The sequence below is a fragment of the Hymenobacter sp. 15J16-1T3B genome, assembly GCF_020711235.1.
Lineage (GTDB): Bacteria > Bacteroidota > Bacteroidia > Cytophagales > Hymenobacteraceae > Solirubrum.
In genome coordinates, this window is sequence record NZ_JAJFAV010000003.1 from 1 (window position 1) to 227,475 (window position 227,475).

The 227,475-nt window shown below is 64.9% G+C and carries 195 protein-coding genes and 3 tRNA genes; 83 read left to right on the plus strand and 115 right to left on the minus strand.

Annotated elements, in window-relative coordinates; translation table 11 throughout:
• From LJ737_RS05910 to hutH, 4 genes are all read right to left on the minus strand, one after another.
• A partial coding sequence (locus LJ737_RS05910) for a glycosyltransferase family 2 protein (RefSeq protein ID WP_410779944.1) occupies positions 1-234 on the minus strand: 234 nt, incomplete at its 3' end.
• A complete protein-coding gene (locus tag LJ737_RS05915) occupies positions 224-565 on the minus strand; it encodes a YbaB/EbfC family nucleoid-associated protein (protein ID WP_227763685.1) in 342 nt (113 codons plus the stop codon). The genes LJ737_RS05915 and LJ737_RS05910, both read right to left, overlap by 11 nt.
• A 131-nt stretch (positions 566-696) precedes the next feature.
• The gene (locus tag LJ737_RS05920; RefSeq protein WP_227763687.1) at positions 697-2,664 is read right to left on the minus strand and encodes a T9SS type B sorting domain-containing protein; all 1,968 of its coding nucleotides are present in this window, start codon (positions 2,662-2,664) and stop codon (positions 697-699) included.
• 81 nt (positions 2,665-2,745) lie between these two features.
• Positions 2,746-4,242, minus strand: a complete 1,497-nt coding sequence (gene hutH / locus LJ737_RS05925) for a histidine ammonia-lyase (protein WP_227763689.1) — start codon at positions 4,240-4,242, stop codon at positions 2,746-2,748.
• A gap of 186 nt (positions 4,243-4,428) precedes the next feature.
• Here hutH and LJ737_RS05930 point away from each other — a divergent pair, with 186 nt between their 5' ends.
• A complete protein-coding gene (locus LJ737_RS05930; protein ID WP_227763690.1) occupies positions 4,429-5,172 on the plus strand; it encodes a T9SS type A sorting domain-containing protein in 744 nt (247 codons plus the stop codon).
• Positions 5,173-5,308: 136 nt separating this feature from the next.
• On the opposite strand, the gene hisS is transcribed toward LJ737_RS05930, so the two are convergent.
• From hisS to LJ737_RS05980, 10 genes are all read right to left on the minus strand, one after another.
• On the minus strand, positions 5,309-6,709 hold the full coding sequence (gene hisS, locus LJ737_RS05935) for a histidine--tRNA ligase (protein WP_227763691.1): 1,401 nt from the start codon (positions 6,707-6,709) through the stop codon (positions 5,309-5,311).
• A 128-nt stretch (positions 6,710-6,837) separates the two neighbouring features.
• Entirely contained in the window at positions 6,838-8,208 is a 1,371-nt protein-coding gene (locus LJ737_RS05940) for a T9SS type A sorting domain-containing protein (protein WP_227763692.1), read from the minus strand.
• Positions 8,209-8,313: 105 nt separating this feature from the next.
• Entirely contained in the window at positions 8,314-8,964 is a 651-nt protein-coding gene (locus LJ737_RS05945) for a TIGR02117 family protein (RefSeq protein ID WP_227763693.1), read from the minus strand.
• A gap of 182 nt (positions 8,965-9,146) precedes the next feature.
• Positions 9,147-9,653: a beta-sandwich domain-containing protein gene (locus tag LJ737_RS05950; RefSeq protein WP_227763694.1), complete on the minus strand. Its 507-nt coding sequence runs from the start codon at positions 9,651-9,653 to the stop codon at positions 9,147-9,149.
• 537 nt (positions 9,654-10,190) lie between these two features.
• A complete protein-coding gene (locus tag LJ737_RS05955) occupies positions 10,191-12,653 on the minus strand; it encodes a TonB-dependent receptor (RefSeq protein WP_227763697.1) in 2,463 nt (820 codons plus the stop codon).
• Between the two features lie 273 nt (positions 12,654-12,926).
• Positions 12,927-13,367, minus strand: coding sequence for a carboxypeptidase regulatory-like domain-containing protein (locus LJ737_RS05960; RefSeq protein WP_227763698.1), 441 nt, complete (start codon positions 13,365-13,367; stop codon positions 12,927-12,929).
• 725 nt (positions 13,368-14,092) lie between these two features.
• Entirely contained in the window at positions 14,093-15,505 is a 1,413-nt protein-coding gene (locus LJ737_RS05965; protein ID WP_227763699.1) for a toxin-antitoxin system YwqK family antitoxin, read from the minus strand.
• Positions 15,506-15,799: 294 nt separating this feature from the next.
• Positions 15,800-16,984: an acetyl-CoA C-acyltransferase gene (locus LJ737_RS05970; RefSeq protein WP_227763701.1), complete on the minus strand. Its 1,185-nt coding sequence runs from the start codon at positions 16,982-16,984 to the stop codon at positions 15,800-15,802.
• Positions 16,985-17,125: 141 nt separating this feature from the next.
• Positions 17,126-17,815 carry a hypothetical protein gene (locus LJ737_RS05975; RefSeq protein ID WP_227763703.1) on the minus strand — a complete coding sequence of 230 codons (690 nt, stop codon included), beginning with the start codon at positions 17,813-17,815 and terminating at the stop codon, positions 17,126-17,128.
• A gap of 179 nt (positions 17,816-17,994) precedes the next feature.
• Positions 17,995-18,972: a vWA domain-containing protein gene (locus LJ737_RS05980; RefSeq protein ID WP_227763704.1), complete on the minus strand. Its 978-nt coding sequence runs from the start codon at positions 18,970-18,972 to the stop codon at positions 17,995-17,997.
• A 160-nt stretch (positions 18,973-19,132) separates the two neighbouring features.
• On the opposite strand from LJ737_RS05980, the gene LJ737_RS05985 reads away from it, so the two are divergent.
• From LJ737_RS05985 to ppk1, 7 genes are all read left to right on the plus strand, one after another.
• Positions 19,133-19,223 (plus strand) — tRNA-Ser (locus LJ737_RS05985).
• A gap of 66 nt (positions 19,224-19,289) precedes the next feature.
• Positions 19,290-19,363 (plus strand) — tRNA-Pro (locus LJ737_RS05990).
• 56 nt (positions 19,364-19,419) lie between these two features.
• Positions 19,420-19,493, plus strand: a tRNA-Arg gene (locus tag LJ737_RS05995).
• Positions 19,494-19,762: 269 nt separating this feature from the next.
• Positions 19,763-21,214 (plus strand): T9SS type A sorting domain-containing protein, encoded by a 1,452-nt coding sequence (locus LJ737_RS06000; RefSeq protein ID WP_227763705.1) that lies wholly within the window; start codon positions 19,763-19,765, stop codon positions 21,212-21,214.
• A gap of 279 nt (positions 21,215-21,493) precedes the next feature.
• Positions 21,494-23,479 (plus strand): DNA topoisomerase (ATP-hydrolyzing) subunit B, encoded by a 1,986-nt coding sequence (gene gyrB, locus LJ737_RS06005; RefSeq protein WP_227763706.1) that lies wholly within the window; start codon positions 21,494-21,496, stop codon positions 23,477-23,479.
• 233 nt (positions 23,480-23,712) lie between these two features.
• Positions 23,713-24,093, plus strand: a complete 381-nt coding sequence (locus tag LJ737_RS06010) for a RidA family protein (RefSeq protein ID WP_227763707.1) — start codon at positions 23,713-23,715, stop codon at positions 24,091-24,093.
• A gap of 54 nt (positions 24,094-24,147) precedes the next feature.
• Positions 24,148-26,475, plus strand: coding sequence for a polyphosphate kinase 1 (gene ppk1, locus LJ737_RS06015; protein WP_227763708.1), 2,328 nt, complete (start codon positions 24,148-24,150; stop codon positions 26,473-26,475).
• Positions 26,476-26,739: 264 nt separating this feature from the next.
• On the opposite strand, the gene LJ737_RS06020 is transcribed toward ppk1, so the two are convergent.
• Positions 26,740-27,714 carry a Ppx/GppA phosphatase family protein gene (locus LJ737_RS06020; protein WP_227763710.1) on the minus strand — a complete coding sequence of 325 codons (975 nt, stop codon included), beginning with the start codon at positions 27,712-27,714 and terminating at the stop codon, positions 26,740-26,742.
• Positions 27,715-27,821: 107 nt separating this feature from the next.
• Positions 27,822-31,526: a BamA/TamA family outer membrane protein gene (locus tag LJ737_RS06025; RefSeq protein WP_227763711.1), complete on the minus strand. Its 3,705-nt coding sequence runs from the start codon at positions 31,524-31,526 to the stop codon at positions 27,822-27,824.
• Between the two features lie 198 nt (positions 31,527-31,724).
• Between LJ737_RS06025 and LJ737_RS06030 the strand changes: the two genes are divergently transcribed.
• Complete coding sequence (locus tag LJ737_RS06030) at positions 31,725-33,251, plus strand: FAD-dependent monooxygenase (RefSeq protein WP_227763712.1); 1,527 nt, start codon at positions 31,725-31,727, stop codon at positions 33,249-33,251.
• On the opposite strand, the gene LJ737_RS06035 is transcribed toward LJ737_RS06030, so the two are convergent.
• From LJ737_RS06035 to topA, 4 genes are all read right to left on the minus strand, one after another.
• Positions 33,242-33,940 (minus strand): SIR2 family NAD-dependent protein deacylase, encoded by a 699-nt coding sequence (locus tag LJ737_RS06035; RefSeq protein WP_227763713.1) that lies wholly within the window; start codon positions 33,938-33,940, stop codon positions 33,242-33,244. The genes LJ737_RS06030 and LJ737_RS06035 overlap by 10 nt on opposite strands.
• Before the next feature lie 57 nt (positions 33,941-33,997).
• Positions 33,998-34,828: a DUF4846 domain-containing protein gene (locus LJ737_RS06040; RefSeq protein ID WP_227763714.1), complete on the minus strand. Its 831-nt coding sequence runs from the start codon at positions 34,826-34,828 to the stop codon at positions 33,998-34,000.
• Positions 34,829-34,968: 140 nt separating this feature from the next.
• Positions 34,969-35,700: a M48 family metallopeptidase gene (locus LJ737_RS06045; protein ID WP_227763715.1), complete on the minus strand. Its 732-nt coding sequence runs from the start codon at positions 35,698-35,700 to the stop codon at positions 34,969-34,971.
• Between the two features lie 156 nt (positions 35,701-35,856).
• On the minus strand, positions 35,857-38,334 hold the full coding sequence (gene topA / locus LJ737_RS06050; protein ID WP_227763716.1) for a type I DNA topoisomerase: 2,478 nt from the start codon (positions 38,332-38,334) through the stop codon (positions 35,857-35,859).
• A 353-nt stretch (positions 38,335-38,687) separates the two neighbouring features.
• On the opposite strand from topA, the gene LJ737_RS06055 reads away from it, so the two are divergent.
• The 8 genes from LJ737_RS06055 (at position 38,688) to LJ737_RS06090 (ending at position 49,474) form a co-directional block, all read left to right on the plus strand.
• Positions 38,688-43,160, plus strand: a complete 4,473-nt coding sequence (locus LJ737_RS06055) for a HAMP domain-containing protein (RefSeq protein ID WP_227763718.1) — start codon at positions 38,688-38,690, stop codon at positions 43,158-43,160.
• 77 nt (positions 43,161-43,237) lie between these two features.
• Positions 43,238-43,777 (plus strand): chemotaxis protein CheW, encoded by a 540-nt coding sequence (locus LJ737_RS06060; RefSeq protein WP_227763719.1) that lies wholly within the window; start codon positions 43,238-43,240, stop codon positions 43,775-43,777.
• 47 nt (positions 43,778-43,824) lie between these two features.
• Positions 43,825-44,205, plus strand: coding sequence for a response regulator (locus LJ737_RS06065; RefSeq protein ID WP_227763721.1), 381 nt, complete (start codon positions 43,825-43,827; stop codon positions 44,203-44,205).
• Between the two features lie 74 nt (positions 44,206-44,279).
• Complete coding sequence (locus LJ737_RS06070) at positions 44,280-45,392, plus strand: chemotaxis response regulator protein-glutamate methylesterase (protein WP_227763722.1); 1,113 nt, start codon at positions 44,280-44,282, stop codon at positions 45,390-45,392.
• Entirely contained in the window at positions 45,389-47,023 is a 1,635-nt protein-coding gene (locus LJ737_RS06075; protein ID WP_227763723.1) for a chemotaxis protein CheA, read from the plus strand. The genes LJ737_RS06070 and LJ737_RS06075 overlap by 4 nt, the downstream gene beginning before the upstream one ends.
• 74 nt (positions 47,024-47,097) lie before the next feature.
• Positions 47,098-47,733: a chemotaxis protein CheC gene (locus LJ737_RS06080; protein ID WP_227763724.1), complete on the plus strand. Its 636-nt coding sequence runs from the start codon at positions 47,098-47,100 to the stop codon at positions 47,731-47,733.
• Between the two features lie 211 nt (positions 47,734-47,944).
• Positions 47,945-49,042, plus strand: a complete 1,098-nt coding sequence (speB, locus tag LJ737_RS06085; protein WP_227763725.1) for an agmatinase — start codon at positions 47,945-47,947, stop codon at positions 49,040-49,042.
• Between the two features lie 96 nt (positions 49,043-49,138).
• The gene (locus tag LJ737_RS06090; RefSeq protein ID WP_138075019.1) at positions 49,139-49,474 is read left to right on the plus strand and encodes a phage holin family protein; all 336 of its coding nucleotides are present in this window, start codon (positions 49,139-49,141) and stop codon (positions 49,472-49,474) included.
• Positions 49,475-49,547: 73 nt separating this feature from the next.
• Here the strand turns inward: LJ737_RS06090 and LJ737_RS06095 are convergent, their stop codons facing one another.
• The 6 genes from LJ737_RS06095 to LJ737_RS06120 all read right to left on the minus strand — a co-directional run bounded on the left by LJ737_RS06095 (position 49,548) and on the right by LJ737_RS06120 (position 56,877).
• Positions 49,548-50,423, minus strand: a complete 876-nt coding sequence (locus LJ737_RS06095; RefSeq protein WP_227763726.1) for a DUF4349 domain-containing protein — start codon at positions 50,421-50,423, stop codon at positions 49,548-49,550.
• A 132-nt stretch (positions 50,424-50,555) separates the two neighbouring features.
• Positions 50,556-51,866, minus strand: coding sequence for a UDP-N-acetylglucosamine 1-carboxyvinyltransferase (gene murA / locus LJ737_RS06100; RefSeq protein ID WP_227763727.1), 1,311 nt, complete (start codon positions 51,864-51,866; stop codon positions 50,556-50,558).
• 23 nt (positions 51,867-51,889) lie between these two features.
• The gene (locus LJ737_RS06105) at positions 51,890-52,618 is read right to left on the minus strand and encodes a DUF4290 domain-containing protein (protein WP_227763729.1); all 729 of its coding nucleotides are present in this window, start codon (positions 52,616-52,618) and stop codon (positions 51,890-51,892) included.
• A 240-nt stretch (positions 52,619-52,858) separates the two neighbouring features.
• Positions 52,859-55,099, minus strand: coding sequence for an ATP-dependent helicase (locus LJ737_RS06110; RefSeq protein WP_227764451.1), 2,241 nt, complete (start codon positions 55,097-55,099; stop codon positions 52,859-52,861).
• Positions 55,100-55,222: 123 nt separating this feature from the next.
• Positions 55,223-55,660, minus strand: coding sequence for a hypothetical protein (locus LJ737_RS06115; protein ID WP_227763731.1), 438 nt, complete (start codon positions 55,658-55,660; stop codon positions 55,223-55,225).
• A gap of 23 nt (positions 55,661-55,683) precedes the next feature.
• Positions 55,684-56,877, minus strand: coding sequence for a hypothetical protein (locus LJ737_RS06120; RefSeq protein ID WP_227763733.1), 1,194 nt, complete (start codon positions 56,875-56,877; stop codon positions 55,684-55,686).
• A gap of 190 nt (positions 56,878-57,067) precedes the next feature.
• On the opposite strand from LJ737_RS06120, the gene LJ737_RS06125 reads away from it, so the two are divergent.
• Complete coding sequence (locus LJ737_RS06125; RefSeq protein ID WP_227763735.1) at positions 57,068-57,646, plus strand: DUF3109 family protein; 579 nt, start codon at positions 57,068-57,070, stop codon at positions 57,644-57,646.
• On the opposite strand, the gene LJ737_RS06130 is transcribed toward LJ737_RS06125, so the two are convergent.
• The 3 genes from LJ737_RS06130 to LJ737_RS06140 all read right to left on the minus strand — a co-directional run bounded on the left by LJ737_RS06130 (position 57,643) and on the right by LJ737_RS06140 (position 61,267).
• Positions 57,643-58,362 (minus strand): hypothetical protein, encoded by a 720-nt coding sequence (locus LJ737_RS06130; protein ID WP_227763737.1) that lies wholly within the window; start codon positions 58,360-58,362, stop codon positions 57,643-57,645. The two genes, LJ737_RS06125 and LJ737_RS06130, sit on opposite strands and share 4 nt — an antisense overlap.
• A 171-nt stretch (positions 58,363-58,533) precedes the next feature.
• The gene (locus tag LJ737_RS06135) at positions 58,534-59,259 is read right to left on the minus strand and encodes a hypothetical protein (protein WP_227763739.1); all 726 of its coding nucleotides are present in this window, start codon (positions 59,257-59,259) and stop codon (positions 58,534-58,536) included.
• Positions 59,260-59,461: 202 nt separating this feature from the next.
• Positions 59,462-61,267: an alpha-amylase gene (locus tag LJ737_RS06140; protein ID WP_227763741.1), complete on the minus strand. Its 1,806-nt coding sequence runs from the start codon at positions 61,265-61,267 to the stop codon at positions 59,462-59,464.
• Between the two features lie 458 nt (positions 61,268-61,725).
• On the opposite strand from LJ737_RS06140, the gene LJ737_RS06145 reads away from it, so the two are divergent.
• On the plus strand, positions 61,726-63,363 hold the full coding sequence (locus LJ737_RS06145; RefSeq protein ID WP_227763743.1) for a glycosyltransferase family 39 protein: 1,638 nt from the start codon (positions 61,726-61,728) through the stop codon (positions 63,361-63,363).
• 10 nt (positions 63,364-63,373) lie between these two features.
• On the opposite strand, the gene LJ737_RS06150 is transcribed toward LJ737_RS06145, so the two are convergent.
• Entirely contained in the window at positions 63,374-64,297 is a 924-nt protein-coding gene (locus LJ737_RS06150) for an ADP-ribosylglycohydrolase family protein (protein WP_227763745.1), read from the minus strand.
• A 265-nt stretch (positions 64,298-64,562) separates the two neighbouring features.
• Between LJ737_RS06150 and LJ737_RS06155 the strand changes: the two genes are divergently transcribed.
• Entirely contained in the window at positions 64,563-66,026 is a 1,464-nt protein-coding gene (locus LJ737_RS06155) for a serine hydrolase (RefSeq protein ID WP_227763746.1), read from the plus strand.
• Between the two features lie 202 nt (positions 66,027-66,228).
• Here LJ737_RS06155 and accC read toward each other — a convergent pair whose 3' ends face one another.
• The 10 genes from accC to LJ737_RS06205 all read right to left on the minus strand — a co-directional run bounded on the left by accC (position 66,229) and on the right by LJ737_RS06205 (position 75,112).
• On the minus strand, positions 66,229-67,572 hold the full coding sequence (accC, locus tag LJ737_RS06160) for an acetyl-CoA carboxylase biotin carboxylase subunit (RefSeq protein ID WP_227763747.1): 1,344 nt from the start codon (positions 67,570-67,572) through the stop codon (positions 66,229-66,231).
• A gap of 104 nt (positions 67,573-67,676) precedes the next feature.
• The gene (accB, locus tag LJ737_RS06165; RefSeq protein WP_227763748.1) at positions 67,677-68,165 is read right to left on the minus strand and encodes an acetyl-CoA carboxylase biotin carboxyl carrier protein; all 489 of its coding nucleotides are present in this window, start codon (positions 68,163-68,165) and stop codon (positions 67,677-67,679) included.
• A gap of 28 nt (positions 68,166-68,193) precedes the next feature.
• Positions 68,194-68,757 carry an elongation factor P gene (efp, locus tag LJ737_RS06170; protein ID WP_227763749.1) on the minus strand — a complete coding sequence of 188 codons (564 nt, stop codon included), beginning with the start codon at positions 68,755-68,757 and terminating at the stop codon, positions 68,194-68,196.
• A gap of 182 nt (positions 68,758-68,939) precedes the next feature.
• The gene (locus tag LJ737_RS06175; protein ID WP_227763750.1) at positions 68,940-69,953 is read right to left on the minus strand and encodes a beta-ketoacyl-ACP synthase III; all 1,014 of its coding nucleotides are present in this window, start codon (positions 69,951-69,953) and stop codon (positions 68,940-68,942) included.
• A 111-nt stretch (positions 69,954-70,064) separates the two neighbouring features.
• Entirely contained in the window at positions 70,065-71,009 is a 945-nt protein-coding gene (gene plsX / locus LJ737_RS06180) for a phosphate acyltransferase PlsX (protein ID WP_227763751.1), read from the minus strand.
• A gap of 84 nt (positions 71,010-71,093) precedes the next feature.
• Positions 71,094-71,315: a 50S ribosomal protein L32 gene (gene rpmF / locus LJ737_RS06185; protein ID WP_078011258.1), complete on the minus strand. Its 222-nt coding sequence runs from the start codon at positions 71,313-71,315 to the stop codon at positions 71,094-71,096.
• Between the two features lie 47 nt (positions 71,316-71,362).
• The gene (locus LJ737_RS06190) at positions 71,363-71,905 is read right to left on the minus strand and encodes a YceD family protein (protein WP_227763752.1); all 543 of its coding nucleotides are present in this window, start codon (positions 71,903-71,905) and stop codon (positions 71,363-71,365) included.
• Positions 71,906-71,983: 78 nt separating this feature from the next.
• Positions 71,984-72,352 (minus strand): helix-turn-helix domain-containing protein, encoded by a 369-nt coding sequence (locus LJ737_RS06195; RefSeq protein WP_227763753.1) that lies wholly within the window; start codon positions 72,350-72,352, stop codon positions 71,984-71,986.
• Between the two features lie 233 nt (positions 72,353-72,585).
• The gene (pdxA, locus tag LJ737_RS06200; protein ID WP_227763755.1) at positions 72,586-73,602 is read right to left on the minus strand and encodes a 4-hydroxythreonine-4-phosphate dehydrogenase PdxA; all 1,017 of its coding nucleotides are present in this window, start codon (positions 73,600-73,602) and stop codon (positions 72,586-72,588) included.
• 61 nt (positions 73,603-73,663) lie between these two features.
• The gene (locus LJ737_RS06205; RefSeq protein WP_227763757.1) at positions 73,664-75,112 is read right to left on the minus strand and encodes a leucyl aminopeptidase family protein; all 1,449 of its coding nucleotides are present in this window, start codon (positions 75,110-75,112) and stop codon (positions 73,664-73,666) included.
• Positions 75,113-75,251: 139 nt separating this feature from the next.
• Between LJ737_RS06205 and rsmA the strand changes: the two genes are divergently transcribed.
• From rsmA to LJ737_RS06235, 5 genes are all read left to right on the plus strand, one after another.
• On the plus strand, positions 75,252-76,046 hold the full coding sequence (gene rsmA / locus LJ737_RS06210; RefSeq protein WP_227763759.1) for a 16S rRNA (adenine(1518)-N(6)/adenine(1519)-N(6))-dimethyltransferase RsmA: 795 nt from the start codon (positions 75,252-75,254) through the stop codon (positions 76,044-76,046).
• Between the two features lie 97 nt (positions 76,047-76,143).
• Positions 76,144-77,091 carry an NAD(P)-dependent oxidoreductase gene (locus LJ737_RS06215; RefSeq protein WP_227763761.1) on the plus strand — a complete coding sequence of 316 codons (948 nt, stop codon included), beginning with the start codon at positions 76,144-76,146 and terminating at the stop codon, positions 77,089-77,091.
• A 321-nt stretch (positions 77,092-77,412) separates the two neighbouring features.
• The gene (gene greA / locus LJ737_RS06220) at positions 77,413-77,883 is read left to right on the plus strand and encodes a transcription elongation factor GreA (RefSeq protein ID WP_078011251.1); all 471 of its coding nucleotides are present in this window, start codon (positions 77,413-77,415) and stop codon (positions 77,881-77,883) included.
• Positions 77,884-78,068: 185 nt separating this feature from the next.
• Positions 78,069-78,959: a nuclease A inhibitor family protein gene (locus LJ737_RS27080; RefSeq protein WP_317206644.1), complete on the plus strand. Its 891-nt coding sequence runs from the start codon at positions 78,069-78,071 to the stop codon at positions 78,957-78,959.
• A gap of 217 nt (positions 78,960-79,176) precedes the next feature.
• A complete protein-coding gene (locus LJ737_RS06235; RefSeq protein ID WP_227763763.1) occupies positions 79,177-79,581 on the plus strand; it encodes a hypothetical protein in 405 nt (134 codons plus the stop codon).
• A 103-nt stretch (positions 79,582-79,684) separates the two neighbouring features.
• Here the strand turns inward: LJ737_RS06235 and LJ737_RS06240 are convergent, their stop codons facing one another.
• The 4 genes from LJ737_RS06240 to LJ737_RS06255 all read right to left on the minus strand — a co-directional run bounded on the left by LJ737_RS06240 (position 79,685) and on the right by LJ737_RS06255 (position 86,443).
• Entirely contained in the window at positions 79,685-81,133 is a 1,449-nt protein-coding gene (locus LJ737_RS06240) for a DNA/RNA non-specific endonuclease (protein WP_227763765.1), read from the minus strand.
• A 271-nt stretch (positions 81,134-81,404) separates the two neighbouring features.
• Positions 81,405-82,571 carry a tail fiber domain-containing protein gene (locus tag LJ737_RS06245; protein ID WP_227763767.1) on the minus strand — a complete coding sequence of 389 codons (1,167 nt, stop codon included), beginning with the start codon at positions 82,569-82,571 and terminating at the stop codon, positions 81,405-81,407.
• A 370-nt stretch (positions 82,572-82,941) separates the two neighbouring features.
• Positions 82,942-84,540 (minus strand): hypothetical protein, encoded by a 1,599-nt coding sequence (locus LJ737_RS06250; RefSeq protein ID WP_227763768.1) that lies wholly within the window; start codon positions 84,538-84,540, stop codon positions 82,942-82,944.
• Positions 84,541-84,772: 232 nt separating this feature from the next.
• Entirely contained in the window at positions 84,773-86,443 is a 1,671-nt protein-coding gene (locus tag LJ737_RS06255; protein ID WP_227763769.1) for a T9SS type A sorting domain-containing protein, read from the minus strand.
• Between the two features lie 464 nt (positions 86,444-86,907).
• Between LJ737_RS06255 and LJ737_RS06260 the strand changes: the two genes are divergently transcribed.
• The gene (locus LJ737_RS06260; RefSeq protein ID WP_227763771.1) at positions 86,908-87,474 is read left to right on the plus strand and encodes a hypothetical protein; all 567 of its coding nucleotides are present in this window, start codon (positions 86,908-86,910) and stop codon (positions 87,472-87,474) included.
• A 297-nt stretch (positions 87,475-87,771) separates the two neighbouring features.
• Here LJ737_RS06260 and LJ737_RS06265 read toward each other — a convergent pair whose 3' ends face one another.
• From LJ737_RS06265 to LJ737_RS06285, 5 genes are all read right to left on the minus strand, one after another.
• Positions 87,772-89,376: a T9SS type A sorting domain-containing protein gene (locus LJ737_RS06265; RefSeq protein ID WP_227763774.1), complete on the minus strand. Its 1,605-nt coding sequence runs from the start codon at positions 89,374-89,376 to the stop codon at positions 87,772-87,774.
• An 80-nt stretch (positions 89,377-89,456) separates the two neighbouring features.
• Positions 89,457-89,684: a methyltransferase family protein gene (locus LJ737_RS06270; protein ID WP_227763776.1), complete on the minus strand. Its 228-nt coding sequence runs from the start codon at positions 89,682-89,684 to the stop codon at positions 89,457-89,459.
• A gap of 32 nt (positions 89,685-89,716) precedes the next feature.
• On the minus strand, positions 89,717-89,911 hold the full coding sequence (locus LJ737_RS06275) for a hypothetical protein (protein WP_227763778.1): 195 nt from the start codon (positions 89,909-89,911) through the stop codon (positions 89,717-89,719).
• Positions 89,889-90,512, minus strand: coding sequence for an HNH endonuclease (locus LJ737_RS06280; RefSeq protein WP_227763780.1), 624 nt, complete (start codon positions 90,510-90,512; stop codon positions 89,889-89,891). Before LJ737_RS06280 ends, LJ737_RS06275 begins: the two co-directional genes overlap by 23 nt.
• Positions 90,513-90,552: 40 nt before the next feature.
• Positions 90,553-90,957 (minus strand): type IIL restriction-modification enzyme MmeI, encoded by a 405-nt coding sequence (locus LJ737_RS06285; RefSeq protein ID WP_227763782.1) that lies wholly within the window; start codon positions 90,955-90,957, stop codon positions 90,553-90,555.
• A 473-nt stretch (positions 90,958-91,430) separates the two neighbouring features.
• Here LJ737_RS06285 and LJ737_RS06290 point away from each other — a divergent pair, with 473 nt between their 5' ends.
• Complete coding sequence (locus LJ737_RS06290; RefSeq protein WP_227763784.1) at positions 91,431-93,065, plus strand: vWA domain-containing protein; 1,635 nt, start codon at positions 91,431-91,433, stop codon at positions 93,063-93,065.
• Positions 93,066-93,239: 174 nt separating this feature from the next.
• On the opposite strand, the gene LJ737_RS06295 is transcribed toward LJ737_RS06290, so the two are convergent.
• The 3 genes from LJ737_RS06295 to LJ737_RS06305 form a co-directional block, all read right to left on the minus strand.
• Positions 93,240-93,536 carry a GIY-YIG nuclease family protein gene (locus LJ737_RS06295; RefSeq protein WP_227763786.1) on the minus strand — a complete coding sequence of 99 codons (297 nt, stop codon included), beginning with the start codon at positions 93,534-93,536 and terminating at the stop codon, positions 93,240-93,242.
• A gap of 405 nt (positions 93,537-93,941) precedes the next feature.
• Positions 93,942-94,811 (minus strand): anti-sigma factor, encoded by an 870-nt coding sequence (locus LJ737_RS06300; RefSeq protein ID WP_227763788.1) that lies wholly within the window; start codon positions 94,809-94,811, stop codon positions 93,942-93,944.
• 8 nt (positions 94,812-94,819) lie between these two features.
• Positions 94,820-95,374: an RNA polymerase sigma factor gene (locus LJ737_RS06305; protein WP_317206645.1), complete on the minus strand. Its 555-nt coding sequence runs from the start codon at positions 95,372-95,374 to the stop codon at positions 94,820-94,822.
• Between the two features lie 194 nt (positions 95,375-95,568).
• Here LJ737_RS06305 and LJ737_RS06310 point away from each other — a divergent pair, with 194 nt between their 5' ends.
• The gene (locus LJ737_RS06310) at positions 95,569-96,966 is read left to right on the plus strand and encodes an NAD-dependent succinate-semialdehyde dehydrogenase (RefSeq protein WP_227763791.1); all 1,398 of its coding nucleotides are present in this window, start codon (positions 95,569-95,571) and stop codon (positions 96,964-96,966) included.
• A 386-nt stretch (positions 96,967-97,352) separates the two neighbouring features.
• Here LJ737_RS06310 and LJ737_RS06315 read toward each other — a convergent pair whose 3' ends face one another.
• The 3 genes from LJ737_RS06315 to LJ737_RS06325 form a co-directional block, all read right to left on the minus strand.
• Positions 97,353-98,123: a YdcF family protein gene (locus tag LJ737_RS06315; protein WP_227763793.1), complete on the minus strand. Its 771-nt coding sequence runs from the start codon at positions 98,121-98,123 to the stop codon at positions 97,353-97,355.
• A 75-nt stretch (positions 98,124-98,198) separates the two neighbouring features.
• Positions 98,199-98,555 carry a thioredoxin family protein gene (locus tag LJ737_RS06320; RefSeq protein WP_227763795.1) on the minus strand — a complete coding sequence of 119 codons (357 nt, stop codon included), beginning with the start codon at positions 98,553-98,555 and terminating at the stop codon, positions 98,199-98,201.
• 150 nt (positions 98,556-98,705) lie between these two features.
• On the minus strand, positions 98,706-100,475 hold the full coding sequence (locus LJ737_RS06325; RefSeq protein WP_227763797.1) for a DUF885 domain-containing protein: 1,770 nt from the start codon (positions 100,473-100,475) through the stop codon (positions 98,706-98,708).
• Between the two features lie 191 nt (positions 100,476-100,666).
• On the opposite strand from LJ737_RS06325, the gene LJ737_RS06330 reads away from it, so the two are divergent.
• From LJ737_RS06330 to LJ737_RS06365, 8 genes are all read left to right on the plus strand, one after another.
• Positions 100,667-101,209 carry a heme NO-binding domain-containing protein gene (locus LJ737_RS06330; protein WP_227763800.1) on the plus strand — a complete coding sequence of 181 codons (543 nt, stop codon included), beginning with the start codon at positions 100,667-100,669 and terminating at the stop codon, positions 101,207-101,209.
• A 70-nt stretch (positions 101,210-101,279) separates the two neighbouring features.
• The gene (locus LJ737_RS06335; protein WP_227763802.1) at positions 101,280-101,618 is read left to right on the plus strand and encodes an arsenosugar biosynthesis-associated peroxidase-like protein; all 339 of its coding nucleotides are present in this window, start codon (positions 101,280-101,282) and stop codon (positions 101,616-101,618) included.
• A gap of 63 nt (positions 101,619-101,681) precedes the next feature.
• Positions 101,682-102,215 carry a rhodanese-like domain-containing protein gene (locus tag LJ737_RS06340; protein WP_227763804.1) on the plus strand — a complete coding sequence of 178 codons (534 nt, stop codon included), beginning with the start codon at positions 101,682-101,684 and terminating at the stop codon, positions 102,213-102,215.
• Between the two features lie 7 nt (positions 102,216-102,222).
• Positions 102,223-102,927 (plus strand): TIGR04282 family arsenosugar biosynthesis glycosyltransferase, encoded by a 705-nt coding sequence (locus LJ737_RS06345; RefSeq protein WP_227763806.1) that lies wholly within the window; start codon positions 102,223-102,225, stop codon positions 102,925-102,927.
• A 97-nt stretch (positions 102,928-103,024) separates the two neighbouring features.
• The gene (locus tag LJ737_RS06350; RefSeq protein ID WP_227763808.1) at positions 103,025-103,870 is read left to right on the plus strand and encodes a hypothetical protein; all 846 of its coding nucleotides are present in this window, start codon (positions 103,025-103,027) and stop codon (positions 103,868-103,870) included.
• Between the two features lie 212 nt (positions 103,871-104,082).
• A complete protein-coding gene (locus LJ737_RS06355) occupies positions 104,083-105,081 on the plus strand; it encodes an aldo/keto reductase (RefSeq protein ID WP_227763809.1) in 999 nt (332 codons plus the stop codon).
• Between the two features lie 57 nt (positions 105,082-105,138).
• Positions 105,139-106,026 carry an alpha/beta hydrolase family protein gene (locus tag LJ737_RS06360; RefSeq protein ID WP_227763812.1) on the plus strand — a complete coding sequence of 296 codons (888 nt, stop codon included), beginning with the start codon at positions 105,139-105,141 and terminating at the stop codon, positions 106,024-106,026.
• 18 nt (positions 106,027-106,044) lie between these two features.
• Positions 106,045-106,959, plus strand: a complete 915-nt coding sequence (locus LJ737_RS06365; RefSeq protein ID WP_227763814.1) for a helix-turn-helix domain-containing protein — start codon at positions 106,045-106,047, stop codon at positions 106,957-106,959.
• Between the two features lie 159 nt (positions 106,960-107,118).
• Here LJ737_RS06365 and LJ737_RS06370 read toward each other — a convergent pair whose 3' ends face one another.
• The 4 genes from LJ737_RS06370 to LJ737_RS06385 form a co-directional block, all read right to left on the minus strand.
• The gene (locus tag LJ737_RS06370; RefSeq protein WP_227763816.1) at positions 107,119-108,462 is read right to left on the minus strand and encodes an MptA/MptB family glycosyltransferase; all 1,344 of its coding nucleotides are present in this window, start codon (positions 108,460-108,462) and stop codon (positions 107,119-107,121) included.
• Positions 108,459-109,949: a glycosyltransferase gene (locus LJ737_RS06375; RefSeq protein WP_227763818.1), complete on the minus strand. Its 1,491-nt coding sequence runs from the start codon at positions 109,947-109,949 to the stop codon at positions 108,459-108,461. The genes LJ737_RS06370 and LJ737_RS06375 overlap by 4 nt, the downstream gene beginning before the upstream one ends.
• A 69-nt stretch (positions 109,950-110,018) precedes the next feature.
• Entirely contained in the window at positions 110,019-110,747 is a 729-nt protein-coding gene (locus LJ737_RS06380; RefSeq protein WP_227763820.1) for a glycosyltransferase family 2 protein, read from the minus strand.
• 68 nt (positions 110,748-110,815) lie between these two features.
• Positions 110,816-111,241, minus strand: coding sequence for a hypothetical protein (locus LJ737_RS06385; RefSeq protein ID WP_227763822.1), 426 nt, complete (start codon positions 111,239-111,241; stop codon positions 110,816-110,818).
• A 304-nt stretch (positions 111,242-111,545) separates the two neighbouring features.
• Here LJ737_RS06385 and LJ737_RS06390 point away from each other — a divergent pair, with 304 nt between their 5' ends.
• Together LJ737_RS06390 and LJ737_RS06395 are read left to right on the plus strand one after the other, a co-directional pair.
• Positions 111,546-112,214: a GAF domain-containing protein gene (locus LJ737_RS06390; protein WP_227763824.1), complete on the plus strand. Its 669-nt coding sequence runs from the start codon at positions 111,546-111,548 to the stop codon at positions 112,212-112,214.
• Positions 112,215-112,307: 93 nt separating this feature from the next.
• Positions 112,308-113,024 (plus strand): GAF domain-containing protein, encoded by a 717-nt coding sequence (locus LJ737_RS06395; protein ID WP_227763826.1) that lies wholly within the window; start codon positions 112,308-112,310, stop codon positions 113,022-113,024.
• Positions 113,025-113,157: 133 nt separating this feature from the next.
• Here the strand turns inward: LJ737_RS06395 and LJ737_RS06400 are convergent, their stop codons facing one another.
• Entirely contained in the window at positions 113,158-114,288 is a 1,131-nt protein-coding gene (locus LJ737_RS06400; protein ID WP_227763828.1) for a glycoside hydrolase family 43 protein, read from the minus strand.
• A 192-nt stretch (positions 114,289-114,480) separates the two neighbouring features.
• Between LJ737_RS06400 and LJ737_RS06405 the strand changes: the two genes are divergently transcribed.
• From LJ737_RS06405 to LJ737_RS06420, 4 genes are all read left to right on the plus strand, one after another.
• Positions 114,481-115,041: a hypothetical protein gene (locus LJ737_RS06405; RefSeq protein WP_227763831.1), complete on the plus strand. Its 561-nt coding sequence runs from the start codon at positions 114,481-114,483 to the stop codon at positions 115,039-115,041.
• On the plus strand, positions 115,038-115,580 hold the full coding sequence (locus LJ737_RS06410) for a hypothetical protein (protein ID WP_227763834.1): 543 nt from the start codon (positions 115,038-115,040) through the stop codon (positions 115,578-115,580). Before LJ737_RS06405 ends, LJ737_RS06410 begins: the two co-directional genes overlap by 4 nt.
• 169 nt (positions 115,581-115,749) lie before the next feature.
• Positions 115,750-116,754: an alpha/beta fold hydrolase gene (locus tag LJ737_RS06415; RefSeq protein ID WP_227763836.1), complete on the plus strand. Its 1,005-nt coding sequence runs from the start codon at positions 115,750-115,752 to the stop codon at positions 116,752-116,754.
• A 38-nt stretch (positions 116,755-116,792) separates the two neighbouring features.
• The gene (locus tag LJ737_RS06420) at positions 116,793-117,074 is read left to right on the plus strand and encodes a SemiSWEET family sugar transporter (protein WP_227763838.1); all 282 of its coding nucleotides are present in this window, start codon (positions 116,793-116,795) and stop codon (positions 117,072-117,074) included.
• A gap of 103 nt (positions 117,075-117,177) precedes the next feature.
• On the opposite strand, the gene LJ737_RS06425 is transcribed toward LJ737_RS06420, so the two are convergent.
• The 3 genes from LJ737_RS06425 to LJ737_RS06435 form a co-directional block, all read right to left on the minus strand.
• Positions 117,178-118,530, minus strand: coding sequence for a 4Fe-4S binding protein (locus LJ737_RS06425; protein ID WP_227763840.1), 1,353 nt, complete (start codon positions 118,528-118,530; stop codon positions 117,178-117,180).
• Positions 118,531-118,689: 159 nt separating this feature from the next.
• On the minus strand, positions 118,690-118,923 hold the full coding sequence (locus LJ737_RS06430) for a hypothetical protein (RefSeq protein WP_227763843.1): 234 nt from the start codon (positions 118,921-118,923) through the stop codon (positions 118,690-118,692).
• Positions 118,924-118,932: 9 nt separating this feature from the next.
• The gene (locus tag LJ737_RS06435; RefSeq protein WP_227763844.1) at positions 118,933-120,276 is read right to left on the minus strand and encodes an NAD(P)/FAD-dependent oxidoreductase; all 1,344 of its coding nucleotides are present in this window, start codon (positions 120,274-120,276) and stop codon (positions 118,933-118,935) included.
• A 212-nt stretch (positions 120,277-120,488) separates the two neighbouring features.
• Here LJ737_RS06435 and LJ737_RS06440 point away from each other — a divergent pair, with 212 nt between their 5' ends.
• Entirely contained in the window at positions 120,489-120,908 is a 420-nt protein-coding gene (locus tag LJ737_RS06440) for a hypothetical protein (RefSeq protein ID WP_227763846.1), read from the plus strand.
• A 236-nt stretch (positions 120,909-121,144) separates the two neighbouring features.
• A complete protein-coding gene (locus LJ737_RS06445) occupies positions 121,145-121,837 on the plus strand; it encodes a carboxypeptidase-like regulatory domain-containing protein (RefSeq protein WP_227763849.1) in 693 nt (230 codons plus the stop codon).
• Positions 121,838-121,946: 109 nt separating this feature from the next.
• On the opposite strand, the gene LJ737_RS06450 is transcribed toward LJ737_RS06445, so the two are convergent.
• The 3 genes from LJ737_RS06450 to LJ737_RS06460 all read right to left on the minus strand — a co-directional run bounded on the left by LJ737_RS06450 (position 121,947) and on the right by LJ737_RS06460 (position 124,828).
• Entirely contained in the window at positions 121,947-123,404 is a 1,458-nt protein-coding gene (locus LJ737_RS06450) for an APC family permease (protein WP_227763851.1), read from the minus strand.
• A 153-nt stretch (positions 123,405-123,557) separates the two neighbouring features.
• Complete coding sequence (locus LJ737_RS06455; protein ID WP_227763854.1) at positions 123,558-124,118, minus strand: hypothetical protein; 561 nt, start codon at positions 124,116-124,118, stop codon at positions 123,558-123,560.
• Between the two features lie 128 nt (positions 124,119-124,246).
• On the minus strand, positions 124,247-124,828 hold the full coding sequence (locus LJ737_RS06460; protein ID WP_227763855.1) for a hypothetical protein: 582 nt from the start codon (positions 124,826-124,828) through the stop codon (positions 124,247-124,249).
• Positions 124,829-124,956: 128 nt separating this feature from the next.
• Here LJ737_RS06460 and LJ737_RS06465 point away from each other — a divergent pair, with 128 nt between their 5' ends.
• Both LJ737_RS06465 and LJ737_RS06470 read left to right on the plus strand, forming a co-directional pair.
• Positions 124,957-127,680: a hypothetical protein gene (locus LJ737_RS06465; RefSeq protein WP_227763857.1), complete on the plus strand. Its 2,724-nt coding sequence runs from the start codon at positions 124,957-124,959 to the stop codon at positions 127,678-127,680.
• A 30-nt stretch (positions 127,681-127,710) separates the two neighbouring features.
• Complete coding sequence (locus LJ737_RS06470) at positions 127,711-128,757, plus strand: AAA family ATPase (RefSeq protein ID WP_227763859.1); 1,047 nt, start codon at positions 127,711-127,713, stop codon at positions 128,755-128,757.
• Between the two features lie 46 nt (positions 128,758-128,803).
• Here LJ737_RS06470 and corA read toward each other — a convergent pair whose 3' ends face one another.
• On the minus strand, positions 128,804-130,024 hold the full coding sequence (corA, locus tag LJ737_RS06475) for a magnesium/cobalt transporter CorA (protein WP_227763860.1): 1,221 nt from the start codon (positions 130,022-130,024) through the stop codon (positions 128,804-128,806).
• 161 nt (positions 130,025-130,185) lie between these two features.
• Here corA and LJ737_RS06480 point away from each other — a divergent pair, with 161 nt between their 5' ends.
• The 4 genes from LJ737_RS06480 (at position 130,186) to LJ737_RS06495 (ending at position 134,538) form a co-directional block, all read left to right on the plus strand.
• Positions 130,186-131,202, plus strand: coding sequence for a hypothetical protein (locus LJ737_RS06480; RefSeq protein WP_227763862.1), 1,017 nt, complete (start codon positions 130,186-130,188; stop codon positions 131,200-131,202).
• 60 nt (positions 131,203-131,262) lie between these two features.
• Positions 131,263-132,018 (plus strand): porin family protein, encoded by a 756-nt coding sequence (locus LJ737_RS06485; RefSeq protein WP_227763864.1) that lies wholly within the window; start codon positions 131,263-131,265, stop codon positions 132,016-132,018.
• Between the two features lie 43 nt (positions 132,019-132,061).
• Positions 132,062-133,405, plus strand: a complete 1,344-nt coding sequence (locus tag LJ737_RS06490; protein ID WP_227763866.1) for an MATE family efflux transporter — start codon at positions 132,062-132,064, stop codon at positions 133,403-133,405.
• A 221-nt stretch (positions 133,406-133,626) separates the two neighbouring features.
• Positions 133,627-134,538, plus strand: coding sequence for a glycosyltransferase family 2 protein (locus tag LJ737_RS06495; protein WP_227763868.1), 912 nt, complete (start codon positions 133,627-133,629; stop codon positions 134,536-134,538).
• 125 nt (positions 134,539-134,663) lie between these two features.
• Here LJ737_RS06495 and LJ737_RS06500 read toward each other — a convergent pair whose 3' ends face one another.
• Complete coding sequence (locus LJ737_RS06500; RefSeq protein ID WP_227763869.1) at positions 134,664-136,334, minus strand: hypothetical protein; 1,671 nt, start codon at positions 136,332-136,334, stop codon at positions 134,664-134,666.
• A gap of 69 nt (positions 136,335-136,403) precedes the next feature.
• Here LJ737_RS06500 and LJ737_RS06505 point away from each other — a divergent pair, with 69 nt between their 5' ends.
• Both LJ737_RS06505 and LJ737_RS06510 read left to right on the plus strand, forming a co-directional pair.
• Positions 136,404-137,993 (plus strand): hypothetical protein, encoded by a 1,590-nt coding sequence (locus tag LJ737_RS06505; RefSeq protein ID WP_227763872.1) that lies wholly within the window; start codon positions 136,404-136,406, stop codon positions 137,991-137,993.
• 148 nt (positions 137,994-138,141) lie between these two features.
• Positions 138,142-139,119 (plus strand): acyl-ACP desaturase, encoded by a 978-nt coding sequence (locus tag LJ737_RS06510; RefSeq protein WP_227763874.1) that lies wholly within the window; start codon positions 138,142-138,144, stop codon positions 139,117-139,119.
• 183 nt (positions 139,120-139,302) lie between these two features.
• Here the strand turns inward: LJ737_RS06510 and LJ737_RS06515 are convergent, their stop codons facing one another.
• The gene (locus LJ737_RS06515) at positions 139,303-139,932 is read right to left on the minus strand and encodes a hypothetical protein (protein WP_227763876.1); all 630 of its coding nucleotides are present in this window, start codon (positions 139,930-139,932) and stop codon (positions 139,303-139,305) included.
• Positions 139,933-140,231: 299 nt separating this feature from the next.
• Here LJ737_RS06515 and LJ737_RS06520 point away from each other — a divergent pair, with 299 nt between their 5' ends.
• Positions 140,232-142,724 carry a T9SS type A sorting domain-containing protein gene (locus LJ737_RS06520; RefSeq protein WP_227763878.1) on the plus strand — a complete coding sequence of 831 codons (2,493 nt, stop codon included), beginning with the start codon at positions 140,232-140,234 and terminating at the stop codon, positions 142,722-142,724.
• Between the two features lie 106 nt (positions 142,725-142,830).
• Here LJ737_RS06520 and LJ737_RS06525 read toward each other — a convergent pair whose 3' ends face one another.
• Positions 142,831-143,517 carry a hypothetical protein gene (locus LJ737_RS06525; protein ID WP_227763880.1) on the minus strand — a complete coding sequence of 229 codons (687 nt, stop codon included), beginning with the start codon at positions 143,515-143,517 and terminating at the stop codon, positions 142,831-142,833.
• A gap of 102 nt (positions 143,518-143,619) precedes the next feature.
• Positions 143,620-143,901, minus strand: coding sequence for a DUF427 domain-containing protein (locus LJ737_RS06530; protein WP_227763882.1), 282 nt, complete (start codon positions 143,899-143,901; stop codon positions 143,620-143,622).
• Between the two features lie 136 nt (positions 143,902-144,037).
• On the opposite strand from LJ737_RS06530, the gene LJ737_RS06535 reads away from it, so the two are divergent.
• Both LJ737_RS06535 and LJ737_RS06540 read left to right on the plus strand, forming a co-directional pair.
• Entirely contained in the window at positions 144,038-145,141 is a 1,104-nt protein-coding gene (locus tag LJ737_RS06535; RefSeq protein WP_227763883.1) for a vWA domain-containing protein, read from the plus strand.
• A gap of 130 nt (positions 145,142-145,271) precedes the next feature.
• The gene (locus LJ737_RS06540; protein ID WP_227763886.1) at positions 145,272-145,676 is read left to right on the plus strand and encodes a hypothetical protein; all 405 of its coding nucleotides are present in this window, start codon (positions 145,272-145,274) and stop codon (positions 145,674-145,676) included.
• Between the two features lie 187 nt (positions 145,677-145,863).
• Here LJ737_RS06540 and LJ737_RS06545 read toward each other — a convergent pair whose 3' ends face one another.
• The 4 genes from LJ737_RS06545 to LJ737_RS06560 all read right to left on the minus strand — a co-directional run bounded on the left by LJ737_RS06545 (position 145,864) and on the right by LJ737_RS06560 (position 153,203).
• The gene (locus LJ737_RS06545; protein ID WP_227763888.1) at positions 145,864-147,360 is read right to left on the minus strand and encodes a RagB/SusD family nutrient uptake outer membrane protein; all 1,497 of its coding nucleotides are present in this window, start codon (positions 147,358-147,360) and stop codon (positions 145,864-145,866) included.
• A 21-nt stretch (positions 147,361-147,381) separates the two neighbouring features.
• Positions 147,382-150,657: a SusC/RagA family TonB-linked outer membrane protein gene (locus tag LJ737_RS06550; RefSeq protein ID WP_227763892.1), complete on the minus strand. Its 3,276-nt coding sequence runs from the start codon at positions 150,655-150,657 to the stop codon at positions 147,382-147,384.
• 473 nt (positions 150,658-151,130) lie between these two features.
• Complete coding sequence (locus LJ737_RS06555; RefSeq protein WP_227763894.1) at positions 151,131-152,105, minus strand: c-type cytochrome; 975 nt, start codon at positions 152,103-152,105, stop codon at positions 151,131-151,133.
• Positions 152,106-152,228: 123 nt separating this feature from the next.
• Positions 152,229-153,203 (minus strand): c-type cytochrome, encoded by a 975-nt coding sequence (locus LJ737_RS06560; protein ID WP_227763897.1) that lies wholly within the window; start codon positions 153,201-153,203, stop codon positions 152,229-152,231.
• Between the two features lie 566 nt (positions 153,204-153,769).
• Between LJ737_RS06560 and LJ737_RS06565 the strand changes: the two genes are divergently transcribed.
• Together LJ737_RS06565 and LJ737_RS06570 are read left to right on the plus strand one after the other, a co-directional pair.
• Positions 153,770-155,302 (plus strand): sigma 54-interacting transcriptional regulator, encoded by a 1,533-nt coding sequence (locus LJ737_RS06565; protein WP_227763898.1) that lies wholly within the window; start codon positions 153,770-153,772, stop codon positions 155,300-155,302.
• A gap of 242 nt (positions 155,303-155,544) precedes the next feature.
• Positions 155,545-155,751 (plus strand): hypothetical protein, encoded by a 207-nt coding sequence (locus tag LJ737_RS06570; RefSeq protein WP_227763900.1) that lies wholly within the window; start codon positions 155,545-155,547, stop codon positions 155,749-155,751.
• Between the two features lie 94 nt (positions 155,752-155,845).
• On the opposite strand, the gene LJ737_RS06575 is transcribed toward LJ737_RS06570, so the two are convergent.
• Both LJ737_RS06575 and LJ737_RS06580 read right to left on the minus strand, forming a co-directional pair.
• A complete protein-coding gene (locus tag LJ737_RS06575; RefSeq protein WP_227763902.1) occupies positions 155,846-156,265 on the minus strand; it encodes a response regulator in 420 nt (139 codons plus the stop codon).
• A gap of 53 nt (positions 156,266-156,318) precedes the next feature.
• Positions 156,319-159,378 carry a PAS domain-containing sensor histidine kinase gene (locus LJ737_RS06580; RefSeq protein WP_227763904.1) on the minus strand — a complete coding sequence of 1,020 codons (3,060 nt, stop codon included), beginning with the start codon at positions 159,376-159,378 and terminating at the stop codon, positions 156,319-156,321.
• Positions 159,379-159,624: 246 nt separating this feature from the next.
• Between LJ737_RS06580 and LJ737_RS06585 the strand changes: the two genes are divergently transcribed.
• On the plus strand, positions 159,625-159,804 hold the full coding sequence (locus LJ737_RS06585; protein WP_227763905.1) for a hypothetical protein: 180 nt from the start codon (positions 159,625-159,627) through the stop codon (positions 159,802-159,804).
• A 212-nt stretch (positions 159,805-160,016) separates the two neighbouring features.
• Here the strand turns inward: LJ737_RS06585 and LJ737_RS06590 are convergent, their stop codons facing one another.
• Positions 160,017-160,481, minus strand: coding sequence for a peptidylprolyl isomerase (locus LJ737_RS06590; protein ID WP_227763907.1), 465 nt, complete (start codon positions 160,479-160,481; stop codon positions 160,017-160,019).
• Positions 160,482-160,810: 329 nt separating this feature from the next.
• On the opposite strand from LJ737_RS06590, the gene LJ737_RS06595 reads away from it, so the two are divergent.
• Complete coding sequence (locus LJ737_RS06595; protein WP_227764458.1) at positions 160,811-161,290, plus strand: fasciclin domain-containing protein; 480 nt, start codon at positions 160,811-160,813, stop codon at positions 161,288-161,290.
• 161 nt (positions 161,291-161,451) lie between these two features.
• Positions 161,452-162,066: a fasciclin domain-containing protein gene (locus tag LJ737_RS06600; RefSeq protein ID WP_227763910.1), complete on the plus strand. Its 615-nt coding sequence runs from the start codon at positions 161,452-161,454 to the stop codon at positions 162,064-162,066.
• Between the two features lie 206 nt (positions 162,067-162,272).
• Here LJ737_RS06600 and LJ737_RS06605 read toward each other — a convergent pair whose 3' ends face one another.
• The 6 genes from LJ737_RS06605 to LJ737_RS06630 form a co-directional block, all read right to left on the minus strand.
• Positions 162,273-163,166, minus strand: coding sequence for an NAD(P)-dependent oxidoreductase (locus tag LJ737_RS06605; protein WP_227763912.1), 894 nt, complete (start codon positions 163,164-163,166; stop codon positions 162,273-162,275).
• 67 nt (positions 163,167-163,233) lie between these two features.
• Positions 163,234-164,163 carry a ribosome small subunit-dependent GTPase A gene (gene rsgA / locus LJ737_RS06610; protein WP_227763914.1) on the minus strand — a complete coding sequence of 310 codons (930 nt, stop codon included), beginning with the start codon at positions 164,161-164,163 and terminating at the stop codon, positions 163,234-163,236.
• 93 nt (positions 164,164-164,256) lie between these two features.
• Complete coding sequence (locus LJ737_RS06615; RefSeq protein WP_227763915.1) at positions 164,257-165,507, minus strand: 3-deoxy-D-manno-octulosonic acid transferase; 1,251 nt, start codon at positions 165,505-165,507, stop codon at positions 164,257-164,259.
• Between the two features lie 190 nt (positions 165,508-165,697).
• Entirely contained in the window at positions 165,698-166,330 is a 633-nt protein-coding gene (locus tag LJ737_RS06620; protein WP_227763917.1) for a peroxiredoxin, read from the minus strand.
• A 139-nt stretch (positions 166,331-166,469) separates the two neighbouring features.
• Positions 166,470-166,913: a Fur family transcriptional regulator gene (locus LJ737_RS06625; RefSeq protein ID WP_227763919.1), complete on the minus strand. Its 444-nt coding sequence runs from the start codon at positions 166,911-166,913 to the stop codon at positions 166,470-166,472.
• A gap of 384 nt (positions 166,914-167,297) precedes the next feature.
• Positions 167,298-168,587 (minus strand): aspartate kinase, encoded by a 1,290-nt coding sequence (locus LJ737_RS06630; protein ID WP_227763920.1) that lies wholly within the window; start codon positions 168,585-168,587, stop codon positions 167,298-167,300.
• An 80-nt stretch (positions 168,588-168,667) separates the two neighbouring features.
• Between LJ737_RS06630 and fbp the strand changes: the two genes are divergently transcribed.
• The gene (gene fbp, locus LJ737_RS06635; protein WP_227763922.1) at positions 168,668-169,702 is read left to right on the plus strand and encodes a class 1 fructose-bisphosphatase; all 1,035 of its coding nucleotides are present in this window, start codon (positions 168,668-168,670) and stop codon (positions 169,700-169,702) included.
• A 70-nt stretch (positions 169,703-169,772) separates the two neighbouring features.
• Here fbp and LJ737_RS06640 read toward each other — a convergent pair whose 3' ends face one another.
• The 3 genes from LJ737_RS06640 to yihA form a co-directional block, all read right to left on the minus strand.
• Positions 169,773-170,351, minus strand: coding sequence for a DUF5606 family protein (locus LJ737_RS06640; protein ID WP_227763924.1), 579 nt, complete (start codon positions 170,349-170,351; stop codon positions 169,773-169,775).
• A 33-nt stretch (positions 170,352-170,384) separates the two neighbouring features.
• Positions 170,385-170,861, minus strand: coding sequence for an energy transducer TonB (locus LJ737_RS06645; RefSeq protein WP_227763927.1), 477 nt, complete (start codon positions 170,859-170,861; stop codon positions 170,385-170,387).
• Positions 170,862-170,939: 78 nt separating this feature from the next.
• Positions 170,940-171,557, minus strand: coding sequence for a ribosome biogenesis GTP-binding protein YihA/YsxC (gene yihA / locus LJ737_RS06650; RefSeq protein WP_227763929.1), 618 nt, complete (start codon positions 171,555-171,557; stop codon positions 170,940-170,942).
• 486 nt (positions 171,558-172,043) lie between these two features.
• Between yihA and LJ737_RS06655 the strand changes: the two genes are divergently transcribed.
• From LJ737_RS06655 to LJ737_RS06670, 4 genes are all read left to right on the plus strand, one after another.
• Complete coding sequence (locus LJ737_RS06655; RefSeq protein WP_227763932.1) at positions 172,044-174,326, plus strand: OmpA family protein; 2,283 nt, start codon at positions 172,044-172,046, stop codon at positions 174,324-174,326.
• 132 nt (positions 174,327-174,458) lie between these two features.
• The gene (gene ubiE / locus LJ737_RS06660; RefSeq protein ID WP_227763934.1) at positions 174,459-175,184 is read left to right on the plus strand and encodes a bifunctional demethylmenaquinone methyltransferase/2-methoxy-6-polyprenyl-1,4-benzoquinol methylase UbiE; all 726 of its coding nucleotides are present in this window, start codon (positions 174,459-174,461) and stop codon (positions 175,182-175,184) included.
• Positions 175,133-175,933 (plus strand): type IX secretion/gliding motility protein PorT/SprT, encoded by an 801-nt coding sequence (porT, locus tag LJ737_RS06665; RefSeq protein ID WP_227763936.1) that lies wholly within the window; start codon positions 175,133-175,135, stop codon positions 175,931-175,933. Before ubiE ends, porT begins: the two co-directional genes overlap by 52 nt.
• A 101-nt stretch (positions 175,934-176,034) precedes the next feature.
• Complete coding sequence (locus LJ737_RS06670) at positions 176,035-176,787, plus strand: SDR family NAD(P)-dependent oxidoreductase (RefSeq protein WP_227763937.1); 753 nt, start codon at positions 176,035-176,037, stop codon at positions 176,785-176,787.
• A 65-nt stretch (positions 176,788-176,852) separates the two neighbouring features.
• On the opposite strand, the gene LJ737_RS06675 is transcribed toward LJ737_RS06670, so the two are convergent.
• The gene (locus LJ737_RS06675) at positions 176,853-177,512 is read right to left on the minus strand and encodes an alpha/beta hydrolase (RefSeq protein ID WP_227763939.1); all 660 of its coding nucleotides are present in this window, start codon (positions 177,510-177,512) and stop codon (positions 176,853-176,855) included.
• Between the two features lie 49 nt (positions 177,513-177,561).
• A complete protein-coding gene (locus LJ737_RS06680; protein WP_227763941.1) occupies positions 177,562-178,050 on the minus strand; it encodes a cytidine deaminase in 489 nt (162 codons plus the stop codon).
• A gap of 203 nt (positions 178,051-178,253) precedes the next feature.
• Here LJ737_RS06680 and LJ737_RS06685 point away from each other — a divergent pair, with 203 nt between their 5' ends.
• From LJ737_RS06685 to LJ737_RS06695, 3 genes are read left to right on the plus strand one after another with little or no spacing between them, the layout of a single operon-like run.
• Positions 178,254-179,609, plus strand: coding sequence for a saccharopine dehydrogenase family protein (locus LJ737_RS06685; protein WP_227763942.1), 1,356 nt, complete (start codon positions 178,254-178,256; stop codon positions 179,607-179,609).
• Between the two features lie 21 nt (positions 179,610-179,630).
• The gene (locus LJ737_RS06690) at positions 179,631-180,572 is read left to right on the plus strand and encodes a hypothetical protein (protein WP_227763945.1); all 942 of its coding nucleotides are present in this window, start codon (positions 179,631-179,633) and stop codon (positions 180,570-180,572) included.
• Positions 180,565-181,266 (plus strand): ATP-binding cassette domain-containing protein, encoded by a 702-nt coding sequence (locus tag LJ737_RS06695; RefSeq protein ID WP_227763947.1) that lies wholly within the window; start codon positions 180,565-180,567, stop codon positions 181,264-181,266. The genes LJ737_RS06690 and LJ737_RS06695 overlap by 8 nt, the downstream gene beginning before the upstream one ends.
• Before the next feature lie 25 nt (positions 181,267-181,291).
• Here the strand turns inward: LJ737_RS06695 and LJ737_RS06700 are convergent, their stop codons facing one another.
• The 6 genes from LJ737_RS06700 to aroQ form a co-directional block, all read right to left on the minus strand.
• On the minus strand, positions 181,292-181,624 hold the full coding sequence (locus LJ737_RS06700) for a hypothetical protein (protein ID WP_227763948.1): 333 nt from the start codon (positions 181,622-181,624) through the stop codon (positions 181,292-181,294).
• A gap of 597 nt (positions 181,625-182,221) precedes the next feature.
• Positions 182,222-182,941: a tRNA1(Val) (adenine(37)-N6)-methyltransferase gene (locus LJ737_RS06705; RefSeq protein ID WP_227763950.1), complete on the minus strand. Its 720-nt coding sequence runs from the start codon at positions 182,939-182,941 to the stop codon at positions 182,222-182,224.
• A gap of 73 nt (positions 182,942-183,014) precedes the next feature.
• Positions 183,015-183,482: a ribonuclease HI gene (gene rnhA / locus LJ737_RS06710; RefSeq protein WP_227763953.1), complete on the minus strand. Its 468-nt coding sequence runs from the start codon at positions 183,480-183,482 to the stop codon at positions 183,015-183,017.
• Between the two features lie 59 nt (positions 183,483-183,541).
• The gene (locus tag LJ737_RS06715; RefSeq protein ID WP_227764460.1) at positions 183,542-184,105 is read right to left on the minus strand and encodes a MarC family protein; all 564 of its coding nucleotides are present in this window, start codon (positions 184,103-184,105) and stop codon (positions 183,542-183,544) included.
• A gap of 180 nt (positions 184,106-184,285) precedes the next feature.
• Entirely contained in the window at positions 184,286-185,341 is a 1,056-nt protein-coding gene (locus LJ737_RS06720) for an aminotransferase class V-fold PLP-dependent enzyme (RefSeq protein ID WP_227763955.1), read from the minus strand.
• 228 nt (positions 185,342-185,569) lie between these two features.
• On the minus strand, positions 185,570-186,022 hold the full coding sequence (aroQ, locus tag LJ737_RS06725; protein ID WP_227763957.1) for a type II 3-dehydroquinate dehydratase: 453 nt from the start codon (positions 186,020-186,022) through the stop codon (positions 185,570-185,572).
• Positions 186,023-186,094: 72 nt separating this feature from the next.
• On the opposite strand from aroQ, the gene xerD reads away from it, so the two are divergent.
• The gene (xerD, locus tag LJ737_RS06730; RefSeq protein WP_227763958.1) at positions 186,095-187,000 is read left to right on the plus strand and encodes a site-specific tyrosine recombinase XerD; all 906 of its coding nucleotides are present in this window, start codon (positions 186,095-186,097) and stop codon (positions 186,998-187,000) included.
• A gap of 149 nt (positions 187,001-187,149) precedes the next feature.
• Entirely contained in the window at positions 187,150-187,653 is a 504-nt protein-coding gene (locus LJ737_RS06735; protein WP_227763961.1) for a hypothetical protein, read from the plus strand.
• A 91-nt stretch (positions 187,654-187,744) separates the two neighbouring features.
• On the opposite strand, the gene LJ737_RS06740 is transcribed toward LJ737_RS06735, so the two are convergent.
• The gene (locus tag LJ737_RS06740) at positions 187,745-188,176 is read right to left on the minus strand and encodes a SpoIIAA family protein (RefSeq protein ID WP_227763963.1); all 432 of its coding nucleotides are present in this window, start codon (positions 188,174-188,176) and stop codon (positions 187,745-187,747) included.
• Between the two features lie 100 nt (positions 188,177-188,276).
• Here LJ737_RS06740 and LJ737_RS06745 point away from each other — a divergent pair, with 100 nt between their 5' ends.
• From LJ737_RS06745 to LJ737_RS06780, 8 genes are all read left to right on the plus strand, one after another.
• On the plus strand, positions 188,277-190,001 hold the full coding sequence (locus tag LJ737_RS06745; protein ID WP_227763965.1) for a DUF6044 family protein: 1,725 nt from the start codon (positions 188,277-188,279) through the stop codon (positions 189,999-190,001).
• Positions 190,002-190,161: 160 nt separating this feature from the next.
• Positions 190,162-193,161: an FtsK/SpoIIIE family DNA translocase gene (locus tag LJ737_RS06750; RefSeq protein WP_227763967.1), complete on the plus strand. Its 3,000-nt coding sequence runs from the start codon at positions 190,162-190,164 to the stop codon at positions 193,159-193,161.
• A gap of 114 nt (positions 193,162-193,275) precedes the next feature.
• Complete coding sequence (lolA1, locus tag LJ737_RS06755) at positions 193,276-193,923, plus strand: outer membrane lipoprotein periplasmic chaperone LolA1 (protein WP_227763968.1); 648 nt, start codon at positions 193,276-193,278, stop codon at positions 193,921-193,923.
• Between the two features lie 142 nt (positions 193,924-194,065).
• Positions 194,066-195,373, plus strand: a complete 1,308-nt coding sequence (locus LJ737_RS06760) for a DUF2851 family protein (RefSeq protein WP_227763970.1) — start codon at positions 194,066-194,068, stop codon at positions 195,371-195,373.
• Complete coding sequence (locus tag LJ737_RS06765; protein ID WP_227763972.1) at positions 195,370-196,647, plus strand: hypothetical protein; 1,278 nt, start codon at positions 195,370-195,372, stop codon at positions 196,645-196,647. The genes LJ737_RS06760 and LJ737_RS06765 overlap by 4 nt, the downstream gene beginning before the upstream one ends.
• A gap of 87 nt (positions 196,648-196,734) precedes the next feature.
• Positions 196,735-197,367, plus strand: coding sequence for a NeuD/PglB/VioB family sugar acetyltransferase (locus LJ737_RS06770; RefSeq protein WP_227763973.1), 633 nt, complete (start codon positions 196,735-196,737; stop codon positions 197,365-197,367).
• Between the two features lie 106 nt (positions 197,368-197,473).
• Complete coding sequence (gene trhO / locus LJ737_RS06775; RefSeq protein ID WP_227763975.1) at positions 197,474-198,430, plus strand: oxygen-dependent tRNA uridine(34) hydroxylase TrhO; 957 nt, start codon at positions 197,474-197,476, stop codon at positions 198,428-198,430.
• A gap of 150 nt (positions 198,431-198,580) precedes the next feature.
• Positions 198,581-199,453 (plus strand): nucleoside phosphorylase, encoded by an 873-nt coding sequence (locus LJ737_RS06780; RefSeq protein WP_227763978.1) that lies wholly within the window; start codon positions 198,581-198,583, stop codon positions 199,451-199,453.
• Between the two features lie 242 nt (positions 199,454-199,695).
• Here LJ737_RS06780 and LJ737_RS06785 read toward each other — a convergent pair whose 3' ends face one another.
• Both LJ737_RS06785 and LJ737_RS06790 read right to left on the minus strand, forming a co-directional pair.
• Positions 199,696-199,995 (minus strand): hypothetical protein, encoded by a 300-nt coding sequence (locus LJ737_RS06785; RefSeq protein WP_227763980.1) that lies wholly within the window; start codon positions 199,993-199,995, stop codon positions 199,696-199,698.
• 111 nt (positions 199,996-200,106) lie between these two features.
• Entirely contained in the window at positions 200,107-201,123 is a 1,017-nt protein-coding gene (locus tag LJ737_RS06790) for an aldehyde dehydrogenase family protein (RefSeq protein WP_227763982.1), read from the minus strand.
• Between the two features lie 178 nt (positions 201,124-201,301).
• Here LJ737_RS06790 and LJ737_RS06795 point away from each other — a divergent pair, with 178 nt between their 5' ends.
• Entirely contained in the window at positions 201,302-201,652 is a 351-nt protein-coding gene (locus LJ737_RS06795; RefSeq protein ID WP_227763985.1) for a 4Fe-4S binding protein, read from the plus strand.
• A 256-nt stretch (positions 201,653-201,908) separates the two neighbouring features.
• Here the strand turns inward: LJ737_RS06795 and LJ737_RS06800 are convergent, their stop codons facing one another.
• Both LJ737_RS06800 and LJ737_RS06805 read right to left on the minus strand, forming a co-directional pair.
• On the minus strand, positions 201,909-203,129 hold the full coding sequence (locus tag LJ737_RS06800) for an adenine nucleotide alpha hydrolase family protein (protein ID WP_227763987.1): 1,221 nt from the start codon (positions 203,127-203,129) through the stop codon (positions 201,909-201,911).
• Between the two features lie 59 nt (positions 203,130-203,188).
• Entirely contained in the window at positions 203,189-204,064 is an 876-nt protein-coding gene (locus LJ737_RS06805) for a carbon-nitrogen hydrolase family protein (protein WP_227763988.1), read from the minus strand.
• A 321-nt stretch (positions 204,065-204,385) separates the two neighbouring features.
• On the opposite strand from LJ737_RS06805, the gene LJ737_RS06810 reads away from it, so the two are divergent.
• Positions 204,386-207,016 carry a valine--tRNA ligase gene (locus LJ737_RS06810; protein WP_227763990.1) on the plus strand — a complete coding sequence of 877 codons (2,631 nt, stop codon included), beginning with the start codon at positions 204,386-204,388 and terminating at the stop codon, positions 207,014-207,016.
• Between the two features lie 295 nt (positions 207,017-207,311).
• On the opposite strand, the gene LJ737_RS06815 is transcribed toward LJ737_RS06810, so the two are convergent.
• The 3 genes from LJ737_RS06815 to LJ737_RS06825 all read right to left on the minus strand — a co-directional run bounded on the left by LJ737_RS06815 (position 207,312) and on the right by LJ737_RS06825 (position 210,444).
• Complete coding sequence (locus tag LJ737_RS06815; RefSeq protein WP_227763992.1) at positions 207,312-207,530, minus strand: hypothetical protein; 219 nt, start codon at positions 207,528-207,530, stop codon at positions 207,312-207,314.
• Positions 207,531-207,598: 68 nt separating this feature from the next.
• On the minus strand, positions 207,599-208,993 hold the full coding sequence (locus LJ737_RS06820; RefSeq protein ID WP_227763993.1) for a dihydrolipoamide acetyltransferase family protein: 1,395 nt from the start codon (positions 208,991-208,993) through the stop codon (positions 207,599-207,601).
• Positions 208,994-209,163: 170 nt separating this feature from the next.
• Positions 209,164-210,444 (minus strand): competence/damage-inducible protein A, encoded by a 1,281-nt coding sequence (locus LJ737_RS06825; RefSeq protein WP_227763995.1) that lies wholly within the window; start codon positions 210,442-210,444, stop codon positions 209,164-209,166.
• A gap of 138 nt (positions 210,445-210,582) precedes the next feature.
• Here LJ737_RS06825 and LJ737_RS06830 point away from each other — a divergent pair, with 138 nt between their 5' ends.
• Both LJ737_RS06830 and LJ737_RS06835 read left to right on the plus strand, forming a co-directional pair.
• Entirely contained in the window at positions 210,583-211,428 is an 846-nt protein-coding gene (locus tag LJ737_RS06830; protein WP_227763997.1) for a DUF4197 domain-containing protein, read from the plus strand.
• Between the two features lie 129 nt (positions 211,429-211,557).
• Complete coding sequence (locus tag LJ737_RS06835) at positions 211,558-212,310, plus strand: DUF4197 domain-containing protein (RefSeq protein ID WP_227763998.1); 753 nt, start codon at positions 211,558-211,560, stop codon at positions 212,308-212,310.
• A 139-nt stretch (positions 212,311-212,449) separates the two neighbouring features.
• On the opposite strand, the gene LJ737_RS06840 is transcribed toward LJ737_RS06835, so the two are convergent.
• The 6 genes from LJ737_RS06840 to LJ737_RS06865 form a co-directional block, all read right to left on the minus strand.
• Positions 212,450-212,824, minus strand: coding sequence for a hypothetical protein (locus tag LJ737_RS06840; RefSeq protein ID WP_227764001.1), 375 nt, complete (start codon positions 212,822-212,824; stop codon positions 212,450-212,452).
• Between the two features lie 218 nt (positions 212,825-213,042).
• The gene (locus LJ737_RS06845; RefSeq protein ID WP_227764003.1) at positions 213,043-213,669 is read right to left on the minus strand and encodes an ABC transporter ATP-binding protein; all 627 of its coding nucleotides are present in this window, start codon (positions 213,667-213,669) and stop codon (positions 213,043-213,045) included.
• Positions 213,659-214,456 (minus strand): acyl-ACP--UDP-N-acetylglucosamine O-acyltransferase, encoded by a 798-nt coding sequence (gene lpxA, locus LJ737_RS06850; protein ID WP_227764004.1) that lies wholly within the window; start codon positions 214,454-214,456, stop codon positions 213,659-213,661. The genes LJ737_RS06845 and lpxA overlap by 11 nt, the downstream gene beginning before the upstream one ends.
• Positions 214,457-214,567: 111 nt before the next feature.
• The gene (locus LJ737_RS06855) at positions 214,568-215,962 is read right to left on the minus strand and encodes a bifunctional UDP-3-O-[3-hydroxymyristoyl] N-acetylglucosamine deacetylase/3-hydroxyacyl-ACP dehydratase (protein ID WP_227764006.1); all 1,395 of its coding nucleotides are present in this window, start codon (positions 215,960-215,962) and stop codon (positions 214,568-214,570) included.
• A gap of 120 nt (positions 215,963-216,082) precedes the next feature.
• The gene (lpxD, locus tag LJ737_RS06860) at positions 216,083-217,132 is read right to left on the minus strand and encodes a UDP-3-O-(3-hydroxymyristoyl)glucosamine N-acyltransferase (RefSeq protein ID WP_227764009.1); all 1,050 of its coding nucleotides are present in this window, start codon (positions 217,130-217,132) and stop codon (positions 216,083-216,085) included.
• A 302-nt stretch (positions 217,133-217,434) separates the two neighbouring features.
• Positions 217,435-218,667: an HD domain-containing protein gene (locus LJ737_RS06865; RefSeq protein WP_227764011.1), complete on the minus strand. Its 1,233-nt coding sequence runs from the start codon at positions 218,665-218,667 to the stop codon at positions 217,435-217,437.
• 349 nt (positions 218,668-219,016) lie between these two features.
• Between LJ737_RS06865 and porX the strand changes: the two genes are divergently transcribed.
• Positions 219,017-220,588: a T9SS response regulator signal transducer PorX gene (porX, locus tag LJ737_RS06870; protein ID WP_227764013.1), complete on the plus strand. Its 1,572-nt coding sequence runs from the start codon at positions 219,017-219,019 to the stop codon at positions 220,586-220,588.
• A 112-nt stretch (positions 220,589-220,700) separates the two neighbouring features.
• Here porX and LJ737_RS06875 read toward each other — a convergent pair whose 3' ends face one another.
• The 6 genes from LJ737_RS06875 to LJ737_RS06900 all read right to left on the minus strand — a co-directional run bounded on the left by LJ737_RS06875 (position 220,701) and on the right by LJ737_RS06900 (position 227,294).
• Complete coding sequence (locus LJ737_RS06875) at positions 220,701-221,099, minus strand: TonB-dependent receptor plug domain-containing protein (RefSeq protein WP_227764015.1); 399 nt, start codon at positions 221,097-221,099, stop codon at positions 220,701-220,703.
• A gap of 165 nt (positions 221,100-221,264) precedes the next feature.
• The gene (locus LJ737_RS06880; RefSeq protein ID WP_227764018.1) at positions 221,265-221,615 is read right to left on the minus strand and encodes a hypothetical protein; all 351 of its coding nucleotides are present in this window, start codon (positions 221,613-221,615) and stop codon (positions 221,265-221,267) included.
• Positions 221,616-221,786: 171 nt separating this feature from the next.
• On the minus strand, positions 221,787-223,541 hold the full coding sequence (locus tag LJ737_RS06885) for a glycosyltransferase family protein (protein ID WP_227764020.1): 1,755 nt from the start codon (positions 223,539-223,541) through the stop codon (positions 221,787-221,789).
• Positions 223,542-223,587: 46 nt separating this feature from the next.
• Positions 223,588-224,619 (minus strand): UbiA prenyltransferase family protein, encoded by a 1,032-nt coding sequence (locus LJ737_RS06890; protein ID WP_227764021.1) that lies wholly within the window; start codon positions 224,617-224,619, stop codon positions 223,588-223,590.
• Complete coding sequence (locus LJ737_RS06895) at positions 224,588-225,301, minus strand: HAD family hydrolase (protein WP_227764023.1); 714 nt, start codon at positions 225,299-225,301, stop codon at positions 224,588-224,590. Before LJ737_RS06895 ends, LJ737_RS06890 begins: the two co-directional genes overlap by 32 nt.
• Before the next feature lie 295 nt (positions 225,302-225,596).
• The gene (locus LJ737_RS06900) at positions 225,597-227,294 is read right to left on the minus strand and encodes a glycosyltransferase family 39 protein (protein WP_227764025.1); all 1,698 of its coding nucleotides are present in this window, start codon (positions 227,292-227,294) and stop codon (positions 225,597-225,599) included.
• Positions 227,295-227,475: the final 181 nt, after the last annotated feature.

Genomic DNA, 227,475 nt, shown 5'->3' on the forward strand with positions numbered 1-227,475 from the left:
GAAGCCGTAGTTGTCGGCCAAGCGCAGTACCTGCACCTGCTCGGGGTACTGCGCCCGCAGCCAGGCCACCGAGTCGTGGGTGCTGGCGTTGTCGGCCACCACGATGCGGGCCGCGTCGGAATGGGCCAGCACCGAGGGCAGAAACTGCTCCAGCCAGCGCCGCCCGTTCCAGTTCAGGATGACCACGGCCACGCCGGCGGCGTAGCCGGTGGCCGGCAAGCTGTTAGAGGCCAAATCCGCTCAGGTCGAGGCCGGGAATGTTGGGCAGCAAGCCCTGCGTGCGCGACTTGAGGTGTTCCTTGCCTTTGTCGCCGGCTTCGTCGAGCACCTTGTTGACGGCGGCCACCACCAGGTCGGCCAGCATGTCGCGGTCCTGCGGGGTGAGAAGCGTCTCGTCGATTTCGAGCTTGAGCAGCTGGCGCTTGCCGTTGGCCGTGGCGCGCACCAGGCCGCCGCCGGCCTCGGCCGTGGCAGTGATGTGCTGCAGCTCGTCCTGGGCTTGCTTTACTTTTTCTTGCAGGTCTTTCAGGCGACCCATCATGCCCATCATATCCATGCCGAACATAGCGGAGGGAGGTTTTGCGGGGGAGAAAAGAAGAAACACCGGCGCCGGGCCACGGCCAAACCGCGGCCCGGCGCCGGTGTTGGAAGCTCAAAAGTACGCCACGTTGCCCGACTGCGCTACACCGCCCGCGGTTAGCGCAGCAGCGTGACGGTGGCGCGCTGCACAATGCGCTGGCCCGCTTCGTCGGTGGCCTCGAACTGGTACGAGAAGACCTGCGGCGCGGCCAGCGTGCCGCGGATGCGCCCGTCCCAGGTCTGGTTGCGGTCGGTGGCCCGGAACACTTCCACGCCGTTGCGGTCGTAGAGTTTGAGCGTGAAGGACTTCAGGAACCGGCCCTTGATTTCGAGCACATCGTTGAGCCCGTCGCCGTTGGGACTGAATGCCGTCGGAATGAACACCACCAGCTTGCGCGTCACCACGGCCACGTTGCTGAACACCACCAGGCCGGCGGCCGAGGTGGCTTCGAGGCGGTAGCGCAGCACTTGCCGGTCGGCGGGCGGGGCGGGGGCCTGCACGGGCTGGGCGGTGGCGCTCAGGGCCGAACTGCTGAGTTCCTGGCCGGCTTCGTCGAGCAAGAGGAGGCGGTAGCGCCAGTCGCTGCCCTGGCCGGCCGGCTCCGTAAAGTTGAGACTGATGCGGTTGCCCTCGCGGTCAGTAGCGGCGGCCCCCAGCACCGGCGGGCAAGCGGCCGGACCTTCGCCGGAAGCGTTGCCGCAGGGGTCGGTGAGGCGGCCGGCGTAGCAGGGCACCAGGGCGGGCGTTACCGGGCCGGGCTGGTCGACCACCGGGCGCCGCCGGGTAAAGGGCAGGTCGGTGGTGGTGGCGCCCAGGGTACGGCGCAGCAGCAGGCGGCTGGCCGTGTCGGCGGCCGCGGCGGCCAGGTTGATGTCCACGCCGTTGTCGAGGCGGAACGAGGCGGTCAGGCGCGGGGCGGGCGGAGCCTGCGCGGCCACCGTCGTCACCGTGCGCTCGGCCGATTCAGACGACGCGGCACCGCTGCGTGCAACGACTTGGTAGCGGTACGACACCCCGCAGGTCACCGCCGGATCGGTGTACTGCCGGGCCGTCGGCGCCACCGAGGTTAGCAGCTGCCCGTCGCGCAGCACGTCGTAGGCCGTGACGGCGCTGCCGGCCGCTTGGCTCCAGCTGAGTGTGTTCTGGCGGTCGACCGAGCTGACTTGCAGGTCCACCGGGCAGAGCACGGCCGACCGAAGGTTGAGCAGGCCGCAGGCGTCGGTGAGGCGCAGGCGGTAGCAACTGCCGAGCGAGCCGCCGGGCAGCGTAAAGGTGGTGCTGGTGCTCGGTACCACCGTGCCGGCCCCGGCGTCGGGGTCCAGCAGATATTGGTAACTCGGGTCGTTTACCAGTCCGCTGAACGTGAAGGTTAGGCCCGCGGGCCCCACCGCCAGCCGCTGCAGCGTCGGGGCGGCAGCTGTGGGCGCCGAGAACGTGACCGAAGCGTTGCCCTCGCACAGCAGCACGTCGGTGTAGTTGGCGTACACAGTGAGTCCGGTGGCCCCGGCTGGAACCGCATAGGCGGCCCCGGCGGGCTGCGTCACCGGCTGGCGCGGCCCGTTGCCGAGCTGGATTTCGTAGCGAATGTTGGCCTGGGCATTGGTAATGGCCACGTACACCTGCGAAAACGGCACACCGCAGTAACGCACCTGCACGGCTGGCACCGGCGCCGCGCGCACCTCAAACGAGCGGGAATACTGCAGGCCCAGCCGGTTGGGGTAACCGTTGCCACCCGCCGGGAAAGGGTTCGGGCGCTGCTGCAAAATGATGAAGGGGCTGGTCGTGGGCACCGTCAGCGTGGTAACCGTGTCGGTGCCGACGCCGCTGCAGCCAATGCCGTAGCGGATATTGTTGCGCGGAATGGTTTCGCCGCCGCAGTAGCGCACCCGGATGCGCGAGCCGGCGCAGAGCACGGTGGGGCCGCCGGGCCCGGCCACGTCGAGCAGTTGCCCGGTGGTGGAATACACCCGAAAGCAATTGCCGGGCACGCCCACATCGTCGAGCGTGCACACGGCCTGGGCGCGGGCGGCCCCGGTGGCCAGCCCCAGCAGGCAACTCAGCAAGGCGAAACGGCGAAGCATCATGGCGAAACCAACGCGGGCTGGCCGGTTTTCATATATCATCAGCGGCAATCTATACGAAAAGAGGGCCGGCGCCGGGCGCGCCTAAGCCCAGGCATACGCGCGCACAAATTGTGCCGCGGCGTGCAGGTCGGGGTAGAGCACCCGGTCGCGGGCAATGAAGGGAGCTTGCTGCTGAAAGGCGGCCACCACCGCTTCCAGCGCGTCGGAGGAGCGGCCGGGGCGGCGGAAGGCCAAGGCCTGAACCGCGTTGAGCAGCTCGATGCCGAGCACCTGCTCGGTATTTTCGATGACGCGCAGGGCCTTGGTGGCCGCGTTGGCGCCCATGCTCACGTGGTCTTCCTGCCCGTTGCTGCTCACGATGCTGTCGACGGAGGCCGGCGTGCACAGCTGCTTGCTCTGGCTCACGATGCTGGCGGCGGCGTACTGCGGAATCATCAGGCCCGAGTTCAGGCCCGGTTCGGCTACCAGGAAGGGCGGCAGGCCGCGCTGCCCGCTGATGAGCTGGTAGGTGCGCCGCTCCGAAATCGAGCCCAGCTCGGCCACGGCAATGGCCAGAAAATCCAGCGCCAGGGCCAGCGGCTGGCCGTGGAAGTTGCCGCCGGACAAAATGGCGTCGGTTTCGGGGAAGATGTTGGGGTTGTCGGTGACGGCGTTGCACTCGGTTTCGACCACGCCCGTCACGTGCTGCACCGCGTCGCGGGAGGCACCGTGCACCTGGGGCATGCAGCGGAAGGAGTAGGGGTCTTGCACGGCCGTTTTCACCTGCTGCTGCAGCTCGCTGCCGGCCAGCAGCTCGCGCAGGTGGCGGGCGGTGGCCAGCTGCCCGGCGTGGGGCCGGATGCGGTGCAGCCGCTCGTCGAAAGGCTCGGGCCGGCCGTCGAAGGCTTCCAGCGACAGGGCCCCGATGACGTCGGCCGCGTCGAGCAGGCGGCGGGCCCGCAGGGTGGTGTGCACCGCGTAGGCCAGCATAAACTGGGTGCCGTTGAGCAGGGCCAGGCCTTCTTTGGCTCCCAGCTCGATGGGCTGCCAGCTAAAGAGGTGCATGGCGTCGGCGGCGGCGAGGCGGTAGCCCTCGAAGTGCACCTCGCCCAGGCCGATGAGCGGCAGGCAGAGGTGGGCTAGCGGGGCCAGGTCGCCGCTGGCGCCCAGGGAGCCTTGCTGGTACACCACGGGGTGAATGCCGCGGTTGTAGAAGTCGAGCAGGCGCTGCACGGTGGCCAACTGCACGCCGCTGTGGCCGTAGCTCAGGCTTTGGGCCTTGAGCAGCAGCATCAGGCGCACCAGCTCGGCGGGCACTTCCTGGCCGGTGCCGCAGGCGTGCGACATCATCAGGTTGGTTTGCAGCTGCCCGCGGTCCTGGGGCGAGATGCTGGTGTTGCACAGGGCCCCGAAGCCGGTGTTGATGCCGTAGATGGGCGCGTCGGACTGGGCGAGGCGCTCCTGCAGGTAGCGGTGGCAGTGCTCAATGCGCTGGCGGGCGTCGTCGCTGAGGGCCAGGGGGCGCTGCTCGCGCAGCACGTGCTCCAGGGTATCGAGGTCGAGGTAAGTGGCGGGGCTAAGGGTAAACGTGTCGGGCATGGGTGGGGGAAGCCGGGGCGCGGGGTGGGCGGCCGTTTGGGAGCCGGAAGCTACTCAGTTTGGGCGGAATTTGCGGCTCGAATGCTTCCCGGCCCGCAGCGGCCCCGGGTCCGAGCCGCCGCTGTTAGATCTGCCAGAGCTTCTTATATTCCGTCGATTTTTTGTTCCAACTCAATCCATCTTTTCATGAAGCAGGTATTACTCTCGCTGGGCTTTGTACTGCTGGGGCTGACCGCCCACGCCCAATCCATCTCCACGCTTTCGGGCAGCTTGGACCTGACGGACCCGGCCATTCCGGGTGACCGGCTGTTTCGCGACGCGACGCCGGGCCAATGCGCCACCACCAAAACCTACCCCGGAACCTCGTCCGGTACGGCTGGGGTGCACTACGACACCTACACTATCAGCAACAGCAGCGCGTCGGCTTCCACTTGCGTGACGATAACGCTGGCGGCCAACTGCACCAACGCCACGGGCGCGGCGCTGTTTCTTACGGTGTACACGGGCAGTTTCTCGCCCACCAACCTCGCCACCAACTACAAATCCGATTTGGGGACCTCCCCGTCGGTTGGCACGTCCCAGGGCATGAGCGTGACGCTGGCGCCGAGCCAATCGGTGGTGCTGGTGGTCAACGGGCTCACGGCCACCGCCGTCTGCAACGCCTACTCGCTGCAATTTTCCACGCCGGTGGTCCTGCCCGTCAGCGTGAGCAAGAACATCAAGCCCGTGCTGGCCGCCTACCCCAGCCCGGTGGTCGACGTGCTGCACATCGAGGCGGCCAAAGCCGGGAGCTACACGCTTTTCAACGCAAACGGGGCCACGGTACGGCAGTTTACGGGTTCGGACGTGTCGTTGCGCGACCTGCCCGGGGGCGTGTACATGCTCCAGCAAAACGACACCAAAGCCACCACGCGCGTCGTCAAGCTCTAGCCCCGCCGGGCCCAATGCCAGACCACCCGGCTCCCGCTGCGACAGCAGCCGGGGCCGGGTGGTGGTGGTTTGGGGATAGTGCGGGGGCGGCAGCGGACGCCCCGCCCGGCAGCTCACCGGCCTAGGGTAGTGCCGGTTAGGCCAGGGCCTGCAGCGTAGCCACCACTTCGGTGGCGGGCACGGTTTGCTCCGAGCCCGCGCGCATGTCGCGCAGCTTCACCACGCCGCCCGCGCGTTCCTCCGAACCGGCCAGCAGCATAAAGCGGATGCCGCGCTTGTCGGCGTACTCGAACTGTTTTTTGAGCTTGCTGACCTCCGGGTACAGCTCGGCCGAGAGGCCCGCGGCGCGCAGCTGCCGCAGCAAGGGCAGCGCCGTGCCGCGGCCTTCGGCGTCGAAGTTGGCCACCAGGCAGAGCGGCGCGGCCACGGCGCCCTCCGGGAAGAGCTGGAGCTCCTCCAGCACGTCGTAAATGCGGTCGACGCCGAAGCTGAAGCCCACGCCCGAGAGGCCGGGCAGGCCGAAGGCGCCGGTGAGGTTGTCGTAACGTCCGCCGCCCGAGATGCTGCCCATCTGCACGTTGTTCACCTTCACCTCGAAGATGCAGCCGGTGTAGTAGCTCAGCCCCCGGGCCAGCGTCACGTCGAAATCCAGCCGCTCGAAGTGCTCGAAGCCGAAGTCCTGCAAGTACTGCTGCACCTCCGCCAGGTCCTGCAGGCCCTTGGCCGGGCCGGCCGCGGCGTCGGTCAGCACGCCGTCCTGCTTGAAGGCGGTGCGCAGCGCGGCCAGCTTCGCATCAAACGAGCCACCCACTTCCAGGTAGCCGAACACCTGGTCGACGGCCTCCTGCGGGAAGCCGCGCTCCAGCAGTTCCTTCGTCACGCCCTCGCGCCCGATCTTGTCGAGCTTGTCGATGGCCACGAACAGGTCCGACTCGCGGCCCACGCCGCCCAGGGCCTGGTAGATGCCCGAGAGCACGCCGCGGTGGTTGATTTTGATGGTGAAGTCCGTCAGGCCCAGCGTCGACAGCACTTCGTCGATCATCAGCACGATTTCGGCCTCGCAGAGCAGGGAAGTGGTGCCCACCACGTCGGCGTCGCACTGCACGAACTCGCGGTAACGGCCCCGCTGCGGCCGGTCGGCGCGCCACACGGGCTGAATCTGGTAGCGCTTGAAGGGCAGCGTGAGCTGGCCGCGGTTCATCACCACGTAGCGGGCGAAGGGCACCGTTAAGTCGTAGCGCAGGCCTTTTTCGGCCACTTTGGGCAGGATTTTCTTGGCGCCGGCCGTCAGGTCCTCGGCCGTCACGTCCTTGGCAAAGTCGCCGGAGTTGAGAATTTTAAAGAGCAGCTGGTCGCCCTCGTCGCCGTATTTGCCGGTCAGCACCGACAGGTTTTCCATGGTCGGCGTCTCCAGCGGGGCGAAGCCGAACTTCTCAAACACGCGGCGAATCACGCCGAAAATATAGTTGCGCCGGGCCACCTGCACGGGACCAAAGTCGCGGGTGCCTTTCGGGATGCTGGGTTTCTGAACGCTCATTCGTCAGGGGAAACTCAAAATGTGGCCGCGAAGGTACAGCCCGCCGGGCACAGGGCCACCGGGTGGCCCGTAAACAACGCAGGCCCGCCGGAACACCGGCGGGCCTGCGTGGGTCGAGGCTATGTCTATTACTGAATGACGAGCTTGTGCTGGGCTACGCCACTGGCCGAGCGCAGCTCCAGGGTGTAGAGGCCGGCTTTCTGCTGGTGCAGGTCGAGCAGGCCCAGGGTGGTGCGCGCGGCGGTGGCGTTCAGGGAAGTGCGGTACACTTCGCGGCCCAGCGCGTCGGTGACGCGCACCTCGGCCGCCTCGGGCAGGCTCTTGGCCAAGCTGAGCGTGAACACGCCGTCGTGGCTGGGGTTGGGGTACACCGTCAGGGCCTGCTGCAGGCCCGCGTCGCGGCGGACGCTCTGCACGGTGCCGCTGAATTTGTTCACGCCGTTGCCCCCGAGGGTAGTGGGGTTGACGCTGCCCGACCACCCCAGCGCGTTGGAGACCATGTCGAGCGAGGTGTGGTTGAAGCTGGTTTCGATGCTGACCCAGGTGGCGCCGTTGTTGAGCGTGTACGCCGAACCCGCGTCGTTGACGCCCAGCAGGGCCAACGACGGCCCGGCCGTGATGTAGCCCCCGCTCACGCCGGGCAGGTTGTCGATGGCCACGGCGTGCAGCGGGCCCGTGTACGCCACGGCTGCCCAGGTGGCGCCGCCGTTGGTGGTGCGGCGCAGTTCGTAGTTAGAGCCCGTGGCGTTCGGGGCCACCAGCAGGCCGTTGTTGGCGTCGGTGAAGCTGATGCCGGAGATGTCGCCGCTGGCGCCGCTGGCACTCACGGCCCAGGTGGCGCCGCGGTCGGTGGAACGGTACACCCGGCCGGCATCGGTCAAAAACCAGATGTTGTTGCCCACCACGGCCGGCCGGATGGTCGTGCCGATAAACGTGGTGGCGCCCAGTTCACCGGTCAGCTCCGCCGGCACGTTGCCGACGCGCGTCCAGGTCGTGCCGCCGTTGGCCGTGGTGTAAATCTCAAAGCCGGGCGTCGCGCCGTCCGGGTCGCCGGCGGCCACGCCCTCGTTGGCGTTGAAGAAGTGGACAAAGTTGGCGAAGCTGTCGGCGGAGGTAAAGGGGCTGCCGCCGGTTTGGGCCGTCCAGGTGCTGCCGCCGTTGGTGGTTTTCAGAATGCGGCTGCCCCCCGTGTTCGAATTATAGGTGGTAATCCAGGCCGTAGTGGCGTCCACTGCATCCAGGTAGGTCAGGTTTTCGTCGGGGCTCAAGCCCGTTACCGCCCCGGTGGTCCAGGTAGTGCCGTTAATCGTACGGGCCACGGCTACGTCGGTCCCGAGGGGCTCCATGGCCAGGGTCCACACCGTGTTGGCGTCGACGGCGTCGACGTGGGTAATTACCAGGCTGGGGTTGCTGAAGCCTATCGGCTGGTTGGTCCATTGGGCCTGGGCGGCCAGCGTAGTCAGGCTGAGGGCGGCCAGGGTCAGTAGTTGTTTTTTCATAGCAGAAAAAAGATGGAAACGGGGCGCAAGGTAGTACCGGGGCGCCGAGGATGAGGCATCCGCTAGCTAAGAGCCGGCGGGGCGGGGTTTGGTTGGCTGGCCGGCTTATTTCTCGGCGCCGCGCCGCACCTGGTAGAGCACCGAGGCTGCCAGTGGGGCTTTGAGCGCGGCTCGGATGCCGGAGCGGCCCAGCGCCTGGTTGGTCCAGTCGTTGCAGGTGCGTAGGGCGTGGTAGCGGCCCCGGGCGCGGAAGAAAAAGTCTTCGGGCGAGTAGCCGGCCGCGGTGCGCAGCTGCCAGTGCCCCGCCGAATCGGGGGCGAAGGACTGCTCCACGTAGCGGCTCAGCTGCTGGTACTGGGCCAGCGAAATGCGCAGCGGCACCACCCGCGGCCCGGGCTGCGGGCCGTGGCGGTAAAAATCGACGTGCATGAGGGTGCGTCCGGGCAGCAGGGCCCGGAGCACAGTACCGGCTTTGGGCAGCTTGCCGCCGTACGATTCCAGGTAAAACCGCTCGTTGCCCCAGCCGAAGGCCACGTAGTCGTACTGCCCAAACTGCGCCTGCCACTGCGGCTGGCCCAGGCGCTGCAGCCAGTCCTGCCCGCTGCGCGGCTCGCGCACGGGCAGCACCACGTCGGTATGAAAGCCATTCGACACCACGTAAATGGGCACGCCATCGGGCGTGGGGCGAAACCCGGGGTGGCGGGGTACCAGCGTGCCGCCCAGTAGCAGCAACACGAAAACGGCAAAAGCGGGCATCAGCAGACGAAAAGCGCGGCTCAGCAAACGCATACGCGGCGGAATAGAGTCCGGCCAGGGGCGGCGGGTCTCGTTCATTCGCCGGCGGCCGCATCGTAACCCGGTGTACGCAAAACGGCCGGGCCCCGCACGCGGTAGTGCGGGGCCCGGACCGGCGGGCAACCCCAGAAAAGACGGTGCGGCTACAGCTGCACCGGGCGCGAGGCCGTCAGGCGCTGGCGGTGGGCCGAGGTGAGCACGTAGCGGCCGGCATTGCCCACTTTGGCCGCCCGGCTCAGCGGCGCCGCCTCGGGCGTGCCCACCAGCACGCCGGCCAGCGTAGCGCCGTAGGGCATCATTTCCACGGTGCCCAGGGCCAGGTGCGGCTGCTGGGCCGACACGGTCACCACCGGGCGCATGGGCTCGTAACCGAGTACGGTGGGCTGCAGGCGGTACTGGCCGAAGGGCACGTTGTGGAAGGCAAACGAGCCGTCGGCGCGGGTGGCGGCGGTGGCCACGTACGCGCCGTCGGCGGCGCGCAGCAGCACCACGTTGGCCTGCGGAATGGCTTCGTGGCTGCCGCCGTCGTGTAGGGTGCCGCTGAGCTCACCGCCGGCGGCGGGCTTGGGCGCGGCGGCCGGGGCGTACAGGGCCACCGAGGCCAGAGCCAGCACCGAGAGGAATAAGCGGAAAGGAGCGTAGGTTTTCATAGCTGAGAAAGGCAGAAGTGCGGGAAAGGACGGGGCGGATCAGGGGGCCGAGCGGGCAGCCGCGGTACTGCCTCGACGGGGCCGGCTGGTCCGGCGGATGGCTTAGCAACCAAGTAGTTAGCGGCGGCCGGGTGGTTGGTCTTGCAACGCTACAAAGGTAGCCCAGGGCAGTAGCGCACATCAATCGCACGATGATGTGGGCGGGGTCATAATCGGCGTTTCCAGCGCCGAAAGGCTGTTTTTACAACCAAAAAAATTGCCGGCTTCGGCTATAACCACCAGCCGCGCCGCGGGCCCTAACATGCTTGGGTGATGCCGGCCCTTCCAAAACAGCTGCCGGACCAAGCATCGTCGAGCGCCTCCACTGCCAAGCCTGGGTTTCACTCATTCACCAGCACCCGGAATCCTACGTGTAAGGCGCTGCGACTATGCCTAGTCCGGCAGCTCTGTTGTGGTGGTGGTCAGCGGCGGGTTGCCAGTCGGTAGGTCAGGCAACAACCCCGCAAGTAGACGTCCGCGCCGCCCCTGTTCACCCGATTACCCGCCGAAGCCGCCCCCGCCGCCCTGCGGCTGGTTGTCGATTTTCTTCGACGGCTTGGTGTTGCCCAGGAACCAGGAGAAGCCCAGGTACCCGACCCGCGACTCCCACTTGCTGTAAGAAGTGGCCGCGTACTGCGTTTCGGGCGTTTTGACGAAGGATTCGGAGCGGTTGCGCAGGGTGTTGAACAAGTCCGACACCCGCAGCGTAAGGGCGGCCCGGTCGTTGAAGAGGCGCTGGCGCAGGGCCAGGTCAATCGAACCTTGCGGGGCGAAGCGGCCCTGCGAGGTCAGCACGGCGGCGCGGTAGTTGCCGGTCAGCTGGATGTCCAGTTTGGGCGTGGGCGTGAAGGAATTCATCACCCGGGCCGTGCCCGACACCGTCCGGCGGCTCGATTCGTTGCCCGTGGCGGCCGTGATGCTGGTTTGGAACAAGGAGCCGTTGGCCGTCAGGCGCCACCACTTGGCCAGCGGCTGGTTGATGCTCAGCTCGGCGCCGTAGCTGTACGCCTTGCCAAAGTTGTCGGCGTACTGGGCCGTGATGAGGGCGCCGTTGCCGTAAAGGCGGCTGGCCACGCTGTCGATGGCCGTCAGGCGCTGGATGGCGTTGGTGGTCTGGCGCAGAAACAGCGTCGAGGTCACGTTGGCCTGGCCCCAGGTCAGCTGGTGGCCCAGCTCCAGGGCGTTGATGTACTCGGGGCGCAGCGTCGGGTCGCCGATGCGGTAGCTGCGCTGGTCCTGCCACAGCGGAAAGGCCAGCAGCTGCATGAAGTTGGGGCGGTTCAGGCGGCGCGAGTAGCTGAGCTGCAGGCGCTGGTCGTGGGCCTTGATGTTGCGTACCAGCGTGCCCGAGGGAAACACGTTCAGGTATTCCAGGCGGAACGGACCGCGGCCGTTTTCTACCTCGCCGCTGGTGTTGGTGTACTCGGCGCGCAAGCCGCCCTGCACGCTCCAGGGCCCGAATTCGCGCTGGTAGGTGGCGTAGCCGGCCTGGGTGTACTCGCTGAAGTCGTAGGCGTAGGAGCGGGGCGCCACGCGGTCGAAGCCGCCGTCGGGACGCTGCTGCAGGAAGTCGCCGGTGCCGCCGTTGGTCTGAAACTGGCCCTTCAGGCCGGCGTCGAAGCGGGTTTTCTCGCCCAGCGGGTGCACGTAGTCGACTTGCCCGGCCACCCCGTGCAGGTTCACCAAAAACTGCTGCTTCCACTGCAGCAAATCGGCGGTGGCGCTGCCTTCGGTGTTGCGCTGGCCCACTTCCACGTCGGCGTGCAGGTAGGTATAGGTGGCGCTGCCCGTCAGCTCCCGGCCCTTGTGGGCCTCCCAGGTGCGGCGGTAGTCGGCCGACACGTCGGTGTTGTCTACGTTTTCGCGGCTCGAGAATTCGCTGTTGATCTGCCGGGTGCCGTCCGCGTTGGTAATGGTGGCGGCCTGCGTGCCTTCGTTAAGGCCGCGGTTAATATTGGGCTGCACCGCCACGGTCAGGCTCTGGTTGGCCGGCAGCGTCAGGTCGAAGCCCAGGCGGCCGCCGTAGTTGCGGTTGTGGCGCACGTTGGTGCCCCGTTGGAAGGTCGTCACCCGCTCGCCGAGCAAGTAGGCGTCCTGGTCGGTGCTCATGCGGCTGCGGAAAATCATGTCGCGCCCGTCGGCCGAGCCGAAGTAATTCACTTTGCCGGCCCGGCGGTTTAGGCTCACGCTGCCGTTGTACTTGTCCTGGGTGCCCACGGTCAGCGCCGCTTGCCCGTTCCAGCCGTCTTTCTTCTGCTTTTTCAGGATGATGTTGATGACCCCGCCGGCCCCGGCCGCGTCGTAGCGGGCCGAGGGGTTGGTCACCACTTCCACTTTCTCGATGCTGCTGGCCGGAATCTGCTCCAGGCGGTTGCCGCCGCCCCCGTTGGCCGCCCCCGAGGGCTTGCCGTCGATGAGGATGGTGATGTTGGAGGAGCCGCGCATGCTCACCGTGCCGTCGGCCGATACGGCCACCGAGGGCACGTTCTGCAGCACGTTCACGGCCGTGCCGCCCACGCTGCTCAGGTCCTTCTCTACATTAATGACCTTTTTATCCAGGTTGTCCTGCACCGCGGCCCGCTCCCCGGTCACCGTCACACCGCTGAGTTGCGTGGTGGTGGGCTGCAGCGCCACGTTGCCCAGGTCCAGGGTGCCGTTTGGGCCCACCGTCACCGGCCGGCGCAGGGCCTGGTAGCCGAGCACGGTGGCGCGCAGGGTGTACGTGCCGGCCGCTACTTTCTCCAGGCGAAAACGACCGGTTTCGCTGGTCTGGGCTCCCGTTACCAGCGTCGAATCCTGGCTGCGAAATAGCACCACGTTGGCAAAGGGCAGCGGCTGCTGGTTGCTTCCGTCGAGCAAGGCGCCGGTGATGCCGCCGGTGGTCTGGGCTTGCAAGGACAGCGGAGCAGTCAGGGCCAAGGTGGCAGCGCAGCAGGTTTGGAAAAAGGAGAGAGAGTTCATAGCGAGGAGCGGTGAGTGAAAGAGCTGACGTTACGTCGCACTAAAGGAACCTGTGAGTGGCTAGTACTGTGTAAAGCAAGGTACATGGCCGAAAAAAAGGCGGAATTATCCGCGGGCATTTATTAGGCATTATTCCAAGGCAAGATTGGAGCCGACCAGGGTCCGGGGAGTCAGGTTGTCGATGGGTGACAACCCGGACTCCACCGGAAAGGAGCAGTAGGAGGGAACTGCCGAGGGCCGGACGCAGGGGAGCAGCGCATGGGGCAGCGGGGCTTAGGGCCGCGTAGCCAGCGCAACCATCGTGGCCGTTTTAGTCGAGGCCGTGGCGCTCAGCGGAATCAGTGCGTACGTGCCCAGGTCGATTACGTCGCGGCCCGCGGCCAGCGTGATGGTTTCGTGGAGCGGCTGATAGCCAGCTACTTCTACGTGCAGAGTGTAGTGGCCGAAGGTGGCGCGGTCGAGGCGGAATTCGCCGTTTTCAGCCGTCAGGGCCCCGGCAATCAGCTGGTCACCGTTTTGGCGCATCAGCGCAACGGTAGCTTGCTGCAGCGGCCGGCCGGTGTACTGGTCGAGCAGCACGCCGGTAAAGGAGCCGGTGAGTTGCAGGGCCGGGCGGGCGGGCGTTTCAGCCAGGTTGGCCGTGGCGGGTTGGGAAACGGAAGCGGTGAAAAGGCTGGCGCTCAGCAGCGTGCGGGTCAACAGGGAAGACAACATGGCTTTGGAAAAGGAAAGGGTACACGAACGGGGTAAGGCCGTCGGGCAGCCGTGGCCGCGGATCCACGTAGTGCTGTCAGGTAGGCCGACTGCGGAAGAAAAACAGACGAGTCGCTGGAAGTCAGAAGGCTGGCAGGGCTCATCGCCGTGACCGGGCGGGGCTGCGGCGGGCCCCGGGGGGCGGCACCGTGGGGTTTAGAACCGGGCCTCGCACTGGTTAGATGCTTTCAACGGTTCAAAGGTAATTACAGGTACTTTGTAAAGCAAGGTACTTGGTAAATTTTTTTATTGGGAAGTTTCAAAGCTCAGAAAGGCAGGGGAAGCGGGGCGTTATGCAGCGGTAGATGTAAGCGCAACGACAAGGGTTGCCCGGCATGAAAAAAGTACCGGAAGTCGCGCGGCATTCAACTAAGGCCGCCGGCAGGAGCAAATAGGAGAGAGTCGGCCGGCGGCCGCGGTTCCGCCGGCCTTTCACTCACTCATTCACTCAGGCTACTGACTACGAAACGATTCGTAGGTTGCATGAAGTATTGAACGAGCTGAATATTTTTTTTCGACTCGTTCCGGCGGCCCCGGCAGGGCGGCCCAAAAGCGGCGTCAGCGGGGGCTAAGCGGCTTTCGGGGGTATAGATGGCAAGCGCGTGGCAGGCGTTGCCTGAGCATAAAAAAATAACGCTCGGCCTCCGCAGAGGTCGAGCGTTCAAGTGGTTAGCAGCCCAAAAAAATTATTTGCTGCCCGCGGGTAGCTCCTGGCCGTTGCGGAAAGTTTTCTTCTGCTGCACCGTTTTGCCGTCGGCCGCGAAGTAGCTCCACACGCCCGTTTCGCGGTTGCTGCGGAACTGGCCCTGCACTTCCAAGGTGCCGTCTTCGCGCAGCTGGCGGTAGGCGCCCACCTTGTTGCCCGATTTCCACGTGGTTTCGCTGCGCAGCTTGCCCGAGGGGTAATATTCCTGCTCCAGCCCGCTGGCGCGGCCGCCCTCGTAGGTCAGCTTGCGCTGCACCTGTCCGGTGGGGTGGTAGGTCAGTTGCTCGCCCACCAAGCGGCCGCCCGCGTAGGTTTCCTTACGTTGCACCTGCTTGCCCCCGGGATAAAACGTGCGCCAGGAACCGCTGCGCTGGCCGTTCTTGTATTCCTGCTCCTCCTTCGTGCCGCCTTCTTCAAAGTAGACGGTGACCTTGCGGTCCTTGCCGGCGTTGGCGTAGCTCACGTCCTGTTCCGGCTTGCCGGACGGGTAGAAGTAGTGCGCGGCGCCCGTAAGCACGCCGCCCTTGTAGTTCTGGGTGCTCTTGACGGCGCCGCTTTCGTAGTAGGTTTTCACCAAGCCTTCGAGGTTGGCCGTGCCCGGGGCCAGTTGCTGGGCGCGCTTGGTCAGGTCGTCGCCCAGCTGGTTGGTGACGGCGCGGGTGGCGGCAGCAGCCGGCACGTAGTTGCCCTCGCTGCGCAGCTTGCCCGACGGGTAATACGTTTTGATGGTGCCGCGGCCGGTTTTGTCCATGCTCACGTCGGTTTCCAGCTGGCCGTTGTCGTACCAGGTTTTGTAGCCGCCCGCCAGCAAGCCGTTGCGGTAAGTGCCCTCGCTCTGCACCTGCCCGTTCGGAAAATAGGTGCGTACGAGGCCGTTGGGCTGGCCACCGGCGTAGGTCATTTCCACCTGCGGCTTACCCGAGGCGTACACCTGCCGCACCACGCCGCTGGGCTGACCTTTGTCCAGGGTGGTTTCCAGTTTCAGCTCCCCCGAGGGGTGGTACATCTTAATGGTGCCGCTGGGCTGGTCGTCGAGGTAAGAGCCTTCCTGCGCGAGCTTACCGGTGGGGTAGAAAGTGCGGAATGGCCCCTGGCGCTGCCCGTCGCGGAAGCTGACTTCCAGCCGGCGCTGCCCGCTTTCGAAAAATTCCACGTAGGCGCTGTCGGGCTTGCCGGCGCGGTAGCCGGTTTGCACTTCCAGCTTGCCCGAGCGGTAAAAGCGCTTGTAGCCGCCCTCCAGCACGGTGTCGCGGCCCACCAAGGCGTGGTAGACCTCGCGCTTTTTGGTGCGGGTGGTGTCGTAATACGTCGTCAGAATGCGCGGCCGCTGGGCCAGCGCCTCGTGGGCGCCGAGCGTGAGCAGCGTCAGCAAAAGCAGCAGAATTCGATTCATGCCCGCAAAAACGCAGAAATTCTGCCAAACGTGCGAAAGACGGTTAACACGGTGGCCCGCGCCAGCAACCGGCCCACCCCGCCGTCATTGCGAGGGAAGTGCGGCAATCCTTCCTCTAGCAGCTGTAACGCTACAATACTGACCACCCACAAAAACCAACCGCCCGAAACTGCAGAAGCCAGTTTCGGGCGGTTGGTTTATTCATGGTCGGCACTTCAGCCACGACCCATTGCTTCGATTACGCCTCGTAACGACGGCCAGGGGGCCGGTTGCTGGCGCGGGCTGAGCCAGCAATTACAGCTTTTCGAACACCAGCGAGCTGGCGCCGCCGCCGCCGTTGCAAATGCCCGTCACGCCGATTTTACCGCCTTCGTTTTTCATCACGTTCAGCAGCGTGGTCACGATGCGCGCGCCCGACGCCCCCAGCGGGTGGCCCAAGGACACGGCGCCGCCGTACACGTTCACCTTGGTGCCTTCGAGGTTCAGCAGCTTGTTGTTGGCCAAAGACACCACCGAGAAAGCCTCGTTGATTTCGTAGAAATCCACCTGCTCGGCCGATACGCCGGCGTGTTTCAAGGCCTTCGGAATGGCCAGCGAGGGCGAAGTGGTAAACCACTCTGGCGCCTGCTCGGCGTCGGCGAAGCCCAGCACCTTGGCCAGCGGGGTGAGGCCCAGTTCCTCGGCTTTTTCCTTGCTCATCAGCAGCACGGCGGCAGCGCCGTCGTTCAGCGTCGAAGCGTTGGCGGCCGTTACCGTGCCGCCTTCCTTGATAAAGGCGGGCTTCAGGCCCGGAACTTTGGCGAAGTCAACCTTGGTGTATTCCTCATCGTCCTCGATAACCACGGTTTTGCCGCGCTGCTCGATGGTCACCGGAATAATTTCGTCCTTCTTTTTACCGGCTTTGGCCGCGTTGGCGCTGCGCGTGTAGCTCTCGATGGCAAAGGCATCCTGCTCCTCGCGGGTGATGCCCATTTCCTTGGCCGTATTCTCGGCCGCGTTGCCCATGGCGTAGTTGTGATACGGGTCCCACAGGCCGTCCTTCATCAGGCCGTCAATCATTTGCCCGTGGCCATACTTAGCCCCAAAACGGGCTTTGTCGAGGTAGTAGGGCACGTTCGACATGCTTTCCATGCCGCCGGCCAGCACCACGTCGGCGTGGCCGAGCATGATGGCCTGAGCTGCCAGCATAATGGCCTTCGAGCCGGAAGCACACACTTTATTAACGGTGGTGCACTCCACCTCGTAGCCCAGTCCAGCCTTGAGGGCGGCTTGACGGGCGGGAGCCTGGCCCAGGTTGGCCGAAATCACGTTGCCCATGATGACCTGCTGCACCTCTTTGGCTTCTACGCCGGCTTTTTCCAGCGCCCCCTTCAGCGCGATGCTGCCTAGCTCGATGGCCGACAGCGAAGCAAGGCTGCCCCCGAAGGAGCCGATGGGCGTGCGCACGGCCGAAATGACGTAGACTTCTTTGGTCTGCATGATGGTAAGTAGGGTAGGGTTGGGAATGAGTTCGAGGCGGGAAAGGGGGCGGCCCGGCGGGCGGACAGCGTGCCAAAAGTAGCAGGATTTTCCGGCCAGTCGGCCAGACTGCCTAACGTTTGTTTGCCTATAACCGCAAACCTACCACGCGGGTTTCCGTGGATCGGCCCGCCGGGTAGCGCGGTGCGGAAGTTGCTGCAGGTATTGCTGCTCGGCGGCCTGCAGCGCCTCGAGTACCTGCCGGGCCTGGGCCTCGTTTAGGTTGCCGGGCAAGTCGCGCTGCCGGGTGCCCAGGCGGTTGTCTTCGGCCGTAGCTACCTCCGCGCTCGGCGCCTTGCCGGCCGACGAGCCGGAACTGCCGGCGTCGAGGCCGCGGGCCGCCCCGCCGGCTGCGCCCTGCGCCATTTCCTGGGGCGTACCCTGGCCGGGGGCCTGCTTGCCCCCGGCCGGCGCCTGGGCAGTGCCGCTGGCGTCGGGTGCCGTTTCGGCTTTTTGCTGGGGCTGAGTGCCGGGCTTCGGGCGGTTTTGCGGGCCCTGGCCGGGCGGCGGGGGAGGCGGCGGCAGTTGCGGGGGCTGGCGCCGCCCGAGCAGCGGGCTTAGCACCTCGTAGTTGTAGCGCGCCGCGGCGTTGGCCGGATTGTCGGCCAGGGCCTGGCGCAGCAGCGCCACGGCTTGCGGGTAATTGCCCTCCGAAGCCGCCAGCACGCCGAGCTGCTGCCGGGCCACGCTGCGCAGCGCGGCCGATGGGCTAGCTAGCACTTGGCCATACGCTTCCCGGGCGGCGGTCCGCTGCCCCGATTGGGCGTAGGCATGGCCTAAATCGAGCTGCAACTGCGCTGAACGACTACCTAACTCCCGCGCCCGGGCAAAAGCTGTTGCGGCCGCTTGAAAATCACGTCGGGCAAAGGCCGCGGCCCCGCGCCGCTGGGCGGCGTTGGCTTCCTCTATATGGCGGAATGCTTCCCACCAGCCGCTCACCACCAAGAGCAGCAACAACAATCCCGTCCGCATCATGGCTTAATTACCGTTACGGTCAGAACCACATCGAAGGCCAGCAGCAGCAGCGCCGCCGCCAGCGGATAAGCGTAACGGTTGTCTGCCACCGTCACGGTGCGCACTTGCTGCGCCTGCCCCTCGAGCCGACTCAGGGCACGAAGCAGCAGGGGCATCTCGTCGCGCCGGTCGGTCAATTCCACGTAAATACCGCCGGTGGCTTCGGCCAGGCGGCGCAACGGCGCAGCTTGCAAGCGGCTGACGACCGGCTTGCCCTGGGCATTGCGCAAGAAGCCGCCGGGCCTAGGAATGCGTCCGCCAGCGGGCGTGCCCACGCCCACCGTAAACAGGCGCTGCCCACTGCGGGCCAGCTCGCGCAGAATGGCTTCTTGGTTATCACCGAAGTCTTCCCCGTCGCTGACGAGCACCATCGCGGTAGCCCGGGGGGCGGCCCCGGCCGAATCGGAACTGCTGGCCGCGGCGCGGGTTAGGGCGAGGGAGAGGGGCTGCGTAAGGTCGGTGCTGCCCGGGGGCACGAGGCGGGTGTCGAGCGTATTTAGTAGTAGTAGCAGCGCGTCTTGGTCGTACGTGAGCGGGCAATGCACGTAAGCCTCGGAGCTGAACACGATCAGGCCTATGCGGTCGGCAGGAAAACGACGCACCAATTCCTCCAGTTCCGCCCGGGCTTTCTGCAGCCGGGAAGGGGCCACGTCGTCGGCATCCATGGAGCGGGAGAGGTCGACCAGCAACCACAAATCCTTGCCGGCGGTGCGCACGGCGCGCTGGGTGAGCCCGTAAGCGGGGCCTAGCAAGGCCACGAGCAACAGGGCAAACGCCACCAAACGCGGCAGCAGTTTCCAGCCGGCCCGCCAACCCGCCTGCCCCAGGGGCCGGGCTAGGCGCACGGTGCGCAGCACGTAGCCCAGGTACAGCAACCCTGCCGCCGCGGCCAGTGCGGCGTCCCATTGCGACCAGGAATACAGCCAATTAAGCATAGCGGACCGCCAAGGGTTGGGGTGGCAGGAAGTCAAAGATAAGGCCCTGGCGAGGCCGTAGGGCATAATTTTTTTTGGTGGCGGGGTTGGTTTGGAAAAAGTCGCTTGTATATTTGCTGCCCCGAAGGGCAAGCGGCCCACGGGAACAAGCCTCAAACACGGAGAGGTGGGTGAGTGGCTTAAACCAGTAGTTTGCTAAACTGCCGTAGCTCTAAAGGCTACCGGGGGTTCGAATCCCCCCCTCTCCGCCACGGGCTTTCCGGTTGCTCCGGGAAGCCCGCTTTTGTATCTGCCAGCGCTAAAATTGCGTTGGTGCTCGGGGTGTAGCGTAGCCCGGTATCGCGCCTGCTTTGGGAGCAGGAGGCCGCAGGTTCGAATCCTGCCACCCCGACTCGTTGTGGAAGCCGTCTGCCCGCCCCGCCGCGGTGGGCGGCTTCTGCTGTTTTTGCCCCGTTAGCTCAGTTGGATAGAGCATCCGCCTTCTAAGCGGACGGTCAGGAGTTCGAATCTCTTACGGGGTACTGCAAGGCTGCTCTTCGGGGCAGCCTTTTGCATGTATAGTGGGTTTCTGTCGCCAGTTTGGGCTGCCCTGGACGTGCCCGGCTGCCCGGGGCATGCAACCAAATGGGGATTCAGCCAGTCTACTACTTGGCCAGCGGCACGCTGAGCAACGGGAGCTAATTTGCAGCTGCGGCTTAGTTTGCCGTTTTTACAGCAAAGTCATTACCTTGCGGTGCCTCACACCCAGGCGCTACTAAACCCCGGATTCCTTCCACTCAACACCTTCAAAATGAAGAAAACCTTACTATCCCTGGCTTGCGCCGTGCTTTTCGGAGCCGCCGCACACGCGCAGACCCAACAGCCGTGGTCCATCGTGTCGGTTGGCTCGGCTGTGCCGACCAACTACATCACGGAGAAAATCGTCACTGTTAACGCAGCTACGGTATGGGCCCTGTACCGCGAAATTCCGGCGGCCGGCGCTACCACGGCTCCCCCCGCGCGTACGTTTGCCCGTACCATTGACGGCGGCACAACCTGGACGGGCGGCGCCATCAACATTCCGCTGGGCCTGAACGTGGCCAATATCAGCCCCATTGACGGCAACACCGCTTGGTTGGCGGCTTTCGCCACCGGCCCCTCGACTATTTCCCAGCAAGGCATCTACAAGACCACGGACGGCGGTCAGACCTGGACGCGTCAGGCCACGGCTACGTTCTCCACGTCGGACTCTTTCCCGAACGGCGTACACTTCTTCGACGCCAACAACGGCGTGTGCTTCGGCGACCCCACGCCCCACGGCGCGAATGCGCGCCTGGAAGTCTACACCACCACCAACGGCGGCACGACCTGGACGCGTAACAGCACCAATGCCCCGCAGGTGCAGAACCTGCAGGAATACGGCTTGGCTGGTTCCTATTTCGCGCTGGGTAACACTATTTGGCACGGTGGCGTGAGCGACGACGGCACTGGCCCGACCTCGGGCATTGGTGCCCGGTTGTACAAGTCGACCGACCGCGGCCTGACCTGGACGGCCGCTAATACCGACCTGCCGTACGCCGTGAACTACATTGCCTTCACGAATGCCAACCAGGGTCTGTTGTCCAGCGGCTACGAGCTGCTTTCGACCAACAACGGTGGCACGACCAACAGCACGCTGCTGTACTCGGGTAACTTCCGCAGCGCCGGCATGGACGCTGTGCCCGGCCTGGCCAACACCTACATCTCGGTAGGCGTACCCGAAGGCGGCACCTCGGCCAACAACGGCAGCTCCATTTCGTACGACGGCGGGGCAACCTGGACCAACATGCTGACCGGCACGGCCAGCATCAACCAGTACGAAATCGACATGTTCAGCAACGCCGTGGGTTACACCGGTGCGGTGGCCCAGGGCACGCAGGCGGCTCCGACCGTGAACGTAGCCGGTATCACCAAGCTGAACACGGTGCTGCAACTGCCGACGGCCAGCAAGAACTCCGAGGCCCTGCGCGGAGCTCTGCAGGTGTTCCCGAACCCGAGCAACGACGGTCGCTTCTCGCTGAACGTGAACCTGCCCGGCGCCACCAAGCGCGACCTGACGGTAACCGACGCGCTGGGTCGCGTGGTAAAGCAGATCAAGCTAAACGCCACTGGTGCTGCCGTGCAGAACCAGTCGCTGGACCTGAGCCAGTGCAAAGCCGGCGTGTACACCTTGCGCCTCGTAACGGAGCAGGGCACGACCGTCGAGAAACTGGTTATCAAGTAAGCTAGCCTCGCTTCTTTTTAGCCCCCGTTCGGCCTGGCCGGACGGGGGCTTTTTTGTTGTGGGCGGGTGCTGAGAAGCGTGGTTTTAGGGGGCTAATGCGCTGCTGGGCACGCAGAAGGCGCCTATGCGTATGCCTGCTGCCGGGCTTCGAACACACCGGACTAAACGGAGTACTATCAACCGCAATAAATCCCCCTAAAAACCCCGTAAAACCTAGTTAAAAAGGGATGTTTCGGTATCTTCGCGTGTTATACAGAACTGAACATTAACCGCTGCTACATGAGCGAAACTCAAGAGAAAAAAGCCCCCGCCGCCTACTCTGCGGACAGTATCCAAGTACTGGAAGGGCTGGAAGCCGTGCGCAAGCGCCCGGCCATGTACATCGGCGACATTGGCATCAAAGGTCTGCACCACTTGGTGTGGGAAGTTGTCGACAACTCCATCGACGAAGCCCTGGCCGGGTACTGCGACACGATTAACGTCACCATCAACGAAGACAACTCCATCACGGTGCGCGACAACGGCCGCGGCATTCCGGTGGATTTTCACCAGAAAGAAGGCCGCTCGGCGCTGGAGGTCGTGATGACCGTGCTGCACGCCGGCGGCAAGTTCGACAAGGACAGCTACAAGGTTTCCGGCGGCCTGCACGGCGTGGGCGTGAGCTGCGTGAATGCTCTCTCGAACCTGCTGCGCGTGACCGTCTACAAAGACGGCAACGTGTACCAGCAGGAGTACGAGCGCGGCGCCCCGCTGTACGCGGTCAAGCAGATCGGTACCACGGAGGAGCGCGGCACGCAGGTCGAGTTTTGGCCCGACGACTCCATCTTCACCGACACGGTGTACCGCTACGAGACCATTGCGGCCCGTCTGCGCGAGCTGTCGTACCTGAACAAGGGCATCCGCATCAACTTGCTCGACAAGCGCGAAATCGACGAGCAGGGCGTGGCCCGCGGCGAGCAGTTCTACTCCGAAGGCGGCCTGGCTGAGTTCGTGCAGTACCTCGACGGCTCGGAGCGCCACGCGCTGATGCCCACGCCCATTCACGTGGTGAATGAGAAAGGCAACGTGCCGGTGGAAGTGGCCCTGCAGTACAACAGCTCGTACCAGGAAAACATCTACTCCTACGTCAACAACATCAACACCCACGAGGGCGGCACGCACGTGGCGGGCTTCCGCTCGGCCCTGACGCGCACGCTGAAAGCCTACGCCGATAAGAGCGGTAAGCTGGCCAAGGAGAAGGTGGAAGTATCGGGCGAAGACTTCCGCGAGGGGCTCACGGCCGTTATTTCGGTGAAGGTGCAGGAACCCCAGTTTGAAGGTCAGACCAAAACCAAGCTGGGCAACAGCGAGGTAAACGGGGCGGTAAATACCATCGTGGGCGAAATCCTGGCGCAATACCTTGAGGAAAACCCCAAGGAGGCTATGGTCATCGTGGATAAGGTGATTCTGGCCGCCAAGGCCCGCATTGCTGCCAAGAAAGCCCGCGAGATGGTGCAGCGCAAGACCGTCATGGGCTCGTTTTCCCTGCCCGGCAAGCTGGCCGACTGCTCGGAAACCAATCCGGAAATCTGCGAGCTGTATTTAGTGGAAGGCGACTCGGCCGGCGGCACCGCCAAGCAGGGCCGCAACCGCGCCTTCCAGGCCATTCTGCCTTTGCGCGGTAAGATTCTGAACGTGGAGAAGGCGCAGGAGCACCACATCTACGAAAACCAGGAAATCCGCAACATGATTACGGCCCTGGGCGTGAGCTTCGGGGTGCCGGCCGATCCGGAACGGGGCATCGAGAAGGACGACAAGGCGCTCAACCTCTCGAAGCTGCGCTACCACAAGGTCATCATCATGACCGACGCCGACGTGGACGGCTCGCACATCCGCACGCTGATCCTGACCTTCTTCTTCCGCTACATGCGCGACTTGGTCGACAAGGGCTACGTGTACATTGCCCTGCCGCCGCTCTACCTGGTGAAGAAAGGCAAGGAGGAGCGCTACTGCTGGACCGAAGTGGAGCGCCAAGCCGCCGTGGAGGAGCTGGCCAAGGGCCGCCCCGAATCGGTGAACGTGCAGCGTTACAAGGGCTTGGGCGAAATGAACGCCGAGCAGCTCTGGACCACCACCATGCAGCCGGAAACCCGCTCCCTGAAGCAGGTGACGGTGGAATCGGCCGCCGAAGCCGACCACCTCTTCTCCATGCTGATGGGTGACGAAGTGGCCCCGCGCCGCGAATTCATCGAGAAAAACGCGAAATACGCCAAGCTGGACGTGTAAGCGTCGAGCGAGTAAAAAAGCCCGCCTTGCGCGGGCTTTTTTATTGGCAAATTGGGCAGTACCCCGCCCTCAGGTCGAGCTAGTCCAGCCACTGTGCCGGCTTCGCAGTACAACCACATAAGAACGCCCCGAGGCGCCAACGAAGCCGCTTTCGCGCTGGCGGCTAGTAACGTCAGCCGGCGGAGTGACTCGGCGGCGCAAGGCACAACGTTCTAGAAGCATCAACTTACCCTATGAACAGACAACGCATAACTTCCGGCTCGCCCTGGGAAGGCCCGGTGGGCTACTCCCGCGCCATTCGGGTGGGCAACGTGGTGGAAGTGGCCGGCACGACGGCCCAAGACGGCGACGCGACGCCCAGCGGCGACGCGTACTCGCAGACCAAGCGCATTCTGGAGAAAATAGCCGATGCCCTGGCCGAGGCCGGCGCCACCATGGCCGACGTGGTGCGCACGCGCATTTACGTGACGGACATCCGACACTGGGAAGCGGTGGGCAAGGCCCACGGCGAAGTGTTTCACGCCATTCGGCCGGCCAGCACCATGATTGAGGTCAGCGCCTTGATCGACCCGCGCCTGCAGGTGGAAATTGAAGCCACGGCCATTATTTCGTAACTCTGCGCAACCTCGCGCGGGCTGGCCCGAATACGCGGGTAGTTTTTTCCCTTTATGAAGCTGTTTAAGTCGTCGGACCTCATCCGCAAAAGCAAATACATCAGCCGCGACCTGAGCTGGTTGCGCTTTAACTACCGTGTGCTCGACCAGGCCCGCGACGGCAGCCGCTCCGTGCTCGACCGCCTGCGCTTCCTGGGCATCACCGCTTCCAACCTCGACGAGTTCTTCATGATTCGCGTCGGGTCGCTCTACAATTACCTCGACTACGGCAAGCTGCGCGTGGATTATTCCGGCTTGCGCGAGTTGCCGTTCCGGCGCAAGCTGCTTGATTTTGCGCACCGCTTCGTGCACGACCAGACGCAGACCTTTACCCAGGAGCTGCGGCCGCTGTTTGCCAAAAACGGGTTCGACATCCTGAGCGTGCCGGAGCTGACGGAGGTGGAGCAGAAGAAGGCCGACGGCTACTTCAAAAACACCGTCTTCCCGCTGCTCACCCCGATGGTGTACGACTCCTACCACGGCTTCCCGCTGATGATGAATCAGCTGCTGGTGTTCGGGGTGGTGACGCGCATGAACCCGGAAGGCCCGGAGGAAGGGCAGGAGCGGCTCACTTTCGTGCAGATTCCCGCCAACCTGGCGCGCTTCTTCGAGCTGCAGCGCAAGGACCGCGTCATCTTCGTGCCCATCGAGGAAATCGTGCGGGCCAACCTCGACAAGCTGTTCCGCAACGTCGACATCCTGTCGGCTACGCTGCTGCGCATCACGCGCAACGGCGACTTTACGCTGGAAGAGTCGGACGACATCGACGTGGACTTCATCCAGGAAATCCAGCTGGGGCTCAAGACGCGCAAGCGCGGCCGCGTGGTGCGCCTGGAAGTGGAGCCCGACGCGTCGAATCTGCTGATGAATGTGCTGAAGGAGCGGTGGAAGATTGACAACGGCAACGTGTTCGTCATCAACGGGCTCATCGACCTGCGCGGGCTCAACCAGATTGTGCGGCACCCCAGCTTCCGCGACAAGCTGCCGCGGCCCCTGGCGCCGGTGCAGCCGCTGAGCTTGCCAACCGGTGCCGACGAAAACCTCTTCGAGTACCTCAAGCACCACGACGTGCTGCTGCACCACCCCTACAACTCGATTGACCCGGTGGTGAAGCTGCTCGAACAGGCCGCCGAGGACCCGCACGTGCTCGGCATCAAGCAAACCATCTACCGCCTGGCCGACGATTCGCGCGTGACGGCGGCGCTGCTCAAAGCGGCCGAGAACGGCAAGCACGTGTCGGTGCTCTTCGAAGTGAAAGCCCGCTTCGACGAGGAGCGCAACATCCGGGAGGGCACCAAGCTGGAAAAAGCGGGCTGCTTTGTCATCTACGGCGTGTCGAAATACAAGACGCACACCAAGATGGCCATGATCATCCGCAAGGAGGGCGAAAAGGTGACGCGCTACGTGCACATCGGCTCGGGCAACTACAACGAAGCCACCTCGCGCTTCTACACCGACGTGAGCTTGCTCACCACCAACGACGTGTACGGCCACGACGTGTCGGAATTCTTCAACGTGATTACCGGCCACTCGCAGCCCGACGACTACGAGTACCTCATCACGGCGCCCAAAGACATGCGCCAGCAGCTCATTCAGCTCATCCGCGACGAGGCCCGCAACGCTAAAAAAGGCCTGCCCGCCGGCATCGTGATGAAAATGAACTCGCTGGAGGACCGCGACGTCATCGACGAGCTCTACAAAGCGTCCAAAGCCGGCGTGCCCATCCGTCTGATCGTGCGCGGCATCTGCTGCCTTCGCCCGGGCCGGCCGGGCCTGAGCGAGAACATCGAGGTGCGCAGCATCGTGGGCGAGTACCTGGAGCACACGCGCCTGTTTTACTTCCACCACACCGGGCACCCCAAGCTGTATTCGGGCTCGGCCGACGTGATGGTGCGCTCCTTCGACCGCCGCATCGAGGCGCTGTTTCTCATCGTGAACCCGCAGCTGCAGCGCGAGGCCATCAACATCCTCTACTTCAACCTCAAGGACAACTACAACACCTACCTCATGCGCGAGGACGGCGCCTACATCAAGCGCCAGCCGGAGGAGGGCGAGCCGGTGTTCAACGTGCACAAGGAGTTCTACTACAAGAACTACGGCCTGATGAGCGACACGGCGTTGTACGAGGATTACCTGATGAAACCGCAGGCGACCGAGCCGGTGGGCGAAACCGTGTCGCCGCCCGAAGACAGCCTGATTGCCGGCGAGGAAATTGTGCTGCCCGACGAGGACGTGGAAATCAACGGCATGCTGGACCTGCCCACCCTGGTGGAAACGCCGGCCGAACCGCTGGCGCCCGGCCCGATACCTCCCGTAATTGCCGAGGACACGGAAAACGTGTAGGCGCGGGCAGAAGAGCAAAGCCGATTCACCCGGCCGTCATGGCGAGCGAAGCGCGGCAATCCGTCCTCTAGTAGCACCGCCGACGCAATACCTACTACCCCAAAAAGCCACCGCCCGAAAACCATAGTTACTTGGTTTCGGGCGGTGGCTTTTTGGGGCTAGTGCCAGCTTTAGCGTCGTGCCGCGAGAGGACGGATTGCCGCGCTTCGCTCGCCATGACGGCCGGGGTTACCGTTTCGTTTGTTAAGCGAGGAGCAGGGCAGCTTAGGATTCCGAGTCGTTCTGAATGGTCAGGTACGGGACGCGTTGCGTGTGGTCCGATTTGGGGCGAATTTCCTCGAAGTGGTCCTCGAACAAGGCCTGCAGCATACCGTCCTTCAGGCCGATGTCGGGCACGAGCATGTCCTTGGCACCTGACCATTCCATGGCCGAAAGGTAAATCTGCCCGGCGGGCACGATGACGTCGGCGCGGTCGGGGTTGAGCATCAAGAGGTTCACCCGCTCGTCCATGCTCAGGTTGCGCAGGCGGGAGAGGATGTCGCTGATGCGCTTGCGGGGCAAGGGCTGGTCGGCGGGCAGCTGGGCCAGGGAGTAGATTTTGTTGATGTTGCCGCCCGTGCCGATGGCGCGCGTCACGTGGAAGCGGCGGGAGTTGTCCTTCACCCACTGTTCCATGCGCTGCCAGGTGTCCTGCAGGGCCTCGCCGGGCTGCCCGTTTTGCTGCAGGCGGCGAATGGAGCCAACCTCAAAGGACTGCGAGGCAATTTTCTTGCGGTCTGAGTAGAGGTTGAACTCGGTGCTGCCGCCGCCCACGTCGATGTGCAGGTAGTGGCGCTTGTCCTCCAGCAGCTGCATGATGACGCGGTTCACGTACGCGGCCTCGGCCTGCCCATCGATGATCTGCACCTTGATGCCCAGCTCGCGCTGCATGCGGTCGGCAATGGCTTGGCCGTTGTCGGCGGAGCGCATGGCAGAGGTGGAGCAAATCAGGTAGTGGGCCACGTCGTGCACGTCCATCAAGAGTTTGAGCGCGTGCATGAACTTGACGAACTTCTCCTCTTTGGCCGGCGAAATGTGGCCGGTGGCAAACACGTCTTCGCCCAGGCGCATGGGGTAGCGCACGTATTCCACGCGCTTGAGCCGGTAGGTGCCCTCGTACTCCAGCACGGCGGAAATCTGACAACGGACGGCGTTGGAGCCGATATCAATGGCGGCCAGTTTCAGCAGCGGGTATTCCATGCGCGGAGGTGGAGTGACGGGAGAAGTAGGACAAAGATAAAAGGCCGGGGATTAGCCCGGCCTTTTCTGTTGTTCGGCATGCCGAATGATTTGGGTGCGCGGCCGGCTTACTGGTCGATGCGGAAGCCGAGGCCGAACTGAATCAGCGCGGCTTCTTCCACCGAGTGCTGCACCGACACGGACAAGGCAAAGGTTTCGTACACCGGCGCGATGTAAAAGCCCCCGCCGTAGCCGCGGTGCCAGCCGCCGTCGGCGTTGCCCTTGTAGTACACCTGGCCTTGGTCGTAGAAGCCAAACAGGCCGTAGTAGAAGGGCAGGATGGAGGTATTGGCGTAGCCCAGGGCTAGGCGCAGCTCCGAGTTCAGGTACAGCGAAGCGTCGCCGGTGAAGCGGTTGCGCACGTAGCCGCGCAGGTTCTGGCGCTGGCCCAGCTGGGTAAACTTGTAGAACGGAATGTCGTCGCTGGGGCCGTAGTTTTTGCCGCCGCCGCCCTTCACGGCCAAGGTCACCGGGATGCCCAGGCGGGCCGTGGCCAGGTACTCGGCAAAGGCTTCGGTAAGGCCGAAGGTGTTCTTGCCCTGGTTGAGCTGCCGCCAGGTGGTGTGCTCCCCGTAGAGGCGCACGCCCTTGCGGGCGAACAGCTTCCGGTCCCGGAAATCCAAGTCGACCACGGCGCGGCCGCCCACCAGGCGCTGGAAGTCGGTGTTCGGAATGGGAATTTCCGGAGTGCTGCCGCCGGTTTTCAGCTGCCCGATGTAGCTGTTGGCCGAGTAGTCGCTCTGGTACTGCTCGTACACTGGCCCGAGGCGCACCAGGCTCTTGCCGCGGAAGGCCCGCTCGAAGAAGGCTTCGGTCTGGTAGCCGCGGTAGCGCGCCCGGTAGAAATGGTCGTTGTAGCGGTTGTCGTCCTTACTGGTGTTGTTGCCCAGGCCGAAGAAGTTGTAGAAGGGGAAGAAGTTGCCGTAAGTGGCGCGGGCGCCGAAGTCCCACTTGCCGATGAGGTAGCGCCAGCGCACGTTGCCGGTAAGCTGCCGGTTGCCGCCGGTGGTGTACTGCGCGTCGATGCCGTAGCGCACGCGGTAGTCGGGCTTGCGGAAGCCCTGCTTCACCCAGTCGAAGCCGGCAGCAATGCCGAAGCCGTCGTTCTGGTTGTAGATAATGGAGCCGCGCGGGGCGTAGCCGTCGTACTCAAAGGCGTCGCGGTCGTAGTGGTTGACGCCCAGGCGGGTGGAGCGGCGGTCGGCGGTGCCGGAGCCGGCCTTCAGCTCGGTGCCCGGCACGTCGTACACTTCGGTGCGGCCGCCGTTGGAGTTGTCGGCTACTACGTCGCCGCCCTCGCCGCCGATGATGCGCACGCGGATGCTGTTTTTACCGTCCCCGGTCACGTTGAACACGTCCTTGCCGTCGAGGCCGTAGAGGCGGATGTCGCGGGTTTCGTCCTTCACGAAGGTGCGGTCGAAAAAGGGTTGGCCCTTGGCCGCGCCGTCGTCGTCCTTCTTGCTGACCTGCACGCGCACGTTGCCGTCGGGCAGGCGCTGCACGTTGAACACTTCCGCCTTGTTCGAGCCGACCACGTCCACGTCGCGGGCCAGCATCAGGTAGTACTCGTCGATGGCCTTGGGCAGCTCCTGAATGCGGCTTTTCAGCTTGCGGTTGATATCCTTACCCGACAGGCCCTGGATTTCCTGGGGCAGGTTGGCCGTGGCCGAATCGATGGCGGCGGGCGTGATGCGCCGCTGCAGGTACTCGCCGATCTGCTTCCAATCGTCGCGGGTGAGGCTCTGCAGCAGGGCGCGGTCGAGGTGGCGGGCCGGCCAGTTCAGGCTTTCCAGGTCATTGAACTTGAGCTGGAAGTCTTCGATGCTGGGCACGGCCCACTCGCGGTTGGCCACCCAGGTCAGGGCCCCGTTCCAAAGCGTGAAGGCCTGGTCCCGGTCGCGCGGAATGGGCTGGTACACCGAGCCTTTGCCCTCCTTGTACTCGGCCCACTTCCAGTTGTCCTCGTGCTTACCGAAGTCAGCCACCAGCATGTCGAAGGCGCGGGCCTTGCCGAGCTGCCGCGCGTCGACGCGGTTGTCATTGTCTTTGTAGAGCTGGCGGAACATGCTGAACGAGCGGCGCACGTTGTCCGAGCCGCCGAAACCGGCAATGTTTTCCTTCTTGTCCCACGGGTCGTCTTCCAGCGTGCCGAGCAGGCCGGCGTACTGCTCGCGGTAGGGGCCGAGCTGCTGGTTGTCGGGCAGCACGAACAGGCGCGGCCGGGCGTGCAGGATGTCGGTGCGGTCGAGCAGGGGCGAAATGACCAGGGCCGAATACGGGTTGGCCGTGGCGGTGATGTCATGCAGGATATCGGAGGCCACCGAGCCGCGCAGCTCCGGCGGCAGAATCTTGGTCACGTCCTTGTCGACGGAGCGGAAGGTGTACTCCGACGAATCGGCCGCAATCATCTTGAGCGAGGTCGTCTGGCGTCCGCCGCCGCGGCCGGTGGGGCGCAAGCCGCCTTTCTCCGCGTTCAAATCGAGCACCGGCACGGCTACCGGCTGCGTCCACGACGAGCGGTAGAGTGGGCCGATGAGCGGCTTTTGCAGGCCGTGGGCGCGGTACTGCGGGCCCGGCGTCACCGTCACCGTGGGGCCGTTGGCGGCGTCGGGCTTGGGCGCGGCCACGCCTTTCGGGGCCGTGGGGCAGTCGGGGAAGAAAGCGTTGGTGGGCGTTTCCTTGCTGGCGGGCAGGCAGGCCGATTGGAACAGCGTAGCCGAAAACGCCTCTTTCACTGCGTCGTCGCCCTCGAAGCGCAGGAAGGTGGTTTTCACCGTGCCGTCGGGAAAATAGTCGAGGCGGGTGTAGCCGGCATCTTTCTCGTTGTAGAGCGACTTGGCGTTGCTGGCCACCGGCTCGGAGTGGGCAAACGAGCCGCTGACGAGGTGGTAGTTGCGCTCAAATGGGGTGAGCTGCAGGCTGAAGTCGTGGGCGGCGGCGTAGATGACGCCGGGGTGGTCCTTGAGCGTGCTCAGCAGCGTTTTGCGAAACTCCTGGTAGCCCGGCGAAGCCATGTCGCGCGGGGTGCCTACGTTTTGGCGGTAAGCCGCGTTGATGGTGCCGAACACCGGCGGCGAAAGGTGACGCTTCAGCGGCTGGTAGCCGCCGTAGGTGCCGTTGCTCAGGGCCGGCTGGTGGCCCACCAGCAGCACGTTGCGGTCCTTGGTGTCGTCGATAACGTCCTGAATCTGCTCCCGAAACTCCTCCGTCGACATGGTCTTGCAGTCCGTGTCGGGCGCCTCGGGGCGGTCGAAGGGGTGCGAAAACCAGGGCGTGTTCAGGGCCACCAGCCGCACAAGCGGGGCCACGTCCACAATTTCGGGGCCGGGGCAGCCGTTGCTCGGAATAAAGGCATTCTGCCCACCCAGCTGCTTCTCAATGTACTTTTCGAGTCGCCGCACGCTTTTCTGTCCCTCGCGGCCGGAGTTGTTCCAGTCTTTGTCGCCGGGCACGAAGTAGATGCGGCCGTTGGGCAGGTCTTTGACCAGGGCCAGCAGCGCATTGGCCCGGCTTTCGAGGCCGGCGCGGGTGGTGTCCTGCTTGTCGGAAAGGCCGGCGTTGCCCACGATGTCGCCCAGGTGCACCACGGTAAAGGGCGTGGTTTCCTGCTCCAGGGTGCGGCGCAGGGCCTTGAGGCGCGCTTCGGGCACCGGACCGGCGGTGTTACCGAGCAAGTAGACGTGGTGGGCGGGCGGGGTCGATTGGGCGCTAACGGGCAGCGTGGCCGTCAGCAGCAAACCCGCGGCGAGCAGCGGGCGGTAGAAATAGCTCATTGGCGAGGAAGGTAGAACGGGAACCCGCCGGCTGCGGCACCGGCCGGGCTTATTGGCTACCTACGCGAAAACCTGTTCTTGGGATAACCCAATCGTAAACATCGGCCGGCTCCGCGGCTCTGGCGCCTGCGGCCGCTTGGTCGGGCCTTTGATTTCTGCCGGCAAATGAGCTGCTTACGCCGTTGAAATCGTCGGCCCATGCCAACTGCTACCCCCGTACTCGTGGCGGGCGCGGGCCCCACGGGCCTGCTGCTGGCCCTGGAGCTGTGCCGCCACGGCCTGCGGCCCCGCGTGGTGGACGCCGCGCCCGGTCCTTCGCCCCTGAGCCGGGCGCTGGTGGTGCACGCCCGCACCCTGGAGCTGCTCGACCGGCACGGCCTGGCCGGGGCGTTCGTGGCGCGGGGTGAAGTGCTGCGGGCGGCGGGCCTGCGCATGCACGGGCGGCTGCGGGCGGTGGCGCCGGTAGGCAGCATCGGCACCGGGCTCAGTCCGTTCCCGTTTCTGCTGACCTTGTCGCAGGACCAGACCGAGCTGCTTTTGCGCGAGGCCCTGGCCGGCTACGGGGTAAGTGTGGAGTGGGGCACCCGCCTGCTCGGCCTGAGCGCCGCGGCCGATGGCGTGACGGTGCAGCTGCAGCAGGAGGGAGGCGCCGTGGAAACAGCCGCGGCTGGCTACGTCGCCGGGTGCGACGGGGCGCATTCGGCCGTGCGCCACGCGCTGGGCGTAGGCTTTCCCGGCGGCACCTACGAGCAGGTGTTTTTCGTGGCCGACACCGTGACCGAGGGCCTGGACGCGCCGGAAGGGGCGCGGCTGCTGCAGATTTCCCTCGACGAGCGGCAGTTTTCGGCTTTCTTTCCCATGCCGCAGGGCCGTACGCGCATTATTGGCCTGCTGCCACCGGGCGTGGCCCCGGCCGAGGCTTCTTTCGAGCGACTGCGCCCCGGTCTGGAGCAATTGGAGCGGATTCGGGTGTGCGAGGTCACTTGGTTTTCCACCTACAAGGTCCACCACCGCGTGGCCGACGCCTTCCGCCACGGGCGGGTGCTATTGCTTGGCGACGCGGCCCATGTGCACAGTCCAGCCGGGGGGCAGGGCATGAACACCGGCCTGGGCGACGCCGTGAACCTGGGCTGGAAACTCGCTGCCGCGGCGCGCGGCCAAGCACCCGACCGGCTGCTGGACACCTACGCCGCCGAGCGCATGCCCTTTGCCCGACAGCTCGTGGCCACCACCGACCGCGCCTTCACCGGGGCCACCAGTGGCTCGGTCTGGGCCGGCTGGGTGCGCACCACGCTGGTGCCGCGGGTGCTGCCCTGGCTGCTGCGCGTGCCCGCGCTGCGCCGGCTGCTGTTTCGCACCCTCTCCCAAACCGGAATCCAGTACCTCGATTCGCCGCTGAGCCAGGGCCGGGCCGGCCGGGTCCGCGGCGGGGAGCGGCTGCCCTGGGCGGCAGAGTCGCGTTACGAGCCGCTGCGGCAGCCAGGCTGGCAGCTGCTGGGCCTGGGCGAGCCACCGGCGGCGCTGCGGGCGTGGGCCGCCCGCCAACGGCTGCCGCTGACGGTAGTGGCTGCCAGCCGCGAGGAGGCCGCCGGAGCCCTCTACCTCGTGCGCCCCGACGGCTACCTCGGCTTAGTGGCACCACAGTTTGATGAAGCCCAATTCTCAGCCTACGCGGCCGAATGGGGCGTGCAAGGAGCAGCGGCTGCGGGCGGTTCTCAGCCCTGATTTTCCTGCTGCAGCAGCTCCCGCACCACCCGGGGCACGCCCTTGGTGGCCGGCTCGGGGATGAACTGCACGCCGCGGCGCGCAGTGCTGGGCTGGCTCGGGTCGATGACGTAGAGGGGGCGGCCGCTGGGCAGGTAGTGCAGCAGCCCGGCCGCCGGGTACACCTGCAGCGAGGTGCCCACCACCAGCATCACATCGGCCGTGGCGCACTCTTCGGCGGCGCGCTCAATCAGCGGCACGGCCTCGCCGAACCACACAATGTTAGGGCGCAGCTGATGGCCCCGCTCGCACACCTCGCCCATTTCGATGCGGTCTTTGTCGCCGAGCGGGTACACCAACTCCTCGTACCGGGAGCTGCGGGCCTCGTTGAGCTTGCCGTGCAGGTGGATAACGTGCCGGGAGCCCGCCCGTTCGTGCAAATCGTCCACGTTTTGGGTGATAATGACCACTTCGTAGGCCTGTTCCAGCTCCACCAAGGCCCGGTGGCCAGCGTTGGGCTGGGCCTGCCGGGCGGCGGCCCGGCGCTGGTTGTAGAACTCCTGCACCAGCGCGGGGTTGCGGGCCCAGCCTTCGGGCGAGGCCACATCCTCCACGCGGTGATTTTCCCAGAGCCCGTCGGAGGCGCGGAAGGTGGCAATGCCGCTTTCGGCCGAGATGCCCGCGCCGGTGAGAACCACGACTTTTTTCATAACCGCAAAGTAGTCCGCAATAAGGTTTGCCTACGACTGCCTACAGCGCCGGTTAGCTTATTGCCAGCGTTTCAATTGGTCGGCTTCGAAGTCCCATTCCGGGGTGGCAAACATGCCATCTACCGCCGCCAGTCGAAACCACGCGCCCAGCTGCGGCTCCTCCACGTTGCGCAGCACGTGCATGTCCTGGGCGGGCATGTAGCTCTGGGCGAGCAGGGCGTAGCGGACGTGCGTGCCGGGGTGCTCCGCCACGTCGAGCACCGTCACGGCGTGGCCGGGCGAGCCGCCGAGCACCAGCACGTCGCCGGGCTGCGCCTGGGCCAGCGGCACCGGCCGCATTTCCCGGCTCACCGACTTGGTGCCGGCGTAGGTGAATACCACGTCGAGGTAGCGGCGCAGGGCCGCGTGGGTAGGCGCTTCGGCGGGGCGGGGCGCGGCTACCACGTCTTCGCCCTGCACCTGAAAGCCTTTGCCGTCCACCCAGTCGCCAAACCAGATGTCATGCCCGCTGGTCAGGTGAAAGTGGATGCTGCGGAAGTTGCGGGTAAACTGGTACTCGGCCCGCAGGCGGATGGCCGCGTCGGCGCACTGCTGCAGGTCGCGCAGGCCGGTGTCGATGTCGATGACGGCGGCGTGCACGGTTTGCGGGTCTTTCAGCCGGCCGTCGTGGAGCCGCACAGCCGTGCCGCGGGGGCGCAGGGGCAGGCCGCGCAGCCACTCCCCATAGGAGCCCGGTGTAACGGCCACGCGCTGACACCCGGCCGGTGGCGCAAACCGCGCTGCCAAGGCCGCTTGCGGATTGTAGGGCTTGGTGAGCCACTCGTAGCGCGGCGAAGTTGAGGCCGGCTGCAGGGTCTGGGCGGCGGCCGGACGGTTATAGGTAACCAAGGCAGGCAGGCTTAGGAATGCCAGCCCCACTAAGAATATTGATCTACGCATATACAGCGGGCAACGAATCCGGCCGGTTTTTCTTGTTGACGGGCCAGGAAAATGGGCAATAGGTTGGGTGCAGCAGCCCAAGGACGCCGTCAGTCCGCATCGGCGCCCGTGGGCTGCTGCACCCCGGGCGCGGCTTGGTTGAGCCGGGCCTTGTACTGCCGCCACTCGGGCATGAACTGGTCCATCAGCCCCCAGAAGCGGGCGTTGTGCAGCCGCTCGTGCAGGTGGGTCAGCTCGTGCACCAGCACGTATTCCAGGCACTCCTGCGGCTTTTTGATGAGCTCCAGGCTCAGCCAGATGCGCTGAGCGCGGGTGTTGCAGGTGCCCCAGCGGGTGCGCATCTGCTTGATGCCCCAAGCCGCGGCCCGGGCGCCCACCACCGGTTCCCAGCGGGCCAGCAACGCCGGTATCTGCTCTTTCAGTCGGGCCCGGTACCACGCCGTCAGCACCTGCTGCCGTTCGGCGGCAGTGCTGCTGGCCGGCGCATACAGGTCGAGGATGCCGTCTTCCTGCAGCAGCACCCGCGCCCGGCTCTCGGCGGCGTGCACCCGCAGCTGGTAGGGGTGGCCCCGGTAGTAGTGCGTTTCGCCGCTGCTGTAGGTCAGTTCCGCCGCGGGCGTTTGCGTGGCAAAGCGGGCCCGATGCTTTTCAATCCACGCCCGGCGGGCGGCCACAAACTCGTGAATATTGGCCTCGGGCAGGCGCAGGGGCGCCGCCACCCGCACCCGGCCGTGGGGCGGATACACCGTCACGCGCAGCGTGCGGATGGCCTTGCGCACCAGCTCCACTTCCAGCCCCGCAATCTGTACTGTCTTGCTCATTACGAGTTCCCTGGCCGCGGCCGTGCCCGGGCCATCCAACCTAAAATACCTTGCTTCACCGCCCCGGCGTCGGGGCCGCAGCCGGCAAAGGTAGGGCACGCAAAAGCCCCGCCGACGAGTGTGCGTCAGCGGGGCTTTTCGAAGAGGGTGGAACGGCTACTTAGCGGCCTTCTTGCCGGCCGTACCGGTGGCTTTCTTCGCCGCCGGCTTTTTGGCCGCCGTGGTCGTTTTCTTGGCTGCGGCGGTTTTGGTCGTCTTCGCGGCCTTAGCCGGGGCGTCGGCCGCCGGGGCCGCGGCTTTCTTGGCCCCGAAGCGGCCTTTGGCGGGCTTGTCCGGCGTGGCGTCGGCCAACTCGATGCAGCGCGCCAGCGTCAGCTCCCGCGGCTCTTCGCCCTTGGGAATCTTCACGTTTTTGCCCGCCGCCACGATGTAGGGGCCGTATTTGCCGTTGACTACTTGCACGTCGGCGCGGCCTTCGCTTTCGAAGCTTTTGATGACCTTTTCGGCCTCCTGCTTGCGCTTGGCGTTAATGAGCTCTACGGCTTCCTCGGCCGTGACGGTGTGCGGGTCTTGGCCCTTGGCCAGAGAGTAGAACTTGCCGTCGTGGCGGATGTAGGGGCCGAAGCGGCCTACGGCGGCGGTCATGTCGGCGCCTTCGTACTCGCCCACCACGCGCGGCAGCTTGAACAGCTCCAGCGCGTCTTCCAGGGTCAGGCTTTCGATGAATTGCCCTTTGCGCAGGTTGGCGTAGGCCGGCTTGGTTTGCCCGTCCGTCTCGCCCAGCTGCACGTAAGGCCCGAAACGACCGAGCTTGGCGTAGATTTTCTCACCGGTTTCGGGGTGCAGGCCGATTTCGCGGGTGGTGCCCACGTCGGCGCGCTCCACTTCCTTGCCCCGCTCCACGGTTTCGTGGAAGGTGCCGTAGAAGCCCGAAATCATTTCCTCCCAGCTTTCCAGCCCGTCGGCAATACGGTCAAACTCGTCCTCGACTTTGGCCGTGAACTGAAAGTCCACAATCACCGGGAAGTGCTCCACCAGGAAGTCGTTCACCACCATGGCCGTGTCCGTCGGGAACAGCTTGGCCTTGTCGGCGCCGTAGGTTTCGGTTTTGACCTCGGTGTTTACGTTCGCGCCGTCCAGCGTGAGCACGTGAAACTTGCGTTCCTTGCCCTCACGGGAGTCTTTCTCCACGTAGCCGCGCTTCTGAATCGTGCTGATGGTCGGGGCGTAGGTCGACGGGCGGCCGATGCCCATTTCTTCCATCTTCTTCACCAGCGAGGCTTCGGTGTAGCGGGCCGGCGGCGTGGCGTAGCGCTCCGTGGCCGTGAAGCGCATCAGCGGCAGCGGCTGGCCCACCGACAAGGGCGGTAGCCCCCGCGAAAACGACGATTCGCCGTCCGACGCATCGTCCTCGTCCTTCGACTCGGTGTAGGCCTTCAAAAAACCCTCGAACGTGATGACCTCGCCCGTGGCGCTGAGCACAGTGCCCGGCTGGGTGCTGATGGCAATGGTGGCGGTGGTGCGTTCGATCTGCGCGTCGGCCATCTGCGAGGCCAGGGCGCGCTTGCGGATGAGGTCGTAGAGGCGCTGCTCGGCCGAGTCCTCGCCGGCTTTCACCAGGGAGAAGTCCGTGGGGCGGATGGCTTCGTGGGCTTCCTGGGCCGAGGCGGCTTTGGTTTTGTACTGGCGGGTGTGGGCGTACTCCGGGCCGTAGCTGCGCTCAATCTCGTGCTTGGCGCCGCTCAGGGCTTCCTGCGAGAGGTTCACCGAGTCGGTACGCATGTAGCTGATCTTGCCCGCTTCGTAGAGGCGCTGGGCCACGCTCATGGTCTGCGCCACCGAGAAGCTCAGCTTACGCGAAGCCTCCTGCTGCAGGGTCGAGGTGGTGAAGGGCGGGGCGGGGGAGCGTTTGCCCGGCTTCTTTTCTAAGGTGTCGATGGTGTAAGCCGCGCCGGCGCAACGAGCCAGGAAGTTCTCGGCTTCCTCGCGGGTGGTGAGGCGGCGCGGCAGTTCGGCTTCGAGCACGGCGCCGTTGCCCGCGTCGAAGCGGGCCACTACGCGGTAGGCCGAGCTGACCTTGAACTGGCTGATTTCCCGTTCCCGCTCCACCACTAGGCGCACGGCCACCGATTGCACGCGGCCGGCCGAGAGGCCCGTCTTCACCTTTTTCCAGAGCACGGGGCTCAACTCGAAACCCACGAGACGGTCGAGCACGCGGCGGGCCTGCTGGGCATTCACCAGGTTCAGGTCGATTTCGCGGGGCGAATCGATGGCGGTCAGGATGGCATTCTTCGTGATTTCGCGGAACACAATGCGCCGGGTCTTGGCGTTCGTGAGGTCCAGCGTTTCGGCCAGGTGCCAGCTGATGGCTTCGCCTTCGCGGTCATCGTCACTGGCTAGCCACACCGTTTCGGCTTCCTTGGCCAGCTTCTTGAGCTGGGCAATGACCTCGCGCTTGTCGGGCGACACCACGTAGGTCGGTTTGAAGCCGTTTTGAATATCAATGGCGTTGTTGTCCTTGGGCAGGTCGCGGACGTGGCCGAAACTGGACTTGACGATGAAGTCTTTGCCCAGGTAGCCTTCGATGGTCTTCGCCTTGGCGGGCGACTCCACGATGACAAGATTCTTGACCATACAATTAGGGGAAAGTATCGGTAGGCGCTAAGTGGCGGTTTGGGGAAAAGGGAAACCTAAAAGCGCGGCACGGCGTTGAAGTTGGCCGCAAAGATGAACGAATAATCCATTGTGCAGCCCTGTGCTTACAGTAGGCTCCTAGCAACGCGCCATGTTCGCGCCGAGTTTCGCCCCGGTGAAAGTATTGCCCATCAGCACCCTTGCGGAGTCATATTTGACCCGCCCTCAACACAAAAGAATATATAGTAGCGCGCAACCGATGTCGTTTGCTACTTTTGTCGATACCGCCTGCCATGCCCGGCCGGCTTCCCCATGCCCTCATTGCGCTTCGGCGCGTCCCGCATCCCGCACATATGGCCACCGGTAAGAACAGCAAACCTGCTACGACGCCTACGCCCTCCGACGCTAATCTGCCCGAATCCAACGACGCCCCCGCTACGCCCGCCCGCAGCAGCGTAGGCTTGGGCGGCATGTTGGCGCGTACCACTTCGGACCTCACGCGCAAGCGCGGCGTGGCCCGCGGCGGCGCCAACGACTCGGCCGATCCGGATTACGTCAACGAGCAACTCAACCGCGTGCTCTACGCGCTCGACGCCTTTAAAAAAGGCGACATCTCGGTGCGCCTGACCAAGCAGAACGACGACATCTTCGCCGAAATAGCCGAAGCCTACAACTCCATGGTGGAGATGATCGGCGGCGTGGGCGGCGAGGTGTCGCGCATCTCCAAAGTGGCCGGGGTAGAGGGTAACCTAAAAGCGCGCGCCTCCGGGGAAAACGCCACGGGCTTCTGGCGGGACATGATCAACAACATCAATGGCTTGGTGGACTCCATCGCCGTGCCGGTGTTGGAAGTGGGCAAGGTACTGAAGAACATCAGCCGGGGTAACCTGGACGAGTCGTTCCAGATTCCGGTGTCGGGCGACTTCAAGCTGATGGCCGAAACCATCAACAAAACCATCGACAACCTGAACGTCTTCGCCAGCGAAGTAACCCGCGTGGCGCAGGAAGTAGGTACCGAGGGTAAGCTGGGCGGCCAGGCCTCCGTACCGAACGTGGGCGGCGTGTGGAAGGACCTGACGGACAACGTGAACACGATGGCCTCGAACTTGACGAGCCAGGTGCGTGACATTGCCAACGTAGCCACGGCCGTAGCCCGCGGCGACTTGAGTCAGAAGATTACGGTAAACGTAAAGGGCGAGCTGCTCCAGTTGAAGGAAAACCTCAACCAGATGGTGGACTCGCTCAACCTCTTCGCCGGCGAGGTAACCCGCGTGGCGCAGGAAGTGGGTACCGAAGGAAAACTAGGCGGCCAGGCAGTGGTGCCGGGTGTTGGTGGCGTGTGGAAAGACCTCACCGACAACGTAAACAACATGGCCGCCAACCTGACGAGTCAGGTGCGCGACATTGCTAACGTGGCTACCGCTGTAGCAAAAGGTGACCTGAGCCAGAAGATTACGGTTGACGTGAAGGGCGAGCTATTGCAGCTCAAGATGAACCTCAACCAGATGGTGGACTCGCTCAACCTCTTCGCCGGCGAGGTAACCCGCGTGGCGCAGGAAGTAGGCACCGAAGGCCGCCTCGGCGGTCAGGCCAACGTGCCCAGCGTGGCCGGTGTGTGGAAGGAACTGACGGACAACGTGAACACGATGGCCTCGAACCTGACCTCGCAGGTACGAGACATTGCCAACGTAGCAACGGCCGTAGCAAAAGGCGACCTGACCCAGAAAATCACGGTAGATGTAAAAGGCGAGCTGCTTCAGCTGAAGCAGAACCTTAACCAGATGGTGGACTCGCTCAACCTGTTTGCCGGCGAGGTAACTCGCGTGGCACTCGAAGTAGGCACAGAGGGTAAGCTCGGCGGCCAGGCCATTGTGCCGGGCGTCGGCGGGGTGTGGAAAGAGCTGACGGACAACGTAAACAACATGGCCTCGAACCTGACTTCTCAGGTGCGAGACATTGCCAACGTAGCTACCGCCGTAGCCCGCGGCGACTTGTCGCAGAAGATGACGGTAAACGTAAAGGGCGAAATCCTGGAGCTCAAGAACATCTTGAACCAGATGGTGGACTCCCTCAACATCTTCGGTGACGAGGTAACCCGCGTGGCCCGCGAAGTAGGTACCGAAGGCAAGCTGGGCGGTCAGGCCGTCGTGCCCCGCGTCGGTGGTACCTGGAAAGAGCTAACGGACAACGTAAACACCATGGCCTCGAACTTGACGAGCCAGGTGCGAGACATTGCCAACGTAGCAACGGCCGTAGCAAAAGGCGACCTGACCCAGAAAATCACGGTTGATGTAAAAGGCGAGCTGCTGGATCTGAAGAACATTCTGAACCAGATGGTGGACTCCCTGAACATTTTCGCTGGCGAAGTAACCCGCGTGGCGCGTGAGGTAGGTACCGAAGGTATACTCGGTGGCCAGGCCAACGTGCCCAACGTAGGCGGGGTATGGAAGGATCTAACCGACAACGTAAACACGATGGCCTCGAACCTGACCTCTCAGGTACGAGACATTGCCAACGTAGCTACCGCCGTAGCCCGCGGCGACTTGAGCCAGAAAATCACTGTAAATGTGAAAGGTGAGCTTCTTCAGCTCAAGGAGAACTTGAACCAGATGGTGGACTCGCTGAATACCTTCGGTGACGAGGTAACCCGCGTGGCTCGTGAGGTAGGTACCGAAGGCAAGCTGGGCGGTCAGGCCAACGTACCGAACGTTCGGGGTACCTGGAAGGAGCTGACCGACAACGTAAACACCATGGCCGCGTCGTTGACCTCGCAGGTGCGAGACATTGCCAACGTAGCAACGGCGGTAGCAAAAGGCGACCTGACCCAGAAGGTATCGGTGGATGTGCGCGGCGAGATGCTCGAGCTGAAGAACATCCTCAACCAGATGGTGGACTCGCTCAACGTATTCGCCGGCGAAGTAACCCGCGTGGCGCAGGAAGTGGGTACCGAAGGCCGCCTCGGCGGCCAGGCCAACGTGCCGAATGTGTCGGGCGTGTGGAAGGACCTGACCGACAACGTAAACCGCATGGCTGCCAACCTTACCACGCAGGTGCGGGGTATTGTGAAGGTAGTAACCGGCGTATCGCAGGGTGACCTTACCCAGAAACTGACCCTGGAAGCCCGCGGTGAGGTGGCCGACCTGGCCGACACCATCAACCGCATGGTGGACGACCTGAACCGCTTGGCGCAGGAAGTGTCGCGTGTGGCCCGCGTAGCCGGGGTAGAAGGCAAGCTGACCGAGCGAGCCATGGTAACCGGGGTATCCGGCTCGTGGAAAGACATCGTGGATACGCTCAACGACCTGATCGAGTCCATTGCCTCGCCGGTACTGGAAGTGTCGCGCGTGGTGCGGGCCCTCTCGGAAGGCGACCTGACCCAGCGCGTAGAAGTACCCACCGCCGGCGACATCTACGCCATGGCCATGGCCCTGAACACCGCCGTGGACTCGCTCAACGAGCTGCTCGCGGAAATCAACGAGTCGTCGCTGGTAGTAGGGGCCTCGTCGGAAGAAATGGCCCAGAAAGGTCTGGAAATGAGCCGCGTCACGGTTGACGTGTCGCTGGCCATGCAGCAGATGGCAGAGGGTGCCCAGAATCAGGCAATGAAGACTGACCAGGCCTTCAAACTGATCGAGGAAATCATGACGGCCACCAAGGAAACGGCCAACAAAGCCGATGTGGTGAACAAAGCCGCCATCCTCGGGGAGCAAACCTCGCAGCTCGGTCTGAAAACCGTGGCCGAGGTGGTGAAGAACATGGAAGAAATTTCCAGCGCTTCGGCCGGTACCGCCCGCACCATCGATGTACTGTCGGTTCGCTCGCAGGACATTTCCAAGTCGCTGGGCGTAATCACCGACATTGCCGCCCAAACCAACCTGCTGGCTCTAAACGCCGCCATCGAAGCTGCCCGCGCCGGGGAAGCCGGCCGTGGTTTCGCGGTAGTAGCCGAAGAAATCCGCAAGCTGGCCGAAGGCTCGCGCAAATCCGCCAACGAAATCAACACGCTGGTGGAGGATGTGAAAAAGGATACGGCTTCGGCCGCTGCGGCAATTTCGACCATGGAAGGCCGAGTGTTGAAAGGGAAGAACGCTACGTTCGAAGCGTCGTCGGCCTTTAAGAACATTGCCACTTCCTCGGGCGAGATTCTGCGCACTTCCCGCGACATTCTCACGGCTACCGAGGTGCAGAAAACCTCCATCGGCGACGTGGTGAAATACGTGGAAGAAGTGGTAGCCATTGCCGAGCAAACGGCGTCGGGTACACAGCAGGTGGCTTCCACGGCCAAGCAACTCAGCTCGTCGATGTCGGAACTGACGGCTTCGAGCCAGAAGCTGACCGACATTGCCGACGACCTACAGGTGGGCCTTTCGGCCTTCCAGTTGATGGACTACATGGCCGAGGACGTGTACTACGAGCCCGAGCCCGTACGTCCTGCTCGTCCGGTGCGCCGGCAGCCTATGATGCAGCAGACCGAAGCACCTGCGCCCCGCCCCGTGGGCCGCATGGCCGCCCGGCCTGCCGCACCGGCCGCGCCGCCCGTGACGCCCACGACCCCGCCTCGCCGCCCGGCCCGTCCGCTGCCGGCGCAGCAGCGCCAAGCTGCTGGCAATCAGAACGGCGCTTCGACCAACGCCGCGCCGACGCGTCCGATGCCGGCCCGTAAGGCAGCTCCGGCTTCGGCCGAACCGTCCGAGCCCACCATCCCGACCCCGCGGAAAGCTCCGGGACAACGCGCGGCCGCCGAGGCCAAAGCGAGCAAACCGGCTGACAACGCCGGGTCGAACAATGGTGCGAAGGCGCCGGCTCCCAAACAACGCAAAAAGTAACTCGGTCTTGACGCCGTCCGGCCGGTGCCTGATCCGCACCGGCCGGGCCGACCGTTTCGCCACAATCCACCCCGTGCATGCCTGAAAGTCAAGCGGCCGCCGATAAAAAAACCTCCAAGCCGGACGTGCCCGTGCAACTGATCGTGTTCCGCCTAGCCGGCGAAGAATACGGGATTCGCATCGAGCAGGTCAAAGAGGTTACGCTCACGCCGGAAATTGCGCGCATGCCCAAAACGCCGCGTTTCGTGAAGGGCATTGCCAACCTGCGCGGCGACATCATTGCCATCATCGACTTGGAGGAGCGCTTCCGCTTGCGCACCGCCAACAACGAGCCGGTGACGGGCGTCACGTACACCATGGCCATCGAAGCCAAGGATTATACCATCGGCATCATCGTGCGCGAAGTGCCGCAGCCCTTGTCTCTGTCGGCCGCCAGCATTGAAAAGGCCCCTGAATTTATCCAGGACCTGAACATCAACGACAAATACATCGAGGGCATCGCCCGGGTGGAAAACCGCATCATCATCGTGCTGGACATGCTCAAGCTGCTCACGCCCGAGGAAATCATGCAGCTCCGCCCCAAAGCCACATCTTCCGCCGCTGCCGAGCGTAGATAGGCCCGGTAACTCTGCCATTCCCACGCTCACTTTCAGACCGCATCCTTATGAAAAACCGCATCCTCATCGTAGACGACTCGTTCTACATGCGCACGATGCTGAAGAATATGCTCACCGACGCCGGTTACGACGTGGTGGGTGAGGCCGCCAACGGCCAGCAGGCCCGTGACCTGGCGACCGAAACCAAGCCCGACCTGATTACCCTCGACGTGATTCTGCCCGATAACACCGGGCTGGAGGTGCTGAAGGATATTCGCCAGGAGCTGCCCGACGTGAAAATCGTGATGTGCTCGGCCGTGGGCCAGGAGGTAATCGTCAACGAGGCGCTGGAAAGCGGGGCTTCAGCCTACATCGTGAAGCCGTTTTCCGAGGACAAGGTGCTCGAAATCGTGGGCGGCGCGCTGCAGGACGGCGGCGCTTCGGCTTAACCACGCATCTGGCATTGCCGCCGCGGTTCGCTTAGCGGCGCCCGGCCCGTGTTCTGTTTCTGTTTCGTTGCGCCTTGTTTAATACCCCCGTACTGCCTGCTCCCCTGACCATCCTGCTCGGCGATATGCCGGGCTTGATGCGCTTGGCGCTGTCCAAGCTGCTGCGGACCGACGCGAGCGTGCAGATTGTGGGCAGCACGGCTGGTCCCGACGACCTGATTGCTCAAGCCCGCCGTTTGCGGCCCGATCTGGTCATTACCGGTGAGCAGCCCGTTGCCAGCATGCAGCGGCTGGCGCAGTTTCACCGCGGCCCGGTGCTCCTGTATTCGGGCTACAGCCTGCCCGCGGCCGCTTTGCGCGAAGCCGCCCAGTGGGGCGTGTACGACCATTTCGGCCCGCTGCCGGCCCCGGCCGACCCCAATTACGGCTTCGTGCGCCGCGACTTGCTGCGCAAAGTGCACCAGTCGCGCGCGGTGGCTACGGCCGCCGTGCAGCGGCTGAGCGTCGCGAGCGGCTCGGTAGCCTTGGGCTTGGCGGGCCACGTGCTGAGCACTACGCCCCGGGGCATCGTCGTCATCGGCGGCTCGACGGGCGGGGCGGCGGCGGTGGAAACGGTAGTGCGCGGCCTGCAGCCGGGGCTGCGCTGGGCGGTTATCGTGGCCGTGCACCTGCCGGCGGCTTTCACTGCCTCGCTGGTGGAGCGGGTGCGCCGCGCGGCCTCGTTGCCGGTGGTGGAAGGCCGCGTTGGGCTGCGCCTGCAGGCCGGGCAGATTGTGGTCGTGCCGGGCGGCACCAACTGGGCCGTGCGCGGCGAAATCGGCCAGTCGCTCTGGCTGCAGGAAGCCACCGAGCCCGCCGCCGGCCTCGACGAGCCCAGCATCGATCTGCTGATGATTTCGGCGGCCCGGGCGGCGGCCACGCGCACGCTGGGCGTCGTGCTCACCGGGTTGGGCTGCGACGGCACAGCCGGCGCCGCCATGATTCGGCACCTGGGCGGCACGGTGCTGGCGCAAAACGAGCAGACCGCCGCCGTGTTTGCCATGCCCAAATCCGTTATTCAGGGCGGGCATGCTTCGGCCGTGCTGGCCTTGGAGGACATGGCCCGCTTTATCAACGGCCACGTGCAACCGCTGCGGCCCGCCGCGCCGGTGCGCGTGTCACCCGCTATTCGTTCGTACTCCCGATGAAGTCACGCGAACAGGAATACCGGGAGTTGTTTATGGCCGAAGCCCTGGAGGCTTACGACGCCATGAGCCAGCACATGTCGGTGCTGGAAAAGCGGCCCGAGGACGAGGCGGCGCTGAACGAAGTGTTCCGCTTGCTGCATAACCTCAAAGCCAACGCCCGCGCCATGGGCCACGACGCCATCGGCGAAGTGGCGCACCGCATGGAGACCATCTTTGGGCAGATCCGCAGCAAGGAGCGCCCCTTCGCCGGCTCCATGGTGCCCGTGCTCTTCAGCGGCATCGACGTGCTCGGGGGCATGATCCGGGCGGTGGGAGCCAACCAGGAACTCACCGAAAACGTCCCGCTCATCGAAAACCTCGACCGGGTTATCGAGGGCGAAGAGCCGGTGCTGGTGGACGACGAATCGGGCACCGAGGAAGACGCCACCCGCAAGCTGGAGCTGTCGGACCTGGTCTACATCCCGATCAAGAAGCTCGACCACCTGCTCAACCTCGTCGGGGAGTTGATCATCGACCGGGACCGGGTGCTGACCCTGGCCCAAGAAATCGGCGACACGACGCTGCAGAGCGTGACGGCCCACCTCAGCCGCCTCGCCGACGATTTGCAGTACTCCGTGATGGACGCCCGCCTGGTGGGCGTGGGCACCTTGTTCAACAAGTTTCCGCGGGTGGTGCGCGACGTGGCCACCGCTGAGCAGAAGCAAGTGGAGCTGACCATCAGCGGGCAGGACATCCAGATTGACCGCAACATCTTGCAGATCATCACCGATTCGCTGCTGCACTTGGTGCGCAACGCCATCGGTCACGGCATCGAAACGCCCGGGGAGCGGGTAAAAGCGGGCAAGCCGGAAATCGGCCAACTGACCCTGTCGGCCCAAACCGACCGCGACAACGTGCTCATCCGCATCAGCGACGACGGCCGCGGCGTGGACGTGGAGCGCGTGCGCCGCAAGGCCGTGGAGCGTGGGTTGCTCTCACGCGACGCGGCCAGCCGCCTCAACGAAACCGAAGTCCACAACTTACTCTTCGAAGCCGGCTTCTCTACGGCCGAGCAGGTCACCGAAATTTCGGGCCGCGGCGTGGGCCTCGATGTGGTGAAGCTCGCCATCGACTCGCTTGGCGGCCAGCTGCGCGTGGATTCCCGCTTGGGGCAGGGCACCACCTTCACGCTGGTGCTGCCCACGTCCATTGCCGTAAAGGGCGCCCTGCTCTTCGAACTCGACGGGCACCCGTACGCCCTGCCGCTGATGCACACCGACTCGGTGGTGTCGTTGCAGCCGGAGAAGCTGCACGTGGTGGGCGGCACGCTGCTGGCCAAGGTGCTGACCGAAAACATTCCCGTCGTACGCCTGGCCGATTTGCTGGCCGACAACGACGACGCCCTGCCGCTGGCCAACCGCGCCGCGCTGGTGGGCGCGCAAGACATCATCATCACGAACTACAACGGCCGTAAATTAGGCCTGATTGTCGACCGATTCCTGCGCCAGCAGGACATCGTCATCAAACCCGTCAGCCAGCCGCTCGATATGATCGATCTGTTTGGCGGCGTTACCTTGCTCGGCAGCGGGCAGGTGTGCTTGGTACTCGACGTGCCGGCAATTACCCGCCTGTTTTTATCCCGCCGCCCATGAAATTCGTACTGCCAACCCCCCAGGGTCGCTGCCGCGTTGCCGCCGCCGGCCTGCTTTTAACCTAAGCCACCCGTATGGACCTGCTCATGAATGATCTGGAACGGGATATTATCCGCGAAATCCTGAATATCGGATTGGCGCGGGCCGCCGACTCGTTTGCAGCCATTGCCCAGGAACGGGTGTTGCTGGAAGTGCCTAGCCTGGAGCTGGTGCGCGCCGGCGACATTCTCAAGCTTATCAGCAGCTACCAGAGCAGCCACGTCGCGATTCAATCCGACATCAAAGGCGACTTCAACGGCACCACGCTGATGTTCTTTTCCGGTCAGCACGTGCAGCGCCTCTCCAAGGTGTGCCTGCGCATGGACGTGAGCGAGGACCTGCAGATTAACGAGATGCAGGAGTCTTTGCTGCTCGAAATCAGCAACATCATCACCGGGGCCCTGGTCACCCAGCTGGCCAACATTCTCAAGGCCAAAATCTACGGGGCCCCGCCGCGCACTGCCCACGGCAGCCTAGCCCACTCGCTCGACAGCCTGCTGGAAACGCATCCAAAGATGCAACCGCTGATTTTCTCGGTCATTACGCAGTTTTCCGACCAGAACAGCAACGTGGAGCTGCCGCTGATGCTGTTCTTCGACCGCGAAACCTTCGACAAGATCCTGACCATCATCCGGACCTACGACCTGCCCGGCAACGGCCTGCCCGCCTAGCCCGTCCGGTTGCGACGAAACCGTGAAATGTCGTCTGTCATCCTGAGTACAGCGAAGGACCTTATCACGTCTGAACAAGCATCGCCACAACGATATGTTCACGCTTGGTGAGGTCCTTCCTTCGTCAGGGTAACAGACGACTTCTAATTTCACCCGACCTTTCGAACGGCTTATTCAGTTCGTTTCTTTCCGCCTTCACCCTCCCTTTGTCATGCACGACCCGATTGCACTTGCGCTGCAGCAGAAAATAGCCAATTTCGACCCCAACGCCGTGGGTGATACCTCCGGGGGCCTGTTCGGCCTGCCCTTCACCCCCGAGGAAGCTCAGGTGGTGGTGGTGCCCGTGCCGTGGGAAGTGACCGTGTCGTACCGCGCCGGCACGGCTCAGGGCCCGGCCGCCATTGCCGATGCCTCGGCTCAGGTCGACCTCTACGACCCGGACCTGCCCGACGCCTGGAAGCTGGGCCTGGCCATGGAAGAGGTTGATGAGAAGTGGGAGGCCGAAAGCCGCGAGCTGCGCGAACTGGCCGAGGGCTACATCGGCTGGCTCGAAGACGGCCAACCTGCCGCCTCGGCCAAGAAGTACGCCAACGTCACGAACAAAGTGACCGAGCGCGGCGAGGCGCTGCTGCAGTGGCTCAAGGCCAAAACCGGCGCCTACCTCGACGCCGGCAAGGGCGTGGTGGTGCTCGGCGGCGACCACAGCACCCCGCTGGGCTACCTGCACGCCTTGGCCGAGCGCCACGAGGAATTCGGCATCCTGCAGATCGACGCGCACTGCGACTTGCGCGTGGCTTACGAGGGCTTTCAGTACTCGCACGCCAGCATCATGTACAACGCCCTGCAGCTGCCGCAGGTGAAGAAACTCGTGCAAGTGGGCATCCGCGACCTGTGCCAGCAGGAGGCCGACGTCATTGCCCAGTCGGGCGGGCGCGTGGTGATGTTCCACCACCGCTTCCTGCGCGAGGGCATGTACGAGAAGAAGTCCTGGAAAAAGCAGTGCGGCAAAATCATTGCGCAACTGCCCCAAAAGGTGTATTTGAGCTTCGACATTGACGGGCTGGACCCCAAGCTGTGCCCCGGCACCGGCACCCCGGTGCCCGGCGGATTGGAGTTTGAGGAGGCGCTGTACCTGATCCGCGCCGTGGTGCGCTCGGGCCGGCAAATTATCGGCTGCGACCTGAACGAAGTGGCCCCCGGCGACACCGACTGGAACGGCAACGTGGGCGCCCGCTTGCTCTACCAGATGGCCAACTGGATGGCCGTGTCGCAGGGCCGGCTGACGGCCAACGGCATTACGGAAGCGTAAGCGCAGCCAAGCATAGACTTTTGCGTATAGTTGCCCGTCGGCTCATCCGTGAGTCGGCGGGCTTCTTGTTTCTCCTCCTTCCAAACCGTTTCCCGTATGGGCTTCATTCTAAAATTCATCCTCAGCGCCATCATCGCCTACGTGCTGACGAAGGTGCTGCCGGGCGCCCACCTGGGCGGCTTCACTGACGCGCTGCTACTCGTATTGGTGCTCGGCATCCTGAACGCGGTGGTCAAGCCCATCCTGAAAATCCTGGGCTTTCCCATTACTGTGCTGACCCTGGGCCTGTTTCTGCTGGTCATCAACGCCGTCATCGTGCTGCTGGCCGACTGGCTGCTGCCCGGCTTCAAGGTCGACGGTTTTCTTTACGCCCTCATTTTCAGCATTGTGCTGACGCTGGTGACGTCGGTGGTCGATATGATTATCGACTAAGCCGCAGATGGCCATATGCGCATAAAAAAGCCCGGTACCGCAAGGTGCCGGGCTTTTTTGTGGGGCCGGGGCATTACTGCTGCAGTGCCAGCCGACGCAGGCGCCAGCGGCGAACCAGCCAGATCACCACGCCGCCGACCAGCAGCAGCGGCCAGAGCGACACCAAGCCGATGCACAGCCCCGTGACCAGCTGCCAGCCGTTGTAAAAAGCCTCGACTACGCGGCTGCCGAAGGAAATAACCGGGGCATCGGGGGCGGGCAGGGCCAGCGGCTGGTAAAGCTTCAGCGTGATGGTTGAATAAGCCACCTGGTCGTTCATGGCCTTGAATCGGCTTTCCGCCGACTCGATTTCCTCGCGCACCTGCCCGATTTTGGCCTCGATTTCCAGCACTTCGCTCACCTTCTTGGCTTGGCTCAGAAGCCCGATGTAGCGCTGCTCCAACGCGCGCTTGGTGCGCAAGCGGGCGGCCACGTCGGCGTGCTCGGCCGTCACGTCCTCCGAGGTCAGGGCCTTGCGCTCCACGGTGCCGAGCGAGGTAAGGCCCGCCAGCAGGCTGGTGAACCGATCAGGCCGCACGCGGATGGTCATTTCCTGCCGCCACGCGTCGTCGGAGCGGGTTTGGGCGGCGGCACCCACCCAGCTGCCGCTGCGCCGCACGATGCTGTCGACGCGAGCGGCTGCGCGGGGCAGGTCGCGGACTTTAATATCGACGTCGGCTTTGTAAATCAGCTGCCGGGCCGTGGGGCTCACGGGCACGGCCGCCGGGCCGCTGCCGCCGTCGGCCAAAGCATTTGATTGCGCTTCGGCGGCCCCGGCAACCGGCGCGTACTCCACGGCCGGGGCCTCTAGCATTACGGCCTGATCAGCCACGGCCGCTTCCTTACTGTCGTGGCTGCAAGCGCCCAGCAGTAACCCCAACCCCACCAGAATTACAGTTAGTTTATGCATGGCAATACAAGGGCTTAGATGAATGTGAACGGATAACGACGGGCGGGTAATTTCCTTTTGTCGTAACTCATCGGGCAAACAAAAAGCCCCGCCGGTAGGGGCGGGGCTTTGGGGATGTAGGACCAGGCCGAACTAGCCGACGCGCTTGATCTGCGCGCCGAGGGCCTGCAGGCGGCCTTCGATGTTCTGGTAGCCGCGGTCAATCTGCTCGATGTTGAGAATCGTGCTCTTGCCTTCGGCCGAGAGGGCTGCAATCAGCAGGGCCACGCCGGCGCGGATATCGGGCGAGGTCATGGTGATGCCGCGCAGGGCGTGGTGCTTGTCGAGGCCGATGACGATGGCGCGGTGCGGGTCGCAGAGGGTAATCTGCGCGCCCATGTCGATGAGCTTGTCGACGAAGAACAGGCGCGACTCGAACATCTTCTGGTGCACGAGCACGGTGCCCTTGGCCTGTGTGGCCACTACCAGCACGATGCTCAGCAAATCGGGCGTGAAGCCGGGCCAGGTGTGGTCCGACACCGTCAGGATGGAGCCGTCGAGGTAGGTGGCAATTTCGTAGCGGTCCTGGGCCGGCACGTAGATGTCGTCGCCGCGGAATTCCAGCTGGATGCCCAGCTTGCGAAAGGTGTCCGGAATCAGGCCCAGCTCCGGAATAGCGCAGTCCTTGATGGTAATTTCGGAGCCAGTCATGGCCGCCAAGCCAATGAAGGAGCCGATTTCAATCATGTCGGGCAGCATGCGGTGCTCGGTGCCGCCGAGGGTTTTCACGCCCTCGATGACCAGCAGGTTGGAGCCGATGCCCTGGATGTTGGCGCCCATGCGCACCATCATCTTGCAGAGCTGCTGCAGGTACGGCTCGCAGGCCGCGTTGTAGATGGTAGTAGTGCCTTCGGCCAGCACCGCGCCCATCACGATGTTGGCCGTGCCCGTGACCGAGGCTTCGTCCAGCAGCATGTAGGCCCCGCGCAGCCCGTTGGGGGCCGACATGCGGTAGAACTCCGGGCCTTCCACTTTCAGGTCGGCGCCGAGCTTCTGCAAGCCCCAGAAGTGCGTATCCAGCGGGCGGCGGCCGATTTTGTCGCCGCCGGGTTTGGGCAGCTGGCATTTGCCGAAGCGGGCCAGCATCGGGCCCAGAATCATGACGGAGCCGCGCAGTTCGCGGGCCTGCTTCACAAACTCCGGCGTGTCGAGGTAGTCGAGGTTGACCGCGTCGGCCTGGAACCGGTAGGTATCCGCCGAAAGCCGCTCCACCTTCACGCCCATGCTGCCGAGCAGCTCGATGAGCTTGTTGACGTCGCGGATGTCCGGGATGTTGCTGATGGTGACGGGCTCCGCGGTCAGGAGCACGGCACAGAGGATTTGCAGGGCCTCGTTTTTGGCCCCCTGCGGCACGATGTCGCCGCGCAGCGGTTTCCCGCCGATTACTTCAAAAGCTGCTGCCATTCTGATGGTGCGTGCCGCGAGGGTTACTGCGGCGGTTGTTGCTGTTCACGGCCTCCTTTTTTGCCCCGGCGCTTGTCGCGGCGCTCCTGCTTGCCGCCGCCGCCGCCGCGGCGCTGCTCCCGCTCCTGGCGGGGCTGCGGCACCACGAAAGCACCTTGGCTGCGGCCACCGCCGCTGCCCTGACTGGCCGAGCCGGTCATGGTGTCGAAGCCACCGGCGGCGTCCACCTGGGCCTGATCGAGCTGCAGCTTGCCGGCCGACAAATCCTTGAGGTGCCGGATGATGGTCACGTCCTTCGGAATGTCCTTGCTGTGCATGCGGTGCAGGAACTTCATCACCCGGCCGATGCTGATGGCGGCCTGCTCGCGCTGGGTGGCGTCTTCCATGGCCACAGCCTTGGCTACCAGCTCCTCCACGTTTTTGCCGTAGGGGCGCAGCTTGGGGCCTTTGGTGGGGTAGACGAGGCGTTCCGGCTTGTTGTTGAACTGGTCGAGGCCGGTCAGCGGGAAGGGGGCGTCCACGTCCAGCTGGTTGACGGTCATGGCGTAAAGGTGGTTCCAGAGCTTGTGCTGGTAGTCCTGCTGCTCCCGCACGCCGGGATTCAGGCGGAACATGAGCTGCACAATCTGGTGGGCGCGCTTGGTGCGCTCGGTGCGGTCTTCCAGCGTGAGCAGCGTCTGGGCCAGCTGGTAGGTATTCTGGCCGTATTCGCGCACCAACAGCTGGAGCTGCGGGGGAAGATTGTCAATCATTGGTTTGTCAGGAAAGGATTCGGCGGCGCGGATTCTAGCACCCGGATAGGAGGGAAGGCCAGCCGAGGAAGCCGGGCGGCGAAAAGCCCGGCTATTTGAAGCGCTAAATATACGGCAGTTGGCGCGGTTCGGTGGTGAAAGAAGTAGCGCGAACTTTCAGTTCGCGTACCGTTGCGGACGGCCGGACGACCATCGTTTTACGATACACGAACTGGAAGTTCGCGCTACTGTGGCGAGGCCTTACACAATCCGCAGCTTGGCGAAGCTCAGCAGCAGGGTCTTCTCGCCCACGCCGCCCTCAAACTGAATGGTGGCCTTTACCGAGCCGTCCTGCTTTTCCAGCTTGCTCACCGAGCCGAAACCAAATTTCGGGTGCTCCACCTTGTTGCCGACAGCTAGGTTGGTCGTGTCCGAGGGCTTGAAATCGGGGGAGGGCACGTAAGGCTTTACCGGGGCCGCGGCGGGCTTGATTTTCTGCGCGCCGACCAGGTTCGAGCGGCGCTCCAGCACCGGGGCGAAGGGGCTTTCCTCCTGCCCGTACTTAAACTCCACGAACGTCGGGTCGATTTCGTCGATGAAGCGGCTTTTCTCGCAGCTGCGCAGGTTGCCCCACTGGTAGCGCGAGGTAGCGTAGCTCAGCGTGAGCTTTTTCTCGGCGCGGGTAATAGCCACGTAGAACAGGCGGCGCTCCTCCTCCAGGTCGGTGCGCGAGGTAATCATCATCTGCGAGGGGAAGAGGTTTTCCTCCATGCCCACGATGTACACGTTGCGGAACTCCAGGCCCTTGGCCGAGTGAATGGTCATCAGCGTGACCGATTCACCCTCGTCCTTGGCGTCCTTGAGGTCGGTGTCGGTGACCAGGGCAATGTCCTGCAGGAAGGAGGCCAACGACTTGTCCTCGCGCTCCGGGTCGTCGACGTACTCCTTGATGCCGTTCAGCAGCTCCTGAATGTTCTCGTAACGCGAGAGGCCCTCGATGCTCTTGTCGGCGTAGAGGTCCTCGATCATGCCCGAGTTTTTGGCAATGAACTTGGCCGCTTCGAAGGCGTCGTCCTTGCCGGCCACCACCGCGTAGCTCTTGATTTTTTCGCCGAAGTCCACCACCGGATTCGAGACGCGGGCGGGCAGAAACTGGTCGGCGTTGGTCACCACTTCCCAGAGCGTGTGGTTCGACTCCTCTGCCGCGTTGATCAGCTTGCTGATGGTGGTGTCGCCGATGCCGCGCTTGGGGTAGTTGATGATGCGGCGCAGGGCCTGCTCGTCGTTGGGGTTCACCGTCAGGCGCAGGTACGCCACCAGGTCCTTGATTTCCTTGCGCTGGTAAAAGCTCAGGCCGCCAACGATTTTGTACTTGATGTTGAGCTTGCGCAGGGATTCTTCCATGGCGCGGCTCTGGGCATTGGTGCGGTAGAGGATAGCGAAATGATCATACGAGAGGTGATGGTTCATCTTCTCCTCGTAGATGCTGTTGGCCACCAGCTTGCCTTCCTCGTTGTCGGAAGCCGCCCGAATCACCTCGATGCGCGGGCCCTCCTCGTTGTCGGAGAAAACGCTCTTGCGCAGCTGGGCTTGGTTGTTCTTGATAACCGAGTTGGCCGCCTTCACGATGTTCTTGGTGGAGCGGTAGTTCTGCTCCAGCTTGAAAATGGCCAGCTCCGGGTAGTCCTTCTCGAAGTTGAGAATGTTCTGGATGTCGGCGCCGCGGAAGGCGTAGATGCTCTGCGCGTCGTCGCCCACCACGCAGATATTGCGGTTTTTGGCCGCCAGCTTCCGGCTGATCAGGTACTGCGAGTAGTTCGTATCCTGATACTCGTCCACCATCACGTAGTGGAAGATGTTCTGGTACTTGTTCAGCGCGTCCGGGTGGTCCTTGAACAAGACGTTGGTCTGATACAGCAGGTCGTCGAAGTCCATGGCGCCGGCCTTGAAGCAGCGCTGCTGGTACTGCTGGTAAATCACGCCAATCTTGGGGCGCAGCGCGGCCTCGTCGTCCTGCTTGATGACGGGGTCGTTCATATACTGCTGCACCGAAATCAGCTTGTTCTTGGCGGCCGAAATCCGGCCCAGCACCGTGCTCGGCTTGTAGAGCTTGTCGTCCAGGTCCAGCTCCTTCACGATTTGGGTGATGAGCGTCTTGGTGTCCTGGGTGTCGTAGATGGTGAAGTGCCGCGGGTAGCCGAGCTTGTCGGCCTCCGAGCGCAGAATGCGGGCGAAGATGCTGTGGAAGGTGCCCATCCAGAGGTTTTTGGCCTCGGGGCCGACCACCTTCTCGATACGGGCGCGCATTTCGCGGGCCGCCTTGTTGGTAAAGGTCAGGGCCAGGATATTGAACGGGTCCACGCCCTTTTCCAGCAGGTGGGCAATGCGGTAGGTCAGTACCCGCGTCTTGCCCGAGCCCGCGCCCGCAATAATCATCGCCGGGCCTTCGGTGTGCAACACCGCGCCGCGCTGCGACTCGTTCAGGAGGTTGATATAATCCAGTGCCATGCGTCTTTCTGTAGCCGAATCAACAGCTAAACCACAAAGGTAGGGCGAAAGGTGCGGCGGGGGAAGCGCCAGGGCGGCTAATGTGGTTAGCGTTGCAGAATGGACCAGCCTAGTTGACTAAGAGCCGTCAGTAGTCCGCTGTTGCTGGTGCTTGATAAAATCTTGGGCATACTCGCGTATCACCTCCTTAATACTAGTATCTGATGCAACTCGGTGCAGGAGTTCAAGCAAACTGGTGTCGTCAACAACCGGCTTATCCGCATTAAGCATTCTGTTGACCATTATCAACCCCATACTTGACGGCTGCCGCTGAATGGACTCAAGCAATGCGGACTCGTAGTCGTCAAGATCCTCCAGGCCGTGCATGACACCCCAAAAGACCTCATTGTCTTCATCCGGAAAACGCTCAAACAGATCGAACAATACATCGAGATATTGCTTGGCTTGACCAGATTCAAACAGCGCAGCAGAATCTGCTTCAAGCCGCAATAGGTCATCGGAATGGCAGTCAAAAGCAGCAATGCGAGTACATGCTTCTGCGGCTTTGTTGGTCATAGTAGCCGTAACAATAAGAAAGCCTACTTCATCAGCCCGCGGTTCAGGTGCAGCACCAGCTGCACGGAATCCCGGCGCCAGCGGCCCCGCAGCTGCAACGAGTCCGATGCCGTGCGCTGATACTGCCAGCGGCGCGGGGCGGCGTAGTCGTTGTTTTCGTTGCGGGCAATGAGCTGAATCAGTTCTTTCGGGCGGGCCGAATCGGGCTCGGTCACGAACCGGTCGCGGCGCACGGAGTTGCGCAGCACGGCCTGGGCGGCTTGGAAGTAGGCGCGGGCGGGGTAGGCCGAGTCGGCGGGGGTGAGCGGCTGCCAGCGGCCGGCTTGCCAGCGGGCGGCCCGGGCGGTTTCCCACACGCCGGTCAGCGGTAGCACGGCGGCCTGCTCGGCGGCGTACTCGCGGGTGCCTTGCACGTCCAGAGCCGTCAGGCCGATAACGGCCAGGGTGAAGAGCACGCCCAGGCCGCGGTAGACCAAGCGCCCGCGCCGGCCGAAGCGGGAGGCCGTGGCGGGCAGGGTGCGCAGCGCCGCGGGTCGGTGGCCGATGAAAAACTGCCAGAGCCGGTCCACGTCCTGCAACAGCAGCAGCAAGGCGAAGAACAGGTAGCTGCCCGAACCGATTTTGACGCAAACGTCGAAAAACACGTTGACCACAAACACGTTCAGCATCACCACCGTGGCAATGAAGGCGCCCAGCGTGCGGGTGCGGCGAACGAGCAGCAGGGCCGCCGGCACCACTTCGCCCCAGCCCAGAAACTGCTGGTATCCGCGCGAGTAGCCGAAAAATTGCCAGGCTACGCGCATCGGAGTCAATTCGGCCGGCGGGGTGTCGAGGTTGGCCCACAGGCGCGGAAACTGGGTGGCCAGCACCTTCACAAAGCCGTAGCGAAACAGCGTCAGGCTCAGGTACAGTGCCACCAGGTCAAGCAGCACTTCCGCAATGGCCCAGCGGCGGCGCTGCAGCAGCTGCGCCGCGGCCAGCGCCGTGCCCGCCACCGCGCCCCAGATCAGGCCGATGCGCAGGGTGAGCCACTGCGTGGGGGTGTCACCGCAGCTGGACGACGCTTCCTGCAGGGGCGTGAGCAGCCCGGTGGCAACGGATAGTTCGTAGAGCAAGGGGCTCAGCATCACGCCCAAGGCGGCGCTGGCGGCTACGGTGTTGAGCAGGTGCCAGCCCGTGGGAGCTGAGCGAATGGCAGGGGTGACGGACGAATTCATGCGGCTGGGAGAGATGCCAAGCTAACGCAACCGCTGCATAAGTCAAATGCTATATTGCTGTTACAGGTCAAGCAACCGTTGCGCGGGCCAGGGGTACAGTCGTGGGCTGCCGCGAACTTCGCCGCGCCGGGCGTTGTTCGGCAGCGAATCTGCCGCCGTATCTTTGCGGTTCGCTTTGCCAGCTTTTCCGATGATTGTCATCCAGAATACCATTGTCTCCGACGACGTCCGTGACCAGTTTTTCGTCTGCAACCTGGAGCGCTGCAAGGGCGCCTGCTGCGTGGAGGGCGACCTGGGCGCCCCGCTCGAAGAAGCCGAACTACGGATTCTGGAGCAGGAATACGACAAGATCAAACCTTTCCTGACCCACGCTGGCCGCCACGCCATCGAAGAGCAGGGGCTGTACGTCAAGGATTGGGAGGGCGACTACAGCACGACCACCATCGACAACCGCGAGTGCGCCTACGCCCTCTACGACGAGCGGGGCATCCTCAAGTGCGGCATCGAGCAAGCTTACCTGGCCGGCGCGACGACCTTTAAAAAGCCCATCAGCTGCCACCTGTACCCCATCCGCATCAGCAAGTACGACGAGTTTGACGCGCTGAACTACGACCGGTGGGAAATCTGCAACCCGGCTTGTGCCTTTGGGGCCCAGCTGGGCGTGCCGGTGTACAAGTTTCTAAAGGAGCCGCTGATCCGCAAGTATGGGGAAGCCTGGTACCAGGAGCTGACCCAGGAAATCGAGCAGCCCAAGCCGGCCGTCAGCTAGCGCGCCTGGCGCAGCGGGTAGTGCAGCGTTACTTCGGCGTAGCTTTCCCCCAGGCCCAGGGTTTGGTCGCGCGCCAGGCCCTGCGCGTAGCTGGCCATGATAACCCACGGGTGTCGGGCCGAGGCGGCGCGGTAGCCCAGGCCAGCGTGCAGCAGTAGATTGGCCACGCCCAGGCCCACGCTGGTGTCGTTGAAACTGCTGTCGGGGTGGGCTAGGTAGCTTTTGCGGATGCGGCTGTGGTCTTGCATGTTCACCGACACCATCGGGCCCGCTTCGAGCACGAGGTGCTCATCCAGCCAGTAGCGCAGGCCCAGCAGCAAGCGGACGTTGACGGTGCGAAAGCGCTGCTGCAATTGGTATTCCGGCTCGCGGGGGTAGCCCCGGGGCGCCCCCGGGTTAACGGTTACGTTGGCTTGCCGGCGCAGGTACGCCGCTCCGGCGCGCAGTAGCACGAAGGTGCGCTGCCCCGTTGGGGGCACGGGCAGGGCCAGCGTGATACCCGCGGCGGCGCCTACCTGGGGCGTGGCGTTGCCGAGGCGGTAGGTCGTGAGTGAGCCCAGCCCCCCGCTTTGTGCCGTGGCGCTGGCGTAGCTCGGGATGGTAAGCACGGGGCCAGCATACACGCTGACTTCGCCGTGGGGAGACCCTTGTTGCGAGAAGGCCGGGCAACAGGCTCCGATGCTGCCCAGCACAGCTAATAGCAATGGTTTCTGCATCGGTGGTTACGAATTGCCGGCCGCAGGGGCATAACAACAGGGCGGCCGACACTGGCCCGCTCAAGTGATAAATCGAAAGAAGCGCCGGGTGACGCAACGACGGCCGCAATATGCGGCGGAAAAGCGGCTCGTCAAGTGCTCTAGGTGCGGGAGCCAAGGCTAGCGGCCGGGCTACTGCGGCTTGAGGGCGTACTGCACCGTCAGCTCGGCAAAGTCTTCGCCGGTGGCCACCTGCGTGCGGCGCAGCACCAGCCCGCGGGCGTAGCCGGCCGACAGCTGCCAGCGGCTGGCCGGCCCGGCCGGGCGCAGCCCGAAGGCGCCGCGCAGGAGCACATTGGTGCCCGGGGCCGGCAAATAACCTTTGGTGCTGGCTTCGCTGTCGAGGCGGCTGTAGTCTTGGCAGGTGAGGGCCAGCATGGGGCCGATTTCCCAGAACACCCGGCGGCGCGGCGCCAGGTAATGGCGCACGCCCAGCCCCACCTGCGCATCCACGGTGCGGTAGCGGAAACGCGCGTCGTAGGCGGGGGGCGGCGGCACGGTGGGCGCATACGGGTCGGCATGCACGGTCAGCTGCCGGCGGTTGTAGGCCGCGCGCAAACTCAGCACAAAGCAGGTGCTGCGGCTGGCCGGGGGCACGGGCAGGGCCAGGGTAGCGCCAACAGCGGCGCCCACCTGGGGCGGGTGCTGGCCCAACGTGTAGTCGGTGCCGTTTTCGGCCGAGCCGTTGCGCTGCCGGGCCGCCGGGTAGCGCAGACGCCCGACCAGCAAACTGCTGCTCAGGCTCCAGCGCCCCGCCTTGGCCGCGGTGGCCTGCTGAGCCGCCGCGGGCAGAGCGGGCAGCAGCAAGGAGCTCAGCAGCAGGCAACGGATAAGGCGTGATACGGAGTAGTGCGGCATAAAGCGAAGCGGATTTGCTGCTAAACGCGCGGCGCCGGTATTCCGTGTAAGCGCCCGGAGCAGACCGGAAACGCCGGGGCCGGTTTCAAAAGGAAATAAGCCCGTGTACCCGCGGCCGGTGGGACGAGGCCATTCCGCACAAAAAAGGCCCGCTGAAGCAGCGGGCCTTTTTCCGGTCATTCACTCACAAAGCTTGGGTGGCTTAGTGCCAAGTGTCGGTGCGCGTCATCGAGGTGCCGGTGGGCGTGAAGCTGTTGTTGGGGTCGGCTTCCCAGAGCACGTTGCCGGCCGCGTCCTTGCGGATGTGCTTGTACTGCACGGCCGTGCCCGAGGTCAGGTTGATGGTCACCGTCCAGTTCGGCCAGGCCGCGCCACTCATTTTGATGGCGTTGGCCGTGTTCCAGGCGCCCAGCTCGGCCGTGTTGCCCACGATGTAGAGGTCCTGCCCGCTCACCGTGTTGCTGTAGTTGATGTTGAAGGTCACGGCCGTTTTGGTGGTGCTCGGCGGGGTGGTGGAACCGCTGCCCGGTACCCACACCGCGTAGTTGCGGGCGCCGACCGGGAAGGTGCCGGTGCCGTTGGCGTCGGTCGTGACGGTATTGGTGTTGTTGCCGGTTTTGTCGGTCAAAGTCGCGCTCTTAAAAGGCGTGGTAATGGTCTTGGTGCGGGCGGTGCCGCCGTCGTTGAGCAGCACGAGCAGGCCGGGGTGGGAGGAGTCGCCGGCCCGGGAGTAGGCGTACACGTCCGCGTCGTTGACGCCGGTGTACTCCGTGGCCGCGCCGTAGGCATTGGCTTTGCGGATGCCGATGAGCTTCTTGATCTGGGCGCCCAAGCCGTATTCGTAATAGTCGCGGTAGAACACGCAGGGGTAGCCCTTCTCGCGAGTCAGGATGTAGGCGTAGGCCAGCATCTTCAGGTTGGTCACCGGCGAGTACAGCGCCCCGCCCTGCTGGTCGGTGTCGTGGTTATCCACGAACGACACCGACAGCGGGCCGTTGGCCTCGGTGAAGCCGGCAAACTGCAGCCCGCGCATGTCCCAGCCGCCGTTGCCGTTGCTCATGTCCTGGAAAGTGTAGTGCAGCGGCACGTCGAACAGGCTGGTGCGCCCGCCGGTGGCGGCGGCGTAGTTGTTCATGTCGGTCAGGTTGCGAAACCACGCTTCCGACACGGCAAACCGGCCGCTTGTGCCCTTCACCGCGTCGAGCCATTGGTTCACGAAGGGCGTGTAGATGTGCTTGGTCGCGTCGAGGCGGTAGCCGTCGAGGCTGAGCTTGGTGGTAATCCAGTTGCCCCAGTTGATGGTTTCGGTGGCGTTGCTGGCGTTGCCGTTGTACTGAATTTCCGAGCCGAGCAGGTTGTCGTAGGCGTCGCCGTTGGCATAGGGCTGGAAGTCCCAGCTTTTCCACTGGTACCAGCCGTTGTTGGGTGCCTGCTGGGTGCCGGTGAAGTTGGCCGAACTCCATTTGTAGGCGCTGTAAGTAGTGCCGCGGCCGGGGAAGTTGAACTTCGTGTACACGGTGTTGCCGTTCACCGTTTCCTGCGCGTCGGCCCAGGTCAGGTGGTTCATCACCATGTCCTCGTACACCTGAATGCCCTTGCCGTGCAGGGCTGTAATGGCCGCCTGCAGCTGGCTGACAGTGCCGTAGCGGGTGGCCACCGTGCCTTTCTGGTTGAATTCGCCCAGGTCGTAGCGGTCGTACACGCCGTAGCCTACGTCTTGGGCGCTGCCGCCCTTGTAGGCCGGCGGCAGCCAGATGGCGGTGATGCCCGCGTCGCTCAGTTCCTGGGCCTTGCTGCCCAGATTTTGCCACCACGTACCCGCCGTGGTGCTCACAGGCGTGTTCCAGTAGAAGCCCTGCATCATCACGCCGTTGGCCACTACGGCGTTGGGGGTAGTGGCCAGCGGGGCCACCGCGGGGGCCGTCGTCACGGCCGCTTCCTTGCTGCACGAAGCCAATAAGGCTCCGGCCGCGAGCAGCCAAGCGGCTGCCGCAGAATGTTTGAACATAAAGAGTGGGAATGGTTGTGGAGCCCGCAAATAGGCAAAACTCCCGGAGAAATCATAAATAAATTCCGCAAGTAAAATGAAAAAAGTGAGCGGTTACTTTTCGCCATGAAAGCCGGTAACATGCCCAACAGAGCACGCACACTGCTGAAAAAGCTTCGATGGCAGAGGGCACAGCCAGCCGAAGAGCCGGCAGCAGGCTTACGGCGACGGTGGCCTGCCCTGCTGCTAGAGGCGGCAAACGGCGCGGCCCGCTGAAGCGAAACGAGGCCCTGCAACCGGCAGCGGAGGGGACTGACGCTACTGTGGGCAAGCCGCTGAAGGAGCCGGTATGTCGGCCAGCACATTGACCTACGCCAAACCCGCATTGGCCCAGCAGGCGCTTCGGTTTAGCGGCAATGTGCCCAATGAATAAACTTGTTAGATTATTTTTAGAGTCTGCTACCCGCTTGCCCCAACACATGCCCGTCGTTTCTCCGTTGCCTGCTACTGCTTTCACCGCTCCGCCCGCGGTTCGTGCTTTCTGGGCCGTCCGCGGCTTTTTCATTGGGCTACTGCTGCTCGGCGCCGTGCTGCTGCGCCACTACGGCGTATCGTGGGACGAGCCCACCGACCGGCAAACCGGGATGATCAGCGCCCGGTACGTGGCGGAATTAGTGGCCCCGGACTGGGCCGCCCGGCAATCGGCCTTTGCCGGCCTGCCGGACTTTGCCACCTACGCCGATAACGACCACGGCGTGCTCTTCGAAACGCCCTTGTGCCTGCTGGAAGTGGGGCTGGGCATCACCGACTCGCGCACCACTTACCTGCTACGCCACGCCGCCATCTTCCTCACGTTCGTGGGCGGCGTCTGGGCCTTGTACCGGTTGGCGCGGCTACGCTTCGGTAGCTGGCAGCTGGGCTTAGCGGCCAGCACCTTGTTGCTGCTCTCACCCCGCTTTTTTGCCGAGAGCTTCTACAACAACAAGGACCTCGTGTTCCTGGCCGTCTTCACCCTGGGCGTGTACACCCTGGCCCGGCTGCTGCAGCACCCCAGCCTGGGCCGCGCCGCGCTCCACGGCCTGGTCACCGCCGCCGCCACCGACGTGCGCCTGCTCGGCTGCCTGCTGCTACCCATGACGCTGGGCATGGTGACGCTGGAGCTGCTCTACGGCCCGGCCGAGCTGCGGCGCCGCTGGCTGCCGGCAGTGCCCCTGTACCTGCTTACGGCCGTGGCGGCCACCGTAGCCGGCTGGCCCTACCTCTGGGCGGCCCCGCTCACCAACTTCCAGCACGCGTTCAGCAGCTTGAGCAACTTCGCCTTCGACGCCGACTTGCTGTACTTCGGCGAGCGGGTGTCCATCAATGCTTTGCCTTGGCACTACATCCCGGTCTGGGTGCTCATCACCACGCCCGTGGCCTACTCCGCGGCGGCCCTACTGGGCGCTCTGGCGTTGGGGGCCGACTTGGTCCGCAGCCGACTGGCGCTGCTGCGCCGGCCCGAGTACCGGCTAGATGTGCTGTTTCTGGGCTGGCTGCTGACGCCCGTGCTCATGGTCATCGTGCTCCACTCGGTGGTGTACGACGGCTGGCGCCACCTCTACTTCATCTACCCGGCGCTGCTGCTGCTGGCCCTGCGCGGGGCCTTGCTGCTGTGGCGGGCCCGCCAGGAGTCGGCCCGGCTGCACCGCTTGGCGGTGGGGCTGGCGGCACTGGCCGCGCTCGAAGCCGTGGGCACGCTGGGCCGCATGGTGCTGATGCACCCGTTCGAGCAAACGTTCTTCGCCTTTCTACCCGCGCGCGTCGTCGAGCAGCAGTTCGAGCGGGATTATTGGGGCCTTTCGTACCGGGCCGGCCTGCAGTGGATTCTGGCGCACGATGCGGCCCCGCGCATCGACATTCGGGGGGCGCAGCACCAGCCGCTGATGAACAACGTGGCCGTGCTGCCCGCCGCCCAACGCCAGCGCCTGCAGCTCAATCCCGCCGCCCCGCGCGCGTATTACCTGACCACCTACCGCACCCACCCGGAGCCGTATCCCGATTCGCTGGGCGCCGAGGTCTACCAGCTGCGGGCCAACGGCGTGAAGATACTGTCGGTATTCCAGCGGCAGGCGTGGTAGCACGAGCGGGCTACCGGGCGTGCTGCGCAAACCGTGCTATAACCGTTTGCAGCCTGACGTAGTCCGGCAGGCGTTGCAGCCGCTGCCACAGCGCCGTGGGCAACGCGGCCGTGCCCAGGCGCGCCCCAGCCACTTGCCCGGCCAGGGAGCAGGTGGTATCGGTGTCGCCGCCGGCCGCGCACACTTCAGCCAGCACTGCCGCCAAACCGAGCCTCGGAACCTGCGCCGCGGCCCACAACGCCAGGGCCACCGATTCGACGACGTACCCGCCGCTGCCAAACCGCGCCGCTACGTCGGCTATTGACAACCCAGCTGGCTGCGCCTGCAGCTCCAGCAGCCGGTCCCGCACGCGTGTGTCGGGCAGCCCGGCACTGATGCATGGCAGCAGGGAAGCGCGGTCGGTCCAGTCATCAGCCAGCCCCGCCCGGATGCCCAGCACCACGGCCAGGGCGCCCGCGTAGGCCTCCGGGTGGCGGTGCGTGATGCGGCACACCGCCTCGACGAGCTGCCGGTCCGGTTCCGGGCCAAGGAAAGCCAAGGGCGCAATGCGCATGGCGGCGCCGTTGCCGGCCGCGTAGTCCCCACCGCGCCCTACTTGGCTCCAATGGCCGCCCGCGACCAGCCCTTGCAGGGCATGCAGGGTGCTGCTTCCGAGCCCCGTCAGCTGCCCGGCTTCAAAGTGCTGCCGGAACGTGGCCGCAATTGCCTCGGGCCGCGCCTGCCCGCCGCATTCGATTATGGCCTCGCAAGTGGCTAGGGTGAGCTGCGTGTCGTCGGTTAGCCGCCAGCGGCGCCGCGGTTCCGGCGGCCGGCCGAAGGGGTAATAAATGCGCGAGTCGTTGCGGGCAGAAGCGGCCTGCTCGTAGCTGCTGCCGTACGCGTCGCCAATGGCGCCGGCGAACAAGCAAGCAGCAAGGCGGTCATAGGTAGCCATCAGCGTTGAGGAAGGCAGTACGAAAATAATCGTAGATCAATTTGCTTGGTCAGCAGCGTCCAGTATCTTTGGTATTACGAATTGCTTCGTATATCACGCTGTCCTGGCTTAGATGGGTCTTGTTGGCCACCGCCCTGCAGGTTGGGGCCAGCACTGGCAAGGTAGGGGAGAAGCCCGTAGCGGCGCGCTGCCTAGCCGATAACGCAGTTGTCCTCCGCCCAAATGCGGCTGAGTGGTCCCCAGCCTCCACCCAAACCTTACTTTCATGAACCGCATCCGACGTTTAGTCTCCGGCTGCCTGACTGCTTGGCTATGGCTAGCAAGCAGCGGCTATTCCTTCTCGCAGTCCCGGCCGGCCGCCGATAGCGTGGACGCCTTCCTGCGCCGGCAAATGCGGGAGCGGCGGATTACGGGCTTACAGCTCGCGGTGGTGCAACGCGGGAAAATTGCCTTGCTCAGGAGCTACGGCCTGGCCAATGTGCAGGACTCCTTGCCGGTGACCAATCGAAGCGTTTTCCCGGTGTACTCCTGCACCAAATCGGTGACGGGCGTCGCCATCATGCAATTGGTGGAAGAAGGAAAAATCGACCTGGCGGCCCCGGTGGCGCGTTACTTGGACGGGCTGCCCGCGCCCTGGCAACCGGTTACCATCCGGCAGCTACTCACGCACGTGTCGGGCCTGCCGGATATCAACCGGCTGCTGAACCCCAATACGTTCGGGCTGGACGCGCTGGGCAGCGAAGAAGCCGCTTGGGCAAAAATCCAGGCGCAGCCCATGGACTTCGCGCCCGGCGAACAGTTTGCCTACAACCAGACGAATTACGTGCTGCTGGGCAAACTCATCGACAAGCTCGCCGGCAAGCCTTTCGCGGAGGTGTTTCAGCAGCAGTTTGCCGTAGCCGGCATGCCCAGTACCGTGCTAGGCGATTCGCGCGACGTAGTGCCGCGGCGGGTGCAGTCGTACCGGTACGTCACGCGGTTGGATGGGAAAACCCTGGGCGCGGAAAAGTTGGTGAACGTGTACGGCGAGCATCCCCCGTTTCGGCGCACCGCTTCGGGTCTGAACAGCACGGCCGAAGAGCTGGCGCGGTGGGTAATTGCGCTGCAGCACGGCCAGCTGCTCAAAACCAAAGCCGCGCTCCGCACGCTCTGGACGGCCGGGCGCTACAACAACGGTACTCCCACCCAGTGGGCCCTGGGCTGGGTGACCAAGCCCCGCCCCAGCCACAGCGCCGTAACCATCACGGGAGGCTCCGTCGCCGCTATGTACGTGTACCCGGAGGACGACCTTTCCCTGATCGTGCTGACCAATCAGGCCGGGACGTATCCGGAAGAATTTCTGGACGAGCTGGCCGGCTACTACAACCCGAAGATTCCTCTGGCCGATCCGCTTACCGCCCTTCGCATGCAACTGCAGCGGCGCGGCTACGCGCAGGCCCTCGCGGAGGAATTGAAAAGCAAGCCGAAAAGCCAGTGGCCCACGGAAAATGACTTGAACGACTGGGCCTACCGGCTGATGAACGGCAGAGGACGAGTCAAGGAAGGCCTAGAAGTCTTCAGGCTAACGGCTAGTTTGTACCCCGGCAGCTGGAACGCGTACGACAGCCTGGGCGAGGCCCTGCTGAAAAACGGCCGGAAAGAAGACGCCATTGGCATGTACCGGAAATCCATTGAGCTAAATCCCAATAATCAACACGGAAAAAAGGTGTTGGAGCAGCTGACCAAATAGTTACCTGACCTGCCGCGCTTCCAGCCGTTACTGCCCGCCTCTGCTGCGCGGTGCCGCTTTCCACACGCGAGTGAGCCGCACGGAGCTCGGGCCACAACGGCGGTGCCCGCAGCAAGCCGGAACGGGCTAGTACCGCTGGGCGCAAATAAAAAGAGGGAGTCGCCGAGTGGCGACTCCCTCTTTTTATTCACAAAAGCGGTTCCTACAGCGTCGAGAAGTCGAACGACTCCAGGAACTTGGTGGTGAAGTTGCCGGCTTTGAAGTCCTCGTTGTCCATCAGCTTCAGGTGGAAGGGGATGGTCGTCTTGATGCCTTCCACCACAAATTCCGAGAGGGCGCGCTTCATTTTCACCACGCACTCCTCGCGGGTCTGGGCCACGGTGATGAGCTTGGCAATCATGGAGTCGTAGTTCGGCGGAATCTGGTAGCCTGCGTACACGTGGGTGTCCACGCGCACGCCGTGGCCGCCGGGAATGTGCAGCACCGTGATTTTGCCAGGGGCCGGGCGGAAGTCCTTGCGCGGGTCCTCGGCGTTGATGCGGCACTCCATGGCGTGCAGCTTGGGCAGGTAGTTTTTGCCCGAAATGGCAATGCCGGCCGCAATCTTGATCTGTTCCTTGATCAGGTCGAAGTTGATAACTTCCTCCGTCACGGGGTGCTCCACCTGAATGCGGGTGTTCATCTCCATGAAGTAGAAGTCGCGGTTCTTGTCGACCAGGAACTCGATGGTGCCCACGCCCTCGTAGCCGATGCTGGCGGCGCCGGCCACGGCAGCCTTGCCCATTTTCTCGCGCAGCTCCTCCGTCATAAACGGCGAGGGAGCTTCCTCCACCAGCTTCTGGTGGCGGCGCTGAATGGAGCAGTCCCGCTCCGAGAGGTGGCACACGGTGCCGAACTGGTCGCCGGCAATCTGGATTTCGATGTGGCGGGGCTCCTCCACGAACTTTTCCAGGTACACGCCGTCGTTGCCGAAGGCGGCTTTGGCTTCGGTGCGGGCGTCGTTCCAAGCCTTTTCGAACTCGTCCTCCGCCTTGATGATGCGCATGCCGCGCCCGCCGCCGCCGGCCGTGGCCTTCAGGATGACGGGGTACTTAATCTTGGCGGCAATCTTCTTGCCCTGTTCAATGGAGTCGAGCAGGCCGTCGGAGCCCGGGATGGTGGGCACGCCGGCTTTCTTCATCGTGTCCTTGGCCGACGCTTTGTCGCCCATGGAGTTGATCATTTCGGGCGAGGCGCCGATGAACTTGATGCCGTTTTCGCGGCAGATGCGCGAGAAATCCGCGTTTTCCGAGAGGAAGCCGTAGCCGGGGTGAATGGCGTCGGCGTTGGTGATTTCGGCGGCGGCAATCAGGTTCGGAATGTTCAGGTAGGAGTCGCGCGAGGCGGGCGGCCCGATGCACACGGCCTCGTCGGCGAAGCGCACGTGCAGGCTTTCCTTGTCGGCGGTGGAGTACACGGCCACCGTCTTGATGCCCATCTCGCGGCAGGTGCGAATCACGCGCAGCGCAATTTCCCCGCGGTTGGCAATGAGTATTTTCTTGAACACAGCTCTCAGGGTTAGATGGGAGAACGGAGAGCTTAGAACCTAGAAGCGCAGCCGGGTTGGCCCCACGGTTCTAAGCTCTAAGCTCTCCGGTCTAAGCTCTACAATTACATCGGCTCGATGAGGAACAACGGCTGGTCGTACTCCACGGGGGAGGCGTTGTCGACCATGGCCTTCACGATGCGGCCGCGCTGTTCGGCTTCGATTTCGTTGAAGAGCTTCATGGCCTCAATGATGCAAATCACCTGACCTTGCTCCACCACGTCGCCCACGTTCACGAAGGACGGGCTTTCGGGGCTGCTCGAGCGGTAGAACGTGCCAATCATCGGGGCTTTCAGCGCTACCGTGTTGCTGGCAGCCGGCGCCTCAGCGGCCGCGGCGGGGGCAGCAGCCGGAGCGGCCGGGGCCGCCGCGGGCGCGGCTTGCGGAGCCGGAGCAGCGGCGGGGGCAGCCTGCACTGGGGCCGCGGCCGCCACGTACTTGGTGTTCGGCTCGCGCTGTACCGAAATCTTGAATTCTTCCGTCTCGATGTTGACCTTGTTCAGGCCCGACTTGGCAATGAAGTCGATGAGGTCTTGCAGTTCTTTGGCTTTCATGGCAGCGGGGGAGGGCTTCGCTTGGTCCTTATTTGACTCTTTCGACATAGCTGTAGTCGCGGGTGTCGACCTTGATTTTTTGGTCCTGGTCAATGAACAAAGGAACCTGGATGCGGGCGCCCGTTTCCAGGATGGCCGGCTTCAGGGTGTTGGTTGCCGTGTCGCCGCGCAGGCCGGGCTCGGTGTAGGTCACCACCAGCTCCACGAAGGCGGGCAGTTCCGCCGTCAGCGGCTGCTCGGTTTCGGCGTGCATCAGGATGGTCACGGCCTGGCCTTCCTTCATCAGGTCGGCGAAGGGCACCATGGCCTCGGGCAGTACCACCTGCTCGAAGGTGTCGGTGTCCATGAAGGTGTAGCCGTAGTCGTCCTTGAACAGGTACTGGTGCGGGCGCTGCTCCACGCGGGCGGTTTCCACCTTGACCCCGGCGTTGAAGGTGTTGTCAATCACCTTACCGGTTTTGATGTTGCGCATTTTGGTGCGCACGAAAGCAGGGCCTTTGCCCGGCTTCACGTGCTGAAACTCCGTGATGACGTGCAGGTCCCCGTTGTAGTTTAAAACGAGGCCGTTGCGAAAATCCGCGGTGGTTGCCATGAGTGAAAGAAAGGTTTGGGTTGGCGCAGCAGCGGGGGCTGATTCCGGAAAACCGCTGAGCTGCTGCGGCAGGGGAGGAAAACGATTGGGGGAGAAAAAACAACGTGCCGACCCGTCCGGGTGGGCGGGGCGGCACGTCGGGGGTGCAAGTATAGCTGATTGCGCGCCGGCCGCCCTGGTAGTTAGGCGGTTTGCGGACCAGGTTTGGGGTCGTAGGCCCACTTCACGTAGAGCGCGCCCCAGGTGAAGCCGCCGCCAAAGGCCGCGAAAATCAGGTTGTTGCCGCGGCGCAGCTGGCTTTCGTAGTCCGACAGGCAGAGCGGAATGGTGGCGTTGGTGGTGTTGCCGTACTTGTAGATGTTCAGCATCACCTTATCGGCGCCGATGCCCACGCGGTTGGCGGTGGCGTCGATGATGCGCTTGTTGGCCTGGTGGGGCACCAGCCAGTCAATGGTGTCGGCGTTGAGCCCGTTGCGCTCGGCCACGGTGCCGGCCACGTCGGCCATGCCCTTCACGGCGAACTTGTACACTGTCGCGCCTTCCTGGTACACGAAATGCTCCCGGTTGGTCACCGTCTCGATGGACGGCGGGCGGCGCGAACCACCGGCTTTCTGGAACAGGTAGTTCTCGCCCACGCCGTCGGAGCGCAGCTCCTGGTCGAGGATGCCGTAGCCGTCGGTGCTTGGCTCGAGCAGCACCGCGCCGGCGCCGTCGCCGAACAGGATGCAGGTCGAGCGGTCGGTGTAGTCGGTAATGGCCGACATTTTATCGGCCCCGACGATGATGACCTTTTTGTAGAGGCCGGCGCGCACGAAGGAGGCGCCAGTAGCCAAGGCAAACAGGAAGCCCGAGCAAGCGGCCGAAATGTCGTAGCTGAAGGCGTTCTTGATGCCCACGCCCTCCGAAATAATGTTGGCCGTGGCCGGAAACACCATGTCCGGCGTGGTGGTGGCGCAGATGAGCAGCTCCACGTCCTCGGGCTTGGTACCGGTTTTATCCAGCAACTGCTGCACGGCCTTGATGGCCATTACCGAAGTGCCCTGGTTTTCGCCTTTCAGGATGCGGCGCTCCTTGATGCCGGTCCGGGTCTGAATCCACTCGTCGTTGGTGTCCACCAGCTTTTCGAGTTCCTGGTTGGTCAGCACGTACTCGGGTACGTAGGCGCCTACGCCGGTAATGGCAGCGGTCAGCTTCATGGGCAAAGAGAGAAAATGCGGCTGAGAGAGACAAGGCCGCCGAAAACGGCCGCCAAGGTAGTAAAAAGTCCGGCCGAGGTGGCCGGACCGAACTGCGAAATTAACTCCGCATTAAGACTTAAATGTCGCCTTGATCTGGTCGGCAATGCCCGATTGCGCCATCTTGAAGCCCTGCAGCAGCATGCTGCAGATAGCCTTCGGCCCGCTCACGCCGTGGCCGATGATGACGTTGTCGTTGATGCCCAGGATGGGGGAGCCGCCCACGCCTTCGTAGTCGAACTTGTGGAAGAACGGGTCCATGTTCATTCCTTTCTCCTGCATGATGTCGTAGAACGACTCCGAGAGCTTCAGAATCACGTTCCCCGTAAACCCGTCGCACACAATCACGTCGGCCTTTTCGTTGAACATGTCGCGGCCCTCGATGTTGCCGATGAAGTGAATGTGGGGGTTCACCTTCAGCAGGTTGTAGGCGGCTTGCAGCAGGGCGGTGCCCTTGCCTTCTTCCTCGCCGAGGTTCATCAGGCCGACCTTGGGCTGCTCAATGCCCAGCACGTACTGCGCGTACAAGGAGCCCAGCTCGGCAAATTGCTCGAGCATTTCGGGCTTGCACTCCGCGTTGGCCCCAGCATCCACCATCACGCCGTACTCGCCTTTCAGCTTGGGCACGAGGTTGCCGATGGCCGGGCGCATCACGCCGGGCACCGGCTTCACGCTGAAAATGGCGCCCACCAGCATAGCGCCAGTGCTGCCAGCCGAGCAGAAGGCTTCCACGTCGCTGCCGTGCAGCAGCTTGTAGCCGACGGCAATACTCGAATCCGGCTTTTGTTGCAGGGCTTTGGTGGGGTGCTCCCCCATGGCAATAACCTGCGTGGCGGGCACAAACTCAATATTGCGGGCACGCTCGCCGTGCGCGTCGAGCAGAGGGCGCACAGCTTCTTCCTGGCCGATAACCACAATGGTGGCCTGGCCATCGAGTTGTTCGGCGGCCAGCACGGCTCCGTCCACGGCAGCTTTGGGGGCGAAGTCGCCGCCCATGGCGTCGAGGGCTATTTTCATGAAAGCGGGATGAAGAACAGTCGGCGGTAATGTAAAACCGGCGGCCGGGTGAGGGCCGCCGGCTGGGCTAGGAGCGGGTCGGGGCTATTCCTCGTCGGTGCTAGCGGCGGCCGAAGCTACCGGGGCGTAGCCGGCAATGGCCACTTTGCCGTTGAGGTACAGGTCACCGTCTACCACGTAAGCGCGGTGACGCAGGTGCGTTTCGCCGGTGGTCTGGCAGGTCGAAACAGCCTTAGCATCGAGCTTGTAGTGGGTGCGACGCTTGTCGCGGCGGACGGCGGAGACGCGTCGTTTGGGGTGTGCCATGAGTGAAAGAGAAGAAAAAAATGAAAAAACGGAGGGAGTAAGCGGCCTTAGTTCAGGTTCCGCAGCGCATTCCAGCGCGGGTCGCCGAGGTCTTCGTCGTCATCGTCGTCGGCGTCGCCGGAAGCGGTGCCGGTGGAGTAGATGAGCTTGGCGTCGGCGTCGGGGTTGTCGTCTTCTTCGTCCTGGAAGCGCGGATGCAGCTTCTTCATCGGCAAGGAAAGACCGATGTAGTCGAAAAAGTGCTGGGCCATGGGCAAGGTCTGCGTGTCGGGCGTCACTTGCAGCACGTCGTCGTCGAGCTCTAGCTCCTGCTCGCCGAAGCGCAGCAGCAGTTGGTTTTCCACGTCGATGGGCTGATCGAACTCGTCGAGGCTCCGGTCGCAGATCAGCTGCACGGTGCCCACGATGTGGGTGTCGATGACGATGCGCTGGGCGGTTTTGTCAACCACCACGTCGGCGCGCAGCTTGCCGTCCGGAATCAGGGTCTGGTCGAACTGCTCGAAAAACGCCTGGTCGAGGTCAAACACGAACTCGTGCTTTTTCTCGCTCAGCGCGGCCAGCGGCAGGTCGTATTTATGGTCCTTTTTCACAGAGTCGGTTCTGGCGGGCGGCAAAAATAGCAATATTTCGCCGCTCTAATGAGGTAAGAGGGAAGTTTGGGCCCCGGATTACGCCTTTTTAAGGATGAATTCCGGGCTGATGCCCAGCCGCTCGTAGAGCTTTTTGGCCAGGTCCAGGGTTACGCGGCGCTTGCCACTGAGAATTTGCGACAAGCGCCCGGCCGGCACTTCCAGCAATTGCGCCAGCTCTTTCTGCTTGAGGCGCATCTGCTGCCGCTTCAATTCAATCATGTCGGCCAGCGACTCCGGCAGCGTGGGAATGGGCATGAGCCCGAGCTGGTCTTCGTAGGCGTCGATGGCCACGACCAGCTCCCGAAACTCGGCTTCCAGCGCCGCGTTGCCCTCGAAACCGGCGGCCACCAGTGCGTCGAGGCGGCGCAGGGCGGTTTTGTATTCCGAAGGGTTGCTGAGCGTCATAGAGGAGGTGAAGCGAAAGTAGAACGGCTGGAGTCAGACAAAGCCAATCAGCCTTTCCGGCTGCAAAGGTGCAACGGAAATTGCTAAATCAAAAACAAAGTTTCGTTTTTGGAAAGAATGTTTCTGAAGCGGCAATGGCTCGCGCTGAGCCAAAACCGTTCTTGGTAGTTCGCAATTGTCTAGCCCACAGTCTGTAAACTATGGGCTAGACAAGCGGTAGTTTAACTACGAGCTTAGGCTTCAGCTTCCTTTTCGGCCCGGCGGTTGCGCACCAAGTCGCAGGCCAAGTACAGGGCTTCGCGGAAGGAAGTCGGGTCGGCGTCGAACTTGCCGGCCAGGCCGTAGGCAGTGCCGTGGTCGGGGGAGGTGCGAATGACGGGCAGGCCGGCGGTGAAGTTGACGCCCCGCTCGAAGGCAATGGTTTTGAACGGAATCAGCCCTTGGTCGTGGTACAGGGCCAGAGTAGCGTCGAACTGCCCGTACTGGCGCGTCCCGAAGAAGCCGTCGGCGGGATAGGGACCGTAAACCAAGTGGCCTTCGTTGAGGAACTGCTGGATGACAGGCGTCACCAAGTCCTGCTCCTCCTTGCCAATGAGGCCCTTTTCACCGGCGTGCGGGTTCAGGCCCAGCACGGCCACCCGGGGCTTGTCGATGCCGAAATCCTGGCGCAGCGACTGCAGCAGCATGCGCAGCTTGCCGCTGAGCACCTCGGAGGTGAGGCGGGCCGGCACGTCCTTCAGCGCGATGTGGCCGGTGGCGGTGGCCACGCGCAAATCGTCGGCCACCAGGAACATCAGGCTGTCGTTGTTCTTGCTGAAGTGGTGGGCCAAGAATTCGGTGTGGCCGGGGAAGTTGAACCCCTCGCCTTGGGTGTTTTCCTTGCTGATGGGCGCCGTCACCAGCGCGTCGATCAGGCCGGCCTTCAGGTCGTTGGCGGCGGCAATAAGCGAGAGGCGGGCGGCGCGGCCGGACGCCTCGGTGGGCTGCCCGGGCGTGAGGCCGAAATCCTCGTCCCAGCAGGTCACGGCGTTGACTTTGCCGGCCGTGATGTCGGCCGCTTCGCGCACCTGCCGGAAGCTCAGCGGCGGGTGGTGCTTGTCGTGCGGAAAGTCGTCGAAGAGGGTAGCGGCGGTGCCGTAGACCACCGGTGTGCAGAAGCGCAGTACGCGCGGGTCCTGCAGGGTGCGGTAGATGATTTCGGGGCCGATGCCGGCCAGGTCGCCGGTGCTGATGCCAATGCGGGGAAGCATGCTGTTGAGTTGGGGCTAGAAGAGGAACAGCGGCGGTGGCGCTGCCGACAAACCAACGCGGTTACTTGCGGCTCGTCAGGAAATTATAAATCAGGCGCACGGCCGTGCCGGTGCCGCCTTTGCCGCGGTACGAATCCGGGGCGGTGAGGTAGGCGGGGGCGGCAATGTCGAGGTGAATCCAGGGCGTGCCTTCGATGAAGCGCTCCAGGAACTTGCCTGCCGAAATAGCGCCGGCTTCGGCCTTGCCCAGGTTGTTGATGTCGGCAATGTCGCTCTTGATGTGCTCGGCGTACTCGTCCCAGAGCGGAAACTCCACGATACGCTCGTGCACGCGGCGGCCGGCCTGGCCTAGCGCCTGCATGGTGTCGTCGCCGCAGGTGCCCATGGCCACAATGCCTTCCTTGCCGATGGCGCGGGCGGCCGAGCCGGTGAGCGTAGCCGCGTCGATGACCAATTCGGGCTGGTACTTCTTGGCGAAGTGCAGGGCGTCGGCCAGGATCAGGCGGCCTTCGGCGTCGGTGTTGAGCACTTCCACCGTCAGGCCCGAGTGCATGGTCAGCACGTCGCCGGGGGCGAAGGCCGGGCCGCCGGGGCGGTTGTCGGTGGCGGGCACCAGGGCTACCACGTGCAGCGGGACGCGGTTTTTGGCCAGGGCGTACATCACGCCGGTCATGGCGGCGCCGCCGGCCATGTCGCACTTCATCATGTCCATGGACGCGGGCGTGGGCTTGAGGCTCAGGCCGCCGGTGTCGAACACCACGCCCTTGCCGACGAGCACGTAGGGCCGCTCGTTGCTGGCGCCTTCGGGCTTCCACTCCATAATGGTGAAGGTGGGCGGCTCGGGGCTGCCCTGGTTGACGGCCAGCAGGCCGCCCATGCGCAGCGCTTCGATACGGGCCTGGTCGAAGATTTCGGTGTGGTAGCCCGCTGCCTCGCCCGCGGCGGCCATTTGTTCGGCAAACATGGTGGCCGTGAGCTTATTGTAGGGCATGTTCACCAAGTCGCGGGCCAGGACAACGCCGCTGAGCAGGTTGGCGAGGGTCGTGACCTCGGCCTCGGCGGCCCCGACCAGCACCACGCGCCGCAGGTCGGCGGGCTTTTTCGATTTCTCGTCGGTTTTGTAGCCCTCAAACTGGTACGCCGACAGGTACAGGCCCTCGGCCAGGGGCAGGGCGGCCTGCTTATCAGCCGTCAGATCGACGATGTGCAGCTCTTGGACCTTGGCGGTTTTCAGCTTGGCGTGCAGTTCGTGGCCTTTGCGGCGCAGCTGTTCGGCGCTGAGGTCGGCGGTTTTCTTGGCTTCCGCTACCACTACGTACAGCCGGTGCGAGTACAGGTTCACGGCGAACAGGCGCTGCTCGGCGGCGAGTTGCTGGTCGGCGTAGGCGCGGGCGGCTTCGGGCAGGGCCGGCGCTTCGGCGGGCAGGGTGAGGCTGCCAGCGGGCAGAATCACGACGGTATCGGCGGGGCCGGCGGGCAGCGCGGCGGTAGTAGCGAGTTGGAGGGACATGGCGCAGAAATAACTTGGGCGCGCAAGTTATCCGGTTATGCGTAACCGCCGCGTAACTGCGGGGCAGGGCCGCCCGGCCGGGCTTTCGTACTTTTGCGGCCCAATCCAACGCGCGGAGTTGTCCTTCGCGCCCCCGCCCGTGGAACGCGTCACCCCGAAAAAGCACCTGGGCCAGCACTTTCTGGCCGACCTCAACATTTCCCGCGACATTGCCGAAAGCCTGCGCCTGCCCGGCGGCGTGCGCCACGTGCTGGAAGTGGGCCCGGGCATGGGCGTGCTGACGCAGTTTCTGCTGGAGCACCCGGCCGAGTACGAAACCACCGTCATCGAAATCGACCGGGAATCGGTGGCCTACCTGCAGCAGCACTTTCCGGCGCTGGGCGGGCGTATTCTGTCAGCCGACTTTCTCAAGCAGGACCTGGGCAAGCTCTTTGATAACGCGCCGCTGGCCGTTATCGGCAACTTTCCCTACAACATCAGCACCCAGATCTACTTCAAAGTGCTGGAGCACCGCCAGCAGGTGCGCGAATGCGTGGGCATGATCCAAAAGGAAGTGGCCGAGCGCATTGCCGCCGGGCCCGGCTCCAAGGTGTACGGCATTCTGAGCGTGCTGGTGCAGGCCTTCTACGACACCGAGTACCTCTTTACCGTGCCCCCGCACGTCTTCGTGCCGCCGCCCAAGGTGCAAAGCGCGGTGCTGCGCCTCACCCGCAACCAGGTGGAGCGCCTCGACTGCGACGAAAAGCTGTTTTTCCAGGTGGTGAAGCAGGCCTTCAGCACCCGCCGCAAGACTCTGCGCAACTGCCTCAAGCCCCTGGGCATGCCGGCCGAAGCCATGACCGAGCCGCTGTTCGACAAGCGTGCCGAGCAGCTCAGCGTGCAGGACTTCATCGGCCTGACCCGGCAGGTTGCCGAGCACCGCAAGCAAGGATAAGCCCTGCTGGCCATGGGCTTAGCCGCCGGCCCGCCGGCGCGGGCCAACTTGGCGCGGGTTTCGCTGTTCCGTACTCTCCACCACCACTACCTGAGCTATGATTTGCTGCCTCGTCGTCGACGAAATGCACCCCTCGCTGAAGACGCTGATGCGGGAAGCGGGCGTGCAGATTGACTACGAACCCGACTTGCTGCCCGCCGAAGTGCCGGCGGCGTTGGCCAAACGCGCCTACGACGGCCTGATTGTGCGCTCCAAAGTGCGCGTGACGGCCGAGCTGCTGCGCCACGGGCCGCGCCTGCGCTTCGTGGCCCGCGCCGGCGCCGGCGTCGACAACATCGACGTGGCGGCCTTGGAAGCGGCCGGCGTGGCCCTGGTGAATGCGCCAGAGGGCAACTCCCAGGCCGTGGGCGAATTTGCGGTGGGCACGCTGCTGGCGCTGCTGCGCAAAGTGGCCGCGGCCGACGCGGAGGTGCGCCAGGGCAAATGGCAGCGCGAGGCCAACCGCGGCTACGAGCTGCAGGCCCGCACGGTGGGCATCATTGGCGCCGGGCACATGGGGCGTAGCTTCGCCCGCTGCCTGCGCGGCTTCGGCTGCACCGTGCTCGGCTACGACCACGACCTGGCCGTGGCCGCCACCGACTACCTGCCACTGGTGCCGCTGCAGGAGCTGCAGCAGCGCTGCGACGTGCTCAGCATCCATATTCCGTACTCGGCCCAAAACCACGGATTTGTGAACGAGGCGCTGCTGCGCGGCTTTCGGCACAAGCTCTGGCTGCTCAACACGGCCCGCGGCGAAGTGCTCGACCACGCCGCCCTCGTGCCGCTGCTGCGCGAAGGCCAGCTGCGCGGCGCGGCCCTCGACGTGCTCGACAACGAGCGGCTGGCCAGCCTCAAGCCCGAGCAGCAGGCCCGCTACGAGTGGTTGCGCGCCGCCCCCAACGTGGTGCTGACCCCGCACGTGGGCGGCTGGACGCACGAGTCGTACCAGCGCATCAACGAAGTGCTGGCGCAGAAGATCGGAGCGTTGCTGCGCCAGCCGGCCTAAGCCGTGAAACACCGCTCGTTGCCCATCCCGCGGCCCCGCCGAAAGCATGTTTTTGGCCTAGCTCAACCGGCCGGAGCGCGGCAGCCAATCAAACGCAGAAGCGAGCTGACCACCTGCTGGATACCCCGGTCAGCTCCCGTCTGGGCCGGGGCGGGCCGATGACCGGTGGGGACGAGGTTGGTGCCCGCACCGCGTCGCCGGGCTTGCGTACTGTGGGCTTGATTGCCTATATTTGCTGATGCCTGTTCGGGAGAACGGCCGGCGCCGCCGGCCGTTCTCCTTGTTTTTTTACCTGATTGACCCACCACAACCTACTTCGTCATGGCTGTCAACTATTATACCGCCGAAGGCTTGCAGAAGCTTAAGGACGAACTGCAGGACCTCAAAATTCGCGGCCGGGCCGAGGCAGCCCGCCAGCTGGCGGAGGCGCGCGACAAAGGTGACCTGAGCGAAAACGCCGAGTACGACGCGGCCAAAGAGTCGCAGGGGCACCTGGAGCTGAAAATCTCCAAGCTCGAAGAAATCATCGGCAACGCCCGCATCCTCGACGACTCCAACCTGGACACGAGCAAGGTGCTCATCATGAGCAAGGTGAAGCTGAAGAACCTGAAGAACAACATGGTGCTCGACTACACCCTGGTGGCCGAAGAAGAAGCCAACCTGGCCGCCGGCAAAATCTCGGTGAAGTCGCCCATCGGCAAGGGCTTGCTGGGCAAGTCGGCCGGCGACGTGGCCGAAATCACCGTGCCCGCGGGCAAGCTGCAGTTCGAAATCCTCGAAATCAGCCGCTAAGCGGTGCAATGCGGAGTGGTGAACGGCTGAGTTAGCCCACACTATTCTAGCCGGAACGTGTAAAGGGCGGAGCTGCGGCTTCGCCCTTTTGCATTTTGCCCCGTACTTTGGCAGCCGGCCCAACGGAGCCGCTTGGGGCCGCCAAAACGGCGCCTTCGCATTTCACCACCTCACCATTTCACCGCATGCCTTCCATTTTTTCCCGCATCGTGGCGGGTGAGCTGCCCGCCTACAAAGTGGCGGAGGACGAGCACCACCTGGCCTTTCTCGACATTACGCCGCTGGTCGAGGGCCACACCTTGGTCATTCCGAAAAAGGAGGTCGACTACATCTTCGACCTGCCCCCGGCCGAGCTGGCGGCCCTGCACCAGTTTGCCCAGCGCGTGGCCAAGGGTGTGAAAGCCGCCGTGCCCTGCCGCCGCATCGGGGTGGCCGTTATCGGGCTGGAAGTGCCCCACGCGCACATTCACCTGATTCCGATGAACAAGGTGGCGGACATGAACTTCGCCAACCCCAAAATCAAGGTGGCTGAGGAGCGCATGCAGGAGCTGGCCGCCGCCATTGCCGCCCAGGTGCCCGCCGCCGACGGGGCTGCCCCCGCCGCGGCCGGCAAGCCGCTGGCCAGCAAAGCCGCCCGCGAAACTGCAGCCTCGAACGAGGCCAAGACGGCTGACCAAGGCCCGGCCGATACGGCGCTGGAGCAGCTTCGCCAGCTGACCGAGGGCCTGTACTTCGTGAGCGAGTCGGATGCGCCGCTGGCCGCGGTGAGCTACCAGGCCCCGAGCGGGGCGCTGGACGCCAAGGAAGTGCTCAAGCTGCTCAACCAGCCCGCCGATACCCTGGTGCAGGAGCAGGAGCTGACGTATTTCCTGCGCAACCACACCGCCGACGACGGCGTGCTCGGCAGCGTGGAGCTGGCCAACCGCTTCAAGGCCCTGCAAATGTTTCTGAAGCAGGAGCTGGAAGACGTGAAGGTGTACCGCATCGGCAAGGGGCCGCAAGTGGAAGCCTACGCCCTGGGCAAAACCAGCAGCGGCAAGCTCGCCGGATTTAAGACGACCCTGGTGGAAACCTGAGCCGCGGCACTGGATGTGTTGCCGAACGAGCCGCTGGTTGGCGTTGGTCTTTGGGCCGCGCCGGCCGGCGGCTCGTTCGTTAGGATAACGGTAAAATAATGCCGCAGCTATCATGAGTGCAGTAATTCGGCGCGAAAGTTGAGAGGGCGGGCACGCAAAACCAGCTGCGGGCGTTGTTACGTAGCTTCATCACCCATCCTTTATTTCTGCATTGCTTATGTCCCGATTACTTGTCGTTTGCTCGTTGTTCCTGCTAGGAGGCAGCACCGCAGCCTGGGCCCAAACCAGCCCCGCCCCGCAACCCTTGGTCACGGCCAGCGGCGGCCCGGTAGCCGCGGCCCCCGCCAACATTGAAGACTATGTTAGGCAGGCCAGCCGGGGCGGCGAAATGGACTTCGAAAAGCTACTGGCCTCGAAAAAACAGACCATGTTTCTGCACGACGGCAACATGTACAACCGTCACCAGTACGCGGTGGTGCTCTGGGGCATGCGCGCCAAAGCCCTCGGCGTCGAGTCGGCGGAGCGGGCCTGCGCCGTGTACGCCCAGGCCAATAACCGCCCGCTGTCGGCGGCCGACCGGCAGTTGCTCGTCAGCGGCTTCGACAGCGGCACCCGCGAGTAGACACTTCCCGCCTTTAGTAAAAAGCCCGCCCGGCAAGTTGCCGGGCGGGCTTTTTCGATGGTAGACGTCATCAACGACGCACCGCGCTGGGGACGCCGGCGGCTTAGCGCGTCGGGCCGGCGTCGACGCGGGCCTCCAGGCGGGCTTGGGCCTCGGCTGGCAGCTGGCTGAGCAGGTCGAGGCCGGTGGCGGCTTCGATGGCGTCGACGCTGGTGCGGTATTGGGCCCAGTCGGGGTTGACGCTGTTGTCGTTGGGCGTGTCGATGGCAATAAGGCGGGCCTGGCCGGCGGCAATGCGTTGCAGGTCGCCGGAGCCGTTGGGCAGCACCACCAGCACCTTCCACACGCGCTTGGGCACGGTCACGTGGCCGTTGTCGAGGGTTTGGGCGAGGCCGTTAGCGCCGGTGCCGCCGCGGCCGTAGCTGCCCATCAGCACGTACACTTCGTTGCCGGCGTGCACTAAGTCGCGCGAGTAGTCTTCGAGGTGATTCCAGGTGCGCTGGTTGTTCATCGGCGCCTGCGGAATCATGTTGGTCATCAGGAACGTGGCCGAGTTGTCGTCCAGCGTCAGGCTGCGGTCGGCCGAGGGGCAGTTGTGGCCCTTGTCGAAGCCCGAGCCGGAGTAGGAGCGGGGCGTGACCTGGTACCAGCCGCGGGGCAGGGCCGGGTCGGGGCGGAAGTCGTCCTGGCGCGGGGCCGAGCCCAGCCAGGCCTGGCTCAGGTGCCATACCACCCAGTTCGGAATACCCCGGTCGCGGGAGTAGCTCAGCGCGTACTGGGGCTTCACCATCAGGTAGTTGTTGGGCGACTGGTCGGGGTTGCTGCTGGCGCCGCTGGGGTTGCCGAGGCTGAGCGGGTCGTCCTGCCCGGCCGGGCCCTGAGTCTTGCCGGCCGGAGCCGGAGCGGGGGCGGCCGGCGCCGTGGCCGCCGGCGTGCGGGCGCCATTGCCGGCCACGGTGGGCGGGGTGCCGCCCTGGTAGGGCTCCGCGGAGAAGTCGTCGAGGTTTAATCGGTCGTCGCCGCCGTCGAGCTTGCGGATTTCCAGGCGCAGCGGCCCGGGGCGGTTCACCACGATGGTGGCGGGCAGCCCGGCACCTTCCACCTTGATTTCGCCGCCGACGGGCTGCCAGCTGCGGCCGCGGTCGGCGGAGCCCCAGAGCTGCCAGCGCACGGCGCCGTCCTTGCCGTAGCTGGCGTGAAACACGCGCACCCGGCCGGCGCCCGCGGGCAGGTCGAAGCGCATTTGGGCGCGGCCCTTGCCGCGCAGGCGCAAGGCTTTCTGCCCGTGCTTGTGGTCTTGGTCGCTGCTGCCAATCAGCGCGTCGTCGAGCAGCCAGCGGCCGGAAGGCAGGGTTTCCTCACCGGGGGCGTAGGAGCCCTTGCTGCCGGCTTCGAAGTCCTCGGTAAGAGGTTTGCCGGCTTGCAGCACCACGGCGTCGGCGCCGGGGGCGTTGGCCGCGGCTTGTCGCGCGTCGTCGGTACGCTGGAAGCAGGCGGCCAGCACGCCGCTCAACAGCAAGGCAGAAATCAGGGGGGAAGTGGTCAGGCGCATGGAAAGCAGAGAAGGCCGCAATATAGGCAGCCGCGCCGCTGGCTGGGCATGGGCCCGTGGCCGCGGACGGCCGGTATTGCGCATGAAGCGAGGTAGCCGTTTCTCACGCTCCACTGGCAGAAGCTGAAAAACCACACCGCCCGCAACCGGTAACGCCGGTTGCGGGCGGTGTGGTTTTGGGTTTGTATGTAAGGCGTCGGTGCTGCTAGGGAAAGGATTGCCGCGCTTCGCTTGCCATGACGGCGGGGCGAACGGGCGGTAGCTGGGAAGCCTACGTGGTGGGGCGGCGGCGCAGCAACAGCACGGCCAGCAGGCCGGCGCCAAGGGCCAGCAGGGTGGTATTGAGGGGCAACCCGGCGGCGCTGGGGTGGGTAGCCACTTGCTCCAGGGCGGCCAGGCGGGCGCGCAGCTGGGCGTTTTCGGCTTGCAGGGCGCGGGTGCGGGCGTCGAGGGCCTGCACGCCGGCCAGGGCCACCCCGTCGGCGTCGACCGAGCCGATGCTGACGCTGTCGGGGCCCAGGCCGAAGGCGCGGCGGAAGTCCTGGGCCATGGGGCCGAGGTGGCGCACGTTGCCGGTTTCGGCCTTGTAGCTCCAGCGCGTGATGGGCACCTGGCGCAGGCGGCGCAGTACCTCCTCGCCCGACACGGCCTCGAACAAGTGCTTCTTGTGGCGGTCCGATACGCTGGTCCACACCCCACCGCTGCTCAGGTAAGCGCCGGTGTGAGAGGAAATCACCGCGTTGGCCTGGTACCAGGAGGGCGTGTTGCCCGCCGTCTGCGTGCCGGACTGAAAAATGATGCCGGTGCTCCGGTCGGAGGACGTGTAAATGCGGAAGCCGTTGGTGACGCGCCAGTGGGCGGCGTTGGTGGTTTCGGCGTTGAAGGACTCATCGCTCAGCCAGTCGCCGTCGTCAGGCACCGAGCGGTCCGAAAACACGAAGGTGCCCAAGCGCGGCGAGCCGGCGCTGGTGCGGGTGTTGGCGTAGTAACCTAGCGCCACTGAGTTAGCCCCGACAGCTGTGCAGAACTCGCCCAAGGCCACCGTCCCCACGTTAGCCGCCACGACGTCCTTGCCGGCGGCGAAGGAATAGTCGCCCGAGGCCCGGCTGTTGTACCCCAAGGCATTGGAGTAGGAGCCAACGTTAGCGTCGTCCCACTGGGTGCCGTTGATGTAGCCGGCGCGGAACGCGGCTTTGTCGGGGTACCAGAGCAGGCGGGTGCCGGAGCCCTCGGCGGGAATACCGCCGTTGAACCCGCCGTTGAACTCGCCGCCAGCTAGCAAGGCGCCGTTTTTGTGCACGCTCAAGCGGCTGGGTTTGGGGCTCGACGCGGTGCTGTAAACCGCCAGAAGGGTGTCGGGGGTTTGGGCCAGGGCGGCCGCGGGCAGCAGGGCCAGGCCGCAGAGGCTGGCCCGAAATAGAGCGGAGAAGTTTGTCATCAAGTAGGGGGAATCAGGGGCAATTGACTTGTAAAAATAGCTCGTCTATATATAGCCAAATGCATAAGCGACGAATCCCCCGTCTTATTCGACGGAACGGGCGCCAGCGCCGATGGGCGGGCCGCAACGTCGCCGCCACCCGCAGCCGAGGAACGGAGCAGAAACAGCCGAGGCCCGACGCTATTGGCATCGGGCCCCAGGCTTGGCGCCGTCACGCCCAAGCGGGCTGAAGTGCCGGACTGAGCCGGCTTGGTGCTGGCTGATAAGCGCCCGGAGCAGCGGCGCTACGGGCATTAGGCTGGTCAGGAAGAAAGGTAGCTGATGGGGCCAAGGGGGGCCGCGGATGAGCAGCTGCTTCCGCAACGGGGGGCTACTCCACCGCTACCCGCCCGCTGTAACTGCGCCCGTGGGCGTCGCGGGCGCGCAGGGTGTAGAGGCCGGCGGGCAGGCCGCGCACCGACACCTCGCCGCCCGCCTGCGCCTCGCGCGCCACCCGGCCCCGCGCGTCGATGAACTGCACCGGGGTGCCGGCCGGCAAGCCGACAAGGCGCACCGCCTCGTGGGCCGGGTTGGGATACAAAAGCAGGGGCTGGTGGGCTGCCGACGGCCGGGCCGCCAGCGCCGCGGAGCCCAGGTGCGCCAGGTAGTTTTCGCTGAACACCGTGGACGAGAGCAGCGTGGGCGTGACGGTGGCGGGGCCGAACGTGGCGGGGCCGCGCAAAGAGCCGTACACGTGGGCGCGGCCCTGGGCATCGACGCCCGCGTAGAAGGCATCGTCGGCGGCGCTGCCGCCGGCGCGCTGCACCCAGCCGAGCTGGCCCTGGGGCGAGTACGCGGCCACAACGGCGTCGCTGTCGCCGGCGCTGCTGACGCTGCCGCCGCCGTGGCTGGCCGTGCCGAAGAAAGTACCGGCCAGGTAGGCATTGCCCGCCGCGTCGACGCTCAGGCCGTACCACATATCCAGGCTGGGGCCGCCGCCGGTGCGCACCCACTGCAGCGCGCCGTCCGGGCTGAACTTGGCCAGGAAGCCGTCGTAGCCGCCGGCGCTGCTGATGGCGGTGCCGCCCACCGTGCCCGCCTGCATAAAGGCCCCGGCCGCGTACAGGTTGCCGGCCGCGTCGGTAGCGGCCTGGTAGAGGTGGTCGGTCAAGGAGCCGCCCAATTGCTGCATCCATTCGCGGGTGCCCTGGGCGTTGAACTTGACGATGAGCCCGTCGTTGCTGCCGCGGCTCACCAGGGTGTCGGTACCGACCACCAGCCGCTCGCCGAAGACGGTCAGCACGTACGCGTCGCCGGCCGGCGACACGGCCAGCCCCGAGGTAAAGAGCGAGGCCTGGCCGGTGAAGCTGGGGTAATAGCCAGCCGCGGTCAGGCGCTGCGGCGCCCCGGTGGCGGCGTCGAAGCGGGCCAGGTAGGGCGCGCTGCTGAGGTTGTTGCCGGCCGGGATGTTCAGGGTCGTGCCGGCCAGGGTCAGGGTGTTGCGGTACATGCCCACCACGAATACGTGGCCGGCGGCGTCGGTGCCCACCTGGTAGCCCGAGGCCCCTAGGGGTTGCACCCACTGGGGCGTGCCCTGGGGCGAGAGGCGCAGCAAAAACTCACCGCTGGCCACCAAGCCGTTGCCCAGCGTCACCGAGCCGGTGGTCGAGCCGCAGACGTACAGGTTGCCGGCGGCGTCCTGAGCCAGGCCCCGCAGCGTTTCAGAGCCGGCGCTGCTGAGCCGGAAAAGCCATTCCACCGCCCCGGCGAGCGTGTACTTGACCAGGTAGCCGTCGTTGCCGCCGACCGGGGTGTAGCTGCTCGTGCCAATGACCGCCGGCGCGTAGAAAGTGCCGCTCACGTAGGTGTTGCCGGCGGCATCAACGAGGCAGCTCGACCGGCTGGCGCTGCCCACGCTGCCGGCGCCCAGCCAAGCCGGCACCGACTGCGCCCCGGCCCAGCGGCCGGGAACAAGTAAAAACAGTAGCAAGCCGGCAAGAGCCGTCCGGAGCGTAGCCGAGAAAATCATAGATACGAGGCACAAACAAGCAGAGCGTAAACTTACGAGCTGCCGGCCGCAAAGCGGCGCCGGGCGCAGCGGGGTAGCGTCGGGTGGCGGGCCGGGGCACTTCTGGCAAGCCAGCGCGCGGCCACCGGCCGGAGAAAACACGAAAGCCACCCCGGCGCGGGAGTGGCTTTCGGAAATGAACAAAACCGGCGGGTTACTGCACCAGCACGCGGCCGCTGACGGGGCGGCTTTGTGCGTCGGTGGCGCGCAGGGTGTAGAGGCCGGCGGGCAGGCCTTGCACCGACACGGCGCCGGCGGCCACGCGGGTGGCGCGGGCTACCCGGCCCAGCGCGTCTACCAGCTGCACCGCGCTGCCGGCCGGCAAGCCGGGCAGCTGCACTTGGTCGTGGGCGGGGTTGGGGTAGAAGGCCAGCGCTTGGGCCGCCACGGCCGGGCGGACCGCCAGCGGGGTGGTGCCGAGGCGGGCCAAAAACAGCTCGGAGCCGGTGGCAACCGTGAGCGTGGCGGGGCCGAAGACGCAGGTACCCTCGAAGCGGCCCACGACGCGCAGGTAACCGGCGCCGTCGAAGCCTAGGTCGTAGGCCACGTCGAAGCCAGTGCCGCCGGCTTGCTGTACCCAGCGCAACTGGCCCTGGGGGGTGTAGGCGGCCACCGTGGCGTCGCGGCTGCCGGCGCTGGTGAGCGTGGCGGGGCCGTACTGGGCGGTGCCGTCGAAATTGCCGGTGACGTAGGCGTTGCCGGCCGCGTCGAGCACCACGTCGCCGAAGCCGTCGGAGCCCGGGCCGCCGCCGGGTTGCACCCACTGCATTACGCCCTGGGATGAGTACTTGAGCAGGAAGCCGTCGTAGTCGCCGGCACCGGGCAGGGTGGTGGTGCCGAACTGGGCGGGGCCGGTGAAGTAGCCGGCAATGTACAGGTTGCCGGCGGCGTCGGTGCGGGCGCGGCGCATGCGGTCATCGGCCGCCCCGCCCGCCTGCTGCACCCATTCCAGGGCGCCTTGGGCGGAATAGCGGGCCACCAGCACGTCGTTGCCGCCGCGGCTGGAGTAGGTGGTTCCGCCAAAAATGGCCGGCTGGTTGGCGTGGTTCAGCAGGTAGTCTTCGCCGGTGGGGGCCACGGCCAGCACCGGGTACGTGTACGTCGCGGTGCCGGTGGACGGGCCGTACTCAAAGGCTTTGACCAGCGACAGCAGCGTGCCGGTGCCTCCGGCGAAGCGCGCCAGGAAGTTGCCGGGCTGGAAGGTGGTCGTGCTGACCGAGCTGCTGCCGATGCTCACGTTGCGGCCGAAGTAGCCCGCCACGTGCACGTTGCCCGCCGCGTCCAGCCCGATACCGCTGCCGACGGCCGTTGAGCCGGTGGTGGTGAGCTGGCTTTGCTGGGCCCACTCGGGCGTGCCCTGGGGCGAGTAGCGCACCACGAACAGCTTGTTGGAGGTGCCCCCGCCGTCGGTCAGGCTCAGGCCGTTGCCCAGGCTGATGGCATTGGTGTAGTTGCCGGTGATGTAGACGTTGCCGGCCGCATCGAGCACCAGGTCGTTGCCGGCCTCGAAGCCGGCCGAGCCCAGCTGGCGGATCCAGGCCAGGGTGCCGCTGGCAGTAAACTTGGCCAGGTAGGCATCGGTGTTGCCCACGCTGGTTAGGCTGGTGCCGCCGAGCGTGAGGGCATTGGTGAAGGTGCTGACCTGGTAGGTGTTGCCGGCGGCGTCGACGGCGGACCGGGTCACGTAAATGGGGCCGGGGCCAATCTGGCTGGCGCCGCCCCAAGCGGGTGCCGTGGTGGTTTGAGCCAGGGAGGGAGAGGCAGCCAGGGCGGCGAGCAGCAGGGCCCAACCGGTCAGGCACCGGGCAGCAGTAAAGGTGTACATCGAACGAGGAGAAGAATAGCAATCCGTAAGGGACGAAAGTACGACGCGCCAACAGTACTCGGTGGGCGCTGGGGCGGCTTTTTTACCAGGCCAGCCCCGCCGGCGGCGCCTGGGCCGGCCGCTTGCGCACCGGGGCGTGACAGCAGCGTATGCTGCGCCCTGAACTGAACATTGCCCGTCAAGTTTGGCTAACCGCGCTGGCCGCTGGCCGGCAGCGCCGCAGGGGGGCGCACCAGCTGTTGTCGGGGCCGCGACAGGTTCGGCGGGCAGACGCGAATAGGCGCGCACCAGCGGGTGGAGCGGGGCGCAAGTCGGCAGTAGGGGCCGAGCAGCCGGCTGTCCCAAAAAAGGAGAGGCAGCGGCCGGGTTTGGCCCAAAATAGGACGCGGCGCTATATAGCTCGGCTATGATAAACGAATAGCTTACGCCCATTCCTAACCCTAACTTCTTTACTGCCACAAGGTATGGCACGAGTATCCAACAACATCATTACCCAGGGCCTGAGCGGCACCATCGGCGGCACGCTGGTCTTCCGGCAAGTCGGCGGACAAACCATCGTGTCGACCGCGCCGAAGGAGTCGGACAAGGCGCCGACGAGCCGGCAGCTGGCGCACCAGAAGCGGTTTCAAATGGCAGCGCTTTACGCCAAGGCTCAACTGGCCGATCCGGCGAGCAAAGCTGAGTACGAAGCGGCGCGCGGCGAAAACAGCGGCAACGCGTACGCCATTGCCGTGGCCGACTTCATGCAGGCGCCCGATATTCACACCATCGACCTAAGCGCTTACGAGGGGCGGGCGGGTGGCACCATCAGCGGGCGGGTGACCGACAACTTTAAGGTAACGGGCGTGAAGCTGCGCATCGAAAACGCCGATGGCTCCTTAGTGGAGGAAACGGAGGCCGTGCGGCAGGCCAACGGGCTGGACTGGGTGTTTACGGCTACCGCCAACAATGCCTCGCTGGCGGGTGACAAAATCACCATTCGGGCCACCGACAAGCCGGGCAACCTGACCACCGACACGCGTACACTGTAGGTGCCGGACTTCACGGTTTTGTTTAATTACCTGTTGCTGCCGGCTCAGGCTGGTGGGGGCAGTTTCCGTATAGGCACCGTATAGCCACCCTTTACTCGCTCCGAACGGAGCACTGTTGAAAAATGCAAAACGCCGCCCGGCACTGCCGGGCGGCGTTTTGCGTGGGAGGTGAGGTCGATTTGGGCAGGCAGCCCGCTGTGAAGGCGTGCAATGGGTTGTCCCGGTGGAACGGTTGACGCCTGAACGGCACTAGGCGGTGCGGACGAGGAGACGCAAGGCTACGTTTCTACGGCGGGCTTACTCGACCACTACGCGGCCGCGGTAGGCGCGCCCATGAGCGTCGGCGGCGCGCAGGGAGTAGAGGCCGGCGGGCAGGCCGCGCACGGAAATAGCGCCGGCGGCCACGGTTGCGGTGCGGGCGACGCGGCCTAGCGCGTCGAGCAGCTGCACGCGGGTGCCGGCGGGCAGGACGGGCAGGTGCAGCTGGTCAGTGGCGGGCGAGGGATAGAGGGCGAGGGGCTGGGTAGCGGTGGCGGCGCGCGTGGGCAACGCGGCGCCGGCGAGGCGGGACTTGAAGTAGCCTGGAGGGGTGGAAGTGGACAGGCTCAGCGGGCCGAAGGCGCAGGTTTGCTCGAAGGTGCCAAACACCAGGGCGTCGCCGTTGGCAGCGAAGCTGAGCTGGTGGCCGGAGTCGGTGCCGGGGCCGCCGGCCTGCTGCACCCAGCGTACCTGGCCCTGGGGCGTGTAGGCCGCCAGCAGCACGTCAGCGCCGCCGGTGGTGGTAAGGGATAAGCTACCCACCTGGGCCGGGCCACCCAGGTTACCGACCGTGTAGGGGTTGTCGGCGTTGTCGAGGGCTACGTAGTTGTAAGCATCGGGGCCGGGGCTACCGATGGTGCGGACCCATTGCAGTGCGCCCTGGGGTGAGTATTTGACCAGGAAGCCGTCGAGGCCGCCGCTGCCGGGCAGGCTCGCCGCGTCGAAGCTAGCGGAGCCGTTGAAAAAGCCCGCCGCGTACACGTTGCCGACCGCGTCGACCTGAGCGCTGTAGATGCGGTCTTCGCCGGTGCCGCCGCCTTGCCGGGCCCACTGGAAGGCGCCCTGCGCGTCGAATCTGGCGACGAGCACATCGTTCAGGCCGGTGGGCGTGAGGGTAGCGCCGCTGAACACGGCCCGCTGGTTGAAGACGTTGTGCAAGACGACTTCGCCGGCTGGCGTCACGGCTATGCCAGGTGTGTACCAGGTAACCGTGCCGGTGCTGCTCAGCCGTTCGAGGTGAAAAGCGTGGGAAAGGGACTGAACTGCGCCGGTCGCGGCCGACACACGGGCCAGAAATACGCCTATTAGCGGCGTGCTGCCGGCCGGGTACGTGATAGAGGTGGGACCGATGGTCAGGGTCGAAGTGTACAATCCTGACACGTAGACGCTCCCGGTGGCGTCGAGTCCAATGGCCTGGGCCGACACGCCGCTAGCACTGCTCTGCTGCGCCCACTGGGCAATACCCTGGGGCGAGAAGCGCACCACAAACAGCCGGCTGCTGGTTCCACTGGAGTTGCTGAGCGTCACGCCATTGCCCAGGGCAATGGCGTTGGTGAAATGGCCAGTGACGAACACGTTGCCAGCCGCGTCAACGGCAACCGCGTAGACCCCCTCATTGCCAGGGGTACTAAACGGGACCACCCAATCCAGCGCGCCGGTGGGCGTAAATTTGGCCACGTAGCCGTCGTTGCCGCCTTGGTTGGGGAGGACCGTGCCGCCCACCGAGGTGGTGGTGGTGAAGATACCAGCCACGTACAGGTTGCCGGCCGCATCGTACACCGAGCGGTAGGGGCTGGGGGAAGTGAGGCCCAGGCTGACGGCGTCCGACCAAGCTGGGGCCGCATTCTGGGCCGAGCTCAACATAGATAGAAGCAGTAGCAGCACGAGCAGCAGGCGCCGAAGAGGGGCAGCCGACGAAGTAGGATTAAGTCTCATAGGAAGAATCAGGCGCTGAATAGCCCTTCGGGGGTTTGGCGGATAAGGCTGAGGGTGGCCAGCGTATCGAGCAGGGGCTGCACTTTCTCGGGCTTGAGGCGCTTGAAGCGGGCGGCTACCTGGGCGGCGCTGAGGGGCTGGGCGGCCTGCTGGAGGGCGTCGCGCAGGGCTTGCATCTGCTGGGCCAGCTCGGCGGGGAAAGGCGGGGGTTGGGTGACGGGCTGGTCAGCGGCCAACTTGGCCTCAATAGCCTGCCGGGTGGGCGTGGTCAGCGTAATGACCTGCTGCTCGGGGCCTGGTAGGCGGGGCGCAGGTAGCGCACGAGGCCGGTGGCTTCCTCGCGGGCGCGCTCGTGGTTGAGGCGCACGAGGCGCTGGAGCAGCTCGGCATCGGGCAGGTCGTGGGTGGCTGCGGGGAAATCAGGGTAATCGAAATAATCTTTATCGATATGGATAGATTTCATAGTTATGGTAATCAAGGTATAACTGAGAAATAGAATGCTTTACAATTTTTAAATCAGCTTGGAATAATTGACGCGCTCCAAAATCAAGTTCAGCGTGATGATTAGGGCATAAAACAATCATGTTAGCAGTGATATCAGGACCGCCGTGAGGGTTTCCTAAAGGTTTAATATGGTGCCCTTCCGCGTAGCGTTCCTTTGTATTCAAGACGATACTATGCTCGCAAATTTGACACCGGTATTGGTATAAACGCTTTAGTTCGTGAGCAAGGGTGCTGTCTCTAATGACTCGTAACGTCACCTGAATGGCATACTTCGATTCAGGCTCCGCTACATCAGAAGCAGGTGTATCAAATTGCTGATAGTTTCTTAATGCCCATATGCCTTTACCCAAGCCTTCTACCGAATAAAAAAGGTCTGGCTGTCCTGGACCATGATTCGCAGAATGAGACGAATGCGTCTCAATAGTGCGACGGACTGTGGCTTTCCATTGAGGAGAGAGGGGTTCAGGTCTGATACGCTCAATCTCTTCATACAAATCAGTGTAAGAAGCTAAGCCGCCTAGATTATCAAAAGCCTTTACAATGTATTCAAGCCAAGTCATAGCTGTAGTGTCGGTTTTGGGAATGAGGGAGGATCAAATTTTAAGCGGCTAAACTAAATAAACCCTGCTGGCGGGCGGCGTGCATCATCTGCTCCCACTTCACGGAGCCGCGCACGGCGTGGCCTTTGCGGCGCTTTTCGGCGGGCAGGCCCAGCTCGGCCCGCTCCGACTTCTGCTGCTGGTCGGGGGTGTCGGTGCCCTGCTTGGTTTCGAAGATAAAGCAACCGCGCTTGTAGAGGTCGATGCGGCCGGTGCTCTTCTTGCTGCCGTCGCGGAACTCCACGGCGCGCTCGAGCACGTATTGGTCCTGCTGCGGATTGTCGGTGGTGGGGTCGGGGCGGAGCACGCCCAGCAGGTCGCAGAGGTCTTGCAGGAACAGGCCGTAGTTGGCGCGCTCGGCCCCGCCGGCCGGGCGCCAGCGGGCTTCAAACTCGGGGTAAGTCACGGGTAATTGAGGCTAGGCAATGGGGGGCGGAAGATAGAAGGATTTGGCCTGATTAAGCGCCATTTCGCCCTGGCTTCGGTCGTTTGGTGGTGCGCTGCCGCGCGCCTCACCCCCCGGCCCCCTCTCCGAAAAGGAGAGGGGGAGCCGGACGATTGTTGGGAGGCTCACGTCCCCGGCTTCGCTTGATGCGCGGCTTGAAAAGGATGGGGGCGGGAAAGTTTAGGGGCAGGGGCGGGTTACTTCCCGCGCCCCGCCGGTATGTAAAGCACCAAGGGCGCCGCTGGTGCCTTGGGCTTTACCCGCGGGCCGGTACTCTGAGTGCCGGCCGCCCCACAGCTGCCGCCGCAGGTTTTCGTCGCGAAGAAAACCCAGCGGCCGGCGCACCGCCCCCACGCAAGGTCGCGAGTTGCGGCGGGGCGGATCGGCGGGGCGCTACGGCCCGGGTGCATCCATCCCACCAAGACTGTACTGTTATGACTCTGAACCGCTTGCGGCCCCTGCGGGGGCTGCTGCTGGCGGCTGCGCTATTGTCTGCCTGCAGCCAGCAATACTCCACCGAAAAACAAGAGGTGCCCGCGGCGTACGGGCTGAGCCGCGAGGCTGCGGCCGATGCCAACGCTGAAGCACCCGCCTTACCGGGTACTGCCGATACGGCCCCGGCTCGCCGCGAGAATTACGCCGTGGTGCACGAAAACGCCTTCCTCGACGCCCGGCACAACCCGCTGAGCACCTTCGCCATCGACGTGGACCGGGCCAGCTACGCCAACGTGCGCCGCTTCCTCACCCAGAACCGGCAGCTGCCCCCGCCCGACGCGGTGCGGCTAGAGGAGCTGGTGAATTACTTCCCGTACCAGTACCCGCAGCCCCGCACCGGCCCGGCCTCGCTCAACGCCGAGGTGGCCGCCTGCCCCTGGAACCCCGCCCACCAGCTGGTTCTGGTGGGGGTGCAGGGCAAGGAAGTGGCGGCGGAACACCTGCCGCCGGCCAACCTGGTGTTTCTGCTCGACGTGTCGGGCTCGATGAACGAGCCGCAGAAGCTGCCCCTGCTGAAAGAGTCGTTGCGGCTGCTGGTGCAGGAGCGGCTGCGGCCCCAGGATTACGTGAGCATCGTGGTGTACGCCGGCGCCGCGGGCGTGGTGCTGCCGCCCACTTCCGGTGCCGCGCCCGAAGCCATTCTGCGTGCCCTCGACGGGCTGGAGGCCGGTGGCTCCACGGCCGGCGGCGAGGGGCTGCGGCTGGCCTACCAGCTTGCGCAGGAGCACCGCCGGCCCGGCGGCAACAACCGCATCATCCTCGCTACCGACGGCGACTTCAACGTGGGCGAGCAAAGCGACGCCGACATGGAGCGGCTGATTACCCAGGAGCGCGGATCGGGCGTGTTTTTGTCGGTGCTGGGCTTTGGCGAAGGCAACCTGCAGGACAGCAAAATGGAGCTGCTGGCCGATAAGGGCAACGGCAACTACGCCTACATCTACCAGCTGGGCGAGGCCCGGCGGGTGCTGGTGCAGCAGTTCGGCGGCACCTTGTTCACCCTGGCCAAGGACGTGAAAGTGCAGGTGGAGTTCAACCCCACGCTGGTGCGCGAGTACCGCCTGCTGGGCTACGAAAACCGCCTGCTGGCCGCCGAGGACTTCAACGATGACCGCAAAGACGCCGGCGAGCTGGGCGCGGGCCAGCAGGTTACGGCCCTCTACGAAGTGGTGCCCGTGGGCGCACCCGCCACCGCCGGCCGCCCCGCCGTTGACCCGCTGAAGTACCAGACCCCGGTCAGCCCCTCCGCGGCCGGCGGCTGCCAGGAGCTGCTCACCGTGAAGCTGCGCTACCAAGAGCCGCAGGGCAGCCCGAGCAAGCTGCTGACCCTGCCTGTGCGCGGCACCCGCTTCGACGAACCCATTGCCCAGGCTTCAGACAACCTGCGCTGGGCGGCCGCGGTGGCGCAGTTCGGGCTGCTGCTGCGCGGTTCGCAGCACCGCGGCGAAGCCAGCTGGGCCAGCACCGCCGAGCTGGCCCGCAGCGCGAACGGGCCGGACACCGACGGGGCCCAGGCCGAGTTTCGGCAGCTGGTGCAGCAGGCCGCCGCGCTGGGCGGTGAAACGGCCACACGCTGAGACCGGTGTGTGCGTGGATGGTGCCGTTAGAAAGCTCTGGCCCGCGCGGCAGTAACACCCGCGTGCAACTTTGCCCAAAGGCGGCGGCCACCCCGCCGGTCCTCTCGAACGGCCCAACCAGGCCGTCATGTCGAGCTTGTCGAGACATCTCGCGTGCTGACGCCAGATAGTATCTTACCCTTTCCAAGTACGCGGGTCGATTGGTTCCCAGCTTGGATTCAACGTGCCAATCAGCCATTCCTTCTTGGTCCGGCGCCAATTCTTGAGCTGCTTCTCCCGGGCAATAGCTTGCGCAGCATCCGGGCTACTTTCAAAGTACACCAACAAGTTGCATTGGTAGCGGCCGGTAAACTTGCCAGCATCACCCAGCCCTTGGCCGTGCTCGTATAGACGCCGCTCTAAATCATTGGTCACGCCGATGTAAAGCACCGTACGGGCCGGATTGCTGAGTATATAGACGACATAGCTCATGCGGGTAAGATACTATCTGGCGTCAGCACGCGAGATGTCTCGACAAGCTCGACATGACGGCCTGGTTGGGCCGTTCGAGAGGACCGGCGGGGTGGCCAATCGACGTAGCGGCGGGTCGGGTTTGTGCCGTGTTCGAGCAATGACGCTTGCGGAGTATTCCCGCCGCATACGGGCTAGGACGCCCGCGGGGTATTTCTGCCGCGTTCGGGCTAGGGCGCTACCCGGCTGTTGCCCTCCTCGCTAGTAGGACGACATGATTGACACGACGTTGTTTTCTCGGGTGAGGAAGGGCGCGCACGGCATAGCCGGGGCAGGGGCACTCAGCCGTTGGCAGTGAGCCGATGAGAATAAAAAAGCCGGGCCACTGCATGCAGCGGCCCGGCTTTGGGTATGTAAAGGTGGGGCTTAGTTCATCTGGCCCATCACCGTCAGCGCGGCCAGCGTGGGGGTGGGGTGGCCGCCGGCGTCTTCCAGGGTCACGGCAAAGGCCTGGGCGCTGGGAATGTCCTTCATGCGCTGCAGACTGTCGCCGGTGGCGGTGGTTTGCGCCAGCATGCCGGCATCCAGGGGTTTGCCGCGGTCCATGGCCCAGAGCTGGTACTGCTTGCCGGCGGGCGCGGGCGGCAGGCTCTTCACGTCCACGTACACGCGGCGGCTGACGGGGTTGTACATCACCCGGGCGCGGGCGCCGGGCGCCTGGGGCGTGCCGGTCATCACCACCATGCGGAACTGCTCGTCGCGCAGCACCCCGATTTCCTGGGTGCGGGCGGCCAGGCTTTTCTCCACGGCTTGGGTGGCGGCGGCGTAGCGGGCCTGCTCGGCCTGGGCCAGCACCAGCTGGTTTTCGGATTGCTGCCAGCGGCTATAGAACAGCCAGTTGGCGCCCAGGCTCAGCAGCAGGGCCACCGAGGCGGCAATGGCCAGCCAGCGGAAGCCGTTGCCGGCGGGTTCGGGGGCGGGCAGGGTGCGCACCACGGCTTCGGGGCCCGGAGCTTCGTAGCGCGGGGCGGGTTCGGGAGCCGCCGCGGCGGCCGGTGCTTGCGGGCGAATGGCTTGCTGGAAGTTGCCGAGCACCCGTTCGCGCATATCGGCGGGCGGCGTCACGGCGTGGGCTTCGGCGTAAAGGCCCAGGGCGCGCTGCACGGTGGTCAGCTCCGCCCGGATGGCCGGGTGTTCCGCGGCCAGCCGCTCCACCTCGGCCGCCTCGGCCGGGGAAAGCTGCTGCAGCGCGTACAGCTCAAGTTGGCCCGATTCGATGTATTCCTCGATGTTCACAGCTCAGGTTATCGGATCAGGGTGGAGAGGACTTTGATGGCGGCGCGGGCGCGGGTTTTCACTGTACCTAAGGGCATGTTCAACTCTTCGGCTACCTCGCTCTGGGTGTAGCCTTCGAAATACAGCAAGTCGACAATTTGGCGCTGCTCGGGGTTCAATTGGCGCGTAAGCTCCTGCAGCCCGATGTGCTCGGGCCGGAAGGAATCGACGGCGGGTTGGCGCTCGGCAGGACTCTCGTCCAGTGGCTGGCTGTGAGAACTTACGCGGTACTGGCGGGAGCGGATTTTGTCGATGGCTAAATTTCGGCACACGTTCAGCACCCACGTAAACAAGCGCCCTTTCGAGGCGTCGTAGCTCTGAAACGAATGCCAGATTTTCACCATCGCCTCCTGCAGCACGTCTTCGGCGTCTTCCTCGCGGCGCACGATGCGCAGAATGACGCCGTAGAGCGCGGCCGAGTAATTGTCGTAGAACTCCGTCATGGCGGCCTCGTCCTGGGCGCGCAGCCGGGCTACGAGTTGCTGTTCGGCGGCGGGGGGCGACTCGGGTAGCAAACTGGTCACGGTGTGGGAAGTAGGGCCGCCGCCGCGCCGGAGTGGGTGCGGGCCGGGGCCGGTCAAAAGTAAGGACAAAACGCAGACGGCAAGGGCAGGGCGGCCAACCCGGAGAGCAAAGAGTCGGTTATAGGAAGCAGCCGCGCGCTTTCCGCGTACGTACTTCCGGGGTTGCCGTTGCACTCCGATTTGCACTTTTGCCCATGCCCATCGAATCCTACAACCCGTATACCGGCCGCTTGTTGCGCCGCTTCCGCCCATTTGCCTGGTCGAAAGTCGAACGAATCCTGGCCCAGAGCCACCGCGCCGCCGCTGCGTGGCGCCTCAGCTCCTTTGCCGAGCGCGCCCGCCTGATGCGCCGCGCCGCCGCGCTGCTGCGCGAGCGGGCCGACGAGCTGGCCCGCCTCATGGCCCTGGAAATGGGCAAACCCGTCGTCGACGGCCGGGCCGAAGCGCAGAAATGCGCCCTGTGCTGCGACTACTACGCCGAGCACGCCGAGCAATTTCTGGCCGACGAAGAAATCAAGACCGAGGCGCGGCACTCCTTTATCAGCCACGAGCCGCTGGGCGTGGTGCTGGCCGTGATGCCGTGGAATTTTCCCTTCTGGCAGGTGGTGCGCTTTGCCGCGCCCGCGCTGATGGCCGGCAACGTGGGCCTGCTCAAGCACGCGTCCAACGTGCCGCAGTGCGCCCTGGCGCTGGAAAAGATTTTCCACGACGCGGGCTTTCCGCCGGCCACTTTCCGCTCCCTGCTCATCGGCTCCGACCTCGTCGGCAAGCTCATCGAAGACGACCGGGTGCGGGCCGTCACGCTCACCGGCTCCGAGCCGGCCGGGGCGCAGGTAGCCGCCACGGCCGGCGCGCAGATCAAGAAAACCGTGCTGGAGCTCGGCGGCTCCGACGCCTTCATCGTGCTGGCCGACGCCGACCTGGCGCTGGCGGCCAAAACCGCCGCCCAGGCCCGCATGATCAACGCCGGGCAGAGCTGCATTGCCGCCAAGCGCTTCATCGTGGAGAAGCCCGTCGTGAAGGAGTTTATCAGCCAGATGAAAACCCACCTGCTGGCCCTGCGCACCGGCGACCCGCTGCTGGAAACCACCCAGTACGGCCCATTGGCCCGCCCCGATTTGGCCGACGAGCTGACCGAGCAGGTCAACGACTCGGTGCAGGCCGGCGCCAAGGTGGAGCTGTTCGGCGGGCAGTCGGCGCCGGGCACGGCGCTGTTTCGGCCCATGATTCTGTCGAACGTGAAGCCCGGGCAGCGCGCTTACCACGAGGAACTGTTCGGCCCGGTGGCCCTGGTGCTCGAAGCCAAGGACTCCGACGACGCCATCCGCTTGGCCAACGACTCGCGCTTCGGGCTGGGCGCCGCCATCTGGACCCGGGACGTGCGCCGCGGCGAGGCGCTGGCCCGGCGCATCGAGGCCGGGGCGGTGTTCGTCAACGCCTTGGTGAAGTCCTCGCCCGAAATGCCGTTTGGCGGGGTGAAGAAGTCGGGCTACGGCCGGGAGCTGAGCTACCTGGGCATCCGCGAGTTTGTGAACCAGAAGTCGGTGTGGGTGGCGCCGGCCCCCCAGGCCGAGGGCAAGAAAGTGGAGTAATTGTGTTAGGGTCTGTGGACAGTAAGCAAAAAGAACGTCATGCTGAGCCCCGCGAAGCAACTATACCGCTTCGTTGTCCGGTAGAGCTGCTTCGCGGGGCTCAGCATGACGTTCTAAAAAGCATTGGAGTGCTCTTTTGAGTTACTGTCCACACACCCTAGAGAAAAGTCGCTTTGAACTATCTAGAGACTTGAGCTGACGGCTGCTTGTCGCCGCGGCGGAAGGCGAAGCCAAATTTCGCTTGTTCCTCCAGGCCGTCAGGTCAAGCTGGTTGAATGCCGGTCAACGAAGCAGTAGCGAGGCTTGGCTTTCCGCCGCGGCGGAAAGCGGACGCCACGTGGAGCGTAACGTTCTGGGGTGTTGCCCGCTCGGCCTCACGCACCGGCTCAGGCGTAGCCCAGCACCCGGTACACCACGTAGCCGCTGAGTTCGTGCAGCAGCAGGCTCCAGCGGCTGAGCGCATCGGCGTCGGGTATCAGCCAGTAGCTGGGCGCGGCGCTGCGGTCGGTGGTGACGAAGCCGGCCGGAAAGGGTGTCGGGTGCAGGCCCACGCGCTGAAAGCAGCCCAGGGCCCGGCGCTGGTGAAAGGCGGAGGTGATGAGCACCAGCGACTTCACGTCGGGGTGGTGGGCCAGCAGCTCCTTGGTGTAGAGGGCGTTTTCGCGGGTGTTGCGGCTGCGCTCTTCCAGCCAAATGTCGCGGGCCGGCACGTCGGCCAAGCGCAGGAGCACGTACAGCTCGCGCGCCTCGGTGCGGCCGCGCGCGCCCTCGAGCAGCCCCGAACCCCCCGAAATGATGATGCGCCGGATGCGGCCGGCCCGGTACAGCCACAGGGCGTTGGTGAGGCGGTCGGCGCCGCGGCCCAGGTACACCCGGTCGTGCGGCGACTTGCGCCCGTCGCCGATGCCGGTGAGCAGCACGCCCGCGTCGTGGGGGCCGCCGAGCCGGCGCAGCCCCACCGGCGGCAGCTCCCAGGCCAGCAGGGCTTCGTTGACGAGGGCGTTGTTGGTACCGAGCAGAAACAGCCCGAGCACGACCAGCAGCAAGGTGCGGCGGCGGGCCGGGCGGCGCGTGAGCAAAGCGGCCAGCAGCAGCCCGAGCAGCCACAGGGCCGGCAGCAGCAGAAAGTCGAGGAGTTTGGAGAGCAGGAAAAACACGGCCGCAAAGCTACGCCGCGGCGCCATTTGGTTGGCGGCCGGCCCCGCGGGCGCGGACGCCGCAGCGCCTCCGCCTTACGCCCGGAGCGGTACGAAAGCCCGCAGACGGTCGAGCATCTGCCGCACGTCGGCTTCGGTGGTCAGTGCGTCGCACTCCAGCAGCTGGCCCTGGCAGTAGCTCACGAAGAACGGGGCCACTTTCTGCTGCATCAGCTTTTTGGCTACCGGGTTCTGGTCGGAATTCAGGCGCAGAAACAGAATGGGTTCGTAGGCCGGGTCATCGGCAAACTGGGCGAAGGGCGGGGCCAGCAGCTCGCAGACGGCGCAATTCGCGGAGGTGAACTTGGCGAAGACCTTCAGGTGGTCGTGGGTGTAATGGCGGAGGCCTTCGTCGTCGGTGTCGTGTACGCGCTGGCGGTTGGCGTCTTTCATGGGGGCGGGCGAGGGTAAAGCAGCGGGCGGAGCCAAGATGCCCGCTTGTACGAAAACCGCCGGCCCGCGGCTCAAAACCGGATAAATCCAAACGCCCCGGGCCAGGCCGGCAACGACCTAACCCGGGGCGCCCGTTGGAAGCCGGCGGCCTTAGCGTAGCATCATCCGGCGGATGTACTTCACCGGGGCGCTGCCGTAGCTGAGAAACTGCTCGTTGAAGTTTTTCAAGTCGAAGGACTTGCCTTGTTTTTGCTTCAGCTCGTCGCGCAGGGCCATGATTTCGCTGTAGCCGGTGAAGTAGGAGCTGAGCTGCACCTGGCTGAGCGTGGCGCGGCGCCACTTGTTGCGCGCTTCCGCCTCCTCCTGAAAGCCGTCGCGCATGAGCAGCTGCACGGCCTGGGGCTCGGCGATGGTGCCCGTCTGCACGAGGTGGTCGAGGATGGTGTTGAGCGTCACGCGCATGTTCCACTTGTCCCACATCAGCCAGATTTCGTCGGAGCCACCGGCGTAGCCGCTTTCCAGCATCATGCGCTCGGCGTACACGGCCCAACCCTCGATCATGGCTCCGTTGCCGAGCACTGCTTTGATGATGCTGGGCGAGCGGTTGGCGTACACGAGCTGGGTGTAGTGGCCCGGAATGGCTTCGTGGATGTTGAGAATCTGCAGGGTATAGTCGTTGTACTCGCGCAGGTAGCTTTCGGCCTGGGCGGCGGGCTGCCCGTCCAGCGGCTCCACGTTGTAATAGGTGTCGGCGCCCTTGTCGTAGGGCCCCGGGGCCGAGACGGAGGCGCCCGCACCCGAGCCGCGCATGTACAGCGGCGTTTCGCGCACCACTAGCGGCTTGGTGGGGTCCTGGGTGAGCAGCTTCTTGGCGTCGACGAACTGCACGAGCTGCGGAATCTGCTGGCGCACCGCGGCCACGAAGCCGGCCGGCGGGGCGTGCTTCTCCGAGAGTTTGCGAATCACCTCCCGGATGCGGGCGAGCGTGTCGGCGGGCAGGGGCTGGCCGGCAAAATACTTTGGCCAGAGGCGGGTGGCGCGCCGGTTCATGTCTTGCAGCAACTCCTGCTTGTGGGCCTGGGCGCGGCGAAACACATCGTCGGCCGAGGCGCTGGCCACGATGTCGTAGCGGAATTTCTGCTCGAACAGCTCGGGCCCGATGCGGAAGCTGCGCCGGGCCTGGGGCCGCAGCTCCTTGTCCAGAAAGTGCACGTACTCCTGCATGGCCTGCCGAGTGGTTTCGATGCGGGCGCGCAGCTCGTCTTTCTCGCGGGCGGGCAGCTCGGCGCGGTTCACGGAGTCGAGCAGGGCCGGCCCGAACACCTCCAGGCCGCCGCGGTTCTGCAGAATGGCCAGTTCCAGGTGCTCCTTGGTGGGGTTGCGCAGGTTGTTTTCGGCGGCGGCGTAGTACTCCGTGGCCCGGTTGATTTTGCTGGAAATGCTGCGCAGGCGGGCGGCCAGCGGCTGGTAGCGCCCGTTCAGGATTTCGGCTACCGGCTCGGAGAGGTTGTACTGGGCCGGGTTCCACTCCCAGCCGCGCAGCGTGTCGTTTTGCCAGCGCGTGGTCCGCAGCTGGTTGACCATCATCAGGTAGTCGGTCTGGTTGTTGGGCGAGAGGCTGTCGAAGGCAAAGCCCCGCAGCTCCTTGAGCCCGCGGGCGGCGGCTTGGTTTTCCACCTGCCGGCGCCCGGCCGTCGGGATGAAGAGCACGGCGTCGTACTTGTGAAAGCCCTGCGAGGACGCCCAGCCGGGGTTGTAGTACCAGAGCGAGTCGATAAACCGCTCCTTGTAGCGGTCGAAGCCGATGTCGGCGGGCGAGGCCTGGGCGGAGTCGGAGTCGGCGCGGCGCTGGCAGGCAGAGGTGCTCAGCGCACCGGCCACAACGAGCAAGCCCAGCAGGCGGGAGTAGGAGTGGGGCATAGACGAAACGGTTGGGCCGACAAGGTAGCGGCAAATCCGGCCGGGGCAGCACGCCCGCCGGCCCCAGCGGCGCCGGGGCCCCACGCCCGCGCGGCCTACCGGCCCGGGCGGGCCGGTATTTTCACCGCTGCCCGGGCGCACTTGTACGGTTGTGTTGTATTTTCTCCGGACTTTTGGGCTTTCTTCCCCTTATGCACGGCACCATCTTTACCCTGCTCAAGCGCTACGTGCAGACGCAGTACGACCACAGCGCCTGGATCCGCCTCGTGGAAGCGGCCGGCATCAGTGGCCTGGACTTCGACCACAAGCACGTGTACCCCGACGAGCACATGTACGCCCTGGTGGGCCATGCCGCCGCGATGACCGGCATTCCGGCTGCCGAGCTGCAGGAAAAATTCGGCGAGTACCTCGTGCCCGACCTGCTGTATATGTACCAGAAGCTCATGGACCCGAGCTGGCGCACCCTGGAAATGCTGGAGCACACCGAGCAGGTGATGCACAAGCGGGTGCGCGAGGAGCACGAAGACAACGCCCCGCCTGTGCTCGACGTGCGCCGCGTGGGCCCCGACGAGGTGGTGGTGGAGTACGTGTCGAAGCGGCGCATGGGCGCGCTGGCCGTGGGCATCGTGCGCGGCCTGGCCGTGTACTTCGACGAGGCCGACCGCATCGAGGTGACGCCCACCACCCGCGAAGACGGGGAGCACGTGCACATTCGGGTGCGCCGGCGGGCATAACTTCCCGCCGCCTTCCTTTTCACCCGGCCGCCAATCCGAACTCCGCGCGGCTACGTTTGTTGACCTTACTATGGACAAGAGCACCTACTACAACCCGGCCGACTTGGCCAAATTTGGCAACATCACCGAGTGGCAGGCCGACATGGGCCGCAAGTTCTTCGACTACTACGGAGAGGTCTTCAAGGAAGGCGCCCTTTCGGAGCGCGAAAAAGCCCTGATTGCCCTGGCCGTGGCCCACGCCGTGCAATGCCCCTACTGCATCGACGCTTACACCACCGACTCCCTGCAAAAGGGCGCCGACGAAGCCCAGATGATGGAGGCCGTGCACGTGGCCGCGGCCATCAAGGGCGGGGCGGTGCTCGTGCACGGGGTGCAGATGATGAACAAGGCCAAGGAACTCTCGATGTAGCATTTGATGTGCTGATGTGTTGCATGCGCTGGAATGACCATCAGCACATCAGCACATTAACCAATGAACGTGAAACGACTCTTGCTGATGTGGTCTGCCCTGCTGGCGCTGGCCGGTTGCGGCTCGGCCCAGACGAAAACGCCCGCCCAGGACGTGTCGCCGGCGTACGCGGCCCTGCTCAAGACCATGTACAAGAACACGGTGCCCACCGTGACGGCCGCCGAGCTGGCGCAGCTGCGCCAGCAGCGGCCGGGCCTGGCGCTGCTCGACACGCGCACCGCCGCGGAGTACAACGTAAGCCACCTCGCCGGGGCCCGGTTCGTGGATTACGACGCCTTCACGGCCGCTGCCGTGCGCGACTTGCCCCGTGAGCAGCCGGTGGTGGTGTACTGCTCGGTGGGGGTGCGCTCCGAGCGCATCGGCGAGCAGCTGCGGGCCCTAGGCTTCCGCGACGTGCGCAACCTCTACGGCGGCCTCTTCCAGTGGTCGAACGAAGCCCGCCCGCTCGTCGACGCCCACGGCCCGACGCAGCGCGTGCACCCGTACTCGGCCCTGTGGGGCGCCTGGCTTACCCGCGGCGAAAAAGCCTACAACTAATGTGCTGATGCGTTGGAAGGAGCTGGGGGCTGATGGCCGTTTTGTCATCAGCACCTCCGCTCATTTCAGCTCAGCAGCACACCACCGCATTAGCACATTACCCGACGTGTCCGACGAGCACCTGCTCATCTTCGCCCGCTACCCCGAGCTGGGCAAGGTGAAAACCCGTTTGGCCGCTGGCCTCGGCGAAGAAGCGGCCCTGAGCATCTACCGGCAGCTGCTGGCGCACACCCGCGCGGCCGTGGCCCCGCTGCCCGCCGCCCGCACGCTCTGGCTGGCCGCCGCCCCGCCCCCGGCCGCGGGGCCGCTCTGGCCCGGCACCGCCCAGCAGCTGCAGCCCGTCGGGGCCGACCTGGGCCAGCGCATGGCCCACGCCTTTGCCGCGGCCTTTGCCCAAGGCGCCCGGCGCGTGGTCGTCATCGGCACCGACTGCCCGGGCCTGCGCACCGAACTGCTGGCCACGGCCTTCGAGCAGCTGCGCCACCACGACGTGGTGCTCGGGCCGGCGGCCGACGGCGGCTACTACCTGCTGGGCCTGGGCCAGCCGCAGCCGGCACTGTTCGAGGGCATCCGTTGGAGCACCGACTCGGTGCTGCGCGACACGCTGGCCATTGCCGAGCGGCAGCGCCTGACCGTGGCCCGGCTGCCCACCCTGCAGGACGTGGACACGGCCGAGGACTGGCAGCGCTGGCAAGCCGCGGCGCAGGGCTGACGGCTGGCGCGTACCTTGCGCCGCTATTTCGCCGCGTATGCTTGCTTGTTCTTTTCGTTTCGCCCTTCGCTTCTGCACCGGGGCACTGCTTGGGGCTTTGCTGCTCCCCGGTTGCGGCCCGTCGGACCCGGCCACCGAGCGGGCCGGCGCCGACCAGTACCCACAGGCGCTGACGCCGCTGCACCGGTATTTCAACGTGCATTGGGCCCAGCACAAGCGCTGGGACGACGGCCTGGCCGAAGTGGCGACTTACGCGGCCCAGCGGGTAGTCTACGACCAGCCGCGGGCCTACGAGCTGACCATCATCACGGTGAAGGAGGACTTTAACCGGGCCTTCGACGTGAAAACGGACGATTACCAGCGCGAGGACCTGTTTGCGGTGATGAAGGTCAACGAGTTCTGCCAGATTCCGACCGACAATTACCCCTACCACTACCTCACCTCCCTGTTTTTCCGGCGCGAGGACCCGCTGCAGCTGCACAAAATGACCAGCTCTTCCCAGGAGTGGTGCGGCAACACGTTCAAGGCCCTCACCCAGCAGTCGCAAGGGTACCAGCTGAGCTACAACTCCTACTGGGACGGGCAGGGCACCGGGCAGCGCACGCTGCCCTTGGATGTGGTGCTCGAAGATGCCTTGCCCTACACCCTGCGCAGCCTGCGCTTCAACGACGAGCCGCTGTTTGAGCTGAACGTGCTCGAAACCCAGCAAACCAGCAAGGCCGCCGAGCCCAAGCGCTACCGCGCCGAAGTGCGCACCGCCCGCGCCGCCGACGGCGAGGCCCCGCGCCCGGCCTGGCGCGTGAGCGTGCGCCTGGAGCGCGGCAAGGACAACGTGTACTGGTTCGACCAGCAGTACCCGCACTTGCTGCTCAAGCACACCGCCTGGGACGGCCGCACGCTGCTGCTAAAAACCGAGCGGCGCTACGCCTACTGGCAGCACTAACGTAACGACGACGCCTCGCGTCGCGGCCGGCGCTGAAGCTGCGCGTGCGGGCGGCGTCGCTCCGCCGAAGCGCATGTGCTTCAGCAATTAAGCCGCCTTGCGTCGCCGCAACACCCGCGTTTTGTATTGCACAAGCCGGGTTTTGTATAGGCCGGCGGCCCAGACGGGGCGGCACCTTTGCAGGGTAATCATTCACCGTAATTTCTCTGCAAATGAATACCCTCAACCGAGTAGCCCTGGGCAGCCAGGGCCTGCAAGTGCCCGTCGAAGGGCTGGGCTGCATGGGCATGACCGGCGGCGTGGGCGGCATGAGCGTGTACGGCGCCGCCGACGAGGCCGAAAGCCTGCGCACCCTGCACCGCGCCCTGGAGCTGGGCGTGAACCTGCTGGACACGGCCGACCTCTACGGGCCCATGCACAACGAGCGGCTGCTGGGCCGCGCCATTGCCGGCCGCCGCGCCGAGGTCATCCTGGCCACTAAGTTCGGCTTTGAAGTCGACGAGCAGGAGCAGTTCACCGGCCGCCTCAACGGGCAGCCCGCCTACGCCCGCAAAAGCCTCGAACGTTCCCTGCGCAACCTGGGCACCGACTACGTGGACCTCTACTACCTGCACCGGGCCGACCCGCAGGTGCCCATCGAAGACACGGTGGGCGAGATGAGCCGGTTCGTGGAAGAAGGCAAGGTGCGCTACCTGGGCCTTTCCGAAGTCGGGCCCGACCTGCTGCGCCGGGCCCACCAAGTGCACCCGCTCACCGCCCTGCAAACCGAGTACTCGCTGTTCGACCGCGGCGTGGAGGAAACCGGCGCCCTGCAGGCTGCCCGCGCGCTTGGCATCGGCTTCGTGGCCTACTCGCCCCTGGGCCGCGGCTTCCTCTCGGGCGACATCAAAAGCCCCGACGACTTCGAGGCCGACGACTCGCGCCGCCTGTTTCCGCGCTACCAGGGCGAGAATTTCTATAAAAACCTGGCCCTGGTGGAAAAGCTGCAGCAACTGGCCGCCGCCAAGGGCGTGACGGCCGCGCAACTGGCCCTGGCCTGGGTGCTGGCCCAGGGCGTGGTGGCCATTCCGGGCACCAAGCGCCGCACGTACCTGGAGCAGAACGTGGCCGCGGCCGCCATTGCTTTCACCGCCGCCGAGCTGGCCGGCATTGACGCCATCATGCCCGTCGGCGCCGCGGCGGCGGGCGAGGCGTACCCGGCAGGCTTCTAGCGTTCCGACTGGCTGCAATGGCCGCGCAATAGCGTACTTGCCGGCTCAGCACTTTGTATGATGAGCGACTTTGTAGGCTATTGCGCGGCCCAGGTGGCCGATGACGCCCTCGGCCTGACGTTCCCGGTGGCGGTGTTTTACCCCACCGCTGCCCCGGCCCAGCCCGAACCCATCGGCCCGTACCAGCTCGACGTATCCCGCGACGCGGCGCCGCAGCCCGGGCCGTGGCCGCTGGTGCTCGTGTCGCACGGCACCGGCAGCTCGGGGCTGGTGCACCGCAACCTCGCCCTGGCGCTGGCCCGCCGCGGCTACGTGGTGGCCCTGCCCGAGCACCCGCACAACAACCGCGACGACGACAGCTGGGCCCACACCCCGCAGAACCTGCAGGCCCGGCCTCGGCACCTGCAGCTCACCATCGACCACCTGCAGCAGGACGCGCGCCTGGCTCCGGTGCTACGCCCTGATGCCGTAGCGCTGATTGGCCATTCGCTGGGCGGCTACTCGGCTTTGGCATTGGCTGGGGGCCGGCCCGTGAGCGTGCCGCGCACCGCCGCCGACGGACCTCCCCAGCCCATTCCGGTGCCCGCCGCCGATGCGCGGGTGCGGGCGCTGGTGCTGCTGGCGCCGGCGCTGCCCTGGTTTATGGCCGAAGGCAGTTTGGGCGGGGTGCACCTGCCGGTGCTGGCGCTGGCGGGCGAGCAGGACGAGCACATCCCGCCCGTTTTTGTGGAGCAGGTGCTGCGCGGGCTGCCCGACGCCAGTCGGCTGGACTACCGCGTCGTCGCCAATGCGGGGCATTTTTCCTTTCTGAGTCCATTTCCGCCGGCGCGGGTGAGCCCGCAGTTTCCGCCCTCGCAGGACCCGCCGGGCTTCGGCGACCGGGCCCGTTTTCACGCCGAGGAACTGTATCCGGCCATTGCCGCCTTCCTCGGGCGCTTTCTCTGATTTGGCTGTTAGTAGCTTATGAAACCCGCCGCCCCGCCTTTTCGCCTGCTCGCCACGGTGAGCGACTTTGCCGCGCACTTCGGCTTTCCGCCGCCGGCCCACCCGCTGCTCACGGTGGTCGACTTAGCCCACCACCGCCACCCGCCGGTGACCGGGCCGGCCCTGCGGCAGCTCTACATCGTCACGCTGAAGAAAAACCTGAAGGGCCAGCTGCAGTACGGCCGCCGCAGCTACGACTTCCGCGAGGGCGTGCTGGCCTTTTACGCCCCCGGCCAGATGTGCACGGCCGACGCCTCGGTGGACGTGTCGGAAATCGAGGGCTGGATGGTGGTGTTTCACCCCGACTTGCTGGCCCGCTACCCGTTGGGCAAAAAAATCACCGGCTACGGCTTTTTCTCCTACCTCGTGAGCGAGGCTCTGCACCTCTCGGCCCGCGAAGAGCAGCAGCTGAACGGCCTGTTTCGCGCTCTGCAGGAAGAGCACCAGCAGCCCGTCGACGCCTTCAGCCAGGACGTGCTGGTGGCCCAGCTGGAGTTGCTGCTGAGCTACGCCAACCGCTTCTACCACCGGCAGTTTCTCACGCGCCGCACCGCCGAGCACGATTTGCTCAGCCGCTTCGAGGAGCTGGTCACGGCCTACTTCGCCCGCGACGACCAGGAGCAGCCCCTGCCCACCGTGCAGCACTTCGCCGACGCGCTGCACGTGTCGCCGGCCTACCTGAGCGACCTGCTGCGCACGCTCACCGGCCAAACCACCCAGCAGCACCTGCACCACGCCCTCATCGACAAAGCCAAGCGCCTGCTGCTGACCACCTCGCTGACGGTCAACGAAACAGCGTTTCAGCTCGGCTTCGAGTACCCCCAGTATTTCAGCCGCCTCTTCAAAAGCAAAACCGGCCAGACGCCCGCCGCATTCCGGTTTTCGGCGCAATAGAGTTGGGGGCGGCAGCGGCGCTTCGGTAAGCGGCGGGTCGACTGCGCTGCGACGGGCTTCCCGAGCGGCCCCGGACTGCTGCGGTAGCTGCACGCGCCATTCCGTTTCCACTTAGCACGACCTGCTTTTCCCGGAGCACGGCTCTGAAGGCGGGCGCCGCTAAGCCGCTGCCGGCGGCGCTAGGTGCGCGGCGCGGTGGCGGCGCCAATCCCAGGCTGCCGCCAGCAGCACGCCCAGGTATTCTAGCGCCACGAGACCAAGGTGTTCCTGGTAGGCGCTGCTGCGGTAGGTGGCGTAGGAAAGCGTAGCCAGCGCCGCCCAGGTAGCCGGGTAGCGCCAGCCGGTAAAGCAGTTCAGCGCCACCAGCGGCGTGAGGTACCAAGGGTGCACGGTGGTGGCCAGCAGGTAGTAGAGCGTAAAAGCCAGCAGCGCCGCCCGCGGCAGCGTGGCCAGCGTGGGACGTCGTTCGAAGGCCATCAGCACGAGTACACCGAAGGCAGCTTCAGCAGCCAGGGCCGTGCCGAGCCGGGCAATTTCGTTGTAGCCGGTGAGCCAGTAGCCGACGGCGCGCAGCAGGTAGTACACGCTGGCGTTGAACTCGAAGGAGTGAAAATACAGGTCGAGGCTGCGGCCGATGTTGCGCAGCAGCGCCGCCGAGGCGAAGGGCGCGAAGGCCGCGGCCAGGGACGCCGCCAGCGCCAGCCCGAAGCGCAGGGTGCGGCCCCAGCCTAGGCGGCGCAGCAGCAGCGGCAGGGCCAGCAGCGGGGTGAGCTTGGCGGCCACGCCCAGCGCCAGCGCCCCCGCGGCCAGCACCAGTCGGCCGCGGGCGAGCAGCCAGCAGGCGGCCAGCACGCCGGCAATGACCACGGCTTCGAAGTGCAGATTGCCCACCAGCTCGGCCACCACCAGTGGGTGCAGCAGGTAAAGCAGAGCCCGGTCCGGATCCTGCCCAAACCGGCGTAGCAGCCCCACCAGCAGCAGAGCCGTAGCCGCTTCGGCCAGCAGCAGCGCCAGCCGCAGCACCACGATCTGCGCCCGCTCCGACGCCGGAAACAGCCGCACGGCCAGCCCAAACAGGGCCTGGCAGACCGGCGGGTACACCGAATAGTAGTGCGGGGAGTTTAGGTGCTGATACAGCCCGGGCGTGAGCTGGGGCGCGCCCGTCAGCGGGCCGCCACCGGCCCGGTACTCGTCGGGGCGGTGCAGGAAGGGGCTATGGCCGGCCGCCACTAGGGCGCCGTCCCAGCGGAAGCGGTGGTAGTCGTCGGACAGCGCGGGCGTGGCGGGCAGCCACAGCAGGCGCAGCAGCAGGGCCAGCAGCAGGCCGGCGCGCAGCGGCAGGCGGTAGTGCAGCAGCGCCGCGTACGCCAAGGTGCCCAGGCCAAACAGCGTAAGCAGCTGGGCGGTAGCCGGGCGCGGGGTGAAGTAGGCCAGGCCGAGTTGGGTGGCCGTCAGCAGGGCAGCGGCCAGGCCCAGCAACGTGGAGCGCCGGGCCGCGCTCATGACTGCCGCGCGTGCCGCACGCTGTAGTAGACCACCGCCGCATAGCCGGCCGTCAGCAGCAGGTGAAAGGGCAGCAGGCCGTAGTTACCGTAGCGGAACGCGAGGAAGATGCCGCCGGCAAAGTACAGGGCCAGCAGCGCTTCGAGCACCGTCTGCCCGTTGACCGAGCCGGTGCGGTAGCGGCGGCCGCGGGCCGTACCCGGCTGCCCGCTCAGCCCCGCCTTGGGCGTGCGCACGAAGGGGGTGAGCCGGCCGGCTAGGCCGGTGAGCACCGCCCAGCCGTTGTGCAGCGACAGGCCCATCGAAATCGAGAGGAAGAGCAGCAGCTTGGGCGCGAAGGGCCGGCCGCCGGCCGCGCGCCCGCCGTTCCAGCGCCAGGCGGCGTAGTAGTAGGCCACCAGCGGCAGCAGGCTCAGCACCGAGAGGCCCGCCAGCCGGAAAGGCCAGCGCAGGGCGGGCTCGGCGGTTTGCACCAGCAGCAGCGGAACGCTCAGCAGGCCCATCAGCAGCACGGCCACAAACACGGCGCTGTTGAGCAGGTGGGCGGTGGCGTAGAGCTTGGTGCGCAGCGGCAGCGCGGTGCTGCGCCACACCCGGCCCAGGTGCTTGCGGGCGGTTTCGGCCCCGCCCTTGTTCCAGCGGTGCTGCTGCGAGCGAAGCGCGTCCATCTGCGCGGGCAGCTCGGCCGGGGCCACCACCGCGGGCAGGTAGCGAAACTGCCAGCCCGCCAGCTGGGCCCGGTAGCTCAGGTCCAGGTCTTCGGTGAGCGTATCGGCCTGCCAGCCGCCGGCCTGCTCGATGCACGCACGGCGCCACACCCCGCCGGTGCCGTTGAAGTTGATGAAGTGGTGGCCCGCGTTGCGCCCCACTTGCTCCACCAAGAAGTGCGCGTTCAGCCCGAAGGCTTGCAGCTCGGTGAGCAGGGAGTCGCCCTCGTTCAGGTGGCCCCAGCGCGTTTGCACCACGCCCAGCCCCGCGTCGGCCAGGAAGTAGGGCACGGTGCGGCGCAGAAAGTCGGGGGCGGGCACGAAGTCGGCGTCGAAAATGGCCACCAGCTCGCCGGTGGCGGCGCGCAGGCCGTAGGCCAGGGCCCCGGCCTTGTAGCCTTGCCGGTCGGGCCGGCGCACGTGTTCGATGTTGAGGCCGCGGGCGCGGTGGTGGGCCACCCGCTCGGCGGCCAGGGCCACGGATTCGTCGGTGGAGTCGTCGAGCACCTGAATCTGCAGGCGCGCGGCCGGGTAGTCCAGCGCGGCGGCCGCGTCGATGACGCGCTCCACCACGTTCAGCTCGTTGTAGACGGGCAGCTGCACCGTCACGCGGGGCCAGCGCTGCGCGTCGGCGGGCAGGGGCGGGGCGGGCAGTTGGGCGGCCCCGGCGTAAGCGCGGCGGGCCAGGCGGGTGAGGCGCCACTGCGCGAGGCTGAAGGCCAGCACGAACAGCAGGCACAGCCCGTAGATCACCAGCAGCAGAATTTCTAGCCCAAGCATCGGTTGGCGGGCGGGGTAAGCAACAACTTCATCGGCCCGGCAAAGGTACGCCCTGCGGCGCGGTGGTCCTTAGCCACGGGCGTAGCGGAAGATGGTCCACAAGATCTTGTAGCCCGCCCCGAGGGTGCCCTTCACCGTGCCCGATACTTTCGACACGCCGATGCGGCGCCGGTAGCGCACCGGTACCTCGGCGCAGCGCAGGCCCTGCTTGGCGGCTTTGAGCTGCATTTCCACCGTCCAGCCGTAGGTCTGGTCCTGCATGTCGAGGCGGCGCAGCGCGTCGGCGCGGATGGCGCGAAACGGGCCCAGGTCGGTGAAGCGGGCCCCGTAGAGGCGGCGCAGCAGCGTTGTGGCCAGCCAGTTGCCGAAAATCTGCTGGGGCAGCATGGCCCCCGGCTCGCGCTGGCCCAGGGCCCGGGAGCCGATGACCAGGTCCACGCCGTCTTCCAAGATGGGGCGTACCAGCTCGGGCAGCTGCTCGGGGTAGTCCGAATAGTCGCCGTCGAGAAACACGATGATGGCGGGCTGCTCCGGGGCGGGGCGCGCGTAGCAGTGAGCCATGCCGCGCAGGCAGGCGAAGCCGTAGCCGGGGCGGTCTTCGCGCAGCACGGTGGCCCCACCGGCGCGGGCCGGGGTGGCCGTGTCGTCGGTGGAAGCGTTGTCGACCACGATTACCTCGCGCACCCAGTCCCGGGGAATGTCGGCCAGCACGGGCCCGATGCTGCGGGCTTCGTTGTGGGCCGGGATGATGATGTCGATGAGCGGAAGCGGGGTAGGCGGGGGGGGAGAAAGGGGCATGCAGCGCGAATCAGGGCGCAAAAGTGCGCAGAAGCCGGCCGGCGGCAACCGGCGCGGCAACGGAAATATTACTCGGGGCGGCGGCGCTGCAGCACCCGGCGGTGCCAGCGGCCGGCGCGGTTGCTGGTGTGCAGCTCGGCTTCCTCCGTCAGAATCAGGTACAAGCTATAGCCAAATACGAAGGCCGTGGCCCCGCTCAGCAGCCAGCCCCAGCTCCGGGTAAAGGCCATGTAAAAGTCGTAACACATGACCGCGCCGGGCACGGCGGCCGCCAGCACGGCCAGGCGCCGCGAAGGCCGTGGCTGCTCAAACAACAGGGTGGCCAGAAACGCCGTCAGCAGCACCGTTTGGTGAATGGCTTCGCCCATCCACCAGGGCAGCAAGTTGTTGAAGCCGATGAAGCGCGACACGGCGCGCAGCACGTAGGCCAGCGCGGCCGCTTCCACGATGGCCAGCAGCAGGGGCAGCAAGGGACGGAGTACGGGTCGGGCCATAGGCACGGGCTAGGGGGAAGGCAGACGGGGGCCAGCGGGCCGCGGCGGGCAGCCGGCCCGGCGGCGCTGCACATACGCGCCGGGCGGGCCGGGCGGTTTTACCCGGCGCCGGCGCATTCAGGCCTTCCAATATACCTTTTTCAGCCCAGCCCAGGCCCAGCTGCCACCCGCAAACGTCCATTCCGGCCGCCTAACCCGGCGTTTGCCACCCGCGGGCCGCAGCCCACGGGGCGCCGGCATTGCTGAACCAAACCGGGCTGCTACTTTTAGCAGCTTTTTACGTCCGAATCTCAGCCGCTTACCCGTGCCTCCGTCCTCCCGCCTGCAAGCGCTGCATTCGTACGATATCCTGCACTCCGCGCAGGAGCCCTTGTTCGACGACCTGGCCGCCCTGGCTGCCTATATTTTCAGCGTGCCGGTGGCGCGCATTGCTTTCGTGGCCGACGAGGAAGTGTGGCACAAGGCCAGCACCGGCATGGAAGCCCAGCAGGCGCTGCCGCTGGCGCAGAGCATCTGCCCCCAGGCCGTGCGCCACGACTTGCCGGTGCTGGTGTTTCCCGACCTGAACGCGCACCCCGAGCACAGCACGCCGGCCATGCGCGCCGAGCGGGTGGCCTTCTACGCCGGCGCCCTGCTGCGCACCCCGCAGGGCCAGGCCATCGGCACGCTGTGTGTGGCCGACTACGTGCCCCGCGAGCTGACCGACGCCGAGCAGCAGATGCTGGTGCGGCTGGCCGACCTGGTGGTGCTGGCCCTCGACGCGCGCCGGCAGCTGAGGGCCGGGGCCGGCAATGCCGCCTGGGAGAAGCTGCGCGGCGAGGCCGAAACCGAATTGCACAATCAGATGGCCCTGGTGCGCTACCTGAAAGTGCGCAGCAGCGGGCTGGTGCCCGTGCCGGCCGATTTGCTGGAAGAAGTCGGCCGGCGCCTGGGCGAAGTAATTGCCATTTTCAAAGCCGCCGAACAGGCGTAAGCCGCAAACCTCCCCGCGGTAGGGCCGTAAGTGCCTAATTCTTGCGTGCTTTATGCACTCCCCAACGTCAGCCTCCTATCACGAGGATTGCCCATGCCATCCTACACCCAGCCCGCTTCGCTTGTGCCGGCCCACGAACCGGCGCGGCTGCGTACGCTTTACCGGTACGAGATTCTGAACACCACTCCGGAGCCCATTTTCGATGACTTTGTGGCCCTGGCGGCGCAGTTGTTCAAGCTGCCTATCTCGCTGATTTCCCTGGTCGACCAGGATACCGTGTTTTTCAAGGCCAACGCCGGTCTGCCCGGCCTGGTGGCGGTACCCCGGGCCGACAGCCTGTGCTCGGCGGCCGTGCTCGAGCACACGCCCATTGCCTTTCCCGACTTGCAGCAGGAGCGCTGCGACCTGGTGAACCCGGCCGTGGCCGAAGCCGCCGGCCTGCGCTGCTACGCCGGCGCCCCGCTGCGCATGACCGACGGCCTCAACATCGGCACCATGTGCGTGATTGGACGCGAGCCGCGCGACTTCACCGAGGCCGAAAGCGCGTTGCTGCTACGCCTGGCCGAACTGGTCAGCCGCACCATCGAACTACGGGCCCGGCTGCTGGGGTTCAGCCCCGACGCGTGGGAGCAGGCCCAGCGCGAACTGCAGGCGTACCTGCACGAAAGCTCCACGCTGGCGCGCTACTTGGTGGCCCGCACCGACGGCACCTTTCTGGCCGACGACGTGCTGCAAACCGTGCACCGCCGCCTCGACTTCATCGACAAGGCCCTGGGCCGCTTGCTAGCCTCCGAAGACGGCTACTCCTAGGCGGAACAGCAAGCCGACGTTTCTATCCCTGGACCCCAGCGGCAGGTGTAGGGCCAACGAGCGAGTAAACCAACGGCGCGGCCGAGGCAACGAACCTCGGCCGCGCCGTTGTGCGCGGGGCCTGGCACTGACCCTACTGCGCCGCCACCATCGGCTCGATGGTTTCGATGCTGCCGTCGGGGCGGCGCTTGAGCTCGGTCACTTTCACGTTGCGCAGGTGGGTTTTGCCCGATAGCTCCGTGTCGTGGTAGAAGATGTACCACTTGCCTTTGAACTCGATGATTGAGTGGTGCGTGGTCCAACCCTGCACCGGGTTCATGATGACGCCCTTGTAGGTAAACGGTCCGGTAGGCTTGTCGCCGACGGCGTAGACCAGCAAGTGGGTGTCGCCGGTGGAGTAGGAGTAGTAGTACTTGCCTTGGTACTTGTGCAGCCAGCCGCCCTCGAAAAAACGGCGCTTGGTGTCGCCGGCCAGCAGGGGCTTGCCGTTTTCGTCGAGGATTTTTACCTCCGTCACCGGCCCGGCAAAGGAGCGCATGTCCTTGCTCAACCGGGCCACCCGCGGGCCGTAGGCGGGCTCTTGCGGGGCCTGGTTGGGCGCCACTGTCGAGTCGTACTGCCCGCTGCGCCAGCGCTGCAGCTGCCCGCCCCAGATGCCGCCGAAGTACAGGTAGCTCTGCCCGTCGGCGTCGGTAAACACGTTGGGGTCGATGCTGTAGGAGCCGGCAATGGGCTTAGCATCAGCCTTGAACGGACCGGTGGGCGAGGTGCTGGTGGCCACCCCCAGGCGAAACACGTCCTGCTTGTCCTTCACCGGGAAATAGAGGTAGTAGGTGCCGTTCTTGAACTCCGCATCGGGCGCCCAGAGCTGCCGCCCGGCCCAGGGAATGTCCTTGATGTCCAGCGCCACGCCGTGGTCCGTCACCTTGCCGCCCACGCTGTCCATCGAGAGCACGTGGTAGTCGCGCATGGCAAAGTGGGCGCCGTTGTCGTCCTCCGGAATGCCGGCCTCGATGTCGTGAGAGGGGTAGATGTAGATGCGCCCGCCAAACACGTGGGCCGAGGGGTCGGCGGTGTAGATGTCGCGGACCAGCGGCTTCGAGAGAAACGTGGGCTTGGCGGCCGGAGCCGCCTGGGTTGAATCGGCGGGCGCAGCGGTAGTGGCTTCGGACGAGGACGAATTGCTCTGGCAGGCGGCACCGGCCAGCAGCAGCGGCAGGCCAAAACCGAGCAGGTGGGCCTTCGAAAGGCGGGAAACGAGCATGGGCGGGAGATAGGTGAGGCGTTGGTTTCGCAAAAAACACCGGCTCGTTCCGGAAAACGACCGATATAGATAGGTTCCGGATGAGCGGGCGGCAACTTCGCCAAGCAGCTCCGGTAAAAGCCGCAAAGCTGGCCGCTGCGCCGTATTTTGCACCCGTTTTGCGCCCCCGTCCGGGCGCCTGAATCGATTTCGATGGGAGCTTTACTGACCGATTTGCTGCAGCGCGCCCAGCGCAACCGCCGCGTGGTGGCCCTGCAGGCCGCCGGCGAAATGTATTTGGGCTACGTGCTCAACCACAACCCCGACGTGGTGCTGCTGCGCACCATCACCCGCCAGGGCATGCTTACCGGCGTGCGCAGCATTGCCCTGGCCGACGTGGCGCAGGTGCACTTCGACGACAAGTACGTGCGCCTGATTGAGTTCAAGGAGCACCACCCCGACGCGGTATTCGGCGTGGCCACCGCCCCCGACGGGCTGGAGCAGCACTACCTCTCGGTGCCCGCCCTGCTGCAGCGCGCCCACGACACGCATCAGCTCGTGCAGCTCGTCACCGCCAATTCCCACAACGACCCCTACGGCTACGTGGTGCGCCTCACCGAGGACGAGCTGCTGCTGGAAGTGTACACCGCCTTCGGTGAGCCCGACGGCCACACGGTGTTGCAGGTGGAAGACGTGCGCAGCGTGGTATGGAGCGACGAAGAGACGCGCACCATCGAACTGCTGCGCAAGCAGCGGGCGGCGGAAAAACCATGACCCGGGCCCAGCGCTGGGCCGCCGCGTGGCGCCGCAAGCGCAACGTTTTTTACCGGCGCCCCGACGGGCAGTTTATCATCCAGAGCCGGTTGCCCTGGTGGCAGGCTGCGGCGGGCACGCTGGGCTGGATGGCGTTTATTGGGGTGCAGCTGCCGCTGCCAGTGCCGGCCCTGCTGGTGGCTCCAGCGGCGGCCGGCGTTGCGCTGGCCGTCTGGGCCGGGCTGTTCAGCCGGCTGGAAATCGGCCCCGCGGGGGTAGTGTTACGCGCGGGTGGCTGGTTTGGCCGGGCCCGGCGCCTGCCCCTGCACGCGGTGGTGCTGGACGCCACCAGCCTGGCTACTGGGGAAGTGCTGCCCTGGGCGGAAGCCAACGGGCGCTTGCACTTCGAGTATGCCTCGCCCTTGGAAAGCGACGACCTGTTCCTCTACATTACCTGCCAGCGCAAGGACCTCAGCCACCAGTTCGACGATGCGTTTGCCTGGGCCAGCCTGCAGCAGGTAGGGACCGCGCTGCGCGAAATCCGGGCCGGCGGAAACTGAACGGCCGGAACCCGCCGCGTTTACCGCCCGAGCCGGCTGGGTTGAGCCCGCGTTGATTTTGCCGGTTGGCCGCGGCATGTAGCTGATGAACATGCAGCTGGCGGCTGCTTCGCCCGCTAAGCGGCCCCCGCGGACAACCCCGGTGCCTTAAACGGGGTTAGTACGCCTGATGAAGTTTCTTCTGCCTCTGCTGCTGAGCTGCCTGTGGCTGCTCGGCGCCGCCCCGGCCCGCGCCCAATCGGCCGTGCCCGATGTGCTCAACGCCACCCTCGACAACTACGACTACCCGCACCCGGTGAGCTTTCTGGCGCTGCGGCTGGAGGGCCAGCCCCTGCGCATGGCCTACATGGACGTGCGGCCCACCGGCCGGGCCAACGGGCGCACAGTGCTGCTGTTGCACGGCAAAAACTTCTTCGGGGCGTACTGGCGCGGCACCATCGAGGCGCTGACCGCGGCCGGCTTTCGGGTGGTGGTGCCCGACCAGATTGGCTTCGGCAAGTCCGACAAGCCCAACATTCACTATTCCTTCCATCAACTGGCCCGCAACACCAAAGAGCTGCTCGACACCCTGGGCGTGAAGCAGGCCGTGGTGCTGGGCCACAGCATGGGCGGCATGCTGGCCACGCGCTTTGCCATCGAGTACCCCGGCGCCACCGAGCGGCTGGTGCTCGAAAACCCCATCGGGCTGGAAGACTACCGCCGCGGCGTGCCTTTTCAGACGGTCCTCGAAGCCACCCGTACCGAGCTGCAGGCCAACGAAGCCAGCATCCGCAAGTACCACGCGACCTACTACCCCGGCACCTATCCGCAGGCCCACGACCAATGGCTGCTGCCGCTGATTGCCCAGACGCGCAGCCCCGATTACCCCACCGTGGCCGTGGCCAACGCCCTCACCTACGAGATGATTTACCAGCAGCCCGTGTGCTACGAGTACGACCGGGTGCAGGTGCCCACCTTGCTCATCATCGGGCAGAAGGACCGCACGGTGGTGGGCAAGGGCCTGATCAAAGACCAGAAGGTGCTGGAGAGAATGGGCCAGTACCCCGCCTTGGGGCAGCGCACGGCCAAGGCCATCAAGAGCAGCAAGCTGGTGGAGCTGCCGGGCGTGGGCCACATTCCGCACCTACAGGAGCCGCAGCAGTTCTACGCCGCCGTGCTGGCGTTTCTGAAGTAGACCCGCCCAGAGGAACGCTTTTACCCAACCCTAGGCCTATGCCGGACGTGGTGCGCATTATTGGGCTGGTGGCCGCGTCGTTGTCGGCCATCATGTTTTTGCCGCAGGTTGTGCGCACCTGGCGTACCCGCTCGGCGCAAGATTTGTCGGTGGGTACCTTGGCCGTATCGGCCAGCAGCATGGTGCTGTGGCTAATCTACGGAGCCAGCATCCGCGACGTGCCCATCCTGTTCGGCAACTCCGTTAATCTGCTGTTTACGCTGACGCTGGTCTTCTTCAAGCTGCGCTTCGGCGCGGCAGACAAGCCCAAAGCCCCGTAGCCGCTAGTTGCGGCTGGAGTAAGGGTTGCGCAGCGAAACCCGACAGCAGGCGCCGGGCCGCGGTAGCTGCCGCGGGCTTTGCAAGGCGCGAAGCACCGGCGCTCTACTCCAGAATCCGCAAGCTCTCGGCCCGGATCAGCTGGGAAGGTTGGTAACGGCCCTCGCGCGGGCCGTTTTCCAGGTTCAGCACCCCGCGCGGGCAAGCGGTACTGCACAGCCCGCAGCCCACGCAGGCGGCCCGGATGATGGGCTCCCCGCGCTGGGCGTACTGCTTCACGTCGATGCCCATTTCGCAGACGTTGGAGCAGTTGCCACAGCTGATGCACTGCCCGCCGTTGGTGCTGATGCGGAAACGCGAGAAGTGCTTCTGCAGCAGCCCCAGGTAAGCGGCCATCGGGCAGCCGTAGCGGCACCACACCCGGGAGCCGAGAATGGGGTAGAAGCCCACGCCCACCACGCCTGAAAACAGCGCGCCGACGACAAAGCCGTAGGTGCGCGAAAACTCGTCGGAGAGCCGGCCGAGCAGGGCCCCGCCCAGGCGGGTGTTCAGCCAGAGCAGGGCTGTGGTCACCACGATGAAGCCGAGCACAGTGTAGACGATGCTCACCTCGTAGCGCCAGGCTTCGCGGCGTTTGTCGCTGAGGTGGCGGTACGGGTCGCCGGCGGTTTCGGCCAGCCCGCCGCAGCCGCACACCCACGAGCAGTACCACCGCTTCCCGAAAAAGTAGGTGAGCACCGGCGTGGCTACGAAGGACATGATGAGGCCCCAGCCGACCATGAAGGCGCCGAGGTGGCCGTTTTGCAGCAGGGACTGCACGCCGCCGGGAAACAGGTAGTCGTACTTCAGGGGCCAGAAATAGGTGAAGTAAAACTCGGGCTGCTGCAGGGCCAGCAACACCCCCGGCAGCAGCCAGGCAAAGCCCAGTTGAAAAAACATCACCGAGGCCGTGCGCACCCGTTGGTAGGGTGAGTGTCTGTACTTGAGCAGGGCCCGCGTGCCCATCAGCAGCACGGCCAGGGTGTAGAACGTGCCGTAGAGAAACCATTGGTCGGCCGGGCGCTGGCGCAGCGCCTGGCTGAGGCCATCCAGCGGGCGAATAAGGTTTTCCAGGTACTCGGGCCACCAATACAGCACCACGTAGAAGCCCGTCAAGGCCACGCCCGTGGCCCAGGCCACCGCCCCGCGCGAAGTGCTGCCGCGGGCCCACAGGTTGTTGTGGTGCACGCCGCCCGGGCCGCGGCCAAACTTGTACCAGCTCCAGCCCAGGGCCCCGGCGCTCAGCAGGGCTACCCCAAGCCAGAAAGCCGGCTCGCGCAGGCCAGCCGGGGCCGCTGCTGTCACGGCCAGGGCCAGCAAGCCCAGCGCCACCATGGCCAACCAAAGCCGCTCGGACAAGGGAGTTGCGGGAGTGGGGTGGGCTAGAGGCTGGTCGGAATAAGCGGCGAGGGAAGTCATGGCGAGAAAAGAAGTTGCAGGCGCCGGTTTGGCCGCCGTGGGCGGTGGATATGGGGCCGGGTCGGCGCGCCGGGGCGTCTAGGTGTTCCGCCCAGTCCGCGGAGAAGTGCCGACGGCCGTGCGCCGTGGCAAAACCGACGCCGGCTAGGAACCGGTCCGTTAGTGGTGATGGTGGTTGTCGGGCTTGCCGTAGAGGTTGGTCAGCGAGCCGAGCACGAAAACGCCCGCCCATACCACGTACAGCCAGTGGAAGCCGTCGGGTTTGGGCTGGCCGATCAGGGCCAGGATGAGCTGGGCGCCGAGCGTCATGATGATGCCGGTAAAGGCAATGTATTGCCAGGCGTTGAAGGCGCCGGGGTGGTAGAGCTTGCGGTAGTCGGGTTTGTCGGCCATGATGGGCGGTTATACGGAGAGCAGGCGGCTGAGCAGGCCCTTGCGGCGGCGCAGCACCACGGCCGGCTCGTCGGGGTGCCGGGCGTTGTACGCCGCCACGATGGCCGGCTCGTGCTGCGCGAAAAATTCGGGGTCGAAGTTAGCGGCCCCGAGCTGGGCCAGTACCTCGCCGACGGGCACGCCGCGCCGCAGCCACTGGTCGCACACGTCGTGGCGCAGGCGCAGGCCCAGGGCATTCACGCCCAGCAAGGCGCGGGAGGCATCCGCGCGGTAGTGCAGGCGCAGGCCCAGCGCGGCCGTGGGGTGCTGCCACCAGAAGCTGGCCTCGTCCGCGCCCGGGCGCGCCGGCACCTGCCCGTAGGTCTGGTATTCGAGGTCGAAGAACTTGGCCGAGTTAAACCACGGCCCCCGCCGGTAGGCCGTGGGCTGCCCGCAGATGGTGTGGGCCACGGTTTCGCCCTGCATGCGGCCGGTGTACCACAGCGGCTCGATGGCCGCCTCGCCGGGGCCTGGGCTGCGGCGTTGGGCGCAGTCGCCGGCCGCGAAAATGCCCGGCACGGAGGTTTGCAGGTAGTCGTCGACGAGGATGCCGCGGTCGGTGTCGATGCCGGTCCCGGCGGTGAGGTCGAGGGCGGGCGTGACGCCGGTGGCAATGCCCAACCACTGACAGGGCAATTCGGTGCCGCGGCTGGTACGCACGGCCCGCACCCGGCCCGCATCGTCGCCCAGCACTTCGGTTAGCTCGGTTTCGTAGTGCACCCGCACGCCGTGCCGGCGCAATTGCGCATCGACCAGAGCGGCTTCTTCCGGCGGGAGCACCGAGCCCCAGTAGTGCCGGTCGCGCACGAGCATGGTTACGCCGTGGCCGCGGGTGCGCAGCATCTCGGCCATTTCCACCCCGATCAGCCCCCCGCCCACTATCACCGCCTCTTGAACCTGCAGCGTGGTTTCGGCCATTAGCTCCACGTCGGCCTTCGACACCAGGCCCTGCACGCCGCGCAGGTGCTGCCCGGGCCAGTCGTAGTAGCGGGTGGTGGCGCCGGTGGCCAGCAGCAGCGCGTCGTAGGTCAGGGAGGGGCCGGCGGCCAGGTGCACCGTGCGCGCGGCCGCGTCGAGGTGGGTGGCGCGGTCGTGCACCAGTTCCAGGCGGTTTTCGGTCCAGTACCAGTCTTCGAAGGGCTTCACGTCGGGCCAGCGCAGGTGCCCCATGTAGAGGTACATCAGCGCGGGGCGGGAAAAGTGGTGGGCGCTTTCGGCCGACACCAGCGTAATGCGGGCCGTGGGCTGCAGGCGGCGCACCGCCTGGGCGCAGCTCACGCCCGCAATGCCGTTGCCGATGATAACCAGGTGCATCAGGAAAGAGGAAGTGCGTAGAACAGAAGAACCGCCGCCGGGCCCGGCTGGTTTGCCGCCCGCCCCGACGGCCGGCGGCGGTCAAACGTACTGCTTTCGGGCCGGCTTGGATTGCGGGGCCTGCGTGAAACCCAGGCCCCGCCGCCGGGGCTCAACGCGGAGCCGCGGGCCTGCGTACAGCCTTAACAGACACCAACCCAGTCCTACCCATCATGGCAACTCCCCTCAACCTCAATACCGAAGGCACCCGCAACGACGACAACGAGCAAATTAAGCGCGACAAAAACGTGATTCCGCGCGACGAGCAGCAGGAGCAGGACCGCGACTTCGAGCAAATCATCAACAACAACGCCGACGTCGACAAGGACCCTACGGCCTACCGCAGCGCCGGTGCCCGCGGCTACTCCCAGCGCACCGACGAGAAGAACAAGCTGGAAAACCTGCACATCGGCGGCAGCGAAACCACTCCCCAGGGAGGCAACAACCACGCGGAAGACGCCAGCAAAAAACAGGGCGCCGGCTTTGAGGTCGAAGGCAGCTACGAGCTCGACCACGAGCAAAACCTGCGCACCCGCGAGCAGCCCTTCGGGGCCAGCCAACCCGAAGGACCCGCCCAGCCGGTGCAGGAATAACCCCAACTAGTTAACCCGTTTGGCGCCGCGCCGGAGCACCCGCTTCCGGCGCGGCGCTCTGTTTTGGGGTAATTCGCGCGGCCTATTGCAGTATAGCCATACTAATGTGATATATTTAGGGACGAACTCGACAGACTGCGCGCAGGCCCGGGCCGGCCACAGTGCTTGACCCTGTTTGCGCTGACGGGTTCTGCTTGCTTTTCACCCAGTACTCCCACCGTACTTCTTACCCGCCTATGAGCGACAATTACCAATCCGTTACCGAAGAACCGGTAGAAACCGATGAGTCCTCCCTGGACTCGGGCAACCGCAAGCTGGCTTTTCTAGCGGGCGGCGTCGTCGTGCTGCTGGGCGCGGCCCTGGCATTTGGGCCCGCCGGCAACCGTGAGCGTATTGCCAACGGGCAGATGCCCAGCTTCGAGCTGGTCGGGGCCAGCGTAGTCGGCTCCCGGGCCGCGGCCGAGGAAGTCGCCGCCCCGACCGAGGCAGCCGCCCCGGCCCCGGAGGCTACCAAAGCCTCCGCGGCGCCGGCCAAGCCGGTAGCAGCCGCCACCCGGACCGCCGCCGCGGCGCCGGCTGCCAGCAGTGCCACCCCGGCCGCCGCGCCCGCCGCCGAGCCCACGACGGCCGAACCCGCCGCGCCGGCGGCCCCGGCCGTGGAGGAAGCGCCGCGCACGGCCACGCTCAACGGCCGCATCCTCGACGAAAACGGCAAGCCGCTGGCCGGCGCCACCGTGTTCGTGAAGGGTACCAACAAAATTGCCAGCACCGACCAGAACGGCAACTACACCGTGGAAACCCCCGCCGGTGAAACCAGCGTGGTGTATGGCTACGGCGGTTACCAAGACCAGGAAATGCGCGTGCGCAGCGGCCAGCCGAACAACGTGACCCTGCTGCCCAGCGAAACCAGCAAGCGGCGCCGGCGCTAAGCCGGCTGGCCTGCGGGCTTAGTGCGACAAGGGCCGCTTTCCGAGGAGGAAAGCGGCCCTTGTCGCATTTTGGGGGCAGGGGTGCCGGGGATTAATCGGCCGGCGGCACCTACCCGGCAAAGCGGTTGCGGAACAGGAAGTACACCGGCACGCCCAGGGCCACCAGCACCAGCCCGCGCCACGAAAACTCAGCCGTACCGGGCGCAAACAGCAGAATCAGGCAGAAGGACGAGGCCAGCAGCACGTAAATGGCCGGCAGCACCGGGTAGCCCCAGGCGCGGTAGGGGCGCGGGGCATCGGGGCGGGTGCGGCGCAGCACGAAAATGCCGATGATGGTGACCACGTAGAACAAAATCACCGAGAACATGACGTAGTTGAGCAGCTGCCCGTAGGACCCCGACAGGCAGAGCAGGCAGGCCCACAGGCACTGGGCCCAAAGCGCGCGGTTGGGCACGCCGGCCGCGTTTAGCCGGGCCAGACCGGGGAAGAACAGCCCGTCCTTGGCCATGGCGTAGTAGGCGCGGGCGCCGGCCAGGATGATGCCGTTGTTGGCGCCGAAAGTGCTGAGCATGATGAGCACCGCCAGCACCACGGCGCCCACCGGCCCGAGCACGTGCTCGGCCACGGCGGTGGCCACGCGGTCGTCGGTGGCGTACATGATGCCGCGGCCCGCCAGGGTGGTGGCGTCAGGCGAGCCTTGCAGGGGCAGCACCAGCAGGTACACCACGTTGGAGAGGATGTAGAGGGCCGTCACGATGGCCGTGCCGATGGCCATGCTGCGCACCAGCGTGCGTTCGGGGTTCACAATTTCCTCGCCGGCAAAGCCGATGTTGTTCCAGGAGTCGGAGGAAAACAGGGAGCCGGTCATGGCCATGCCGATGGCCACGACCAGGCCCGACACGGTGAGCGGGATGGGCAGGCCGGAGGTGCCCGGGGCCGGGTAGCTCACCGTGCGCCACATATCGTGAAAGTTGGCCTGCACGGCTTCGGCGTTCAGGCCCAGCAGCAGGCCGCCGAGGATGAGCAGGGCCAGGGCCACCAGCTTGGTGGAGCCCAGCACGTTCTGAATCAGCTTGCCGGCGCGCACGCCGCGGGCGTTGATGGCGGTGATGGCCACAATCAGCACAATGGCCAGCAGCTGCACCGTCGAGAAGGGAAATGGCCCGAGGTTGAACAACACGTGGTTGACGCTAAACCAGGGCACCAGCACGCCCGTGAACTTGGCAAAGGCCACCGCCACGGCGGCAATCACCCCGGTCTGGATGACGAGAAACAACGACCAGCCGTAGAGAAAGGCCACCAGCTTGCCGAAGGCCTCGCGCAGGTACACGTACTGCCCCCCGACTTTGGGGAACATGGACGCCAGCTCGCCGTAGCTCACGGCCCCGGCCAGGGTGATGACGCCCGTCAGCAGCCACACCACCAGCAGCCAGCCCGCGCCGCCCACCTGCCGGCCGATGTCGGCCGAGACAATAAAAATACCGGAGCCGATCATGCTGCCGGTTACAATCATGATGGCGTCGAACAGCCCGATGGCGCGCTGAAAGTGGCCTTGTGGTTCGCTCATGCGGAGGGGAGAGGTGAGGAATGAGGGCCGGAAGATAGAGGATTGGCTTGCATCGGGCCCAATAAAAAAGCCCGCCGGAGGGGCAGGCTAGCCAAAAAGCGGCGGAAAAAATGCGGAAATGGAAACGGCGCGGCGCGTCCAGCGGCCGGCTGCCTAAAACTCGCTGCGGTCGTACCAGCGGCGCATGCGCCAGGGTTCCGAGCGGTTTTTGCGCACCAGCTCCAGCCGCGCCGTGCCCGTGCCGTCGAAGCGCTGGTTGTCGCGCTGCTCGATGCTCAGCGAGAAGGCCCGCTCCACGTATACCAGCGTGTCGGAGTACATGGTGTCGGTGGTGGGCAGGTACTGCGTCCACTGCAGGTTGGCCGCGCGGGCGGCCCGAAACAGCTTGTAGGTGGCATTCACGTCCACGTCGCGGTTCCAGCTGCGGTCGGTGTTGGCGGCGAAGTCGCGGTAGGTGAAGATAAACTTGCGGTTCACCAGCTGCCCGTAGAGCGTAGAGTCGCGCAGCTGGTAAGAGGCCCGGAACCGGTCGAAAAACCCGCGCACGGTCACGGGGTTGCCCAGCAGCTGATCGGGGCTGATGCTCTCGTCGTCGAGGCCCGGCGCGAAGGGGTTGCAGGCGGCCAGCACCACGGCGGCCCCCAGCGGCGCCCAGCGCCCCAGGCGGCGGCGCACCGGGCGGACGGAAATGCGAAGCAGGGGCAAACGGTTCATCGACTGAGGCCTACGGTTGGGTGCAAGCTACGGTCTGGCCCGCTGCGGTGCAATAGCCCAGCCCTATATTCTGCCGCGCTGCCCCAGCGCCCGCAGCCCGCTGACGCCGGGCATGCGGTAGCGCCCGCTCAGTTGCGGATGAAATATTTCTTGGCCTCCGTCCACACCGGCTGGCTGCCGGTGGCCAGGTCGCGCCAGGCCGAAATCTGCCATTCGTTGTTGCGCCGGCGCAGCAGCAGGCGAATGTTGCCCGTCATGGTGCGGTAGTGGAAGGCCGTGTCGCTCTGGCTGAGGGTGAGCAGGTACTGGGCCGACACCTCCGCCGAATCGGGCCCGTAAATCTGGTCGCGGCGGGCCGAGAGCAGCAGTTGGTTTTGGGCCGTGGCGGGCGTGCGCTGCCGCAGGCGGTTGAAATAATCCAGCTCCTCGCGCAGGCCCCAGTTGGCAAACAAGGCGGCGCTGGTGGAGCCCGCCGCCGCCGGATCGGGGTAGAAGCGGTAGCCCCGGGGCACAAAGCACCGCTCGTAGTTGGCCGCGTTCAGGCGCTGCACCGCCGTGCCGAAATTGGTGAGCAGCAAGTCGATGCTGGTCGGTGACACCCATTCGCTGGCGGCGTTGGCCGGTTCGGGCGCGCGCAGATCAAAGCAGGCCGGCAGCGCGGCGAGCAGCAGGCAGGCGGCGGGCAAGAGCAGGCGGCGGGGGCGTGGCATAGAGGGGGTAAGGTACACAATCGGCGGGGGCGGCGCCAGGGCTTCGCGGCGGCGGCCGGCAACCTAAGCCGCCAACGGCCCGAATAGCTACCTTTGCCGCCTTCCCATTCTGCCCCTGCCGCCGCTGCATGTCGAACCGCTTACTGGTCCTGCTTTCGGGTTTGCTGCTGCTCACGGCGCTGGCGTCGTACGTGTACTACCGCCGGGTGGTGGCCCGCACGCCCGTCGACCCCTGGGCGCTGGTGCCGGAAGACGCGGCCCTGGTGGTGGCCACGCGCGACCACCCCACGCTGGTGCGCCGCCTCAAGGAAACCCAGTTGTGGGACAACCTGGCCACGTTGCGCTACTTTCAGCAGGTGGAGGAGCAGGTGGTGCTGGCCGACAGCCTGGGCAACGCCAAAGGGTCAGTGCTCGACTTTCTGGGGCGCAAAATGGTGCTGACCTCACTGCACGTAACCAACCCGCGCAGCTTCGATCTGCTGTTTCAGGTGCCGGTAGGGTCGGTGCGGGAACACCGCCAGATTCGCACCCTGGTGGAAGCCCTGGCCCGCGACGCCCGCTACCAGGTCAGCCCCCGCGACTACCACGGCGCCCAGCTCATCACCGTCACGCAGCGCCGCAACGGCCTGGGGTTGACGTATATGAACTACCGCAACATGCTCGTCATCAGCGCAAACCCCGCGCTGGTGGAAGCCGTGGTGCGGCGCACGGAGTACCCCGACCAACCCTCGGTGGCCGCAGAATTCGGCGCCACCGACTACCTGCAGCTCAAGGACGTGGATGCGGCCCTGCTCATCAACCACCGCCAGCTGCCGCCCTTTCTGAGCGTGTTTTTTCGGCCCGAGCTGCGGCCCGATTTTGAATATCTGGCCAGCATCGGCAGCAAAAGCCTGCTGCAAATGAAGCTGACCAGCAACCGCGTGCTCTTCAACGGCTTCACCAACGCCGAACCCGCCGCCGGCTCCCTGCACCAGCGCCTGCGCGGGCACTCTGCCGGCCGCCTGCGCATGGCCGAGGTGCTCAGCACCCGCACCGCCGCCCTGGTGCACCTGCACGCCGCCCCCGCGGCCCTGCGCCCCGCGGCGGCCGCCGATACGCTGGTGCGGCCGCTGGTTGACAGCCTCGCCGCTACCCTCGACGACGAAGCGGCCCTGTGCTACCTGGCCACCGGCTCCCCGCGGGCGCTGCCCGGCCGCTTGGCGCTGGTGCGCACCCGCTCGGCGGCGCGCACGGCCCAGTGGCTGGGGCTGCTGCGCCGCCGCACGGGCACCAGCCCGAGCTTTGAGCGCTTCGGCCCGTACCAGCTCTACCAAAACGGGGTGCCTCGGCTGGCCGAGCGCCTGCTCGGGCCCTTGTTTGCCCCCGTGGCCACTGCCCCGGTTGGGGCTTCCGCCCTGGTGGGCGACTACCTCGTGCTGGCTGACGACGCGGCCGCCCTGCGCACCTACCTCACCGACGTGGCCGCTGGCCAAACCTGGACGCGCACGCCCTCGCAGATGGCCTTGCTGGAGGAAACCACCCCCGTGGCCCAGCTCAGCGTGGTGCTCGACACGCGCAACAGCTGGAACCTGCTGCTGCGGGCCCTGGTGGAAGAGCGCCGCGCCGGCTTGCTGCGCAACGAGGCGCTGTTTCAACGCTTTCCGCAGGTGGCCCTGCAATACGCCCCGACCGACGGCGGACAGTACTACACCCAGTTGGTGCTGCGCCACCCGCCGGTAGGCCCCGCCGTGGCCGGCCCCCAAACGGCGGGCGGCGTGGGCAGCACGCTGAACTTTCAGGCCGGCTTGGCCGCCATCGGGCCGGTGCTGCTGCCGGCCGCCGCGGGCCGCACCGCGCCGGTGCTGGTGCAGGACCGCCGCGGCGCGGTGCACTACATCACCCCCGACAACACCGTGGGCTGGTCCGACTCGCTCGGCGGCCCGCTGGTGACGCCGCCCGCCCTGCTGCCCGGGGCCTTTGGCCGGCGGCCGGGCATTCTGCTGCTGACGGCCAACCGCATTCAGCTGCTGAACGAGCGGGGCCGCCCGGCGCGCAACTTCCCCCTGAACCTGCCCGACACCGTGCAGGCCGTTTCGCTGAGCAGCGCCCCGCCGGCCGAAGGGCAGCCCGCCCGCCTGCTGGTGGCCGACCGCTACGCCAACCTCTTCTTCTTCGACGCCCGCGGCAACGCCCCGGCCGGCTGGCAGCCCAAGCGTCTGGACTTCGCCCTGGCGTCGCCGCCGCAGCTGCTGCGCGTAGGCGGCCGCGACGTGGTGGTGTGCCTGCTCGAAAACGGCTACATCTTCGCCTACGACGCCCTCGGCAACGCCCTGCCGGGCTTCCCCATCAGCCTGGGCGCCCGCCTACGTACCGGCGCCTTCGTAGAGGCCGGCCCCACGCTGCGGCGCACCCGCCTCACGGTGGTCAACCAGCACGGCGAGCTGCTCACCTTCACGCTCAGCGGCGACGTGGGCCCGCGCCGGCGCCTGGCCACCTGGAGCCGCAGCACCACCTTCCGCCTGGTGGCCGATGACGCCGGCCGCGGCTACGTGGTCACGCGCGACGACGGGCAGGGCCACCTCACCGTGCTCGACGCCACGGGCCGCCCCCTGGTGGAGCAGCGTTTCCTGACCTCGGCCGAAAAGCCCGCCCAGCTCTTCGACTTCGGCAACGGCCGCCGCGTGCTGGTTGTCACCGAAACCGGCCCGGGCAAGGCCTACCTCTACGACGCCCGCGGCCGCCTCATCGGCGGGCAGCCCTTCGACAGCTCGGCGCCCACCGTGGGCTTGAGCTACGACGCCACCGCCGGCACGTACCAGCTGTTCCGGGTGGTGGGCACCGAGCTGCGCCGGCTCACCCTCAACATGAACTGACGCCCCGCCGCTACGACTACTGACAAGGGCATGGACACAAACCCGCCTTCGGGGCGAACCGGCCTGGTGGTGGGCAAATTCGCGCCGCTGCACCGCGGCCACCAACTGCTCATCGAAACGGCAGCCCGGCAGGTCGACGAGTTGCACGTGTGGGTGTACTCCGAGCCCGACCCCATCCGCATGCCCGCCCCGGTGCGCGCGGGCTGGCTGCGCCAGATCTACGGAACCGACCTCGGCGGCTGCCGCTTGCAGGTGCGTGCCCTCACCCAAGCCGAGCATCCGCAGCTGCCGCCCAACGCCGCGCCGGACCTGGTGCACCGCGAGTTCGTGCGTCAATTGTTGCTTGAGCTGGGGTTGTGTATCGACGTAATTTTCAGTAGTGAAGCCTATGGCGCCGGCTTTGCCGCTCACCTGGGCACCGAGCACGTGTTGGTCGACCAGCCGCGGCAGCAGCGGCCGGTGTCGGGCACGCAGCTGCGGGCCGACGTGTACGGGCAATCGGAGTGGCTGCACCCGGTGGTGCAGGCCTATTTTCGCTCGGCCGACTACCTGCAGCGCGTGGCCCTGCTCGGGGCCGAAAGCACCGGCAAGTCCACCCTGACGGCGGCCTTGGGCCGGCATTTCGGCACGGCCTGGGTGGCCGAGTACGGCCGCACGCTCTGGGAAGCGCAGGGCGGGCACCTGGCTTTCGACGACCTGCTGCGCATTGCCGAGCGGCACCGCGCCCTCGAAGACGAGGCGCTGCCGCAGGCCCGGCACTGGCTACTCAGCGACACCAACGCGGTGACGACGCTCTGGTACAGTTACGCCTATTTCGGTCGGGCCACAGAAGCGCTGCACGCCTTGGCCGCCGAGTGCCGCTCGCGCTACGCCCACACCTTCGTCTGTGCCCCCGACTTCCCTTTCGAGCAGGACGGCACCCGCGCCCCGGCCGCGCAGCAACTGCTGCAGCAGCACACCCAACTCATGCTGCTGGACGTGCTCGGCATTCCGTATCAGCTGCTCACGGGTTCGGTAGCGGACCGCGTAGCGCAGGTGGCAGCGGCGCTGAGGGAGCCGCTGCAGGTGCAATTGTGAACGGGTGGATGAGTTGTTATTAATCTGATAAAAAGCTAATTATCGGCTAGTTACTAAACCAGCCCTTGCGGTAAAAGTACACCAGCATGCCGATGGCAATGACGCCCATAAACGCCAGCACGGTGGGGTAGCCGACGGGGTTGTAGAGCTCCGGCATGTTCAGGTGATTGACGCCGCCGCGCGGGTTTTCGCGCGAGAAGTTCATGCCGTAGACGCCGGCAATAAAGCTGAGCGGGATGAACACCGCGCTGATCATGGTCAGCACTTTCATCACCTCGTTCATGCGGTTGCTCTGGTTCGACATGTACAGGTCGATGAGGCTCGACACCGATTCGCGGTAGCTTTCCGAGAGGTCCATGGCCTGCACGGCGTGGTCGTAGCAGTCGCGGAAAAACACCTTCATTTCCTCGGGCACCACCTCGTCGTGCATGCGCAGCAGTTCCATGATCTTGTCGCGCTCGGGGTACACCAAGCGGCGGAAGCGCACGATGTCCTTCTTGATTTGCAGGATGCGCGCCAGCAGGCGCTTGGAGGCCCGGTCGCGGATAATGATGTTTTCCAGCTCCTCGATGTAGTCGCCGATGGCGGCCATGGTGGGGTAGTAGTGGTCGAGCACCACGTCGGTGAGGGCGTAGGCCAGGTACAGCGGCGGGCGCTGCTTGATCTGGCTGAAGCCCGAGCGGATGCGCTGCCGCACCGAGTCGAGGCAGTCCTCGTAGTCGTCCTGGAAGGAGAGGACGTAGTTGGGGCCGGTGAAGAGGCTGAGCTGGTCGTCGTCGATTTCGAGCCGCTCGGTAAACTCGGTCATGCGCGAGACGAGGAACAGGCGGTTGTCGCCGAACACCTCCACCTTGGCCCGCTGGTAGTCGTTGAGCACGTCCTCCATCTGCAGCGGGTGCAGCTCAAAATCCTCCATGATGCGCTGCATCAGGGCCACGTCGCCGTAGCCGCGCACGTCGATCCAGTGGCGGCGTTCGGGGTGGCCGCGGAAGCGCTGCATGAGCTCGTCGTAATGGTCGCACTCGCACTCTTCGTAGCCTTGCGTGTCGTAGCTGAACAGAAACAGCCGCGGCGGCAACGAGCCGGGGCGGGGGCTGAGCGTGCCGGGCCGAGCGCCTACGCCCTGCAGGCGGGCCTGGCGGGTGGCGTCGCGGTCGGATACGCTGGCCGACTCGGCGGCATCGGCGGCGTCCAGCGGGGGGGAGGATAGCTCTGGGGCAGAAGCGGCCGCGGCAAAGGGGCGCGCCTCCGGGGCAAGGTCGGACATGAACAAAAGCGGGGAAAGCGGCCACGGGGCGGCCGGACCGTAATGCTACGCAAGCGCGCCCTAAAATGTGCTACCGGTGCAAGACCTGACGCGCCCGTAGCCGCGCTTGCGAATCGGGACAGCCGATTTTCACGTACTTTCGGCGCTTGCTTGCTTTGTCCGTGCCCGGTTTTCCGCCTCCCGTTACCACTTCCGTTGCCGCTGCTGCGCCGCTCGAGCTGCCGGCTGGTCACGGGCGTTACCGGCTGCGCTGGCTCTCGGAAGCCGCCGCGCCTCCGCTTCCCCTGGCCGCCGAGCTTTACCTCTACCAGCAGCCGGCCCAGCTAAACGCCGCCGCACCGCCCCTGGCCGTGGCCCTGCTCGAAGACCTGGCGGCCGGCCAAACGGTGGGCTGGTGGCCGGTGTTCCGGCAGCCCGACGGCCGCGCCGGCAGCCCCGCCGCGGCCCCGTTCAGCTACCCGCAACTGCTGACTGCCGACGTGCCGACGCCCGTGCTCGACGAGTGGCTGCGCACCGCGCACGAGCAGCTCGCCGCGCACGGCTGCCGAAGCTGGCAGCTGCGCCTGCCTCCCTTCGCCTACGAGCCGGCCCGCAGCGGCGCGCTGGTGGCTGCCCTGCAGCGCCTGGGCTACCAGGTCGAATTGGCCGAAATCGATACGTACCTGCCGCTCAGCCAGCCCTACGAAGCCCGCCTGCACCCCTCGGAGCGGCGGCGGCTGCACAAGTGCCAGCGCCACGGCTTCCGCTTCGAGCAGGAGCCGCCCTTGCTGCTGCCGCTGGCCTACGAGTTTTTGCGCCGTTGCCGCGAGGAAAAGGGCCAGGCGCTGTCGCTGACCGAAGCCCAACTCGCCGCCTTGTTTCGCGACTTTCCACGCGACTACCTGCTGTTTTCGGTGCGCGACGCGGCCGGCGACTGGGCCGCCCTGACCGTGGCGGTGCTGGCCGGGCGCGGGGTACTCTACAATTTTTACCCCGCCAGCCCGTTGCGGTACAACGCGTTCAGCCCGGTGGTGCTGCTCAACGCCGGCTTGCACGCCTTCGGGCAGGCCAGCGGGTTGCGCCTGCTCGATTTGGGCACCTCCACGCTGCCCGAGGGCCTGAACGAGTCGCTGCTGCACTTCAAGCGCCACCTGGGCGGCGTGCCCAGCCTCAAGCTCACGCTCACGCGCCCGCAGTAAGCCGGCGGCGTGGGGCGACTTGGGTTGTTTTATAGCTTTCTATTATTCACCCGCTTTGCTATGCGCCAACCGCTGTTCTTGCTCCTACTGGGTCTTGCGGGCCTGCCGTTCACCGCCGTGGCCCAACGTCCATGGCACCTGGGCTTGGCGGGAGGCGCTGCCAGCGGCGGCTTCACCAACCTACCCGAACTCACCTTTAGCCCCGTCAACGGCGCTGCCGGGCCGGGTCAGTCGTACGGCCTCGGGGCCGACGGCTCGTCCATGTACCACCTCGGGCTGCAGCTCAGCGGTGAGTTGACCGACCGCCTCACCCTGGAAATGGAGCCGCGCTACTGGCGCCTGCGCTACGACTTTCACCTGACGCTGGGCCAGGCCCCCTACCAAGGCACGGTGTACAGCCGGGTGCTGGGCGGCGCGGCGCAACTGCCGGTGGGCCTGCGCTGGCGCCTGGGGCGGGCGGCGGGCGTGCAGCCCCACCTGTTGGCGCGGGCGGTACCCGGCCTGGCCCAAACGGCGGCCGAGCCCGCCTGGCGCACCAACTACGACAGCACGCCGTCGTTGCTGGGCATCGGCTTCAGCAGCGTGGGCCTGCACTGGCAGCTGGGGCTGGAGGGCGGCGTCGGCGTGCTGGTGCGGCAGCGCGTGGGGCTGAACCTGCTCTACCACCACGGCTTTCGGCCGACGCGCCTGGTGCGACCTTCGGCCTTGCTGCTCTACCAAGACCCGGCCGGCGGCCAGTACCTCTACACCGCCAACGGCCTGCTGACCGGGCGGCTGAATGCGCTCAGCCTGCAGGCCGTGGCGTATTTCAACTAAGCCCCGGCCGCCGGCGCGTACCTTCGCGGCCGACGCCCCGCCCATGAGCCTGCCCGCCGCCGAAGACGACGCCCCAGAAGCCTTGCCGACCCCGCCTCCGCCGGTAGCGGCCGGCGTGGCGCGCTTTGTGCGCGGCTCCCTGGGCTCGGGCGTGTCGGTGCTGGCGCGGGCGGGCGGGGCGCTGGCCCTCAACAAGCTGCTGGCCGTGTTCGGCGGCCCCGGGGGGCTGACGCTGCTGGCGCACTTTCAGAACCTGATGGCCCTGCTTACCACCCTGCCCAACGACGGGGTGCACGTGGGCATCGTGAAGTATTTGGCGCCGCGCCGGCCGGGCTCGGCGGGCTGGCGGCTGTGGTTTGGGGCCGGCGCGGCGCTCAACGCAGCCGTGCTGCTGCTGGGCTTTCTGGCCCTGCCCGTGCTGCGCGGGCCGCTGCTGGCCGCGTTTCAGCCCACGCCGGGCTGGGTGCTGGGCATCGTGGTGGGCATCACGCTGCTAACCGCTCATGCCTACCTGGCCGCCGTGCTGCTGGCTGCCCAACGTCTGCGCGCCTACGTGGCCCTGACGGTGCTGCTGAGCGTGCTCGGGCCGCTGGCCGTAGCCGCGGCGCTGGCCCTGGGCTGGCCCCTGCCGCGGGTGCTGCTGGCCTACTTGCTGGCCCAGGGCCTGACGGTGCTGCCCTCCGCCTGGGTATGCGCCCGCGCCGGCCTGCTGGCCCCGGTGCGGCTGCGCCCGAGCCGCCCGGTACTGCTCGGCCTCGGCCGCTTCTTGCTGATGGCCTTGAGCGTACTGGTGTGCAGCAAGGCCGTCGACTTTGCCGTGCGCGACTTGCTTATCGGCCGCTTCAGCCTGGGCCAGACGGGGCTGTGGCAGGCCGTGGCCAAGCTCTCCGACAACTACACCATGGTATTTTCGGCGGTGATGGGCGCCGTGTTCTACCCTCGGCTGGCGGCGCTGGCCGGGCAGCCCGCCGCCCGGCACGCCTACGTGCGCGGGGTGTTCGGCTTGCTGGCGGGGCTGCTGGCCGCGGGGCTGGCGGCGCTCTGGCTGCTGCGCGACTGGCTGCTGCCCCTGCTATTCGACGCGCGTTTTGCGGCGGCCCGCGAGCTGCTGGCCCCGCAGCTGCTCGGCGACTGGGCCAAGTTCCTGAGTTGGACGCTGCTCTACCTGCTCGTTGCCGATGCCCGGGCCGGGCGCTACGTGCTGGTGCAGGCGGCGTCGGCGGCGCTGTACGCGGCCTTGCTCGCGCTGCTGCTGCCGCGCTACGGCCTCTTCGGGGCGCCGCTGGCCCACGCGCTGCGCTTCGCCCTGGTGCTGCTGGTCTGCCTGTTCTATTTCCGACCGCTGCGCACCGAAAGGGACGCACTGCCCCGCCGGCCGTTGCCCTAAGCTGGTAGCGCGCCGAGCAAACCTTGGATGTGGGGGAAGTCCGCCCGACGGCCTCAACTGCGCGCCTCAGCCTGCGCAGCTGCAGCGTTGGGGCTAACTTTGCCGTAGCTTGGTTCGGCGTCCGTCCCGTTGGGAAGTGCCCAGCAGCGGCCAACCCCAGCCCCAACTGCCGCTGCACAGAACGCTCGGTTCCCCGCGCCCAGCTATACGTTTGCTCCGCCTTGACTCCCCTCGTTACCATCGTGGCGCTGTGCCACAACCACGCCCGCTTCCTGCCGGCCGCCCTCGATTCGGTGGCGGCGCAGACCTACCTCAACCTGGAGGTGTGGCTGGTGGACGACGCCAGCACCGACGGCAGCCAAGCGGTGCTGCGCGACTACGCCGCCCGCTTTCCGCACTGGCACCTGCTGCTGCTGCCCGCCAACGTGCGCAACTGCCGCGCGTTTAACCAAGCCCTGCGCCGCAGCCGGGGCGAGTTTGTCATCGACTTTGCCACCGACGACCTGCTGCTGCCCGAGCGGGTGGCCCGGCAAGTGGCGTTTATGCAGGCCCAGGGCCCGCGTTGCGGCGTGGCCTACCACGACTGCGACCTGGTGGACGAGCAGGGCCGACACGTGCGCTTTCACTTCCGCCGCGACCCGGCCGGCCGGCCGGTGCACCCGCGCCCCGCCGCCGGGCAGGTGTTTGCCGACGTGCTCAGCCGCTACTTCATCAGCACGCCCACCATGATGTTTCGGCGCAGCATGCTCGAGGCGCTCGGGGGCTACGACGAGGCGCTGGCCTACGAGGACTTCGACCTCTGGGTGCGCGCCGCCCGCGACTGGGACTTCGGCTTCCAAGACGAAGTGCTGACCCGCAAACGCCTGCACCCGCAGTCCATGTCGCGCAAGGCCTACCGCCCCGGCGACCCGTACGTGGACTCCACCATTCGCGTCTGCGAAAAGGCCCTGGCGTTGTGCCGCACCCCGGCCGAGCGGAGCGCCCTGGCCGTGCGCCTGCGTTGGGAACTGCGGCAGGCGGTGCGCTTCCGCTGCGGCCCCGAAGCCCGGCGCCTTTACGCCTTACTCCTCCAAACCTGCTCTACTCGCCCGCTAGATTACCTCCTGGGAGCAACGGCACGACTATTAAAGTAATGGTGTTAATTGTTAATTGCAGTAATTATGATTGTGAGTATATTATGAAGTGAGTTGGCTAAAGAAGATAGGCAGGCGCTTGAGCTGAGGTTGCCTCGTTTGCACCGCCATCCAGCCTGTCGCGCCTACCTAATTTGGTACAGCTCCACGGGGCCGTCTTGCGCCAGCAGACGCCGCCGCGGGTACCAGCGCAGCACGCTGTCGGGCGAGTAGCGCAGCAGCTTGCGGGTAAGTTCGGGGTTGCTCAGCGTGGCCCGATTCAGCAGCAGCCAGGTGCCTTCGCCCGGCGCCAGCCGCACCGAGTCGCGGGCCCAGTAGCGGCGGAAGCGCAGCCCCGGCGGCACCCGGAAGCCGTAGTAGAAGTCGTAGTTGCCGATCAGGTAATCGTCGACAAACACCACGCCGCGGCGGGGCGGCTGCAGTTGCGAGCTGATCAGCCGCGCCTGCGGAAAGTGGCCCGACACGCTCGGCTTCAGCAGCAGATACCCCGGGCGCAAGGCCAGCACCGCGGCCAAGCCCCACACGCCCAGCGCACCGTAGCGACCGGGCCGGCGGCGCCGTAGCCCCTGCGCCAGCGGCGGCAGGGCCAAGCCCGCCAAAACGGCGGCGCACCCGGCGTATAGCAACGCCGCGCTGCCGCGGTCGAGCCCGGCCAGCAGCCCCAAGCCGGCGGCGTAAAGCGCGGCCCGCCGCCCGGACGCCAGGACGTCGGCCAGGCCAAAACCGGCCGCCAAACACAGCGGCGGCAACAGGGGCGTGAGCATGCGCGGCACCAGGCTGATGGGGTTGTAGTGGGCGAGGGAAGTGCTGCCCAGCCAGTATACGGCCAACGTGCTCAGCGCCAGCCCCAGCCAGAAATGCCGGTCGTTGGTGGCCTCGGGCGTGGCCGCCGGCGCCCCTGCCGCCGCCCGGCGCGGCGGCCAGGCGGCCCCCAGGGCCAGCAGCGCCGCCAGGCCCAGGCCGGTGCCGAGCAGCACCTGCAGCGGCGCCAGCGTGAGGCGGTGCCACAGCGCGGCGCGGTTGCCGACGAGGTAGTTGCCCTCGGATAGCACCTCGTTGGTGTGCTCGATGAGGTGCAGGCGGTAAAGCGCGTCGTCGGTTTGCCAGCGGTAAAAGCCCAGGTAGGCGCCCAGCAGCAGGGCGCCCGCGCCGCCCGCCGCCAGCCAAAACCGCCACCGGCCGCGCCGTGCGTCGAGCAGGAGCAAGGCCAGGTAAAACGGCGCGTAGAACACCACCGTTTCCTTGCAAAGCAGCGCGGCCAGGTTCAGCCCCGCAAACGCTACGCCCCAGCCCACCGCAGCCCGGCCCGGGGCCCGCCGGCCGCGCAGCAGGGCCAGCGCCGCGCCCAGGCAGGCCAGCATGTTCACGTTGTCGGGGTAGAGGTAGGCGGTCAGGTTCAGGCTGAAGTAGTGCAGGCCCAGCAGCACTAGCGCCCCGCTGGCTACCAGCGGAGCCCGCCGGCGGTAAGTAGTCCAGATCAGCCCCAGACACGCCAGCGTGGCTAGCAGCGGCCAGAGCGTGGTGCTCCAGATGTTGACGCCCAGCAACGCGTAGAGCCCGGCCACTGGGACGAAAATCAGCCACCGCTCGTGCAGCGGGTCGTGGAGCCGGTGCAGCGGGTCGGGGCCCAGGTGAAAGGTGCCCGCCAGCAGCTGCTGGGCGTAGCGGGCGTAGTAATAGTCGTCGAGGGCGTAGAGGCCCTCGTGCGCGCCGACGAAGTAGGCGAGGGTCACGAGCGTCACCAGCCCCAGCGTCAGGGTCGGCAGCAGGCGGAGCAGGCGCGCGGAAGGATTCACGGCGGCGAAAATCGGGAAAGAATCCGGCCGGCCGCGCGGCCCGCGCCCGATTCGCGTATTTTGCCGCCGATGAAGCACGCGCCCGGGCTGGGCTATTGGGTGCGCGTCGTCGGGCTGCCGCTGCTGCTGGTGCTGCTGACGGCTACCCTGCTCGGCAGTCACTACGAAACCAACGACGACGTCAGCATCACGCTGCTGCTGCGCGGGCGCACGGCCGCCGCCCCGGTCACCAACCTGCATCTCTACTTCCACGGCTGGGCCGCGGTCCTGGCCGGGCTCTACCAGCTGGCGCCCGCCGTGCCCTGGTACGGTCTCGTGCTCTACGGGCTGCTGACCGTGGCGCTGGTGCTGCTCACGGCCGTGCTCGAAGCGCTGCTGCGTCCCCACGTCCCGCCGGGGCCGCGCGCGGCGCTGCTCGCCGGGTTCTTGTTGGTCGCGGCCCTGGAGCACGCGCAGTGGTTCAACTACGTGCGCGTGCCGCTGCTGCTCGGGGGCGCGGCCGTGCTGTGGACCGCCTGCCACTACGCCGGCCCGCGCAGCCGCCCGGCCGCCCTGCTGGGGCTGCTGCTCTTCGTGGCCGCCTGGGCCATTCGGCCGAGTGCGGCCGTGCTGGGCGCGGCCGTGGTAGCGCCGGCGGCGTGGTGGCTGGCGCGGCCCGGCGCGTGGCGGGTAGTAGCCGGGGCCGGGGCCACGGCCCTGCTGCTGGGCCTGCTGGTGCACGTCACCCGCTCGCCCGAAGCTGCCCGCTACCGCCGCCTTGATGTGCTCAAGTCCAACGTGCTCGACTACGGGCTGTACCGACCCGCCCACTGCGCGCCCGCGGCCCCGGCGGTGCGGGCTGCCGTGGCGCAGTGGGCGTTTGGCGACTCCACCCTCGTCAACGAAGCTCAGCTGGCTTGCGCGTATTCGTTTCAGCTGCGCGACGTGCCGCCCATGGCCCTGGCCAAGCTAACGGTCCTGCTGCCGCAGCTCGCCCGCGATTACGCCGCGTTGGGCGCGCTGAATCTGTGGCTGTTGGTGTCGAGCGGGCGCGCCTCGCGCCGGCGGCAGTGGCTGTACGTGCTGGGCCTGGGAGTGCTGCTGCTCGCGCTCGGCGGGCTGCTCAAGCTGCCCCCGCGCCTGGCCGGTCCCTTGCTCATGCTCGGTACCGTGGGGCATCTGGCCGCCGCGGCCCCGGCGGGCGCCCAGGGCGCGAGCCGCCGCAGCCGGCAGGTGCTGGCGGGCCTGCTGCTGGTCGGCGGCGTGTATACCGGCTACAAAGCCTGGCACCGGCGGCAGCTGCTCCGGGCCACCGAGTATGCGCACGCGCACGCCCTGCAACAAGTGCAGCGTCGGGCGGCGGGCCGCGTGGTGGTCGGGGTGCGGCTGGAGGAGTGCTTCAAGTCGCTCTCGCCCTTCCGGCAGTACGTGGCGGCCGGCGGCGGGCCCTGGCTGTTGCTGACGGGCTGGCCCACGCTCGACCCTTCGCAGCCGCGGCTGCGGCAGCTGCTCACCGGCACCCGCAGCCAAGCCCTGGCCCTGCGCCGCCTGCAGCAGCATCCCGGCCGCTACTACCTGGCCTGGTCGCCTTACATGAGTGCGGCCGAGCGGCAGCGCTTTCGGCGGGAGTGGCTGGGCAAGTCGCGGCCTTTGCCACAGAACCCACCGTCACGCGAATAATCTCTGCAACCCTTGAGCTTTTCGCCGATGAATTCCGTATGAAGAACGACCCGCGCCCCGCCGCAAGCATTCCACCTGCTAATTGCCTACTTTTGGCCTTTCTCCGCACGCCTCGTCCTTCTTCCTCCATCATCATTTCCCTCACCGCATGATTGCCACCGTAACTTCCCGAGGGGAAGTATTACAGCATCTCGAAGTTTTTCTGCGCGAGAACATCGGCACGTTCCTCAAGAAAGTGGAGGACAGCTGGCAGCCTTCTGATTTTCTGCCCGACTCGCGACTCGACAACTTCTTCGATGAAGTAAAGCTGCTGCGCGAACGGGCCAAGGAGTTGAGCTACGACCTGCTGGCCGTGCTCATCGGCGACACCATCACCGAGGAGGCCCTGCCCAACTACGAAGCCTGGTTTCACCAGCTCGACGACCTGAACCGCGACCCCAACAACGGCTGGGCCCAGTGGATTCGGGGCTGGACGGCCGAGGAAAACCGCCACGGCGACCTGCTCAACCGCTACCTCTACCTCTCCGGCCGCGTGAACATGCGCGAGTTCGAGATGAGCACCCAGTACCTGATTGCCGACGGCTTCGACTTGGGCACCGCCCACGACCCGTACCGAGCTTTCGTGTACACGTCTTACCAGGAGGCGGCCACCAACCTCTCGCACCGCCGCGTGGGCCAGCTGGCCCGCAAAGCCGGCGACGCGGCCCTCAGCAAGCTCTGCGGCATGATTGCCGGCGACGAAGTGCGCCACGCCCGCGTGTACCAGACGTTCGTGGAGAAAATCTTCGAAGTCGACCCCTCGGAAATGATGCTGGCTTTTGAGGACATGATGCGCAAGAAAATCGTCATGCCCGCCCACTACATGCGCGAGTTGGGCGTCGAAATCGGCAAAACCTTCGGCCACTTCACCGACGCTGCCCAGCGCCTCGGCGTGTACACCAGCCAGGACTACACCGACATCCTGGAAGGCCTGATTCAGACCTGGAACGTCGACAAGCTCACCGGCCTGTCGGCCCCCGCTGAAAAGGCCCGCGACTACGTCATGGCCCTGCCCAACCGCCTGCGCCGCGTGGCCGACCGCATGCCCGTGCCGAAGCTGGAGTACAAGTTTAAGTGGATTGAGTAGTACGGCTAACAGACAGAGGGTTGTGCGACTGACTGATTGTTCGGTTCTCCCTTTGCTGTAGAGCTCAAACAACGCAAAAGGCCGCCCCACACCGGGGCGGCCTTTTCGTTTGATGGGCGGCGGAAGTGGGCGGCTCAGCCACCCCCTTTGACCGCCCAAAGCAGGCTACAAACACCCCTCGCTCTACACCCCGTCCCGGTGCCCCACCATGGTAATGAGGCCTTCTTTTTTGGGCATTTCGTACTCAATGGTACGGGTGCCGCCGCTGGGCGTGCTGTTGGGGTCGTCGGGGCGGTAGATGGGAAAAGTGCGGATGATGCGGCGGCCGTCGACGCGGAAGGCGTCGTGGCCGAGGTAGCCGGCAGCGGCGGGGCCTTCCAGGGCGGGCAGGGTCAGGGCGCGTCGGCCCCGGCTCAGAAATTCGTAACCCACCAAGCGGCCGTAAGAACCCGAGCCCGCGTCGGCCACAAACACCAGCAACTCCGGGTAGTCGTCGTTGTTGAGGTTGGTCACCTGCGCGTCGAGCACCGTGCCCTCGAGGTTGTCGGTCATGGAGGCCAGCTCCCGGCCCAAACGCTCAGCCCGCCACACCAATTGGCGCTGGCTACCCGAGCCCAAGGTCTGCACGGCGAAGCTGTAGTCGCCGCGCTGCAGTTCTTTCTGGTAACTCACGGCCGCTGCCGCCGGCGCGGTGGTGGATGTTGAAACCGGGGCGGCGCTTTCGGAAGTAGTACGTTGCGAGTCGCAAGCGGCGCCGAGGGTAAGCATCAGCGCGGCGGCAGCAAGACGGGCGGGGAGTAGGCGAGTGGTCATGGCAAAAGGAAGCGGCGGAAGTACCGCGCAGTGGCAGGTGTACCAGTAGTCAAACGGTCCGCAAGGGGGGAGGTTGCGGGGTGCGCGGCAGCGGGCCGGCCGGCGACAACGAGGACCGGCAGTTGGTTAAGCCCTGGGGCTTGGGTGCTATCTTGCAGCTTGTTGTTACTGATGCGTCGTATGGCTAAGCCATTCGGCGTGGCCCCTGTTTTACCGAGCCGCTACCGGCGTGCCTAATAGCTGGCGGGCTAGCTCGCAGTAGCTACTCGGAATTCGTTGTTTCATCTACTTCTTACGCTATGAGGTTTTTACTCGCTGGAGCCATCCTGGCCGGCCTGTGTTATCCCGTGGTCGGAGCCGCCCAAACGGTGGTGCTCACCGAAAATTTCGAAGCCAGTTCCGGTACCACACCCGGCGGTTTTACCGTGCTGGCACCCTTCGCCACCAACAGCTGGTCGGCGGGTACGGCTGCCGGCAACGGCCCCAGTGAGTTGGGCACGCGGGCGGCTTTTGTAGCCTGCCCAAGTTGCTCGAGCGGCCCCTACCGCTACTCGCTTACCACGGTCACCGTGGGGCACATGTACCGCGACGTGACTTTTCCCGCCAGCGGCTTCAACGCGGCCGAACTGACATTTGATTGGCGCGGCCTGGGCGAAAACCTACTGGCGCCCGTCGATTACCTGCGGGTATACCTGGTGCCCGCCAGCTACACCCCCACCAGTGGCACGCTCCCCAGCGGGGCGGGGGTGGAGGAGCTAACCACCCTGAACCAGGAAGCCAACTGGACCAGCATTCGGTTGAGCTTGGCTAATGCCAGCCGCTTGGCCGGCACCACCCGGCGCCTGTTGTTCACGTGGCGCAACGACGCCAACTCCGGCGACCAGCCCCCGGCTGCCATCGACAACGTGCGCCTGACCACCTACAGCCGGCCGCAGCTTTCGGGCACCTACACCATCGACAATACCCAGGCCACCGGGGCGCGCAACTTTCACAGCGTGGCCGAGGCCGTTGAAGCCCTGAACTCGGGCGCTTTCACCGGGGCGGTAACTTTCGAGGTGGCGGCCGGCCAGGTCTTCGCCGAGGATTTGCCCCCGCTTACCGCCAGCGGTACGGCCGCCGCGCGCCTGACGTTTCGGCGGGCGGGCACCGGCGCCAACCCGGTGCTGCGGCCCTTGGGCTCGGGCCTGAACCGCCACGCCGCCATCGATTTGGCCGGGGCCGATTACGTTACCTTCGATGGCATCGACGTGGAGGCCACCGGCGCCCTGCCGCTCTACGGCTACCGGGTGCGCAATCTTTCCGGCACCAACGGCGCCCGCTACAACGAGGTGCGCAACGCCCGCATCACCCTGAACCGGACGGGCCGCCCCGCGGTGCCCAGCAGCACGCCCATGAGCATCGGCGTGTTTCAGGCCACCTCCCCGAGCGACAACATCCGCGGCATCTACCCCGGGGGCGTATTTCCCACCGACAGCCTGGGCACCAACCGCTTCAACCGCTACCAAAACCTGCTGATCGACAACGCCAACCACGGCATCTGGGTGATGGGGCGGGTCACCAACCAGTCGAGTGCCGGCTTCGACACCGATTTGGGCAACGAGGTCCTAAACGTAGCGGTGGGCACGGCCGGGCCGGGCAGCGTGCGCGCGACCAATAACCTCGACGACTGCTACGGCGTGCGCACGGCCGATCAGCGCCGGCTGCTGATCCGGGGCTGCACCGTGCAGGGGCTACGGGCCCCGAACGGGTACGTGGGCGGCATTTTTGCCCTGCGCATCACCGGCCTGGGCCCCCATACCAGCCGTATCATCGGCAACCGCATCAGCGACCTGGAAGGCGGGGCCAACTCCAACCCCAACGGCACCGCCGGGGATATGTCCGGGTTGTTTTTTTCCGTCGACGCCACTTCCCTCGGCGTGACGACCTCCGCGCTCCAGGTCTTCAACAACGACATCCGGGATGTCCGCCGCCTGGCGCCGACTTCGCCCTACGTCGATGGCATGGCCGGGGTGCTGGTGGGCCTGCTCGGCCCGACGGGTAGCAGCACGCTGTTCTACCACAACACCGTTATCATCGACGGCTCGGCCGTGCCGACGGCGCCCAACACGACGCTTTACGGGGGCTATGGCGGCTACGGCGGCACCTTCGCCATGCGCAACAACCTGCTCGTCAACTTGACCGCCGCCCAAAGCGGCCAGATCCGCCACAGCGTGCTGTCCAACATGAGCGCCACCCTGCTCAGCTCCGACTACAACGAATTGTACCTGGCCAATGCCACCAACGGAGATTTGGTGCGCAGCAGCGCCAGCCACGCCACCCTGGCCAGTTGGCAGACCACCGGACAAGATGTGCACTCGGTGTCGCTCGATCCGCAGCTCACCGCCGCCAGTCCTGCACTGCCAACCAACCCGGCCCTGGATGACCGCGGCACCCCGCTGGCCCTGGTGCCCACCGACCTGCTGGGCACGGGTCGGAGCAGCGTGACGCCCGATCTGGGGGCCTACGAGTTTGGCAACATCGTGCTCGGGGCCCAGGCGGCGCAACTGCGCCCGCCGCTGAGCGTGTATCCCAATCCGGCCGGGCAGTGGGTGCGGGTAGAATGGCCCGGAGTCAGTACCGCAACGGCTACCGTGCTGCTCTGCAACGCGCAGGGGCAAACCGTGCAGCGCGTGTCGGTGGCAGCGGGGCAGGCAGCAGCGCGGTTGGAGCTGGGCCCGCTGCCGGCCGGCCTCTACGTCGTGCGGGTAGTCACGGCCGGCCGCACGCTAACCCGGCAACTGGTAAAAGAATAAGCCGGCCGCTGGCCCAAAACGCAACGCGCCGCTGCGGGAAGACCCGCAGCGGCGCGTTGTTGTGTACTGGAAGCCGGTTAATCTTAAGATCAACCCGATTGCCCGTTTAGGGGCGAGTGGTCGAGCCGCTGGTGGTGCCGCTCGTCGAAGTGCCCGACGACTGGGGCGCCGTTACCGGCGTGGTCGGCATCGGCATCAGCATGCCTTGCGCGTTTAAGGTGTATTCCACCGTTTGCGACTGGCCGGTGGCCGTGGCGTTGGCGTCGGTGCCGGTGTACACGGGGTAAGTGCGCACCAGATGGTTGCCGCGGATTTCGTATTTGTCTTCGCCTTTGTAGCCAGTGGCCAGGTCGTTGCTGAGTTTGGGCAACGACTGAATCGGGCGGAAGGACTTGTCGACAAACTCGTAGGCTTCGACGCCGCCCATGCCCATGCTGCCGCCGCTGGTAAACACGTACAGCTCGGGGTTGCCGTTGCCGTTCAAGTCGCCCATCACGGCGTCGGTCACGTTGCCTTTCACGTTCAGGCGCACCGGGTCGGTTACCAGCGCGTCGCCGCGGCGGGTTTTGATGGTGAGCTGCTGGCCGTTGTCGAGCGTGTTCGACTGAATCTGGAAGCGGTATTCACCCTGCGTCAGGTCGCGCGAAAAAGCCACGTCGCCGGGCGTGGTTACGGTGGTTTCGACCGTGGCCGTGCCGCTGGAGGTGTCGGTGGTGGTACGAGCCGAGTCGCAGCTGCCGAGCAGCCCGAGCGCAGCAGCCGTGAGCGGCCACGCCAAAATGGAACGTTTCATGAGGGTTATGGAAAGGAAGTGGAGAGAAGAGCCAGTATTACTAATTCCCTATACTAACGCCCGCCTAACCCGTGGGGTTACGTTTGGCCGGTTATTCGGCCGTTAAGGTATGACCTGCACACCCTTCCAAAATGCCACTCGCCCGCGAATATTTTCGGCCGCCGGCTTGGGGTCGGGATAATACCAAGCCGCATCCTTGTTCAACTGCCCGTCGACGCGCACGGAATAGTAGCTGGCGCGGCCTTTCCACGGGCAGGTGGTGCCGGCAATACTCTCCTCAAAGTACTCGCGCTTAAGCGAATCGGCGGGAAAGTAGTGGTTGTTTTCGACGACGACTGTCTCGTCGCTTTCCGCCAGCACGGCGTTGTTCCAGATGGCTTTCATGAGGGGTGTTTTCGGGGCTTGTGGTTCGTTTTGCGGGGCGCAGGGCCGGCCGCCGCGGCCGGCCGGCCAACGATAAACGGCAAACGAAAACTAACTCAACCCGGCCGTTGTTTTCCAAGTCCATTCCTCCTGAATTATGGCTGTTGGTTTCCGTTTCCGCGACTTTGTGCCCGACGAGACGCCCGAAAAAGGCTTCGACTCGCTCTTTAAACTATTCATGCAACTGGTCACCATCACGTCGGGCGACGTGGCGGAGGCCCTGCAGTGGCTCAACGAGCTGGACAAGCAGTACGGCCTGACCGACGACGAGTACGGCATGGGCGACTTCATCGAGGACCTGAAGAAAAAGGGCTACATCGACGAAAACGAGCAGCAATTGGGCGAGCTGAAGATTACCGCTAAGTCGGAGCAGCTCATCCGCAAGTCGGCGCTGGAGGAAATCTTCGGCAAGCTCAAGCGCGGTACCCAGGGCAACCACCGCACCCCGCACGCCGGCCAGGGCGACGAGCTGACCACCGATTTGCGCGACTACCAGTTCGGCGACACCATCGAGCAGATTGAGATGACCGAGAGCCTGCGCAATGCCCAGCTCAACCACGGCCTCGACGGCAACTACCTGCTCACCGAGGGCGACCTGGAAGTGCGCGACACCGAGCACAAGACCCAAACCTCGACGGTCTTGATGATTGACATTTCGCACTCCATGATTCTCTACGGCGAGGACCGCATCACGCCGGCCAAGAAGGTGGCCATGGCCCTGGCCGAGCTGGTGAAGCAGAAGTACCCCAAGGACTTCCTCGACATCATCGTGTTCGGCAACGACGCCTGGCAGATCGAGGTGAAGGACTTGCCTTATCTGCAAGTCGGGCCCTACCACACCAACACGGTGGCGGGCTTGGAGCTGGCCATGGATTTGCTGCGCAAGCGCAAGACGGCCAACAAGCAGATTTTCATGATTACCGACGGCAAGCCCACCTGCCTCAAGGAGCCCGGCGGTTACTACAAAAACTCCTTCGGCCTGGACCGCAAAGTGGTGAACAAGACCCTGAACCTCGCGGCCGCCGCCCGGCGCCTGAAGATTCCCATCACCACTTTCATGATTGCCTCCGACCCGTACCTGCAGCAGTTCGTGCGCGAGTTCACCGAAACCAACCAGGGCAAGGCCTACTACAGCTCGCTGAAGGGCTTGGGCGGGCTGATTTTCGAGGACTACAAGCGCAACCGCCGCAAGAGCCTGTAATTTTTTCGCATACGCGTAACCAACGCCCTCCTTGCTTCGGTATGGAGGGCGTTGCGGTGTATAAGGCCGGCGGTTAGCCCGCGCCGCCCGGCTGGTTTTGATGGTTTTCCCGCTCGCCTTGCCCTTGCCTATGGAGCTACTTGCTACGTTCCCGTTTCTGCGCCTGCACCTGCACACCACCGGCCACCGCGCCCTCGAAGCCGAGTGGCGGGGCTTTGTGAGCAGCGCGTTTCTGCGGCAGGCCCTGACCGAAGCCCTGGGGCTGGCCCGGAAACACCGCGTGCAGGCCTGGATTGCCGACGACCGGCGCCTGGGCCCCGTGCGCCCCACCGATTTGGAGTGGGTAGTCACGACCGTGGTGCCGGAGTTCGTGGCACTGGGCATCGATCGGTTTGCCATGATCGAGGCCGAGGACCCGCTGAACAAGCTGCTGATCAGCAACGCGGCCGATACCGTCACGCGGGAGCTGCCGCTGCAGGTGCGGCGCTTCACCGACCCCGACGAAGCCCGCCGCTGGGCCTGCCAGCTAGACTGAGGCTGGGGCCGGGCAGATCGGTTATCGAAAACGGCCAAGCTCGGCGAAGCAGGCGGCGGCAGTAGGGGCGCAGGTAATCCGTAGCAGTTGAGTACTGTGCCCTGCCTTTTAGCCTAAAGTGCTGCGCTTCAACCATAAAAAAAAGCCCCGACAGGTCTACTGCCGGGGCTTTTGCGTTAGCGCAGGCCTACAAGTTGCGCGTCATCAAGCGGTTGGTTTGCAGCTCCGTGGACGGAATGGGCCACACGTAGAGCACATCCGAGGGGTTGACGGCGCTGACCGAGGCCTTGCCCGGAATCGGCACGTTGAGGCGCATGATGTCGATGTTGCGGATGCCTTCGGCCAAAAACTCGATGCGGCGCTCCTGCAGCACGGCGTCGACGGCGGCGGTGACGCTGGTGAAGGCGGGGTAAGCCGCGGTGGGGCTGGAGCGGGTGCGCACGGCGTTCAGCAGCGCCAGTGCGCGGGCATCGGTGGCGCCCTGGGTGCGGAAGCGGGCTTCGGCCAGGCTCAGCAGCACCTCGGCGTAGCGAATCACCGGCGCTTTATCGGTGAAGGGCGTGCCGGTGGGGTACTTGCGCATAAACGACTCCGTGCCCGAAGTGACGACAAAGGCCGTGCGGCGGGCGTCGGTGGTGGGCCAGGCGGTGGTGTTGCCCAGGATGCCGGCCGGGTTCAGGCTGTACTCGCCGCCGGGCGAGAAGTAGTAGCCTAGTTGGTTTTGGGTGCCGGGCGCGTTCTGGGCCGTGAAGGCAAAGCTCAGGATGCTTTCCGCCGTTTCCTGGGGCGAGGCGAAGACGTTGCCCACGGACGCGTTGAGGGCGTGCGGCACGCCGGTGGCGGCCACGTAGGGCGCGGCGGCGGGCACCAGCTTGTTGGCCTCAGTAATGACGTCCTCGTAGCGGCCCATGGTCAGGTACACCCGCGTCTTGAGGGCAATGGCCGTGTTGCGGTGGGCGCGCGTCACGTTCAGCGTCGCCACGGGCACCCCGCCGGAAGCGGCCGTGTAGCTGGCCGGCAGCAGCTGCTCGGCCGCGTTCAGGTCGCTCAGAATCTGCGCGTACACCTCGGCCACGCTGCTGCGGGCCAGGTCGTTGCCCGAGTCGTCGGTTTCGGCCCGCAGGCGCAGGGGCAGGCCGGGTTTGCTGCCGTTGCCGTCGGCGTAGGGGCGGGCGTAGAGCTGCAGCAGCGAGTAGTAGCACAGGGCCCGGAGCAGGCGGGCTTCGCCCTGGTAGTAGCTGGCCTGGGTAGCGAAATTGGCCGGAAACGCGGGCGGCACAAACTTGGCGGCGTTGGCGTCGAGCCCGGCCAGAAACACGTTGATCTGGTTGATGGCCTGGTAGCCAGCGCCCCAGGCGGAAATCACGTCGTTCTGCGAGGCTTCGGTCAGCGTGTGGTTCCACACGGCCGTGCCGGTCACCAGGTTGGTGCCGCGGTTCAAAAAGTCGTTGGCGCGGATGTCGCCGTAGACCTGGTAGCGGCCGCCCAGGAAGCTGCCAGATTTTACGTAGGCGTACAGGCCGTTGACCTGCAGCTCAATACGGGAGGGCGTGTCGAACACCACCAGGTTGGACAGCGCCGTTTCGGGTACCGGGTCCAGCATGTCCTTGTGGCAGGAGGTCGAGCCCAGGGCCAGCAGCAGGCCGGCCGTCAAAACCAGGCTTTTATGTATAATGCGTTGCATCGTGAGGCAGGGGAGTTAAGGCTAGAAAGTGAGGTTGACACCCAGGGTGTAGCTGCGGGCCTGGCCCACCGAGTTGCGGTCGACGCCGGCGCCGGTGGTGGCGTTGCCGTTGGTCGAAATTTCCGGGTCGATGCCCGAATACTTGGTCAGCAGCGCCACGTTTTGCCCCTGCAGGTAGACGCGGGCGCTCTGCATCTTCAGCTTGCTGGTCAGCTCCGAGCTGAAGGTGTAACCCAGGGTCACGTTGCGCAGGCGGGCAAAGTCACCCTTCTCCACGTTTTCCGACATGATCAGGGCCGAGCCGTTCGACACGTTGTCGCCGTACACCGGGCGCGGCCACTTGGCGGTGCGGTTTTCGCCGGTCCAGTGGTCGAGCATGTCCACGTCGTTGTTCCAGAAGCGCTGGTCGTGCAGGCCGGCCTTGGTGCCGTTGTAGATGTAGTTGCCGCCCGAGTACTGGATGAACACGCCCAAATCCACCCCGCGGAAGCGGAAGGTGTTGTCGAAGCCGCCGTACCACTTGGGCAGCACCGGCCCGTAGTAGATGCCGTCCACCAGCTGGGTGGGGGCGGTGGTGTTGGTGTTGGTATCCTGAATGGTCCAGCCTGTCGAGCCCACGCCCGTGGTGCCCTGGTGGTTGTACTGCTTCACCACGATGACGGGGTTGCCGCTGCCGTCGCGCACGATGTTGCCGTTGGCGTCGCGCTGGTAGGTCTGGATCAGGCGCTGCCCGTTGGCCGGGTTCACGCCCAACGACTGCACGGCCAGGATTTCGCCCACCGAGCCGCCGACGCGGGTGTAGTTCACCGTTTCGAGCGTGGAGGTAGCCGTGCCGATGCGCTGGCCTTCGGTGGCCAGGGCCAGCACCTCGTTCTTCAGCGTGGAGAAGTTGATGTTGCTCGTCCAGGTGAAGTTTTTGGTTTGAATGGCATTCACGCGCAGGTTCACCTCGATGCCGGTGTTGCGCATGGAGCCCACGTTGGCGTCGATGCTGTTGTTCGGAATGCCCTTCGACGGCGCCTGGGGCACGGGCAGGATCAGCCCGTCGATGTCGTTGCGGTAGTAGGTCACGTCGCCGCTTAGGCGGTCATCGAACAGGCCAAAGGCCAGGGCCACGTCGGTTTTCTTGCTGGTTTCCCAGGTCAGGTTGGGGTTGCCGGCCAAGGAGTAGTACAGGGTGGCCGCGGGGCCGTTCAGGCCGGAGGAGTAGAGCTGCAGCGAGGAATAGTCGCCCACGCCCAGCGCGTTGCCCACTTCGCCGTAGCTGGCCGAGAGCTTGAGGAAGTTCACCGGCTGCAGGAAGCTCGCGTTTTTCCAGAAGCCTTCCTCCGACAGCACGTAGCCCAGCGCCCCGCCGTAGAAGTTGCCCCACTTGTTGCCCCAGGCCGAGTACCCGTCGCGGCGGGCGTTGAAGGCCACCACGTACTTCTTGCTGAAGTCGTAGCTCACGCGGCCGAAGTAGGAGAGCAGGAAGTTCTCCCCCTGGAAGAGGCCGTCGGTCGACACGTTGGTGAAGTTGCCCTCAAAAGTTTCGAAGAAGTTGTCGGCCACGCCGGTGCGGGAGGCGCCCCAGCGGATGACTTCGGTGTGCTGCTGCTCGGTGCCCACCGTGGCCGAAACGGTGTGCTTATCGGCCAGGGTGCGGTCGAAGGAAAGCGTGTTCTGCCAGTTCCAGCGCTTGTTGGTGCGGTAGTAGTTGGCCGCCGTGCCGCCCGCGCCGGGCGTGGCCGACCACCCGTCGCCGGATATGGCCGTGTAAAAGGCGCGGTCCTCGAAGTTGACGTTGTTCAGCCCGTAGGTGGTACGCGCATGCAGCCCATTGATGATTTCCCAGTTGGCGTACACGCTGCCCTCAATCTGGTTCGACTCGGAGCGGAAGTAGTTGTTGTCCAGCTCCACCACCGGGTTGTAGTAACCCACCAACAGCGGGGCCCCCGTCGTCGAGGCCGGGTTCAGGTTGGCCCCGGGGCCGATGCCGTTCGAGTTGAAGGGCGCCACGCCGGCAATGTTGTAGCTGCCGTCGTTGTTGTAGGCCGCCACGTTCGGCGGCAGCACCAGCGGCAAGCGGCCCAGGCCGCCCGTGCCAAACGCGCCCCCGGACACCGACCCCGAGTTCGGTGACTGGTTTTTGGAGTTGGAGTAGCCCACGCGGGCCCCCACGGAAAAGGACTTGTACACCTTGTGGTCCACGTTCAGGCGCGACGAGATGCGCTTAAACGTGTTGTTGACCAGCATGCCCTTCTGGTCGGAGTAGCCCACGGAGGCGTAGTAGGTGGTTTTGTCGGAGCCGCCCGCAAAGCTCACCGCGTTGGAGCTGGTGAAGCCCGTGCGGTAGATGTAGTCGTACCAGCGCGTATCCACTTGGTTGCCGTTGGCGTCGAGCGACGGCCGGAAGCCTTCCACGTTGGTGGCCGGCTGCCCGATGGCCGCCCGGTTGGCGTTCAGGTTGCGCACCGCCTCGTTTTTGAGGTCCATGTAGGGCTGCGCGCTCAGCACGTCGTAGAGGCGCACTGGCTTGGAAATGCCCACCCACGAGTCGACCGAGATGCGGCTCTGGCCGCGCTTGCCCTTCTTGGTCGTAATCAGAATAACCCCGTTGGCCGCCCGCGAGCCGTAAATGGCCGTCGACGAGGCGTCCTTGAGCACCTCGATGCTCTCGATGTCGTTGGGGTTGATGTTGCTGAGCGGGTTGTTGGGCACGCTCGTCAGGGCCGAGTTGTTGCCGCTGTAGGCCGGCACGCCGTCGATGACGTAGAGCGGGTCGGAGCTGAGCGAGATGGAGTTTACGCCCCGGATGCGCACCACCGGCGGGTTGTTGAGCACCCCGTTGGGCGTGGTGATGTTCACGCCCGAAGCCCGGCCCTGCAGCGCTTGGTCGAAGCTCTGCACCGGCGCCGTGGCAATTTCCGACCCTTTCACGGTGGCAATGGAGCCCGTCAGCTCCCGCCGCGACTGCGTGATGCCGTAGCCAAGCACCACCACTTCGTCGAGGCCGGTGCTGGCGGCGGCCAGCGTCATGTTGATGCTGGAGGCGTTGCCCAGCGCGGCTTCTTGGGACGAATACCCAACGGACGAAAAGACCAAGGTGCCGCCCGTGCCCGGAACCGTAAGGGAATATCGGCCGTCCCCGTCGGTGGAAGTGCCGTTGGTGGTTCCCTTGACCAGCACGGTCACTCCCGGAAGCCCGGAGCCGTCGGCGCCCACGACGCGGCCGGTGACTGTCCGCGTTTGCGCGTGCAGGTCATGCCCCGTTATAGCGCAGGCCATAACTGACATGGTGAGTAAAGATTTTCTCATAGAAACGGTGGTTTATTGGTGAGATTTGCGGTTAATAAGATGATTGATGGGCTTATTTGCAATTTTGGATTGAATTTTTAGAATAATGTACAACACGATTCATATTGCATTATATTTTTAATGTTTATTAAACTTTTTTAATAACATAAACTCGGCAGTAGCATTATATTGCCTGGTTATCAGTTGGATTCGGGAGTAGCCAGGAATAAGCCCGCGGGGCACTCGTAAATCGGAGAAGTTTGGCCGCAACGCCATGGCTGATACCAATAGACTAGCGCACAATGTGCCAACCGTACACCGGCCAGCAGTAATACCCTCCCTGCAATGGGGCCGCGGGGAAACGTTATCGTTCGGAAACAGCCTGAAACGACCCGGCAAGGCATACTGACCAGCATGCTTTGCCGGGCCCGAAACAAAAAAACGGCCGCCCCAGACTGGGGCGGCCGTTTTGCACTGCCGGGCGTGGTTTTTCCCTAACGCGTAGCCACGGCGGTGGCGCCGTCTTCCGGCGTCGCATTCTTAACTACGGGAACGGTGCGCAGATAGGCATAAATGGCCTTGGCTTCGGCGTCGTCCATGATGGTGAATTTGGGCATGGGTGCCCGCAGCGGCCCGTGCGGCGACTGGCCGTAACGCACCGCTTGCACGAACTGGCCTTCCGTCCAGTCGCCGAGGCCGGTTTCCGGGTCGGGCGTAAGGTTGCGCGTGACAATGGCCGAGCCGTCGGGCATCGTCATGGTGGCCCCGCCGGCCAGGTAGCCTTCGGACTTCTCGGGCTCGAGGTGGTTGTTGGTTTTGAAGTCTTTGCTGTGGCAGTCGTAGCACTTGTAGCGGCCTACCACCAGGTATCGCCCGAAAGCTACCGCGTCGGCGGGGTTGGGGGCCAGCACGGCGCCGGTGGGCATGGGCATGGGCTTCATCACTGTGTTGACCAGCGCCTTGGCCAGGAACGAAGGCTCCTGCTCGTGCGAGGGCGTCGGATTGGGCTGCACCTGCGCGTCGGTGGAGTGCAGGTAGGCAATGACGCTGGCCACGTCTTCGTCGGACATGTGCACGAAATTGGGCATGACCACCCGGAAGCGCCCGTCGCGCCCGATGCCGGTGCGCAACACCCCGATCAACTCTTCGTCGGTCCAGGCGCCGATGCCGTGGGCTTTGTCCTGGGTGATGTTGGCCGAGTAGAGCTTGCCAAACTCCGGCGGCAGTTCCGTGAGCAGCTTGCCGGTCAGCGCGCCGGTTGCGCGGTTGAGGTGGCAGTCGGCGCACATGGCATTCACAATTTTCTGGCCCTGGGCAATGCGGGCCGGCGTGGCCACAATCTTCTGGGCCGCCACCTGCGGCTTGTCGTAGCTCGGAATGCCGCGGACCTGCACAAACGTGGCCGCGCAAGCACCGAGAAATGCCACGCCGGCAATGAACAGGCCGAGTATTCGGAGGATCTTTTTCATAGCGTCAGAAAGGCTGTTGGGAGCAAGAGGGGAGTGGTACAAAAGTAGGTTGCTGTTGCACTCCGGTCACTCGCATGATGATGTGAGGCCCGCTGTCATTTGTGTGCCAGCGGGCCCCAGGCCTTAGCGCTGCGCCACGGCCGCCGCGCCGTCTTCGGCCGTGGCATTTTTGATGACCGGCACCGTGCGCAGGTAAGCGAAGATGGCGCGGGCTTCCTGGTCGGTCACCAGCGAGTATTTGGGCATGGGGTAGCGCAGCGGGCCGCTGGGCGAGCGGCCGTACTTCATGGCCTGCGCAAACTGTTCGGGCGTCCAGTCGCCGGTGCCGGTTTCGGGGTCGGCCGTGAGGTTGCGGCTCACGATGTCGTGGCCCTCCGCGTCTTGCAGCACCGAACCCCCGCCCATGTAGCCGAACGACTTCTCGGGGTCTTTGCCGTCAGTTTTCAGGATGTCGCCGGAGTGGCAATCGTAGCACTTGTAGCGCGAGGTGACGAGGTAGCGGCCGAAAGCCACTTCGTCGGCGGGGCTGGGCTGCAGCACCGGCTTGGCGGGCAGGGGCGCGGGCTGAATGAGGGTATTGGCCAGCACGTTGCCGAAAAAGCTGGGTTCCTGCGCGTGGGAGGGCGTGGCGTCGGGCTGCAGGGCCGCGTCCGGGGAGCGGAGGAAGGCCACGATGCTCAGCACGTCCTCGTCGGAAAGCCGGTCGAACTGCGGCATCACCGAACGGATGCGGCCGTCGGGGCCGAGGCCGGTGCGCAGCAGGGCCACCACCTGCGCGTCGGTCCAGCGGCCGATGCCGTGTGCCTGGTCCTGGGTGATGTTGGCGGAATAAAACTTGCCGAACTGTGCCGGAATGTCCTTCAGGTGCTGCCCGCTGAGGCGGCCGGTTTGCTTGTTGCGGTGGCACTCGGCGCACACGCTCATCACCAGGCGCCGGCCGTGCTCCACGCGCTCGGGCGTGTAGGCCACGGGGGCGAGCTTGAGCTGGGGCGGGTCGTAGCTCGGAATGCCGCGCACCTGCACAAACGTGGCGGCGCAGGCGCCCAGAAAGACCAAGCCGGCCACCAGCAGGCCGACGATTCGGAGGACTTTTTTCATAGCGGAAAAGGGTAGGTTGGAACCGGAGCGGAGTGTGGGGCAAAAGTATCCGCGCGGTTAGCCCTTGTCAGCCGCATAAGTATGTGAGTGGCCGGTGCAAATGATGTGAGGCGGTGGGGGGTGAGTAGATAGCGGATGGGCAAGTGAGCGGACGAGTAGATGAAAAAAGCTGTCATCCTGAGCGAAGCGAACCGAAGGTCGGCGTAGCCAAGGACCTTGCTCGCACCTCGCACTAACTACAAAGCGCATCCACCAACACCCAATTGGCTGGGCATGATGGCTGCGCTTGGGCCGTCCTGACTGATTTGCGCCTGCTCGTTGGCCGTAGCGGCAGAGCAGGGTATGAGCGAGGTCCTTGGCTACGCCGACCTTCGGTTCGCTCTGCCAGGATGACGTTCTTCTTTACCCGCTTTCATCTGCTTATTCGTCCACCTGCCTGTTTACTCACCTACCAACCTACTCATCTACTGATCTGCTCATTTCTCCTGCTTTGTGCCGCCGAACCTCAGCTGCCCTTTCGCTGTTATCTTACCCGGGACCCTTCTCCCGCTCCCTATCTGCCCCTGATGAACCACGAAACTATCCGCACCCTCGGCCAGCTCAAAGCCGCGGGCTACCGTTCGCGTACGGTCAAAGAAGAGCTGCGCGACAACCTGATTCAGAAACTTCAGCGCCGCGAAAACGCCTTTCCCGGCATCCACGGCTACGACGAGACGGTGATTCCCGACCTGCAGCGGGCCATCCTCTCCATGCACCACATCAACCTGCTAGGCTTGCGCGGGCAGGCCAAAACGCGCATTGCCCGCCAGCTCGTGGGCCTGCTCGACGAGTATATTCCCGTGGTGGCCGGCTCGGAGCTCAACGACGACCCGCTGCAGCCGCTCTCGCGCTACGCGGTAGACCTGGTGGCCGAGAAGGGTGACGACACGCCCATCGGCTGGCTGCACCGCGACGAGCGGTACACCGAGAAGCTGGCTACGCCCGACGTGTCAGTGGCCGACCTCATCGGCGACGCCGACCCCATCAAGGCCGCCACGCTCAAGCTGCCCTACTCCGATGAGCGCGTGATTCACTTCGGGCTGATTCCGCGGGCGCACCGCGGCATCTTCGTCATCAACGAGCTGCCCGACTTGCAGGCCCGTATCCAGGTGGCGCTGTTCAACATCCTGCAGGAAGGCGACATTCAGATTCGCGGCTTCAAGGTGCGCCTGCCCTTGGACCTGCAGTTCGTCTTTACCGCCAACCCCGAGGACTACACCAACCGCGGCAGCATCGTCACGCCGCTCAAGGACCGCATCGACGCGCAGATCATCACGCACTACCCCAAGAGCATCGACATCGGCAAGCGCATCACCCGGCAGGAAGCCCGCCTGACCGACTCGCAGCGCAACCTAGTGAGCGGCAACGAAGTCATCCACGACCTGGTGGAGCAAGTGGCCATCGAGGCCCGCGGCTCGGAGTACGTCGACGCCAAATCGGGCGTGTCGGCCCGTCTGACCATTTCGGCCTACGAGCAAGTCATTGCCGCCGCCGAGCGCCGGGCGCTCATCAACGGCGAAACCAAAACCCGCGTGCGCGTGGCCGACTTCATGGCTGCCGTGCCCGCCATCACCGGCAAGGTGGAACTGGTGTACGAGGGCGAGCAGGAGGGCGCCGGCATCGTGGCCGAGAAGCTCATGGGCAAGGCCCTGCGCACGCAGTTCCTGCAGTACTTCCCCGACCCCGAAAAGGCCAAGAAGCAGAAGGACAAGCCCAACCCCTACAAGCCCATTCAAGACTGGTTTGGGGCCCATTCGGTCGACATCCTCAACGACGCTTCGGAAACGGACTACCGCACCGCCATCGAAGCCGTGCCCGGCCTGCGCGACCTGGTGAAGGCCAGCATTCCGGCCGACATGTTCAACGAGGACCCGCTGTTCTGGCAGGAGTTTGCCCTGCACGGCATGGCCGAAATGAGCCTGCTCTCGCGCAACCGTCTCACGGCCGGCACGCAGTTCAAAGACCTGTTCTCGTCCATGTTCACCATGCCCAACTTCGGCTCGGACGACGACGATGACGACGAGGATTACCTCTCGTCGAAAAAGCGCAAGCGGCGCTAGGCCTACCGGCTGCCCACGCAACGGCCCCCCGCACCAACCGGTGCGGGGGGCCGTTGCGTTTGGTGCGGGTTGGTGCAAAGACCTGAAATGTTTAATTGAGAATGTGACGCCGTTGGCACAGTAACAAGAACGGTTTGGCTAAAAGCTCGACTGGGAACGGAAGTGTTCCTGCACCTTCAACTCACGCAACGGGCCTGACGCCCGTCTTCCTGTCGCCACACCAATCCATTTTCTGCCTCGCCATGAACGCAACCGTCCTCACCCGCCTCGTTTCGCTGGTTCTCTTCGTCGCCCTGCTGCTGCCCTCGCTCGACGCGGCGGCGAGCATCCCGGCTAATTTCGGCCGGCACGGCCGCGCCGGGGTGCACCGCCCGGTCTACGCCAGCTACAAGAAGCCCGTGTACAAAAAAGGCCGCACCAGCCTGCAGCTGGCTTTCTGGAAGCGCTAGGCTTTGCACTAAACCGTTGAATCACCGAAAATACCACGCCGCGGGCCAGGAAGCACGCGGCGTGGTATTTTGGGTATGCGAGGCCTGCAACCCGCTAAATTCCTGGCAGCTGCTGCTGAAAATACCGGTCCAAGATGGCGTGTACCTTGGCCTCGGTCAGGGGTTTGTCGACAATGGTGGCCACGGGCAGCTGCTGCATTTGCTGCAGGTCGCGGGTGTGCAGGGAGGTGGTCAGCATCACGACCACGGTGCCCTGACGGCGGGGGAGGGGCAGTTGTTGCCACGCCCGCAAAAACTCGATGCCGTTCATCACCGGCATGTTCACGTCGAGCAGAATGAGGGCGGGCAGCGGGGCGTCGGTGTCGCCGGGTGGAGCGAGCAAGTGCAGGGCTTCGGCGCCGTTTTCGGCCACCAGCAGTTCCCCGGCCACGGCCATGCGCCGCAGCAGGAGTTGGTTGAGAAAATTCGTGGTCGAGTCGTCGTCAACCAGCAGGATACGGGCTAAGTGCGGCATGCGGGTACTAGCGCGGGCGGAGCCGGGTGTGGCGCTGGCCCCGTATACGCAGCTTAGGTCGGCAGGTCCACGACAAAGGTGCTGCCCTGGCCCAGTTCGCTTTCCACCCGAATGCTGCCGCCAGCGTTTTCTACGATTTTCTTCACCATGTACAGGCCGATGCCCGAGCCTTCGACGTGGGTGTGCAGGCGCTGGAACATGCCGAATATCCGGGCCCGCTGGGACTCGTCGAGCCCCAACCCGTTGTCTTGCACGCTCAAGCGCAGGTAGCCCCCGGCGTCGGGCAGGCAGCTGATGTGCACTACCGGCGGGCGGTCGGGGTGGCGGTACTTGAGCGCGTTGGAAAGCAGGTTGTACACCACCGAGCGCAGGTTTTTCGGCGAAAACAGGATGGTGGGGCAGGCGTCCACGTCCACGTTGAGCTGGGCGTCGGTGTCGCGCAGCAGGGGCAGCAGGTCTTGGCGCACGTCCTCAATCATGGCCGCCAGCGCCACCGGGGCGGTCGGCTGGGCGTGTTCCTGCTGCAGCTTGCTCACGTCGGTGAGGTAGTCGAGCGTGCGCTTGAAACGCTCCACCGACCCGTGCATGCGCGTCAGGATCGGCTCGACCAAGTGCTGCTGCAGCACCTCGGGTGGGAGCTGCTCGGTAAGGGCGTGCAGCAGCCCTTCGATGTTGGTGATGGGCGCTTTGAGGTCGTGGGAGGCGGTATAGATGAAGTTGTCCAGGTCCACGTTGGTGCGCCGCAGCTGCTTGTTAAGCGCGTCGAGGTCGGCATTGGTGGCCCGCAGCTGCTCGTTGGCGGCGGCCACATGCTGCTGGGCCTCCACCTGCTCGGTCACGTCGCTGACCAGGGCGTAGAACCCGTTCACCTCGCCGTGGCGCCAGTCGGGGATGTAGTCGACATGGATGTGGCGGAAGAAGTCGTCGCGGTAGGGCATGCGCGCGTCGAAGCTCAGCCGCTCGCCCGCAAACACCCGCTCCATGTAAGCCTTCACGTTTCGGTACCCGGCTTCGCCTACCACCTCGCGCACCTGGCGGCCCATCAGCTCGGCGGGGCGCTGCTTAAACCACGCCTCGTAGGCCAGGTTCGCAAACTGGTACCGCTCGTCGCGGTCGACGTAGCTGATGAGCACCGGCAGGGCATCGGTGAGCAGCTGCAGGCGCTGGGCGCTGGCTTCGCTGGCCTGGCGGGCCTGCACCTGCTCCGTCACCTCGAAGGCAAATACCATCACCCCGTCGATGCGGCCCTGCTCGTCGAAGCGGGCCTGCTGGATGTAGTTGAAATAGCGGTTTTCAAGCACGCCGTCGCCCGGGCGGGCCAGCGGAATCAGCATGCCCTGCGCCTGGTGGGTGCGGCCGGTTTCGAATACCTCCCGGAAGCTGAGGTACACGGAATGGTCTTTGATTTCGGGCAGCGCCTCCGCGATGGGGAGGCCCAGCAGCTGACGGTCGGGAAACAACTGCTGGTAGCCGGGGTTGACCAGCTCGTACACCAGCTCGGGGCCGCGCAAGATGCAGATGGCCGCCGGGGCCTGCATAAACAGGCGTTCGAGCAGGGCGCGCTGGCGCTCGGCCTCGGCGCGGGCTGCCCGGGCCTCGCGGGTGCGCAGCTCCACCCGGCCTTCCAGGGCTTGGGTGAGCTCCTGCAGCTGCAGCTGGGCGAGCAGCAGCTCGGTGTTGCTGGTGAGTAATTCCTCGTTGGTGACGCGCAGCTCCTCGTTGGTGGCGGCCAGTTCCTCGTTGAGCGTCTGCACCTGCTGGCGCGCCTGCACCTGCGTGGTCACGTCGATGGCAATGTCGAGCACGCCCAGCATCTCGCCGGCCGGGTCGTACAGCGGCTGGTACACAAAATCGAAGTAGCGCGTTTCCAGTTGCCCGTTGCGGCGCAGTTGGGCCGGCAGCTCGGTGCCCACGAACGGCACGCGGGTAGCGGCCACCTGAGCAATGAGGTAATCGAAGTTCTGACCCTGCAGCTCGGGCACGGCCAGCAGCAGCGGCCGGCCGAGCACGCGTTGCGCGGGGTAGCCCCACATGGCGCAGAGCTGTTCGTTGGCCGCCACCACCACTTGGTTTGGCCCCTGAAACAACCCAATGGCCACCGGCGCCTGCATCAGCAGGGCCTGCAGCAGATTTCGCTCCCGCTCGGTGTCGGCTTGGGCCTGCTCGGCGCGGGCCACGGCAGCGGCCAGCTCGGTGTTGGCCGCCTGCAGCTGCTCGTTAAGGATGCGCTGCTCCTCGTGCAGCTGCTGCACTTGCTGGCGGGCAAGCACCTGCGGTGTTACGTCGTAGGCAAAGACGAAGATGCCGTCGATGGTGCCGGCCAGGTTGTGGCGGGCCTGGTAGATAAAGTTGTAGTAGCGCTTTTCCAGCTCCCGGCGGTCCTCGTTGTGGTGGTCGAGCTGCACCAGCATTTCGGTGGCGTAGAACGTGCGCCCGGTGCGGTACACCTCGTCGAGCAGGTCGAAAATGGGCTGGTCGGCCAGCTCGGGCATGGCTTCGCCGATGGGCCGGCCCAGCAGCGGCCGCTCGCCCACCAGGGCTTGGTACTGCGGGTTGACGAACTGAAACGTGTGCGCCGGCCCTTCGAAGATGCAAATCATGGCCGGGGCCTGCTCGAACACGCTGCGCAACTGCTGGCGCTGCAGTTCGGCCTCGGCCAAGGCCTCCCGCTCGCGGGCTTGGCTCTCCCGCAGGGTTTCCTCCACGGCCGTGCGCGCGTGGTCGGCCGTGTCGGTGAAGCTGACCAGCAGCAGGGCGCCGCTGCGTTGGGCTTGCAAGTGAAAAAAGTTGTCGAGCCCGTCGAACTGGTAGTTCACGTCGTAGCGCCGCGTTTCGCCACCGGCCAGGAAGGCGGCGCAGAAAAAGGCGAAAATGCCCGTTTCTTGGGCGTGGGGGTAGCGCGCGAGAAAGGTGACGGCCGGGCGCTCGGGCAGTTGCAGCATGCGCTGGGCCGCCGGGTTCAGGTGCACGTACGCCAAATCGGCGATGGTGCTGTCGTCGGGGCCGAACACGGGCTGAAAGACGATGATGCCAGTCAGGGACACGCTCAGCAGCGCCTGCAGCAAGTCGTCTGCCGGGGCCGAAGCAAGAGTCGCGGGTGGAATGTCGGGCATAGCGGCGGCGCCGGGCGGTGTGGGCGAAGGTAGGGAGCTGGACCGGAAACTCCCGCCGCCCAGCCCGGCAACGGGGGAAGTCCCGCGCTGGTTGCGGCTGGCCCAGCCAAAGGCGCCGTTCGCACAGCGCCGTTTCGCGTTCGGCGAAACTCCCGGCGGGGTGGGGGCGGGCCAGCGCACCTTTGTCATGTCGAACGGGCACAACGGCCCGCGCACCTCCTCCAAACCGCTTTTTCAGCCGCTCTTATGAAAGCCACCGTCCTCGCCCGCCTCGCTTCGTTTTTCCTGGTGGTGGCGCTGCTGCCCGCGCTGGACGCCGCCGCGGCCCGCCCGGCCCGCTTCGGCCGCCGCGGCCAGACGGGGATGCACCGCCCGGTGTACAAGAAGTACCAGCCCGGCTGCCGCTGGATTTTCCAGAAGCGCTAAGTCTACTGGTTGCCCCGACCGCGGATGCGGCGTCAGCAGAAGGGAATGGCTGCTGCCGCCGTTTGCTCTTCCGCCGGTCGGCGGCCAGCGTTGCCCTCCTCGTCGATACCGGTCGGCGGGAGGGCATTTTTTTTGGCCTTCGCGCTGGGACCAGCAAAAAGCCCGCAGCCGTTTCCGGCTGCGGGCTTTTTGCTGACGCGAGCAACAGGCCCTTAGGCCTGGTCGTCCTGCACCACAATTTTCTCGATGGTGTCGTTGGCGCGGATCTGGTCGATGATGTCCAGGCCCTCCACCACTTTGCCGAACACGGTGTGGTTGCGGTCGAGGTGGGCGGTGTTGTCGCGCGAGTGGCAGATAAAGAACTGCGAGCCGCCGGTGTTGCGGCCGGCGTGGGCCATCGAGAGCACGCCGCGGTCGTGGTACTGGTTGTTGCCGGTTAATTCGCAGGGAATCTTGTAGCCGGGGCCGCCGGTGCCGGGCGTGCCCTTGGCGCCGTCGCGCGAGTTGGGGCAGCCGCCCTGGATGACGAAGTTCGGAATGACGCGGTGGAACTTCAGCCCGTCGTAGAAGCCCTGTTGGGCCAGGTCGGTGAAGTTCTTCACGGTGCCGGGAGCATCCTGCTCGAAGAATTCGACTTTCATCACACCCTTGTTGGTGTGGATTTCGGCAGTTTTCATGGAATGAGGGACTGTGGGGAAACGTGAACCAGTGCCAGCCCGGGGGCCGGCGCGGCTGCAAAAGTAGCCATTTACGGCGGGTCGTAAATCCGGGGTGCCGTCGAGCTTCGTAAGGTGCTGCAACCTGGCCGCTTGCCGCCGGCGGGCCGGCCGCCAACTCCACTTTCCAAACCCCTTCTTTCCAAGCAATGAAAAAGACCCTGACCACCGCTGCTCTGGCCCTGCTGACCGTAGCTGCCCCGCTGGCCCTGAGCAGCTGCGGCGACAACAAAACTGCCGAAACCACCGACACCACCACAACCCAAACCACCACGGAAACGGCCGCCCCGATGGACTCGGCCGCTGCGCCGGCCGCTACCGGCGTGATGGTGGGCGGAGCCATGATGACCCCCGACAAGGACATCGTTGACAACGCGGTGAATTCCAAGGACCACACCACGCTGGTGGCCGCCGTGAAAGCCGCCGGACTGGTGGAGACGCTGAAGGGCGCGGGCCCGTTCACGGTATTTGCCCCCACCAACGCCGCGTTCGAAGCTCTGCCCGCCGGCACGGTGGAAGGCTTGCTCAAGCCTGAAAGCAAGGCCAAGCTCACCAAGGTGCTCACCTACCACGTGGTGCCCGGTGCCCTCAAAGCCGCCGACCTGCAGGACGGGCAGGAACTGACTACGGTAGAAGGCGAAAAGCTGAAGGTGAGCGTGAAAGACGGCAACGTGATGGTAGGTGGCGCCGCCGTCACCATTCCCGACGTGGTATCGAGCAACGGCGTGACCCACGTCATCGACAAAGTGCTGCTGCCGGCCAAGCTCTAAGCTGCGAGGCTGGTTTGAGGACCCACGGCAAGCCCGGTCTGTCCGCAGGCCGGGCTTTTGCGCGTCTGGGCCGTAGCGCGGGTGCCGAGCGGATGAGCCGGGCCCAACCTTGCCGCCGGCTCTTGCGTCTGCTAGCTTTACCGCTTCAATTCGACTCCCGTATGCGCATTCGCTTTACGCCCCTGCTGGCCCTGCTGCCGCTGCTGGCCGCCTGCAACTCCCAGCCCGAAACCACCAACCCCGACGGCGCCGACGTGGCCGCGGCCGATTCCGCTGCCTACGACCCCAACGCCAGCTCCGACTCGCTGCGCATGGGCAAAACCGGCGGGGTGGAAGTGGGCGGCAAGCTCCTTACTCCCGACAAAACTCTGGCCGAGAACCTGGCCGCCACGCCCGAGCTAAGCCAACTGCTGGCCGCCGCCCGCAAAACCGATGTGGCCGACAAACTGGCTGGCGACGGACCTTACACGGTGTTTGCCCCGTCCAACGCGGCCTTCAAGGGCCTGCCCTACGGGGCCATGGCCGGCTTGCTCAAGCCCGAAAGCAAGGAAAACCTCACCGGCTTGCTCGGCTACCACATCATCCAGAGCCGCCTGCTGGCCCTCGACCTGCGCGACGGGCAAGAAATTACTACGATGGAAGGCCATAAGCTGAAAATCAGCGTGCAGGGCGACAACATCACCGTCAACGGCGCCAAAGTGACCACGCCCGACGCGGTGTCGAAAAACGGCATCATCCACGTCATCGACAAGGTGCTGCTGCCGCCCAGCGAGTAAGGCCAGCAACCAGCCCCATTCGCCAACCTGAGCAGCGCGAAAGGATCTTCCTTGCACTGACGGCCAAGCGCAGCCACCAATGCCCAATCCTGCGGGCACGGTGGCTGCGCTTGGTCGTTAGTGGGCTACCATATAAAGCGTTAGCGCCTCATCGGCAGCAGCGGTGCCGGTAGCGGCTGGGCGTACGCCAAATGATGACGGGGCCGCTACCGGTGCAGCCCGGCGCCTTCGGAGATGCGCCGGGCGAAGGATGTCCAGTCTTCGTCGGGGGAGGCGTGGCGGGTGACGGTGGCGGTGAGGTGGTCGAGGATGATGTGGGCCACGGGCATGGGCACTTGGTGGCTGCGGGCTTCGGACAGGGTCAGCTTAAGGTCTTTCTCCAGCAAATGCGGGGCGGCGCCGGCGGGCTGGTAATCCTCCTCGGCCACCATGCGGCCGTAGGTGCGGTAGGCGGGGCTGTTGAAGAGCGTGGTGGTCAGGATTTCAAACACCTCCATGCGGTTCAGGCCGCTTTTTTCGGCCAGGGTGAAGGCTTCGGCCATGGCCTCGATGGCGGCGCCCAGCATGAAGTTGCCGCAAAGCTTGAGCACGTTGGCCGCGGCCGGGTCTTCGCCGAGGTCGAACGTGCCTTGGCTAAACGAAGGCAGCAGCGGGGCTAGGCGGGCTTTGGCCTCGGCAGCACCGGCCAGCAGTACCCACAGCTGCCCGTTGGCCGCCACGATGGGCCGCCCAAACACCGGCGCGGCCACCAAGTGCGAGCCGTGCTCCTGGTGGGCCTGGGCCAGTTCCTGGCTTGTCGCGGGGGCCACGGTGCTGCAGGAGGCGTGCACGGCGCCGCTGGGCAGGCCGGCCAGGATGCCGTTGTCGCCGGTGGTCAGCTCGCGCAGCACCTCGTCGTCGGTGACCATACTGAACACCACTTCGGCCTCGCGCGCGGCATCGGCGGGCGTTTCGGCGACCCGGGCCCCGCGGGCGCGCATGGCCTCGGCCTTGTCCGGGGAGCGGTTGTAAACGGTGAGGTTGTGGCCGGCCAGCAGCAGATTGGTGGCCATGGCCTGGCCCATGCGGCCCAGCCCAACGAAGGCAATGTTGTGCTTCATGGAATACGTCAGCGCCACAAGAGGGCCGTGCTGACGTATTCGCAAGCGGCGGGGGCGGGGTTGCCGGCTAGCGGCGGTTGTCCTCGTCGGCGAGCATGCTCAGGTAGCTGTCGTAGCGGGGCAGGGCAATGCGGCCCTTTTCCACGCCCTCGCGCACGGCGCAGCCCGGCTCCTCCACGTGGCGGCAGTTGTGGTAGCGGCACTGGCCGAGCAGGGCGCGCATTTCGGGGAAGTAGTGGGCCAGCTCGGCCTTTTTCATGTCCACCAGCCCCAATTCCTTGATGCCGGGCGTGTCGATAAGGTAGGTGCCGGGGCGCACTTCCAGCATTTCGGCAAACGTGGTGGTGTGCCGGCCCTTGTCGGAATACTCGCTGATTTCGGCGGTTTTTAGCTCCAGATCGGGCACCAAGGCGTTGATGAGCGTGCTCTTGCCCACGCCCGAGTGGCCCGACAGCAGCGTGGTTTTGCCCTCGAGTAGGGCTTCGATGTCGGCCACCCCTTCGCCGGTGTGCGCCGAGGAGCGCAGAGTGGGGTAGCCGGTGCGCTGGTACATGTTCTGAATCTGCCCGAGGTACTCCATCAGCTCTTCCTCGTAGAGGTCGACCTTGTTGAACACCAGCGTAGCCGGAATGCTGTAGGCTTCCGCCGTGACCAAGAACCGGTCGATAAACCCGAACGACGTGGCCGGCGAGGCCAGCGTGACGATAAGCAGCGCCTGGTCGATGTTGGCCGCCACGATATGGCTGTGCTCGGCCTTGTGCACCGAGCGGCGGATGATGTAGTTGCGCCGCGGCTCGATGTGGTCGATGACGCCGGTGCCCGCGTCGCCGTCGGGGTCGGTTTCAAAGTCCACCACGTCGCCCACGGCCAGCGGGTTGCTCACCTTCAGGCCTTTGTGCTTAAAGCGCCCGCGCAGGCGGCAGCGGTGCAGTTGCTGGGTGGCGTGGTCGCGCACCACGTACCACGAGCCGGTGGATTTGACGACGGTTCCGGTCATGCGGCAAAGGTGAAGTTGTGAGGTTGTGAAATGGTGAAATCAATGAGAGCAGGCGAGGAAGCTGACTCAGTAGGAAAGGAGTAATTCACAACTTCACAATTTTACAAATTCACCAACTGCCCGCAGGATGCGCGCCGTGGCGCCGGCCTCGCGCTGCACGTAGGTCCGGGCGCGCTGGCCCAGTTCGGCGCGCCGCGCCGCGTCGGCGAGGAGCGGGGTCAGGCGGGCCTCCGCTTCGGCGGCGGTGGTTACCACGAAGGCCGAGCCTTGGGCCACCAGGTCGCGGGCCTCGCGAAACTTCTCGTAGCGCGGGCCGAAGAGCAGGGGCAGGCCGAAGGCGGCGGCCTCCAGCGTATTGTGCAGGCCTTTGCCGAAGGCCCCGCCGATGTAGCCCAGGTCGCCGGCGCGGTACAGCTCACGCAGCAGCCCAATGTTGTCGATGAGCAGCACCCGGGCCTGGGCCACGGTGGCGGCGTCGGCGCGGGAGTAGCGCACCACCCGGCCGGGCAGCGCGGCTTCTACTTGCTGCAGGTGCGCCTCGTTGATTTCGTGCGGGGCGACAACTATGCGCAGCTCGTCGGCGTGGCGCTGCAGGCTGGAGGTGAGCACGTCCACGTCGGGGGGCCACACCGAGCCGGCCACCAGCACCGGGGCCGCGTCGGCGGTGAAAGCGGCCACGATGGGCAGCTCCCGGGCCGGCGCCGCGGCTGTGGCCGCCACCGTGTCGAAGCGGGTGTCGCCGGCCACCGTTACCTGCGTAATGTGAATGCCGCGCAACAGGCGGGCCGAAGCTTCGTCCTGGGTAAAGAGGTGCGTGAGCTGGCCCAGCACCCGGCGGAAAAAGCCCCCCCAGGGCTTAAAAAATATCTGCTCGGGCCGGAAAATGGCCGATACGCAAATGGTGGGCACCTGCCGACGCTTCAGCTCGGCCAGGTAGTGGTACCAAAACTCGTACTTGACGAAGATGGCCAGCGCGGGCTGCACCGCCGCCACGAAAGCCCGGGCGTTGGCCGCCGTGTCGAGCGGGAGGTAGAACACGTAGTCGGCGCCGGGCCAGTCCTTGCGCACCTCGTAGCCCGAAGGCGAAAAGAAGGTCAGTACCAGCCGGTGGCCGGGGTACTGCTGGCGCAGGGCCTCCAGCAGCGGCCGGCCCTGCTCAAATTCGCCCAGCGAGGCGCAGTGCAGCCAGATGCGCGGGGCCGCGTCGTCGGCTAGGCGGGCCTGCAGCCGCGGCCGCCAGTTGCGGCGGCCGTCCACCCACTGCCGGGCTTTCGGCACGAAGGGCGCCGCGAGGCGCAGCAGCAGGCCGTAAAGGTGCAGGGCGAGGGAATAAAGGAAAACCAACGTGGGAAAGTCTTAGGGCTCGGGAAGGTCGAGCGGGGGAAAAGCCGCGGCGCAACAAAGCAGCGGCTGAGCGGAAACGCCGCAAAATTAGCAGCTAGCCCGCCGGAATCACGTGCCGGGGGCGAAAACGAAAAAGCCCCGGCCAATTTGGCCGGGGCTTATAAGTCAGCAAACGCCTTGCTGGGGCATACTAAGCGTGCTTGGCCAGGTAGCTAGCCACGCCTTCGCGGGTAGCCGACATGGCTTCTTTGCCTTCTTCCCAGTTGGCGGGGCACACTTCGCCGTTTTTCTCGAAGTACTGCAGGGCATCCACCAGGCGCATGGCCTCGTCGATGCTGCGGCCCAGCGGACCGTCGTTCACCAGCTGGTGGCGCACGATGCCGTCCTTGTCGATCAGGAACAGGCCGCGGTAGGCTACGGGCGAGCCCACGAAAGTCATTTCGCCGGCTTCGTTGTAGTCGTAGTGGCCGCCGAGCACGTCGTAGTTGGCCGCAATGGTTTTGGTCGCGTCGGCCACCAGCGGGTAGGTCACGCCTTCGATGCCGCCCTTGTCGCGCGGGGTGCTCAGCCAAGCGAAGTGCGAGAAGTGCGAGTCGGTGGAGCAGCCCACGATGGCTACGCCTTTGGCTTCAAACTCTTCCAGTTTCTCCTGGAAGGCAATGATTTCGGTGGGGCAAACGAACGTGAAGTCGGCCGGGTAGAAGTAGAAGATGACGTGCTTCTTGCCCAGGTAACGGTCGAGCGAGAAATCCTCTTCGAATTCGCCGTCGATAACAGCGGTAGCTTTGAACGAGGGGGCACGCTTGCCTACGAGAACTGCCATGGTAATGGGGTTGAGTGAAAAAGGGGTTGTTTGAGGTTGGTGGGACAGTTAAGCGGTGCGGTTGAGTGCAGGGTATACGCAAGCCCATGCACGCCGGCCGGCGTAACGGTCCGCGCAAAGGCTTTCAGGTCAGCGGGGTTCACTTGCGCACGCCGGTAATGTGCAAGGAGAAGGAGTGGGGCTGGAAATGCTCGAAGCCCCGGGCCGCAAAGAATTCCTGCAACAGCTGATCCAGCTTCGGGTCGCAGTAATCGATGATTTCCTGCGTGTCCTGGCAGACCAAGTGGTGGTGGTTGGTGCAATCCGTGTCGTAGCGGCGGCGGGTGCCGTCGGCATCGGCTACGCGCTTGAGCAGGCCCGCGGCCACGAAGGAATCCAGGGCCTTGTACACTGTGCCCAGCGAAATGGTGGGGTGCGCCGGCCGCACGCGGCGAAACACCTGTTCGGCCGTGGGGTGGCCGGGCAAGGTCAGCAGGGCTTCCAAAATCACCATGCGCTGCTGGGTGGCGCGCAGCCCGGCCTCGGTCAGGCGCTGGTGCAGCTGGTCACGGTCGGGCAGGGGCAGGAGGGTGGACGTACTCACAGATAGGAATGATTCTCCGCAGCAAAAGTACGTCTATAAGCCGAACGGGCCCAAAAAGGTTTGCCGCGGCTCGCTGATATGTATCAGGAAAGCGGGTGGCGCGCCCAGTCCGCGGCAGTTGACGCATCGGTAGCACCAGCAGATGAGGGTGAGCCGGCACGCGGTAGCGCTGGCCGTTATTGCGAGAGAAGCGCGGCAATCCTACCTCTCGCAGCACGACGCTACTGCTGACAGCAGCCAAAAACATCACCGCCCGAGACTGGCATAGGCAGTTTCGGGCGGTTTTTTGGGGTAGTAGAAATTGTAGCGGCGTTGCTGCTTGGAGGAAGGATTGCTCTGTCGTGCCTGCTCGCAATGACAGTCGGTGCTACCGGCGTGGTAACACTACGCCCGCGCCACAAACTGAAACGTCTGCCGGGTGCGCTGCTCCAGCAGCAGCTCCCGCCCCTGCGTCAGCTGGCTGATGGCCTCCGGGGTGTAGTTTTTGATGGTATACAGCTCCAGGCCGGTGTTGTAGTAGATGGTGAACTGCTCGCGCAACTGTTCCAACAGCTTGCGCAGGCGGTACTCGTGCCAGTCGGTGCACACCGAGAAACTGATGGCCGAGTTTTGCATCAGGTTGATTTTTAGTCGCACCTGGGCCAGCGTGCCGAAAATAACTTCCAGGTTTTCCTCCGAGATGAACGTGAGGTCCTTGGATTCGAAAGACACCAGGCACTGATCGGTTTTGCGAATCAGCGCCGGGGCTAAGGTGCCGTGCTTGCAGTCGTGAATCTTGGTGCCCTCGGCCGCGGGGTCCACAAACGACTTGACGTACAGCGGAATGCGCCGCACGGCCAGCGGCTTGATGGTCTTGGGGTGAATCACCGAGGCTCCGTAGTACGCCATTTCGATGGTTTCCTGGTAGCTGATTTCGGGGTAGCGCACCGTGTCGGGGAAGATTTTTGGGTCGGCGTTGAGCAGGCCGGCCACGTCCTTCCAGATGGTCACCGACTCCGCCCCGAGGCAGTAGGCGAGGATGGCGGCCGTGTAGTCGCTCCCCTCGCGGCCCAGCGTGGTGGTTTGTCCGCTAGCCGTGCCGCCGAGGAAGCCTTGGGTGAGCACCACCCCGCGCTTCAGCCGCGGCGGCACTTGCTCGCGCACGTTGCGCTCGGTGGTGGCCCAGTCCACGCGGGCCTCGCGCCAGGCGTGGTCGGTGCGGATGAGCGGACGCACGTCCAGCCACTCGGCCCCCACGGCCGCAGCCACGATGCAGGTGGCCAGCAGCTCGCCGAAGCTCACCACTTGGTCGTACTGCCGGTCGTACTCGCCCTTCGAGAGCGTGGCCAGCCGGTCGCCGAGCTCCTGCAGCAGGTGGTGCAGCGCCCCGCTGCCCTGGCCGCAGGCGGGCACGCCGTCGTCGTTCAGCCCAGCGTCGGGCAGCAGACCCTGGGCGACTTCCACGTGGAAGCGGCGCAGCTCCGTGAGGGGCGCGGAATAGTCTTGGCCCGAGTGCGCCAGATGAAAAATATGCTCCAACGCGTTGGTTGTCTTGCCCATGGCCGAAACCACCACCAGAAGCGGTTGTCCATCAGGGTTCTGCCCCAGAATATGTTGCAGATTTTTTATCGCGGCGGCGTCCTTGACGGAGGCACCACCGAACTTATACACGCGGAGCGGCAGCGAAGATTGCATGCGCCAAAAGTAGAAAGCGGGTCGAAAAGGCGTAGTTTTGTTACCCCCTGTTCCCGCTTTTTTCTCACTTTCCCACTGCTATGGATCATCACCAGGACCGCCTCGCGCTGCCGGTCGGCACCACCCTCGACCGGTTTATCATGCGCAAGCAGGAGGACTTTCCTTACGCTACCGGCGAGTTGTCCCAACTGCTGCGCGACATCGCGCTGGCGGCCAAAATCGTCAACCGCGAAATCAACCGCTCGGGCCTGATTGACATCACCGGCGCCTACGGCCAGCAAAACGTGCAGGGCGAGGAGCAGCAGAAGCTCGACGTCATTGCCAACATCCGCTTCATCCGCGCCCTGCGCAACGGCGGCGAAGTCTGCACGGTCATCTCCGAAGAGGACGAGGACATGATTCAGACCGGCAAAAACCAGGGCAAGTACGTGGTAGCCATCGACCCACTCGACGGTTCCTCCAACATCGACGTCAACGTCTCCATCGGCACCATCTTCTCGATTTACCGCCGCCAGTCGCCCATCGGGCAGGAGGGCACCCAGGAAGACTGCTTGCAGAAGGGCGTGCACCAAGTGGCCGCCGGCTACGTGATTTACGGCTCGAGCACCATGCTGGTGTACACTACCGGCGCCGGCGTCAACGGGTTCACCTACGAAGCCTCGCTGGGGGAATTCTTCCTCTCGCACCCCAACATCACCACCCCGCAAACCGGCAACATCTACTCCATCAACGAGGGCAGCTGGAATTCCTTCTCCGACGGGGTGAAGCAGTTCATCCAGTACTGCAAGGACGAGCAGTTTTCGGCCCGTTACATCGGCTCTCTGGTGGCCGACTTCCACCGCAACCTGCTCAAGGGCGGCATCTACATCTACCCGGCCACGGCCAAAGCCGCCAACGGCAAGCTGCGCCTGATGTACGAGTGCAACGCCCTGGCCTTCATCGTGGAGCAAGCCGGCGGCAAGGCCAGCAACGGCCACAAGCGTCTAATGGAAATCGAGCCCACTGAGCTGCACCAGCGCTGCCCGCTCTACATTGGCTCGACGGAGCTGGTCGACAAAGCGGAGTCCTTCCTCTCGCCCGAGCCCGCCGAAGCCGTAGCCGCCCGCGAGGCGTAAGCACCTACTCTGGAAATAAAAAAAGCCCCGCTGACGATTCAGCGGGGCTTTTTTTGGGCGTTCCGGCCAATTACTCGGCCTTCTTCGTCTTGCGTTTGGGCTTGTCGTCCGTGGCGGCTTCGGGGCTGCCCGCCGCGTCGTCGTCGGCAGCCGCCGACTGGTTGGGCACCGCGCCGGCCGTGCTCAGCGTGTCGGTGCTCGGGTCGGTTTCTTCCGCCCGCGTAGCGGCTTCGTCGCCCAGGGCCGCTTCGGCCGCTTGGTAGGGCAGGCGGCTGCTCACGGCCGAGTACCACGATACCAGTTTCTTGATATCGGAGAGGTACACGCGCTGCCGGTCGTAATCGGGAATGATGTCGCCCAGGAAGCTGCTCAGCTCCGCGTCGGCCGACTTGTTGGTAACGGGCAGTTGCTGACCGTATTTCTGGTAAATGCGGTCAAACACCTCCGTCAGCGGCACCGTGTAGTCCGGGTCCTCGGTGTAGATGCTGATTTCGTGCAGCAGCGAAACTTTGTTGCGGGCCGAAGCTACGGAGCGGCGCGCCTGCGGGTCCAGAGTTTCCACCAGCACGCCGTTGTTGGCGGGGCGCACGAGGCGGTAGAGGCCGGGCATGCCGCTGATGGCGGCAATTTCCCTCAGGTCGTAGGGCATAAGCGGGGAATGGTAAGTGAGAAAAAAGCGGGGTTATTCGGCCACCGTATTGGAGCCGGCAGCGCCCAACTTGAAGACGATGGGCAGGCTGGTCAGGATGGGGTATTCGGGCTTCTTGAATTGCAGCAGCTTCACCAAGCGCAGGGCTTCCTCGCCGGTGCCGCCGCCCACTTGCTTCACAAGCTTCACGCCGCTCAGGGTGCCGTCCGGGGTCAGCGTAAAGCTCACGATGCAGGTGCCCTGAATGCGGTTGCGACGGGCCATCAGCGGATACTTCAGCTCCTTGGCGATGAACGCGTTCAGGGCTTCCTGCCCGCCTTCGTAGTATTCCGCTACCGGCAGGGCCTTGGGCGCGGCCGTAGCAATTTTGGTGACCGGGTCTTGCGCCGGGGCCATTTCGGGGGCCGGGGCGGTGCCTTCGGTTTTCACTTTCACTTTTTGCTGGGCCAGGGCGGGCAGCGCAACCAGCGCCGACAGGCCCAGCGCCAGCGTGAAGGTGGTCTTTTTCATGGTGAGGAGGGGTGGAAAAGAGAAGGAAACAAAACGACTGCGCAGCGCGCGTTCCGGCCTGGCAATTACGCTGCCAATCTACGCATTCCCGTTCGTTTCGCGTACCTGCTGGTTGACCTCGTCGATAAAGGCCAGCACTTCGTCGCGCCCCTCCCGAGCCGAGGCCGAGGTGACAAACCAGCGCGGCAACTCCTCCCAGGTTTCGCCCATTTTGGCCAGGAAGCCTTCCACGTTCTGCTGGGTTTTGCCGGCCGATTGCTTGTCGGCCTTGGTGAAGGCCAGCACAAAGGGAATGCCCCGCTCGCCCAGTTCCTCAATAAACTCCAGGTCAACGGCCTGCGGGGGCAACCGCGAATCGATGAGCACGAATACGCAGCTCAGGTTTTCGCGCTTGGATAAATAGGCCCAAATCATTTTTCCCCATTTGGCGCGCGACTCTTTGCTGACGCGGGCGTAGCCGTAGCCCGGCAAATCGACCAAATACCAGTCGTCGTTGATAATAAAATGATTGATCAACTGCGTTTTGCCTGGCAACGACGACGTTTTGGCCAGCGCCGACCGGCCCGTCAGCATGTTGATCAGCGAGGATTTACCCACGTTGGAGCGCCCGATGAAGGCGTATTCGGGCAGCGTAGGCGCAGGGCACTTGGCCACCTCGGTGTTGCTGGTCAGAAAACGAGCGTCGCGGATCTGCATATTTTACCGAACCTAAAAATGAGGTGAATTACCACCGCAAAAGTACGGCGTGGGGAATTAGAGATTATAAGTCCTATTTTTTCTGGGTTCGTATTAAATTTTTTGCTGCGCCCCTTGCTATTATTATTGTGCTTCTATATTTGTGCGGCTCCTAGTGGGTTTTTGAAACTTTTTTGCGACCGGCAAAATAACTGACCCTTAAGGCTCTGCTATGCTCTGGATAGGATACGACGAAGGTCGTATTATAAAATTTTTATCTTTGCCCGCGGTAAATCCGGTTTTTCGGCCTTGCTGCGGGGGCTGGCTGCGCCACGGGTTTTTTAGCAAAATGCCCTGGGGGCCGCAAATTTCCCCGACAGCTACTAACCTTAATGCGGCTTTTAAGTATATAGGGACGCTTTTGCTAACCCTAGCCCCGTTTTTCGGGAGTACGCAAAGCACCGCATAACCCTTCTCTGCAACTCCATATTCCAAACTCCCCTTCCAATGGACAACTTCGTCAGAAGGTTACTACAGGCTTCGGTGGCAATGGCCCTGACTGCTGCGGTGGCTCAGCCTTCGATGGCCCAAGGCACCCGAAAGCAACTCAAGACCGCCAATAAGTTCTTTGACCAGGAGAACTACCGCGCCGCCATTCCTTACTACGAGCAAGTACTGGCCAAAGACCCCAATAACGCCCTGGCGCTGTTCCGCGCCGGCATTTCCTACATGTCGTTCGACAAGGAAAAAGCCAGCGACTACATCTACAAAGCCCAGAAGCTCAAGCCGAAGGTGTCAAAAGATGTGGAGTACTGGCTGGGTCGCGTTGACCACCTGAACTACAACTTCGACGAGGCCATTGCCCACTTCCAAGCGTACAACGCGACGCTGAAGAAGAAGGACACCCGCAAAGCCCAGTTGGCCCAGCTGATTCAGCACGCCAAAAACGCCAAGATTCAGTTCAACTCGCCCAAGGACATCTTCGTGAAGAACCTCGGGCCCACGGTGAACACCTCCTACTCGGAGCACAGCCCGGTAATCTCGGCCGACGACAAAGTGCTGTTGTTCACCTCGCGCTCGGGCGAAGCCCGCGGTGCCGACCCGAACAACACCGCCCCTAGCGGCAAAGCCAAGGTCGCGGCCGACGGCGAGTACTACGAGGACATCTACGAGTCGAAGCGCCTGGGCGAAGACGAGTGGGAGAAGCCCCGCTCGCTGTCGGGCTCGCTCAACGGCAAAGGCCACGACGCCTCCATTCAGGTGTTCGACAACGACACCAAGCTGTTGATGTACCGCAACGACGAAAACGGTGACATCTTCTACTCGGAGAAAACCGGCGCTGACTGGTCGGAGCCCAAGAAGCTGAACGGCAACATCAACTCGAAAGCCTTCGAGTCGGATGCCTACATCACGCCGGACGGCCTGACGATTTACTTCTCGACGAGCAAGTACTCGGAGGACAACACGCTGGATATTTACTACTCCACGCGTCAGCCCGGCGGTGACTGGGGCCCGGCCAAGAGCATTGGCAACCAGATCAACACCAAGTACGACGACGACAGCCCGTACCTGAGCCGCGACGGCAAGACCCTGTACTTCGCCTCGCGTGGTCACAACACCATGGGCGGTTACGACATCTTCAAGTCGACCTGGGATGAGGCCGCCCGCGCTTGGGGCCGCCCCGAAAACATGGGCTACCCGGTGAACACCCCGGACGACGACACCTACTACCGTCTGTCGCCCGATGGTTCGTACGCCTACCTGTCCTCGTACCGCATCGGCGGCTACGGCGAGAAGGACATTTACACCATCAACTACATCAAGAACGTCAACATCAAGGGCAAGGTCTTCTCCTCCCGCGACTCCACGACGGTTATTCCGGGTGTAGAACTGGTGTTTAACGGGCAGACCGCTTCGAAAGAAGTTATCAGCTTCCGCGACGTGACCAAGCCCGACTCGGGCAGCTACCAGGTGAACGTGCTGTCGGGTCGTTCGTACCAGGTGGCGCTGTCGAAAGACGGCAAGAACATCACGACCGAGGAGTTTGCCGTGCCGGTGGTAACGAACGACTCGACTACCATCACCAAGAACTTCTACATCCCGTACGTGGACACGACCTCGCTGGCAGGCGTGAACATGAAGCCGATTTACTTCGACACGGACAAGTACAACCTGCGTCCGGAGTCGGTAAAGCAGCTCAACAACGTGGCGGGCGTGATGAAGGCCAACCCCGGCCTGAACATCTCCATCGAGGGCCACTGCGACTCGCGTAACACTGACGAGTACAACATGGTACTCGGTCAGAACCGTGCCAACTCGGCCTTCAACTACCTGAAGAAGAACGGCGTGACGCAGACGCGTATGGTGACCGTGAGCTACGGTGAGCGTCGTCCGGCTGCCCCGAACGATTCGCCGGAGAACATGCAGCTCAACCGCCGCGTGGAATTCAAACCGATTCTGAAGGAAGGCCAGACCATCAACGACGTGATGTCGGCTCCGGCCGGCGGCGCGGGTGCTAGCACCACGACCACCGGTACCTCGACAACCACCACGACGACTGGCACCTCGTCGGGCACGGCCGCTCCGCTGCAGCCTGGCAAAACCAAGGTGAAAGCCGCCGACGGCACCAAGGTGAAAACCAAGGTGGACGAGGACAGCGACAAAGTGAAAGTGAAAACCGAAGCTGCCAGCGGCGCCAAGACCAAGACCACGACCAAAAACGGGGAACTGGACGGCAAAGCCAAGGACGAAGCCGGTGACAAGACCAAGGTGAAAACCAAAAACGAGTAGCCTTACCTACTCGGGCACCGCCAAAAGCGGGTCGGACCAGGGGTCCGACCCGCTTTTTTTTAACATTATGCGGACCTAACCGTTCTAATTGGGCAATTTGCGGCCCCTTTGGCCGTTTGTACGCCCACCGCCATGACCGTAGTACCCTACAAAGACGACTCCGCCGACAAGAAGACCCAGGTAGCGCAGATGTTTAACAGCATCGCGGGGAAGTATGACTTCCTAAACCACTTCCTGAGCGCCGGCACCGATATCTACTGGCGGCGCAAAGCCGTGGGCGAGCTGAAAGCCCTGCACCCAAGCCGCATCCTCGACATTGCCACCGGCACCGGAGACTTTGCCTTCGAAACGCTCAAGCTCGGTGAGCAGGCCCACGTGACGGGCGTTGATATTTCGGAGGGCATGCTGGAGGTGGGCCGCCGCAAGGTGCGCGACCGGGGCCTCGGCCACCGCGTGGAGCTGCAACTCGGCGACTCCGAGAACCTGCCTTTTGCGGACAACACCTTCGATGCGGTGACGGCTTCGTTTGGGGTGCGTAACTTTGAAAACCTGCGGCAGGGCCTGGCCGAAATGCAGCGCGTGCTCCGACCGGGCGGCAAAGTGGTGATTCTGGAGTTTTCCAAACCCCGGAAATTTCCCTTCAAACAGGCCTACAACTTCTACTTCCGGCACATTCTGCCGGTGTTTGGCAAATTGATTTCCAAGGACCGCGCGGCCTACACATACCTGCCCGAATCGGTGCAGGCTTTTCCCGACGGTCCGGATTTTCTGACCATCCTGCGCGAGGTCGGATTTACTTCTCCCCAATGGCAACCGCTCACCTTCGGCATCAGCTCCATTTACACCGCCACCAAGTAACGTTGCGCCTGCTGGCGTTGCTGCTGCTGGGGCTGCCCACGGCGGCCCTGGCTCAGAACAAAAGCTACACCAAAGCCAAGCGTGGCAAAAACGGGCAGGTAAAGTCCGTGACGGTGAACAACCTGCCGGGCTACGACGACCGGTGGTACCGGCCAGGCTTCAACATCGGACTGAACCTGTCGCGCTACCGGCTGGAACACTCGCAGTACTACGCAGACCGGATTCGGAACGGGAACGGCATTGCGGCCAACGCCAAGGTGAACCCCGGTTTTTCGGTGGGCTTCGTCAACGACGTGCGCCTGGCCGACCACTGGAACCTACGCTTTATTCCGGGCGTGTCGTTTCTGACGCGGCAGGTGGAATTCAAGGCCGTGGGCAACGTCACGGAGGAAATCAACAACCAGGAAATCGGCTCGACGCAGCTGGATCTGCCGTTGTTGGTGAAATTCAAGTCGGACCGGCGCCGCAACACCCGGGCCTACCTGGTGGGGGGCGTGCGGCAGAGCTTCAACATCGGCAACCGCCGCCGCGACCCGGAGCGCAACCAGATGCAGGTGGGCACTTCGGACTTCGCCATCGAGTATGGGGTGGGGCTGGACATGTTCTATCCCTTCTTCAAGTTCGCGCCCGAGCTGCGGTTCTCGCACGGGCTGACCAACCTGGCCCAGCCGGGCGCCCCGGACCTGTACTCGCGCAGCTTCCAGCGCATCCGCACCAACACGGTGACGTTTTACTTCACGTTTGAATAATTTGTAATTGGCAAGTGGCTGAATGGCTGAGTGGTTGCGGGTTCTGGCGTCGTCAGAACAACCGACCAGTTGGCCATTCAGCCGTTTAACCGTTTCTGAACATGAAAACAGCACTTGTAACCGGCGCTTCGTCGGGCATCGGACGGGCTACGGCCGTGGCGCTGGCGCAGGCGGGCTTTCGGCTGGTGATAACCGGACGGCGGCGGGAGCGGCTGGAGGGACTGGCCGCCGCGCTGGCCCCGGCGCCGGTGCACATGCTGACCTTTGACGTGCGCGACCGGGCGGCGGCCGTGGCAGCCGTGGATAGCCTGCCGGCCGAATTCCAGGAAATCGACGTACTCGTCAACAACGCCGGCAACGCCCACGGGCTGGCCCCGATTCAGGACGGGGACCCCGCGGATTGGGACCTGATGCTGGACAGCAACGTGCGCGGGCTGCTGAACGTGACCCACGCGGTGCTGCCGGTGATGCGCGCGCGCCGCAGCGGTTTCATCGTCAACATCGGCTCCATTGCCGGGCACGAAGCCTACGCCAACGGCAACGTGTACTGCGCTTCCAAGGCCGCCGTGGCCTCGCTCAGCAAGGGCATGCGACTGGACCTGATCAGCCTGGGTATCCGGGTGGCCGAGGTGAACCCCGGTGCAGTGGAAACCGAGTTTTCGCAGGTGCGCTTCAAGGGCGACGAGGAGCGGGCCGCCAAGGTGTACCAGGGCTTCGAGCCGCTCAAGCCGGAAGACGTGGCCGAGGTGATTCAGTTCATAGTGACGCGCCCGCCGCACGTGACGATTTCGGAAGTTACCATCCTGGCCGGGGCGCAGGCCGCAGCCACTACCATTGTTAAACAGCCCATTTAGACGGGCCGCGAGCGGCACGCTTGCGCCACCGTACAACAGCCCGCCTCTCGGCGGGCTGTTTGTTTTTACGCTTGCTGAGCGAGCTGGATCAGGACGGCCGGCTTTAGCTCGTGGCGGCCCTCAAACCACACCATGTGCGGCTGGGCGCCGTGGCTGCGCAACAACGCCAGCTGTTCGTCGACGCGGTCCTCGGCCAGGTAACTGTCGCCGTCGCCGCACACGAAGCTGAGGCGCGGAATCCGCGTCAGTAGGGCTGCGGCGGCAGCCGGGTCGACGTCGGCGGGGAAAGTGCCGGCCCAGAGCACGAGGTGGGCCGGCGTGCGGCCGCCGCGCAGCAGCCAGCGGCTGACGGTGGTGGCGCCCTGCGAAAAGCCCAGCACGCACAGCTCGACATCCGCCGGGGCTTGCGCGAGCAGCCGCTGGAGCAGCGCGTCGAGGTAAGCGGAAAAGTCCTCGATTTCAGTGAGGCGGTCTTCGCTGGTCATCCAGGTGGCGCCCACGCGGCCGCCGTTGCCCTGCAGATAAAAGCGGGACAGGCCCTCGGGCGCCACGACCACCGTGCCCGGCACCTGCTCGACGACCGAGCGGAAATGGCGGATAAAGTAGCTGGCCAGCTGGCCGTAGCCGTGGCAAACCACCCACAGGCGGCGGGCGGAGGCCAACTCGCCGAGTTGGAAATACCGGGCGGTGCGGGGCACCTGCAGGCGGTGTTCGTGAACGTCCATAGCGGGCAAAACGGGCGGCGGCGCAATAACCGCCCGCCGCCCGTTGGAGTTAGCCGCGGGCCGGCAGCACGTCCGACATAAACTGGAAGGGCAACAGGTCGGTGAGGCTGCGGAAGCGCCAGATTGTGCCGTTTGGGCCCGGCAGCAGCAGCGGAATAGCCTGGCCCTGGCGGCTTTCGGATTCCTGCATTACCTGGCGGCAAGCGCCGCAGGACGTGACGGCCACAAAGTCGCCGTGTTGGGGGCGGGCGGCCACGGCCATGAGCTTCACGGTGCGCCCGGGCTGGTTGTTCAGGCCGAAGAGCACCGTGCGCTCAGCGCACAGCCCCGAGGGGTACGCAGCGTTTTCCTGGTTGGTGTTCCACACGATGCTGTCGTCGTCGAGCAGCAGGGCGGCGCCCACGTGGAAGTGCGAGTAGGGCGCGTAGGCGTGGTCGGTGGCGGCTTGGGCAGCCTGCCAGCAGCGGGCTTCGTCGGCGCTGAGTTCAGCGGGCGTAAGCACGTCGGCGGTGATGGTAAGGTTCAGGGTTTGGGCCATCTGCGGGCTCAAAAACGGCGGGAAAAGAAGGGAATGCAGCCACCTGAACGGTGGCCCCGTTGGGCCACGGGGGACGAAAATAGTACATTTCGGGCAGGAATCAGTTGTCCGGGGCGAGTTGGCCATTGTCCGTAATTGAAAAATTGGCAGCCCGCACGCCCGATGACTGGTAACCAGCCATTGCCAACACCCTTCCCACCCGCATGACTCGCATCCTCCTGCTCGGCGCCGGCCGCTCGGCGTCCTCCCTGATTCAGTACCTGCTCCGCCACCTCGCCGCCGAAGACTGGCAACTCACCATTGCCGACGTCAACCCCGAGCCGTTGCGCGCCCTGGTGGCTCCGCACGGCGAGCGGGCCCGGGCAGTGGCCTTTGAAATCGGGCAGACGGAGCGGCTGCACGAGCTGGTGGCCGCGCATGAGGTGGTGGTGTCGATGCTGCCGGCGTTGTTTCACCCGCTGGTGGCCCAGGCCTGCCTGCACCACGGCCGGCACCTGGCCACGGCTTCGTACGCCACCGAGGAAATCCGCGGGTTCGACGCCCAGGCTGCGGCGCAGGGGCTGACCTTCCTGATGGAATGCGGCCTCGACCCCGGCCTGGACCACATGTCGGCCCTGCCCGTCATCGAGGAAATCCGCGCCCAGGGCGGCCGGCTCACCTCGTTCAAGTCGTACTGCGGCGGGCTGATGGCGCCGGACTCGGAGGGCGACAACCCTTGGCGCTACAAGTTTACCTGGAACCCGCGCAACGTGGTGGTGGCCGGGCAGGGCACGGCCCGCTACATCGAGGGCGGCCACCCGCGCTTTATTCCCTACCAGCAGCTGTTTCGGCGCACCGAGCGGCTGGCCGTGCCCGGCTACGGCGAGTTTGAGGGCTACGCCAACCGCGATTCGCTGAGCTACCGCCCGCTCTACGGCCTCGACGACATCCCAACCATGCTGCGCGGCACCCTGCGCCGCCCGGGCTACTGCGCCGCCTGGGCCGCGCTGGTCAGCCTGGGCCTAACCGACGACTCCTACCGCCTCGGCAACGCCGCCGACCTGCCCTGGGCCCGCCTGCTGGAATCGTTCCTGCCGTCCGCGGCGCCCGGGCTGAGCTTAGCTGCCCGGACGGCCGCTTACCTGGGCCTCGACCCCGCCGGCGAGGAAATGCAGCGGCTGGCCTGGGCGGGCGTGTTCGGGCCCGAGCCCGTGGGCCTGCCTGACGCCACGCCGGCTCAGCTGCTGGAAAAGCTGCTGACCGCCAAGTGGCAGCTGCAGCCCCACGACCACGACATGATTGTGATGCAGCACTTAGTAGAGTACGAACCGGCCGACGGCGGCCCGGTGCAGCAGCGCACTTCTTCGTTGGTCGTTACCGGCGACGATGCCGTGCACACGGCCATGGCCAAAACCGTGGGCTTGCCGCTGGGCATGGCCGTGCGGCGCCTGGCCCGCGGCGAAATCAGCCACCGCGGCGTGGTGGTGCCGGTGCACGCCGACATATACCAGCCCATTCTGCAGGAGCTGGAAACGGAGTACAACATCCGTTTTGTGGAAAGCGCGCACGCGCTGGCCTAGGCCAGCGGCGTTATCGGCACGATGAAAGAGTATTTGCTGCTCCGGTTGCGCACCCAAACCCGGCAATGGGCCGAATTGGGCTGGTGGCGCGCGGCGCTGTTGCTGGTGCTGCTGGCGGCGGCCGGCCGGCAGCTATGGTTGGTGCTGGCCACCCAGCCCACGGCGCAATGGGCCGTGCCGCTGCTCACGACCTTTGCCATCGTCGGGGCGCACCGTCAGCGCCCGGATTTGACGTTTCTGCAGCTCACCACCCCGCAGTACCGGCGCTGGCTGGTAGGGGAGTACCTGGCGTTGGGCCTGCTGGCGGCGGCTGGGCTGCTGGCCCTGGGCTACTGGCTTAGCGCCGTGCCCACGGCGCTGCTGCCGCCGCTGGCCGCTTGGTTGCCCGCCGCGGCCGAGCGCACCGCGCGCCGCCGGCGCAGCTTGGTGCGGGCCGAAGCCTTTGAGTGGGTGAGTGGGCTGCGCCGCCGAGCGGGGTGGCTGCTCTGGCTGGGGCTGCTGGGCGTGGCCGCGTGGCAGCGCGGGCACAGCGTCGCGCCCGCGGCGTGCCTGGTGGTCTGGCTGTTGGTGGTCGTGAGCTTCTACGACGCGCCCGAACCGGTGGAAATGCTGCTGACCGCCGCCCGCAGCCCCGGGCAGTGGCTGCGGGCCCGCTGGGGGTGGGCCGCCGCGTACTTTGGGCTCACCGCGGCGCCTTTTCTCGCCCTGCTGGGGTGGGGCCCGGCCGGCTGGGGAGGCGCGGCTGCCCTGCTGCTCTGGAGCCTGACGCTGCTAACCCTTGTCATCCTGGCCAAATACACGTTCTACCCGCACACCACCATCATGCGCTACGCCCAGGGCGGGGTGGTGGCCCTGGGCTTTCTGATTCTGGTCCACTCGGTGTACGCCGCCTTGCTGGCCGCCGCGCTGGTGGGCCTGGTCTGGCGCAGCCGTTACCGCCTCCGCACTTACCGCTATGATTAGCATCCAGGATTTGCACTACCGCTACGGCCGGCACGAGGTGCTGCGCGGCGTCAGCCTGACGCTGCGGCCGGGCACCATCCACGGGTTGGTGGGCGCCAACGGAGCCGGCAAAACGACCCTGCTCAGCTGCCTCTACGGCCTGCTGGCCGATTACCGGGGCGAAGTGCGCGAGTCCGGCGGCCGGTCCATCCGCGACTGCACCGGCCTGCTGCCCTACGAGCCGTTTTTTTACCCGCGCCTGACCGGCCGCGAGTACGTCACCTTCTGCCTGCAGGCCCGCCGCCAGCCAGTGCGCACCATCGACGCCTGGAACGAGCTGCTGGAGCTGCCGCTGGATCAGTACGCCGAAACCTATTCGGCCGGCATGAAAAAGAAGCTGGCCCTGCTGCCGCTGCTGGTGCAGCCCTTTCGCTACCTCATCCTCGACGAACCCTTCAACGGCCTCGACCTCGGCGCCAACCTGCTGCTGATGGAAATCCTGCGCCGGCTGCGGCGCCAGGGCACGGGCCTGCTGCTGACCTCGCACCTGCTGGGCTCCCTCACCGAGCTGTGCGACGACATCACCGTGCTGGCCGACGGGCAGGTGCTGCGCCATTACGGCCAGCAAGAGTTCGGTGCCCTCGCCGCCGACCTGCTCGATACCATGCACCAGCGCAAGTTGCAGCAATTGCAAGTGCTGCTGCCGGGCGAATAAGCAAGGCGGCGGATGCCCGTCGGGTTTAGGGCAGGGGCCGCGGCGCCGCCAGAATCCGCTCGACTTCCAGCAGCAGGTGGGCGCTGGTAAGCAGGTCGTTGAGCCAGATCAGCTCGTTGAGGCTGAAAAGCAAGGTGAGGCTGTCGACGGGGCTGCGCAGGCTGATGCGGCGCGTGTCGGGCTCGGCGGCGGCTTGCAAGGCGTGGCCGCGGAACAGTTGCGCCACAGTGTCGAGCCAGCGCGTCACCTCGTGGGGCTTGAGGGCCAGGGTCACGTTGCCGAAATACACGTGCAGGCAGCAGCCCCCCGGGCAGCGCAAGGCGCAGCCAAACTCGTTGGAATGTAAGCAGCGGTGCATGGTGGTGGGGTTTTGGAGTTGGCAGGGCGCCTTGTCGGTGAACAAATGCGGGTTGAGCCCGGCCTGCGTCCACGCGGCGGACGCGACAAGAATACCTAGGCAGTACGTCGTATGGAGAGCGGGGCGAATGGGCAGGGTTGGGTAGCCGCCAGCCTTGGTGGCCGGCGGCTACACCGCTGTTCCCGCAGCCTTGTTTAGATACTTTCTAAACAGTGCTCAAAAGTAATAAAGGCCGAATGCCTTGCAAATATTATTTAGAATAATTTTAAATAAAGTCATGCTAGCCAAATCACAGCGGCTGCATATGGCACTATTACCCACATTCCATCCTCAATTCGTGGCTTTTGGGCTAGGAATTAGACCGCCTCTAGCTCCGCCTGCTTTTGCATGCGCAAGGGTATGCGGCCCCGGGATATAGTGGGGCTGCTGAAGGGTTCCATCTTAGCCGCCATGCACAAGCTGCTAGTACTAGTCGGCGCGCTGCGGACCGGGTACGCCGCTTAGCGCAACGCGAGTCCGCGACCTGCCGGCACGGCTAGGCAGAGATAAGGCAAGGTCTCGAGCTGCTGGGAAGGCCGCTTGTCCGGCGCTGCCAGTCTAAAAGGCGAGGTAGAAATCCTGCAACAGGGCCCGAAACGCACCGGAATACGACTCGTCGGGGGCGTGGATGGTCAATGTGGTTTCGGCTGCCCGGTGCGGCCCGCGGCCAAAGGTGGTGACGTGCCGAAGCGGCTTGCTGCCGGGCCGGTGCTGCAGGACCAAGCGGTGGGTGGGCGCGAGGCCGGCGCGGGCCGCTTCTTGCTCGAACTCCCGCATTTCGGGCGGGGGCAGCAGCAGCACCAAGCGGCCGGTGGGGGCTAGGTACGCCGCGGCAAAAGCCGCCAGCTCGGCAAAACTCAGCGTGTCGTCGGCGGCGTGGCGGGCGGCGGTGCGCTGGGCGTCGGGGGAGCGAAGGGAGCGGCGGAAAAACGGCGGGTTGCTCAGAATCAGGTCGAAGGGCGCGGGCTGGGTGACGGCAAAGGCCGCCAGGCTGCGGGCGTGCACCCGGATGCGGGCCGCCCAGGCGCTGGCGGCCACGTTGTGCCGGGCCTGCGCCGCCGCCGCCGCGTCGATTTCCACCGCGTCGATGTGGGCTGTCGGGTTGCGCTGTGCGGCCATCAGCGCCAGCAGGCCCGTGCCGGTGCCCACGTCGAGGATGCGGGCGGCGCCTTCCACGGCCGCCGCGGCGCCCAGCACGCAGGCATCGGTGCTGACTTTCATGGCGCAGGCCGCCTGCTCGATGCGAAAATGCTTGAACTGAAAAAAGTCGTTGGGCACGGAAAGCTGCTGTCGGGCACGCACTAAGCCCGGTGATGCGAAATCGGAAACGGGCAATTGACGCCGCCGGGGGCTACCCGCGCTTGGCCTCGATCAGCTCGTAGCCTTCGTCGACGAGCAGCCGGCCCTGGGTGGCGCTGCCTACGGCCAGCTGGTCGCACCGCTCGTTTTCGGCGTGGCCGTTGTGGCCGCGCACCCATTTGAACTGCACCTTGCGCTGGCGGTACACTTTCAGAAAGCGCCGCCACAGGTCTTCGTTGGCTTTTTTACCAAAATCCGGCTTCTTTTCCCAACCGAATACCCACCGTTTTTCCACCGCGTCGACCACGTACTTGGAGTCCGTGACGACGGTAATCGGCAGCTCGGGGCGGGTAATGGCTTCGAGGCCGATGATGACGGCCAGCAGCTCCATGCGGTTGTTGGTGGTGAGGCGGAAGCCCTGGGTCAGTTCTTTTTCGTGCGGCCCGAAGCGCAGAATGGCGCCGTAGCCGCCCGGGCCGGGGTTGCCGCGCGAGGAGCCGTCGGTGAAGAGGTGAATCAAGGAAGAAAAGAGAAATCAGACCGTCATGTCGAGCTGGTGGAGGAATGACGGTCCGGAGGTTAAAAATTTTGCTTGAAGAGCTTGATGGCAATGGCCAGCAGGATGACGCCGAACACGCGACGCAGGATGTCTTCGCCGGCCTGTCCGAGTTTGCGCTCAATCCAGTGGCTGCTTTTGAGCACCAGGTACACGAACACAAGGTTGGCCACAATGCCCACCAGCACGTTCGGCAGCGAGTAAAGGGCCCGCAGCGAGAGCAGCGTGGTCATGGTGCCGGCGCCCACGATGAGCGGGAAGGCCAGCGGCACGATGGAGCCGGTGCCGCTGGTGGTGGGGTTGTGGCGGAAAATCTGCACGCCCAGCACCATTTCCAGCGCAATGAAGAAAATGATGAGCGAGCCGGCCAGCGCAAACGACGCCAGATCCACGCTGAACAGAGCCAGGATGCTCTGGCCCAGAAACAGGAACACCACCATGATGATGCCCGCCACCAACGTCGCCAACTCGGAGTTGATGCGGCCCTCGCGCTGGCGAATCTGGATGATGATGGGAATGGAGCCCAGGATGTCGATGATGGCGAACAACGTCAGCGTGACCGACGAAATCTGCTTCAGCGAAAACAGGGAGGCGAAATCAGGCATGAACAGGAAATTACTAGGGCGTCATGTCGAGCTTGTCGAGACATCTCGCGTGCTGACGTTGAATCGTATCTTCTTCGTTTGGGCGACAAAGGTACTATCTGGTGTCAGCACGCGAGATGTCTCGACAGGCTCGACATGACGGGCTTTTCCCGAAGCATGCGGCTACACCGCTGCCAGCAGCTGCAGCAGCTGGTCGTAGGCCACGTCGGGCAGGGCGGGGAAGTTGGCAATGCGGAAGGTGGTCTTGGCCCAGTTGCCGTAGCCGCTGCCGAGCGTGAGGCCGGCGGCGGCGGCGCGCTTCTTCGTCTCGTCTACCAGGGCCGCCGGGGCCTGCACGGCAATGACGGTGGTGGAGCGCGTTTCGGGGTTTTGCACCAGGGGTTGAAACTGCGGGTGCTCCTCGAAGAACTGGTAGAGGCGCTGGGCCCGCTCGCGCAGGTGCTGGTCGATGGCCTTGATGGGGGCGCGGTCGAGCAGCACGCGGCAGAGCAGGTAGATGGCCAGCACGTTGGGCGTATGGGTGGTTTGGAAGTTGAGCATCTTCTCGTACATGCTCACCAGGGAGTTGTAATGGCCTTTTTCGCCGATTTCGCGGGCGCGGGCAATGGCCCGGGGCGAGAGGATGAGCAGGCCCAGGCCGGCCGGCATGCCGAAGCACTTCTGCACCGAGCCGTACCACACGTCGGCCTTGATGTGCTTGAGCTGTATGCCCGCCAGCGAGGACGTCACGTCGACGCAGAGCAGGGCGCCGGTTTGCTGGCAGCGGTTGTAGAGGTTGAGCACGGCCCCGTCGCGCAGCTGGGTGGCGGTGCTCGTCTCGTTCTGGGTGATGCACACCAGGTCGGCATCGTCGGGAATCAGGGCCGGGTCGGGCACTTCTTCCAGCCCGAATTGGTGGCCCGTGCAGGCCGGGTGAATGGCCTTGGCGTACTCCAGCCACTTCTCGCCGAAGGAACCGTTGTAGAGGTGAAAGCTGCGGGTTTTGGTCAGGCTCTGCGCCAGGATTTCCCAGCACTCGGTGGCCGAGCTGGTGAAGAACACCATGTAGTCCTGCGGGATGTTGAGCTTGTTTTTCAGCTCGGCCACCGTCTGCCGCACCAGGGCCGTAAACCGTTCCCCGCGGTGCGGGGCCGACAGCCAGCCCTCGTCGAAGGCGGCGGCCAGGTACTGACGAATGGCAGGGTACACCTGCGAAGGACCAACGTTGAATGTATACATAGGTGCGAAAGGCTAGGGGAGGAGCGGCAAAGGTAGACCGCAGACAGCAGCGATGAACGAATAAATGCCCCGGATTCGTACCAGCGGCTGATTTCGTAGGCACGGCGGCGTTGGCCTGCAGGGCAGAGGCTCCCGCCGGCTCACCCCGTCGACCTTCGGTTCGCTCGCAAGGACAGCTGGTGCTACCACCTCGCTGGCTCGCCCCGACGACCGGGGGCGTCAGCTCGCTTAATTGCCCGATTTGAAGCCGACCCGGCGCGGGCGCAGGTTCTGGAAGTACTGCAGGGCCAGGCGGTAGCTTTCCAGCTTGAAGCCGCTGATGGAGCCCACGCAGTGCCGCCCGATCAGGCTACGCTGGCGAAATTCCTCGCGGGCGGCCAGGTTGGAGAGGTGCACTTCGACCACCGGCGTGTTGATGCCGGCAATGGCGTCGGCCAGGGCCACGCTGGTGTGGGTGTAGCCGCCGGCATTGAGCACGATGCCGTGGTAGCTGAAGCCCACTTCGTGCAGCTTGTCGAGGAGCGCGCCTTCGTGGTTCGACTGAAAGTGCTCGATGGCAAAGTCGGGAAACGCGTCCTGCAGCTCGGGCAGGTAGTCCTCGAAGGAGCGGGTGCCGTAGATGCCCGGCTCGCGGCGGCCGAGCAGGTTGAGGTTGGGGCCGTTGATGATCAGGATTTGCATAGCGGGGGAGAAACCAGTGCCGAAGCCACAAGTTTAGCGAACGGCCGGCGGCGGGCCGTACCTTTGCCCGCTATGGCGCTTACCTGGAACCTCGCCCTGAAGCAGTTTGAAGGCTACCTGCGGCTGGAAAAGTCGCTGTCGGGCCACTCCATCGAAGCCTACGTGCGCGACGTGGACAAGCTGCGCCAGTACCTGGAAATCCGCAAGCTGCCCGCCCGGCCCGACCAGGTGACCAGCGGCATCATCCGCGACTTCCTGGCCTGGCTCAGTGAGCTGGAGCTGACGGCCAACTCGCAGGCGCGCACCCTCTCGGGGCTGCGGGCCTTTTACAAGTTTCTGCTCATCGAAGACCTGGCCCAGCAAGACCCCACCGACACGGTGGAGTCGCCGAAGCTGGGGCGCAAGCTGCCCGACACGCTCAGCTACGAAGAAATCGAGCGGCTGCTCGCCGCCATCGACCTGAGCACCAACGAGGGCACCCGCAACCGGGCCATGCTGGAGGTGCTCTACTCCTCGGGCCTGCGCGTGTCGGAGCTGGTGGGGCTGCGCCTCTCCAATCTGTACGTCGACCAAGGCTTCGTGCGGGTGCTGGGCAAGGGCTCGAAGGAACGCCTCGTGCCCATCGGCCGCGACGCGCTCAAGCACGTGGGCCTGTACCTGGAGGGCGTGCGCTGCCACCTCGACGTGCAGCGCGGCTCGGAGGACATCGTCTTCCTGAACCGCCGCGGCGGGGCCCTCTCGCGGGTGATGGTATTCAACATCATCAAGGACACGGCCGTGAAAGCCGGCATCGACAAGGTCATCAGCCCGCACACCTTCCGCCACTCCTTCGCTACCCACCTCATTGAGGGCGGGGCCGACCTGCGCGCCGTGCAGGAAATGCTGGGCCACGAGAGCATCACCACCACCGAAATCTACACCCACCTCGACCGCGACTACCTGCGGCAGGTCATTACCGCTTTTCACCCGCGCAGCTAACTGAAGCGGGGTGGCGCTGAACGGGAATACTGGCTTCTGAGTTAGGGAAAGTCGATAAAAGGTATATTTTTAAGGTTAAATATGGCTTGATAAAGTTGCGGGTTGAGCCCGCAGCTATGGGCCGATACCCCACCTTACCTTTTTCGTCCATGAACCGTTTGTCGTTGCTCCTGGCCAGCCTACTGCTGGCACTGCTGGCCGTACCGGGCTTCGCCCAGAAAACCAAGCGCACCACCCTGAAAGCCGGCACACTCGTCGTGCTCGAAACCAGCAACCCGCTCTCGTCCAAGGACGCGCAGGTTGGGCAGAGCGTGACGCTGCGGGTGAAATACGACGTGATGATCAACGGAAGGGCCGTTATCAAGGCCGGGGCACCGGGTAGCGCACAGGTGGTAGCGGCCGAACAGCGCAAAGGACTGGGCAAGGAGGGCTCGTTGTCCATTCGTCCTACCGTGGTGCAGGCCGTCGACGGGCAAATGGTGCCGCTGACCGGCAACGGCGTGGGGCAAAACGGGGACGACACCAAGGGCGGCACCATCGCGCTGGCGGTGGTGGTCAGCCCACTGTTCCTGCTCAAGAAGGGCAAGGACGCCACCATCCCGGCCGGCTACGAAATGCAGGCCAACGTGGCTTCCGAAACCGTCATTCAGTAGCTGTTGAACGGTTTTTGCCACAAGGCTTGGTCCGCCGACCGGGCCTTCTGGTTGCTGGCGTGATGTCGCGGCACCCCGCGCGGCCAACGACTCAGGAAGCCGACCCCGGGCCGGCCTGCTGGCTGCGCAACCACTGCTGGGCTTCGGCCAAGTCGTCGAAAATCTGCAGCTCAAACTGCTGGCCGAAGGGGCGGCGGGCGGCCACGTCGGCGGTGCTGGCCAGCAGGTGCGGGGGCGTCACGTGGGCCACGTAGCGCAGCCCCCGTTCGGCCGCCACGGGCGCCCAGATGTGCTCCAGCCAGGCAGTGGAGCTAAACCACGGCCCGGACAAGCGGCTGTTATCGTTGAGCAGGCAGGGCGAGGGGAAGTGCCGCAGCGACGACAAATACGCCTCTGCGCCCCGCTCGGCGTCGCGGGTGGGCACGTAGCCGGCCCAGCTGGCCTGCAACCAGCGGTTGACAGGATCGAACTGAATGGAGCAGTACACCTGCTCGTCCTGGTTGTAGAGGTCCTGGAGGCGCATAACGGATAGCAACGGTCGAAACAAAGCGGACGGCGGCAGCCGCGTATTTATGCGCACGGCCGGTAAAAAGGTTGGCCGCGGGCTGCGACCTTTGCGGCGCATGAATTCCCTCGCGCTGCCGTTTTTCCGCCGCCCCGTGCTCTGGGCCCTGCTGGCGCTGCTGCTGCTGTGGCTGCCCGTGGTGCTGCGCGGCCCCGATTCCTACGTCATCCTCGACGACAACCTCGACGCCGAAGTGAGCGTGCCGGTGCTGCTGCACCGCTTCGGCGTGACCCTCGACTACCGCCCCGAGGCCAGCATTCCGGCCATCATGAACGGGCTGCCGCGCAGTGCGCAGCGGCCGGGGCTGAACGTGACGGTGGGGTTGTTTGGCCTGCTGCCGCCGCTGGCCGCGTACTGGACCAACGACTTGCTGGTACGCGCCGCCGCCCTGCTCGGCATCTACCTGCTGCTGCGCCGCTACGGCCTGCCGCGGGCGCAGGACCGCCCGCTGTCCGCCGCCGTGGCCCTGGCCTGGGCGGTGTTGCCCATGCATTCGATGTACGGCCTTTCGGCGCTGGGCACGCCCTGGCCCGTGCTGGCCGTGCTGAACTTGCGCGCCGGCCGCGGCCGGTGGTGGGACTGGCTGATCCTGGTCGCGTTTCCGCTCTGGTCCATGCTGGTGCTGGCGGGCTTTTTCCTGCTGGTGGCGCTGGGCGGGCTGCTGCTGGCCGACGCGCTGCGGACGCGTCGCATCGGCTGGGCGGCCTGGGGTGGGGTAGCAGTGCTGGCCCTGGGCTACCTGCTGGTGGAGTGGCCGCTGATCAGCAGCACCCTGCTGCACCCGCAGTTCGTGCCGCACCGCGTCGAATTTCGCCTGGCCGAGCTGACGCCGAAGGGGCTGAAAGCCGGCATCCTGAGCTCCTGGCAGTATTTTATGTGGGGCCAGTACCACGCCAGCCGATTTTTCCGGGGCATCATCCTGCTGACCTTGCCCGCGGCCGCGTGGTGGCACTGGCGCCGCGGCAGCGCCGACCGGCGCTGGGAGCTGCCCGTGCTGCTGGGGCTGCTGGGCTTGCTGCTGCTGGCCGTGTTCTGCGGCTTTTACCCCCAGCTCATGGGCCCGGTGCAGCGCGTGGCGCCCTCGCTCGGGGCGTTCAACCTCAGCCGCTTTCATTTCCTGACGCCGCTGCTCTGGTTTGGCCTTTGGGTGGTGGCCCTGCGCGAGTTGCCCGCCGGCCGCCTGCGCACCGGCTTGGTAACGCTGCAGCTGCTGCTCGGCCTGGTGCAAAACCCCGAGTGGGCCCAGAACCTGCGCCGCTGGACCGGCCGCCCCGACGCGCACGAACCCAGCTGGCAGCAGTTTCTGGCCCCCGAGCTGCTCACGCACGTGCGCCAGCGCCTGGAGCAGCGCAGCGGGCAGCCCGCCAGCGCGTGGCGCGTGGCCTGCCTGGGCCTGCCGCCCGCCGTGGCCCAGCTCGGCGGCTTCTACACCCTCGACTCGTACCAGAGCACCTACCCGCTGCGCTACAAGCATCGGTTCCGCCCGCTGATTGCCGGCGAACTGGCCAAAAGCCCCGAACTGCAGCGCTACTTCGACGACTGGGGCAGCCGCTGCTACCTGTTCTCCGCCGAGCTGGGCCGCAACTTCCGCGTGGCCCGCGCGGATGGCCTGGTCGTTCAGCACTGGCGCTTCGACGCGGCGGCATTTCGGCGGCTGGGCGGGCGCTACGTGCTGGCGGCGGCCCGCCTGGCCCGGCCGGCGGAGGCGGGGCTGCGGCCGGTGGGCTATTTCACCGAGCCCGGGGCGTACTGGGGGCTGTATATTTATGAAGCGAAGCCGTAGCGCCGGGCAGAAATCGGTAAGTAGGAATGCTACGGCCCGGTGGGCTGGCGTTTACGCGCTAATTTCACTGGCCTTTTGCTAGGCCCGGGCGCCGAGCGGCCCGCTTTTCGTCCCGGCATCTCGCCCGAAACCCGTAATTTCGGCCCTTTAGTGCGTCTGAATGGCAAAGAATACTTACAAACCCGCCAATGGCGCGGCTCCCCGCGCCACGAACGAACCCCGCCCGGCGCGCAACCAACCGAAGGCGGAAGCCGCCCCGGCGCCGGCCCCCGCCCGGGAGCCGCGCCGCCCCGCTGCGCCTGTCGCGCCCAAAGCCCCGCGCAAACCCCTGAAAATGCCCAACTTCGGCGGCGCCCTTGGGTTTCTGCAGGACCGCCGCTTTCAGCTGTTTGCCGGCTTCTTCTTCCTGATTTTCTCGCTGTTCCTCACCATTGCCTTTTTCTCCTACCTCTTCACCGGCCACGCCGACCAGAGCGTGGTGGAGGGCATGGGGCAAACCTCGGTGAAGGAAGCCGGCCAGGAAACCGGCAACTGGCTGGGCCTGATGGGCGCCTGGCTGGCCTACAAGCTGATTCAGCAAGGCTTCGGCGTGGCCGCCTTCGCCGTGATTCCCGTGGCCTTTGCCGCCGGCTACAAAATCGTGTTCCGCCGCCAGGAAGTCTCGCTGAGCTTCGTGTCGGCCGTGTGCCTCTTCGCCATGCTCTGGCTGAGCATGCTGCTGGGCTACCTCGTGCTTACGCTGCAAACGCCCGGCGCCGACCCGCGCACCGCCCACAGCCTCGACTTTCTCTGCGGCCGCGTGGGCTACGAAGCGGCCCTGTGGCTCGACAGCCTCATCGGCTGGGGCACGGTTCTGCTGCTGGCTTTCCTGCTGATTTCCTTCGTAGTGGGCTTTTTCAACGTCACCACCATCAACATGCCCCGCCGCAGCGCCGGGCTGGAGGATGAAGAGGACGCCGTGCCTAACGGCGCCGCGCAAATGGGCGCCAACCGCCCCGCCAAAGCGACCGTGGTGCCGGAAGACGACGAAGAGGAAGCTGGTGACGACCTGGGCTTTACCGTGCGCAATGTCGGCCCGGTGGCGGAAGTCCCGAAGCCGGCGGTGTCGGCTGAACCCAAGCCCGCCGCCAAGCCGGAGCCCGCCCCGACCCGCCCCAGCCTCGCCCTGACGGTGGAAGGCGCCGACGACGACACGCCGCCGTGGGAGGTAAGCCCCGCCGCCTCGGCTGGCCATACCGTGGCTGGCAGCGTGGCTTCGCTGGCTATGGGCGGGCTGAGCACGGCTGCCAGTGCCGCGGCCGCACCCGCCCTGGGCGCCGCCACGACAGCTGCCACCGTGGCCGCTGCCGCCAGCGCGGGACCGAGCTTCTCCATCGAAGCCCCGGCCGCCGAGCCGGTGGCGACGCCTGCTTCGCGCGTGCCTACGCCGCTGTCCTTGGCCGACTTGGCCGACGACAACGCCCCGCTGCCCGCGCCCGCGGCGCCGACCGTGCCCGCCAAAGGCCCGGCGTTCGAAGTGGAAGTGGCCCCCGAGCCGGAACTACGCATCGAAAAGACCCCGCCCGGCGAGCTGGACCCCTCGGCCGGCGCCGACATGGCCGTCATTTCGGAGGAAGACGAGGACGCCGAGCAGATGCCCAACGTCAACTACGACCCGACGCTGGACCTCTCGCGCTACCAGTACCCCACGCTGGAGCTGCTCAACGACTACGGCGTGCCCAAGGCCCAGGTGAGCAAGGAGGAGCTAGAAGCCAACAAGGACCGCATCGTGGAGACGCTGGGCCACTACGGCATCAACATCGCCTCCATCAAAGCCACCATCGGCCCCACGGTCACGCTCTACGAAATCGTGCCCGACGCTGGGGTGCGTATCTCGAAGATCAAGAGCCTGGAAGACGACATTGCCCTGAGCCTCGCCGCCCTCGGCATCCGCATCATTGCCCCGATTCCGGGCAAAGGCACCATCGGCATCGAGGTGCCGAACACCAAAAAGGAAATGGTGTCGATTCGCTCGGTGTTTGCCACCGAGAAGTTCGCCCACACCGAAATGGATTTGCCCATTGCCTTCGGCCGCACCATCACCAACGAGGTGTTCGTGGTCGATTTGGCGAAGATGCCGCACTTGCTCATGGCCGGTGCCACGGGCCAAGGCAAGTCGGTGGGCCTGAACGTGATTCTGGCCTCGCTGCTCTACAAGCGCCACCCCGCGCACCTGAAGTTTGTGCTCGTCGACCCGAAAAAGGTGGAACTGAGCATCTTCAACAAGATCGAGCGGCACTTCCTGGCGAAGCTGCCCGACACCGAGGAGCCCATCATCACCGACACCAAGAAGGTGGTGCACACGCTCAACTCCTTGTGCATGGAAATGGACCGCCGCTACGACCTGCTCAAGGACGCCGGCTGCCGTAACCTGAAGGAGTATAACCGCAAGTTCATCGAGCGGCGCCTGAACCCGAAGAAAGGTCACCGCTTCATGCCCTTCATCGTGCTGGTGATTGACGAGCTGGCCGACTTGATGATGACCGCCGGCAAGGAAGTGGAAACGCCCATTGCCCGCCTGGCCCAGCTGGCGCGCGCCATCGGCATTCACCTCATCGTAGCCACCCAGCGCCCCTCGGTGAACGTGATTACCGGCATCATCAAGGCCAACTTTCCCTGCCGCATCAGCTTCAAGGTGACCAGCAAAATCGACTCGCGCACCATCCTCGACGCCGGCGGCGCCGACCAGCTGGTGGGCCAGGGCGACATGCTCATCTCCCAGGGCTCCGACATCATCCGCGTGCAGTGCGCTTTCATCGACACGCCGGAGGTGGACCGCCTCTGCGACTTCGTGGGCGAGCAGCAGGGCTACCCCGACGCTTACCTGCTGCCCGAAGTAGCCGGCGCCGACGGCGACTCCAGCGGCGGCGACTCCGACTTCGACCCGGCCGACCGCGACTCCATGTTCGAGGAAGCAGCCCGCGTCATCGTGCTGCACCAGCAGGGCAGTACTTCGCTGATTCAGCGCAAGCTCAAGCTGGGCTACAACCGCGCCGGCCGCCTGATCGACCAGCTGGAGCACGCCGGCATCGTCGGGCCTTTCGAGGGCAGCAAAGCCCGGGAGGTACTTATTCCGGACGAATACGCTTTGGAACAGTTGTTGAATACGCTCCCCAAGTAAGCCGCCTGCGGCCTTTGTGACGACAAAATGAAGATTCGGGGAGCGTTTTTAAACAATCCCGCGTTTTGTACGTCTCATAGGCGCAGTTCCTTTCCGAACTCCCCAAACTCTCCCATGAAAAAAATCATTGCCCTGCTGGCCCTGGCCGCCTCGTTCGTTCAGCCGGCCGCCGCGCAGCAGGACCCCAAAGCCGGTAAGATTCTGGACCAGATGAGCGCCAAGTACCAGGCCATGAAGGCGTTCAAGGCCTCGTTTACTCAGACGCTGGAAAACCAGACCGCCAAGGTGAAGGAAAACATGAGCGGCGACATCCTCGTGAGCGGCACCAAGTTTCGGTTGAAAGTCAACGGACAGGAGGTCATCAACGACGGCAAGGTGGTGTACGCCTACGACAAGTCGACCAACGAGGTGAACATCTCGGAGTACGACCCGTCGGACGACCAGGAAATCAACCCCTCGCAGATTTACTCCCTCTACAAAAAGGGCTATAAATACACCTACGCCGGCACCACCAAGGAAGGCGGCGTGACTTGCGACGTGATTGAACTCTCGCCCGAGGACCACAACAACCAGGTGTACAAAGTGCGCCTGAACGTGAGCCAGGCCGACAAGTCGGTGAAGAGCTGGAAGATGTTCAAGAAGAACGGCAACCGTTACACCTTCGCCATCAAGAAGTTTGAGCCTAACGCCCTGGTGGATGCGACGACGTTCACCTTCGACAAGGCCAAGTACAAAGGCGTCCGGGTTATCGACCTGCGCTAAGTTTTTTTGGTTGCGACATGCGGCCCGCTTCTGCCTTTTTGGTGGAGGCGGGCCGCGGTGTTGTTGCGGACTTGGATGCTGGGGGCGGAGTGCTAAATTGCTCGGCGCAACTGATTAGCATTTATCCTCAGGCCCGTTATCCATGCAGGAAGATTTTCTCCATTACGTCTGGCAGCACCAGTATTTCGACAAAGCCAGCTTGCGCACCGAGCAGGGCGAATCCATCGTGGTGCTCAAGCCCGGTTTCCGCAACGCCGACGCCGGCCCCGACTTTCTGGGGGCGCGCCTGATGCTGGGCGAGGTAGAATGGAACGGAGCCGTGGAAATCCACCTGCGCGCTTCCGACTGGCACCGCCACCAGCACCAGCACGACAAAAAATACGACCAAGTGATATTGCACGTGGTGCACACCGCCGACCAGTCCGTGCGCCGCACCGACGGCAGCGAAGTGCCCGCCCTGGCCCTGCAGCCGCGCCTGGTACCCAGCCTGCTCTACGCCTACGAGGCCCTGATGGCTGCCGAGCAGCCGCAGCTCTTGCCCTGCGCGGGTGCCCTGGCCACCGTGCCCGAGGTGACGCGGCTGAGCATGGTGGAACGGGTGCTGCTGGAGCGCGTGGAGCAGAAGGCCACGGGCGTGCTGGAGCTGCACGAGTTGAGCGGCCACGACTGGGAAACCACTGCGTGGCTGGTGCTGGCCGCGGGGTTTGGCTTCAAAAAGAACGCCGAGCCGCTCACGCGCCTAGCCCGGGCCTTGCCGCTGCCGGTGCTGCGCCGCCACCGCCACGAGCTGCGCCAGACCGAGGCGCTGCTGCTGGGCCAAGCCGGCCTGCTGCCCGCTGCCGCCGAAGCCCCGGACGCCTACTGCGCCGAGTTGCGCCGCGAGTACGACTTTCTGAGCCACAAGTACAACCTGGCCGGCACCGCGCTGGCCCCGCACGACTGGAATTTCTTGCGCCTGCGGCCCGCCAACTTTCCTCCGGTGCGCCTGGCCCAGCTGGCTGCGTTGCTACACGCGCAGCCCCGCCTGTTTCAGCCCCTGCTCGACGCTCCCGACGTGCCGACCCTGGAACAAATGCTGCTCACGCCGGTCAGTGACTACTGGCAGCGCCACTACCGGCCCGGCGGGGCGGCGGCCAAGGTGCCGGGCCTCGGCCGCAGCAGTGCCCACCTGCTCATCAGCAATGTGGTGGTGCCGCTGCGGGTGGCGCACGCGCTGAGCCTGGGCGACCAGGCAGGGGTGGAGGCCGCCGTGGAGCTGCTCAGTCAGCTGCCGCGCGAGCAAAACAGCGTGTTGGCTCCCTATGAGGCCCTGCACTTCCGCCACCGCAGCGCGGCCGACTCGCAGGGGCTGCTAGCTTTGCAGCGCGGCTACTGTCAGCCGCGCCGCTGCCTGCACTGCGCCATTGGCAGCCGCATCCTCTACCGCCACGTGCCCCCGTCCGCTTCGTGAAGTTGTTGCTCCTGCTCGTTGCCAACGCCGCCGTGCTCTGGGGCCTGTACCGCTGGCTGCGGGTGCAGCGGCAGCTGCCGGGCTTGGGCTACTTCGTCCTGCCCACGCTGGCGCTGCGGCTCGTGGCCGGCGCCGTCAGCACCATTCGCCCCACCGACGACGCGTGGTACTACCACAGCTGGGCGGCGCTGATGGCGGCGCAGCAGCGGCAGGCCCCCGCGCAGTGGCTGCGCATGCTCGCTGGCGACGAATTTCACTTCGGCGAGCAGGCGCTGGTGTTTCACGGATACTCCAATACGTTTTTCTTTATCAAGCTGCTGTCGGCGTTCAGTTGGCTTACCGGCGACGTGCTCTTGCTGCAGGCGCTCTACCTCTCGGTGGCCGCTTTCGGCGCCTGCTGGCTGCTGGTGCGTGTGCTGGCGCAGCTGTTTCCGGGCACCCGCGGCGGCGCCGTGCTCAGCTTGTTGCTCTGGCCCTCGGCCCTGTACTGGTCGAGCGGCGTCACCAAGGAAAGCCTGCTGCTGGCCGGCAGCGCCCTCTTGCTGGCCTCGGCGCTGATGCTGCTGTACGGCCCGGCCGGCTCCCGGCGGGGATGGTGGGCCTTGGGGGCGGTGCTCGGCACCTGGCTGAGTTTTAAGATGCGGTTTTTCTTCGGGGGCGCGCTGCTGGCCGTGCTGCTGGCCGTGGCGGTGGTGTACTTTGCCAGTCAGCTCGGCGGGCCGTGGCGCCGCCGCTGGCAGGTCCTGCTGCTGCTGGCGTTGCTGGGCGTAGGCGCCCGGGTGGCGGGCGAAATCAGCCCGGTGTTTCGGTTCAATAAATTCGCCAGCCAGCTCACGCGGACGTATTCGGCCCTGCGGCAAAAGTCGCTGGGGCGGCCGCACGTGGCCCTGCCCGAGCTGGCGCCCACCGCCGAAAGCATTCTAACACACACGCCCAAGGCCATTGCCAGCACCCTGTTCCGGCCCTTTGCCTGGGAGGGCGACACCGTGTTCTACGGGTTTGCGGCCCTGGAAAATCTGGGCCTGCTGCTGCTCGCCCTGCTAGCTGCTGCCGACTGGGCCCGCCGCCGCGGGGCCCCGCTGCCGTTCTTGGTGGCGCTGGCGCTGCTGGTGTATTGCCTGCTGATGGCTGCGCTGGTGGGCTTGAGCACGCCCAACCTGGGCACGCTCAGCCGCTACCGGGCGCCATGGCTGCCGTTGCTGGTGTACGTGCTGCTGGCCCAGCCCACGGCGGCCGGGCTGCTGCGGCGCTTGCGCATCTTCACGCCCGGCTAACCACCAGCGCCGTTTTTCCGCCCCGGGCGCCGTATCTTTGCGGCTTAGCGTGCCCGGCTGCGGGCGCCGTTTCCTGAAGAAGTTCGCATGGAAAATCCCGTAATCATCCTCGGTGCCCAAACCGTCGGCACCGCCGCCCTCGACGCCTTCACCAGCAACGACGTGGTGGTCTACTGCCTGCTCGACGACAACCCCAAGCTCAAGGACACCGACCTGCACGACGTGCCCATCATGGGCGCCACCGACGACGAGGAGATGCTCAAGCTGCTCGGCAAGAAGTGCGAGGTGTTCGTGGCGACCGAAGACACGGCTTCGCGCAAGGCCTTGACCAACATGCTGCGCGAGGAGTACGAGCAGGTGCCCGTCAACGCCATTCACCGGGCGGCCAGCGTCTCGGAGCACGCTTGGCTGGGCCACGGCAACCTCATTGCGGCCGGCGCCGTGGTGTCGTCCGACGCCAAGGTGGGCAACGGCTGCCTGATCGGCGTGCGCGCCGTGGTGGACGTACGCGCCCAAGTGGCCGATTACGTGCAGCTCGGGGCCGGTGCTATCATTAACGCCGACGCCGAAATCGGGGAGCAAGCGTTTATCGGCTCGGGCGCGGTGGTGGTGTCGGGCGTCAAAATCGGGGCCAAGGCCCGCGTGGGCGCCGGGGCGGTGGTCGTGGCCGACGTGCCCGCCAACCAAACCGTCTTCGGCAACCCCGCCACCAAGGTGTAGCCGAGCCATACGTACAGAGCATCGAGACGCTCGGGTACCCGTGGGCTGAACTCCGGCCCGGCCCGTGGTGTCTCACTACTCACTACGCACTACTGAATACTCTGCAATGGATTACCGCGTCCTGCTTTACTACTGCTACACGCACATCGAAGACCCCGAGGCGTTTCGCGAGGCGCACCATCGGCTGTGCCTGGGCCTGAACCTGCGCGGCCGCATCATCGTGGCCGAAGAAGGGCTGAACGGCACCGTGTCGGGCACCGTCGTGGACTGCGAAGCCTACATGCGGGCGGTGAAGGCCGATGAGCGGTTCGCCGCGCTGGAATTCAAGGTGGAAGAGGCCCCGGCGCACACCTTCCAGAAGCTGCACGTGCGCGTCAAGCCGGAAATTGTGCACGTGGGCCTGCCCGCCATCAAGCCCTACGAGCGCACCGGGGTACACCTCTCGCCCGCGGAATTTCGGCAGATGAAGGACCAGGACGACGTGGTCATTCTCGACGTGCGCTCCGACTACGAGCACCACCTCGGCCGCTTCAAAAACGCCGTCACGCTTGATATCGGCAACTTCCGCGAGTTTCCGGAGAAGGTGGAGGAGCTGCGCCAGTACCAGGACAAGAAAATCCTGACTTACTGCACCGGCGGCATCAAGTGCGAGAAGGCCTCGGCGTTTCTGCTCGAACAGGGCTTCGAAAACGTGTACCAGCTGCACGGCGGCATCATCAAGTACGGCCTCGAAGCCGGCGGCGAAGATTTCGAAGGCAAGTGCTACGTCTTCGACGGGCGCGTGGCCGTCGACGTGAACACGGTGAACCCCACGGTGGTGGCCCAGTGCATCAGCTGCGGCCGACCCGATGAGCGCATGGTCAACTGCGCCAATCCGCACTGCAACGCCCACGTGGTGCTCTGCGAAACCTGCGCCGAGCAGCGCGAAGGCGCCTGCTCCGAGGCCTGCCAGCAGCACCCCGACAAGCGCCCATACGACGGCACCGGCACCTACCCCAAGCTCAGCAACCACTACAACCCCGAGCAGGGCCTGACCTCGTACCGCGCCCCGGGGCGCCCCTAAGCGCCTCGCGGCGAAGCCTGTTACCGGAATGTTACCAAAAACCCCGGCCGTGGTCGGGGTTTTTTCGTTTTTTACCCGAGGTTTGCGCGGCCGCCGTACAAGTGGCGGCTTCGTCCTTTCCCCACTTCTCTCACCCGAACCCCTATTGCCATGCCGATACCTTCGTCGGAGTTCATTCTGAACCGCGACGGCAGCATTTACCACCTGAACCTGCTGCCCGACCAGATTTCCGATACCATCATCACCGTCGGCGACCCGGACCGCGTGGCCCTGGTCAGCCAGCACTTCGATTCCATCGAGACGCAGGTCAGTAAGCGCGAGTTTGTGACCCACGTGGGCTACTACCGCGGCAAGCGCCTCACGGTGGTGTCCACCGGCATCGGCACCGACAACCTCGACATCGTGCTCAACGAGCTGGACGCGCTGGTCAACATCGACTTTGTGACGCGCGAGGTGTGCCCCCTTGAGGAGCGCATCAACCTGCGCATTGTCCGCATCGGCACCAGCGGCGCGCTGCAAGCGGATATTCCCGTGGGCTCGCACCTGGTGTCGGAGCACGCAGTGGGCCTGGAGTCGCTGATGCAGTTTTACCCGCTCGTGGAAACCGGCGCCGAAATCGAGTTTGCCACCGCCGTGCAAAACGCCATCGGCCTCGACTACCGCCCGTACTGCGTGCTCGGCTCCGACCTGTTGCGCGAACAACTCGGCGAAGGCATGGTCACCGGCAACACCGTTACCTGCCCGGGGTTCTACGGCCCGCAGGGCCGGGCCCTGCGCCTCGAGCCGCGCTTCCCGGACCTGATCAACCGCCTGGCCCAGGTGCAGTACAGCAACGCCGAGGGCACCTTCCGCCTAACCAACTTCGAAATGGAAACCGCCGGCTACTACGCCCTGGGCCGCATGCTGGGCCACGAAGTCGTGTCGCTGAATGCCATTGTGGCCAACCGCGCCACCGGTGAATTCGCCGAAAATTCGGACCAGATTGTCAACGACCTGATTGCAAAGACGCTAGAGCGGCTCTAAGCTGAAAGCAAAGAGCAGCCGCCCTGGCCGTCTTGCGAGCGAAGCGACGCACTCGTTTTGCTGGCGGCACGGCGGTTCAACTGGCAGAAGCCGGAAAGCCACTCAGCCCAAAACGGCACCGCCCGAAACCACAGTTGCTGGTTTCGGGCGGTGCCGTTTTGGGTCGGTGCGTACCGGGCCGGCTGAGCTACTGGAGGAACGGTTGCGTCGTCTCGCTCGCAATGACGGCTAGGGGAACCGGCCTAATAAAAATCAAACCCGATGATGGCGTGAATCGGGAGGGTGATGCCGGCTTTCAGGGTGATGTAGGTTTCGTGCACGCCCCAAACCGTGGTTTGCACGCGTTTGGTGTGGCCGTCGGCGGTTTTGAAGTAGATGTCGAGCTTGCCGTGCTCGTTGTTGCCGAGGGCGCAGGCGCGGTCGGCATCGAAGCGACGCAGCTTGCGCGCGTCGGGGGTGGAGAGGACGTCTTCTGGAGCGAAGTGGAGGGTCGGAATCGTTTCTTTGGCAACGGTTTCGGCCGATTCAGTGACGACTAGCATGGGTCTTAAATCGGAAGGTTCGGGTAAACGGAGAACAAACAACCGTGCCAAAAACGCGGCGGCCGGTGAAGGCAGCGTGAACGTCGCAAAAAGCGGGCGCGGGTGGCTTTTCTACGTCAACGACGCCAAAAAGGCCATGGTGTCCACGCCATCGGCGTAGTCGCCGACGCCCGGCTGCTGGGCCCGCCCGGCCGGCACCGAGCCCGGGTACCACCCGTTCACCGACACGACCACCTGCGTTTTGTCGGCCACGTCGGCCAGCTGCTGGCGCAGGTCGTCCTCGCTGCGGTACTCGCTGTAGTGCAGCACCGAAATGGGGGAGACGAGCTGCATGCTCTCGGTGAGCAGCATAAAGCCGTTGTCGAGGTGGGGCACGCGGTTCACCAGCAGCAGGCTCTTCTGGTAGTCGTAGTTGTTGTGGTAGCGGTTGTGGTTGTCCACCCGCTCCCAGCTTTGCATGGCGTCGAGGAAGGGCGTGAAGCTATAGCCGGCGGGCACCAGCAGGCGCGACACGTTGCGGCAGCCTAGGCCGTAGTACTGAAACACGTCGGGGCCGAACTGGGCCAGCTCCTCGCGCGGCTCCAGCCCGGCAATTACCCCAATACTGGAGCGGTTGCGGCGAATCAGGTTGGGCTTTTTGCTGAAGTAGTACTCGAAGTAGCGGGCGGTGTTGTCGGAGCCGGTGGCAATGAAGGCGTCGGCTTCGCGCAGCATTTCCACGAAGCGCAGCTGCTCCGCGAAGCGCGGCTCGATGTCGAGCAACTGCTGGCCCACCCAGCGCAGCAGGATGTTGTCGTCGGCGGAGAGCTTGGCCAGCAGGATGTGGCCGCTCAGCAGTACGCAGAGCATGTCGTGAAAGCCCACCAGGGGGATGTTGCCGGCCATAACCACGCCCACGCGGCGCGGCTCGCCCTGGGGCTCCGAGGGGTAGCGGGCGGCCCAGGCCGCGAGGGGCTCGGCGTCGAGCAGCGCGGCCACGCCCTGGAAGGCGGCGCGCACGTTGGGCTCGTCGAACCAGGGGTTGTGGTTGCGGGCGCGGGACGTGAGGGAATACAGCTCGTCGTCGGAGAGGGTGCGTAGGCGCTGGCCCAGGCGAATAAAGGCGGCGAGGCGTTCGGGGTGAGTCATAGAAGCAGAAAAGCGCGAATCAGAGCCGAAAGTTCGCAAGAAACCGCCGCCGGTACTACTTTTGCCCGACTGTACGCACCCCAACGATGGGCGCCGCGGCTGGCCTAAGCCAACCCCGAAGCCCCGCCGCTGCGTATCAGGCCCTAACTACATTCTCTCAACCTGACGACCCACGGCCATGGCCATCATGATTACCGACGAGTGCATCAACTGCGGTGCCTGCGAACCGGAATGCCCCAATAACGCCATCTACGAAGGCGGCGCCAACTGGCGCTGGGCCGACGGCACCACCCTGAAAGGCACCGTGGAAGTGGACGGCGGCAAGCAGGTGGACGCCACCGCGCCCCAAACGCCCGTATCGGACGAGTACTACTACATCGTGTCGGACAAGTGCACCGAGTGCGTGGGCTTTCACGAGGAGCCCCAGTGCGCCGCCGTTTGCCCCGTTGACTGCTGCGTGGACGACCCCGACTACCGCGAAACCCAGGAGCGCCTGCTGCAAAAGAAAGACTGGCTGCACGTGGCGTAAGCGCTGCCCGCGCCAGCTTGCGGACGGCAGTTCTCCGCCGTTATTGTGAGGAGGCACGACGCAACCCTGCTTCCCGCGGCACGACGGCCCCACTGGCAGCAGCTCAAAAACAGCCGCGCCCGAAACTGGAGCATCAGTTTCGGGCGCGGCTGTTTTCGGTTAGCAAGTACTGTGTCGGCGGTGCTACTGGAAGAAGATTTGCGTCGCTGTGCCTCCTCGCAATGACGACGGGGCAAAACGCTGCGGCCCCGCGTTGCTAAGTGCCGCAGTTGAAGTACTTGTCGTAGGCCGATTCGGGCAGCAGACGCAGCTTGCTGGCCACTTTGATGGGCCAGCGCAGCAGCCGGATCAGCGTGTAGTTGTTGGGGTAGTCGCGGAAGGTCTTGACCGGGGCATTGACAATCTGCTCAAACTCCTCGCGTGTGAGTCCCAGGCGCTTGATGCACAAGTTGATGACCTTTTCGTCCTCGATGGCGTTGATGTGCTGGCACTTCTCCAGCGCCGCTTCGCGCGTCATCTGCCCCGAGCGCACCAGCGCCGAGTAGTTGAACAGGCGCCGGTCGATGTTGAACTTGACGCGGTTCAGGTAGTAGATAACGCTCTGGTAGAGGTCGTCGAAGTAGTGCGCGCCGGGGTTTACCCACTCCAGCTCCCGTTCCAGCAGCTCGTCGACGTCGGCGCGCACGTAGGGCAGGTGGTAGAGCAGCGTGACGGTCTTGATGCCGCGCAGCACCGTGTAGTAGAACATTTCCTTCAGGTCCAGGTGAAACCCCGGGTCGGTAGGGCTCCACTTGCGCAGGGGCACAGTGCCGAACTGCCGGTGCACCGCCTTCAGGTATTTGCCGTCCAGAAAATTCCACGACAGCGGGGCAATGCCTTCGGTGCGAAACGACTGCCCGATGACGATGCGCTGCACGCCTTCCTTGGCCGCCACGCCGTACAGCGCGGTGGCAATACCGATGTCGGTGCCCTCCTCGATGTCGGGGGTAGAAGCCTTCAGAAAAGCAATCTTCAGGTCTTTCGACTCCCGCCAGTCGGAGGTGATGGTGCGCAATTCCACGCCGAGCTTGCGGCAGGCCTTCACCATGTTTTCGCCGGCCACGGGGTTGCCGAAGCCGTCGTTGAAGTGCACGGCCAAGGGGCGCAGGCCCAGCTGCACCACGCAGTACCAGAGCGTGTAGCTGCTGTCGCGCCCGCCGCTGACACCCAGCACGCAGTCGTATTTCTTGCCGCGGCCGAGGCGCTTCATTTCCGCGGCCGCGCTCTGCACGTAGGCGGTGCCGGCGGGGCCGAGCGGGTTGTCGCGGTCCAATTTGTCGTGCAGCTCGCAGAAGTTGCACTCCCCGCTCTGGGCGTGAAACCGAATGCCGGGCACGGTGGTATCCATTATGCACCGCGTGCAGCACTGGTAGCCCGGGTGGGGGGCCGGCTGGTCGATGGGTGAGTCGACGGTGACTTTAACGGGGGAAGAAGGCATTGAGTACTGCTGAGGCAACAGGCGGAGAGTGAAGGGCGGCGGGTGGGAGAAAAAGGAAGTTAGGCAGGATTGGGCAACTCGTCAAATCGATAGCCGAGGCGCTGCAGGCGGCTGGTAATGGCCGTGCCGCGTTCGGGGCGGTGGGGGCGGGGCAGGTCGGCCACAATCAGCTCGCCGGCAAACTCGTTGAACTTGCCTTGGGCGCGGATGCCGCTGGCGTCCACGGCCAGGGAGCAACCAATGCTTTTCTTGCCCTCGTAGGGGCCGCCGACAATGTAGCCCACCGAAGTGGTGCCCACCACCACCACGTTGTAGTAAGAGGCCAGAATCTGGTACGGCTTGATCCACTTCTCGCGGTAAGGGTCATCTTCCTCCGTGATGGAGTAGTCCACCGTCCACGACGAGGGCGAAAGAATGATTTCGGCCCCCATGCGGGCCAGCGTGTGCCCAATCGGCAGCCCGTCGATGTAGTTGTCGGCGCAGATGTTGAGCCCCAAGCGGCCCAGCGGCGTGTCGATGACGTTGAGGGTGGTGCCGACCTCGTAGAACGGTTGCTCCACCGTGAGCAGGTTGATCTTGTGGTACTTGAGCAGGATGCGGCCGTCCGGGTTGATGAGCACGGCGGCGTTGTAGATGCGGCCGTCGGCGGCGCGTTCGGTCAGGCCGGCGCACACGTAGAGGCCGTGGCGGGCGGCTTCCTGGCAGAGGCGGTCGGAGTAGGGGCCGGGAATCGGCTGAGCTTCGGTCAGGGCGCTGGGGTGGGTCCAAGCGAAGTCCAGCGTTTCGGGCAGCAAGACCAAGTCGCAGCCTTGCTCGGCGGCCTCCTCAATCATGCGGGCGGCGCGGTCCAGGTTGCGCAGCGGCTCGCCGCCTTCCACCAACAGCTGGCCCATGCCGATGCGGATGGAGCCTGGGTGTGCAGAATTAGAGGGCAACGGGGCAGCAGAGCCGCTTGCTGGAGCCAGCGCCGAACCAGTCGGAGCCGAGTCGTTTTTCTTCCAGCGGCTAAACAAAGACGGCATCAGATTACGGGCAGCAGTTGACGAAAGGGCAAGTTTTGCTACCTAAAAGTACGCTAATGGTGTCAAATCCAAACCAGCTTCGGAAGGAGGTAGACAGCAAAACTACTATTCTTGGCAGCGTTCAAAATTAAAGGATGATTAAATGCAATGCGTGCTTATTCGATTGGGGCAAGGAGTTCCGGCCCCGGCCCGAAATGCCTACTTTTGCCGATTCCGAACCGATTTCCCCTGACTATGTCCATCCCCAAGACCTACCAGCCCGCCGAGGTAGAAGACAAGTGGTACCAACGCTGGCAGGAACAAGGCTTTTTCACCTCGAAGCCCAATCCGCGCAAACCGGCCTACTCGGTGGTCATTCCGCCCCCGAACGTGACCGGGGTGCTGCACATGGGCCACATGCTGAACAACACCATTCAGGACGTGCTGGTGCGCCGCGCCCGCATGCAGGGCAAGGAAGCCTGCTGGGTGCCCGGCACTGACCACGCCTCCATTGCCACCGAAGCCAAGGTGGTGCAGATGCTCAAGGAGCGCGGCATCGAGAAAAAGGACCTCACCCGCGAGGAATTCCTCAAGTACGCCTGGGAGTGGAAGGAGAAATACGGCGGCATCATCTTGGACCAGCTCAAGAAGCTGGGCGCTAGCTGCGACTGGTCGCGCACGCGCTTCACGATGGAGCCCGAGCTGACCGAGGCCGTGCTGCGCGTGTTCGTCGACCTGTACCGCAAGGGCCTGATTTACCGCGGTATTCGCATGGTAAACTGGGACCCGCTGGGCCGCACCGCCATTTCCGACGAGGAGGTAATTCCCAAGGACACCATGGCCAAGATGTACCACCTGCGCTACCCAATCGTGGGCCGGCCGGGTGAGTTCATCACCGTGGCTACCTCGCGCCCCGAAACCATCATGGCCGACGTGGCCGTGGCCGTGAATCCCAACGATGAGCGGTATCACCACCTGCACGGTGCCAAGGTGCAGATTCCGCTGCTGGGCCGCGAAATTCCGGTGATTCTGGACGAGTACGTGACCATCGAGTTCGGTACCGGCGCGCTGAAGGTAACCCCAGCGCACGACCTGAACGACTACGAGCTGGGCGTGAAGCACAACCTGCCGGTTATCGACATCCTCGACGACGCGGGCTTCCTCAACGAGAAGGCCGTGCTCTACGTGGGCCAGGACCGCTTTGCCGCCCGCCGCACCATTGTGAAGGACCTCGACGAGGCCGGCTTGCTCGCCAAAGTGGAGGAGTACGCCAGCATTGTGCAGACCTCGGAGCGCACCGGCGCCGTCATCGAGCCGCGCCTCTCCATGCAGTGGTTCCTGAAGATGGCCGACATGGCCGGCCCCGCCCTGGAAGTGGTGGAGGACGACCGCGTGAAGCTGCACCCGCCTAAGTTCAAGAATATGTACCGGGTGTGGATGGAAAACGTGCACGACTGGTGCATCTCCCGCCAGCTCTGGTGGGGGCAGCGCATCCCCGCGTACTACCTGCCCGACGGCACCTTCGTGGTGGCCCTTAGCGACGAAGAGGCACTTCAACTGGCGCGTGAGCAAAGCGGTAACAGCGCATTGCAGATTAGTGATTTGCGCCAGGATGAAGACGTGCTTGATACCTGGTTCTCGTCGTGGCTCTGGCCCATCTCGGTGTTCGACGGCTTCAAGGATCCGGACAACGCCGACGTCAACTACTACTACCCCACGGACGACCTCGTGACGGCCCCAGAAATCCTCTTCTTCTGGGTGGCGCGCATGATCATGGCCGGCCTGGAGTACCGCCAGGACGTGCCGTTCCGCAACGTGTACCTCACCGGCATTGTGCGCGACGCCCAGGGCCGCAAGATGAGCAAGTCGCTGGGCAACTCGCCCGACCCGCTGGACCTCATTGCCCAGTACGGCGCCGACGGCGTGCGCACCGGCATGCTGTTTTCTTCGCCGGCCGGCAACGACCTGCTGTTCGACATCAAGCTGGTGGAGCAGGGCCGCAACTTCACCAACAAGCTGTGGAACGCCTTCCGCCTTACCCAGGGCTGGGAGGTCGACGCAGCGCTGCCCTTCGCCAACGAGCGGGCCACGGAGTGGTTCCAGGCCAAGCTGCAGGCCACCCTGGCCGAGCTGGACGAACACTTCGCCAAGTTCCGCATGTCGGACGCGCTGATGACCGTCTACAAGCTGGTGTGGGACGACTTCTGCTCGGTGTACCTGGAGATGATCAAGCCCGCCTACCAGGCGCCCATCGACGCGGAGACGCTGCGCCGCACCACTGGCTTCTTCGAGAGCCTGCTGAAGCTGCTGCACCCCTTCATGCCCTTCATCACGGAGGAAATTTGGCACCACCTGGCCGAGCGCGGACCCAAGGACTACCTCTGCGTGGCGCCCTGGCCCAAGCAACAGCCCGTAGCAGGTGGCGCCGAGCTGCTGAGCCGCATGGACAAGGCCCTGGACATTGTGGGTGGCGTGCGCACCATCCGCAACCAGAAGGGCCTCGGCCCGAACAAGCCGCTGACCCTGGCTGCCAAAACCGACGACGCCCAGCTGCTGACCGATTACGAGGGCATCCTGCGCAAGCTGGCCGGCCTGACGGAAATCAACGTGGTAGACGCCGCGCCGGCCGCGGCGGTGGGCTTCGTATCGGGCGGGGCGGAGTTCTTCGTACCCATGGAAGGCCAGATTGACCTGGGGGCCGAAAAGGAGCGGCTGAGCAAGGAACTGGAGTACGCCCAGGGCTTCCGCAACTCGGTGATGCAGAAGCTCGGCAACGAGAAGTTTGTGCAGAACGCCAAGCCGGAGCTGGTGGAAAAGGAACGCCAGAAGCTAGCCGACGCCGACGCCAAGATTTCGGCCCTGGAGCAAAGCCTGGCAGCGCTGTAAGCCAGCTGCCAGCCGATACCGAAACCGGCTGCCTTCCGTGCGGAGGGCAGCCGGTTTTGCTTGGCTCGGACGTAAAATCGTCTGTCATCCTGAGCACAGCGAAGGATCTTCCTCCGGCCCGGCACCGCCGCTGCGGAAGAAGTGCAGGCTGCTTTTGAGGGAAGTGCATCAACGCAGAAGCGCAGCCACCAGGCCCAGATGATTGGGCGTCAGTGGCTGCGCTTCCCAGTTGGTGCAGGGTACGAGCAAGGTCCTTCGCTGTGCTCGGGATGACGGGCATTTTCCTCCTGCCTAACTATTCCTGCTCGCCTGGCACGGGCTGGCCGGCCGCGGCGGCCTTGTCGCGGGCCTGGGCCGTGAGTTGGTTTTGCAGCTGAAAGGTCACCTGCTCGCAGTCGGCTACGTGGCGCTTGGCCTGGGCCAGTTCCCGCTCGGCGGCGGAGAGGCGTACGTAGAGGTACACAATCAGGGCCAGCGAAATGACCAGGGCCCCGAGGGTGATGAAATTTTTCATAACCAAAAGGAAGTCAAAAAGAAAAGCCCGCCGAGGTGACGGGCTTCTTCAATCACAAAAGTCGTTGCTTAGATGCTCGTGTTCGGGTCGAACTGCTCGAGGTAGTCGGCCACGCGGCGCACGAACATGCCGCCGAGCGAGCCGTCGACCACGCGGTGGTCGTAGCTATGCGAGAGGAACATGAAGTGGCGCACCCCGATCAAGTCACCCTGCGGCGTCTCGATGACGGCGGGCTTCTTCTTGATGGCGCCCACGGCCATGATGGCCACCTGCGGCTGCATGATGATGGGCGTGCCCATCACGTTGCCGAAGGAGCCCACGTTCGACAGCGTGTAGGTGCCGCCTTCCAGGTCCTCGGGTTTGAGCTTGTTGGCCCGGGCACGGTTGGCCAGGTCGTTTACGCGTTTGGTCAGGCCGTTCAGGTTCAGCTGGTCGGCGCCGTGAATCACCGGCACGATGAGGTTGCCGGAGGGCAGGGCCACGGCCACGCCCACGTTGATGTCGCGCTTCTTGATGATGTAGTCCCCGTCCACCGACACGTTGATGTTCGGGAAGTCCTGGATGGCGCGGGCAATGGCCTGCACGAAGATGGGCGTGAAGGTGAGGTTTTCGCCCTCGCGCTTCTTGTAGGCGTCCTTGTGCTTGTTGCGCCAGTTCACAATTTCGGTCACGTCGGCTTCCACGAAGCTCGTCACGTGCGGCGAAATCCGCTTGGAATCGACCATGCGCTGGGCAATCATCTTGCGCATGCGGTCCATTTCCACCAGTTCCTGGTTGCCGCTCACCGACGGGGCGGGCTTGCTGGCTTGCGCTGCCGGGGCCGCTTGCGGGGCCGCGGCGGCCGGAGCGGCCGTAGGCTGCTGCGGAGCTGGCTGGGCGGCGGGGGCGGCTTGCGGGGCGGGCGCCGCGGCGGCCGGAGCCGGCTGCTGCCCGCGGTGGGCCACGAAGTCGAGGATGTCTTTCTTGGTGACGCGGCCGCCCTGGCCGGTGCCGGGCAGGCGCTCCAGGTCGGCCATGGAAATGCCTTCCTCGCGGGCAATGTTGAGCACCAGCGGGGAGTAGAAGCGGCCGGGCTGGGCTTCGCCGAGCTGGCTGCTGAGCGACTGAGCGGCGGGTACGTGCGGCACCATGGCGGCTTCGCTGGCGCCTTCTTCCTCAGCGGCGGGAGCCGGGGCTGCCGCGGGCTGGGCGGCCGACGCTTGGCCGTTGGAGGCCGCGGCGGCGTCGGTTTCGACGATGGCAATGGGGGCGCCTACGGCTACCACCTGGCCTTCTTCCACCAAGATCTGCTGCAGCACGCCGGCGTGGATGGCGGGTACCTCGGTGTCCACTTTGTCGGTGGCCACTTCCAGCACCGATTCGTCCTGCTCAATGGTGTCGCCCACCTGTTTGAGCCATTTCAGGACGGTGCCTTCCATGATACTTTCGCCCATTTTGGGCATCACCATTTCCACTCGTGCCATGCGGAGGTTGCTTTGAAGAATTCGGGGGTGGGAAAGGAAGCTTGGTCTGTTCGGGGTCGATTGGCGGCTGGGGAGGCCGAAATCGGGGCCAAAGGTAGGGGATTTGGCAATTGCGGCGTAATCGGACCCGAACACTTGTTAGGCTCGGGCAAAAAAAATCCGCTGGCCGACTACGAAGCCTGGGGCGACAAGGCTTCCGGGGCCGGCAAATTGCGCCGCACCAGGTCCAGGGCCACGGTGCTGATGTAGCTGATGTTCAGCTCCCGGCCGCGGTTCATGCTCACTTTGCGCGCAATGGTGTGGTGCTGGTCGGCGTAGGCCAGCCAGAAGGTGCCCACCGGCTTTTCGTCGGTGCCGCCGCCGGGGCCGGCAATGCCGCTGGTGGCCACCGCCACGTCGACGCCGAGCTGGCGGCGCAGGCCTTCGGCCATTTCGCGCACCGTTTGCTCGCTCACCGCCCCGAACTGCTCCAATGTGTCGGGGCTCACGCCGAGCTGGCTGACTTTAACCTGGTTCGAGTAGGCCACCACCGAACCCAGGAAGTAGGCCGACGAGCCCGGCACGCTGGTCAGGCGCTGGGCAATGGTGCCGCCGGTGCAGCTTTCGGCCGTGCCGATGGTCAGGCCGCGCTCCTGCAGCAGGGCGCCCAGGGCCGCTTCCAGCGTCACTTCGCCCTCGGCAAACAGGTACGGCCCGATGAGGGCGCGCACGGCCGGCAGCTGGGCTTCGAGGCGGCGGCGCAGGTCGGGCTGGCCGTCGTCGGTGGCGGTGAGGCGCAGGCGCACGGCCCCGAAAGAGGGCAGGTAGGCCAGTTTCATGTTGGGGGGCAGCTGCGCTTCCCAGTCGGCAATCTGCTCGGCCAGAAACGATTCGCCCTGCCCCACGGTCTGCAGCACCGCGTGCTCGATGGGCGGCACCTGGAAGTGCTGCTGCAGCTTGGGCAGCACGTGGGTGGTCATCAGGTACTTCATCTCGAAGGGCACGCCGGGCATGGACACGAACACCACGCCGTCCTCGCCGTCGAACCACATGCCGGGCGCCGTGCCCACCGTGTTGCGCAGCGGCGTGCAGGCGGTGGGCAGGAAGGCCTGCTGGCGGTTCACTTCCAGCATGGGCCGGTTGAAGCGGGCAAAAATGGCCTCCACGTCGCGCAGGGAAGGCTCGTAAAGGGCCAGCTCCGAGTGGAAATACCGGGCCAGCACGTGTTTGGTCAAATCGTCCTTGGTGGGGCCGAGGCCGCCGGTCATCAGCACCACCTGGGCGCGCCCGCGGGCTTCGTCGAGGGCCCGCACAATTTCTTCGGCCTGATCCGACACCGAGCTGATTTGGCGGATGCGCAGGCCGATTTTGCCGAGCTCTTGGCCCATCCAGGCCGAATTGGTGTCGATGACCTGTCCGTAGAGCAGTTCGTCGCCTATAGTGATGATTTCGACGGCGGGCGTGTGGGGCATAGCGAAAGAAAGTGGGAGAGACGGGATTTCGGCGCAATTTGCGCACGGCGTTTGTAAGACCGCGCCGCGCGGCTTTGGTTTGCCGATTCGGCGCCGGCCCCGGCGCTTTATTTCGACTTCTCTCCACTTTCTCCCTTTATGACCGCACCCCGCTTCTCCACCTTCCTGCTGGCCCTGGGCCTGCTTTCCGCTGCCACGGCCGCCGAGGCCCAAACCACCAAGAAAACCACCACCACGGCCAAGAAGACCACGACGACGGCCAAGAAAACCACGCCCGCCAAGAAAACCACTACGACCAAGCCGGCGACCAAAACCACCACGACCACCACCAAGACCACCACCGCGCCGGTGGTGGCCACGCCGCCCCCGCTCACCGCCGACGAAGCCACCGCCGCCGTGAAGGAAGCCTTGAACCTGAGCGTGACCCGCGCCCTGGAGGCCGGGGCCCAGGCCGACGCCTTCAACGGCAACCCGGACATTCGTCTGGCCTTTCCGCCCGAGGCTGAGTTGGTCAATACCACCCTGCGCGGCCTGCGCATGGGCGCCGTCATCGACAAGTTTGAGGTGCAAATGAACCGCGCCGCCGAGGCCGTGGCCGCCAATCCGCAGGCCCAGACCATTCTGGCCGCCGCCGCCCAGCGCTACGCCATTGCCGACGGGCTGGCCCTGGTCAACACCCGCGAAAGCCGCCTGATTGCCTCGCAGTTCAAAACCCAGCAGCTGGCCCAGGTGCAGCAGGAGCTGCGCCCGCTCGTGGATGCCGCTCTGGAGCAAACCGGTGCTAAGCAGGCCTACGGGGAGCTGATGCTGCGCTACAAGAAAGTGCCGCTGGTGACGCCCATTGCCACCAACCTTACCGATTACAGCACCGGCAAAATCGCCGAAGGCCTCTTCACGCTCATCGCCGACGAAGAAAGCCGCATCCGCCTGAACTCCTCGGCCCGCTCGACCACCACGCTGCAGCGCGCCTTTGGGCAGCAGTAAGGCCGACTGCCCCGCCAACGGCGCTATTCGACCACCGCTGCGCGGACGAATGGCGCCGTTGGTCGATTTTTTGGTCCGGTTTCTGCCTTTCGCCGAACTGAAACCGCGTTTCTGGTTTTACTACCGCATATGAAGAACTTTCGCTCCGCCGCCCTGCTCACCGTGGCCCTGGCCCTGACGGCCGCTGCCGCCCAAGCCCAGATCAAGCTGCCCGGCCTGGGCACCATCAAGCTGCCGTCGACCACCAAGACCACTACTTCCGGCGGGGCCGTGACGCAGCAGGAAGCCGCCATGGGCCTGAAAGAAGCCCTGACCCAGGGCATCAGCAAGGGCGCCGACCAGGCTTCCAAGCAAGACGGCTTTTACCTCAATAGCCTGATCCGGATTCCGTTTCCGCCGGATGCCCAGCGCGTGGCCACCACCCTGCGCAGCATCGGCCTGGGCTCGGAGGTAGACAAGTTTGAACTGGCCCTGAACCGCGGTGCTGAGCAGGCTGCCATCAAGGCCAAGCCCATTTTCATTTCGGCCATCAAGAGCCTGAGCTTTTCCGACGTGTGGAACATTCTCACCGGGCAAAAAGACGCGGCCACCCAATACCTGAAGCGCACCACCACCACGCAGCTCGTGTCGGCGTTTTCGCCCATCATGCAGCAGGCCCTCGACCAGACGCAAGCCACCCGCTACTACACCGGCCTGGTGACGCGCTACAACCAGATTCCGCTGGTGAAAAAGGTCAACCCCAACCTCAACGAGTACGCCACGGGCAAGGCCGTCGACGGGCTGTTCACGCTCATTGCGCAAGAAGAGGCCAACATTCGCGAAAACCCGGTAGCCCGCACCACGGAGCTGCTGAAGAAAGTATTTGGCGGCAAGAAAAGCTAGAATTCTGGTGCTTGGGGCATAGCGCCTGGTGCTTTGTTCGTTTAATGAGAAAGGCCCCCTGGATTTTTCCAGGGGGCCTTTTTCGTGTCCGGGTGCTTGGCGCCTAGGCACGGAGCACTACGCACCGAGCACCAAAGTCCTAGAAGTCGTCGTCGTCGTCGCGGCCGCCGCGGCGGCTGCGACGCTGGGCTTCGTAGCTGTCCTCGTCGTCCAGGCCCAGGTCGTCATCATCGTCGTCCAGGCTGCCGTAACGGTTGGAGCCTTCGGGGTCTTCCTGGGCTTCGGCGGCCGAAAATTCGTCTTCGGTCAGGTTGGCCAGATCCAGCGCCTCGTCGTGCGAGGAGCCGGTGTCGCGCCACATCAGGTAATCGGCGTACTTAGCGCCCAGGGAGTCTTCCGAGGAAGCACCCTTGCGGCCACCACCGCGGGCCGATTTGGCGCCGGCCGGGGGAGTATCCAGCTCGTCGTCGTCATCGAGCAGGTCATCGTCGTCGAAGTCGTCGTAGCTTCTCATGTGAGGAGGTAAAGTAAGAAGTTAAAGCGGTGGCAAAAGTAGGCGCTGGAACCGAATCAAGGCCGAATTAAGCCCGCAAACGCAGGCACTAGGAGCGGGGTTACAAGGATTTTGGGGCCCGAATCGTGGAATGATTTTTGGGCCGGCTGCACGGCGGAGCGCGTAAGCCGGGCCGTGGCCGGTAGCCCTAAGCTAAGCAAGCTGCGGCATGTTGCCCCTTAGCGGCGCGGCGCGAAATCGGTCACCGTCAAGCGCTCCTGGCAGAAGGTGTATTCCTCCTCTACGTTGCTCGACACCAGCACCAGCCGGCCCGCAATGGTTGCTTCCACGTGCTCGTGGTACCAGGCCACGCCGGCGCGGTCGAGGTTGGTGGTGGGCTCGTCGAGCAGCAGCAGCGGGGCTTCGGCGTACAGGGCCAGCCCGAGCTTGACGCGCTGCTTCATGCCCGAGGAAAAGTCGCGCAGCAGCTTGTGGCGCGCGTGCGGCAGCTGCAGCAAGTCAATGAACTGCGCGGCCGACAGCCCAGCCCGCAGCGGCCGAAACCGGGTGTGAAAATGCACCAGCTCGGCCAGGCTCAGCTCCTCAATCAGCTCCAGCGCGGGCGCGCACAGGGCCAGGTGCCGGGCCACGTCGTCGGGACGCACCGGTTGGCTGTCCAGCGCGTAGTGCAGCTCCCCGGCCGAGGGCAGGGTGTAGGCGGCCAGCGTTTGCAGCAGGGTGCTTTTGCCCGAGCCATTCGGGCCCAGCAGGGCCGTGGCCGTACCGGGGCGAAACGTGTGGGTCAGGTCTCGGAAAATCCAGTCGCGGCCGAAGCGTTTGCCCAGCCCCCGGGCCTCAATCTGCACCGTTGCCGTTGCGCGAGTAGCCCTTCACGATGCCGCGCGAGGAGTTGCGCACGAAGTTGACCACCTCGTCGCGCTCGGGCGAGGGCAGCAGCTCCAGCTCGATCTTGTCGAGGGCGTCGCTGGTGTTCAGCCCGCTCATGAAGAGCAGGCGGAAGCACTGCTGAATCTGCAGGATGGCGGCCTCGGTGAAGCCGCGGCGGCGCAACCCCACCGAATTGACGCCGGCGTAGGTTAGCGGCTCGCGGCCCACTTTGATAAACGGCGGCACGTCCTTGCGCACCAGAGAGCCGCCGCCTACGAAAGCGTGCTGCCCGATGTTGACGAACTGGTGCACGGCCGAGGTGCCACCCAGAATGGCCCAGTCGCCGATGACCACGTGGCCCGCCAGCTGGGTGGTGTTGGAGAGGATGCAGTTGTCGCCCACCACGCAGTCGTGCGCGATGTGCACGTAGGCTTGCAGCAGGCAGTTGGCGCCCACCACAGTTTTCATGCGGTCCACGGTGCCGCGGTTAATCGTCACGCACTCCCGGATAACGGTGTTGTCGCCGATGTGGGCGGTGGTTTTCTCCCCCGCGAACTTGAGGTCCTGCGGAATGGCGCTGATGACCGCCCCGGGGAAAATCTTCACGTTTTTGCCGATCCGGGCCCCGGCCATAATGGTCACGTTGGGGCCAATCCAGGTGCCTTCCCCGATTTCGACATCGTGCGCAATGGTGGTGAAGGGTTCCACCACGACGTTCTGGGCAATGCGGGCTTCGGGGTGAATGTAGGCGAGGGGCTGGGTCATTCTTTCAATGAAGAATTAAAAATTAAGAAGTGAAAATGAGGCAGTTGCCGCGCCGGTGCTTTGCTGAAACCGGGCCATTTTTACTTCTTAACTCTCAATTTTTAATGCACATTACGCGTCTTTCCGGACGATGCTGGCCGACATTTCGGCCTCCATCACCACTTTGCCGTTGACGAAGGCCTGGCCGCGCATCTTGGCAATGCCGCGCTTGATGGGCGACACCAGCTGGCACTTGAAGATGACCGTGTCGCCGGGTATAACCTTGCGGCGGAAGCGACAGTTTTCGATGCCGAGAAAATACGTCCAGTAGTTTTCGGGGTCGGGCACGGTGTTGAGCACCAGGATACCGCCGGTCTGGGCCATGGCCTCGATCAGCAGCACGCCGGGCATCACCGGGTTTCCGGGGAAGTGGCCCGTGAAAAACTGCTCGTTCATCGTCACGTTCTTCACGCCCGTCACCGTGGTGGCGTCGAGGTGAATGATTTTGTCGATGAGCAGGAAGGGGTAACGGTGGGGCAGGATCTGGGCAATCTGGTTGATGTCCATCACCGGCGGGCGCGACGCGTCGTACTGCGGCACCGGCGAGGAATCCACCTCCAGCATCTTTTTCTTGATCTTCTTGGCAAAGGCCACGTTGGCCGCGTGCCCGGGGCGGGCAGCCAGGATCTGACCCTTCAGCGGGCGGCCCACCAGAGCCAAGTCGCCCACCACGTCGAGCAGCTTGTGGCGGGCCGGCTCGTTTTTGTGGCGCAGGTCCACGTTGTTGAGGATGCCCTCCTTCTTCACGGCCACCTTGGGCTTGCCCAGCATGGTAGCCAGCTCACCCAGCTCTTCCTCGCTCACCACGCGGTCCACCACCACAATGGCGTTCGACAAGTCGCCGCCCTTGATCAGGTTGGACTTGTAGAGGGCTTCGAGCTCGTGCAGAAAGCAGAAGGTGCGCGAGGCGGCAATGTCGTCCGGAAACTGCGTGATGTTGGTCAGCGAGGCGTGCTGCGAACCGAGCACCGGCGAATTGTAATCCACCATCACCGTCACGCGGTAGTCGTTGAGCGGCAGGGCGGCAATTTCCACGCCCCGGGCGTTGTCCACGAAGCGGATTTCGTCGGGAATCTCGAAGTAGTTGCGCAGCGCGTTCTGCTCTTCCAGGCCCACCTGCTGCAAGGCTTCCACGAAGGGCAGCGAGGAGCCGTCCATGATGGGCGGTTCGGGGCCGTCGAGCTGAATCAGCACGTTGTCGATTTGCAGGCCCACCAGGGCGGCCAGCGTGTGCTCCACGGTGTTGACGCGGGCGCCGTTCTGCTCGATGGTGGTGCCGCGCGAGAGGTCCACCACGTTGTCCACGTCGGCGTCGACGACGGGTTGGCCGTCGAGGTCCATGCGCTGGAACTTGAAACCGTGGTTAACCGGGGCCGGGCAGAAGGTCATCGTCGCCTGGACGCCCGTGTGCAAGCCCACGCCGCTCACGGTGACCGGGGCCTTAATCGTATGCTGTTTGTCGAACATGATGTCAGTGGGGAGTTGACAGGTGCTAGTTGTCAGTGGTCAGAGCTTGGCGTCAAGGCTCGAAAAGCCCTGCCTACTGACAACTCCCAACTGATAACTGCCAACAATCGGCCCGCAAAGCTATGACTTTTCCGCCGCGTCTGCCTTCTCCTGGGCGCGTTCTAGCTTGAGCAGGCGGCGCTCCATCTCCGGCAAATGGCGGAACACGGCGTTGGCCCGCAGGGAGTCGCGCAGGTTGAAGGCCGGGGCGCCTTGCAGGAAAGTGCCTTCTTCCTTCACCGATTTGCCCACGCCCGACTGCGCCGTGACGGTGGTGCGGTCGGCCAGGGTGATGTGCCCCACGATGCCCACCTGGCCCGCCAGCACGCAGTAGTTGCCGATTTTGGTGGAGCCCGAAATGCCCGACTGCGAGGCCACCACGGTGTGCCGGCCGATTTCCACGTTGTGGGCAATCTGCACCAGGTTGTCGATTTTGGACCCCTCCCGGATAATGGTCGAGCCCATGGTGGCGCAGTCGATGGTGGCGTTGGCGCCGATGCTCACGTTGTCCTCCAGCACCACGTTGCCGATCTGCGGAATGGGGCGGTAGGAGCCGTCGGGCTGCGGGGCGAAGCCGAAGCCGTCGGAGCCGATGACCGCGCCGGCATGCACCACGCAGCGCGCCCCGATGACCGTGTCGGCGTAAATCTTGGCGCCGGCGTAGATGATGGTTCCGTCGCCGATGCGGCACCGGTCGCCGATGCTGGCGTGCGGGAAGATGAGTACCCCGCGGCCGATCTGGCAGTTGTCGCCCACGTAGCTAAAGGCCCCGCGGTAGCCCTCGTCGCCGATTTCGCTGTTCGCGCCGACGAAGGAGGGCTGCTCCACGCCGCGCTTGCCAGCGCGGGTGAATTGCTGGTAGAACTCCAGCAGGGCGGTGAAGCCGAGGTAAGGGTCGTCGACGCGGATGAGCGCGGCCGTCACGGGCTGCTTTAGCTCCAGCGTCTTGCTGACGATGACCGCCGAGGCCCCGGTGGAGTAGAGAAAAGGCTCGTACTTGGGGTTCGACAAAAATGCAACGGCGCCCGCCTGGGCTTCTTCGATTTTGGCGAGGCGCTCGACGCGCAGGGAGGCGTCGCCTTCCACCGTGCCGTTCAATACGCCCGCAATCTGGCCTACCGTGAATTCCATAGGCGGCAAAAGTAGGGCAAAGCGGCGGAATGCCGGTTCAGCTGGCTAACTCGACCGTAACACCAGCCCTCAGAGTAACGGCGAAGGGCGGTAGCACCGGCCGTCATTGGGAGCGAAGCGCGGCAATCCTTCCTCTAGCAGCACCGCCGCAACAATGTCTATCCACCGAAAACGGCCCCGCTCGAAACCATTGCTACAGGTTTCGAGCGGGGCCGTTTTCAAGCTCTGCCAGTTGGGCCTTCGTGCCGCGAGAGGAAAGATTGCCGCGCTTCGCTCGCAATGACTACAGAGTGAACCGTGGCTCAGGTGATTTCCTTGGGGTAGCACACGTAGTATTTCTCCACGCGCTTGCTCAGGGAGCTGATATTGGGCAGATCGGAAGCTTGGGCAACGTCGATGACGTGGCCGCGCTTAGTGAGCACGTTGATGGCGTCGTCGCCGGTGGCGTCGTAGGCGTTGTTGCTGATGCGGCCGGCAATCATGAGCGTGGCGGCCTCGCTCATGGGCAGGTTGAAATGGTCGGCAATGAGCTCGGTGATGCCCAGCTTGAAATCCTCGTCGAGGGGCTGGTTGTCGAGGGTGATTTTGAAAAGGCGGCGTTCCAGCAGGCTGTGCGCCAGAAACGACAGCACAAAATCGGGGTGGGAGGCCCAGCCTTTCACCGCCGACCAGATATCCGTGTCGTCGAGGCGCACGAAGCGCTGGATGATGGCCGCGTCCTGCTCGAAGTCGAGCATGCGCACCGGGTTCAGGAGGAAGTAGCTCAGCTCGGGCGAAGCGGGCACCAGCACGCCGCTGCGGGCCAGGTCGCGGGCGCGCTCCATGATGCGGATGACCATCTGCTCGGCCGAGGTGACGGCTTTGTGCATGTAGACCTGCCAGTACATCACGCGCCGGCTCACCAGGAAGTTCTCGATGCTGTACACCGCCTTTTCCTCCAGCACCAGCCGCTCGTCGGGGCTCACGGTGAGCATCTTGATGAGGCGGTCGGCGCCGGGCTGGCCTTCTTTCACGCCCGAGTAAAACGAGTCGCGGTTGAGGTAGTCGAGCCGGTCCATGTCGAGCTGGCTCGATACAAGCTGGTGGAAGAACGGGCGCGGGTAGGAGCCTTGGAAAATATCGATGGCCAATTGCAGGCGGCCGCCGAATTCCTCGTTGAGCAGCTCCATCAGGTGCAGCGAAATCCGCTCGTGGGGCACGTCCTCGAACAGGGCGTGCTCGAGGGCGTGGGAGAGGGGGCCGTGGCCGATGTCGTGCAGCAGGATGGCAATCTGGGCCGCCTCGCCTTCTTGCGCGGTGATGCGCACGCCCTTGTCCTTGAGCGTGCGCAGGGCCAAGGACATCAGGTGCATGGCGCCCAGCGCGTGGTGGAAGCGCGTGTGCAGGGCGCCGGGGTACACAAAATCCGTCAGGCCGAGCTGCTTGATGCGCCGCAGCCGCTGAAAGTAGCGGTGCTCGATGAGGTCGAAGATCAGCTCGGTCGGGACGCTGACGAACCCGTAGACCGGGTCGTTCAGGATTTTTCGCTTGTTCAAGGGGCGCGGAGGGAGGTTTGGCGGCCGAAAAGTAGTCGGATTCGGTGGTACGGAAAGCAGGGGCGCCCGGGCGAATGGAAAAAAGCGCGTCGGCGCAAATGCCCCGGCGCTCAGCGGGAAAAGGCCGGCGTTGGTCGATGGATCAGCTACATAGCGCCGCTTGAATGCAACCCTCGGGCCCGGTTTGGGGTTACCTTCTTTCGAAGCATCACACCTAGCCTCCCAGCCGCTGTATCATAAATCAGCCCCGATACGTTAGGTTGCGCACCGCAAATCGGGGCGCTGTTTGCCTTCCTTGCTGCAAGTGGCCTTTGCACGCCACGCATCCTCTCAACCCGAAACAAACTGCATGCAACGCTACAACATCCTCTGGGCCGACGACGAAATTGACCTGCTCAAGCCGCACATCCTTTTTCTGAAAGAGCGCGGCTACGACGTAACCGGGGTCAACTCCGGCTCCGACGCCATCGACGAGGTGCAGGACAAGAACTACGACCTGGTCTTTCTCGACGAGAACATGCCCGGCATCACCGGCCTCGAAGCCCTGGCCGAAATCAAAGCCGCCAAGCCCACGCTGCCGGTTATCATGATTACCAAGAGCGAGGAGGAGCACATCATGGAGGAGGCCATCGGCTCGAAGATTGCCGACTACCTCATCAAGCCGGTCAACCCCAACCAGATTCTGCTGTCGGTGAAGAAGGTGCTCGACAACAAGCGCCTGGTGTCCGAGAAAACCAACAGCTCCTACCAGCGCGACTTCCGCCAGCTGGGCATGCAGCTTTCCGACCGCCTCTCGCCCGCCGAGTGGGCCGACGTGTACAAGAAGCTCACCTACTGGGAGCTGGAAATCAACGAGACGGAGGGCAAGAGCATGGCCGACGTCTTCAACATGCAGAAGGACGAGGCCAATACCTACTTCGGCCGCTTCATCACCGAAAACTACGAGGACTGGGTGAACGGCGACGACAAGGACGCCCCCTTGATGTCGCACCAACTCTTCAAGGAGCGCGTGTTCCCGCTCATGAAGCAGACCGGCGACACCCCGGTCTACTTCGTGCTCATCGACAACCTGCGCTACGACCAGTGGAAGGTCCTGGAGCCCATCATTGCCGATATGTTCACGGTGGACACGGAGGAAATGTACTACAGCATCCTGCCCACCACCACGGCCTACGCCCGCAACGCCATCTTCTCGGGCATGATGCCCGGCGAGATTCAGAAGAAGTACCCCAACCTGTGGGTGTGGGACGACGACGACGAGGGCAAGAACCTGCACGAGGCCGAGTTCATGGAAATCAACTTCCAGAAGAACAACCAGAAGCAGAAGTTCAGCTACAACAAGGTCACGAACCTGCAGGCCGGCAAGGACTTGCTGGGCAAAATGCCCAACCTGCACAACAACTACAAGCTGAACGTCATCGTCTACAACTTTGTGGACATGCTCTCGCACGCCCGCACCGACATGGCCATGATCCGGGAGCTGGCGGCGGATGAGTCGGCGTACCGCAGCATCACCCGCTCGTGGTTCCTGCACTCACCCTTGTATGAGATGCTGCAGGTCATTGCCGACAAGAAGGGCAAGCTCATCATCACCACCGACCACGGCACCATCCGCGTGAAGCGGCCCTACAAAATCGTGGGCGACCGGAACACCAACACCAACCTGCGCTACAAGCACGGCAAAAACCTGGGCTTCGACGAGTCGCGCGACGTGTACGTGGTGCGCAAGCCGGAGCGCGTGTTCCTGCCCCGCGAAAACGTGTCGACAGCCTACGTCTTCACCCTAGGCGACTATTTCTTCGCCTACCCCAACAACTACAACTACTACGTGAACTTCTACAAGGACACCTTCCAGCACGGCGGGATTTCCCTGGAGGAGTGCATCATTCCCTACATCACGCTGAGCCCAAAAGGAGCGTAACACGCACTGCCATGCGCCACGAAAAAGCCGGTCGAAAGACCGGCTTTTTTAATGACCGGTAGTGCCGAGCAGGGAGTTGCAACGAGTACTGCTTGGGGCAGGGTAGCTCAACTCAGCGCAGTTGCTGCAGGTGCTGTTGTTGGCGTTGCTTCAACAGGGCGGCGTCCTGTTTATGCCGCGGCTTGGAGGTGATGAGCACCACGCCGTTGAGCCCCCGGTTGCCGTAGAGCGCCGCGCCTTGCTTGGCCGATAGCACATCCATTTTCTCAATGTCGCCGGGATTTAGCTCGGCTAGCTGCTTCGGCGAGGCCAGCATGCCGTCGATGATGCACAAGGGTTCGTTGCCGGGCGCCGCGCTCATCCGGCATCCAATTACCACCGGCCCGGGCGCTTGGTCAGGTTGGGCCAAGGTGGCCTGTTGGGTGGCTTGGACGGGTGCCTGGGCCCGGGCGCCCCAGGCAAGCAAGGTGAACAAGGCGGCAGAAAGCAAACGCAGGCTGAGACCAGACATAGCGAGGCGGCGAAAGAATACAGTGATACGATGCAGATGCCCGCGGCAGACAAATTCCACAGTTCGCGTTTCGCGGGGCTTCGGAAAACTCGGCTACCCGGCCTGCGTCGTGCAACGACTTTGGACCAGTAGGAAGGCGGTAGGGTACGAGAAGCGCGCCGCCTGCTACGGACGCTTGAGCCAGCGCTTCCGCTTGACGGTGTCGATGAGCAGGGCTCCGTGTGCGGCCCGCGGCCCGAACCGGGCTACGGCTTGCTCCGGCTCCAACTCCCGCATGGCCAGAATGTCTTCGGCTGCGGGCAAGTTGGCTGAATCGGGCAGCACGTGGCCGTTGACGACCAGCAGCGGGCCGCGGCGGGGCTGGTGCAACGGGGTGGTAAGGCCCCAGACCGCATCAGCCGGCACACGCCGCACGTCGACCGGAAGCACTTCCGGCTCCTCCGCGGGCAGCCGGGTGAGCTGAGCAAAGCCGGGAACCGTTGCCAGCAGCAACCCAAGTAGCATCAGTCGTTTCATGGCCTGAAGCGCGAGGCCGGGATGCGCAGCGGCCGTCGTCGACTAATAGACGCCTAAGGTATAGTTAAGGGTTGCAGGAAGATAGGTTTGATTTGGACGATAAACGGACGAGGAATAGACAAAAAAGTGGCCCTTCCACGTGGAGGGGCCGCGTTGGAGTCGACGGTGGCTTTAGTGTTGGGCGGGCAAGCGGGTAGCGGTTTTGGGGCGAAGCATGGGTCGGGGGCTGGGGGCCGGGGTTGGCTGCAGTTCGTACAGGGCCACCGTGTTGCGGTTGTACTGCACCTGCTGCGTCTTCTTGCCCAGGGTGCCGAAGTACGCGTGCAGCAAGCCGGGCGGGCTGAAGTCCTCGCGGTGGTACCACTCCGGCAGGGTCACGTAGTCGCCGATAGCATTGCGGTTCTGGTTGTCGTAGACGAGCCAGAGGCGGCGGGCTCCCTTCAGGCGGTCGAAGTCGGGTTGCAGGCGGCGTAGGTAGTCGGCCGGGCCGCTCGCCTCGTTTTTCACAAAGCTGCCCGTCACGGCGGTATACTTCAGCGGGTAGGCCAGCTGGTAGTACTCGTAGCTCTGGTTCATGTTCCAGAACACGTACACCGCGTCGCCGGGCCGGTAGTGCTCGTTCACGTACATGATGGCCTCGCGGCTGTACTCGGTGTGCATGGCCAGGCGCGGGTCGGCGGCTTCGCGGGCCGAGGTGATGACCGTGGGCGCGAAGAACAGGGCCAGCAACAGCCCGAACCAGGCCGGGCGGCGGGCCAGGCGGCGCTGCAGCCACTCCACGCCCAGGCTGATGACGATGATGAGGGCCGGCAGTAGAAACAGCGTGAACCGCTCGTGGAAGGGGTAGACCTTCACGGCGGAAGCTGCCACTGCCAGCGCCATGGGCAGCAGCAGCACGGCAAAATTCAGCCGGTCTTTGCGGGCGAAGTACACGGCGCCAATAACGAGGCAGCTCAGGTGCAGCCAGCCCATTTTGAAGACGTAGCGCAGCGGGTGCTGGTTGAGCACGTCGAGGTTGCCGTCGAGGTCCAGCATCAGGCTCAGCGGGTGCAGCAGGGTCAGGTATACCTTGTGGGCCAGCCATTTGGCACTTGCCACGGAAGGCGGCATGGGCATGAAGGCTTGGTCCATGCGGTCGAAGTAGTCGATAAGCCAACCCGACTCGTGGTACTTGCTGGTAATGAGCAGGTATTGCGCGCCAAAGCTGAGCACCCACAGCCCAAAGGGAATGGCATAGAGCAACAAGGTACGCCACTGCCGCCGCGCCAGCGCGTGCACGCTCAACCCGATGCCGATGCCCGCCAGCACGAAGATCAGCGAAAACGAAAACCAGAGCAGCGCACTGCCCAGCAGGCCCCACAGCAGCAGGGAACCCACGTCGGTGCGGGCCCGGTAGCGGGTGTAGAGCCACACGGCCACCACGGCCGCCAGCAGCTCCGTGGCGTATTGCTTGGCTTCGATGGAGTGAAATACGCAGGCCGAGGAAAACGCCATGATGGCCACGGCCACCACCACCGTCCAGGGCTTGAGGAAGTAGCGCGCCACCGGCACCAGCACCAGCAGGGAGGCAATGCCGGCCAGCAGCGAAAACAGCCGCAGGGACTTTTCGCCGTAGCCAAACACCAGCGCCAGGGACTTGACGGCCCACAGGTACCCGATGGGCGCCTTCTGCTGGTACTCAAACGGCTCGGTGGCTAGCGCCCAATAGCCCTTCTTGATAATGTTGACGCCCAAATACAGCTCGTCGGTGACGAAGGAGCGGCTGTAAAAGAAGTGCACCAGCCGCAGCGCAATGCCCAGGGCCAGCACGAGGTACAGGAGGCGGGACCAGCGGGCAGTGCGCTCCGCCGCCAGCCGGGGCGCCGCCGCGGGGGCGGCGGGCCGGGGCATAGCGGGGGCGCTGACCTTCAGGGACAGAACTGGCATGGCAGGCAAAACGAGAGGTGGAGAAGACGGGCGCCGGTACCGAGGGCTAGCGGCCCAGGTTGTAGTGGTCTTGCAGCAGGCTGTGCAGGGGCGGAATGTTGATGAACATCAGGCCGGTGAGCAGCAGGCAGAAGAGCACCACGTAGGTCATAAACCAGTAGCGGGTGTAAAGCTTCTCGGAGCCTTGCACCGGCGAATTGTCCAGCAGGCCGATGCGCAGGTACCAGGAAAACAGCAGCGCGAAGAAGGGGAAGCTCACCAGCAGCTCGATGCGGTTTTTGATGAGGAAAATGCCCAGGAAAAACGCGCAGGTGAGGGCGTAGAAGAACATCGAGATGAGCAGGCGGTGCTCGGTGTAGTAGCGGAACGAGCGGCGGTACAGGCCGGCGCGCTCCGGGTCGCCGATGAGGCGGTATTCGGCGAAGCGTTTGGTGGCCATCAGAAAGGCGCCGCCCATCCAGTAGGCCACGATGATGCTGCTCGGCGGGAAGCTGTTCAGCAGCTGAAATGAATCCAGGTCGGTCAGGGCCACCACCGGAGCCACCGTAAACCAACCCAGCGCAAAGCGGATCGGGTTATTAACCGATTCCGATAGCACGTCGATGTAGGCGCGCTCCTTGGTGCGGAAGGGCCGCACGTTGTACATCACGCCCATGAACAGCAAGAACATCGACACCAGCAAAAACTGCATGCTGATCTGGTAGGCAATGGCGAAACCCACCAGCGCCAGGCCCAACCACTCGGCGTATACCAGCGCGGGCTTCACCACCCGCACCACCGAGGTGCGCTTCTTCTTCAGGGGGTGAAACTTGTCGAATTCCGCGTCGAGGTATTCGTTGATGACGTAGTTGGCCGAGGCCACCAAGCAGGTGCTGATGACGCCCAGGACCACTTTGGTCAGCAGCGCCCAGTCGAGGGTGGGGTTGAATACAATCAGGGCAAACAAGACCCCGGGCATCATAAACACGTTTTTCACCCAGTTGTCGGGGCGGGCAATGGCCACGTAGTCCTTGAGGCCGGCCGGAATAATGGCCTGCGGCGTCTCTTCAGCGTTGGAGAGTACAGGGGTCTGGTTCATGGGTAGTGGTGGTTTGGGTGGCCCGGAGCTGCCGCGTCAGGCCGTGGTAGAAGTCGAACTCAGGCAGGGGTTGCTGCTCGACGAGCAGGAAGGGCATGCCGGCGCGGCGGGCGCACTCGCCGTCCAGCTCGGGCCGGTCGCCAATGAAAAGGCACTGCTCGGGCGCCAATCCCAACTCCTCCGCCAGCAGCAGCAGGCCCCGCGGGTTGGGTTTCAGCCGGTTGACGGCCGCATCGGTGGAGCTGATGACCACGTCCGCCGCCAAGTTCATGGCGGCCAGCTTGGCGTGGGCGGGGTAGTCGGAATAAATGCCGATGCTGATGCCCCGGGCCCGCAGCGCGGCAAAAAACTCCGGAATGCCGGGGTACATGCAGCCAGACAGGTACTGGTTGGGGTGCTCAAACATCCAGCGGTTTACCACCCGGCGAATGGCCGGAATAGCCTGCGGGCGGTTGTCGGCGCACCAGGCGTATTGGTCCGCTTCCAGGTCCGGCCCCTCGTAGGCTACGTGTTTCTCCCGCTCGTGCCGGAAGCGGCGCAGCACCAGCATGTCGCGCAAGCGCCAGGGGCGCAGGGCGTAGTGGCCGAGCAGGTCGTAGAGCATCTTGCGGCGGAGTTTGCCCTGCGTGTACAAGGTCCCGTCAACATCGAGGATAACGGCCTTTATATGTTGCCATTCCATGTTGATGTATTAATTGTCCGATGTAATGTTATAGATTTTATTTGAATTGTTAAATAAAAAAGTTGGGAAAAATATATCCGGCAATTCAGCAAGCAGATGACTCGATTCGGTGATGACGCATTAGTGTGATAAGCCCTAGCGTAAGGCTTCAAGCCGCCCCAATGCCGTATGTGCCCAGCGGCGGCATGGCTGGTAATGCTTCTTCGAGCGGCCGACGGGAATCAGGAGCTAGCGAGGCAACAGCGTAAGCCGGCGGCGCTGCTGGCCCGGCACGCCAGCCCCACGCACGTGCAACTCAGGGAGCCGGCGTTTCGGCGGCGGGCATTTCGTAGAGGCTGGCGGTGTGCGGCCCCAATTGAAAAAAGTCGATGCGTCGGCCGCGTTGGGCGAAGTAGGCTTCTACCGGCTGGGTGGGCTTAAACGAGTCGACGTGGTACCAGGCGGGCTGGTTGGCGTAGTCGCCGATGGGGTCCCGGTTCACGAAGTCGTACACAAACCAAACGCGGCGGGCGCCCTGCAGCTGCGCAAAATCGGGCTGCAGCTTGGCCATGAACTCCGCCGCGTCGCGCGCCTCGTTCTTGACGTTGTGGCCTTTCACAGGCGTAAAGCGCAAGCCGTACGCCGCCTGGTAGTACTCGTAGACGTGGCGCATGTTCCAGAACAGGTACACCGCGTCGCCGGGCCGGTAGTGCTCGTTCACGTACATGATGACCTCGCGGTTGAACTCCCGGTTTTTAAACCGGTCCGGATTCAGGGCCTGGGCAGTGGTGTTGTAAATCGGCGGGGCCAGAAACAGCAGCAGGACCAGCGGCGCGGCGCGGTAGCGGGGCGTGAAAGCGTACAGAAACCGCTCCAGCCCGTAGGCCGCCAGCAGCATCAACAGCGGCGCAATAAACTGCGTGAACCGCTCGAACACCGGGTACACGCCCAAGCCGGACACCACCAGCATCAGCACAATGGGGGCGGTGAGGAGGGCAAACTTCACCGGCTTGGCGCGCAGCAGCAGGGCGGCGCCGGCCAGCAAAAAGCCCAGGTGCAGCCAGCCCAGCTTCACCACGTAGCGCCAGGGCGAGGTCAGCAAAAACTCCGAGTTTTCGTTGTGCGGCATCAGCCCGAGCGGGTGCTGGGTCAGCATGTAGGTCTTGTGCGCCAGCCAGGGCAGCAGGGCCTTCGGCGCCCAGGGCATGAAGGCGTCGTACTGCTGGTCGAAAAAGTCCATCAGCCAAGCTGACTGGGGGAATTTGCTGATGTACAGCGCGTACTGCAGGCCGAAGCTGAGCAGCCAGCAGCTGAAGGGCAGCACGTACGCCCGCACCTGCGCCCAGTCGCGGCGCAGCAGCGCGGCCACGCCGAGCACCGTGCCCAGGCCGGCCAGCACGAAAATCAAGGGAAAGGCAAACCACAGCAGCAGCCCGCCGAGCAGGCCCCACTGCAACTGCCCGCGTAGGCTGCGGTCCTCGCGGTAGTGCACGTAGAGCCACAGCGCCAGTAGCGTGGCCAGCAGCTCCACGGCGTACTGCTTGGCTTCGAGGGCGTGGTAAATGCACGAATCGGAGGCGGCGAGCATGGCCACGGCCGCCACCACGCCCCAGGGCCGCAGAAAAAACCGCGCCACCGGCACCAGCACAAACAGCGCGGCCACGCCGCTGAGCAGCGAAAACAGCCGCAGCGCCTGCTGCCCCGGCCCGAACAGGACGGTAAACAGCTTCACCGTCCAGAGGTAGCCCAGCGGAGCCTTTTGCTCGTAGAGCAGGGGCTGCGTGGCCAATTCCCAGAAGCTGCGGGTGGCGAAATTGACATTCAGGTAGATTTCGTCGATGAAAAAAGACCGGTCGTACGCAAAATGATACAGCCGGACCAGGGTGCCCAGCGCCAGCACGGCTAGCAACACCGGGCGGTAGTACGGCAGCGAGGCGGCAGTGGCGGGCTGCGGCCCAGGCACCAGCGTAGCGGCTGCCGACGAAGGGGCAGCTGATTTAAACAGCAACGGCATGGCAGAGTGGATTGTGGGGCGGCCCAACGGCCGTGGCGGTGGCAAACGGACGGTACAAGCGAATAAACCGGCGGTGACGCGCCGCTAATCGGCAAGCAACCTAAGTCCTTTGTTAATCAAATAAGACAAATATTTCTTGAATAAAGAAATAAAAATTGCGTACTGAAAGTAGCTTGTTAGG

Excerpts from the sequence above, each read along its gene's own strand:
- LJ737_RS06510 (WP_227763874.1), top strand. The coding sequence starts at position 138,142 with ATGATTGCCACCGTAACTTCCCGAGGGGAAGTATTACAGCATCTCGAA.
- LJ737_RS06150 (WP_227763745.1), bottom strand. The coding sequence starts at position 64,297 with ATGGCTACCTATGACCGCCTTGCTGCTTGCTTGTTCGCCGGCGCCATT.
- LJ737_RS06720 (WP_227763955.1), bottom strand. The coding sequence starts at position 185,341 with ATGTATACATTCAACGTTGGTCCTTCGCAGGTGTACCCTGCCATTCGT.
- LJ737_RS06760 (WP_227763970.1), top strand. The coding sequence starts at position 194,066 with ATGCAGGAAGATTTTCTCCATTACGTCTGGCAGCACCAGTATTTCGAC.
- LJ737_RS06095 (WP_227763726.1), bottom strand. The coding sequence starts at position 50,423 with ATGCATAAACTAACTGTAATTCTGGTGGGGTTGGGGTTACTGCTGGGC.
- LJ737_RS06215 (WP_227763761.1), top strand. The coding sequence starts at position 76,144 with ATGATTTGCTGCCTCGTCGTCGACGAAATGCACCCCTCGCTGAAGACG.
- LJ737_RS06790 (WP_227763982.1), bottom strand. The coding sequence starts at position 201,123 with ATGACTCACCCCGAACGCCTCGCCGCCTTTATTCGCCTGGGCCAGCGC.
- LJ737_RS06370 (WP_227763816.1), bottom strand. The coding sequence starts at position 108,462 with ATGAGCGCGGCCCGGCGCTCCACGTTGCTGGGCCTGGCCGCTGCCCTG.
- LJ737_RS06580 (WP_227763904.1), bottom strand. The coding sequence starts at position 159,378 with ATGCCCGACATTCCACCCGCGACTCTTGCTTCGGCCCCGGCAGACGAC.
- LJ737_RS06605 (WP_227763912.1), bottom strand. The coding sequence starts at position 163,166 with ATGAAGCACAACATTGCCTTCGTTGGGCTGGGCCGCATGGGCCAGGCC.
- LJ737_RS06265 (WP_227763774.1), bottom strand. The coding sequence starts at position 89,376 with ATGTTGAGCTCGGCCCAGAATGCGGCCCCAGCTTGGTCGGACGCCGTC.
- LJ737_RS06505 (WP_227763872.1), top strand. The coding sequence starts at position 136,404 with ATGAAGCACGCGCCCGGGCTGGGCTATTGGGTGCGCGTCGTCGGGCTG.
- yihA (WP_227763929.1), bottom strand. The coding sequence starts at position 171,557 with ATGCAGATCCGCGACGCTCGTTTTCTGACCAGCAACACCGAGGTGGCC.
- LJ737_RS06115 (WP_227763731.1), bottom strand. The coding sequence starts at position 55,660 with ATGACCAACAAAGCCGCAGAAGCATGTACTCGCATTGCTGCTTTTGAC.
- ubiE (WP_227763934.1), top strand. The coding sequence starts at position 174,459 with ATGACCGTAGTACCCTACAAAGACGACTCCGCCGACAAGAAGACCCAG.
- LJ737_RS06485 (WP_227763864.1), top strand. The coding sequence starts at position 131,263 with ATGCGCCAACCGCTGTTCTTGCTCCTACTGGGTCTTGCGGGCCTGCCG.
- LJ737_RS06465 (WP_227763857.1), top strand. The coding sequence starts at position 124,957 with ATGTCGAACCGCTTACTGGTCCTGCTTTCGGGTTTGCTGCTGCTCACG.
- LJ737_RS06450 (WP_227763851.1), bottom strand. The coding sequence starts at position 123,404 with ATGAGCGAACCACAAGGCCACTTTCAGCGCGCCATCGGGCTGTTCGAC.
- LJ737_RS06820 (WP_227763993.1), bottom strand. The coding sequence starts at position 208,993 with ATGGCACGAGTGGAAATGGTGATGCCCAAAATGGGCGAAAGTATCATG.
- LJ737_RS06555 (WP_227763894.1), bottom strand. The coding sequence starts at position 152,105 with ATGAAAAAGATCCTCCGAATACTCGGCCTGTTCATTGCCGGCGTGGCA.
- LJ737_RS06630 (WP_227763920.1), bottom strand. The coding sequence starts at position 168,587 with ATGCAATCTTCGCTGCCGCTCCGCGTGTATAAGTTCGGTGGTGCCTCC.
- LJ737_RS06700 (WP_227763948.1), bottom strand. The coding sequence starts at position 181,624 with ATGCACCGCTGCTTACATTCCAACGAGTTTGGCTGCGCCTTGCGCTGC.
- LJ737_RS06035 (WP_227763713.1), bottom strand. The coding sequence starts at position 33,940 with ATGAAAAAAGTCGTGGTTCTCACCGGCGCGGGCATCTCGGCCGAAAGC.
- ppk1 (WP_227763708.1), top strand. The coding sequence starts at position 24,148 with ATGAAGCTGTTTAAGTCGTCGGACCTCATCCGCAAAAGCAAATACATC.
- LJ737_RS06640 (WP_227763924.1), bottom strand. The coding sequence starts at position 170,351 with ATGCCCTACGACCTGAGGGAAATTGCCGCCATCAGCGGCATGCCCGGC.
- LJ737_RS06590 (WP_227763907.1), bottom strand. The coding sequence starts at position 160,481 with ATGAAAACTGCCGAAATCCACACCAACAAGGGTGTGATGAAAGTCGAA.
- LJ737_RS06260 (WP_227763771.1), top strand. The coding sequence starts at position 86,908 with ATGGCACGAGTATCCAACAACATCATTACCCAGGGCCTGAGCGGCACC.
- greA (WP_078011251.1), top strand. The coding sequence starts at position 77,413 with ATGGCTGTCAACTATTATACCGCCGAAGGCTTGCAGAAGCTTAAGGAC.
- LJ737_RS06280 (WP_227763780.1), bottom strand. The coding sequence starts at position 90,512 with ATGACTTGGCTTGAATACATTGTAAAGGCTTTTGATAATCTAGGCGGC.
- LJ737_RS05930 (WP_227763690.1), top strand. The coding sequence starts at position 4,429 with ATGAAGCAGGTATTACTCTCGCTGGGCTTTGTACTGCTGGGGCTGACC.
- LJ737_RS06345 (WP_227763806.1), top strand. The coding sequence starts at position 102,223 with ATGCGTTGGAAGGAGCTGGGGGCTGATGGCCGTTTTGTCATCAGCACC.
- rpmF (WP_078011258.1), bottom strand. The coding sequence starts at position 71,315 with ATGGCACACCCCAAACGACGCGTCTCCGCCGTCCGCCGCGACAAGCGT.
- plsX (WP_227763751.1), bottom strand. The coding sequence starts at position 71,009 with ATGAAAATAGCCCTCGACGCCATGGGCGGCGACTTCGCCCCCAAAGCT.
- LJ737_RS06145 (WP_227763743.1), top strand. The coding sequence starts at position 61,726 with ATGCCCGTCGTTTCTCCGTTGCCTGCTACTGCTTTCACCGCTCCGCCC.
- LJ737_RS06290 (WP_227763784.1), top strand. The coding sequence starts at position 91,431 with ATGACTCTGAACCGCTTGCGGCCCCTGCGGGGGCTGCTGCTGGCGGCT.
- LJ737_RS06175 (WP_227763750.1), bottom strand. The coding sequence starts at position 69,953 with ATGAAGCTGACCGCTGCCATTACCGGCGTAGGCGCCTACGTACCCGAG.
- LJ737_RS06560 (WP_227763897.1), bottom strand. The coding sequence starts at position 153,203 with ATGAAAAAAGTCCTCCGAATCGTCGGCCTGCTGGTGGCCGGCTTGGTC.
- lpxD (WP_227764009.1), bottom strand. The coding sequence starts at position 217,132 with ATGGAATTCACGGTAGGCCAGATTGCGGGCGTATTGAACGGCACGGTG.
- LJ737_RS06375 (WP_227763818.1), bottom strand. The coding sequence starts at position 109,949 with ATGCTTGGGCTAGAAATTCTGCTGCTGGTGATCTACGGGCTGTGCCTG.
- aroQ (WP_227763957.1), bottom strand. The coding sequence starts at position 186,022 with ATGCAAATCCTGATCATCAACGGCCCCAACCTCAACCTGCTCGGCCGC.
- LJ737_RS06540 (WP_227763886.1), top strand. The coding sequence starts at position 145,272 with ATGGAGCTACTTGCTACGTTCCCGTTTCTGCGCCTGCACCTGCACACC.
- LJ737_RS06055 (WP_227763718.1), top strand. The coding sequence starts at position 38,688 with ATGGCCACCGGTAAGAACAGCAAACCTGCTACGACGCCTACGCCCTCC.
- LJ737_RS05970 (WP_227763701.1), bottom strand. The coding sequence starts at position 16,984 with ATGCAGACCAAAGAAGTCTACGTCATTTCGGCCGTGCGCACGCCCATC.
- LJ737_RS05920 (WP_227763687.1), bottom strand. The coding sequence starts at position 2,664 with ATGATGCTTCGCCGTTTCGCCTTGCTGAGTTGCCTGCTGGGGCTGGCC.
- LJ737_RS06060 (WP_227763719.1), top strand. The coding sequence starts at position 43,238 with ATGCCTGAAAGTCAAGCGGCCGCCGATAAAAAAACCTCCAAGCCGGAC.
- LJ737_RS06875 (WP_227764015.1), bottom strand. The coding sequence starts at position 221,099 with ATGTCTGGTCTCAGCCTGCGTTTGCTTTCTGCCGCCTTGTTCACCTTG.
- LJ737_RS06830 (WP_227763997.1), top strand. The coding sequence starts at position 210,583 with ATGACCGCACCCCGCTTCTCCACCTTCCTGCTGGCCCTGGGCCTGCTT.
- LJ737_RS06415 (WP_227763836.1), top strand. The coding sequence starts at position 115,750 with ATGAAGTTTCTTCTGCCTCTGCTGCTGAGCTGCCTGTGGCTGCTCGGC.
- LJ737_RS06430 (WP_227763843.1), bottom strand. The coding sequence starts at position 118,923 with ATGGCCGACAAACCCGACTACCGCAAGCTCTACCACCCCGGCGCCTTC.
- LJ737_RS05980 (WP_227763704.1), bottom strand. The coding sequence starts at position 18,972 with ATGCTTAATTGGCTGTATTCCTGGTCGCAATGGGACGCCGCACTGGCC.
- LJ737_RS06895 (WP_227764023.1), bottom strand. The coding sequence starts at position 225,301 with ATGGAATGGCAACATATAAAGGCCGTTATCCTCGATGTTGACGGGACC.
- LJ737_RS05940 (WP_227763692.1), bottom strand. The coding sequence starts at position 8,208 with ATGAAAAAACAACTACTGACCCTGGCCGCCCTCAGCCTGACTACGCTG.
- LJ737_RS06440 (WP_227763846.1), top strand. The coding sequence starts at position 120,489 with ATGGCAACTCCCCTCAACCTCAATACCGAAGGCACCCGCAACGACGAC.
- LJ737_RS06785 (WP_227763980.1), bottom strand. The coding sequence starts at position 199,995 with ATGCTAGTCGTCACTGAATCGGCCGAAACCGTTGCCAAAGAAACGATT.
- lpxA (WP_227764004.1), bottom strand. The coding sequence starts at position 214,456 with ATGACCCAGCCCCTCGCCTACATTCACCCCGAAGCCCGCATTGCCCAG.
- LJ737_RS06135 (WP_227763739.1), bottom strand. The coding sequence starts at position 59,259 with ATGCCGCACTACTCCGTATCACGCCTTATCCGTTGCCTGCTGCTGAGC.
- LJ737_RS06490 (WP_227763866.1), top strand. The coding sequence starts at position 132,062 with ATGAGCCTGCCCGCCGCCGAAGACGACGCCCCAGAAGCCTTGCCGACC.
- LJ737_RS06075 (WP_227763723.1), top strand. The coding sequence starts at position 45,389 with ATGAAGTCACGCGAACAGGAATACCGGGAGTTGTTTATGGCCGAAGCC.
- lolA1 (WP_227763968.1), top strand. The coding sequence starts at position 193,276 with ATGAAAAAAATCATTGCCCTGCTGGCCCTGGCCGCCTCGTTCGTTCAG.
- LJ737_RS06570 (WP_227763900.1), top strand. The coding sequence starts at position 155,545 with ATGAACGCAACCGTCCTCACCCGCCTCGTTTCGCTGGTTCTCTTCGTC.
- murA (WP_227763727.1), bottom strand. The coding sequence starts at position 51,866 with ATGGCAGCAGCTTTTGAAGTAATCGGCGGGAAACCGCTGCGCGGCGAC.
- LJ737_RS06235 (WP_227763763.1), top strand. The coding sequence starts at position 79,177 with ATGTCCCGATTACTTGTCGTTTGCTCGTTGTTCCTGCTAGGAGGCAGC.
- LJ737_RS06900 (WP_227764025.1), bottom strand. The coding sequence starts at position 227,294 with ATGCCGTTGCTGTTTAAATCAGCTGCCCCTTCGTCGGCAGCCGCTACG.
- LJ737_RS06690 (WP_227763945.1), top strand. The coding sequence starts at position 179,631 with ATGAAAGAGTATTTGCTGCTCCGGTTGCGCACCCAAACCCGGCAATGG.
- LJ737_RS06815 (WP_227763992.1), bottom strand. The coding sequence starts at position 207,530 with ATGAAAAATTTCATCACCCTCGGGGCCCTGGTCATTTCGCTGGCCCTG.
- LJ737_RS06525 (WP_227763880.1), bottom strand. The coding sequence starts at position 143,517 with ATGAAACGTTCCATTTTGGCGTGGCCGCTCACGGCTGCTGCGCTCGGG.
- LJ737_RS06695 (WP_227763947.1), top strand. The coding sequence starts at position 180,565 with ATGATTAGCATCCAGGATTTGCACTACCGCTACGGCCGGCACGAGGTG.
- LJ737_RS05945 (WP_227763693.1), bottom strand. The coding sequence starts at position 8,964 with ATGCCCGCTTTTGCCGTTTTCGTGTTGCTGCTACTGGGCGGCACGCTG.
- LJ737_RS06780 (WP_227763978.1), top strand. The coding sequence starts at position 198,581 with ATGCCGATACCTTCGTCGGAGTTCATTCTGAACCGCGACGGCAGCATT.
- LJ737_RS06405 (WP_227763831.1), top strand. The coding sequence starts at position 114,481 with ATGGGAGCTTTACTGACCGATTTGCTGCAGCGCGCCCAGCGCAACCGC.
- LJ737_RS06685 (WP_227763942.1), top strand. The coding sequence starts at position 178,254 with ATGACTCGCATCCTCCTGCTCGGCGCCGGCCGCTCGGCGTCCTCCCTG.
- LJ737_RS06240 (WP_227763765.1), bottom strand. The coding sequence starts at position 81,133 with ATGCGCCTGACCACTTCCCCCCTGATTTCTGCCTTGCTGTTGAGCGGC.
- LJ737_RS06680 (WP_227763941.1), bottom strand. The coding sequence starts at position 178,050 with ATGGCCCAAACCCTGAACCTTACCATCACCGCCGACGTGCTTACGCCC.
- LJ737_RS06835 (WP_227763998.1), top strand. The coding sequence starts at position 211,558 with ATGAAGAACTTTCGCTCCGCCGCCCTGCTCACCGTGGCCCTGGCCCTG.
- LJ737_RS06515 (WP_227763876.1), bottom strand. The coding sequence starts at position 139,932 with ATGACCACTCGCCTACTCCCCGCCCGTCTTGCTGCCGCCGCGCTGATG.
- LJ737_RS06385 (WP_227763822.1), bottom strand. The coding sequence starts at position 111,241 with ATGGCCCGACCCGTACTCCGTCCCTTGCTGCCCCTGCTGCTGGCCATC.
- LJ737_RS06090 (WP_138075019.1), top strand. The coding sequence starts at position 49,139 with ATGGGCTTCATTCTAAAATTCATCCTCAGCGCCATCATCGCCTACGTG.
- LJ737_RS06245 (WP_227763767.1), bottom strand. The coding sequence starts at position 82,571 with ATGACAAACTTCTCCGCTCTATTTCGGGCCAGCCTCTGCGGCCTGGCC.
- LJ737_RS06620 (WP_227763917.1), bottom strand. The coding sequence starts at position 166,330 with ATGGCAGTTCTCGTAGGCAAGCGTGCCCCCTCGTTCAAAGCTACCGCT.
- LJ737_RS06825 (WP_227763995.1), bottom strand. The coding sequence starts at position 210,444 with ATGCCCCACACGCCCGCCGTCGAAATCATCACTATAGGCGACGAACTG.
- LJ737_RS06155 (WP_227763746.1), top strand. The coding sequence starts at position 64,563 with ATGAACCGCATCCGACGTTTAGTCTCCGGCTGCCTGACTGCTTGGCTA.
- LJ737_RS06360 (WP_227763812.1), top strand. The coding sequence starts at position 105,139 with ATGATGAGCGACTTTGTAGGCTATTGCGCGGCCCAGGTGGCCGATGAC.
- LJ737_RS05955 (WP_227763697.1), bottom strand. The coding sequence starts at position 12,653 with ATGAACTCTCTCTCCTTTTTCCAAACCTGCTGCGCTGCCACCTTGGCC.
- LJ737_RS06295 (WP_227763786.1), bottom strand. The coding sequence starts at position 93,536 with ATGAGCTATGTCGTCTATATACTCAGCAATCCGGCCCGTACGGTGCTT.
- LJ737_RS06365 (WP_227763814.1), top strand. The coding sequence starts at position 106,045 with ATGAAACCCGCCGCCCCGCCTTTTCGCCTGCTCGCCACGGTGAGCGAC.
- LJ737_RS06890 (WP_227764021.1), bottom strand. The coding sequence starts at position 224,619 with ATGAACCAGACCCCTGTACTCTCCAACGCTGAAGAGACGCCGCAGGCC.
- LJ737_RS06010 (WP_227763707.1), top strand. The coding sequence starts at position 23,713 with ATGAACAGACAACGCATAACTTCCGGCTCGCCCTGGGAAGGCCCGGTG.
- LJ737_RS06065 (WP_227763721.1), top strand. The coding sequence starts at position 43,825 with ATGAAAAACCGCATCCTCATCGTAGACGACTCGTTCTACATGCGCACG.
- gyrB (WP_227763706.1), top strand. The coding sequence starts at position 21,494 with ATGAGCGAAACTCAAGAGAAAAAAGCCCCCGCCGCCTACTCTGCGGAC.
- LJ737_RS06795 (WP_227763985.1), top strand. The coding sequence starts at position 201,302 with ATGGCCATCATGATTACCGACGAGTGCATCAACTGCGGTGCCTGCGAA.
- LJ737_RS05915 (WP_227763685.1), bottom strand. The coding sequence starts at position 565 with ATGTTCGGCATGGATATGATGGGCATGATGGGTCGCCTGAAAGACCTG.
- LJ737_RS06130 (WP_227763737.1), bottom strand. The coding sequence starts at position 58,362 with ATGCAGAAACCATTGCTATTAGCTGTGCTGGGCAGCATCGGAGCCTGT.
- LJ737_RS06105 (WP_227763729.1), bottom strand. The coding sequence starts at position 52,618 with ATGATTGACAATCTTCCCCCGCAGCTCCAGCTGTTGGTGCGCGAATAC.
- LJ737_RS06745 (WP_227763965.1), top strand. The coding sequence starts at position 188,277 with ATGAATTCCCTCGCGCTGCCGTTTTTCCGCCGCCCCGTGCTCTGGGCC.
- trhO (WP_227763975.1), top strand. The coding sequence starts at position 197,474 with ATGGATTACCGCGTCCTGCTTTACTACTGCTACACGCACATCGAAGAC.
- LJ737_RS05965 (WP_227763699.1), bottom strand. The coding sequence starts at position 15,505 with ATGAATCGAATTCTGCTGCTTTTGCTGACGCTGCTCACGCTCGGCGCC.
- LJ737_RS06460 (WP_227763855.1), bottom strand. The coding sequence starts at position 124,828 with ATGCCACGCCCCCGCCGCCTGCTCTTGCCCGCCGCCTGCCTGCTGCTC.
- LJ737_RS06885 (WP_227764020.1), bottom strand. The coding sequence starts at position 223,541 with ATGCCAGTTCTGTCCCTGAAGGTCAGCGCCCCCGCTATGCCCCGGCCC.
- LJ737_RS06025 (WP_227763711.1), bottom strand. The coding sequence starts at position 31,526 with ATGAGCTATTTCTACCGCCCGCTGCTCGCCGCGGGTTTGCTGCTGACG.
- hisS (WP_227763691.1), bottom strand. The coding sequence starts at position 6,709 with ATGAGCGTTCAGAAACCCAGCATCCCGAAAGGCACCCGCGACTTTGGT.
- LJ737_RS06400 (WP_227763828.1), bottom strand. The coding sequence starts at position 114,288 with ATGCTCGTTTCCCGCCTTTCGAAGGCCCACCTGCTCGGTTTTGGCCTG.
- LJ737_RS06535 (WP_227763883.1), top strand. The coding sequence starts at position 144,038 with ATGGCTGTTGGTTTCCGTTTCCGCGACTTTGTGCCCGACGAGACGCCC.
- LJ737_RS06575 (WP_227763902.1), bottom strand. The coding sequence starts at position 156,265 with ATGCCGCACTTAGCCCGTATCCTGCTGGTTGACGACGACTCGACCACG.
- accB (WP_227763748.1), bottom strand. The coding sequence starts at position 68,165 with ATGAAAGCCAAAGAACTGCAAGACCTCATCGACTTCATTGCCAAGTCG.
- LJ737_RS06810 (WP_227763990.1), top strand. The coding sequence starts at position 204,386 with ATGTCCATCCCCAAGACCTACCAGCCCGCCGAGGTAGAAGACAAGTGG.
- LJ737_RS05950 (WP_227763694.1), bottom strand. The coding sequence starts at position 9,653 with ATGAAAACCTACGCTCCTTTCCGCTTATTCCTCTCGGTGCTGGCTCTG.
- LJ737_RS06520 (WP_227763878.1), top strand. The coding sequence starts at position 140,232 with ATGAGGTTTTTACTCGCTGGAGCCATCCTGGCCGGCCTGTGTTATCCC.
- LJ737_RS06020 (WP_227763710.1), bottom strand. The coding sequence starts at position 27,714 with ATGGAATACCCGCTGCTGAAACTGGCCGCCATTGATATCGGCTCCAAC.
- LJ737_RS06320 (WP_227763795.1), bottom strand. The coding sequence starts at position 98,555 with ATGAAAGACGCCAACCGCCAGCGCGTACACGACACCGACGACGAAGGC.
- LJ737_RS06335 (WP_227763802.1), top strand. The coding sequence starts at position 101,280 with ATGGACAAGAGCACCTACTACAACCCGGCCGACTTGGCCAAATTTGGC.
- LJ737_RS06530 (WP_227763882.1), bottom strand. The coding sequence starts at position 143,901 with ATGAAAGCCATCTGGAACAACGCCGTGCTGGCGGAAAGCGACGAGACA.
- corA (WP_227763860.1), bottom strand. The coding sequence starts at position 130,024 with ATGTCCGACCTTGCCCCGGAGGCGCGCCCCTTTGCCGCGGCCGCTTCT.
- LJ737_RS06425 (WP_227763840.1), bottom strand. The coding sequence starts at position 118,530 with ATGACTTCCCTCGCCGCTTATTCCGACCAGCCTCTAGCCCACCCCACT.
- LJ737_RS06800 (WP_227763987.1), bottom strand. The coding sequence starts at position 203,129 with ATGCCTTCTTCCCCCGTTAAAGTCACCGTCGACTCACCCATCGACCAG.
- LJ737_RS06670 (WP_227763937.1), top strand. The coding sequence starts at position 176,035 with ATGAAAACAGCACTTGTAACCGGCGCTTCGTCGGGCATCGGACGGGCT.
- LJ737_RS06435 (WP_227763844.1), bottom strand. The coding sequence starts at position 120,276 with ATGCACCTGGTTATCATCGGCAACGGCATTGCGGGCGTGAGCTGCGCC.
- LJ737_RS06655 (WP_227763932.1), top strand. The coding sequence starts at position 172,044 with ATGGACAACTTCGTCAGAAGGTTACTACAGGCTTCGGTGGCAATGGCC.
- hutH (WP_227763689.1), bottom strand. The coding sequence starts at position 4,242 with ATGCCCGACACGTTTACCCTTAGCCCCGCCACTTACCTCGACCTCGAT.
- LJ737_RS06545 (WP_227763888.1), bottom strand. The coding sequence starts at position 147,360 with ATGCAACGCATTATACATAAAAGCCTGGTTTTGACGGCCGGCCTGCTG.
- LJ737_RS06645 (WP_227763927.1), bottom strand. The coding sequence starts at position 170,861 with ATGAAAAAGACCACCTTCACGCTGGCGCTGGGCCTGTCGGCGCTGGTT.
- LJ737_RS06255 (WP_227763769.1), bottom strand. The coding sequence starts at position 86,443 with ATGTACACCTTTACTGCTGCCCGGTGCCTGACCGGTTGGGCCCTGCTG.
- porX (WP_227764013.1), top strand. The coding sequence starts at position 219,017 with ATGCAACGCTACAACATCCTCTGGGCCGACGACGAAATTGACCTGCTC.
- topA (WP_227763716.1), bottom strand. The coding sequence starts at position 38,334 with ATGGTCAAGAATCTTGTCATCGTGGAGTCGCCCGCCAAGGCGAAGACC.
- rsgA (WP_227763914.1), bottom strand. The coding sequence starts at position 164,163 with ATGACCGGAACCGTCGTCAAATCCACCGGCTCGTGGTACGTGGTGCGC.
- LJ737_RS06380 (WP_227763820.1), bottom strand. The coding sequence starts at position 110,747 with ATGCCCCTTTCTCCCCCCCCGCCTACCCCGCTTCCGCTCATCGACATC.
- fbp (WP_227763922.1), top strand. The coding sequence starts at position 168,668 with ATGGATCATCACCAGGACCGCCTCGCGCTGCCGGTCGGCACCACCCTC.
- LJ737_RS06770 (WP_227763973.1), top strand. The coding sequence starts at position 196,735 with ATGGAAAATCCCGTAATCATCCTCGGTGCCCAAACCGTCGGCACCGCC.
- LJ737_RS06585 (WP_227763905.1), top strand. The coding sequence starts at position 159,625 with ATGAAAGCCACCGTCCTCGCCCGCCTCGCTTCGTTTTTCCTGGTGGTG.
- LJ737_RS06205 (WP_227763757.1), bottom strand. The coding sequence starts at position 75,112 with ATGTCCCTCCAACTCGCTACTACCGCCGCGCTGCCCGCCGGCCCCGCC.
- LJ737_RS06565 (WP_227763898.1), top strand. The coding sequence starts at position 153,770 with ATGAACCACGAAACTATCCGCACCCTCGGCCAGCTCAAAGCCGCGGGC.
- LJ737_RS06330 (WP_227763800.1), top strand. The coding sequence starts at position 100,667 with ATGCACGGCACCATCTTTACCCTGCTCAAGCGCTACGTGCAGACGCAG.
- LJ737_RS06140 (WP_227763741.1), bottom strand. The coding sequence starts at position 61,267 with ATGTTCAAACATTCTGCGGCAGCCGCTTGGCTGCTCGCGGCCGGAGCC.
- xerD (WP_227763958.1), top strand. The coding sequence starts at position 186,095 with ATGGCGCTTACCTGGAACCTCGCCCTGAAGCAGTTTGAAGGCTACCTG.
- LJ737_RS06355 (WP_227763809.1), top strand. The coding sequence starts at position 104,083 with ATGAATACCCTCAACCGAGTAGCCCTGGGCAGCCAGGGCCTGCAAGTG.
- LJ737_RS06195 (WP_227763753.1), bottom strand. The coding sequence starts at position 72,352 with ATGACGCTCAGCAACCCTTCGGAATACAAAACCGCCCTGCGCCGCCTC.
- porT (WP_227763936.1), top strand. The coding sequence starts at position 175,133 with ATGGCAACCGCTCACCTTCGGCATCAGCTCCATTTACACCGCCACCAA.
- LJ737_RS06325 (WP_227763797.1), bottom strand. The coding sequence starts at position 100,475 with ATGCCCCACTCCTACTCCCGCCTGCTGGGCTTGCTCGTTGTGGCCGGT.
- LJ737_RS06410 (WP_227763834.1), top strand. The coding sequence starts at position 115,038 with ATGACCCGGGCCCAGCGCTGGGCCGCCGCGTGGCGCCGCAAGCGCAAC.
- LJ737_RS06550 (WP_227763892.1), bottom strand. The coding sequence starts at position 150,657 with ATGAGAAAATCTTTACTCACCATGTCAGTTATGGCCTGCGCTATAACG.
- efp (WP_227763749.1), bottom strand. The coding sequence starts at position 68,757 with ATGGCAACCACCGCGGATTTTCGCAACGGCCTCGTTTTAAACTACAAC.
- LJ737_RS06445 (WP_227763849.1), top strand. The coding sequence starts at position 121,145 with ATGAGCGACAATTACCAATCCGTTACCGAAGAACCGGTAGAAACCGAT.
- LJ737_RS06470 (WP_227763859.1), top strand. The coding sequence starts at position 127,711 with ATGGACACAAACCCGCCTTCGGGGCGAACCGGCCTGGTGGTGGGCAAA.
- speB (WP_227763725.1), top strand. The coding sequence starts at position 47,945 with ATGCACGACCCGATTGCACTTGCGCTGCAGCAGAAAATAGCCAATTTC.
- LJ737_RS06740 (WP_227763963.1), bottom strand. The coding sequence starts at position 188,176 with ATGCGCCTCCAGGACCTCTACAACCAGGACGAGCAGGTGTACTGCTCC.
- LJ737_RS06120 (WP_227763733.1), bottom strand. The coding sequence starts at position 56,877 with ATGAATTCGTCCGTCACCCCTGCCATTCGCTCAGCTCCCACGGGCTGG.
- LJ737_RS06275 (WP_227763778.1), bottom strand. The coding sequence starts at position 89,911 with ATGAAATCTATCCATATCGATAAAGATTATTTCGATTACCCTGATTTC.
- LJ737_RS06420 (WP_227763838.1), top strand. The coding sequence starts at position 116,793 with ATGCCGGACGTGGTGCGCATTATTGGGCTGGTGGCCGCGTCGTTGTCG.
- LJ737_RS06080 (WP_227763724.1), top strand. The coding sequence starts at position 47,098 with ATGGACCTGCTCATGAATGATCTGGAACGGGATATTATCCGCGAAATC.
- LJ737_RS06880 (WP_227764018.1), bottom strand. The coding sequence starts at position 221,615 with ATGAAACGACTGATGCTACTTGGGTTGCTGCTGGCAACGGTTCCCGGC.
- LJ737_RS06000 (WP_227763705.1), top strand. The coding sequence starts at position 19,763 with ATGAAGAAAACCTTACTATCCCTGGCTTGCGCCGTGCTTTTCGGAGCC.
- LJ737_RS06125 (WP_227763735.1), top strand. The coding sequence starts at position 57,068 with ATGATTGTCATCCAGAATACCATTGTCTCCGACGACGTCCGTGACCAG.
- LJ737_RS06045 (WP_227763715.1), bottom strand. The coding sequence starts at position 35,700 with ATGAGCAAGACAGTACAGATTGCGGGGCTGGAAGTGGAGCTGGTGCGC.
- LJ737_RS06310 (WP_227763791.1), top strand. The coding sequence starts at position 95,569 with ATGCCCATCGAATCCTACAACCCGTATACCGGCCGCTTGTTGCGCCGC.
- LJ737_RS06750 (WP_227763967.1), top strand. The coding sequence starts at position 190,162 with ATGGCAAAGAATACTTACAAACCCGCCAATGGCGCGGCTCCCCGCGCC.
- LJ737_RS06735 (WP_227763961.1), top strand. The coding sequence starts at position 187,150 with ATGAACCGTTTGTCGTTGCTCCTGGCCAGCCTACTGCTGGCACTGCTG.
- pdxA (WP_227763755.1), bottom strand. The coding sequence starts at position 73,602 with ATGCTTCCCCGCATTGGCATCAGCACCGGCGACCTGGCCGGCATCGGC.
- LJ737_RS06340 (WP_227763804.1), top strand. The coding sequence starts at position 101,682 with ATGAACGTGAAACGACTCTTGCTGATGTGGTCTGCCCTGCTGGCGCTG.
- LJ737_RS06595 (WP_227764458.1), top strand. The coding sequence starts at position 160,811 with ATGGACTCGGCCGCTGCGCCGGCCGCTACCGGCGTGATGGTGGGCGGA.
- LJ737_RS27080 (WP_317206644.1), top strand. The coding sequence starts at position 78,069 with ATGCCTTCCATTTTTTCCCGCATCGTGGCGGGTGAGCTGCCCGCCTAC.
- LJ737_RS06840 (WP_227764001.1), bottom strand. The coding sequence starts at position 212,824 with ATGAGAAGCTACGACGACTTCGACGACGATGACCTGCTCGATGACGAC.
- LJ737_RS06030 (WP_227763712.1), top strand. The coding sequence starts at position 31,725 with ATGCCAACTGCTACCCCCGTACTCGTGGCGGGCGCGGGCCCCACGGGC.
- LJ737_RS06455 (WP_227763854.1), bottom strand. The coding sequence starts at position 124,118 with ATGAACCGTTTGCCCCTGCTTCGCATTTCCGTCCGCCCGGTGCGCCGC.
- LJ737_RS06395 (WP_227763826.1), top strand. The coding sequence starts at position 112,308 with ATGCCATCCTACACCCAGCCCGCTTCGCTTGTGCCGGCCCACGAACCG.
- LJ737_RS06600 (WP_227763910.1), top strand. The coding sequence starts at position 161,452 with ATGCGCATTCGCTTTACGCCCCTGCTGGCCCTGCTGCCGCTGCTGGCC.
- LJ737_RS06675 (WP_227763939.1), bottom strand. The coding sequence starts at position 177,512 with ATGGACGTTCACGAACACCGCCTGCAGGTGCCCCGCACCGCCCGGTAT.
- LJ737_RS05960 (WP_227763698.1), bottom strand. The coding sequence starts at position 13,367 with ATGTTGTCTTCCCTGTTGACCCGCACGCTGCTGAGCGCCAGCCTTTTC.
- LJ737_RS06855 (WP_227764006.1), bottom strand. The coding sequence starts at position 215,962 with ATGTTCGACAAACAGCATACGATTAAGGCCCCGGTCACCGTGAGCGGC.